Origin of the sequence: Sorangium sp. So ce693 (assembly GCF_051521375.1) — a bacterium.
Taxonomy (GTDB): domain Bacteria; phylum Myxococcota_A; class Polyangia; order Polyangiales; family Polyangiaceae; genus Sorangium; species Sorangium atrum.
This window is the reverse complement of sequence record NZ_CP150347.1, coordinates 806,936-1,037,621: the sequence shown is the minus strand read 5'-3', so window position 1 is coordinate 1,037,621 and position 230,686 is coordinate 806,936. Positions and strand designations below refer to the sequence as shown.

The following is a 230,686-nucleotide window of genomic DNA, read 5'->3' as shown; positions in this document are numbered from 1 at the left end:
CACCGCGACGCTCCCCGGCGCGATGCGGTTGTCGCTGGCGATGTCGACGGCGCGGTGCTGCGGCGCGTGCCGCGCGCCCGCCGGATCGACGAGCACCTTGGCGAAGGTGTAGCCCGCGGCCCCGGCGAACGCGGCTGCGGGCTGGCCGTCCGCGGCCGGCGCGGCGAGGGGCGCGCCGAGGTAGACGATATCCCCGTCCTGCGCGGGGATCGCGCCGCTCAGGGTGATCGCGCCGCCCCCCGCGGCGACCACCCGCGCCTCGCCGACCGGCGCGCGGATCTCGAGGCCCTTGTCCGCCGCGTCGAGCGACGGGTCCGCGAAGCGGCCGATGCCGGTGTACTCGTCGTAGACGCCGGTCGGCCGGACGATCCGCACCACGTCGCCCGCCCTCGCGCGCCCCGCGCCCTCCTCCCAGGCGAGCTGGGCGCCCGTCAGGGCCGCGCCCTGGCCCACGCGCGCCTCCGCGAGCGCGCCGCCGGTGTCGTTCACGGTCATGCCGCTCGACGGCGCAAGGGGCGCGCCGCACGCCTCCGCCGTGACGAGGAGCACGAGCGCGCGCATCGGCTCCCCGGTCGGGACGGCGTGGCCCGCCGCGCCGCCGGCCAGGGAGACCGTGACCGCGAGCTCGCCCGGCGCGGCCGAGGCGTCGATGCGGACCTCGACCGCGCCCTGGATGAGCCGCGGGGAGCCCTCCAGCGGGCCGCGGAAGATGTGCGAGCGGACCGTCCCCGTCGGGCGGACGAAGCCGAGCGAGACGCTCGCGTTCGCCTCGTTCGTCACGTCGAGGCTGCTCTTCAGCGAGAGGACGCCCGGCATGTGGCAGGCCTGGCACTGCGAGGCCGGGCGGTTCCAGGAGCTCGCGGCCCACTCGGAGAACGTCTGATGGATCGGGAGCCCGTCGGGCCAGCGGACCGGATCGAGCGTCGCGCCGGGCAGGAGCGCCGCCTGCTTCTGCTCGTGGCAGCCGCCGCAGAGCTCCGAGGACGAGAACTTCGGCTGGTAGCTGCCGCCCATGAACCTGTTCGGCACGTCCGGCCGCGGGCCGAACATCACCTCCAGGAGCCTCGATGAAGGGTCAGGAGAGCTCCTCTCCTGCGGGCGCTGGACGATCAGGGCGCCGGCGACCCCGGGCGGCTTGCTCAGATCGACGTCGCGGATCTTGTGGCAAGCGTCGCAGTGATTGCCCTTCTCGAACGCGATGCCGGTGGCATCGAGGAGGTCTCGCCCGCCCGCGGGGCCGTCGATCCCCGCAGCGTGGCAGTCGGCGCACGCGCCGAACGCGGCTGGGCGCGCGGCCTCGGGCAGCGCGGGATCGTCGCATGAGGGCTGCGCTCCCCCGCCGCAGGACGTGTTGAGATCCGGCAGCACGCCGCTCCCGAGATAACACCGCATCGCGGCGGCCCCCTCGCTCCCAGGGACGCGGCCGGCCTTCCAGCGCCCGCCCGCGGCGCTGCACGAGGCCTCGTCCGTGTGGGCCATCGAGATCCCGGCGTAGATGGCCTGGAGGAGCGGGCTTCTGGCCGACCGCGCGTGCCCCGACTCGAGGAACTGGGCAACGAGCGTCGTGTGGCAGTGATCGCAGAACCGCGTCGAGTTGTGCGGATCGCCGTCGCCCGGATCGCCGTAGGTGTAGCCGAGCGCGTTGTCCGGCGGCGACGCGCGGCGAATGGCGATCTCCACCGGCCCGTCGGGGACGACCTCGAACTCGATGCCGTCCGTCCGGTATCCGATCTTCGCCGCGACCACGGTCGGCTGGCCCGGGATGTCCCGCGTGATCTCGATGGAGAACGCGCCGTCCGGGCCGGTCACGAGGGCCGGCTCTCCGCCGGCCTGCATCACGATGGCGCCCTCGAGCGGCGCCGCGCCGTCGGTGACGACGCCGGTCACCGTGAACACGCGCGGCAGCTCCTCCAGGGCGCCTCCAAAGCCCGTGGCCGCGCTCGCGTACGTGGTCGTCGTCGCCGGGTGCGCGCCGGCGCCCTGGCCTCCACCGCCGTGGCCGCCCGACGGCGGCGCCTCCGAGCACGCGCCGCCGAACACGCAGGCGGCGAGCGCCGCCGGAAGCGTGGGTGATCGTGGCCGGGTCAGGGTTCGCGGCGCCGTTCGCATCCCGGGGATCGCCACGGTAAACCCGGCTCGGCCGCCTGTCGATGAGGGCGCGATTGCCCGGCGCCGGCGAGGTGCCGGCCGAGCTCGGCATGGCGCCGAACCGCTGGCGGGGCGATTGCGACGTGCCGCCGCGTGCCGCATGAAGCTGCTGCCCGATCGCCGCGGCTCGTGCGCCGCGCGGGGATGGATGGAGGCGCGCTGCGGTGCGGGGCGGGGATTTCCTCGACAGGCAAGGAGGCCATCTTGGCGATGCATTCCCCCGAGGCCGAGGCGGATAGGCTCCCCGAAGCGCCCGCGGTGTCGCGCGCCTACGCCTGGCTGGTCTTTGCCTTGAGCTTTGGCCTGCTGCTGTCCGACCACATGTCGCGGCAGGTCCTGAGCGCGGTCTTCCCGTCGCTGAAGATGGAGTGGGGCCTGTCCGATACGCAGATGGGGGCCCTGAGCGGCGTCGTGGCGCTGATGGTCGGTCTGCTGACCATCCCGCTGTCGCTGCTGGCCGATCGCTGGGGTCGCGTCCGGAGCATGACCCTCATGGCGACGGTGTGGAGCGTGGCGACGCTGGGTTGTGCGCTGTCGACCAACTTCGGTGAGATGTTCGCCGCTCGTCTCGTGGTCGGCGTCGGGGAGGCCGCGTATGGCAGCGTCGGCACCGCCGTCGTACTGGCGCTGTTTCCGCGCCATCAGCGGGCCAGCCTGAGCGGCGCCTTGATGGCCGGCGGCGCCTTCGGCGCCGTGCTGGGCATGGCGCTGGGCGGCTACATCGCTGCAAGGGTGGGCTGGCGCTGGTCGTTCGGGGCGATAGCCCTGTTCGGCCTCATCCTGGTCGTGATTTACCGCACGACCGTGACCGAACGACGGCTGCGACCAGCGCAGGATGTCCAGCGCGCCGCCGTCGCGCAGCCCCCTGCGCGCCAGACCTTGACGTTCCGCTTCGTGCTGAAGGCGCTGTTTTCCACGCCCGCGTTCGTCTGGGTCTGTGTCGGCAGCGGTCTGCAGCTGTTCATCATGGGCGCCGCGGTGGCCTGGATGCCCAGCTACCTGAACCGTTACTACGGCATGACGATCGCTTCGGCGGGAGTCACCGCGGCCGCCTTCGTCCTGATCGGCGGCGTCGGCATGACGGTCTGCGGTGTGTTGACCGATCGGCTGAGCCGCCATCGGCCGGCCTGCACGTGGCGGATGGCGATCGCGTACAGCCTGACGTGTTGCGCGTTGCTGGGTGTGGCTCTCCAGCTTCCAGCGGGCCGCCTGCAAATGGTGCTGATGGCGGCAGGCGCGTTGTTCATGGGGGGCACGGCCGGCCCGGCCGGCGCCGTGGTCGCCGGCCTGATCCCGGCGTCCATTCATGCGACGGCGTTCGCGACGCTGGCGCTGGCCAACAACCTGCTCGGCCTGGCCCCGGGGCCAGTGGTGCTCGGCGTCCTCGCCGACCGCATCGGCCTCCGCGGCGCCCTGCAGGTCATCCCGCTCGTCGCGCTCGCGGCCGCGCTGGCCTTTGCCCTGGGCGAGCGGCACGCCACACAGGCCCCCGGGGAGGGTGCCCGTCGCGCGGAGCGGCGACGGGCGGATGTCTGAACCCAAGGAACATCCTGTAACGAACTCCCCCCGATCCCGTCCCGGCGCTAGGCCGCCGCGCGCAGCGGCACCCCGCGCTCGCCCACCTTGCGGTTGGGCGCATAGCCGAGCTTCGCCAGCGTCTCGTCGGCGCTCCGGTAGGTCTCGCCGATCTTGTAGATGCGGCGGGCCTCCTTGCCGTCCGCGAGCTCGCGGCCGAGCTCGCGCGCGATGCGGACGGTCTGCTCGATCTGCTGCACGGAGGTCATGTGCTGCCCCTTGCGTCCCCACAACGTGTCCTCGATACCGCAGCGGGCGTGCAGCCCCATCGCGATCGCCATCGTGTTGATCGGCAACACGTTGCGCATGAGGGTCTCCAGCGTCAGACAGGCGCCGTCGGGCACGCGGCGGATGAACTCCATCATGTTGTAGGGGTTCGGCCCGTCGAACCCGCCGCCGATGGCCACCCAGGTGACGTTGAGCGGCCCGGTGTAGACGCCGCGGCGGATCAGGCGCTCCACGGTCTCGATCTGGGGGATGTTGGCGAGCTGGAAATGTGCCTGGATGCCCGCCGCCGAGAGCCGCCTCAGGTGCTCCTCGACCCAGGCCGGGCCGGCCGGCACGGTCATCTCGCGGTAGGCCTCGTGGACGTCCGGCCGCGCGAACGAGCTGCCGGCGCAGTCGTCTTCGGACATCAGCTCGACGACGTTCATCTGGTTGGTGTTGATCGCGATCGTGACCTGATCGGGCTTCGGCGAGAGCTCGGCCAGCCTGTGGCGCGCGTCATCGCTCAGCCATTTGGCCTGCGCCCCTGCGTCCTCCGGGGCGAAGGAGATCGAGCCGCCGACCTGGAGGATCATGCCCGGCACCGCGTCGCGCAGGCGCGCCAGGAGCTCGTTGAACATGGACAGCCGCTTGGAGCCCTTGCCGTCCGCCTCGCGCGCGTGCACGTGCAGCACGGCGGCGCCCGCGTTGTAGCAATCCACGGCCTTCTGGACCTGTTCGGCCAGCGTCACCGCGATGTCTTCCGGAAAATCGGCCGGCTCCCACTCCGGCCCGTACGGCGCGACCGTGATGACGAGCTTCTCCTGATTCTCTGGGAGCAGAGAGTCATCCAGAAAATTCATAGGGATTCTCCGCTTCGGGTCACCGTCGACCAGGCGGTGTGGAGGTCCTGCACGTCGGCGCGCTGGACCACGCCAGCGCCGTCCTCCGTGGTCCTAGGCCGAGCCGAACGCAAGGCCACGGCGTGGTGGGGCCACCGGCCGCGCCGGCTCGTCCTCTCGGCGCGGTCGTCTTGGCGCGGGCGAGCCAGGCCGCGGAGCGCCGCTCCTTGCTTCGTCGACGAGGACGCCCGCAGCTCGACCGCGAACCGGGAGCGCCCTCCGGACCAGGCCGAGAGAGGCTACCGCGACAGCAGGAGCTCGGAGGACGGAGACTCCGGCGCTCCGGCCTTCGAGGGCTGCGCGACAGGTCGCTGCTGCGGCGAGGACGGCGGGACAACCCCCCATGACATCGGCCCCCGCGACGGCGGGTGCGCCGGCGGCGGGGGCGCCGGCAGCAGGGGCTGCGCCGGCAGATCGCCCAGCTCGGCCGCGCTGAGCTGCTGTGTGCTGCCGTCCCCGGACAGCGTGGTCTCCGTCGAGGCCGCATAGAACTCGGCTTGCTCGAGGACCCGCACGAAGTTCCCGCCCAGCAGGCGGAGGATGTCCGCATCCGAGTAGCCGCGACGGATGAGCTCCAGCGTGATGTTCGGGGCCCCGGCGCTGCCTGCGAGCCCCTCCTTGAGCGCCTCGTTCCCATCGAAGACGGAGCCGAGGGCGACATGCTCGATCCCCGCGACCTTCACCACGTGGTCGACATGGTCGATGATCCGCCACAGCGGCGGCGTTATCTGCCCCTCCTGGGTCCTGAGCTTCTCGATCTCCTCGCGGAGCGCCCTCGTGTCGCCCGGGAGCCTCTCGCCGAGCTCCTTGAGGTGCGCCCCGTACTTCTGCGCGAAGCGTGCCGACTGCTCCGCATACGCCTCGTCCAGGAAGAGCGCCCAGGAGTTCACCATGACGAGCCCGCCGTTCTCCGCGATCGCGCGCAGCATGTAATCGTCGAGGTTGCGGCGGCGGTGGCCGGCGGCGGGCATCGTGGAAGAGGTGATGATCGGCGCCCTGGCCACCTTCATGACGCCCTGGAACGTGCTGTCCGATGCATGCGAGACGTCGACCACCATGCCGATCCGTTGCATCTCGCGGACCACGGCCTCACCGAAGGGGGACAGGCCTCGGTCGCGCACATACCCGGGATCGAGGGCTCCTCCCGCGGAGCCTGCCCAGTCGTTCGTTGTCATGTGCGTGAGCGCCATGGTGCGGACGCCGAGGCGGTAGAACGAGCGCAGCGCAGGCAGGGAGTTCTCGATGGCGTGCCCGCCCTCGATGCCCATGATCACGGCGATCCTGCCTTCGCGCTCGGCGCGGCGCACGTCTTTCGCGTTGCGCACGAGCGTCAGCGTCTCGCGGTGGCGCTCGACCTGCCGGTGGGTCGCCTCGATGAGATCGAGCGCGCGGCGCGCGGCGCTGCCGCCGAGCCGCGAGGACGAAGGCGGCGCGGACGCGCTCACGTGGATCGGGAAGAACGCGCCGGTGACGCCCGCAGCCTTGATCCTGGCGATCTCCTCGGCCATCAGCTCGTCGTCCTGGCTCACCTGAGCGAACGAGCCGCCGAGGAGCAGCGAGGGCACGCCGCTGTGGCCATCCACGAGGATCGCCTTGGCTTGCAGCCGCGCGGCCCGCTGCTCCGGCGTCTCGAGCCCCGGCGGGACCGCCGCGAGGTCGGGCGCCGACGTGTACCAGGGCCCGACGTCGTCGGCGGACGGCGCGACGACATCGGGCACCGCGGCGGGCGCAGGGGAACGAACGCAGGCCGCGAGCGACGCGGCGGCGAGCAGCGCGAGGGATGGCGAAATGCGCATGACCGGATCGTACCATGCGAGCTCGGCGGGAAAGCGAGCCATGACGGCGGCAGGATCGTGCGCCGGCGAGGCGAGGCAGCAGCGCCGCTCGGCACCGACATATCGGTCCTGGTGGTGGCCCCTGGCCTCGATGGAGCGGGATCTTGAGCCGCTGAGGCGCCAAGGACGCCGTGAGCGTGCTCTGTTCTTGGCGTCCCTGGCGGCTTGGTGGCTCATTTCTCGCTCGATCGACGAGCTCGGTGTCCTAGACTCGAACGAAGACCCGATGTCGCTCCGGCAGCGCGACTACATCCTCCGCATGATCGAGCAGCTCGCCGAGGCCATCGGCAGGGTCGCCGGGCTCCGGCGCGCCGGCCAGCTCGACGAGGCGGAGCTGCTCGTCCGCACAACGGCCGACGGGCTCTTCGGCCCGATGCGGGACATGCTCGACCGGCTCGACGCCGCGGGCGCGGCCACGCTGCTCGGCGACCACGAGAAGATCGGCGCGTACGCGGCGCTCTCCGCGGAGCAGGCCGAGATCCTCGAGCTCCGGGGCCGGGCCGCGCAGGCGCTCGCGGAGCGCAGGCGCGCGCTCGAGCTCTACCTCGAGGCGGTGAGCCGCGCGCCCGAGGGCAGCCCCCGCGCGCAGGAGGCCGCGCGCGCGCTCCTCGGCCGGCTGGACGCCGCGCGCCTGCCGGAGCGGTACCGCGCCCTCGCCGCGAAGCTCGGCTGATCGGGCAGCGGGCTCGCCTGCCGCGCGCGCACGACCGCCGCGCGCGATTTCGACCGAAAGTCGCGCCCCACGGAGCGGTCCGCCGCGCGCGCTGCGCTCCGCGCCGGATGCCGGGTTGCGGCCGCGCGAGCGCGCGACCATGACATGGGGAGCCCTGTGGAGACGCCCCCCTCGTCCGTCAGCTTCGCCGCGCTCGGCATCGCCCCTTCGCTTCTCGGTGTGCTCGCCGAGCTCGGCTACGAAGAGCCCACGCCGATCCAGCGCGAGGCGATCCCGCACCTCCTGACCGGGAGCGACCTGCTGGGGCAGGCCGCCACCGGGACCGGGAAGACGGCCGCGTTCGCGCTGCCGCTGCTCCAGCGCCTCCAGATCGGCGGCGAGCCATCTGGCCTGCCCCAGGCGCTCGTGCTCGTTCCGACCCGCGAGCTGGCCATGCAGGTGGCCGAGGCGATGCACCGCTACGGCCGCCGGCTCGGCGTGCAGGTGCTGTCGGTCTACGGCGGCCAGCCCTTCGGGCAGCAGCTCCGCGCGCTCCGCCGCGGGGTCCACGTCGTCGTGGCCACGCCGGGCCGGACGCTCGACCACATCGGGCGCGGCACGCTCGCGCTCGACGGCATCCGCACGGTCGTGCTCGACGAGGCCGACGAGATGCTCGACATGGGCTTCGCCGAGGCGCTGGAGGAGATCCTCTCGGCCACACCGGCGGCGCGCCAGACCGTGCTCTTCTCCGCCACGCTGCCCCCGCGGATCGCCGCGATCGCCGGCCGGCACCTGCGCGAGCCGGTGCGGGTCAAGATCGCGGGCGAGAAGGCGGCCCCCGGCGAGCTCCCCCGCGTCCGCCAGACGGCGTACATCGTGCCGCGGGCGCACAAGTCCGCCGCGCTGACCCGGGTGCTCGACATGGAGGACCCGTCGTCGGCCATCCTCTTCTGCCGCACCCGCAACGAGGTCGACGAGCTGACCGAGGCGCTGCGCGCCCGCGGCTACGAGGCCCAGGCGCTCCACGGCGGGTTCTCGCAGGAGCACCGCGATCGCGTGATGGCCCGCTTCCGCGCCGGCACGGCGGAGCTGCTCGTCGCCACCGACGTCGCGGCGCGGGGGCTCGACATCGAGCATGTCTCGCACGTCATCAACTACGACGTCCCCTGCGCCCCCGAGGTGTACGTCCACCGCATCGGCCGCACGGGGCGCGCCGGCCGCGAGGGCGCGGCGATCACGCTGGTCGAGCCGCGCGAGCACTACCTGATCCGCAACGTCGAGCGGCTCACCGGGCAGCGCATCGAGGCCGCCACCCTCCCGACCGTGGCCGATCTGCGCGCGCGGCGCCTGGAGTTGACGCGCGCCTCGCTGCGGGAGGCGCTGATCGAGGGCGGCGCCGAGCGGTTCCGGGTCGTCGTCGAGGCGCTCGCCGACGAGTTCGACGTGATGGACATCGCGGCGGCGGCGGTGAAGCTCGCCCACGACGCGACGGAGGGGGACCGGGAGGAGGACAAGGCGGAGATCCCGTCGTTCCGGCCGCCTCCGCGCGGGCCGGAGCGCGCCCGCGACGACCGCGCGCCGCGCGGCCCCGCGGGGGCGCGCGGGCGCCCCGGCGAGGCGCAGGCGCGACCGCGGCGCGAGGGGCGGGAGGCGCGGGAGACCGACGGCAACGTCGCCCGGCTGCACATCAGCGCGGGGCGCAACGCGGGCATCCGGCCGGCCGATCTGGTCGGCGCCATCGCGAACGAGGCGTCGCTGAGCTCCCGCGACATCGGCGCCATCGAGATCGCCGACGGCTTCTCCACGGTGGAGGTCCCGGCCGACGCGGCGGACGCCGTCATCGAGGCGCTGCGCGCCACACGGCTGAAGGGCCGCAAGGTCCAGGTCCGCCGGGACGACGCCGGGTCCCGTGAGGCGCGAGGCGGGGCGGCCGAGGCCCGCGGGGGCGTGGCTGGGGCCCGAGGCGAGGCGGCCGAGGCCCGCGGCGGCGCGGCTGAGCCCCGGGGCGAGGCGGCGGGTATGGCGCCCCCGCGGCGGCGTCCACGGGCCTAGCCGGCAGCCAGTTCCCCCCACCAGGAGTCCGGCCAGGCTAGATGGCTAGATGGCGCGCGACGCCCAGACAGCACGATCGTTCTGGCCGGGGAGCCTTTACGCAAGGCGCGACTTCGCCGATCCTGGTGGAATGAACCTACGTCTTGCTTCAGCTTGGGCTTTTGCTGTCGCGCTTCATGCATCCGGGTGTTCGGACGCCGGCACCAATCCTGACAATACCGGCGCCGGTGACGGGGGAGCGGGCGGGGATGACGAGAACGGTCTCGGTGAGATCACCGGCGTCGGCGGAGGGACCGGGCTCTCGACCGCGGTGAGCGTGATCATCACGGCCGACAATGCGTACGGCTTCGGTTACGGAACCGGCGACGGGCTCCTGAACTATTTCGGGGGCGTCGAGAACACCCTCGCCGGAAAGATCTTCTCCTGTCCCATCGGCAACGGGCCGGAGTCCTACACGGTGCCGGCGGCGTCCGCGAACGCCGGGCACTATCTTTACATCATCACGTACGCCGACAAGAGCACGACACAGGGCGTGCTCGGCCAGTTCTTCCGCGAGGGGGCCGCTCCCGTCTTCACCGGCGACGGCGCGTGGGAGGTCTGCGCGACGGGCGAGGACTACGACCTCGGCTCGAAGGGGCCGACGCTGGAGACCATCAACCAGTATATCGGGCGCTGCAACAGCGGTGATCTCGACCCGCAGACGACCAGCGCCGGCTGGACGACGACCGAGGCGTCTGCGCACGGCTATGTCGCGTTCGGAGAACGGAACGACACGGAACGCTCGGTCCCGGAGCCCGGCAATGAGTTCTCCATCGTCTGTGACATCGACAAGGAGGCTCGGTGGATGTGGTACGAGTGGGACCCGGACCGCAGCGCCGGCAGCCCCTTCATGTGGCCCGACAGCAGCGGCGGCGGCAACGTCACCAAGGACTTCCTGATCTTCCGCCTGGGCGCCGAGTTCATCCCCGAGGTCCCGCGCTAGGCGCGGCGCGGCTGCCCCTGACGCGCGGCGCGAACGCCCGCTGAGCGCGCCAGCTCCGATTGTCCCTGCCGCTCATTTCCGTGTCCCTGGCAGCGAGCGTGCGGCACCTGCGCGTTTCGCTGTCAGGCGCCGGCGGCCAGCCCTCTGGAAGCTCAGCTCAGTCGGCGGTGGTCTTCCGCCGCTGGAACTGCGCGAACAGCGTAGCGCGGACGTCGTCGTGCAGCGGCTCGCCCGGGAGCCCCTGGAGCGCGTCGATCGTCAGATCCATCTGCTTCAGGTAGGTGCGGCACCTGTCGCACCACGCGAGGTGCCGCGCGCAGCCCTCCTCCTGCTCGGAGGACAGCTTTCCCTCGCTCCGGTCGGTGATCATCTCGGTCAGCTGACAGCATGTGACGATCATGCGCGCTCACCCCTCGTCATGTAGCGCTCGAGCGCGGCCCTGAGCTTCGATCGGCCACGGTGCAAGAGGACCCGCTGGTTCGCCTCGCTGATACCCAGGATCTCGCAGACCTCGTCGGAGGGACACCCCTCCACGTCGCGTAGGAGGACCACGGCGCGCTGTCCAGGCGCCAGCGTCTCGAGCTCTCGCTGCAGCAGGGCGCCCATCTCCTTGCGCAGCAAGAGCACCTCCGGGCTCTGCTCCGTCCACGGAACAGGTGGAGTCGACCAGTCACCGGTGCTGTCGAATCGGGCCGGATCGACCGCCGGCTCGCTGCCCAGATCCCCGTCCTCCAGCCAGGAGACAGGGACCATGCGCTTCTCCCGGGTGCCCAACGTCCTGGCGCGGTTCGTCAGGATCCTGAACACCCATGTCTTCAGCGCGGAGCGCCCCTCGAAGCGCACGAGCCCATCGAAGACCGCCGCCCAGGTCTCCTGGACGACCTCCTGCGCGCCCGCGGGACCGGCGACCGCGCGGGCGAGCCGGAGCATGGGTGTGTGGAGCTGGGTCACGAGCTGCTCGAAGGCCTGCTCGTCCCCCGCGAGCAGCCGGCGGACGAGCGCGATGTCGTCCGCCGGCGCCGCGCATGCGGGCTCAGCCGCGCCGCCCTGCGCGCCAGGCGCGAAGAGCGGGCCTACCTCGGCCGATGCGCGCTGCGCCGTTGCGGCCTGTTTGCCGTCGGCGGCGGCCGAGGGGTCGTGGGACACGCGGAGCACGGTATCACGCCGCCGAGCCCCGCATCAATCGACGCGGCTCTACGCAGCTCCGGAGCGGCTCGCCCCGCGGAGGACGACAGCCGTCACCCGGTCAAAGCGACGTCAGCGCATCCGCGACCTCCTTCGGCTTCGTCAGGAAGGGGGCGTGGCCCGCGTCGATCGAGATGACCCGCTCGCAGGGCAAGGCCGTGTACTGCTGCTTCTGCTCTGCAGGGCTGATGGCGAGATCCTTGAGCGCCTCGATGTAGACCCGGGGGACCCTCCCCCACCGCTCCTCCGTGACATGGATCGGCTCGTCGAACGGCTTCGCGGGCTCCTCGCGCAGGTGGCTCTCGAGCCGCGCGACGTCCTCCGGAGAGCAATCCTGGCAGAAGGCGTTCGCGGCCCACCCCTCCTTGAAGGTCAGCGTCGTGCCGTCGTCCGAAGCGGCCGCGTACTCCTTGATCGCGGCCCCTTCGTCATCGGCCCACTCCTGGCTCAGCGACTGGCCGTCCTTGATCAGGAACGCGGTCAGGTAGACGAGCTTCTTCACCTTGTCGGGCCGCTGCTCGGCGGCCTGGCTCACCACGGTGCCGCCCATGCTGTGGCCGACGAGGATCACGGGGCGCGAGGCGCTGTCGATGGCCTCCACCACGGCGTCGGTATAGGCCTGCAGGCCGGCGTCCGCGACGGGCGTCTCGTCCTCGCCGTGAGCGGGGAGATCGAGGGCGATCACCTCGTTGCCGCCGGCCTCGAGGAGCGGCACCACCTTGTCCCATGCCCATGCGCCCACGAAGGCGCCGTGGACGAGAACATACGTGTTCTTGTCCGAGGGCTGGGCCCCGCCGCCTCCCGTGCCCCCGTCCGTGTCGCTGCCGCCGCAGCCGGGCAGCGCGGACGACATGAGCGCAGCGGCCGAGATCATGGTGGCAGACCGCAGGACCTTGCGAAGCAGACCGTTCATGGATGTCTCCTCATCGTCGCCAGGCTCTCCTCGAGCGCGACGTCATCGGTATTTCGACGTGCGATGGATGCGCGCGCCCCTGCGCCCGGGCGTGTCCCCGGCGCCGCGACGGCTATCCCGCTACTTGCACAGTCTCGGAGGGGGTCCGAACGTTACAGCCTGTTCGAGGAATCGTCCGGAGGGCGCCGAGGCCGCGTCCCGCCGCAGGACGGCGCCGGGCGCGGCGGCGCGGCGACCGCCGGCGCGCCCGGCGGACCTGGTGGCGATGGGCGTTCTGGGCTAGACGCGTCGCCATGCCATCGGAGAGCGCCATTCCTGGCCGAGACGATCTCGTCGCCCGCGACCGCCGCTGCGTGATGCACCCCTACGCGGCGCCCCTCTCGAGCGCGCCGCTCTTCGCCGTCGAGCGCGCCGAGGGCGTCCGCCTCACCCTGACCGACGGCCGCGAGCTCATCGACGGCATGTCCTCCTGGTGGGCCGCCATCCACGGCTACGGGCACCCGGCGCTGACGGCGGCGATCAGCGCCCAGCTCGGGCGGATGAGCCACGTGATGTTCGGCGGCCTCACCCACGCGCCGGCGGTCGAGCTGTGCGAGGCGCTGGTGGCGCTCACGCCCGAGCCGCTGACGCGCGTCTTCCTCGCCGACTCCGGATCCGTGTCGGTCGAGGTGGCCATCAAGCTCGCTCTCCAGTTCTTCATCGCGCGGGGACAGCCGGAGAAGCGCCGTCTGGTCAGCGTGCTCGGCGGCTACCACGGCGACACGTTCGGCGCGATGGCGGTCACCGACCCGGTGAACGGCATGCACCACCTCTTTCGCGGCGCGCTCACGCAGCACCTGTTCGCCCCGGCGCCTGGTCCTGCGTTCGGCGCGCCGTGGTCGCCGTACGCGCTCGACGGCATGGCCGAGCTGCTCGAGCGGCACGCGCACGAGGTGGCGGCCGTCATCCTGGAGCCCGTGGTGCAGGGCGCCGGCGGGATGCGCTTTTACCACCCACGTTATCTGCGCGAGCTGCGCGCGCTCTGCGACCGGCACGACGTGCTGCTCGTCCTCGACGAGATCGCGACCGGCTTCGGCCGCAGCGGGGAGATGTTCGGCTGCGAGCACGCGGGCATCGCGCCGGACATCCTGTGCCTGGGCAAGGCCCTCACCGGCGGCACCATGACGCTTGCCGCCTCGCTCTTCACCGAGCGTGTGGCCGAGACCATCTCCCGGGGCGAGCCGCGCGTGTTCATGCACGGCCCCACGTTCATGGGCAATCCGCTCGCCTGCAGCGCCGCGCTGGCCAGCATCCGGCTCCTGCTCGGCTCGCCGTGGCGCGCGCGCGTCTCGGCCATCGAGGCCCAGCTCCGCCGCGAGCTCGCCCCTTGCCGCGCGCTCGACGCGGTGGCCGACGTGCGCGTGCTCGGCGCCATCGGCGTGGTCGAGCTCAAGCAGCCCGTCGACATGGCGCGCGTGCAGCCGGCGTTCGTGGAGCGCGGCGTCTGGTTACGGCCTTTCGGGAAGCTGGTCTATACCATGCCTCCTTACATCATCGAGCCAGCCGAGCTATCGCGGATCAGCGAGGCGATCGTGGGTGTGCTGTCGGGGATCTGAGCCGCTCGACGGCGCGCCTCGGGTGAAGGGCGCCCTCGAATCGAACCTGGACGCGCGCCTGGACACCGCGCCGTGCTAGCGTGCACGCGCAATCCATCGCTCCTGCGCACACGGAGCACCCACGATCACGGGAGATGCGAACATGACCAAGGGCGCGTGTCTATGCGGGACGGTCCGCTTCGAGATCGACGGTCCGTTCCAGACCATGCTGAACTGTCACTGCTCGATGTGCCGCAAGTTCAACGGCACGGCGTTCACCACGGCCGTCGTCGCGCCGCTGCCCGGCTTTCGCTGGCTCGCCGGCGAGGACGCCATCCGCCCCTCCTGCGCGAGCGACCGTCGCTCCTTCTGCGGCACCTGCGGCTCGGCCACGCCGATGCTCCGCCCCGAGAGGCAGCTCGCCGTGCTCCATGCCGGCAACCTGGAGGGCGATCTCGGCATCGAGCCGAAGTTCCACCAGTTCGTCGGCTCCAAGGCGCCCTGGTACACGATCACGGATTCCCTGCCGCAGTTCGAGGAGTGGCGGCCCGAGATGCAGGCGCCGGTCGTCTCGCGCCCCGTGGCCCCGCCGAAAGAGGGCGTCACCCAGGGGAGCTGCCTGTGCGGGGACGTGGCCTTCGAGTTCGACGGCGCGCCCCTCCGCATGGTGAGCTGCCACTGCACGCGCTGTCGCCTCGGGCGCAGCTCCGCGCACGCGACCAACGTCTTCGTCGCCCTGGACAGCTTCCGCTGGATCCACGGTGACGCGCAGATCGCGAGCTACAAGGTGCCCGACGCGCGGTTCTTCACCGTCGCGTTCTGCAAGCGCTGCGGCGGCGCGGCCCCCCGTCTGTCATCCGAGCGCGGCTTCGCCGTGGTGCCCGCGGGCACGCTCGACACCGATCCCGGCATCCGCCCCGCAGCCCACATCTTCGTCGACTCCAAGGCGAGCTGGTTCCCGATCACGGATGCCCTGCCGCAGTTCGCCGAGTACCCGCCCCAGGCCTGACGCCGCGATCGAGCGATCGGCCACGGCACCTTCACCGAACGGGCGTCCTGGAGCGCCCCTGTGCACACGCGCGGTCACTCAGGTGTACCCGGGCCCCGCCCGGCCCGGAGCGCGTCTCGCCGAGCGAGCAGCCACGCGTGCGCCTCGCCCTCGGTGTCAAAGAACTGCTGCGGGTAGGGCTGTCCTGTGAGCATTTGTACGCCCTTCGCGAGGAGCGCCACGATCACGCGCATGGAAAAGCTCGCTCCGATCATCGCGACCGCATCGACGCGCGTGCTCCGCACCTCTTCCGTGACCGCCTTACGCGCCGAAGCGGAGATAGGGCCCATGTGACGCGCGTCGGCGAGCACCAGGACGTCACGGCCGCTCTCCGCCACGCGCCGGATCGCGCCGAGGACAGCGCGCACCCGGTCTTCCGAGACCTCGCCGTGGATCACCACCCGCACGATGCCGTCGGGGTCGTCACGAACATCGGAGCTCGCGTCCTTCAGGCCGAGATCGCTCATGCCAGCCATGCTAGCGCCTCGGCTGCGCGGCGGGGTGCAACCTCTCACGGTCCGCCGAGCTCGGCTGGATGTCCGAGGCGAGCCCGACCGCAGCGAGCGCGCGGATGAACAGGAAGGCGAGGTCGTGCTGCCCGGGCGCCATCGCTTGCCGGGCGGCGCGCGGGAAGGCGTGGTGGTTGTTGTGCCAGCCCTCGCCGAAGGTCAGGACCGCCACCCAGCCCACGTTGCGGCTCCCGTCGCGGGTATCGAACGCGCGGCTGCCGAAGCGGGGCGCGTGACAGACGGAGTTCACAAGGTAGGTCGCGTGCATCCAGCACACGAGCGGCACGAAGAACACGAAGGGCACCGCGGCCCAGCCGAGGGCGAGACCCGCGAGCAGGACCGCCGCGACCTGCGGGGCGAAGCGCCAGCGGAGCAGCCACCGGTAGTAGGGATCGCCGACCAGATCGCGGCAGTATTTCTCCGGATCGCGGGGGTCGGTCGATCCATCGTCGAGGATCCACCCGAGGTGGGCGTACCAGAGGCCACGGCGCGGCGAGTGGACGTCGCCTTCGCGATCGGTGTGGGCGTGGTGCCGCCGGTGCGTGGCCACCCACGCGATGGGGCTGCCCTGGCCGCTGATCATCGCCACCGACACGAGCGCATACTCGACCCATTTCGGGCAGCGGAACGCGCGGTGCGAGAGCAGCCGGTGCAGGCCGACCACGGTCGAGAGCTGGAGCGCCGCGTAGAGCGCGGCGGCGAGGGCGATGGAGCTCGCCCGGATCGGCAGGAGCAGCCCGAGGAGGGCGCCGGCGTGCACCAGGGCGAGGTAGGCGATCGCGACGAGGCGCGTGCGGCCCTTCATGGCGGATCCTCCCATGGCCTCACGCGGCCGCGCTGGAGCGGCCCGGCCGGCGGGGCCGGATCCGCGCGAGGCCGCGCGGATCCGCGCGGCACGACGACGCCTCGATGCGCTGCGGCTCGAGGCTGAGCTCCCGCATCTTCTCCGCGTCCCAGGCCTCGATCGGATCGCGCCCGGCGATGTAGCTGCGTGAGCGGTTGGCGAGCGGCGCGCGCAGGCTCATCACCTCGGGCGCCGACATGACGACGCACGCCTTGTAACGGGGCAGATCGCTCGTCATCAGGCGATTCCACACGTGGCGGCCCACGTTGTGGAGGCTCCCCAGCGCGCGGCTCAGGCGCTGGAAATGGTCGATCACCTCCGAGGGGTGCAGCCGGGGCGGGCGGTGGCAGAGGGTGTATCCATCGAGGTCCCGGCTGATCACCCCGGGAAGGAGCCGCCCCTCGGCCGCCACCTGCGCGAAGAAGGGCGTCTCCGGGTACGGGCAGACGATCCCAAGGAAGGTCGGGCAGTGATCGCCGAGGTCGTGGAGGTACTCGGGCACCCGCTCGAGGTAGTCGTTGGTGTCCCCGTCCGCGCCCACGAGGAGCCCGAAGGAGAGGACGATCCCGCTCGCGAAGGCCCGCTGGATGACCTCCCTGACCTCGCTCAGCTTGTTCTGGCCCTTGTTCATCGAGCTGATCGACTCGGGGTTCAGCGACTCGAGCCCTGTGTAGACGTAGCGGCACCCCGCCCGCCCCATGAGGCGGACCAGCTCCGGGTCACGCAGCACGTTGAACGTGAGCGCGCAGCCCCAGATCTTCTTGAGGGGCATCAGCGCCTCGCAGAGCTCGCGCAGGTAGCGGGGCGAGCCCCCCAGGTTGTTGTCGAGGAAGCTGAACACATTGTTGGTCACGCCCGGGATGCGCTGGTTGAAGATCATCCGGTCGCGGATGTCCCGGATCACGTGGTCGATGGGGCGATAGCGATACTGTTCGTGCCCGGTCAGAACGCAGAAGTTGCAGGAGAAGGGGCAGCCGCGCGACGCCTCGATGCCGGGCAGGCGGACGAGGTTGTTCCGGTAATCGACAAGGTCGTACCGGTACGTGGGGATCTGCTCCGGGGGCACCGGCGGGAGCGCATAGACGGGCTGGAGCTCGCCCCGCTGGAAGTCGGCGATGAGCGCCGGGAGGTTGGCCTCCGGATCTTCCGCCACCACGGCGTCGAAGTACTGCAGCGCGTCCGCGCGGAAATGGCTCGCGTGCCGCCCGCCGGCCACGGTGGTCATGCCTTGCCGCCGGAACAGCGTGGAGAGGACCTTGGTGTGCTCGTAATACGCGTGCAGGTACGAGAAGAACACGAGGTCCCAGTGGCGGTCGAGCGGGATGTCCGTTTCCTTCTCGTTGTAGAGCTCGATCTCGGCGTCGGGCGGGCACAGGGCCGCGAGCAGCTCGGGAACGGACGATTGCATGATCGAGCGCTCCTTGCGGAGCAGTCGGCTCGGGTGCGTATAGGTCGAGATGATTGCGATGCGCATCGAGGACACTCCTGGTTCAGTTCAGGACGTATCACACCCTCGAAGCAAGGAGGGCGAATACGAGGAAGCGGGCAGGAGCGCTACAAATACGCCCTACACGGGGCAGGGGTCAGTCCAGCGAGCACTCCACACGACATGAGGACACAAGAGACCCCTCGATCGGCCCCCTGGCTCCCCAGGCACTAACCAGGCTCGTCCGGTCGCGCTCAGGGGCACGAACCCCACCCCTTCCATCGGTCACCAACGTGAACGTGAACGTGAACGTGAACGTGAACGTGAACGTGAACGTGAACGTGAACGTGGTCGTGGTCGTGGTCGTCAACGGTAGACCGTGAACGACCACGACCACGACCACGACCACGACCACGACCACGTAAACGTTCAGAGGCAGTAGAACGCGGCGCGAATCTTGGTTAACGCCTAGGCCCGGGTCCCACCACCCGTCATGGTCGCGTAGACGGATCGCACTACGAATGTAATTCAAATCACAACCACCAGCACGATCATCACTGAATCGAAACATCTCCTCGCGCAGCATCCGGGGCCCCCGGGGTCGGCCGTACTGGCCAGTTGCGATTTCATGGAGACGTGACATTCACAATGCACGTCCTGGCGTAATGTGAAAGTGGCCGCCGCTGTCTGCTTCGGCCATTTCTTGCAATCGTCTTCGAAGGCCAACAGGTGTCATCGTGCTAAAGTCATCCTTGTTCCCGCGCGCCCTCTCGCGCGCGGGGTATTCTCTCCTTCGGCGTGACCGCATTCGATGGGTGTCGGCCATGGCGCTCGTGACCGCCGGGGGCTGCGTCGGTTCGCAGGACCCCGGTGAGCTCGGGACCGCCGAGCTCGGGACTGCCGAGCTCGCCGCCTCCCTCCCGAGCGGGCGCGTGGTCATCAGCCAGGTGTACGGCGGCGGGGGCAACGCGGGGGCCGTCTACACGCACGATTTCGTCGAGCTGTTCAATCGGTCGGACAGCCCGGTGTCGCTCGCGGGGTGGTCCATCCAGTACGCGAGCGCCACGGGCACGGGCGCCCTCGGGGCCACGACGACGCAGCTCACGGAGCTGCCCGCGATCACCCTGCAGCCCGGCCAGTACTTCCTCGTCCAGGAGGCCGCGGGCTCGGGCAGCGGCGCGCCGCTCCCCGCCGCCGACCTCGTCGACGCGACCCCCATCAACATGAGCGGCTCGGCCGGCAAGGTCGCCCTCGTCCGGCAGGCCGCGGGCCTCGGCTGCAACGGCGGCACCGCGCCCTGCTCGGCGGCCCAGGAGGCGCTGATCGAGGATCTGGTCGGCTTCGGCGGGGCGAGCTACTTCGAGGGCACCGCGCCGGCGCCGGCGACCGCCAACGCGACGGCGTCGCTCCGGCAGGGCGCTGGCTGCCAGGACACGGGCAGCAACGTCGACGACCTCTCGACCGGGACGCCCACGCCCCGCAACACATCGACCGCGGCGCTCGCGTGCGGAGGCGACACCCCGCCGGCGGTCACCTCGACAGCGCCCAGCGACGGCGCGACCGGCGCCGACCCGGCCGCGAGCCTGAGCGTGACGTTCAGCGAGGCGGTCGTCGCGGCCAATGCCTTCGAGCTCTCCTGCGCGGGCAGCGCGCGCTCGATCGCGGTCAGCGGCGGCCCCCTCGCCTTCACGCTCACGCCGGCCGAGCCGCTCCCCCCGAGCACAGCGTGCCTCCTCGTCGTCCGGGCGAGCGGCGTGCAGGAGCAGGACCCGGGGAGCAACGGGACGATCGACCCCTTGCCCGCCGACGTGTCGGTCTCGTTCACAACGGCGCAGGCGGCGCAGGTGATCGCGATCCACGACATCCAGGGGCGCGCGCACCTGTCGCCCCATTCGGGCGCGGTCGTGAAGACGACGGGCCTCGTGGCGACCCTGCGCAGCAACGGCTTCACCGTGGAGTCGCCGGCGCCGGACGGCGATCCGGCCACCTCCGAGGGCCTGCTCGTCTTCACCGGAGCCGCGCCGTCGGTGAGGGTCGGCGACCTCGTCGAGCTCACCGGCGAGGTCACGGAGTACCGCGCCGGCTGCGCCGACCCGTGCACCGCCTCCCGCGGCAGCGCGTACCACAACCTGACCGTCACCGAGCTCTCCCGCCCGCAGATCACCGTCCTCGCGAGCGGCCAGGCGCTGCCGGCCCCGGTCTCGATCGGCTTCGCGCCCGGCGCGCGCCGTCCCCCGACACAGACCATCGAGGACGACGCCGGCGGCAGCGTCGAGGCCACGAACGGCTTCGACCCCGAGTCCGACGGCATCGATTTCTGGGAGAGCCTCGAGGGCATGCGGGTGAGCGTCAACGCCCCGGCCGTCGTGGGCCCCACCCGCGAGTTCCCGAGCTCCGGGACCGCGGAGATCGGGCTGGTCCCGGGCGACCGCGACGCGGCCACGGGCGACGCGGCCGGCCTGCGCAGCGCGCGCGGGGCCGTCGTCGTCAGCCCCGGCGACTTCAACCCGGAGCGCATCCTGCTCCAGGTGCCCCTGCGCGCCTCGGCGCCCGCGCTGGACGTGGGCGCCACGTTCGCCGGGCCCATCGTCGGCACGGTCGACTACAACTTCGCCAACTACAAGCTCCTGCCGGTCGACGAGGCGCTCCCCGCGGCGACCTCGACGCTCTCGCGCGAGGTCACGTCGCTCGGACCGCGGACCGCCGACGACCTCGACGTGGCCGCGTTCAACGTCGAGAACCTCGATCCGGGCGATCCGCAGGAGAAGTTCGATCGCCTCGCGCGGATCCTCGTCGACAACCTCGGCAGCCCCGACCTCGTCGCGCTCGAGGAGGTCCAGGACAACAGCGGACCGACCAACAATGGAGTGGTGGACGCCTCGACAACGTTCGCGCGGCTCATCGCCGCGATCGCGGCCGTGCCGGGCGGGCCCAGCACCTATCAATTCCGCAGCATCGATCCGACCGACGGCACCGACGGCGGGGAGCCCGGCGGCAACATCCGCGTGGGCTTCCTGTTCCGGACCGACCGCGGGCTCGAGTTCGTCGATCGCCCGGGCGCAGGCGCCCTGACGCCGAACGAGGTGCTCGGCGGCCCAGGCGGCGTGTCGCTGCGCTACAGCCCCGGCCGCATCGACCCGGGCAATCCGGCCTTCGCCAGCAGCCGCAAGCCGCTCGCAGGTGAGCTCCGCTGGAACGGCCAGCCGCTGTTCGTGGTGGCCAATCACTGGAACTCCAAGGGCGGCGACGAGCCGCTCTACGGGCGCTTCCAGCCCCCGACCCTCTCGAGCGAGGTCCAGCGGCGGCAGCAGGCCGCCGTGGTCGCCGGCTTCGTGCGGCAGATCCTCGACAGCGATCCTTCCGCCAACGTCGTGGTCCTGGGCGACCTGAACGACTTCCAGTTCTCGGCGCCGCTCGGCATCCTCAAGGACGCCGGGCTGACGACGCTCATCGAGACGCTCCCGCCGGAGGAGCGCTACACCTACGTGTTCGACGGCAATGGCCAGTCGCTCGACCACGTGCTGGTCAGCGCCAACCTGGCCGGGCCGAAGCTCGTGGGCTTCGACGTCGTCCATGTCAATGCGGAGTTCGCCGACCAGGCCAGCGACCACGACCCCGGCGTCGGGCGCTTCCGCATCGCGCCCGCGCCGGACATGGATGGCGACGGCGTCCCCGACGCGAGCGACAACTGCCCGGCTGCCCCCAACGCCGCCCAGGCGGACTCGGACGGCGACGGCCTCGGCAACGCCTGCGACCTCGAGTGCGTCAGCCTGCGGCGCGGCGCGTTCGGCGGCGTGCAGGACTCCTTCGTCGAGGGCCCCACGACGGGCTGGGCGTACGGCGCGTATCCCTACCTCATCACCAGCGCGAGCGCGGTCCAGCCGGCGACGGCGGTCCTGGCCTACGATCTGTCGTTCATCCCGGCAGGCTCCAGCGTGATCTCGGCGACGCTATCGCTGTCCTATGCCTGGAAGCCCGCGGGCAGCGTCGTGACCGTGCACAGCGTGAACGGCGCCTGGGAGGAATCGACGCTCCATGGGGGCGGGTTCAGCGGATACAGCCCGGCCGTCGAGGCCTCCCTCACCACGCTGGCGCAGACCGACGCGTTCGTCACCGCCGATCTGACGTCCCTCGTGCAGGGCTGGGTCGACGGCGCGCAGCCGAACCACGGTGTCGCGCTGGTCGACGGGAGCAACAGGACGGACTTCCGCGCGAGCGAGTATCCCGACGTCGCGCGCCGGCCGAAGCTCGATATCTGCTATCACGCAGCCGAGTAGCCCGCCGAAACGACGGCGCGTGCCCGCCCGATCGCTCTCGGTGACATCCCTCATCCGCCGCGCCGCCTGCGGCTCCCGCGCCGGCGCAGGAAGTCGATGAACACCGAGAGCTTGGGCGGCACGTGCGCCCGGCTCGGATAGTAAAGAAAATACCCCGGGAAGGGCGGGCAGAAGCCCTCGAGGACGCGCGCGAGGCGCTTGCCGTGGAGCTCGTCCCGCACCGTCGCCTCCAGGACGTAGGCGAGCCCGATGCCATCGACCGCCGCGCGGACCATGAGATCGGGATCGTTGCACACGAGAGGCCCGCTCACCGCGATATCGAAGTCCTTCCCGTCCTCGGTGAACTCCCACCTGTAGACGTTCCGGCTCGTGATCTGCCGGTAGTTGATGCACGCATGCGCGTGCAGGTCGCGCGGGTGCTTCGGCTTGCCGCGCGCCGAAAGATATGCCGGCGACCCCACGACGGCCATGCGCTGTTCCTCGCTGACGCGGACCGCGATCATCTCGCTGTCGAGCGTCTCGCCGAGGCGGATGCCCGCGTCGAACCCTTGCGCGACGATGTCCGCGAGCCCGTCCTCGATCGCCACGTCGACGCGGATCTCCGGGTAGGCCGCGAGGAACGCCGAGAGCGCCGGCTCGATCACCTGCCGGCACGCGATCCTCGGGACGTTCAGCCGCAGCGTCCCGGCGGGCCTTTCGCGCAGCTCGTCGAGCGCCTCGAACGAGGCGCGGACCTCCGCGAGCGCGGGCCGGAGCCGCTCGAGGAAGCGGGCGCCGGCCTCGGTCAGGCCCACGCTGCGCGTCGTGCGCTGGAGGAGCCGCACGCCGAGCCGCCGCTCGAGCCCCGTGATCGTCTGGCTCACCGCCGAGGGCGTCACGCGCAGCTCCGCCGCCGCCCGGGTGAAGCTGCGCTTCTCGGCCACGACGAGGAGCACCGACAGGCCCGCGAGGTCGTCCTGGATCATGAAGCGCAGCTTAACATCCCGTGCAGATTGACCCCGTTTTTCGGCGCAGCGCCGCGACGTAGGCTCCCCGTCGAAGGCAGAGGAGAGAGACCCATGAGCACTGCAAACAACGGTTCCAGGATCTGGTTCATCACCGGCGCGTCCTCGGGCTTCGGCCGCGCGATCGCCGAGGAGGCGCTCCGGCGTGGCGACTCGGTCGTGGCGGCGGCGCGCGGCGTCGACGCGCTCGCGGGCCTCGCGGCGGAGGCGCCGGGGCGCGTCGAGGTCGTGAAGCTGGACGTCACGAAGCCGGACGACATCCGCCGCGGCGTCGCGGCCGCGCTCGCGCGCTTCGGCCGGATCGACGTGCTCGTGAACAACGCGGGCTACAGCCTTGTCGGCGCGGTCGAGGAGACGAGCGAGGAGGAGCTCCGCGCCGCGATGGAGGCGATGTTCTTCGGCGCCGTGGCGCTCACCCGCGAGGTGCTTCCGCACATGCGCGGCCGCAGGAGCGGCGCGATCGTCCAGATCACGAGCATGGGCGGCCTGACGACGGGGCCCGGCTTCGGCGCCTACTGCGCCGCGAAGCACGCGCTCGAGGGGCTCTCGGAGTGCATGGCCGCCGAGCTCGCGCCGCTCGGCGTCCGCGTCCTCATCGTCGAGCCGGGCGCGTTCCGCACGCGCCTCTTCGGGGGCGCCTTCCGGTCCATGCCGGCGCTCGACGCCTACGCGCCCACCGTCGGCGCGACGCGCGCGTACGCGGCCGGGTCCGACGGATCGCAGCCGGGCGATCCGGCGAAGGCGGCGCGCGCGATCGTCGATGCGATAGGGCTCGACCCGCTACCGCTCCGCCTGCCGCTCGGCGCCGACGCGGTGAGCGGCATCCGCGCGAAGCTCGCCCGCGTCGCGGCCGACGTCGACCGCACCGAGGCGATCGCGCTCGACACCACGGTCGACGGCGGGGCGAGCGGCGCGGAAACCTCCTAGAACCCCAATCACGTTGTTCAAGCGAGGAATGAGTCGCCAGGTCGCCATAAGACGCCATACGACCAAATATCCTGGCGTCTTATGGCGCCTTGGCGGTTCGATCGAGGCCACTTACAGCAATGGTAAGCTGAATATCACCGTCTCGGACGCAGGGACGTCGATCCAGTTCTCGGTGACCACCGAGGCGGCCGCGGGTGGAGGTGGCGGGCCCACGCCGGCGATCTTCAGCGTCGGCGCGTCGGCGCCGGCCGGCGTGGCGACGATCGATGATGGCAGCGTCGGTGGCAGGACGAGGACATTCCCGCGCTGCATCGAGGCCGCCTCAGGCTTGTCCCTCGCCTCGGGGCCGGCGCGTCACTTCGCGCCAGCGCGCCGCAGCACCTCGGCGCGCTCGGCGTCGGTCGGCTCGCGCTGGCAGTCCTTCCCGGCGCCCTGCAGAACGTCGAGCTGGCGGACGAGATCCTGGGGATCCACGCTCAGGCACCCTTCCTCGAACTCGGAGCACTCGGCGACCGAGAGCGCGGTCCCGGCGACATAGCGGCAATCGGGATCCCCGGGTGGGTACCTCAGGAACGTGGAGGCATTCGTGAGGAGACACGCCGCGTCCGACGGCGTGTTCGCCTTCTTGCAGCGCGCGGCGGCGATGCGCGCCATCCGGTCCAGCTCGGCCGCAGGATACATGGGAACCCGGGGGCGAGCGGGCTCGGCGCTCGCGGCGCCGGCGGCCCGCGGGCCCGCCGCGGGCTGCGGCGCTCCAGAACACGCGCTCGCGAGGAGCGCGCACGCGCCGGCGAGGACGAGCAAGGACCCCCCAAGCATCATCAGGCGAGACGTACCATATCCGCCTCATCACCCGCAATCCGGCCATCCCGCGCTGGATGCTCGCTCGCCCAACCTGGGTCGGGTCGCCGCCCTTGCGGCGGCGGCGAGCGAGGAGGCAAGCTCCTCCTCGATGCTCCCGGACAGCGTGATCGACGGCCGCTTCGAGGTGAATGCGCTGGCCGGCGCCGGCGGGATGGGGACGGTCTACCGGGCCCACGACCGGTCGAGCGGCGCGACCGTGGCCCTCAAGCTGCTGCGCGAGGCCGACGCGCATTCGGCGGCGCGCTTCGTCCACGAGGCGCGCGTGCTCTCGGGCCTCGATCACCCGCACATCGTGCGTTACGTGACCCACGGGACGGCGCCGTCGGGGCAGCCGTACCTCGTGATGGAGTGGCTCGCGGGGGAGACGCTCTCGGAGCGCCTCCTGCGCGGCGCGCTGCGCCTCGAGGAGGCGCTCGCCGTCGTGCACGCGGCGGCCGAAGCGCTCGGGACGGCGCACGCGCGCGGCATCGTCCACCGCGACGTCAAGCCGAGCAACCTGTTCCTCGTGGATGGCTCGATCGAGCGCGTGAAGGTCCTCGATTTCGGGATCGCACGCCAGCATGTGACGGCGACGCGGCTGACGCAGACGGGCACCGTGCTCGGCACGCCCGGGTACATGGCGCCGGAGCAGGCGCGGGGGAGCTACGCGCAGCTCGACGCGCGCGCCGACGTCTTCTCGCTCGGCTGCGTGCTGTTCGAGTGCCTGACCGGGCTGCCGGCGTTCTACGGGCAGCACGTGATGGCGCTGCTCGCCAAGCTGCTGATGGAGGAGCCGCCGCGCCTGCGGGAGCTGCGGCCCGAGATGCCCGCCGAGCTCGACCACCTGGTGGCGCGGATGCTGGCCAAAGAGCCGGCGGCGCGGCCGGCCGACGGCGCGGCGGTGGCGCAGCTCCTCGACGGGATCAGGGAGGCGAGAGGCCACGCGGCCTCGGCGGATCGGAGCGTCGCGCCGATCACCGGCGACGAGAAGCGCCTCATCTCGGTCGTGGCGGTCCAGCCGACCAGCGAGCGCCCGAGCCCCTCGCAGGAGACCGTGCCGCTCAACGCGGTGTCCCTCGACGCGCTCGCACAGGTGCGGCTCGTCGCGACCCCGCTGGGCGCGTGGGTGGAGCAGCTCTGCGATGGAACGGTGGTGGCGACGGTGACCGGCGCCGGCAGCGCGACCGACGTGGCCTCGCTCGCGGCCCGCTGCGCGCTACGGATCCGCGCGACCCTGCCGGCGAACGCATGGAACGTCGCGCAGGTGACGGGCCGGGCCGAGGACACGGGGCGTATGCCGATCGGCGAGGTGCTGGAGCGGGCGGCCTCGCTGCTCGATGCGCGCACGTCGGTCGGCCGCGCGCTCGAGCGCGAGGAGCGCCACCAGGGCGTCCAGATCGACGCGGTCACGCTGGCATTGCTCGACGTGCGCTTCGATGTGTTGGAGCAGGGCGGCGCGCTCTGGCTGCTCGCCGAGCGCGAGGTCGGCGAGGAGGCGCGCAAGCTGCTCGGCAAGCCGAGCCCTTACGTGGGCCGCGACCGTGAGCTGCGCGGCCTCCTCCAGACCGTCGAGGGGAGCTTCGAGGATCGGCAGGCGGCGGTGGTGCTGGTGACGGCGGCGGCGGGGATGGGCAAGTCGCGCCTGCGCCACGAGCTCCTGGAGCTGCTGAAGCGGCGCTACCCCGCCATGGACCTCGGCGTGGGCCGCGGCGACTCCATCGGCGCGGGCTCGGCGTCCGCGATGCTGGCCGGGGCGCTGCGCAGCGCGCTCGGGATCACGGCGGGCGAGGCCGCCCCGGTGCGCCGCGAGAAGATCGAGCGAGCCGCGGGGCGCCTCCTCGCCGAGGCCGATCGCGCGCGGGTGGCGGCGTTCCTCGGAGAGCTGATCGGCGCGCCCTTCCCGGCCGAAGAGCTGCCGCTCCTGCGAGCGGCGCGGCAGAGCCCGGCGCTGATGGCAGAGCGGGTCGAGCAGGCGTACATCGATCATGCGCGCGCCGTGACGGACGCGCAGCCCATGCTGGTGGTGCTGGAGGATCTGCACTGGGGGGACGCGCCTTCGGTGCGGATCTTCGATCGGGCGCTGCGCGAGCTGAGCGATCGGCCGTACGTGGTCATCGCCTTCGCGCGGCCCGAGGTCCATGACCTCTTCCCCCGGCTCTGGATGGATCGGGGGCGCTCGGAGCTCCAGCTGCGCCCCCTGCCCGCCACGCGCTCCTGCGGGAGGGCGCCTATGCGATGCTCACCGACCGCGACAGGCGCCTCGGGCACAGGCTCGCTGCAGAATGGCTGCTCCAGGCCGGCGAACAGGATCCCATGGTGCTGGCCGAGCATTTCGAGCGCGGCGGGGAGACGGCGCGGGCGGCGGAGTTCTACCTGCAGGCGGCCGAGGAGGCACAGCGCGCGGCCGATGGGCCGGCGGTGCTCGCGCGCGCCCGGCGGGGTATCGCCTGCGAGCCCGCAGGGGAGGTGGTGGCCAAGCTCCATAACGTGCTGTCGGAGCAGCTCTTCCACATGGACGACCTGGCGCAGTCCTCCACGCACGCGCTCGCGGCGCTGGAGAGCTCGTCGCCCGGCAGCGATCAGCACCGAATAGCCATGGCGTTCGGGCTCCTCGTCGCGACCCATACGGAGGACCGGCAGGTCGCCCGCGACCTGGTCCAGCGCATGCCCCCCGCAGATCTCCCCCTCGATCGCTGGCAGGTGGCGGTGACCTTCACCACCTTCGCCTTCTACGCCCTGCTCCGGGAGGGGATGCCCGACCTGGCCCGGCGATACCTGCAGAGGATCGAGCAGGACGTGGCGCCGATCATGGGGGACGATCACACTGCCGGGGCCTCGGTCGCCGCGATGCGGGCGTGGTGGTGCGCCCACGCCGAGCGAGATGAGTGGGCAGCGCGCCAACAGTACCGCGCCGCGATAGATCACGTCGAGGGCCTCGGCGATCGCTTCGGCATGCGGATGATGCGAATGTACGCGGCCCTGGACGAGCTGATGCTCGGCGCTTTCGAGCTCGCCGGGCAGAGTGTCGACGCGTTGTTCGCGGAGGAGCACGCGCCGGCCTACATCCTGTTGACGGCGCTCTCGTTCCGGATCATGGGGCTGCTGGAGCAGCGGCGGGTCACGGACGCAGAGGAGCAAGCCGAATCGATGCTCCGGAGGGCCTCGGTCTCCAACAGTTTCGCGCACGTGGCGCAGGCGCGCCTCCTCCTGTCGGAATGCCGCCTGAAGCGAGGGGATCTCCTCGGGGCCGAGGAGGAAGTGCGCGCCGTCGGGGATACCGCCAGGCTGGTGCCCTTCCTTCAGTCCGTGCGCCTCTCGCTGCTTGCCGAGATCCGGCTCCGGCAGGGGCGGGCGGCGGAGGCCGTCGCGCTGGCCCGCGAGGCGTTCGCCCTGGAGCGGTCGACCGCGTGTTTCTTCGTGCTCCGGCAGGAGGTGGTCCCCGTGCTGCTGGCCGAGGCGCTCCACGAGAACGGCGAGGTCGAGGCGGCCCGCGAGGTCCTCCGCGAGGCGCGCGCCGAGCTGCTCGCCCGCGCCGACAAGATCGCGGATCCGGCCTACCGGAGGAGCTTCCTGGAGAACATCGCCGCGCACGCGCGTACGCTGGAGCTGGCGCGCGCGTGGCTCGACGCGTGAGCAGACGGCCGCGGCGCGCCGAGGTAGAACCAGTCACCGTGAGCAGGGAGAGAAACGTGGTCGCCGCGAAGCCCACCCGGAACGATGTGCAGGGCGCCCTGGAGCTCGCGGTGTTCGCCGGGGGCCGCGTGACGCGGCACCCGCTGCCGGCCGAGGGCCGGGTGTCGCTCGGCCGGTCGCCGGAGAACGACGTCCCGATCGACGACAGCTCCGTCTCGCGCCGGCACGCGATCATCCACCTCGGCCCGCCCATCGCGATCGAGGACCTCGGGAGCGCGAACGGGACCCGCCTCCGCCGCGAGCGCAGCGCCGGGCCGACGACCAAGCTCGTCGAGCTCCAGCCCGAGCAGGGCAAGACGGTGGAGCTCTCGGTCGGGGACGCGGTGAACCTCGGCTCGACGCTGATCGTGATCCTGCCGCGCGAGGGCGCCGCGAGCGCGGCGCCGGGCCAGGGGCAGGGCCAGCCCATCGTGCTCGACCCGGCCATGGAGCGGCTCTACGCGCTGGCCGAGCGCGTGGCCGGCGCGCCGATCACGGTGCTCTTGCTCGGCGAGACGGGCGCCGGCAAGGAGGTGCTGGCCGAGCACATCCACCGGCGCTCGCCGCGCGCGCAGGGGCCCTTCGTGCGGCTCAACTGCGCGGCGCTCTCGGAGTCGCTCCTCGAGAGCGAGCTGTTCGGCCACGAGCGGGGCGCGTTCACGAGCGCGGTCCAGGCGAAGCCGGGCCTCCTGGAGACGGCCGAGAAGGGCACGGTGCTGCTCGACGAGGTGGGCGAGCTGCCGCCCAGCATCCAGGTGAAGCTCCTGCGCGTGCTCGAGGAGCGGAAGGTGATGCGCGTCGGGGGGCTGAGCCCGCGGCCCATCGACGTGCGCTTCATCTCGGCGACGAACCGCGACCTGGCCGCCGAGGTGAAGCGGGGCGCTTTCCGGGAGGATCTGTTCTTCCGGCTGAACGGCATCGCGCTGACGATCCCGCCGCTCCGGGCGCGCATCTCCGAGATCGCGCCGCTCGCTCGTTCGCTCGCGGATCGGACCGCGAGCGCGCTCGGGCGCCCGGCGCCGGCGTTCGCCCGCGAGACGCTCGCCGCGCTGGAGGCGCACGGCTGGCCCGGCAACATCCGCGAGCTGCGCAACGTCATCGAGCGCGCGGTCGTGCTCTCCGGCGGGGACACGCTGCTCCCGGAGCACCTCCTGCTCGACGCCGCCGCCGCGCTGCCGCCCGTCGAGGCGCGCCCCACGGCGGCGCCTGCCGAGCCGCGCCCCGCGGCGGCGCCCGAGGCCGCCGCGCCGGCCGGCACGGTCCCTCCGGCCGAGGGCGGGGGCGGCCTGCGGGGCGAGCTCGACGCGATCGAGCGGAAGCGGATCGTCGACGCGCTGGAGCAGTGCGCGGGGAACCAGACGCAGGCCGCGGCGCTCCTGGGCATGCCCCGCCGCACCTTCGTGGCCCGGCTGAGCGCCTACGGCATCCCGCGGCCGCGCAAGGGCAAGGGCACGCGCTGACGCGCGCCGGGGACGCAGGGCCTCACTTCGCGCCGAGGAGCTTCAGCAGCTCTGCCCGCTCGGAGTCGGTCGGCTCGCGATTGCAGTCCTTGCCGGCGGTCTGCAGGGCCGCGATCTGGTGGTCGAGATCCTTCGCGTCCACGCTCTGGCAGCCCTCCTCGAAATCGGAGCACTCGGCGACGGACAGCGCGGTCCCCGACACGTAACGGCAATCCGGATCCTCGGGCCGATATTTGAGGAATGGTGTGGCCTCGGTGAGGAGACAGCCCGAGTCCGAGGGCGCATTCGCCTTCTTGCAACGCGCGGACGCGACGCGAGCCACCCTGCGCAGCTCTTCCACCGGATAGCGGCGGCTCCGGGGACCGGCAGGGCCCGCCGCGGCGGCGTCGTCGGCCGGGGCCGCCGGCTGAGCGACGGTCACCCCCGGGGCACCACCCCCCAGGCTCTGCGGCGTCGAGGACGAGGGCGGCGAAGAGGAGGCGCACCCACAGGCGAGAAGCGCGGCAACTGTGATGAGATGAATTCCCCCAACCTTCATGGGCGACACATATCACACCTTACCCCGCCCCTTCAATGGAGAGCGCACCTCCGAGCGCCGATCCCAGGCATCGAGCTTGAACGAACATTTACAGCAACGGCACCCCGGCCAGAATTACAGCAACAGCACCCCTTCGGAAGAGGAGGTGAGGTCCACGCTCGGGAAGGCTGTCGAGGATGGGCCGCGCGCCGTTCGCGCAAGCGCCGCTCGCGCAGGTCTTGCTCAAGTCGAGCGAGGGTGACTCGACCTGCCGCGCCGGGACGCGACAGCGCCTCGGATCCGGCCTCATTCCTCGTTTCCTCGCGGTGGCACGACGCCTGCTGAAGGGCCAAGCGCCGCGCGCAGCGCCGCTATCTCGGCAGGAGAGCGCGCAGGCACACCTCGAAGGGAGCTCTATCATGATGCGTGCACTGTTTGCTTCGTTGTCCTTCTCGTTGCTCGCTGGTTGCGCCGTGACGCCCGCTGGAGAGTCGGCCGCAGAGGATCTCGTCCAGGAGGACGTGGACATCGACGCTGCGGAGGGAGAGGTGGACGGCGCCGCGCTCGCCCTCTCCTCGGCGGTGACGTTTCAGGCAGAGACGCCGTTCTACATCCCGCCGCGCGTCGGCGGCGATGCCGACTTCGGCGGGCACGGGCCGCGCACCTCTCTGGAAGTGGAGCTCCACGTCTTCAATGGCAACGAGGTCTGGGCCTCCGTCCATATCGACGCCATCGAGACGAAGAGCGACTGGACGCGCGCCGAGGGGACCGGCTGGTTCCACCTCTACACCGCGCCCCGGGAGATCACCGGGATCCTCAGCCCCACGTACTTCGAGCACGAGTACCTCGACACGAACCACAACCACGACCTCTTCTCGTTCTCGACCGGCAACCTCGTCTCGCTGCTCGACTATGTCGGCGACACGAAGGGCAACGAGGCGGGGACCAGGACCGGCGTCCAGGTCTTCTTCCAGCCCATCACCGTGAGCCTCCTGTGAACCCCCGGCGCGAGCGCGCGCCCGGCGAGGTCCGCCCCGCCGGATGTCGCGCTCGCGCCGGACGAGCCGGCGAACATTCCGAGGTTCCACACGAGACGAGGAGTTCATCAAGCCATGAGCACTGGATCAATCACGAGCGAGCTGGGTGTCACGCGGGGAGACCTCCTGCCCAAGGGGACGGATCAGCCGTACAAAACGCAGATTCCCATCGACTCGAAGCTCCGCTTCAGCGAGACGAGTACCGGGAACCCGCTCCTCCAAGTGGCCGTGGCGGGCTTGACGCCCCCCGGCGGGTACACTGCGAAGACCGAGTACTGGTCGAGGCTCGCCCCCTTCAAGTCGAGGGCGATCACCCTGGTCTCGTCCGGGTTCACGCACCCCCGGGGGACGGCGGAGTACGCCGAGGAGTTCCGGAAATGGCTCGTCGGGGGCAGCGTCCTCTCGACGGGCCAGGAGGCGTCGGAGCAGCAGTGGACTCAGGGCATCTACCTGCCGACCTCTCCGGCCAGCGCGCTCTACTGGGCCGTCGATCCAGACGGGCCGATCGGGCGCCGGATCGGCCTCCTCGTGGAGCTCGGCAGCGCCGGCGAGCTGCGCAACGCGATCTGGTACAAGATGGAGCGACCCCAGAAGGGCCTCGTCTTCCAGGAGATCCCGAGCAAGCTGACCTTCACGCAGGTGTTCGTGGGGGATACGCCGTCGATCGATCCGCGCGACATCGACCCTCAGAGCGCCTGGTACTACTACCATGGCGTGATGAGGCCCGCGTGAGCGGCCAGCGCGCTTGACGCCTCGACCGGGGGCGCCGCCTTGCGCGCGCCCGGGCAGGCCGCCAGCGCACGGAGCCAGCGCACGGAGGCGGAGCGCTGTGAGCCGCTCACCCCGGCGCCGGGCGCGCCAGCCGGAACCCGATCCCGCCGAAGCGATCCCCGGGCTTGCCCGCGAAGCGCCCCGCCGCGCGGCAGAGGTTCGGCGACGTCGACCACGCGCCGCCCCGCGCCGCGCGGAAATCCGCGTCGCCGTCGTCGGCCGGATCGAGCAGCACGATGCCCGCTTCGGTCCGCGCCCCCTCGCGCTTCCACGCGTTGATGCACCAGTCGCGCACGTTGCCCGCCGCGCCGCGAAGGCCATAAGGGCTCTCATCCTGCGGGAAGTCGTCGACGGGCCGCCGGCCGGCGACGCCCTCGTGGCTGCCCAGCATGCAACCCCAGGTCGGCTCCAGGAAATCACCCCAGGGCATGCACCGGCCGTCGACGCCCCGCGCCGCCTTCTCCCATTCGAGCTCGTTCAGGAGGCGCCACGGCGCGCCGGTCCCGGCGGCGTACCAAGCCGCATAACGCATCGCCGCCCGCCAGTGGACGAACGCGACGGGCATCCTCGGCTCCTCCTGGACGTCGGTCTGGATGCACCCGAGCCGAAAGCGGCCGTCGTCTCCCCGCTCGAACCGGAGCGAGTCCGGGCTCGATCCCGAGGCGGCGCGGCCGAGCGGGAGGCGCGGGCAGCACTCGAGGGCCTCGGCTTCCCGCCCGCTCGCGACGAGCGCGTTGAGGAAGGTGAGGTACTCGGCGTTGGTGACCGGGTGCCTCCGGACGATGAAGCCGTCGCACCAGAGCCGCGTCCGCGGGAGGCTGTCCCCCGCGTCCGGATCGCCGCCGGCGAGGAACCAGCCGGCGGGCACGTAGAGGTCGTCCTCGCCGAGCTCGCCGAGGCGAAGGAGGCGGACCGGGTGGGCCCCTTCCCGGCCTGGCCGGACGCCGTCCCAGCGCCGCCCGCGCTCGATGAGCACGGGATACCACGCCTCGTGGTGCCCCGGCGCGCGCACCTCGAGGAGGTAGCTGCCGCGCGGGAGCGCCACCTCGATCAGGGGCGTGGGGCCGAGCTCGCGCGCGAGCTCGGGCACGAGCCTGCGGTCGCGCTCGACGTAGCGGTGGAGGGAGACCTGCGCCCCCTCGGGCGCGGTCGCCAGCGTGAGCGCCCCGTCGCCGGCGAGCAGCACCGCATGGCGCCCGCGGTCGTGCTGCCGGAGGAGCGCCTCGGCGCGCGCCGCGCCCCGCGGATCCCGCGCCTCCTCGGCCTCGAGGAGCTCCTCGGCGTAGTGGTCGGCCAGCGCCTCGTGCGCCTCGCGGAGGTCCGGCGCCTCGTTCAGCGCCGAGCGGAGGATCTGCATCCACTCGACCTGGCCGAGCGACGCCTCCCGCTCCAGGCGCTCCGCCTCGTCCTCGAGCCGCCACCCGCGCGCCTTCTGCTCGGCCGGATCGAACGAGCTCAGGCCGTCGAGGATCGCCCGCGCCTCGTCGCGCAGCCCGCGAGCGCGCGCCCGGGTCGCCTCGATCTCCGGCCGGATCGCGCGGGCATGGTCCACGATCGCGAGCGCGCGCTCGCGCCGCCGCGCGCCGTCGAGCCAGCTCCGGAGCTCGGCGGCGAGCGCGCCCGCGTCCGGGGTGCGAGCCTCCGGGGCGAGCGCCATCGCGCGGGCGCAGAGGGCCGCGAGCTCCGCGGGCACCTCGTGGGGGGCGCTCGCCTCGACCGGCCTGAGCGCGCCGGTGAGGAGCGCGCCCCAGACCGCCGCGGGCTGGCCGCCGTAAGGGTGGCGCCCGGCGAGGATCTCGTAGAGCACGACGCCGAGCGCGTAGACGTCGCTCGCCGCGCCGAGGCGATCGCCCTCGCCGCGCGCCTGCTCCGGGGCCATGTAGAGCAGCGTGCCCAGCACCTCCCCGGGCTGCGTGAGCGGGGCCGCCTCGATCACGTCCGCCGCGCCCGCGGCGCCGGGCGACCCGCGCAGCGGCGCGGCGGGCCGCGCGAGGCCCCAGTCCATCACCAGGACCTCGCCGAACTCGCCGATCATCACGTTGGCGGGCTTGAGGTCGCGGTGCATCACGCCGCGGCTGTGCGCGTACGCCACGGCCTCGCAGACGCGGAGGAACGTGTCGACGGCCCGCCGCAGCGCGACGGGCGAGAGGCTCCCGCCGCCGGCCGCGTACGCCTCGGCGATCACCTCGCCGAACGTGCGCCCGCGGACCTCCTTCATCGTGAACCACAGCCGCCCGTCGGCGAGCTCGCCGCACTCGTGCACCGGCACGATCCCCGGGTGCTGGAGCGCCGCGGTCAGGCGCGCCTCGGCGAGGAAGCGGGCGCGATCGGGCGTCGCGTCGCGCGTCTCGGACGACTGGATCTTCATCGCGAGCACGCGCCCCAGGATGCGATCGCGCACGCGGCGCACCTCGCCCATGCCCCCGCGCCCGATGCAGCCGAGATCCTCGTAGCGCTCCTCCGCGGACAGGCGCTCCGGGGCCGTGACGGAGATGGGCGGAAGCTCGGGCGCCGCGGCGCCCGGGGTCTCGCGCAGCCTGAACGTGACGTCCGACGCGGCGCCGGCCGGCGGCGCGCTGCCCGACTCGGTCGAGGCGGGCGCGCTGCCTGCGGGCTGCGTCAGCGCCATCCGCTCGCGCTCGCTGAGGCTCATGCGTCGTCCACTCCGCGGATCGCGCCGGGGAGCTCCCCAGGGCCGAGGTCCGCGCAGACTCTATCGCCCGGGCGCGCTGGGCTCAACCCGACAGGCGCTGTACGACCCGATGAGCGCCGGCAGCCTAACCGCGCAGCGCGGCCGTCGCCTGGGGCCGGAGCGCGGGGCGCGGACGGAGCGCCGGGCGCGGACGCTTGGCCATCTCGGCCTTCCTCGGCACGGACGGCCTCGCGCCGGCTCTCCAGGGCTGGAACCGCTCGTCCTTCCACATCACGAGGCCGCCCGAGAGGGGCGCCTCGGGACCCGCGTTCTCCTCGGACCGCAGCCAGACGAGGGGGCGCGCCTCGAAGACGGGCTTCGTGCACGCGATGTCCTCGAACGCCGCGGACCAGGAGCCGGTGTTCCCGAAGAACACCCCGGCTTCCCAGCTCCCCTCCGGGTTGTGGGTGTGCCCGAAGATCACGGCCTTGGCGCCGTGCGCCCTGGCCACGGACCGCGCCGCCCGGTTCACGCCCTTCCAGACAGCGTCGAGCGTGGGCTTCGGCACGGCGCACTCGTACGCGACGAGGAGCGTCGGCGCGAGCAACGCCGCCGCCGCGAGCCCCCCCGGCATCCAGCACAGGCACGCGAGCGCCGCGAGGATCCCGATCGCCGCGAGCCCGAGGCGATCCAGCCAGAGCTCACGCGCCACGCGGCCGAGGCAGTCCTCGGCCGGCCGCGCGAACAGCCGCGCGTGCTTGACCACCGCGGGGAAAGGCGCGCCCGTCTCGCGGGCGGCCGCGGCGAGGTCCGCGCGCCGGAGCGCCCGGCGGCTCGGGTCGCGCCGGCGCACGAGCTCGATCATCGTGCGCAGCGCGCCCACGCCGAAGGCAAACACAAGGGAGCGGCCAGAGAACAGGTAGTACCGCGTCCAGTGCGAGAGATAGCCGAAGCCGGAGAGCATGAACGACGAGTCGACGTGCGGGTTGAAGTACCCCATGCGCGACACGAGCAGGCGGCTCACGAGCGAGCCCATCGTCGGCTGGATCTCCCCCGGCTTCCGGCCGAACGGCGCCATCGGGTAGCGATAACAGCAGTACGAGTCGTACTGATTGCCGTGCTCGACGATGACGCCGTCGTGCGTGCGGTGGAACCAGGCGCGGAAGGCCACCCGCGCCGCGAGCGCCGCGCGGAGCTCCTCGGTCGAGCCCGCCGGAGCGCCACCGTCCCGGGTGGCGAGCTCGCGCATGGCCGCGTCCACGATGCTCCGCTGCACCGCCTCGCGCACCTCGGGCAGCGTCAGCTGGATGTCGTGGTTGCCCGCCACGAAGACCGCTGTGTGCCCGTCCGCGACGATCCGGCCGACGGCCGCGACGAACACCGGATGATCGCGGAGGATGGCCTCCATCGCCGGCACTGCGTGCTCGGCGGTGCGCGGCAGGTCGTGGACAACGCTCTCGTTTCCGATCACCCGAGGCGCATCCAGGTCGAAGATGTCGCCGTTCAGGACCAGCGTGAGCTCGTCGCGCTCCGCGCCGGGCCCCCCGGAGCCGCCCGCCCCCTTCCGGACCTCTCCCCGGAGCGCGTCGAGCATCGCCGCGATCTCCCCGTCCGGGGAGTACGGCGCCTGCCGATAGCGCATCCAGAGGCCGTCGGTCGGCTCGAGCTCACATAGATGGATGTCTGAGATAGCCACCGTGTGATGCATCGGCGGGAAAACTGACATGAGCACGTCTCCACGCCAGCCACAGGACCGTCAAGACTTGGTGTCACCGGGCGTGGAGAGCGCCCTGCTGCAGTGCGCCCGGAGCGTGATCCAAAGCGCAAACACGGTCAGCACACCTGTTCGCCACGGTGCATTCCCGTGAATGTCGCGCGCCCGCCACAGGCGAACTCGGGACGATCGAGCACGAAGAGCATTGAGATCTCGGCTCCTGGATTCTCACCGGGAGAGCCATCGACCGAGCGGCCCCCCTCGGGTTGGGGCTCAGTGGCACCGGGACACATGATGTTGTGGTCGCCCCCTGACGCGGCGAAGCCCTGGCGAGGCCGGCGAGCGGCCCCATCGTTCACTGGGCGGTCGCCGGCGCGATGTTCCGTCCGGGAGCGTGCGAGCCCGGGGGACGCCGGCCTCTGGTACGATGCACACTGGCGGAGCGAGGTGGGCGCAAACCATACTGGCTGGACGGACCGCTGAGCCCGTGTGGTGTTCCGCGGAGGGAGCTCCGCGACAGAGAGGTGACCATGTCGACCCATTTCATCGACGGCAGCTGGGTGACCGGCGCGGGCGAGCCGTTCGCGAGCCGGAACCCCGTGACGCAGGCGATCGTCTTCGAGGGGCGCGCGGCGAGCGAGGAGCAGGTCGACGCGGCCGTGACGGCGGCGCGCGGCGCGTTCGCTGCGTGGCGCGATCGCGGCCTGGACGAGCGGGCGGCGCTGGTGAAGCGGTTCGCGGGCCTCCTGGGCGAGCACAAGGCCCGGCTAGCGGACGTGATCGGGCTGGAGACGGGCAAGCCGCGCTGGGAGGCGCTCACCGAGGTCCAGACGATGATCGGCAAGATCGACGTGTCGCTGATGGCCTGGCGTGAGCGGACGGGCGAGCGTCACGCCGAGGCGGGCGACGCGACGGCCGTGGTGCGGCACCGGCCGCACGGCGTGGTCGCTGTGCTCGGGCCCTACAACTTCCCGGGGCACCTGCCGAACGGCCACATCGTCCCGGCCCTGATCGCGGGCAATTGCGTGGTGTTCAAGCCCTCGGAGCTCACGCCGAGGGTCGCGGAGGAGACCGCGCGGCTCTGGCAGGAAGCGGGCATCCCGGCCGGGGTGCTCAACCTGGTCCAGGGGGGGAGGCGCACCGGCGTCGCGCTCGCCGGTCACCCGGGCATCGACGGCCTCTACTTCACGGGCAGCTCCGGCACGGGGAACGCGCTGCACCGGCAGCTGGCGGGCCAACCGGAGAAGATCCTCGCTTTGGAGATGGGCGGCAACAACCCGCTCATCGTCCAGGAGGTCGCGAACACCGAGGCAGCGATACACCATATCCTCCAGTCGTCCTTCATCTCGGCGGGCCAGCGGTGTACGTGCGCGCGGCGGCTGCTCGTGCCGACGACGCCGGAGGGCGACGCGCTGCTGGCGAGGCTGGTCGACGCGGCGTCCCGGCTCAAGGTGGGCAGGTACGACGACGCCGAGCAGCCCTTCATGGGCGCGGTGATCTCGCTCGCGGCGGCGGATCAGCTGCTCGCGGCGCAAGCGCGGCTGGTCTCGCTCGGCGGCGAGGTGCTGCTGGAGATGCGCCGGCTCGAGGAGGGAACCGCGCTGCTCTCGCCCGGCATCCTCGATGTGTCGGCGATCAAGGAGCTCCCGGACGAGGAGCATTTCGGGCCGCTCGTGCAGGTGCAGCGCTACGAGAGCTTCGATGAGGCGCTCTCGCTGGCCAACCGCACACGTTATGGGCTCGCGGCCGGGCTGATCTCGGATCGCAGGGAGCTTTATGAGCGGTTCTGGCGGGAATCGCGGGCGGGGATCGTCAACTGGAACAAACCGCTGACGGGGGCGTCGAGCGCCGCGCCGTTCGGGGGGGTCGGGAGCAGCGGGAACCACCGGCCAAGCGCGTATTACGCGGCGGACTACTGCGCGTATCCGGTCGCGGGGCTGGAGGCGGCGAAGGTGGCGCTGCCTGGGCAGCTGGCGCCGGGGATGCGGCTCAACAGCTAGAACGGCCGCCGGGGAGAGGGGAGGGGGCGCGCGGGGGCGAGGGGGGCCCTTCCCGCGGACTCGCGCCTTGTTGTGGCTATGGCCGGCTGTACGGGAGAGGGAGATCTGGGGGGACTGGCTGCGGAGCGGGCCGGCGCTCGGATCCGCGGGGCCCTTCCCCCTCGCCCCCGCGCGCCCCCTCCCCTCTCCCCGGCGGCTCCAGGGTGGAAGGGGCGGGGTGGAGGATGGTCTGGAGAAGCGGCGATGGGTTGGGTCAGGAAGCGGAGCTCTGGGGGCCTAGCTCTGTCGGGATAGAGGTGAGGCCGCGCATGCCGGGGTTCATGCGCCAGGTCAGCGGTCCAGGGGAGAGCTCGGCGTCGGGGAAACGGCGCAGGAACGTGGAGATGGCAGCTTGGGCCTCCACACGGGCTAGCGCGGAGCCGGCGCAGTAATGGACGCCCAGGCCGAGCGAGATGTGACGGATGTCCGTGCGGCGGAAGTCGAGTTTGTCGGGGTCGGGGAACTGCGCGGGATCCCGGTTCGCCGCGCCGAGCACAAGGAAGGCGCGATCGCCCTTCGGGATGCGCACGCCGTCGAGCTCGATGTCGTCGAGCGCGACGCGGCTCATCCACTGCACCGGAGAGTCGTATCGGAGCAGCTCCTCCACCGCCGGGCCGATCAGCGACGGGGTGCCGCGCAATGCTTCGCGCTCGGAACGGTGGAGAAGGAGCGCGAGCAGGCCATTGCCGATGAGGTTCTTCGTCGTCTCGTGGCCGCCGAAGAGCAACATGCAGCACGTGGAGAGCAGCTCCTGCTCGCCGAGGATCGTGCCCTGCTCCTCCGCGAGGATGAGCTGGCTGAGCAGGTCGTTGCCAGGGCTCTGCCGCCGGGCCGCGATCACGCCGCGGAAATAGTCCTCCAGCTCGGCCACGGCGCTCAGCGCGCCCCCCGCGATCTCCAGCGTCGGCCGGCCCGCGCCGAGGAAGCCGCTGAGCGCGTTGGACCAGCCCTTCAGCCGGTGCCGGTCCTCGACGGGTACACCGAGCACCTCGCCGATCACGAGCAGCGGCAAGAGGTCGCCGAGATCGCGGAGGACGTCCATCCGGCCCGTCGGGGCGACCGCATCGAGCAGCTCGTTGACCAGCGTCTCCACCCGGGAGCGCAACCCCTCGACGAGCCGCGGCACGAACGCCTTGTTGATCAGCGAGCGGATGCGCGTGTGCTCCGGCGGATCGAGCAGCAAGGCCCACGACGCCAGGTTGCGGCGCAAGGGCTCCAGCCGCTGCCTCACCTCGTCAGGCAGCTTCGTCACGAAGGCGCTGGAGCGCTTCGCCGATAGGCGCGGGTCGCGGAAGCCCGCCGCAACCTGGTCGTAGCGGGTGATGAGCCAGCCGTTGTAAGCCGCGCTGAAGTACACGGGCGCTTCCTGGCGCAACCTGGCGTACACGGGGTACGGGTTCGCGAGGGTCTCCGGCGACTGGAGGCGAAAAGGATCGAGATCAGCGTCCGCCGCTGGATTGGCCGCGGGCGGTGCGTCGGGCTTCGGTGCGTCGGGCGAGTTCATCGGGCCAGGGTACGACGGTCACGCCCGCTTGGGAACCGGCGCGGCCCCCCGCGCGGGCCCGCCCCGGGCCGGCGCGTTGTCTCAGGCGCGAAGGCGGCCAGACGAGGAGGCCGCGCTGGCGAGGAGGCCAGCCTCCCCGCCAGCACACGCGCGCGCGGCCGCCCTGGGCTAGGCCCAGAGCTTGATTCCGCCGAGCAGGCCAGCGACGTTGTCCACAACGACGACGTTCTCGGGCAACCGCGAGGCGTCGAGCAGGCGCGCGTTGCCGCCGCCGAGGTAGAGCTTGCGGTAATTGAAGATCGGCTCGACCTGCGCGATCATCTTGCGCACGCGCTTGTTCCAGCGCTTCGCGCCGATGCGCTTGCACTCGGCGTCGAACACGCGGTCCTCGTACTTCAGGTCCCTCTTTCCGTACGGATGGTGCCCGAGCTCGAGGTTCGGCACGTAGCGGCCGTCGATGTACAGGGCACAGCCGAGCCCCGTACCGAAGGTGAGCACCATCTCGAGCCCCTTGCCCTCGATGACGGCGAGCCCCTGGATGCCCGCGTCGTTGGCGACGCGGGCAGGCTTGCCGAGGCGGCGCTCGACGGCCTCGCCGAGCGGGTAGCCCTTCCACTTCTCGTTGTCGAGGTGCGGCGCCGTCTTGGTCACGTTCTCCATCACGACGCCGGGGAAGCCGATCGAGACGCGATCGAACTCCCCTTGCGCGCGGGCGAGCTCATCGATGAGATCGAGGATGGGGTCGGGCGAGGCCGGATGGGGCGTCGGCACCCGCACACGATCCGTCATCGGATTCCCCTGCTCGTCGAGGATGATGGCCTTGATCCCCGTTCCGCCGATATCGATACAAAGCGTGCGCATGAATCCCTCTGTCTCCCCCCGGAGCTCTTCCTCCGGGGCCGCCGCGGATGCGCTTACGCGCCCGCGTTCGCGGCGGACATAATCTTGAGCTCTGGCTGCGCGTCAACTGCCGCCGCAACGGAGCGCGTCCGCTCGGGCCACGACGCTTCCCGCGCCCACCCCCACCAGCGCCCGCCAGCGCGCTGGCCGCGCCCGTCGATTCCTCGGCCGCCGCGCCGCCCGTCCCCGGGCGGCGCTCAAGGCGAGCCGCAAGCGTCGCAGGCGACGCTCGGCGGCTGCGCGCCGTTCGCGAGCCCGTCGAGCCATCGCACGAGGCGCGTCCCGCGCGACTCGAGGGTGTAAAATTCCGGCCGCCAGAGGATGCAGTGCGCGGTGCCGGCGGCAAGGAACGACCTGAAGTTCGGCGTCGATGCCTCGATTTCGGCGATCTCTGCCCGCATCGCGTCTGACCACGCCTGGGCGTCGCCGCCGCCCATCGCGCTGAAGAAGAAGGCCTGTTCCTCATCATAGGCGGTGTTGTACTGCGACAGGCGCATGTCGGGGTAATGGGCGCCGATCTTCTCGTAGAGCACCGACAGCCGCGCGATCTCGGCCGGATCGAGGCCAGGTATCCACGTGGGATAAGCGCCCTCGGGCTTCCAGGAAGGAAGGCTGTCCCTGAAGAACGTCTCGGTGATGATCCCTGCCCCGCTGTCGGCGAACTCGATGACCGACGCGCTCTTGTAGTGCTCCCGCAGGTGCGCGGACCAGAGGATGGCTCCATACGCGCCCGCGCTGCAGCCCGTCACGAAGATCGTCTCTGGCGCAGGGACGTTCTCGTAGATCCAGCCGAGCACCGCGCGGACGTTGACGGCGCCCTTGTGCTGGATGGTGACGGCCTGGCTCCCCTCCCCATACGTGGCCACGTTGTCGCCCCAGTGGACGTCCCCGGTGCAATAGGGGATGTACACATGGTGCCAGTCCTTGAAGGGGTTGTCCGGGTTCTCATGATCGTAGATCCCGGTCGCCAGGGCGTCGTCGCCGACCGTCTCCTGGAAGAGCGATCCCGCGGCCGAGCAGGTGGTCGCGTTCCAGCACGCGCCGCCGCCGCGGAACTCGACGATGAGGCGATTGACGGTGCCCGGACGGACGAAGTACTTGAAAGGATCACCGCGCGAGCACGTCGTCTCGCCGCCCGGCTCGATGGAGTTCCAGCCCGACGGCAGGCTCAGGATCCCGTCCGGCGGCTCGCGGCTCGGGTCGTCGTGCTCGGCGGACGTGCCCCCACAGCCGAGGACGGCGAGCTGGCAGAGCAGGAGTTGAACCGGCAGGGGCGGAACGATCTTGAATCGCATGGAGGGCAGAGACTACCACTCCACGACGCGCGGGCATCACCCGCCGGTGACGGCCAGCACGGCGGTGCCCTCACGTCATGGCCCAGGGACGTGGTCTGGCCACAGCTGCGCCGCGGCCTCGCTGACCGCGCGGCGGATCGACCCCTCATCGAGGCGGGCTCGGTCGCGCGGCGCGAGGGCGGCACAGATGCCGAGCGCGACGAGGTAGAGGGCGCCGATGAGGCCGATCCAGCGCAGTCCGGACGCACCCAGGCGTGAGATGATCTCGATGGGCACGATCTGCGCGCGGATCTGGACGGTCCCGATCACGAGCACGGCGCGGTCTCCTTCCTGGAGCTCGATATCGACCGGGCCCGTCAAGAGGCGCGCGAGCCCGTCGGCGCCGTGGAGGCGCGCCCGCGTCCGCCGCGGCACGTGCAGCACGTAGCGGGCGCCGATCACCTCCGCGATGACCGGGGCCGCTCTATCGAGCTCCCCCGACGGCACGCGCACGATGGACGCGGGCGTGTCGCCGATGTGCGCGCGCCCCTCGGCCAGCACGTGGCGGACGCCGAGCACGTCTTTGCCTCGGACGGCGACGAGCTCCAGCGCGCGCCGCGCCGTGGTGCTCGCCGCGGGCGGCCGCGACCTCCGGTCGCTGACGGGTTCGGCCGCCGATGCCTCATTAGGCCCTTTCGCCATACTCTCCAGCCCCCTTCGTCGGCCACCGGCGGGGCTCGACTCGACATGTCACCCGAAGACCCTGCCCTCGGCGGCGCCGCCCCGCGCGCTTCCGCATCACTCCCCTTCCCTGGCTCTCTGGCATGGAGCGTTCCGTGGCCGAGCGCGCAGGGACGTGGCGGCCCGACGGCCCGCGCCGGCGCGTGAGGCCCCGGAGAACGCGCCCTGCGACCGCGCGCCGAGGGTCGACCGGGGACGCCCGCCCCGGGGGAGCTCGGCCGCGCGGTCGCAGGGCGCACGGCGCACGACGCACGGCGCACGGCGCGCGGCGCGCGACGCGGCGCGCCGTGCCCCGGAGCTCCGCCCCTATTTCGTGGCGCCCTCCCGGCGCTGGTGTAGATCGCCGCCCGTGAGGAAGCGCCCCCTCGGCAAGACGACCCTTCAGGTCTCGGAGCTCGCCCTAGGCACCTGGGGACTCTCCGGCGACGGCTACGGTGCCATCGCCGACACCGAGATCGATCGCGTCATCGATCGCGCGCTCGCGGTCGGCATCGATCTCTTCGACACCGCCGACGTCTACGGCCGCGGCGAGATGGAGCGCTGCCTCGGCAGGCGGCTCCAGGGCGCCGGCACGACGTTCGTCGTCACCAAGATCGGCACCGTTCGCGACGGCGATCCCCCGACGAAGCGGTTCGACCCGGCCCACCTCCGCACCGCGTTCGAGCGGTCGCAGGAGCGCCTCGCCCGCGAGGTGGTCGACGTCGTGCTGCTCCACAACCCCACCGTGGCCGCGATGCACTCGAAGGAGGCGATCGGCTTCCTGAAGGACCTGAAGCAGGCCGGGAAGATCCGCGCCTTCGGCGTGAGCGCCGGCTCCGCGGACGTCGCCCGCTCCGCGCTGCGCGACGAGGTCGACGTCATCGAGATCGCCTACAACGCCTTCCTCCCCGGCGACCTCCACGAGGTCGCCGGCGACGTCTCCGAGTCCGGCGCGGGCGTCCTCGCCCGATCGGTGCTCGCGCACGGGCTGCTCGCCGGCCAGTGGAGCGCCGATCGCGAGTTCTACCTCGACGATCACCGCTACCAGCGGTGGACCCGCGAGGAGCTCAGGACCCGCCTCCGCCAGCTCGACGCGCTCAGGCCGCTGGTCTCCGGCGCCGTCACCTCGCTCCGCTCGGCGGCCCTGCGCTTCGTCCTCGCGAACCGCGTCGTCTCGTCCGCCGTGCTCGGCCCCCGCTCGGTCGCCCAGCTCGACCAGCTCGTCCGCGAGGCCGGCATGCCCCCCTACCTCCAGGACTCGGCGCTCACGGAGCTCTCCGCGCGCCTCAAGCAGGCAGGGATCGAGGTGTGAGCAGGATGGACCAGAACGACAGGGAGCTCGACGAGATCGTCCGCATCGCGCGCGCCGCAGCGGCGATCGTGATGGACGTGTACGCGACGCCGTTCGCCGTCGAGATGAAGGGCCCCGGCGACCCGGTGACCCGCGCCGATCGCGAGGCGAACGCGCTCATCTGCAGCGCGCTCGAGGCCGCGTTCCCCGGCGAGGCGATCCTCGCCGAGGAGAGCGTCCCGAGCGGCGACGAGCTCGCCGCGCGCCTGCGGAAGGAGCGGGTGTTCTTCGTCGACCCGCTCGACGGCACGCGCGAGTTCGCGGACAGGAACGGCGAGTTCGCCGTGATGATCGGGCTCGCGGTCCGCGGCCGCGCGGCGCTGGGCGTCGTTGTGATGCCCACGACGGGCGAGGCGCTGGCCGGCCGCGCCGGCGAGGGCGGCGCCGCCTTCATCGAGGCGAGGGACGGCAGCCGCAGGCCGCTCCGGGTCTCGGCCGTGAGCGCTCCGGCCGACGCGACGCTCATCATCTCGCGCTCGCACCGGCCGAAGGAGATCGAGCCGCTCCTCGCGCGGCTCGGCATCTCGAAGGTCGTCCCCTGCGGCTCCGTCGGCGTGAAGATCGCCCGGATCGCGACCGGCGAGGTCGACCTCTACGTGCACGGCGGCGGCGGCGCCAAGCTCTGGGACAGCTGCGCGCCCGAGGCGGTGCTCCTCGGGGCGGGCGGCAGCTTCACCGACCTCTCGGGCGCGCCCATCGACTACACCGGCCCCGGGCTCAAGCTCGGCCGCGGCATCATCGCCTCGAACGGCGCCCTCCAGGCCGCCGTCGTCGCCGCGGCGAGGTCGGAGCTCGGCTGAGGCGCGATGCGGGGGCAGGCCGAGATCGTCATCATCGGCGCGGGGATCATGGGCCTCGCGATCGCGTACAACCTCGCGCGGCACCACGGCATCACCGACGTCGTCGTCGTCGACCGGAGCTACCTCTGCGGCGGCGCCAGCGGGCGCAACGGCGGCGGCGTCCGGGCGCAGTTCTCGAGCGAGGGGAACATCCGGCTCATGCAGGAGAGCATCCGCATCTGCCGGGATTTCGCCCGCGAGATGAAGATCAACATCTGGTTCCGGCAGGGCGGCTACCTCTTCCTCGTGCGCAGCGAGGCGGGCCGCCGGACGCTCGAGAAGAGCGTCGCCGTGCAGAACGCGTGCGGCCTCGGGACGCGGATGCTCACCGCCAACGAGGCGCGCGCGATCGTGCCGCAGCTCTCGACCGACGGCGTCGTCGCGGCGAGCTACAACCCCGACGACGGCGTCGTGTTCCCCTGGCCGTTCGTCTGGGGCTACGCCGAGCGCGCGCAGAAGCTCGGCGTCGACATCGCCACCTTCACGAACGTCCTCGGCTTCCGCACGCAGGGCGCGCGGATCGACGCCGTGGTCACCGATCGCGGCGAGATCCGGACGCATCGGGTCGTCAACGCGGCCGGCGCCTGGAGCCCCGAGGTCGCGCGCATGCTCGGCGTGGAGCTGCCCAACCACCCGCACCGCCACGAGATCTGCTCGACCGAGCCGCTCAAGCCCTGGCTCGGCCCGCTCGTCGCGGACCTCTCGAACGGCCTCTATTTCTCCCAGTCGATGCGCGGCGAGATCGTGGGCGGCATCTCCAACGAGGACGTCCCCGACGGCCTCGACATGGGGTCGAGCCACAAGTTCCTCGCCCTGTACGCGCGGGCGCTGGTCGCCGCGTGCCCGATCCTCGGCAGCGTCAAGGTGCTACGGCAGTGGGCCGGCTGTTACGACCTCACCCCGGATCAGAACCCGATCGTGGGCGGGGTCGACGAGGTCGAGCACTTCTACCAGGCCTCCGGGTTCATGGGGCACGGCTTCATGATCGCGCCCGTCATGGGCAAGCTCCTCGCGCAGCACATCGCCGAGGGCGCCTCCCTCCCCCTGTTCGATCGCTGGAACCTGCGGCGCTTCAGGGAGGGCCGGCTCCTCAGCGAGGCGATGATCATCGGCTGAGCGCGTGCCGCGGTGGCCGCGGATCGGCCGCGGTGGCCACGGCTCGACGTGCCGCGCGCGCCGCGCATGCCGCGCTCCCCCGCCGCACCGCGCTTCGCCTATACTCGCGCCCCTTCGTCATGGGTCACCTCGTCCTCGTTACCGGCTCCTCGAGCGGCATCGGCCTCGCGACGGCGATCGCGTGCGCGGCCGCGGGCCACCGGGTCATCGCTACAATGCGCCGCCCCGAGAAGGCCGGCGCGCTCCTCGCCGCCGCCGGCGCGCGGGGCGTCACGCTTGAGATCGAGCAGCTCGACGTCGCCGCGGCGAGCGCGCCCGACAGGATCCGGGAGATCCTTCAGAAGCACGGCCCCGCCTACGCCCTCGTCAACAACGCCGGCATCGCGGTCGGCGGCGCCTTCGAGGAGCAGGCGGACGGCGACGTCCGGGCGCAGTTCGAGACCAACGTCTTCGGGCTGATGGCCGTGACGCGCGCGGTGCTCCCGGCGATGCGCGGCGCGGGGCGCGGCCGCATCGTCAACGTCTCGAGCATCTCCGGGCTCGTCGGCCTCCCCGGCGTGAGCGCCTACGCGGCAACGAAGCACGCCGTCGAGGGCTTCAGCGAGGCGCTGCGCTGGGAGGTCGCCCCGTTCGGCGTCCACGTCTGCCTCGTCGAGCCCGGCACCTTCAAGACCGAAATTTTCTACGAAAACCAGCGGCGCGGCGCCCACGTCTCCCTCGACGGCCCTTACGGCGCGATGACCAGGGCGATCGAGCAGATCGTCCTGAAGGACGCCGCCAAGGCGCCGCCGCCCGCCCCGGTCGCGGCGGCGATCCTCCGCCTCATCGACGACCCATCGCCGCCTTTCCGGACCCTCGTTGGCCGGGACGCACGAGCGCTCGTCGCGCTGCGCCGTGTCATCCCCGACCGGCTCTTCGCCACGGGGATCCGTCGGCTCGTCTCGGCGCCGCGCTCGCGTTGACACGTTCTCTGGCGGCGAATAGCGTCGGCTTCGCCGTTTCCATGGCGGAGCGGCGCCACGTCGTGGCCGAAGGGGGGCCGCGCCCCCTGCCGCGCGCTGTTTTTGTCCACTTTCGTCCCCTCAGGCTAACGAAGGCTAGCCGCTGACCGCCTCCCCCGAAGCGCACCGTGCGACGGCGAGGTCAGGCCGGCAGCATCACCGAGGTCCCGGAGGAAACACCATGTCCCGCTCAGCACGCAGCATCCTGCCGCTCCTTCGCTCGCTCCTCCTGGGGGCCGCCACCGCGTCGTCGATGGCGCTCTCCGCAGGGGTCATCGTCGGATGCGGCGACGAGAACGACCCCGAGACGCACGTCAAGCGGCTCGACGACCCGGCCACGCTCACCGCCTCCGTCAACCGGCTCGTCCAGTTCTTCGAAGACGCGATGACGCGTGACAACAAGGACCGGACCGGCCCGACCGTGAAGCCGCTCCTCGACAAGATCATCGAGCCGATGACGCAGAAGTGCGTGGCCGGCGATCTCGATGAGCGCACGAACTCGAAGCTCATCAAGTTCATCTCCGACACGAGGGACCCGCGCGGCGAGGCCTGCCTCATCAAGGCGCTCAAGGACTACAAGCCCGAGTCGACCGAGGAGGACGTCCGCTGGGCCGTGCGCGGCCTCGGCGCGATGAAGTCGGAGAAGGCCGCCGAGCCGCTCATGGCCGTCTTCTCGAAGCTCCAGCACGGCAAGCCCAAGGGCTCGACGATCTCGCGCGACGTGCACGACGCGATGGTCGACATCAACAGCAAGTCCTGGGAAGACGGGCTCATCACGATGATCGGGCGCCCGATCAACGACCCGAAGGACGTCGCCACGATGCGGAACGAGCTGTTCTGGCAGATCACCGCCGCGGAGCTGCTCGGGTGGCAGCGCAGCGAGAAGGCGGTCGTGCCGCTGCTCAAGGTGGTGCTGTCGCCGCTCAAGGCGGACGCGGCCACGACCGCCATCCTCGCGCTCACGAAGATCGGCAAGCCCGCGATCCAGCCGACGATCGCGCTGCTCCAGGGCGACCAGAAGGAGCTCGTCGAGTACTCGAAGGTCGAGAACCTGAAGGGCGCCGGCGGCGACAAGGCGAGCGCGGAGCAGAAGAAGGCCGCGGAGACCGCCCACGTGGCGGCGGCAGCGCTCGTCCTGGCGACGATCGGCCGGCAGGAGTCGTCGCAGCCGCTGCTCGCCGCGCTCGAGAAGGCCGAGGACGTGCCGCGCGCCATCATCGCGCGCGAGCTGACCAAGGTGCCCAAGACGCCGGAGACCCTCGCGGCCTTCCAGGCGGCCTACGACAAGACGCCCGCGGGGCTCGAGATGCCGCCGGCCGGCATCAACGCGCGGGTGATGCTCGCCGAGGCGGCGAGCAACTTCTTCGACGCGAGCCTCGTGCCGTGGCTCGTGAAGACCGGCCTCGAGGCGCGCGGCGAGGAGGACGACGTCGCGCAGATCCGCGACGTCTCGCTGCAGACGGCCCTCAAGCTGATGAAGCCCGACCAGATCGCCGACGTCGACCGGCTCGCGGGCACCAAGACGAGCGGCGGCGGCACGGTCGGCAAGTCGATGGAGAAGGAGATCAAGATCGCGAAGGATCTGCTCTCGGCCTGCGGCACCAAGCTCGACTGTTACGTCGGCAAGCTCGGCGATCCGGCGTCGCAGGCGAAGGAGACGCAGTTCCAGGGGATCAAGTCCGCCTACATGGCGGGCGTGCTCGGCACCCCCGAGGTCCGGCAGCAGATCATCGACGCGATGCCGAAGATCACGAACGCGGCCGTGCGCTTCGTCTCGGTCTCGGTCATCGACGCCCTCTCGCCGAAGGGCGACGCCGAGGTCGCGACCAAGCTGCAGAAGATCGTCGACGAGGGCGAGACGTCGAAGGACGCCGAGAAGATCGCCGGCAACGCGCCCTTCAAGACGGTCATCTACCGCCTCACCGCCCGCGCGCAGTGACCCGAGCGCCGCGCGCCCCGTCCCGCGGTCGGCCGCGGGTCGGGCGTGCGGGGCGCGTGAAGCGCGTGGAGTGAGCGGAGCGCGCAAGCGGGCACATCACCCAGATCCAGATTTTCCTTGATTGGCGCCGCCCGGGCGCGATGCTTGCGGCGCTCGCAGGACGCTCGCACGACGCCCCACTGACGCGCCTGGGTCCTGATTTTTCCTGGCATCTCCGCCGTCTTGACGGTTTACTCCGGCCCTTGTCACGGGGTCTTCCCGGCTGAAGAACGAACCATGATCGTGCTCGAGGTAACCCAGGGTCTCGCTGCCGGGCGCACCTTCGAGCTCCAGGGCGAGCTGATCACGCTCGGGCGCTCGTCGGACAACCGCGTCGTCCTCGACGATCGCCACGTCTCCGGGGCGCACGCGCGCATCGTGAGCGGCGCGGACGGGGTGATCCTCGAGGATCTGCGCTCGACGAACGGCACGAGCGTGACGCGGCGGGGCGAGCGGCTGGAGCTCGGCGCGGGGCGCAGCGCGATCGCCCTCCAGACGGGGGACGTCATCGAGCTCGGCTCCGGGGACGCGGTCACCCGGATGGTGGTGAAGATCCCGGAGGAGGCCGACGACGCGCGGGTCGTCTCGATCCGGCGCCTCGACGAGATCGAGCCTGCCGAGGCGAAGATCGAGCGCGATCCGAGCGCGCTGTCAGCGATGTACGCGGCGCAGAAGCGCATCGGCGCGGCGAACGATCTCGACGAGGTGCTCGCCGAGATCGCCGACGCGGTGCTCGCGCTGGTGCCGAGCTCGACCCACGTCACGGTGGTGCTGCGCGACGACGACCAGGAGCCGGGCGCGGCGCCGGCGGCGTTCGTGCCGGTGCTGACGCGGGTCCGGTCCGCGTCGGGCAAAGGGGGGCCGCCTGCAGGGCCGGTCCCGATCACGCGCAGCGTGTACCGGAAGGTGATCAAGGAGCGGGCGGCCGTGCTCGCCGCGGACGCGCCGATCGAGGTCGGGCAGTCCGAGTCGCTGATGGGCGCCTCGATCCGCAGCACCCTCGCCGTGCCGCTCTGGAAGGGCGAGGAGATCATCGGCGTGCTCCAGGCCGACAACCGGAGCGTGCCGGGGATGCTGAACGCCGGCGACCTGGAGACGCTCCTCGTGCTGGCCGCCAACGCCTCGCTCGCGGTGGCGAACGCCCGGCTCATCAAGCGGCTCGTGCTCGCGGAGGAGCGGCTCCAGAAGGAGAACAGCTTCCTCAAGGGGCGCGAGGAGCGTCGCCGGGGCGGCAGCGGGGGCGCGGTCGACATCATCGGCAACAGCGACGCGATGCGGAAGGTCATCGGGCAGCTCGACAAGGTGGTCGACACGCGCGTCACGGTGCTGATCGAGGGCGAGACGGGCACGGGCAAGGAGCTCATCGCCGCCGCCGTCCACTACCGCTCCCGCCGCCGCGACAAGCTGTTCGTCGCGCAGAACTGCGCGGCGCTGGCCGAGAGCCTCCTGGAGAGCGAGCTCTTCGGCCACAGGAAGGGGTCCTTCACGGGCGCCACTGAGGAGAAGAAGGGGCTGTTCGAGATCGCCGACGGGGGCACGCTCTTCCTCGACGAGATCACCGAGACCCCGCTGTCGCTGCAATCGAAGCTCCTCCGGGCGCTCCAGGAGGGCGAGATCCGCCCCGTGGGCGCGACGAGCCCGAAGCACGTCAACGTGCGCATCGTCGCCGCGACGAACCGGAACCTCGAGGACGAGGTGGCCAAGGGGCGGTTCCGCGAGGACCTCTACTACCGCCTCAAGGTCTTCCCGATCCGCCTGCCGCCGCTGCGAGAGCGGCGCGACGACATCCCGCTGCTCGCGACGCACTTCCTGGAGCGCTACGCGGACGAGATCGGCAAGCCGTGCGGCGGGTTCAGCCAGCAGGCGATGGAGCTGATGGTCGCGTACGACTGGCCGGGCAACGTGCGGGAGCTCCAGAACGAGGTGCAGCGGATCGTCATCCAGCTGGAGCCGGGGGCGTTCGGGACGCCGGAGCTGCTCTCGGCGAGGATCCGGCAGGTCGAGGGGCTCGTGGCGCGGGCGGGGACGCCGAAGGGGTCGCTCAAGGAGATGATGGACGCGGTCGAGAAGTTCTTCCTCCTGGAAGCGCTGCGCGGGCACAACAACAACAAGACCAACGCGGCGAAGTCGCTCGGGATCACGCGCGAGGGGCTCCACAAGAAGCTCCGGCAATACGGGATCTGACGGGACGGAGGGAGAGGGAGCCCTGGACGCGGGGGAGCCCTCGGGAGGGGGCGTCGCGCGCGGGGCCGGCGGGGGGCCCTTCCCACGAACTCGCGCCTTGTGGTGGCTGTTGCCCGCTGAACGGGGGAGGGAGAACCGGGGGCGACTCGCTTCGATGCGGGCCGGCGCTCGGGTTCGTGGGGCCCTTCCCCCGCCGGCCCCGCGCGCGATACCCCCTCCCGAGGGCTCTCTCCAGGGGATGGGAAAGAGCGTTTTCGAAGGTGCGCGCGGGCGGACGGGGGCGGAGATCGGGCGGGATGGAGTCGGGGATTTGCGGGCGATCTCTACGCGGCGTGGCGGGGACGCTGGGGTCTGGCCGCGGGGGCGGGGGGGAGGCTCTTATCGCTTCGGATTGGCGCGCATCTGCTTCGAGATCTGCTTCCAGCGCCGCTTTTCCTCGATCCTCACGCGCACGTCCTGCTGCCCGGCGAGGTGGCGTCGCTCGGCAGCCAGCTTGAGGTAGCCGCCGAGGCGCTCGGGATCGAGATCGCCGTCCTTGATGGCACGGAGCACGGCGCAGCCGGGCTCGCCGTCGTGCGCGCAGTCCCGGAAGCGGCAGGCCGCGGCGTGGGCCTCGACATCGTCGAAGCCGGCCGGGGCGCTGCCGCCCGCGGACCAGAGGCCGAGCTCCCGTATGCCCGGCGTGTCGATGAGGAGGCCACCGCCAGGGATCAGGAACAGCTCGCGGTGAGCCGTCGTGTGGCGGCCGCGCTCGTCCGACGCCCGGATCGCGCCCTCGCGCTGGACCTCCATGCCGAGCAGGCGATTGCTGAGCGCGGACTTCCCCACGCCGGACGAGCCGACGAGGGCGATGGTCTCCCCTGCCCCGATCTCGGCGCGGAGCGCGTCGAGGCCGGCGCCTGAGAGCGCGCTGACGAGCGCGACCCGCGCGGTGGGGGCGACGTCCCGCGCCGCGTCGATGTACCGCTCCGGATCCGGGCAGACATCGGCCTTGTTGAGCACGAGGACCGGGCGAGCGCCGCTGTCGAGGACGGCGTCGATGTACCGCTCCAGGCGGCGCAGGTTGAAGTCGGCGTTCAGCGACGTGACGATGAACACCTTGTCGATGTTGGCCGCGAGCACCTGGGCCTCCACCGTGGGCCCCGCGGCCTTGCGGCGCAGGCACGTGCTCCGCGCGAACGTGTGCACGATGTACGCGGGCCCGGCGCCGTCGCCAGGCCTGAGCCCCACCCAGTCACCGACGGTGGGGAGCGCCGCGCGATCCGCGGCCTCGTGCGCGAGGCGCCCGCTGACCACCGCGAAGCGCGGGCCCTCGGCGGTCTGAACGTGGTGCCTGGACGCGGAGGCGAGGACGACGCGCGCAGGCTGCACGGCATTCTCCAGACAGGCGAGCTGGCTCGCGAAGAAGGGAGTCCATCCGAGCCCGACCAGATCGGGCTGCATTTCGTGCTGCGAAGACGGATCAACGAGAGAATCGAGGTGAGTTTGCATGACGGACGAGCGCTCCATGGCGTTCGGCCGCGCCCGAGCTCGGTGCGCGGCGATCGACGGACAGGGCGCGGCGGCGCACAAGCGCGCACGCGCCGGCCATTCCACGCGCGGGGCCGCCGCGGAGCGGAGCTCGTCGATCGATCAGGACGTCACGCCAGAAGGCACGCCCGGCCAGGGCAGATCCCTGCGAGGGGCACGCGCTCAGGGTACACACGCGCCCCTCAGGGCACGCGGGCGACGTCGCGGAGACGTGGAGACGAGCTCAGCCGACCGCGGCGGAAACGACGGCGGCGGCGCAATGGGTGTGCGATGTGTTGGCACTCATGACCTGACCTCCGTGTCGGCTCACGTCACCACGACGCGACAGCAGCCAGAATCCTATGGTCCCGCGCCGACGTCAAGCGCTCTCGGGTCGGCCCGTCTGCAACGACAGCGAGCACAGCGCACGCGCACGTGGCGCAGGCGACGAGCGCACGGAGCCCGCGTTGGGGAAGCGACGAGCGCGCGGCGAGGTGCGAGGATTGCGGCGAAGCGGGGACGTGCGTGGGCCGGACGGAGGCGCGCGGGACCTGGGACGCGCTCGTTCCAGGTGCGCTCGTTCCAGGCAACAGCGGGTCGACAATTTCCGCTCGGCCGATGGTTGCCAATGGTTGCCGATAGTTGGAAGACCGACGAAGCCGGACGAGAGCGCGCCTTCCAGGCGAGGCCACCCCGCCCTCCGGCCCTGACGGCCTCGGAGGTTGCGAGGAGCGCCTCGCCGCACTAGGGTCCTCCGCTCCATGCCCACACACTTCGAGCTCGTCTCCGAATTCAAGCCGTGCGGTGACCAGCCTCGCGCGCTCCAGGAGATCTGCTCCGCTTTCGAGCAGGGCGAGGCCTTCCAGGTCCTCCTCGGCGTCACGGGCAGCGGCAAGACGTTCACCGCCGCCAAGGTGATCGAGAAGCTGCAAAAGCCGACCCTCATCATGGCGCCGAACAAGACGCTGGCGGCCCAGCTCTACGGCGAGATGCGGGAGCTCTTCCCCAACAACGCGGTCCACTACTTCGTCAGCTACTACGACTACTACCAGCCCGAAGCCTACGTCCCGACGAGCGACACGTACATCGAGAAGGACGCGATCATCAACGACGCGATCGACCGCATGCGCCACGCGGCGACGCACGCGCTGCTCTCGCGGCCGGACGTGATCATCGTCGCCTCGGTGAGCTGCATCTACGGCATCGGCTCGGCCGAGAGCTACCACGGGCTCCTCATCAAGCTCGAGCGCGGCACCGAGATCCGCCGCGACGAGCTCCTGCGGCGGCTCGTCGACATCCAGTACACGCGGAACGACGTCGATTTCCACCGCGGGACGTTCCGCGTCCGCGGCGACGTCGTCGAGATCTTCCCGGCCTACGAGGAGGCGCTCGCGATCCGCGTCGAGTTCTTCGGCGACGAGATCGAGGCCATCAAGGAGGTCGACCCGGTCCGCGGCAAGGTGGTGGGCCAGCTCGATCGCTACGCGGTCTTCCCCGGCTCCCACTACGTCACCGAGCAGCAGCAGCTCAGGCTCGCGATCCAGGCGATCCGCGAGGAGCTGCGCGAGCGCATCGACTTCTACGACAGGGCCGTGCGCTTCCTGGAGAAGCAGCGTATCGAGCAGCGCACGATGTACGATCTCGAGATGCTGGAGCAGATGGGGTTCTGCAACGGCATCGAGAACTACTCGCGCCACCTCTCGGGCCGGAAGTCCGGCGAGCCCCCGCCGACGCTGATCGACTATTTCCCGAAGGACTTTCTCCTCATCATCGACGAGTCGCACCAGACCGTCCCGCAGGTCGGGGCGATGTACCGGGGCGACCGGGCGCGGAAGGAGACGCTCGTCGAGTACGGGTTCCGGCTCCCCAGCGCGCTCGACAACCGGCCGCTCAAGTTCGAGGAGTTCGAGCAGCACTACGCGCAGGTCCTCTTCGTGAGCGCGACGCCCGGCGACTACGAGCTGCAGAAGTCGGCCGGCTCGGTCGTGGAGCAGATCATCCGGCCGACCGGGCTCATCGATCCGCAGATCCACATCCGCCCGGTGTCCGGGCAGGTCGACGACCTGCTCGCGCGCATCCGGGAGCGGGTCGGCCGCGGCGATCGCGTGCTCGTGACGACGCTGACCAAGCGGATGGCCGAGGATTTGACCGAGTACTACACGGAGCTCGGCATCCGGGTCCGCTACCTCCACTCGGACGTCGACACGCTCCAGCGCGTGGAGATCCTGCGCGATCTCCGGCGCGGCGAGTTCGACGTGCTGGTCGGCATCAACCTGCTGCGCGAGGGGCTCGACCTCCCCGAGGTGTCGCTGGTCGCCATCCTCGACGCCGACAAGGAGGGCTTCCTCCGGAGCCCGCGCTCGCTCATCCAGACGATCGGCCGCGCCGCCCGCAACGTGAACGGCGAGGTCGTGATGTACGCCGATCGCATCACCGAGGCGATGAAGCGCGCGATGGACGAGACCAACCGGCGGCGCGCGATCCAGGAGGCGTACAACAAGGAGCACGGCATCACGCCGGCCACGGTGAAGAAGGCGATCCTCGACCTGTCGCCCACCTCGGGCACGCGCGACTACTACGCCGTGCCGAAGGGGACCGCGAAGCCGGCGGCCGAGGCGGGGCGCGCCGCGGTGGACCTCGTCGACCAGATCGACGCGCTCCGGCAGGAGATGTTCGCGGCGGCGGAGAACCTCGAGTTCGAGAAGGCGGCGCGGCTGCGCGATCAGCTCCGGCAGCTCAAGGCACAGCAGGGGGACGGGGACGCTGGCGCGGCGCGCGAGGCGGCCGAGGAGAAGCCGGCGCGGTCCGGGCGGCCGGCGAGCCGGCGCGGTCCGGGCGGCAAGGGGGGCGGACGGGCGGCGACGGGCGGCAAGGGGGGTGGACGGGCGGCGGCGGGGCGAGGGGGCGGGCGCTACCGATAGCGACGGAGCCCGCGAGGGAGGAGGCTGCGCGCGCGGGGGGGGGGCGGTGGGCCCGCCCACGAACTCGGGCCTTTTGGGGGGCTGTTGCCTGCTGGACGGGGTGGGTGAGTTCGCACGGCAATGGCTGCGCTGCGGGCCGGCCCTCGGGTTCGTGGGGCCCGCCCACCGCCCCCCCCCCGCGCGCGCAGCCTCCTCCCTCGCGGGCTCTTTGTGGGGGGATGGGGGTGGGTGGCTGCAGGCGCTACGAAGCGGGGGAGCGGACGGGAGCGGAACGCGAAGGGGGAAGCGGTGGTTCGGTAAAGGAGCTTCTTTTCGGGAAAGCATCGTTTTGCTTCGGGCGGCGCTGTATCGGCGTCGACCCTGGGGCGCGGCGCTGTTAAGGGGGCGCCGGCATGGCAGTCTCGCCCGATCCGATACTCGTCACCGTCACCGGCAGGGACCACCCGGGCATCACCGCTCGACTCACCGGCATCCTCAGCGACATCGGCGCAACGCTGCTCGACATCGAGCAGGTGGTGGTGCACGGAAACCTGAACCTCGCGCTCCTCGCGCTCTTCCCCGAGACACGCAGCGGACTCAAGGAGCTGCTGTTCGCCGCGAAGGAGCTCGGCGTGACGCTGGACTTCAAGCCGCTCGACGGCGGCGCGCCGCGGCGCGCGCCCGGGAGCCGGTACGTGGTGACAGCCATCGGCCGCGAGCTCGGCGCGAAGCCGCTGCACGACGTGGCGGCCACACTCGCAGCCCACGGCGCGAACATCGAGAAGATCGCGCGGCTGTCGGTCGAACGCCTCTCCTCGGTGGAGATCCAGGTGCTGCTCCAGCGCGAGGAGGAAGCCGACACGCTCAAGCAGGCCCTCCTCGCGCTCGCGACGCAGAACAGCTTCGATCTCGCGCTGCAACGCGAAGGCCTCTTCCGCCGGAGCAAGCGGCTCGTCGTGATGGACATGGACTCGACGCTCATCCGTATCGAGGTGATCGACGAGCTGGCGCGCGCGAAGGGCGTCGCGGAGCAGGTGGCGAAGATCACCGAGCGCGCGATGCAGGGGGAGATGGATTATGACGAGTCGCTCCGCCAGCGGCTCTCGCTGCTCCGCGGCCTCGACGTCGGCGTGCTGCGGAAGCTCGCCGCAGAGCTCCCCATCACCGAGGGCGCGGAGACGCTCATCCGGGTGCTGAAGCGGCTCGGCTACCGGACCGCGGTGATCTCCGGCGGCTTCTCGATCGCAGCGGAGGCGCTGAAGGCACGGCTCGGGATCGATTACGCCTACTCGAACGCGCTGGAGGTCGTGAACGGACAGCTGACCGGCCGGGTCACAGGGCCGATCGTCAACGCGCAACGCAAGGCCGAGCTGCTCGAGACCATCGCCCAGGCAGAAGGCGTGTTGCTCGATCAAACCATCGCCGTGGGCGACGGCGCCAACGACCTTTTGATGCTGCAGAGGGCCGGCCTCGGCGTCGCGTTCCGCGCAAAGCCCAAGCTGCGAGAGGTCGCCGACACGTCCCTCTCCGCAAGCGGCCTCGACGCCATCCTCTTCCTGCTCGGCATCACCGAACGCGAGCTCCTCGAGGTGGCGTGAGCGACACGACACGACCCGTCCGGCCAGCAGCGGAGTCCCGCGGGACGCTGCGCCGTCGCGCGGGCATGCCGCACGCCCGCGCGACGGCGCGGCGCCACGCTTGACAGGCGCGCGCGCCACAGGCCTGAACCGATTCAGTTCACGGCTGGCCCGTCGACACCGGGCGAGGGCTGCGGGACCCCCCCGGACGCCGCGGAGCACGAGGCGATGGCCGCGGAGCTCGCGCCGGCGATCATCGGACGCCGCGGAGCACGAGGCGATGGCCGCGGAGCTCGCGCCGGCGATCGAGTCAGCCCCGGGCTGGTGATCCCGGCGCGCTGGCCGGCCCCTCGCGGCCGTCCGGCGCGGCGCCCCGCCCCCCGTCCCTGGCCAGGCGACGGTGTGGGAGAGGCTGCGCCAGGCTCTTCGCTCGCTCGCGGCGTTCGACCCTGCGCGGCGTTCGGCTCGCCCGCGGGCCGTCGTGCTATCCAACCGGGGCCATGCGGAGAAGCCGGTTCACACAACAGGCGCGATCCGTCGCCTGGAGCGGAGGTGATGCGTGAAGCGTCCGACGATCACGGACATCGCGTGGCGTGCGGGGGTGTCCAAAGGAGCGGTGTCGTATGCGCTGAACGGCAGGCCCGGCGTGTCGGAGCCGACGCGCGAGCGGATCCTGGCCATCGCGGCGGAGCTCGGCTGGCAGCCGAGCAACGCGGCGCGGGCGCTCTCCGACGGCCGCGCAGGCGCCGTCGGCCTGGTCATCGATCGGCCCGCGCACATGCTCGGCATCGAGCCGTTCTTCATGCAGCTCATCTCCGGCATCGAGGCGGAGCTGTCCGAGAAGGCCGAGGCGCTGCTGCTCAAGGTCACGGAGGATCGCGTGGCCGAGGTGGAGACCTACCGCCGCTGGTGGGCCGAGCGGCGGGTCGACGGGGTGATCCTCGTCGACCTCTGCGACGACGATCCGCGCGTGAAGCTGATCGAGGAGCTGAAGCTCCCGGCGGTGGTGATCGGCGGGCCGGCGGGCAAGGGGCAGCTGCCCGCGGTGTGGAGCGACGACGCGAGCGCGATGCGGGCCGTCGTCGACTACCTGGCCGCGCTGGGTCACCGGTCGATCGCGCGGGTCGCCGGCCCCGCGGAGTTCGTGCACACAGCGGTCCGGACCAAGGCGTTCACCGCGGCCGCACGCCAGCGGCGCCTGGATCGGGTGCAGACGGTCCACGCCGACTACACGGGCGAGGCGGGCGGCCAGGCCACACGGCGGCTGCTGGCCGAGGCCTCGCCGCCGACGGCCATCGTCTTCGACAACGACGTGATGGCCGTGGCCGCGCTCGCGGTCGCCCACGAGATGCGCGTCCACGTGCCGGAGCGCCTCTCGATCGTGGCCTGGGACGACTCGGCGCTGTGCCAGCTCGTGCACCCCGCCCTGACCGCGGTGCGCCGCAACATCGCCGAGCACGGCTCCCGCGCCGCCGCGCTGCTCCTCCGCCTCGTCGCCGGAGAGCCGGTCACCGACGACGAGTGCAGCGCGCCGACGCTCGCGACGCGGGGCAGCACCGCCCCGCCCCCCCGCGCATGAGACGGCCTCGCCCGAGCGAGGGCGCGGCCCCCCGCACGGGCGCATAGACTGAACCGATTAAGTAACGTAAACTGGACCGATTAAGTCGCCCGCCGGCCGCGCCGCGAGCAGGGTGACGGACGGTGTTCGAGAGCGCCGCTCTGCATGACCAGGACGTGAGGACTATGCATCGCAATTTCGCCAAAGTCGCAGTTCGTCAACAGGCGATCGCCTGGCTGGGGGCCAATTTCTGGTCGAGGCGCGGCGGCCCGCTCATGTGGCAGAGCTATGATCCGTTCGTGGTCCGCGAGGAGCTCCGGGTGCTCGCCGATCACGGCCTGACCATGACCCGGTCGTTCTTCTACTGGCCTCACTTCATGCCGGAGCCGGACCGGATCGACGAGGACTGCGTCGCGCGTTATGCCGATTTCCTCGAGGCGCACGTCGAGGCGGGCCTCACGACGATCCCGACCCTCCTCGTCGGCCACATGTCCGGCGAGAACTGGGACCCGGCCTGGCGGCGCGGGCGGGACCTCTACGGCGACGTGTGGATGGTGGCCCGGCAAGCCTGGTTCGCCGAGCAGATGGCGCGGCGCTTCGCGGGGCACCCGGCGGTGACGGGCTGGCTCGTCTCCAACGAAATGCCGATCTACGGCGAGCGCGAGCGCTCGATCCGCGAGAACGTCACGAGCTGGGCGAGCCTGGTCGTGCAGGCGCTGCGGGCCGGCGGGGCGAGCCAGCCAATCTCGATCGGCGATGGCGCGTGGGGCATCGAGGTCACGGGGAACGACAATGGGTTCTCCGTCCGCGATCTCGGCGCGCTCGTCGATTTCCTCGGCCCGCACGTGTACCGGATGGAGAACGACCTGGTGCGCCAGCACTACGGCGCGGCGTTCGTCTGCGAGCTCACGGGCTTCCTCGGAAAGCCCGTCGTGCTGGAGGAGTTCGGCGTGTCATCGGCTTTCGCTTCCGACGAGAACGCCGCGCACTACTACCGTCAGGTCCTCCACAACACGCTGCTTGCCGGCGCCACGGGCTGGATCGGCTGGAACAACACCGATTTCGATCTCATCCACCAGGATCCCTACAGGCACCACCCCTTCGAGCTCCACTTCGGGCTGACGACCGTCGACGGCCGCCCCAAGCCGCAGCTCGAGGAGATGGCCCGCTTCGCGAAGGTGCTCTCCGACATCGACGTCCTCGGCTGTGAGCGCGAGCCGGCCGACGCGGCGATCATCGTCCCATCGTACCTGGAAGGCGCGTTCCCGTTCACGGAGGCCGAGGACCGCAGCTATCTGTTCACGATGCTGCGCCAGGCCTACATCGCGGCGAAGGAGGCGGACCTGCCGGTCGGGCTGACCCGGGAGCGAGACGGGATCGCCGAGGACTGCCGGCTTTACCTGCTGCCGTCGGCCAAGCAGCTGACCGCGCCCACATGGCATCTCCTGGAGCGGCTGGCGTCCGCCGGAGCGGTCGTCTACGCGTCGTACTGCCACGGCACGCACGGATCGCAGCGCGGGCCGTGGTACGCGCACCTCAACGCGATGTTCGGCGTCGAGCACCAGCTGCGCTACGGGATGGTCGATCCGATCGAGGACGATCGCGCGAAGCTCACCTTCGAATGCCAGTTCGGCACGATCGCGGCGGGCACGACGCTCACGTTCCCGGTCTCCGGCACCGAGAACAGCCGCGCTTACCTGCCCGTGCGCGCCAGGGGCGCGGAGGTCGTCGCGGTCGACCAGCGCGGCCGGCCTGCGCTGCTGCGGCGCAAGATCGGGAGCGGCAGCGTCGTGCTCTGCACCTATCCGATCGAGCACTTCGCCGCGGCGACCCCGCGGATCAACCCGGAGCCGACCTACCGGCTCTACGACGCGCTCGCCGAGCTCGCCGGCGTGAAGCGGCCGGTGACGGTGGACGACCCGCGCGTCGCGGCCGACACGCTGCGCCACCGCGATGGCCGCCGCTTCGTGTTCCTGGTCAGCCAGGCGGATCAGCCGCTCTCGGTGAAGCCCGCCGCGGCCTCGGGGCACCTGACCGAGCTGGGCGGCAAATCCCCGGTCCACGCCGTGGAGCTCTCGCCGTACGACGTGCGGATCCTCGAGCTGCGATCAGGGCCGCGGTGAATCGTCCGGTTCCGGCGCGCCCGGCGCCGAGAACCGGAGCAGGAGCAGCCCGGCCAGCGAGACGACCATCCCTGCAACCGTGATGCTCCACGGCAGGAGCTCTCCTTCGATGACGCCTTGCCCCCAAGACGGCTTGAAATAGAGGAGCGACACCGCGAGCCCGTTGTTCAGGGCGTGAAGCAGCGCTCCGGGCAGCACGGAGCCGGTGCGGTGGCGCGCGTAGCCGAGCACCAGCCCGAGCGAGAACGTCGGCAGGAGCCGGTACACCGACCCGTGCGCGAGCCCGAAGAGGAGCGCCGAAACGACGATCGCCACCGCGGGCCCGGCGCGGCGCAGGCCCGCGTAGACGAGGCCGCGGAACAGGAGCTCCTCGCAGACGGCCGGCGTGACGGCGACGAGCAGCAGGACGACCGGGTACGGCTGCCCGCCGAGCAGCACGAGCTCCCCTAGCTCACGGGCGAAGGGCTCCGGCGCGGGGAACCACCGGAGGACGGTGCCGCCGATCGCGGCCCACGCCGAGACGCCGAGGAGCAGCGCCCCGGCGACGCCGCGGACCGCGGGCGCCCTGAGGCCGAGCGTCGCCCGCGGCGAGTAGCCGAAGCCGGCGACCAGCGCGAGGGTCGGGACCAGGAAGAAGCCGACCTGCGAGACAGCGAGCTGGACCGCCACGCTGGCGCGGGCGATGAGCAGGCTGCCATAGAAGAAAAGCACCTGGACGCCCGCGAACGCCGCCAGCGAGAAGCCCGTTGAGGGGACGCCGCCGGCCCGGCGCCCCAGGCCGAGCACGGCGCGCGCCGACTCGTGCCCCCCGAGGAGCACGCTCTCGCGCTCGAAGACGCGCGCGGCGAAGAGGAGCGCGAGGCAGGCATAGAGCGCCGAGGAGACGAGCGCCGTGAAGAGGAGATCGGCCGGCGCCTCTCCGACGAACAGCGCCTTGATCAGCACCGCGATGTTGAGGACCGGGGCGTAGGCCGTCCACGGGTTGAGCTCGACCACCGGCAGGGCCGTGATGCCGGCGAGCAGCGAGAGCGGCAGGTACGCCGGCATGAGCGCGTTCTGACCGTCCTTGAAGTCCTTCGCGAACACGGCGAGCGCGAGGAACAGCGCCGAGAACAGGAGCGTGACCGGCACGAGCAGCACGAACGTCAGCGCGAAGGTGCCGGGGCCGACCACCATCGCGTCGGGCAGCAACCGGCTCACCGTGAGCGACATGCTCACCACGTTGCCGAGCGCCGTGAGCAGCGAGATGACCCACACGGCCAGGAACTTGCCCGAGATGATCTCGATGGGCCGCACGGGGGCGCACAGCAGCGTCTGCATCGTGCCGCGCTCCTTCTCGCCCGCCGTCAGATCGATCGCGGGGAGGAAGCTGCCGAGGAGCGACATCAGGATCAGCAGCATCGGCATCATCGCGCCGAGGATCTGGCCGACCTTGCGGCTGTCCGCCGCGACGTCGCGAGGCACGACGTCGAACGCGCGCGAGAACCCCTCGGGCAGGCCGCGCTCCACCTCTCGATCCGCGATGATGGCCTTGCGGGCGCGCCGCAGCGCGCCCTCGAGGCGCGCCTCCGCCGTGGCCGAGTCGGCGCGGACCGAGTCGAAGTAGATCGCGACGGCGCCCTTCCCGCCGCGCCCGAGCTCGGCCCCCAGCGAGGGCCACGGGACGAGCACCGCGTCGACCTTGCGCTCGCTCACCGCGGCGCGCGCCGCGGCGAGCACGGGGTTCTCCGGCTCGATCCACCTCGGCGGCTCGGCCTCGGAGGGCGGCGCCTCGCCCTCGTCCGCCGCGGGCGCCGGCCCCGCCGGCGGCGCGAGCGCCCCGGAGAGGAGCCCCTCGCGCACGTCGGGGGGCGCGCCGGCCCACGGCGCGAGCTCGATCTTGCCCGCCGCCGAGAGCCTCGTCTGCAGGTCCTCGGCGAGCTCTCCCCAGACCGCGATCCTGGACGGGCGCGCCTCGCGCGCATCCGCCTCGAAGCCGACGAGCTTGCTCATCGCGAGCGCGAAGAGCGGGTAGAGAAGGAGCGGGACCACGACGAGGCGCACGAGCGTGCGCCGATCCCGGAGCGACTCGACGAGCTCCTTGCGGAGGATCGTCCAGACGATGGCGAGCCTCACGGCGCCTCAGCCTCCTTGCGCGGGCGCGCTCGGGCGCTCGGGCGTATCGCGCGCAGCGCTCGGGCGGCTCCGCTCCACGTGGTGGAGGAAGGCGTCGGTCAGGTTCGTCGTGCCGGACCGCCCGAGGAGCTCGGGCAGCGTGCCGGCGTCGACGACGCGGCCCTCGTGCATGAGGGCGATGCGGTCGCAGAGGTACTCGGCCTCGCTCATGATGTGCGTCGAGAAGAGGATGGCCCTGCCCGCGGCGCGCTCCCGCCGGATCGACGCGACGATGAAGCGGCCGCTGAGGATGTCGAGCGCCGTCGTCGGCTCGTCGAGGATGAGCACCTGCGGCTCGTGGAGGAACGCGCGCGCGATGTTGGCGCGCTGCTTCTGCCCCGTGGAGAGCGTGCCGCACGGCCGCGAGGCGAACGCCTCCATCTCCAGGTCGGCCACGAGTGCGTCGATCCGGCGCGAGAGCGCCGCCTCTTCCATGCCGTACAGCCGACCGAAGTAGCGGAGCACCTCGCGGGGCGTGAGCCGCTGATAGAGCTGCGTGTCCCCGGAGAGGAAGCCGAGGCGCTGCTTCGCCTCGAGCGGCCTCGCGGCCAGGTCGACGCCGCCGACAAGGATCTGCCCCTGGTCCGGCGACAGGATGCCGGCGAGCATCCGCAAGGTCGTCGTCTTGCCCGCGCCGTTCGGCCCGAGCAGCCCGACGACCTCCCCGGCGTGCACGGCGAGATCGACCCCGTCCACGGCCGTGACGCCGCCGTACCGCTTCACCAGACGCTCGGCGTACAGGGCGGGGCGCATGGGAGCGTCTCCTAGTTCGGTCCGCGGCGCGGCGCAAAGCGCCCTTCGTACGGGCCCGCACGCAGGGCGGCCCGGCGCACCGCCGCCTGCTCGCGCCGCCCGGTCGCCCCCGTCCAGGCCGCGTGGCGGCGCCGCCTCTCGACGTCCGCCGCGGGCTCCCTAGACTACGCTGACGTCCATGCCAACGAGCCCGTCCTCGATGCCCTATCGCGACCGTACGACGCCCGAGCCGGTCCAGTGCCCCTGCGGCCACGGTCGCGATCATTACATGGTGAGCGCCGAGGCGGAGTACCGCGTCCTCGGGTACATCCAGCTCGCGTTCGGGATCTCGGCCCGGCCGACGAAGGTGAAGTACAGGTGCCGGCGCTGCGACTCGGTCTTCGCGACGACGAAGGATCCCGCGGTCCTCGACAAGCATTACTGACGTGCGGCGAAGCGAGCGCGCGTGAGCGACACATGGCCGGCCGCCGCGCGCGGCCCGGAGGCTTCAGCTTCATGAAAGGACGCGTCCTCATCGTCGCCGGATCCGACTCGGGCGGCGGCGCCGGAATCCAGGCCGATCTCAAGGCAGTCACCGCGCTCGACGCGTTCGGCGCGACGGCGATCACCGCGCTCACCGCCCAGAACACCCGTGGCGTCGACGCCGTGTTCCCGGTGCCTCCCGACTTCATCGGTCGCCAGATGGAGGTGGTGCTCGACGACATCGGCGCGGACGCCATCAAGACCGGGATGCTCCACTCGGCCGAGGTCATCGACGAGGTCGCGCGCGTCTACGAGCGCCTCGGCCGCGGCGCGCCGCTCGTGGTGGACCCCGTGATGGTCGCCAAGGGCGGCGCCCGGCTGCTGAAGCCCGAAGCGGAGGGCGCCCTGCGCGCCCGGCTCCTGCCGCTCGCCGCGCTGCTCACGCCGAACATCCCCGAGGCCGAGGCGCTGACCGGCGTGGTCATCGACAGCGTGGACGCGATGCGCGGCGCCGCCGCGCAGCTGCTCGCCATGGGGCCGCGCGCCGTGCTGCTGAAGGGTGGCCACCTCCCGGGCGCGACGGTCGTCGACGTCCTCCGGGCCGCGCCGGGGCCCGGCGCCTCCGGGCTGCCGGAGGGCGAGCTGCTGTTCGAGGACGCGCGCATTGAGACGCGCGCGACGCACGGCACGGGCTGCACGCTCGCCTCGGCCATCGCCGCTGGCCTCGCCCAGGGCCTCGCCCTCGTCCCGTCGATCGGGCGCGCGCGGCGCTACCTCCGCGAGGCCATGCGCTCCGCGCCGGGGCTCGGCCAGGGCCATGGTCCGCTGAACCACGCCCACACGGCGCGGCCGTTCCCCTGAACAGCGCCGCGCGCCGCGCGCGTCTGTGGACGACCGCGACGACCGCGACGACCGCGACGACCGCGGCGGCTGCGACGACCGCGGCGGCTGCGACGACCGCGGCGGCCGCGCCCCGCGGGCCCCGCACGGTGGCCAGGCGGCCCTGCGCAGGAGCGGCGGGGCGGCCCCGTGCGGCGCCGAACGGGCCGCCTGCAGCCCTTGTGCAACGACTCGTTGCGCCCGGAGCGCGAATGGACGACCCTGCGCGCAGTCCGTATCGGCGTCCCGGCGCGTCTCCTTCGGCGCCGTCGCGGAGCTCTTCCTCACCCTTCGTGCGCCCGTGGCCGTGACCAAAGATCCCCTCCCTCCCATCGACGTCGGAACGGTCATCAACGACCGCTACGAGGTCCTGAAGAGCATCGGCAAAGGCGGCATGGGCGAGGTGTTCTTGGCCTTCGACCGCCTCACCCAGCAGCAGGTTGCGCTCAAGGTGGTGCCCGAGGCCTCCGCCATGCCCGGCGACGACGAGGCCCTGCGACAGGAGGTGATCCTCGCGCAGAAGGCCCGCCACCCGAACGTCTGCCGCGTGCACGACCTCGCCCCGAGCCCGTGGGGGCCCATCCTCGTGATGGAGTACATCCCCGGGCAGACGCTCCACAACCACATCCGCAAGCGCAAGACGTCGGGCGGCTTCAGCGCCGACGAGTTCCGCAAGATCTCGACCGACGTCTGCGCGGGGCTCGCCGCGATCCACCAGCAGGGGCTCGTGCACGGCGATCTGAAGCCCGGCAACGTGATGGTCGCCGACGATCGCGCGGTCATCCTCGACTTCGGCTTCGCGAAGGAGCGCGCCCGCGCCGCCGTGCGCAAGCCGGGGGCGCCTCCGGACGGCGGCACGCCTCACTACATGTCGCCGGAGCGGCTGCGCAGCGGCGGCGCGAGCCCGGAGGACGATGTCTACGCCGCGGCGCTGACGCTCTGGGAGATGTGGACCTGCCGCGTCCCCGAGCCCGGCTACAAGCCGCGGCTCAAGACGATGAAGCAGCAGATCACGTTCGACGTGCCCGCTGCGCTGACGAACGACGAGATCAGGCAGATCTTCCGCGCGCTGAACCCGGATCCGCAGATGCGCCCGCAGGCGCGGCACATGCGGTTCTTCAACCCGACGCAGACCGCGACCGCGCCGATCCAGCTGCCGCGCGAGCGCATCGATCCAGGCCCGGCGCCTGGGCGGGCCATCAAGACGCAGTTCACGCCCGGCGCGCAGTCGCTGCTCATCACGTACGCCACGAACGCGCCCGACAGCGTCTCCACCCTGTTCCCGCTGCAGAAGCCGGTGCTCTCCATCGGCCGCCGCAGCGATCAGGATCTCGTCCTCGCCGAGGCGACCGTCTCCGGCTCACACGCGCTCCTCCGCTGGCAGACGGGCTCCTGGCTGGTCGAGGATCTGAACAGCACGAACGGCACGTACGCGGACTTCCCCTTCGAGCGCAAAGCGCAGGTCTCGCTGCTCCACGGGGCCGAGGTGCAGCTCGGCGAGTGCCGCCTCATGGTGGTCACGTTCGGGCCCGACTCGCCGCACCACGACAAGGCGAAGCGCTACCTCGCCCGGCGCGACGGCCTCACGGGGCTGCTCGTGCGCGAGCACCTGATGAAGGCGATCGACGAGGACGGCTTCTTCGCCGAGTGGGCCGAGGTGCCGATGCAGATCGCGCGCTTCGAGCTCCGCGGCCAGAACGGCCTCGTGAGCTTGCGACCGACGATCCTCGAGATGCTCGCGCTCCGCAAGGCCGCGCTTCAAGTCGTCGATCTGACCCAGACGCTGCTGCTCAGCCTGACGCCGGCCGCGGCCGGGCGCACCGGCCCGCTCACGTTCGTCGTCTCCATCGTGGGTCCCAACCTGGACGAGGCCCAGCACGTGGTCGAGCAGGTCGTCGCGCAGGTGCAAGGCACGCTCCCCGAGACGCTCGAGCTGACCGCCACGCTCGTGAAGTGCGAGCCTGGCCGCCCCGCGCGCACGCTGATCGACTGAGGCAGTCCGCCGGGTCGTTGCTCGACCGTCGCTCGAGCACCGGGACCGGGCCGTGGATCGAGCGCGTGCTCCGTCACGAAGACGCGGAGCCCATCACCAAGCGCACCGCGCCGGTGTCAGCCCGCGCAGCGCCTGCCCCCTGCGAGCGCTCTTGCACGACGGGAGCCCGCTCCCAGGCCGGAGCAGCGAGCGGCTACTGAGCGGCGAGCTGCTGCCGGGCTGTGAGCGGCTGCTGGGACGGCCCGCTGCACGCCTCACCCGGAGCGGCGACGCCATCGAGCACCACCTCGCCGGTCGACTGCCGGACGTCGATCTCTCCCTGCCAGATGAGCTCTGCGCTGCCCTGAGCGTCGACGACGTCGCGCAGCAGCCGCACGTAGACCTTGCGCGGGGCGACCTCGGGAATCGCCACTGCGAAGTCGAACGCGCAGACCGAATCACACCTCGGATTCGTCGCGTCGGGCTCGTCCCTCTCGGTGATCTCGTAGATGCTGTCGATCCTGTCGACGTGCATCGCGCGCTGCCCGCAACAGTTCAGCAGGAGCCGGCTGTTCGCGATCTTCAGGGCCCCGCTCGCCCGGTCGTAGCGCCAGCGCAGGACCTCGGCCCCGCAGTAGCTCTCCTCCCCCTCGGAGGCGAGCCGCCGCTCCGGTTCCACGAACCCGCCGGCCTCGCTCACGAGCCCCACGTGCGCGGGCTCCGCCTCGAGGCACGCGCTCAGAGCGAGCATCGATCCCACCGTTGCAAGCGCTCCACAGACCCCCAGGTACTTCATGCCCCGACTTCCTTGGCTGTCCCGCGACACTGTTAAAATACGCCCAAAGAAAAAGAACCAGGGCCTCTAGATACGCGCTTCACGTGTCCGCTACCTGCGCCTAGGGATTCAGCTGCAAGCCGACGTACGTAAGGTGCGAACGCATGCCGCACCCCGGAGCAGCTGCACGCACATTCGAGTGTGATCTACGGGTTTCTGGAATACTTGTCCAGGCGAAAGTGGCAGAGTTAGCCCGATTCTCTGACCATGAACGTCATGGTCAGTTCACCTGCTCCGCCATCCCACCCATCGCCACATGCCGCCACGCGTCGCCACACGCCGCGCGCCGCGCGCCGACATCCGCGGCGGGACAATTCGCGAGCTCTCCCTCCCCCTGCCGACCGCACCGCGGGCTCGAGGTGCGGCGGCGCGTTCAGGGGGCGTGTGCTCAGCGCCTGCGCCTCATCGTGCGGCGACCGTCTTGCTGCGCTGGCGCGGGAGGCCCTTCGCCTGGCAGCCGGCTTCCGCGGGGGTTTCGTCGAGGACGACCGCGCCGCCGGAGACGCCAAGATCTACCGAGCCGCTCCAGATCACGGCCGGGCCGCTCTGCTGATCGACCACATCGCGCAGCAACTTCACGTAGATCTCGCCCCGCGGGACGTCGCGCACGCCGACCGACAGATCGAAGGCGCACTGCTCGCTGCAGCGACCTCCCGCGCCGTCCGGCGCGTCTTGCTCGGTGACCTCGAAGAGATTGTCGATCCTCTCGACGTGGATCGCGCGCTTCCCGCAGCAGTCGAGCATCAAACGGGCATCGGCAAGGCGGAGCATCCCCGCCGGCTCATCGTACTGCCAGCGCAGCACCTCGGCGCTGCAGTAACCCCCGTCCTCCGCCGCGGCGAGCCGGTGCTCCGGGTCCCTGAACCCCCCCTGCTCGCTGATCCTCGCTTCCTGAACCGCTGCCACCGAGCTGCAGCCACCGGCGCAGAAGGCCCAGACAATCGCGATGGCGGTCCAGATACGGCTCGACACCATGCTCTTCTCCATTTCCCCTCGGCTGGCTGGCCAGGGCGGTTCGCCCCAATTCTGTTGCAATTTTCCAGCCAACTCTCTCCCTGAGCAGTCCGGAGGCTAACCGCGACCGACGCGGCGGGCCAAGGAAGCGGGGGCTGCGAGCGCGGACTCCCTTCGCATCCGCTCGCAGCAGCGGCGCGGAAGGGCGCGCAGGAACTACCCACGTCAGACGTGCCTGGACGTAAAAAGTTGTCGGGGAGAGAACACCTGGCTCAGCCACGATGCGGGCGGCCCTCGATCGGACACTCGCCGGATGTTCGGGCCGTGCCCGCGGCTCGCCCGCGTCAGTTCTTCGCTTCGACGGCCTTGCCGGGCGGAAGAGGATCCCAGCGCAGCGAGTCCCCGAGGAGGTTCGAGATGCGCTTCGGACGCTGCCCGTCGACGCGCATGACGTAGAGCCCTGGCCCCTCGCCGGAGGTGCGCGTGGAGAAGAACGCCACGAGCCGCCCATCGGGGCTGCAGGCCGGGTACCCGTTCCTGCCCTGATTCTGGGTCAACCGCACGAGGCCGCCGCCCGTCTCCCCCGAGGCGACGAGATCGGTGTTCTTTCCCACGCCGACGGCATAGACGGCCTTCACACCGTCGGGGTGGTTGCAGAACGTGGGCGCCGAGGCGAAGAGCCCGTCCGGAGAGATCGCCTTCTCGCCGACGTAGATGCGCTGTCCGTACCTGCCCTCGCCGGAGAAGGCGAGCTTGCCGGTCGGCGTGAACACCGGGTGCAGCGCCATCCCCACCTCGGACGCCGGCTTGATGCTCTGGAGATCGGGACCGGAGAACAGCTTGATCGTCGACCCCACCCCGATGCTGAGGGCGACCTGGGCGCGATCCTTCGAGAACGCGATCCCGTAGACCGAGCCCTTCACGGGCAGCGGGAGCGGGCCGCCGGCGGGCGTGAAGACCTTGTACTCGTCGCCCTTCACGCTCGCCGCGTAGTGGAGCTGCTCGTGCTTCCCGAACGCAGGGGCGATGGCGGTCTGGTCGGGCGGCGAGACGGCCCTGGCGTCGTGGCCGTCGGCGTCGATCGTGAAGACGCGTCGCAGCGAGCCCGAGCCCGAGGCGAACGTCATGTGGCTGGCGAAACCGCCGTTCTGGCCGGTGAGGGCGCCGATCAGCTGATCGGCCACCCGGTGCGACTCGAAGCGCACGTCGCGGAGGGGCACGATGAACTTCTTGTCGAACACCGGGGCCTGCCCCCGGTTCACCAGGAACGCCTGGCCGACGAGCTCGACCTTGTCGGCGGCGACCTTCTTGCCGCTCACGCTCACGACCGCCTCGACCCCCTTCGCGGACCACGCCTTCACGTCCACCGGGCTGTCGGAGAGGTACAGGCCGTCGGGCGCGGCGCTGTCGGGCAGCACCTCGAACTCGCCGCACAGCTCGAGGTCGCGCCGGACCACGCTGTGGATCGTCACGTCCTCGGGGTCCGAGACGAGCGACGGCAGGACGCCGATCTTCGGGAGCGGGCGCGTCGCGCCGGCCACGACCGTGATGTGGCCGAGCAGCTCGTCCGGGTTGGGCGGCGCCGCCGAGGAGGCCGGCGCCTGCGCAGGAGCAGGGGGAGTGGCGAGCGCGGCGGCGGCGAGCGCCAGGGCGCCGAGGGCGTATCGAGCTAGTCGCATGTGGTCTCTCTACAGACGAACGTGACGCTGACCTGCTTCTGCCCGAGGTTGGGATAGTTCTCGGGCGGCGGCGGCAGCGCCTGCCCCTTCGCCGCCTCGAGGGTCGCCTGCGCGGCGGCGTCGAAGGCGGGATTCCCGCTCGGCGTCAGCGTGTAGCTCACCATCTGCCCGTCCGACAGGACGATCACCGCACGCGGCTTGTGCTTCGTGAGCTCCTCCGGCGGGAGCCCCGAGCCGTTCACGCGGAACCTGCTCGAGAACCAGCCCGCGATGCGGGCCAGGTACAGATCCACCGCGCGCGCCTTGAGGGGATCGGTCTCGGTCCCCTCCTTCACGCCGTCCTCGTGGCCCTCCTGGTCGACGTTGGCGGCCGGGGCGGCGTCGGCCTTCGGATCGAGCTCGGTGTCGACCTGCTTCGCGACCGCGGCGTCGGGCGGCGGCGGCGCGGTGCCCGCGTCGGCGATCTTGACCTCCTTGGGCGGGATGTCCGCCTCGGTCTTGCCCGCGCTCGGCGACACGAACGCCTTCTGCTCGACGCGCGGCTTGGGCGTCTGGCGCACCCACCGGTCGGGCAGCTTCATCTTGTCGCGCTTGCCGCCCAGCTTGAGCAGCGGCGTGTCCATGTCGAGCACGGGCACGACCTTCACCGGGACGCTCGGCCCCTTCTCGATCTCCGGCGCCGCCGCGGGCACGGCGAGATCGGCCAGGCTGACCGCGACCGCGGCCCCCGCCTGCACGGCCACCGCCACCGCGACGGCGAGCGCGATGTCCCGCGGGCGGAAGTCGCTCGCCGGCCGGCGCTGCCCAGGCGGCGTCGTCGGTCCAGGCGCGCGCGCCGCAGCCGTGCTCACGGCGCCGATCCCCCCGGCCGAGGCGCGGCTCCGCCGGGCCGCGGCGCCGTTCCCCCGGGCGGCGGCGCGCCCTCCGGCTCGATCTCCGGCTGGACGAGGAGGTTCAGCCCCTCGACCCCGGCGGCCCGGGCCGCGGCGACGACCCGCGCCACGGCGCCGTAGCGGGCGTCCTTGTCGGCGCGGATGTAGAGCTCCTTTTCCTTCTGCACGCGCCCGTTCGAGGCGAGCACGCCCTCGATGTCGGCGGTCGCGTCGTCCTCGCCGAAGAGGATCTTCTCTTCTTTCGTGACGGTCACGACGAGCTTCGTGTCCTTCGTCGGCGCCTCCTCGGCGGAGACGTTGGGCAGCTCGACCCGGAGCCCGGCCGTGAGCAGCGGGGCCGTGACCATGAACACAACGAGGAGCACGAGCATCACGTCCACGAGCGGCGTGACGTTGATGTCGCTGAAACCGCCGCCGCCCCGCCGCCTGCGCCCTCCACCGACCGACATGCCCATGACCGGCCCCGCCCCTCAGCCCTTCGGCATCACCGGCGTGGGCCGGTCGCTCGACCGCTGGAGCGCCAGCGGGATGGACTCCTGCATCCCCCGCGCGGAGAGCGACGCGATCTCCACCCAGCCCTCGCTCGCGGCCTCGAGCGCGGCGAGCAGGTCGTCGACGCGCTTGTTGATCCCGTTGTACGCGATGACCGCCGGGATCGCGGCGAACAGCCCGATCGCGGTCGCGATGAGCGCCTCGCCGATGGCCGGGGCGACCACGGGCAGCGACGCGCTCTTCTGCTGACCGATGCGGAGGAACGCGTCCATGATCCCGTAGACCGTACCGAACAGGCCGATGAACGGCGACGCCGCCGCGATCGACGAGAGCGTCGGCATGAGCGCGCTCGCCCGCTGCGTCTCGGTCACGATCGCCCGCTTCGCGATCGAGTCGAGGAGCCGGCTCGTCCCGACGCGGCGGCTGAGCTCCATCACGACGCGGGCGCCGGGCGCGTCCGCGTGCCGCTGCGCGAGCGCGAACAGCTGATCGGGCGAGTGGGCGTGCGCCGACTCCTGCTCGAACCGCGCCTGCAGAGAGGCGAGCCGCGCGAGCTGGAGGACCTTGAGGACGGCGATCACCCAGACGAGGATCGCCGCGAAGATCAGCAGCCAGACGACCAGGAAGACGGGACCGGAGGCGTGGAGGACGAGGGAGACGGGATCGAGCTTGATCGGGACCGCCGTCGCCGGCTCAGGGGCGCTTTGCAGGAAGGCCATTTCGATCTCTTCGGGTCAGGGAGTCGGCTCGTCAGGGTTCCGCGCGCGCGGCCCAGTTCAGTGGAGTTTGCGGCCACGGCCCCCTCTCTCGCCTGGAAGCGCGGCCGTGGCCCTCTTCAAGTTCGCCCAGCGCCGCGCGCGGCGCGGCGCTCAGTCCGCAAGCAGGATGTCGACCTTCCGGTCGCGTGCCCAGCCCTCTTCGTCCGTGCCGGTCGCCTCGAACTCGCCCTTCGACGAGGTCGCGATGCGGCCCTGCTCGAGGCCCTTCTTGCCGAGGTACTCGGCGACGCTGCCGGCGCGCTTCTGGCCGAGGCCCAGGTTGTACTCCGTCTCCCCCCGGGGGTCGGCGTGGCCGATGAGCTTCATCCCCTTGCCCTTGAGCGGACCCGAGACGAAGCAGCGCGCGAGCGCGTCGAGCGTGCCAGCCGCCTCGCCCTCGATCGCCGTCGAGTCGAACGCGAAGCGGGCGGTCGGCAGATCGCCGCAGGCCTTGAGGATCTTGTCGTCGATGCGGATCGATCCGCTCGTCGGCTTCGCGGTGTCCTGCTTCGGGGCAGGCGGGGCGGCGGTCTTCGCCACCGGAGGGGGCGCGACATCGCTGGCGACATTCGCCGGCGGCTGCGGATCGGAGCCGCAGCCAGCCGCGAAGGCGGCGAGGGGCGCCGAGACCACGAGGATCAACGCAGGCAGTTTTGTCATGGGCATGCCGTTACCACGCCGGGAGGCGCGTTGCAGCATTTTGAGCGCCCGCCGGCGAGCCGGCGCGCCGGGATGACAGCCATTCCGTTAAAGTGCCGCGATGCATCGCCCGAACCAGGCGCGGGAATATTTGGGGCACCAACGTTCTGGTCCCCCTCGCGCCTCCCGGGCCCTCGGCTCCGCGCTCCTCTCGCTCGGCGCAGCGGCGTCGGTCGCGCTCGCCGCCCCTCACGCGGCGCGGGCCGAGGCGCCGGTGCAGCGCACGTTCTTTCGCCTGCCCTCGTCGAACGGGTTCGGCGCGGTGCTGCTCGATCTGGGCGCGGCGAGGCTCACCCACTTCCGCGAGCGCCTGCCCGCCACCGAGGAGCCGCTCCTCGACGAGCGCCGCGAGGAGGTCTGGATCGGCAACCAGCCGCAGGCCGTACGCACGCGCGATCTGCTCTATGACGCGTACTTTGGGCTGCGCTCCGACGGGCACCAGCGGTGGCTGACCGAGGTCCCCGTCGACCTCGACGCGAGCGGCTACGCCGGCTGGACCGACGGGCAGCGCGGCGGCACGGGCGTCGTCACGATGGTGCAGCGGGTCGGCAACCTCGAGTGCACGCAGCTCTTCTTCGCGCCGCAGGGGCTCCCGCAGGCCGGGTTCGTGATGGCGATGCGGATCGAGAACCGGGGCGAGGGGCCGGCGGAGGGCGTGTCGGCGTTCTCGCTGCACAATTTCCACCTCGGCTTCGGTCGCCCGGGCGTGATGGCCGACATCGGCGAGTCGGGCGAGACCGTCGCCTACGACGCGAGCCAGGGCCGGCGCGACTTCCTCGAGCGCGCCTTCGCCGGCGTGGTGGTCGCGCGCGCGCTCGAGCCCCCCGCGCGCCACGGCGCCTCCAGGGCGGGCAGCCCGCCGGACCTCGACGTCTACCGGATCGTCGCGGACGACGGCGGCGCCGATCTGCCGGACCTCGACGGGGCCGCGCCCACCGCGGACGGCTCCGTGAGCGCGTTCCAGTGGGACCTCGGCAGCATCGGCCCCGGCGAGGCGCGGTGGGTCGGCGTGGCGTTCGCGCACCACGGCGACCCCTCGGGCGCGGCGGATCCGCTCGTGCAGGGCGCCCTCGACGCGTACCTCGGCGCGAAGCGCGCGGCGGAGGTGGTCGCGGACGAGATCGCCGCGTACCGCGCGTTCCAGGGCTCGATCCGGGTGCCGCCCTCGGCGTCGCCCGAGGAGACGGCCTTGCTCCGGCAGTCGGCCGTCATGCTCCGGATGGCGCAGTCCCGCGAGAGCCACGCCTTCCTGCGCGAGCACCTGACGCGGGACTCCGAGCCACGCGCCACGCGCTTCGGCACGACGCTCGGCGGCGCGCCGGCCACGCTGCCGGCCACCATCGCCCACCGCGGCCACGGCGCCGTCCTCGCGAGCCTCCCGCCGGGCGAGTGGACCGTCGCCTGGATCCGCGACGGCGCGTACGCGACCGTCGCGATGGCCGCCCTCGGCATGCAGGCGGAGGCGCGCGACGCGCTGCGGTTCTACCTCGACGCGGAGGCAGGGCGCTTCCAGGGCTGGAGCGAGCTCGCGTCGTACGACATGCCGCCGTACCAGATCAGCCTGGTGCGCTACCACGGCTTCGGGGTCGAGGAGACCGACTTCAACGACTTCGGCCCGAACCTGGAGTTCGACGGGTTCGGCCTGTTCCTCTGGGCGCTGCGCCAGTACGAGGAGCTCACCGGGGATACGGGCTTCGTGGACGAGCGCTGGGCCGCCGCGTCGACGAAGGTCGCGGACGCCCTCGTCGCGCTCATCGATCCGGACACGGGGCTCGTCCGGAAGGACTCGTCGATCTGGGAGACCCACTGGAAGGGGCGCGAGCGGTCCTTCGCGTACACGAGCATCACCGCGGCTCGCGGCCTGTGCGACGCGGCGGCCGTCGCGGAGCGGCGAGGCGAGGCGGAACGGGCCGCGGGGTACCGCGGCGCAGCGGAGCGGCTGCGCGCCGCGATCGCCGCGCGGCTCACGGACGCCTCGGGCGCGCTCGCCGCGAACCTGGAGGAGCTCACGTCGGGCTCGGGCTACTGGGACGCGGCGGTGCTCGAGGGGATCGCGATGGGCCTGTTCGATCCGCAGGGGCGCATCGCCGCTGCCACGCTCGCCGGGCTCGACGAGCACCTGCGCGTCCCCGCGGGCGCCGGGTGGTCCCGGAACGACGATCGCACCGATCACGCCGGCGCGGACGACCTGAGCCCCTGGGGCAGCGAGTACGACAGCGCCGAGTGGGTCGTGACCGACCTGCGCGGCGCTGTCGCGGCGCGGCTCATGGGGGACGTCGCGCGCTCGGACCGGCTGCTCCGGTGGGTGCTCGATCAGTCGGCCGCGAACTACCTCGCGATCGCGGAGACCTACGACGAGATCCGCGGCACCTACAAGTTCAACGCGCCCATGGTGGGGTTCGGCGCGGGCGTCTACGCGCTCGCGCTCGCGGCGCGCGACGGGCTCGTCGTCGGCCCGGCCTGCGGCGCGTACTTCGAGGAGAGCGCCGCGAGCGGCAGCGGCGCCGGCGGCGGCCCCTCGAGCAGCGGCGCCGCCGGGGCGGGCGCCGGCGGCGTGGGCGCCGCCGGAGCGGACGCCGCCGGAGCGGACGCCGCCGGCGGTAGCGACAACGACAGCAACGGCGGCGGCGGCAGCAGCGGCGATCTCCGGGAGGACGCCGGATGCGGCTGCCGCCTCGCGAGCAGCGGCCGTGACGCCGCGCCCTCGGCGCTCGCGGCGGCCGTGGCCGCGGCCGGCCGCACGCGACGGCGCCGCAGAGCGCAGCGCTGACGCTCGCCGAGCGCGCGCGCCCTCGGCGCGGGTTATTCCTCGCCGGTGTCGGCCTGGGGCTGCGTCTCCGCAGCGGCGGGAGCCGGCGTGTCGGCGACAGCGGCGGCCATCGCGTCGGTGAGCGACACCGGCGGCTGGGGCCGCGACACCTCCTCGGACGCGGGCGGAGGTGAAGGCTGACGCTCCGGCCGGGCGCGCGCCCCCGACGCGGCGGGCGGGCGCACCCCCGCCCCGGAGGCCTCGCGCGCGCCCGTCTCCGGTGCGGCGCGCGCCTGCGGCGCCGGGACGGGCTCGGCGGCGCTGGCGTCGTCGTCGTCGGCCGCTGGCGCGCGCGCGTCGGGCCCGCGCAGCGCCCTCCTCCGAGGGCCAGGCGCCGCGACCGGCACGCTCACCTCCCGCGCGATCTCCCCGGCCCGGGACACGCCGCGCTGCGCTGCAGGCGGCACGTCATCCCCCGGCGCGCGCGACATCCCGCCGACGATCAGCGTGAGCCCGACGGCGATCACCAGGGCGCCGACCACGGTCGCCGCCGCGAGGACGCGCACGCGGGCTCGTGATCGCGCCCGCAAGGGTACCGCGACAGGCACGAGCGCGTCGTGGACGCCCATCACATCGCTCACGCTCGGCGCATCGACCCCGACCGGCGGCGTGCCCGCGAACGCGGTCGACGCGATCGACGCGATCGACTCCGCGCCCCGGCTCGCCTGCGGCGTCGTCAGGCCCACCGCCGCCGGGGCGACCGGGCCGCTGCCCGGCCCGACCGAGCTCGCCGTGGACGCGCTCGACGTCGTCGTCGCGGCGGGAAGCGTCGCGATGAACGACTTCAGCGCGAGCGACCGGAGGTCCATCATCGTCGGGTCATCGTCGCTCCGTGGCACCGAGGGCGCGCTCGATCGCCGGAGCGGCGGAGGAGGCCGGCTCGATCGATGGCCGGCGCCTCCCGCCGGCGGCGAGGCCGCGCCCCTCCCGTGCGCACGGAGCATCGCACCGCCGCAGACGCTGCACTCGAGCGCAGCCCCGCCGCGCGCGTCGCTCGACACCGTGGTGACGATTCCGCAGATTTCGCAGGTAACGTCCATGAGCCCCCCGCAGGCCTCGCAACACGACAGCGGCGAGCGCCCGCCACGCCAAACTGTGATTCAAATTACATCTTGAGTATGGCGCGCGAGGGGCGGCCATGCATGTGGTCTCCGCGCGGCATTTCCGAGAATCGAGCGCGAGACGGCGTTGCATTGCCATCCAGGACGGCCGACGTCGGACGAGAGCCGTCCTGGACCGAAGGTTTCCCGGGTGGGCGCTTGCGATGCCGGCCTTCGGGCTGCTGTGGTAAGAGCCGCGCTTCGGTGTGGTCGGGAGCGGACCACCTGTCCGCTCGACGGGGTCGCGGCTCCCTGCCGGGGGTCATGCTGACACGGGTCTGGGGGCCGCGACCGGTCTCCGAAGCGCCCGGAGGAGTTCGAGAATGGGTCTCAGCGAAACGCTGCTCGATGCGAACAAGAAATCCAAGGTCGTCGCCGACTGTTGCACGCTGGTCGACGAGGAGGTGGCTTCGAAGAGCGGACTCTCCGGCCTGGCGGTCAAGGCCGGCTACGCGGCCGTGAAGGGCATCAAGCCCGGCTTCATCCAGCAGGTGGTCGAGAAGCTCCTGCCCGAGTTCGCCAAGAAGCTCGATCCCATCTGGACCGAGGCCTCGAGCGGCGGGAACCCGAGCTCCTTCTTCACGTCGAACCGCTCGCGGATCGCCGACGCGCTCCTCAGCATCACCGACGAGAAGGCGAAGTCGTCGTCGAGCAGCGTCGTGCGCGGCACCTACGAGAAGCTGCGCGGCTCGGCGAAGAAGAACGTCGAGGAAGCGGTCCCGCGCCTCGCCCAGCTGATCCAGAAGCACACGGCCTGAGCGGCTCGGCGCAGCAGGCCCGCTTCACGCCGGCCTGCTGCGCGCCGCAGCGAGGCGCCCCCGCGGCCGCGTGCGCGGCGGAGGGCGCCCCTGCGATCGGCGCTCAGCCAGGCTCGCCGAAGCTCCGCGCGAAGAGGTCGCGGATCGCGTCGCGGCCGGCGTCGTTGAGATCCTGCGTGCCGATGCCGGCGAAGTTCTCGCTGGCGATGCACGGCTGCCGCGCCATCTCCCAGGCCGAGCCGCTCCAGCGGAACCAGCCGCGCTTCTCCTGATCGTAGACGAACAGCTGCTTCTTCCAGAGGCGCGCGAGCTCCGCGCCCCAGCCGGTGCCGCCGCGCACGGTGCCGTCCTCCTGGAGCGTCCCCACGACGAAGACCTGGCTGGCCGCGTTGATCTGGTGCCAGATCGTCTGGAGGATGTTGCGCACGAGCGGGATCTCGCTCAGCACGCGGCCGAGGCGCCGCGACACGTAGACGAGGCTGAAGTCGCCCTTGCGCAGCTCGTCGTCCCCCAGCACGACCACGCCGCGCTGGCGCTCGAGGAGCCGGTGGCCCTCGAAGCTGTAGTTCAGCTCCTGCACCCCGTACCGCTCGGCGCACGCGCCGAACTCGGCCTCGGCCCCCTTGGCGCCGCCCGAGTGCAGGCGGAAGCTCCGCGGGTCCCTCGGCCGCTCCGAGGGGGGGCGCACGTCCTCGTCGATGACGCGCATCGAGTGGGGGTCGAGGCGCAGGTGGAGATCGGCGAGGTCCTTGTTGCCGTGGTCCTTCAGCAGCCGCAGGCGGACCACGTCGCGCTCCGGCTGCAGGTAGACGACCACGCTGAGGTGGCGCTCGACGCTCTGGAGCGCGGCCGGGAGCTTGCCCGGAGGGCCCGCCTCGTCGACCTGGGCCGCGACCCAGACCTCGGCGGAGCGCTCCTTCGCGAGCCGCCCGAGCGCCTCCATCGCCTGCTCCGACGCGACCGCCACGTCGAAGCCGTCGACGATGATCACGTCGGGCTCGAAGTGGGCGACGCCGCGCGCGAACGCCACCGTCTCGAGCATCTTCTCGACCCACAGGCGCGCCGCTTCTTCGGGCGCGTCGGCCGACGCCTTCACGTGGCCGAGGTGCGAGTAGATCTGCCGGTGCCGCTCGACCTCGAGCCGGACGGCCTCCGGCTCCTCGAGCCGCATCGACTGCGCGAGATCGTGGAAGATCTCGTCGTAGTACGCGCGGACGTGATCGACCGCGTTCTCGTGCGAGATGTGGAGCACCCGGCGGTCCCGGAGCAGATCGTCGAGCGCGATCTGCACGAGCAACGCCGTCTTGCCCACGCCGGGCCGGGAGACGATGACGCCGACGTTGCCGCGACCCAGCCCGCCGTGCATCGACCCCTCGAAGACCCGCATGGGGCTCCGCTCGTTTACCTCTTTGCGGTACATGCCGACCCCCTCACTTGGCCTTCTTCGCCTGCTCTTCCCGGTATTTCTTGATGAGCTCCTCACCAAGCGCCGCCGGAAGAGGAGCATAGCGCGAGAACTCCATCGTGAACTCGGCTTTGCCCTGGGTGGCGGAGCGGAGGATCGTCGAGAAGCCGAACATGTCGGAGAGCGGCACCTCCGCCTCGACGCGGCAGAAGCCGTCTGCCTCGGTCGAACCCACGATGATGCCGCGCCGCTGCATGAGGATGCCGACGATGCCGCCCTGGTACTCGCTCGGCCCCTCGCAGGCGACCTTCATCAGCGGCTCCAGGATCTGCGGGCCGGCCTTGGGGTACGTCTCGCGCCAGGCGCCGCGCGCGGCCTCCTGGAAGGCGATGTCGGACGAGTCGACCGCGTGGGCCGCGCCGTCGTTCAGCGTGACCGACACGCCCGTGACGGGCGCGCCGATGAGCTGCCCCTTGGCGAGCATCGACACGAAGCCCTTCTCGACCGCCGGGATGAACTCGCGCGGGATCGCGCCGCCGACGACCTGGTCGTCGAACCGGAACGGCGCCTCCGTCCAGGGCTCGATGAAGCCGCCGACCTTGCCGTACTGGCCGGAGCCGCCGGTCTGCTTCTTGTGCGTGTAGTTGAAGTCCACGCGGCGCGTGATCGTCTCGCGGTACGCGACGCGCGGCGGGCTCGTGACCACCTCGGCCGCGTACTCGCGCTTCATGCGCTCGATGTAGACGTCCAGGTGGAGCTCGCCCATGCCCTGGATGATCGTCTCGCCGCTCTCCGGATCGGCCCCGACGCGGAAGGTCGGGTCTTCCTTCGTGAAGCGGCGCAGCGCCTTCGACATGTTCGCCTGGGCCTTGTTGTCCTTGGGCGTCACGGTGAGCGAGATGACGGGCTCGGGCACGTGCATCGACGTCATCGCGACGCTCAGGGTCCCGTCCGTGAAGGTGTCGCCGGAGTTGCAGTCGATGCCGAACATCGCGACGATGTCGCCCGCGCCCGCGGAGTCGATGTCCTCCATCTCGTCCGCGTGCATGCGGACGAGCCGGCCGACCTTGTGGCGCTTGCCCGTGCGGGTGTTCGTGATCTCGCCTCCGCGGGCCAGGTTGCCCTGGTAGACCCGCAGGTACGTGAGCTGGCCGAAGCGGCCGTCCTCGAGCTTGAACGCGAGCATCACGAGCGGCTTCTCCGAGTCGCTCGACAGGACGACCTCGGCCTCGTCCTTGTCGAGATCCACGGCCTTGTTCGTGATGTCGGCGGGCGTCGGCAGGTAACGGGTCACGCCGTCGAGCAGGACCTGCACCGCCTTGTTCTTGTAGGCCGACCCCATCATCACCGGGACGATCTGGAGCTTCACGGTCGCGTCGCGGATCGCCTTCTGGAGGAGCTCCTCGGTGACGCGCTCCTCGAGGATCGCCTCGGTGAGCTCGTCGGAGTACATCGAGAGCGCGTCGAGCATCTCCTCGCGCGCCGTCTTCACCTCGTCGGCCATCTCGGCCGGGATCTCGCCGACGATGATCTTCTCGCCGTTCGCCCCCTCGAACCGGTAGGACTTCATCGCGATGAGGTCGACGACCCCCTCGAACTTGTCCTCGAGCCCGATCGGCAGCTGCAGCAGGACCGGGTTCAGGTTGAGCTTCTCGCGCAGCTGCGCGCGGACCCGCAGCGGGTTCGCGCCGGCGCGGTCGCACTTGTTCACGAACGCGATGCGCGGGACGCCGTAGCGGCGCATCTGGCGGTCGACCGTGAGCGACTGGCTCTGCACGCCGGCGACGGCGCAGAGGACCAGGATCGCCCCGTCGAGCACGCGCATCGCGCGCTCGACCTCGATCGTGAAGTCCACGTGGCCGGGCGTGTCGATCACGTTGATCTGGTGCCCGTTCCAGAAGCAGTGCGTGGCCGCGGACTGGATGGTGATCCCGCGCTCGCGCTCGAGATCCATCGAGTCCATCTTCGCGCCGACGCCGTCCTTGCCCTTGACGTCGTGGATGGCGTGGATCCGCTTGGTGTAGAAGAGGATACGCTCGGTCAGCGTTGTCTTGCCCGAATCGATGTGGGCGCTGATCCCGATGTTGCGCAGCTTGGACAGTTCGCTGATCACAGAAGGCTCCCCGCCGCGCACCCGTGAGGGCGTGCCCGTGGAGGGCGTGCGGCACGCATCGAACGTCAGCCAGGCGGCGCACTCTTGCGATCGCCCAGTCAGAAATTCGGCGCGGCTCTTAATTCGGCCCCATGGCCAGCGCCAGGGGGAAAATGACCGCGCATGAACATTTCACGCTACTTGGCCTGAATCCTGGAAAGCCCGACCGTCTCGTCCCACTCCGATCCGTAGCCGTCGTAGTGGATGCGGTAGCGCTCTTGACCGACGATGCCGGTGACGACCGCCGGGTACATCTGCCCGTGCCACTCGACGCGGACCCTGTCGCCGATCTTGTAGACGTTCGTCTGCGATGCCTGCAGCCCCTTGCTCCGGACCTTCGGCGGCGGCGGCGGGTTGACGACGTTGCCCTCGACGAGGCCGCGGATCCGTTCGCGAGGTACAACTTCATCCCAGATGTCATCGTAGCCCTGGTAGTGGATCTTGAACTTCGTCGGACCCAGGACCTCGATGACCTCGGCCGGGTAGACGTTCCCTTCCCACGTCACGAGGACGTGATCGCCGATGGCGTATTGGCGCTTGCAGCCCCCCAGAACCAGGGCGAGGGCCAGGAGGAGGGCCGCCGCGTGAGCGCGCGCTGCGGGCATACTTCCCGCCCGCCTTACCGTCCTCGCCGGCGCCCCGCAAGAGGCTTCGCTCAGGGACGCGCGCGGGTCTTCCGTGGACGGCGTCAGGCCGGCGCCAATGCCGTGCCGCGCCGTTCTGCCGCACACCCGCCGCGCCCACCTCGACGCGCCCAGGGCGCTGCAACGGCGCACGAACCCGTGTAGAGAACGCCCATGACCCGAGATGTTCGTCCTGGTACGGGGACCCTCTCCCGCCCGTGCCCGTGCGGCTCGGGGCGCTCGTACCGCGAGTGCTGCGCCCCCTGCCATCTGGGCGATCGCGAGGCGCCCGACGCCGTGGCGCTGATGCGCTCGCGGTACGCGGCGTTCGCGGTCGGAGACACCGCCTACCTCTGGCGGACGCTGCACATGGGCCACATCGACCGCGGGCGCGACAGGGACCAGGTGCTCCGCGAGCTGAAGGTGACGATCCACCACCACCGGTACCGGGGCCTCCAGATCCTCGACAGCCTGCAGAGCGGCGACTCGGCGTCGGTGCTGTTCCTCGCCAAGATCTTCGAGGCCGGCGTGGATCGCTCGTTCGTCGAGCTGTCCGATTTCCTCCACGACGGCGAGGGCTGGCGCTACCTCCACGGCGTCGCCATCCCGCGCGCCCGCATCAGCATCCCGCCCGACGAGCTGACGATCGCCCGGTTCTCGTCGCTCGCCAGCTGATCTCGCCGTCCGAGCGGGCCCTCGGCTCGCCGATGCGCCCTCGGCCGGCGCACCAGCCCCTCGCGCGGCCGATCCGCCTCAGCCCGTCGACCCGCCCGAGGCGCGGGCCTCGTGCCACCCCATCGCCTCGACCACCGCGCGGTTCTTTTCCATCCAGACCGCGATGCGCTCGCGCGTCGTCCGGTAGGCGTACTCCAGGATGGCGCGCCGCGCGCGCAGGTTGGCGGGGTTGTGGAGGAACAGCAGCGCGTCGTTCCGCGCGGGCTCGAGCACGAGGACCTGCATCTTGCCCTCGGCGAGCGCGCGCCCCACCGCCTGGTGGAGCCGGGCGTGCGCGCCGATCCGCATCGCCTGGTTGAAGATCCAGAGCATGCCCTTGTCGCGCACGCTCTCGCGCACGCCGTGCCCTGTCGGGACGGGGCGGTGCGCGGTGGAGACGGGCACGAGCGGGCTCACGACGATCGTGAGCTCGACGCCGGCGGCCTGCGCGAGATCGAGGTGCGCCACGTGGCCCAGCCCGCCGTCGAGGTAGTGGCGGTGCTCGACGCGCACCGGCGAGAAGAACAGCGGGAGCGCGAGCGAGGCCGCGCAGGCGAGCGACACGGGGACATGGTCGAACCCCTCGGCGCCGAAGATGACGCGCTCGCCCGAGTCGAGGTCGTGCGCCGGGATGCGCAGCGTCCGCGGCATCGCGCGGAACGAGTTCGGGATGCCGCGCCGCAGGAAGAACTCGGCGAGGAACCGCTCGTACCGATCGAGCTGGAAGAGCCCCGCAGGGAGCGAGTCGTTGAAGCGATCGAGCTGCTCGAACAGGTACTGCTGCGCCGGCGCGTTCGGGGTCGCGTCGCCCCGGGTCGTGAGCCGGACGATCGCGTGGCGGAGCGCGACCAGGCTGGTGCTGAGCGCGCGCCGCCACTCGCCGGCGTCGATGTGGAGGAGGTGGCTGCGCTCCAGCGGGAAGAAGTTGTCGACCGGATCGAGCAGGGCGCGGTAGAGCCGCTCGATCGGGATGCCGCCCGCCAGGGCCGCGGCGACCGCGGCGCCGCTGCCGTGCCCGAGGTAGAGCGAGAAGCTCTGGTTGTCGATCCCCTCGACCCCGTCCTCGAGCGCCGCGAGCGCGCCGATCTGGTAGAGCGCGCCCGTCAGGCCGCCCCCCGGCAGGCAGAGGCTGACGCGCGCCCGCTTCGCCCCCGCGCGCGGGGCGGCGCGGCCCTCGCCGCTCGCGTCCACGGCCCCGGCGGAGCGGCCCTCGCCGTCCCCCGCTGCGATCTGCGCGGCTCGGCTCTCGCCGCCGCCCTGGCTCCCGAAAGCCGGCATCATGAGAGGTCCTTTTCCCTCGCGCGGGCCGCCCCCTCGGCGCGATGGCCGAGGACGAAGGCGAGCGCGGTCAACACGAGCGCGGAGGCGGAGCTCACCGCCACGAGCCACACGGGGCTCGCCGCGGCGCCGGCGGCCGAGGACGCGTCGTCGACGGCCCCCGCGCGCGCCGCGGAGAGGAGCGTGAAGCACTGGATGGCGTTGTAGGTGCCGTGGAGGAGGATGGACGGCAAGAGCGAGCCGCTCGCGACGCGGAGGGCGCCGAGCGCCACGCCGAAGATCCCGATCGGCAGGAACTTCTGCCACCCGACGTGGGCCGCCGCGAAGAGCGCGGCCGTGATCGCGATGACGAGCGGGGCGCGGTGCGTCCAGCGCAGCGGGCGGGCGAGCGCTCCCCGGAAGAAGATCTCCTCCAGCGCGGGGCCCAGCACGATGAAGATGAGGCCGAGCGCGGCCCGCTCGGGCGCGCTCGCGTCGACGAAGACCCGGACGAGCTCGGCGTCGTCGATCCCCGACGGCCAGCGCGCCTCGATCGCCGTGTAGAGCGCGGCGATGGGCCCCTCGAGCGCGAAGCCGAGCGCGATCGCGAGCGGGTAGAACGCCACGTGCGTCCTGCGCAGGCCGAGGAACTGCCGGATCGACGCGCGGGGCGCGTGCACCTGGAGCACGCCGAAGAGCCCGAGCAGGTACGCGGCGGCCTGGCACGCGAAGCTGCCGATGACGTCGAGCTTCGGCGCCGGTCGGAACGAGCCCGCGCCGTCGAGCGCCGGCTCCATCCGGAAGGAGGAGATCAGGCCGAGCAGGAACAGGAACAGCGCGGTGACGCCCACGGTCCAGCCGATGGCGCCGGGGATCGACATCGGTCGCTCCTCGCCGCCTCGCCGGACGAGCGGGCCGGGCCCTCCGCCGCTCGGCGGAGGGTCGGGGGTGCCGTGCAGATCGCTCATCGACCTCGCAGATAAGGCAGGACGCCCCGCTTCACGACCGTGTCCGTGCCGAGGCGATCGTTCGCCTCCGGGTAGTCGATCGTCGTGTGCAGCCCCCGGCTCTCGTGCCGGGCGGAGGCGCAGCCGACGATGAGCTCGGCCACCGTGGCGATGTTCCGCAGCTCGAGCAGATCCCGGGTGACCAGGTGCTTCCAGTAGTACTCGCGGATCTCCTCCTGGAGCAGCGAGATCCGCCGGGCGGCGCGCCGGAGGCGGGCGTCGGACCGGACGATGCCGACGTAGTTCCACATGGTGCGGCGCATCTCGTCCCAGTTGTGGGCGACGACGACCTCCTCGTCGCTGGCGACCGCGTTGCCGACCTGCCACTCGGGCACATCGGGGAACGCGCTCTGCCGGAGCTCGGCGATCTGGGTGCCGAGGCGCGCGGCCGCGCGGTGGCCGAAGACGAGCCCCTCGAGCAGCGAGTTCGAGGCGAGCCGGTTCGCGCCGTGCAGCCCCGTGCACGTGCACTCGCCGATCGCCCACAGCCCGGGGATCGTCGTCCTGCCGTAGAGGTCGGTGGTGATCCCGCCGCACATGTAGTGGGCGGCCGGCACGACGGGGATCGGCTGCACGGTGATGTCGATGCCGTAGCGGAGGCACTGCGCGTGGATGGTCGGGAAGTGCTCGCGGACGAAGCTCGCGGGCCGGTGGGTGATGTCGAGCAGCACGTAGTCCGAGCCGGTCCGCTTCATCTCGAAGTCGATGGCCCGCGCCACGATGTCGCGCGGCGCGAGGTCCTTGCGCGGATCGTGGCTGGCCATGAAGGCCGTCCCGTCCGGCAGCCGGAGGATGGCGCCCTCGCCGCGCAGCGCCTCGCTCACGAGGAAGCTCTTTGCCTCCGGGTGGAACAGGCACGTCGGGTGGAACTGGTAGAACTCCATGTTCGCGATCTCGGCGCCTGCCCGGTAGGCCATGGCGACGCCGTCGCCCGTCGCGACGTCGGGGTTCGTCGTGTAGAGGTAGACCTTGCCTGCGCCGCCGGTCGCGAGCACGGTCGCCCGCGCGAGGTACGTCTCGACGACGTGCGGCTTCGAGGCTGGCCGGTGCCGGGGCGCCGGCCGCTCCGAGTCGCGCAGCCGCGGCCCGTTCAGCGCGGCGTCGGTCTCGTCGAGCACGTAGGCGCCGGCGCAGATGTCCGGCCCGCCGAAGCGGGAGAGCGGGATGAGGTCGATCGCCGTGTGGTGCTCGGCGAAGCGGATGTTCGGGTTCTGCCGGGCCTGCTCGAGGAGCGCGCGCTCGATCTCGAGGCCGGTGGCGTCGGCGGCGTGCACGATCCGCCGCGCAGAGTGCCCTCCCTCGCGCCCGAGGCGCACCTGGCCGTTCTCGTGGTCGAACTGGGCGCCCCGCGCGATGAGCTCGCGCACCCGCTCGGGCCCCTCCCGCGCGCAGATCTCGACGACCACCTCGTGACAGAGCCCCGCCCCCGCCTCGAGCGTGTCGGCGATATGCGCCTCGGGGGAGTCGTCCGGGGCGAAGGCCGCGGCGATGCCGCCCTGAGCGTACTTCGTGTTGGATTCGTCACGCGCGCGCTTGGTGACGATGATCACCTCGCCGTGCTCGGCCGCCTCGAGCGCGAAGGTCAGCCCTGCCACACCGCTACCGATGACGAGGAAATCGGTCGTTATCGCCACGGCCCGGAGGGTAGCAGGAGCGGGGCGCACGGAGGTAGGCCGTGGTGCGCTTCCTGCGTGCGACGGCGCTGCGGCCAGGCGTTCGGGCGGGAGGCCAGCTGGGCCGGGGAGAGCCGCGCGCCGGCGTGGGCCTGCGCGAGGCGTGGGCGCACGCTCGGCCCGATCGCGCTCATGGCGGAGCGCCTCGGCCGTTGCCGCCGCGCGCCAGGGCGCATGCATGCCGACGCGCCAGGGCGCACGGTGCGCGCTTGGGCTCGCGGCGCGAGCTCATGAGCGCAGTCCATCCATCCGGAGCCGCGACTCGGCAGAAGGCGCGCCGCGCGCAGCAACTCGCGATGTGCAGCGAGGATGCCGGAGATGCGGTGTTCCGGCACAACACGACAGATTCTCGGAGAGCACATCAGAGCCAGCGTCGCCCATACCATCTGGCCAGCTCGCTCGATCCAGCCCCCTCGCGAAGGGGCCTCTCGCTCAAGAGTCCCCGCCCTTGCGGTGCACCGAGGGCACGAGCATCAATCTGGGGCGGCGCTTGCTGCGCTCTTTAGGACCACCTACCGGGCGTGGGTTCTTCGCCCACAAGAGGCTCTGCGATGCCGGCGGCCTCGGACCTGACGGCGGCGCAAGCTCCTCCTCCACCGCCGCTTCTTCGCGAGCCGCCCGCTCCGCGATGCAGTGCACACAATACTTCTCAGGATCCCAGTCGATGTCCTCGAGACCCAGCCTCCGTACCCACATCCGCTCCCACTCCCCCATCTTGCTCAAGCTGGGGCGCTTACCAGAGGGAGGGGGGTCGTCTCCGCGGGACCTTCGGCGCTTCGGCATGGGGCTCCTTGAATTCGGGAGGCGCCCATTCTGCCGGCAACGAATGAGCTCGCCAAGGGGTTTCTTCGAATCATCGTTACCGTTTTGCCGTGTTACGTTCAGCCCTCCGGAATTGCCACGAAATCATACCGCCTCTCATTTTTTCTACAGCGCTCCCCGCCACCAGCAGTCCAGCGGGCTCTGCTCGCCGCCGCTGCCGTTTCGCTTGCTCACGGACCCGCCTGCTCCGCCGCCCTGCGCGGGCAGCCCGCCGCAGCCGCGGGGTCCGCCTCTGCCTCCGTTCGCTCCGGCGCCCGGCATGGCTCCCGGAAAGATCTCCGCCCCTCCCTTCGCGCCGCCACCATCGCCCCCAGGAATGCTGCCCACCCCCGGCCCGTGCTCGGCCCTGCGGGCCTGCGCGCGGTCCGCCCCTCCCAAGTCCCGCGCTACGCGCGGGACGGGAGGGGTCGCTTCGCCACAGCCTCGCTGCGCTCCGGCGCTTCTGCGCCGCTCCTCCTAACGAAGTCAACCCACAGACCCTGCCACACGGGCCAGAACGCACATTGCCTGCTCGAGCTCGCCTTTCTCATGAGCGCAGTCCATCAGCAGGCTCGCCGCCAGGCGCAGCTCACGGTGCGCTGCGAGGATGCCGGCGATGCGCTGCTCGGACACCGAGCCCCAGAGGCCCCCCGAGCACGCGAGGAAAATGTCGCCCGGCTCCGTGTTCTCGACCTGGGCCATCATGTCCACCGCTGCGTCGCAGCCGAGCGCGCGTGCGGCCGCGCCGGCGTGTTGCACCAGCATGGCTGGGGCGTCCAGCGGGATGGATCCATCCAACGCCCCGCCGTCGACCGCCGCAACATCACGCGTTCGCGCTTCCAACTTCCCCCCACGGAACCGGTAGATGCGCATATCGCCGGCGTAGACGATGTACGCCGCCCCTGGCGCGAGCAGTACACCGGCGAAGGTCACCTGCACGCCGCTCGGTCCCGGCTGCAGACGCTCGTCGTCAGAGCGGCCTGTTCGACGCGGGCTCATCGTGAGCCGCACTTCGTCCCGACACCGCGGCGCAATCATCTCACCAGCGCCAAGGTCGTCCACGCTGCCTGCCTCGACAGGGGGATGCACCATCTCGATCGCCGTGCGGGAGACGCTCTCTCCGCCAAGCCGGCCCGTGACCAGGAAGAGGCCCAGGCAAGGCAACTCACCAGAGCGCTCCTCGTTGCTCGCACGACGCCTCGACACAAGGGCATCCGCCCCTGCCTCGATGGCGAGCGTTGGACGCACCATCCTCCACCTCGCACGCTCGTCGCAAGGACGAGCCGAGTCAGCGCGCACCACGCTCGCGGTGCGCCGGTCTCCTGTTCTGTCACCCAGCGCGCCGCGCCGTCACCGTGCGCCCTCGGCGAGCTCAGGCCGTCAGCGGCTGCTCGCTCGACCTGGGAGCTCGCGCCGGGACCTTTCGCTCAAGCGCTCAAAAATCCTCGCGCACGAGACGCGCCAGTCGCACCATCTTCAGCAGCAGCCGCCTGCAGCGGCCCTTGCTCCGCCTGCTTCGCCTGCCCGCCCTCGGCGGGATCTTCTCCCACCCAGGGCTCAGCCGCAGCTTCGGTCGGTTCCCCGACCGTGATGCAAGCTCCTCCATCACCGCTTCCCAGGCCGCTCGCTTCGCGATGCAGTGCTCGCAGTGCAGCTCGGGGTCCCACTCCACATCCTCGAGACCCAGCCTGCGTACCCACATCCGCTCCCACTCGCCCATCCCGCTCGGGCTGGGGCGTCTTCCGGAGGGAGGGACATGGTTTCCACTGAAATTCCGGCGCATCGGCAGGGCGCTCCTTGGATCGAGCGGCGCGCATACTGCCGGCCACGAAAGAGCTCGCCAAGCGTATTCGTCCAGAAATCGATATCTTTCGACTACTTACGCGCAGCCAGGCCGGGTCGTCACAAAATCGTACGGTCGTCCTCACTTTCTCCACCGCTCGCCGGTGGCAGCGGCCAGCGGGCGCAGCTCGCCGCTGTACATGTCGCCTGCAGGAGGCGCGTCGCCCGCTCGATTGCGCGTCGCGCGATCGTCGGGGTCGTCTGCCGCCACGCTTCGCGACGGCAGGCGGCGCCAGCGACGAGGCCGCCCGCTGCCTCGTCGCTCACTTACGGAAACTCCTGCTCCGCCGCCGTGCCTGCTGCGCCCGCGTTGTCGGCGGCGTTGTTGCTGCGGCCGGGGCCCCGGGCGCCCGGCGTGCCGGGTTGCAGCGCGGTCTGCCCTTGCTGCTGCACCGCGTCGCCTCGGCACGCGAGGACGGGAGGGGGTCTCGACGGCGATCGCGGTTCGGAGCCCAGCGCCATCACGCCTCCGCCCCGGCGCCACACATCGCAGCTCCCTCGCCGCAAGAAAGTGATCTACTGCCGGACTGCCTTCAGCGACCGTTGGATAACATCCACGCTCGCGGCCCGACGCAGAAGGTTTCAGCAGATCAACGGTCCCTCCGCCCGCGCCCTGGGCAATCCACGCGATGGTGGTGCGGTTGTAAGCGCCTGGCAGCCCACCGTGTCGCGTCTCCGCGACGAACCACTCCCTACCACCCCGGCACGGGGCACGTCCACTCATATCTTTGTGTCTCCTTGAGCTCAGCTGCTCACAAGGCGCAGCGCTCGTGACTCAACCAGTCGCATTACGTTGGGCCCATCGGAATTCTCACGCAACGGCACTTTTTTCACTGCCCGCAGCTCTCGTTTCCACCGAAGCTCCAGCACGCGGCGCTCACACCGGGCGTGCCGGCGTTGTCGCCGAACCCGAGCTGCCCGCCGTCGCCCGCCGCCCCCTCCTTGAAGTCCTTCAGCTCCGCCGCCGCGTTCGGCGCCGCGGCGTAGGCGATTCCCACCGCATGGCCGCCTCGACCGCCGCCACCGAGGCCGCCGCGGCCGCCGGCGCCGCCACGACCACCATCGCAGCCGGTGCCGCCAAGAGGCCGCAGCTCGCGTTGCCCGTGAAGTCCCCACATTCTCCGCCCACGCTCATCTCGCCGGCATTTCCCTACCCGGCGCCGTGTCTCCGCCCTCGCCCGCTGTGCCCCTGAGGAAGTTCACCAAGGGCTTTCTTCCGAAATCGAAGCTTTTTCACCCAAATACGCGTAGCCATGCGGGAGCGTCACGGAATCGTACCGTCGTCCTCACTCTCTCCGCCGCTCGCCGGTAGCAGCGATCCACGGGGCTCTGCCCGCCGCCGCGCACGTCATCCGCGAGCACACCTCTCCCCTTCGATGGCACTTCGCGCGATCGCCAGTTCTTCCTTCCGCCGCGCTTCTCGGCCCCGCGCGCGGCGCCATCGATGATGCCGCCCGCTACCTCATCAGTCGCTTACGGAGACATCTGCGCCGCCACCGCAGAGTCCTTCCGCGCCCGCATTATCCGACACGTTGCGGCTCCCCCAGCACCCGGCGTGCCGGGCTGTAACGTCGTCGGCCCTTCCTGCTTCACCGCCTCGCCTCGATTAGGCGATCGCGAACGACGGCCCACCGAGGCATCCTCCTCCTTCAATTGCATTCCGTTGAGCTCTACGAAATTGCCACGCAGAAACACCTTTTTCTCACTGCCCGCAGCTCTCGTTTCCACCAAAGTTCCAGCACCCTCCGCTCGCCCCGTTAACAGGCGGGTGCGGCTCCGCGCCTCCAGGCCCAGCGCTGCCTCCGTCTCCGGCCACCCCTTCGGTGAAATTCGTCAGCGCGACCGCTGCGTTCGGCGCCACCGCGTACGCGATGCCTACCGCATGGCCGCCTCGACCGCCGGCGCCGGGACCGCCAGCTCCGCCTCGGCCGCCCTTACCGCCATCACAGCCGGGGATGGACGGCGGTTTGTCCGATGCTGCTCCACCCGCAGCGCCAACGCCTCCATTCGCCCCGTTCTGCCCGGCTACGCCGTCGCCTCCCTTGCCCGCCTTACCAACGGCTACCGTCACCTCAGTCAGCACAAGCTTCGTCCCCAGGCTGAGGATCCCGACGCTCGAGCCACCGGCCATACCCCCACCACCGCCCTTTCCGCCGCAGCCGCCGGCCCCACCGCCGCCGCCGCTCGCGCCCACGCCATCGACGAAGTTTGAGCCGAGCGCGCAGAACATCCCCGCCCTGGCGCCGCCGCCGCCACCACCCCCCTGACCACGGCCGCCCGTCACGCCTTGGCTGCCGTCTCCACCGCTGATCCCGGCAAGCGTCAGCGTCGTGTCATTGCTAGCGGGGCCGGGGGCACCGGGCGCACCGGGCGCACCATCTTCTCCACGCCGGCAGTTGCCCGCCGCAGCCGTCTGTCCAACCCCGCCGAGCCCGTACTCTTCGGAGTTTTCTTCCGGCAACGGCGCGCCATCCTCCCCGCGCTTTCCGTTGCCCTCGTCCGTCCCCGTGATTCCCCCGATCCCGCCATCGCCACCGCGCGTCTCGCCGTCCTCGCACGTCGTCGCGCCCGCGGTCCCGCCGATGACCAGGTTCGGCGCCACGCACGCATTCGACGGCCGCGTCTCCTCCGTGTCTGGCGCGCTGGCTCCTGCCTGCGGCGCCTGCGTCGGTGTCTCGCCGTTTGCACCGTCCATCGCATCGCCCGCCGTCACGTCCACCTGCGCAAGCTCCGCCTCCACGTCCGCCACCGCCACGCCGATCGACGACCCGCCCGGCTCCGTCGCGCTCGCCGCACGAATCGCGAAGCTCCGCACCTTCGCCCCCGTTGCGCCTTCCGTCATCGTGAGCGCCACCGCGCCCGCTGGTCCCTCGATGGCGCTACGCGCCTGCTCGCTCCAAGTCCACTCCGCCTCGCAGTCGAAGCCACCGATCACCTCGATCCCTGCTTCGATCGCGACGCTCTCGGCGAACGCTCCGCTCGTGCACGCGAGCACCCGCTTGTTCCCCGCGTTCGCCACCGCCTCCCCGAGCGACACATACGGCTTCGCCTTCGTCCCGTCTCCCCCCGGCGCCGCCGTCGCGCTCGCGAACACCGCGCACTCGTCCGTCACCGTGCTCGTGTCCTGCGTCGGATCAGCCTCGCATGCGGGATTCGGCGGTCCGCCGCCCGCTGCTTCGATCCAGCCGTGTTCTGGACAGGTCAGCGTGTAGTTGCAGTCGCTGGTCACGCCGATCGACAGCGCGTCGCAGCCGGCGGCCGCAACCACCGCGCAGAGGGTGCCAGCCGTGATGCCACTAAGTCTTCTCACGTTCGCATCCTTTCCTTCCCGTCGCCGCTCACCACACACCAACGACTCCCAGACCTCGCTCTCCCTGCGCTATCCAAGCAGTCGGCAGCACACCCACCGCGTTGCTCGATGCAGATGAGCGAGGCCACAGCGCATAGACCAACGCGCCTGCGGCCAGCGCACCGGACGCCGCATAGGCCACGACGGCTCCGGTGCCGAAGGTTCCAGCCCGCCCCGTTCTCTCGTCGAACATGGTGCATGCACTCGCGACATCGCTCGGCGCGTGAACGCACCCAGGCCCCTGCGACAGGATCGCAGCGCGCTGCGCATCCGCGTCGCTCCGCGCATTCCTCGACGCCACCGTCATCCCGATCGCCACGCCGAGCCACACCCCACTCGCCGCCCCCAGTGTGATCACCGGCCCCCAGCTCCTCTTCTCCGGCAGCGGCTGCGGCTCTACCGACACCACCAGCGGTCCCGCCGCGGGCCCTCCGGCCCCCGCCACCGGCACGCGCTCGTCGCACCACCCCACACGCGCTGGGGCGCAGCATAGAACCACCGCGAGAAGACAGCTGCCCACCCCCGGCCCGTGCTCGGCCCTACGGGCCTGCGCGCGGCCCGACCCTGCCATGTCCCGCGCTACGCTCGAGGCGGGAGGGGCCTCGCTTGCAACGGCGGTTCGGGGTCCAGCGCCACTGCGCCTCTGCCCCGCCGCCACGGCACCGCCATGCTCCAACGCCGCGCAAAAGTGATCCGCTGCCGGGCTGCCTTCAGCGACCGTAGGATGGTATCCGGGTTTGCGGCCCGACGCAGAAGCACTCAGCAGATCATCGGTCCCTCCGCCCGCGCCTCTTCCGATCCACGCCAGGGTGGTGAAGTTTTCAGCGCCGGGCAGCCCACCGTGCCGCGTCTCCGCGACAAAAGAATCCCTATCACCCCGGCTTGGGGCGTGTCCATTCATTTCTTGTCTCCTCCTTCAGCTCAGCTGCTCACGGAGCACCGCGCTCGTCAGTCACACGTCTACATTCCGTTCAGATCTCTGAAATTCTCACTCCATCTCCGCCATCGTCGACCATCACTGATCGCAGCTCGCATTGCCCGTGAAGTCCCAACATTCTCCGCCCACGCTCACCTCGCCGGCATTTCCCCACCCGGCGCCGTGTCTCCGCTCTCGTCCGCTGTGCCCCTTATGAAGTTCACCAAGGGCTTTCTTCCGGAATCGAAGCTTTTTCACCCAACTACGCGTAGCCATGCGGGAGCGTCACGGAATCGTACGGTCGTCCTCACTTTCTCCGCCGCTCGCCCGTAGCAGCGATCCACGAGGCTCTGCTCACCGCCGCGCACGTCATCCGCGGGCACACCTCTCCCCTTCGATGGCGCTTCGCGCGATCGCCAGTTCCTCCTTCCGCAGCGCTTCTCGGCCCCGCGGGCGGCGCCATCGACGACGCCGCCCGCTACCTCATCGCTCGCTCACGGAAATTCCTGCTCCGCCGCTGCCGTGCCTTCCGCGCCTGCGTTGTCCGACACGTTGTTGCTTCCGCCAGGTCCCCCGGCGCCGGGCGTGCCCGATTGCAACATCGTCTGCCCTTCTTGCTTCACAGGTTCGCCTCGGTACGCGATCGCGAACGACGGCCCGCCGAGGCCTCCTCCTCCTGGACCGCCGTTGCCTCCCTGGCCTCCCTTCCCTCCATCGCACGCGTTCTTCGATCCGCCAACGCCCGTGCCGCCGACTCCTCCGAGCCCGCCGGCTCCGCCCGGCTGGAGGTCGCCCCCCGCGCCTCCCTTCCCTCCGTTGCCCGCCTTCAGCACGCAGTCCTGCAGCATCACCTTCCCCTCAACGCTCGCCAGCGCGATGCTCGCTCCTCCCGCTCCGCCGCCTTGGCCGGGCAGCCCGCCGCAACCACCGGGGCCGCCGCTGCCTCCGCTCGCCCCAGCTCCCGGCATCGCGCCCGGGCAGATCGCCGCACCGCCCTTCGCTCCGCCGCCTCCGCCGCCGCCCTGCCCTGGCTTGCCCGCTCCACCGCCTCCGCCGCTCACGCCCACGTAGCCGGATGAGCTTAGCGTGCCTAGACCGCTCGCGGCGACGCCGACGTCGCCCGGGGGACCGTTGTCGCCGCCCTGGCCAGTACCGCCGGCAGCACAGCTCCAGGCGCCTGCCGAAGGCTCTCCGGCACCTGCTGCGCCGAGGGCGCCTGACGCCCCGATGTCGCCGCCAGTGCCGTTGGTTACATTCCCATCACCACCACCACCGCCGATCGACAGCTCCCCGCCGCACTCGTTGACCACCTGGGCACCACCGGACAGCGTCGTGTCCGGCCCCGGTGTGCCATCGCGATCGCTGCACGCATCAGTTCCGGCGTTCCCCGGCGGCGCCTGCGCCGGGACCTCGCTCGGCGCATCTTCTCCCTCCGCGCCATCCGCTCCCTTGCCCGCGATCAGCTCGCACCGCGCCAGCTCAGCAGTCGCTCCATCGACCAGCACCGCAATCGACGATGTGCCCGGTGCCTCCGCGTCGGCTGCACGCACAGACACGTCCTCGATCCGCACCGGGTCCTCGCCCCGCAGCACCTTCAGCGCGATCCCTTCCTCGCCAGGCGCCAACGTCGTCTTCTTCTCCTCGCCGACCCAGGTCCACCCCTTCGCGCAGTCGAGCCCGCCGAAGATCGCCATCCCGGCGGGCACCTCAGCCGCCTCTTTGAACTCCTCCGCGCACGCATACACCGCGCTCCCCTGCTCCGTCGCTCGCGAGATCGCCACGCTCAGGGTCTTCACAGGGTCCGCCTTCGTCCCGGCGCCATTGTCGTCGCCGCCCGTCGCCACGAACACGCCGCACGTATCGCTCACGGCGGACGTCAACTCGCTCGGAATGCACCCTTCTGGCGTGCCACCGGCATCACCGCCCGGGAAGTGACCGCACGTGAGCAGGAACTCGCAGTCGTTGTCGAGCCCGATCGATAGATAGTCGCAGCCGCTCGCGATCACCGATGCGGCGCTCCAGCACATCAACCACGTCAGCCGCCTGTTCTTCATTGTGCTCACCATCGCCCCGCTCACCACGCTCCCACGACGACGACACCACCACCGCCCACGTTCGTCTGGGGCAACACGCGCACCCCGTGCGCCGCCGGTGCGGCGCGCCGGGGCCAGAGCGCATACGTGACCGCGGCGACCGCCAGCGCCCCCGACGCCGCGTAGCCGATCACGGACACCGTGCCGAATCGCGCCGCGCGCTCCGCCTCGCTCTTCACGTCGCGGCACGTGTCGATCAAATCGCTCTGCGGATCGATGCACCCTCCGTTCGCCTGCCGGATCTGCTCTCGATATCCCTCCGCATCGCTCCGCGCATTTCTCGACAGCACCGTCGACGTGATGCCTACCGCCAACCCCACCGCGCTCGCCGCGCCCAGCGCGATCACCGGCACCCAGTTCTTCTTCGGTGGCGGCTCCACCGGCCCCGCAGGCGGCTGCCCCATCACCGGCGCACCGGCCCCCACGCCCGCCGCGCCCGCGCCTCCCTCCGTCTTCGCGCCCGCCGTCTGCGCCTCACTCTTCACCGCCACCATCGCCAGCCCCACGTCCGCCGTCTCTCCCTTGGCGCTCTTCACCGTCTGGCTCACCGGCGCGTACCCCTCCAGCCTCGCCTCTACCCGATGCTCCCCCGGCTCGACGAACACCTCCCCTTCCAGCGGCGCTCGGCCCACGGCCTTGCCGTCCACAAGCACTTCCGCCCCCGCCGCGCTGACCGTCACCCTCAGCGCACCCACCTGCGCGCGCGACTCCGCCAGCCGCTGCTCCGCCGTCGGCTTCAGCTTCGCCACCGTCTTCACCAGCGGCCAGTTCCTCAGCGCGAACGACAGATGCTCCGCTGCTTCTCGGTACTTCTTCAGCTGGTACTTCGTGTTCCCGAGGTTGTACGCCACGTCGAACGTCGGGTTCAGCTCCCACGCAGACTGCAGCTCAGCCTCCGCCTCCACGTACTCCCTCGACGCCATCGCAGTCGATGAGCCGCGCTCTTCGCACCACCCCACACGCGCTGGCGCGCAGCAGAGAACTACCACGAGAACATAGCTGCCCACCCCCGGCCCGTGCTCGGCCCTACGGGCCTGCGCGCGGTCCGCCCCTCCCATGTCCCGCGCTCCGCGCGGAACGGGAGGGGTCTCGCCAGCCACGGTCGTTCGGATGCCAGCGTGACCACGCCTCCGCCCCACCGCCACGGCACCCCGCAGCTCTCCCGCCGCGCAAAAGCGACCTGCTGCCGGGCTGCCTTCAGCGACCGTCGGATCACATCCGGGTTCGCGGCCCGAGGCAGAAGGACTCAGCAGATCGACGGTTCTTCCGCCCGCGCCTCCGGCAGTCCACTCCAAGGTGGTGAAGTTGTCAGCGCCGGGCAGCCCACCGTGCCGCGTCTCCGCGACAAAAGAGTCCCTATCACCCCGGCGCGGGGTGCATCCAATCATTTCCTGTCTCCTCTTTCAGCTCAGCTGATCACGGTTCAACGCGCTCGTCAGTCGTTCGTCCGCATTGCGTTCAGCTCAACGAAATTCTCATCCGACGTCACAGCTCACTTCACTGCCCGCAACTCGCACTGCCCGTGAAGTCCCAGCACGCCCCCGTTGTCCCCGGGTTGCCGGCGTTGCCATCCGGGCCCCCGAGGCCACCCTCACCCGCTGTACCCGCCGTGAAGTCCTTCAGTTCCACCGGACTGCTCGGCGCCGCCGCATACGCGATACCGACTGCATGGCCGCCTCGACCGCCTCCGCCGGGACCGCCGGGACCGCCTCGACCGCCTTTGCCCCCGTCGCAGCCGGGGACGGAGTCCACGTTCTCCGAGGCGGTACCTCCAGTCGCGCCCATGCCTCCATCAGCGCCGCGTCTTCCGCTGGCGCCCTGTCCACCCTTCCCCGCCTTGCCGACCGCGACCGTCACCTCCGTCAACACCAGCTTCGTCCCCAGGCTCACGATCCCGATGCTTGACCCGCCCGCCTTCCCACCACCGCCGCCGTTGCCTCCGCAGCCGCCGGCTCCGCCTCCGCCGCCGCTGGCGCCGGGACCATCCAGCGGGTTCGCGACGGGCCCGCAGAACAGCCCTGCTTTCGCGCCTCCGCCGCCACCTCCCCCTTGACCTCGCGTCCCAGTTTTGCCGTTGCGACCGTCGCCACCCGTGATGCCCGCCAGCGTCAGCGTCGTCGCACTGCCGGCCTCGCCGGAACCGCCGAGAGTTCCTGGTGTGCCATCTTCACCGCGCCGGCAGTTGCCCGCGACGTCGGTTTGCCCAGCGCCGCCTAGACCATACTTCTCTGGGTTCGGGTCCGGCAGCGGCGCACCATCGGCACCCTTGTGCCCGTTGCCCTCGTCGGTACCCGTGGTCCCGCCGAGTCCACCGGAGCCGCCGCGCGTCTCGCCGTCCTGGCACATCGTCACGCCGGGCTCGCCGCCGAAGACGACCTCGCACGCATCCGACACCATCTCCGACGCGCTCGCTCCTGCCTGCGGCGCCTCCGTCGGCGTCTCGCCGTTTGCGCCGGCCATCCCGTCGCCCGCGGTCACATCCACCTGCGCCAGTTCCGCCTCGACATCCGCCACCACCACGCCGATCGACGACCCGCCCAGCTCCGTCGCGCTCGCAGCACGGATCGCGAAGCTCCTCACCTTCGCTCCGCTCGCGGCCTCCGACACCGTGAGCGCGATCTGGTTCGCGGGCGCCTCAATCACGCTCCGCGCCTCATCGCTCCACGTCCACTCCGCCTCGCAGTCGAATCCCCCGATCACCTCGATCCCTGCCTCAATCTTCACGCTCTCGGCGAACGGCTCGCTCGTGCACGCGAGTACCCGCTTGCCGTCCGCCCTCGCGACCGCCTCCCCGAGCGACGCGTATGGCTTCGCCTTTGTCCCGTCTCCCCCCGCTTCCGCCGTCGCGCTCACGAACACCGCGCACTCGTCCGTCACCGTGCTCGCATCCTTCGTCGGATCCGCCTCACACGCGGGGTTCGGCGGATTGCCGCCAGTACCTCCGGATGCGAAGTGATCGCACGTCAGCATCAGCTCGCAATCCTCATCCATATTGTCCCAGAACCCGCTGCACCCGCAAACTGCCGTGGCGAGTCCCAAGCCTGCTACGATCCAACACCTTCGGCCCATGGTCGTTGTTCCTTCGCTCGAGCTCACCACGCACCCAACACGTCGATTCCAACACTACCTGTCTGCACCCGGGGCAATGCGCGAACGCGCTCCGTCGTTGTCGCTTTCGGTCGAGGCCATAGGACATATGTCACCGCAGCGATCGCCAGCGCTCCCGATGCGATGTAGGCCACTCGCGCAGCGTCGCCCAACGTCGCGCCTCGAGAGCCGATACTCTGAAGCTCTTGGCATGGCTTGACGAACATAGCCGAGGGTGTCGCGCATTCTCCGCCGGCTCTAAGGATCACTTCGCCTTTGGAGCGTGCGTCATCGTGCGCGCTGTTCCTCGCCACCGTCATCCCGATCCCGACGCCGAGCCCCACCGCGCTCGCTGCGCCCAGCACGATCACCGGCACCCAGTTCTTCTTCGGCGGCGGCTCCACCGGCCCCGCCGGCGGCTGCCCCATCACCGGCGCACCGGCCCCCACGCCCGCCGCGCCCGCGCCCCCCTCCGTCTTCACGCCCGCCGCCTGGGCGTCGCTCTTCACCGCCACCATCGCCAGCCCCACGTCCGCCGTCTCTCCCTTGGCGCTCTTCACCGTCTGGCTCACCGGCGCATACCCCTCCAGCCTCGCCTCTACCCGGTGCTCCCCCGGCTCGACGAACACCTCCCCTTCCAGCGGCGCCCGCCCCACGGCCTTGCCGTCCACAAGCACTTCCGCCCCCGCCGCGCTGACCGTCACCCGCAGCGCTCCCACCTGCGCTCGCGACTCCGCCAGCCGCTGCTCCGCCGTCGGCTTCAGCTTCGCCACCGTCTTGACCAGCGGCCAGTTCCTCAGCGCGAACGACAGATGCTCCGCTGCTTCTCGGTACTTCTTCAGCTGGTACTTCGTGTTCCCGAGGTTGTACGCCACGTCGAACGTCGGGTTCAGCTCCCACGCAGACTGCAGCTCAGCCTCCGCCTCCACGTACTTCTTGTCCGAGTAGAGACGCAGCCCTCGTCGATAGGACTCATCGGCACGTGTCACCGCGTCGGCGTTGGCGGGCGCAGCCTGCGGCGTGGCGGGCTGCGCGGCAGCGATCTCAGGGACGGCGATCAGCGTCGCGGCACTGAACAACACAGCAAGGGATCGGCAGTTCATCATCATGGCTCCACGCGGTTTCACTCCATCACGTCATCGGCGAGCGGCTTGTCGGTAAGCGCAGGCGCGACGGGCGTCTGCGGAACGTGCGGCGCCGCACGCGTCGGCCGCGCGGGCACGGGCGACACCGGCCCTGGTGGCGGTGGCGGCGCTGGCGGTTGGCTCGCGGACGCCGTGTCATCGAGGCTTGGCTCGACCGCCTCCGGCGGTGCCGGCGCCACCGGCGGCAACAGCTCCGAGGCCTCTGGCGGCACCTGCGTGCTCTGCGCTGGCGCCCCGCTCGGCGGCAGCGCCGGATCCTGCTCTTTCGGCGGCGTCTCTCGCCGCAGGAGCATCGCCAGCACGAACGGCATGCTCACCGCGAGCACGGCGAGCACCACCATGAGCCACGTCGGCATCCAGGGTCGGCGCCGCCCCTCCGCCTGCGCTCCAGCCGGCGGCTTCGGCGTCACCACGGGCGGCGGCGTCACGGGCAGCAACGACGACGGCAGCAGCGCCTTGTCGATCGGCGGCAGCGCCCGGTCCGCCCACTGGCTCTGCGCCATCGCTCCCGGCTGTACCGGCGCGCCCTGCTGCACCGGCGCGTGCTGCGGAGCCGCCGCGCCCCCGTATAGCGGCACACGCTGAGTCACCTGCGCCCCCTGCTGCACCGGCGCACGCTGCGCTGCCATCGCGCCCTGATGCGGCACCGCTGCTCCGGGCAGCGCCGCCGCCCCGTGCTGCTGCGCGACTGCCCCGTGCTGCTGCACGACTGCCCCGTGCTGCTGCGCGACCGCCCCGTGCTGCTGCGCGACTGCCCCGTGTTGCTGCACGACCGCCCCGTGCTGCTGCACGACCGCCCCGTGCTGCTGCGCGACCACCCCGTGCGGCTGCGTGACCGCCCCGTGCGGCGCTGCCTGCTGCGGCGCCTTCGCCGGAAACGGCGGCGGTACCGCGTGCACCGGCAGCGGAGTCCGCCCCGCTTGCGCCGGATACGGCGGCGGCGTCGCTTGTGCCGGATACGGCGGCGGCGCCGCTTGCACCGGAAGCGGCGGAGGTCCCGTTCGCTCTTTGGGCAGCGCCGGCACCACCGGGAACTGGAACAGCGGCTGCCCCGTTGGCTTCTGCTGCTGCATCTCCGACAGCGCCCGGTCCAGCTCCGGGTTGTTCAGCGCCTGCTGCAGCTTCCGCTCCGCCACCTCAGGATCCGCCTCGCGCCGGATGCTCTCCAGATCCGGCAGGTACTGCCGGATGTCGTCGCTGTCCTTGTTGCTGCCCATCTCGAAGACCTCTCTCCTCAGCGACTAGAACGGCCTGCACCCCACCGCAGGGCACGGCTTGGCTGGCGTCGTGCCCCCTGCTTGCGCTGGCGCTGCCACCTTGGCCGGCGCCGCCTTCTTCCGCTCCTCGATCACCCGCAAGAATGACGGCTTCTGCCGCTTCGGCATCGGGTAGAAGTCCTCGTCGTCGTCCGTCGCGGCCGGCGCTGCTTTCACAGGCGCAGCCTTCGCCGCCGCCTGCTCTTTCACCGCCGCCTGCTCCTTCGCCGCCGCCGGTTGCTCCTTGGGAGCAGGCGCCTCTGCGGCCGCAGCCGCCCCTGCCTTCTCCGCTGCTCCGGCCTCCACCGCCGCCTCGGCCGTGCTCGCCGCCGCCGCGCTCGCCGTCGCCTCCGGCGCGGGCGCGGCGGGGCTCGCCTCGGGCGGCGGCGCTGGCGCGACCGCTGCCGTCGCTGCGCTTGCCGTCGCTGCACTCGCCGTCGCGCTCTCGACCGACGCCGCCGAGGCCGGCGCCGCCGAGGGCGCCGGCTCTCCTGTCACCGGAGCCGGCGCCGTACCGCGCGCGGAGCGGAGCGCCAGCACCACGCCCACGCCTCCCAACGTGAGCGCCAGCGCCACCAGCGGCGCCAGCACGTAGGCCCGCGGCGCGCGCCGCCGCTGCGTGAGCAACGCCGCCGGAGCCGCCGTCATCGGCGTCTCTTTCCGCAACGACTCGGCCGGTACGACGCTCGGTGCCGTCACCGAGCTCGGCGCCACTGGCCGCGCCACGATCGGCAGCGGCGCTCCCGATCGCGGCGACTCCATCGCCGAGAGCTGCGGAGTTACGTACGGCAGCTCCACCTCCTGCGGCGGCTGCGGTGCCGCTCGCTGCGCATCTCGCCATGACGTGGCGTGCTGCGTCTCGATCACCGGCAACGGCGCCGGCCCACCATGCCCCTGCGCCCCCGCATGCGGCGCCGGCCCTCCGTACGACTGCGGCAGCGGCGGCGGCCCTCCGTACGACTGCGGCAGCGGCGGCGGCCCTCCGTGCGACTGCAGCGGCGGCCCTCCGTGCGACTGCAGCGGCGGCCCTCCGTGCGACTGCGGCAGCGGCGGCGGCCCACCATGCCCCTGCACTCCGGCATGCGATGCCGGCCCTCCGTACGACTGCAGCAGCGGTGGCGGCCCTCCGTGCGACTGCGGCGGCCCTCCGTACGACTGCGGCGGCCCTCCGTACGACTGCGGCAGCGGTGGCGGCCCTCCGTACGACTGCGGCAGTGGCGGCGGCCCACCATGCCCCTGCGCCCCGGCATGCGATGCCGGCCCTCCGTACGCCTGCGCCTGCGGCGGCGGCCCCGCATACGCCTGCGCCCTCACCTCCGCCGGCGGCAGCGGCCCCCCAACCCCCTGCGCCCCCGCCTGCGGCATCGCCGGCGGCCCCGTCCGCTGCGCCATCCGCTCTGCCCACGTCCCGCCGAGCTTCGCGGTCGACTCCAGCAGCTTCAGCGCGGGCAGCGGCTCCGTATGCCCCACCCCCCGCCCCCGCGGCACGCGCGACGCCGGCGCGAACGGCAGCGCGCTCGCCGGCGCCACGAACTGCTCCAGCGGCGCCGTCTCCCCGTGCACCACCCGCCGCGCCCGCTTCTCGCCCTCCGCGCTCCCTCGCTCCATCTCGCCCTCCTGCCGCGCCTCCTCCGTCTCCTCCTCGCCCGCCCGACCCGCTGCGCTCGTCTCGTCCTCCACCGGCGTGCTGTCCTCCAGCGCCACCCCCGCGAACGCCGCCTGCCGCTCCGCCTCCATCCGCTCCCGCGCCAGCCGCTGCGCCAGCACGTGGCCCGCCGGCACCGTGTCCCGCAAGAGCCCCCGCAGGTCCCGGGCCACGTCGTCGAACCTCGGATACCGCTCCTCGCGGTCGATCGCGATGCACCGCGCCACCACGGGCCACAGGAACTCAGGGCAATCCGGCACGATCTCGTGCACCGGCTCCGGCGCCGCGACCAGGTGCCCCGTCAGCGTCTCCTCCGCCGTCGCTGGCTCGCTGTCGTCCAGAAACAGGTGCTTCCCCGTCAGCACCTCGTAGAAGATCGCCCCGAACGCGTAGATGTCCGTGCGCCCATCCGGCCTCGCACGCTCCACGCGCTCGGCCTTCCTCGACGACGTGTAAAGCATCTTCACCTGCTCCGGCGAGATGTACCTCACCGTCCCCACGTCCGGCAGATCATCGGTGTTCATCCCGCCGTCCGCGAACTTCGCTATCCCGAAGTCGAGCAGCCACACGTGCCCTTTCGCGTCCGCCTTCGTCCCCACCATGATGTTCTCGGGCTTCAGGTCACGGTGCCATATCCCCTTCGAGTGCACGAACGTCATCGCGTCCGCCACCTGCAGCATCACGTGCATCGCGCTCAGGAAGTCCAGCCGGTACGCCTTGTTGAGCAGCTTCCTCAGCGTCCTCCCCTCGAGGTAATCCATCACGATGTACGCCACGTGATCCGGCGACACACCCGCCTTCCTCATCCTCACGATGTTCGGGTGCTTCAGCTTCGGATAGAACTTGCACTCCTGCCGGAACCGCCTCGCGAAGTCCTCTCTCTTCAGGTGCCGTGGCAGCATGCACTTGATCGCCACGACGTCTTCCGAGTAGTCCTCCACCGCCCGGTACACTTCCCCCATCCCACCCGCGTCGATCACCTCCGTGATCCGGTAGTCCAGGAACACGTCCCCGGCCTTCAGCGCTTCCCGCGCCATCACCACACCCCCGCGATGAGAGAGACCGAGAGAAGAAGAGAAAGGATAAGAGACGAGAGCGGATGCCCTCCCCCGGTCGGTGCTCGGCGCTTCGCGCCTGCGCGCCGCCCGCCCCTCCCAAGTCCCGCGCTACGCGCGGGACGGGAGGGGTCGCCTCGCCAGCGCCTCGCTGCCCTCTTGTCCTTCAGCACCGCTCGTCCTACCCCTGTTCAACCCTCAGACATCGCCAACGCGCGCCCAAAGGCACGTTACCTGCTCGGGCTCGCCCTGCTCATGAGCGCAGTCCATCAGCAGGCTCGCCGCGAGGCGCAGATCACGGTGCGCCGCGAGGATGTCAGCGATGCGGCGCTCAGGCACCGCACCCCAGAAGCTGCCTGAACACACGAGGAAGACGTCGCCTGGCTCGGTGCATTCAACCTGAATCTTCATCTCCACCGCCGCCTCGCAGCCGAGCGCACGCGTCGCCGCATTCGCGTGCTGGACCAGCACGGCCATCACATCCCGCGAGACAGCGCCATCCTGCACGTCCCCCTCGGCGACGGCAGCAATTCTCGCTCGCGCCTCCAGTTTCCCAACACGAAATCGATAGACGCGCATCTCGCCGACGTAGGCGATGTACGCTGTCCCCGGCGCGAGCAGCACACCCGCGAAGCTCGCGGGCACGCCGCTCCGTCCCGGATCCCAATGATCGCCCTCGGGGCGGCAACGGCCTCGTCGACGCGGACTCATCATGAGCCGCACTTCGTCCCGACGCTGCGGCGCAATCAGCTCTTCAGCACAAACGTCGTCCTCACTGCCTGCGTCTACAACGGCATGCACCATCTCGATCGCCGTGCGGGAGACGACCTCTCCACCAAACCCGCCGTTGACCAGAAACAGCCCCAGACAAGGCAGCTCACCAGAGCGCGCCTCGTTGCTCGCACCACGCCTCGAGACAAGAGCATCCGCCCCCGCCTCGATGGCGAGCCTTGGACACACCATCGTCCACCTCGCACGCTCGTCCCAAGGACGAGCCGAGCCAAGGCGCACCACGCCCGCGGTGCGCCGGATCTACTCTGTCGCCCGGCGCACGGCGTTGTCGCCGTGCGTCCTCAGCGCGCCTGGGCCATCACCGGCTGCTCGCTCGCACCGACCCGCTGATCACCGCGGAACTTTGCGTTCAGCCGCTCAAACCTCGTCGCGATCGAGACGAGTCCATCTCACCAGCTTCAGCAGCAGCCGCATGCAGCTGTCCCTGCTCCGCCTTCTGCGCCTGCCCGCCCGCACTGTAGCCGTGCACCACCCGGCGCGCCGCCGAAGCTTCCGCCGGTTCCCCGACCACGACGCGAGATCCTCCATTACCGCTTCCCGAACCGCTCTCTTCTCGATGCAGTGCGCGCAGGACTCCTCCGGGTCCCACGCGACGTCCTCGAGACCGAGCCGCCTCACCCACATCTGCTCGCACGCCGCCCTCTCGCTCAGGCCGAACCGGCTCCTGAAGGCAAGGACATTGTTTCCGGAAGGCTTGCGGTGCATCGGCAGCGGACTCCTCTGGCTCGAGCGGCGCCCATTCTGCCGACAACGGAAGCTCGCGCCAAGCGCGATCGCCCGGAATCCTGCCCTTTCGAGCACTTGCGCTCAGCCAATCAGAGCCGTCACAAAATCGTACCGGCCTCCTCACTTTCTCCACCGCTCCCCGCTGGCCACGGTCCGGCGAGCTCTGCGCTCCGCTGGACATGTCACCTGCAAGACACACCGCACCCCTTCGATCGCGCTCCGCGCGATCGTGCTCACCTTCTTCCTTCTGCGACGCGTGCGACGCGTCGCGACGGCAGGCGGCGCCACCACGGCGCCGCCCGCTATCTCGCCGCTCGATTACTGGAACGCCTGCTCGACCGCCACCGCGCCTGTGTCGCCCGCGTTCTCCGCCACGTTGCTGCTGCCGCCGGGGCCCCCAGCGCCGGGCGTGCCGGGCATCAGCGTCGTCTGCCCTTCCTGCTTCACTGGTTCGCCTCGGTACGCGATCGCGAGAGACGGCCCGCCGAGGCCTCCTCCTCCTGGGCCGCCGTTGCCGCCCTGGCCGCCCTTTCCTCCATCGCACGCGTTCTTCGAACCGCCGACGCCCATGCCGCCGACTCCTCCAAGCCCGCCGGCGCCGCCCGGCTGAAGGTCGCCACCGGCGCCTCCCTTGCCTCCCTCGCCCGCCTTCAACACGCAATCCTTCAGCGTCACCTTCCCCTCCACGCTCGCCAGCGCGATGCTCGCTCCGCCGGCGCCGCCGCCTTGCCCGGGCAGCCCGCCGCAACCACCTGGGCCACCGCTGCCCCCGCTCGCTCCGGCTCCGGGCATTGCACCCGAGCAGATCGCCGCGCCACCCTTCGCGCCGCCGCCTCCTCCGCCGCCCTGCCCGGGCTTGCCCGGTCCGCCAGCTCCGCCGCTCACGCCCGCGTAGCCCGACGAGCTCAACGTTCCGAGGCCGCTCGCGGCGACGCCGGCGTCGCCCAGGGTGCCGTTTACTCCAGCATTGCCCCCGCCCTTACTCGCGTCGCCAGGCGTAACCCCGCAACTCCAGTTGGAGCCCATCGTCGCTGGTTCTCCAGCACCACCTTGTCCCTCGATCCCAACTTGGCCAACGTCGCCACCGCCACCGTTGGTCACATTGCCGTCACCGCCGCTGCCGCCGATCGACAGTTCCCCGCCGCACTCGTTGACCACCTGGGCGCCGCCCGACAGCGTCATGTCTGGCCCCGGCGTGCCATCAACATCGCTGCACGCATCCGCTCCGGCGTTCCCAGGCGACGCCTGCGGCGGCACCTCGCTCGGAGCGTTCTCTCCAGCTGCGCCATCCGCTCCGTTGCCCGCGACCAGCTCGCACCGCGCCAGTTCCGCCGTCGCTCCATCCACCAGCACCGCGATCGACGACGCTCCCGGCGCCTGCGCATCCGCCGCGCGCACCGACATGTCCTCGATCCTCGCCGCGCCCTCGCCCCGCATTACCTTCAGCGCGATCGCTTCCTCGCCCGGCGCCACGGTGGTCTTCTTCTCCTCGCCGATCCAGGTCCAGCCATTCGCGCAGTCGAGGCCCCCGAAGAGCTTGGCGCCCGCTGGCAGTTCGATCGCCTCCTCGAACGTTTCGGCGCAAGCATAGACCCCCGTGCCGCTCTCGGCAGCGCGCCGGACCGCCTCGACAAGCGTCGCGACCGGCTCGGCCCGGGTACCAGCATTGTCGTCGTTACCTGTCGAAGCCACGAAGATGCCGCACGTGTCATCCACGGCGCCGTCGATCTCGCTCGGCACGCACCCGGTAGGCACGACTTCAGTGCCCCTGCCCCGATATTTCTCGCAGGTGAGCAAGTACTCGCAGTCGTTCTCGACGTGGTACCAAAGCCCCTCGCAACCGCTCGAAATTAATGCGATCGCGACAGCCGATCCAAGCAGGGTTCGCCTAAGCGTTCTCATCGTTCCTTCTCCAGCTCGACTCACCATGCACCCGCTATCAAAAAGCCGAAACCATCCACCCGCGGCTCAGGTAGCACGAGCACTGCTGTAGACTTCTCGGTTCTTCTCGCTGGCCACAGGGCGTAGGTAACGGCGGCGGCGGCGAGCGCGCCCGACGCGATATAGCTGCCCAACGCGATGTCACCCAGCAGACCGGCCCTCTCAGCTGAGCGCTCAACCTTCGCGCATCGCTCTGCAAACGACGGCGATGCCAAGCAGCCGCCACCGTCGGCGAAGATTTGATCCCGTTGTACACGACCGTCTGAGTTGGCATTGTTCGACGCCACCGTCGTCGCGATCCCCACGCCGAGCCCCACCGCGCTCGCTGCCCCCAGCGCGATCGCCGGCACCCAATTCTTCCCCGGCGGCCGCTCCACCGGCGCCACAGGCGGCTTCTCCGCCGCAGGTGCACCGGCCGGCGCGCCGGGCGCCGTCACCGCCCCCTCTGCCTTTGCGACCGGCGTCTCAGCCGCCTCGCTCTTCACTGGGGCCATTGCCAGCGTCACCTCCGCCGTCCCGCCCCTCGCCACCTGCACCATCTGGCTCGCCGGCATATACCCCTCCAGGCGCGCCTCCAGCCGGCGCTCGCCGGGATCGACGAACACCTCTCCTTCAAGTGGCGCCTTCCCCACAACCTTGCCGTCGACCAACACCTCCGCTCCCACAACTCGGACCGTCACTGTCACCGCTCCGACCTGCGCCCGCGACTCGTCGAACCGCTGCTGCGCCTTCGGCTTCTGCTTCGCTGTTGCGTTGATCTGCGGCCAGTCCCGCAGCGCGTACGACAGGTACTGCGCTGCTTCTTTATGCTTCTTCAGCTGGTACTCCGTGTTCCCGAGGTTGTGCGCCACATCAAACGTCGGCCTCAGCTCCCACGCCGACAGCAGCGCAGCCTCTGCCTCCACATACTTCCCATCCCGATAGAGGCGGGTGCCCTGCCGAAAGAACACATTGGCCTGTGCCTCCTTATCATCGCCGCGCTTCGCTTCATCAGCGCGGCGTGGGGCCTCTGGCGATGCCGCGGGCTGCGCCGAAGCGACGTCAGCGTCGGCGATCAGGGCTGCAACAGTGAGCAACAGTGCAATGGGTCGGCGGTTCATCGTCATGGCTCCACGTGGTTTCATTCCAACATGTCATCGTCTGGCGGCGGCTCGGCGTGCACCGGCGCGTGCGGCGCCTGCGGAACGAGCGGCGCCGTACGCACCGGCCGCGCGGGCGCCTGCGGCGGCGGCACCTGCGGCGCGATGGCCTCCGGCGCGGGCGCGGGCGGCTCGCTCGGCGGCGCGGTGTCGTCGAGGCTCGGCTCGACCGCCTCCGGCGGTCCCGGCGCTACTGGCGCCAACAGCTCCGTGGCCGCCGGCGGCGCCGTCGCGGTCCCCACCGGCGCCCCGCTCGACGGCAGCGCGGGCTCCTGCTCTTTCGGCGGCGTGATTCGCTTCAGGATCGTCGACACCACGAACGGGCTGCTCACCGCGATGATCGCCAGCAACACCATCAGCCACGTCGGCATCCACTGCCGACGCTGGCCAGTCGCAGGCGCGGCGACCGGCTCCTTCATCACGGCCACCGGCGGCGGCGTCACCGGCAGCAACGACGACGGCAGCAGCGACCTGTCGATCGGCGGCAGCCCTCGATCCGCCCACTGGCTCGGCGCCGGCGCGCCCTGCTGCTGCACCGGCGCCCGCTGCGGCGCAGCCGCGCCCCCGAACACCGGCACTCGCTGCGTCACCAGCGCGCCGTGCTGTTGCACAGCCGCGCCCTGCTGCACCGGCGCGCCTTGCGCCGCCGTGCGCTGCGGCGCGGTCGCGCCTTGCTGCAGCACCGGCACGTGCTGCGTCATCGTCGCCCCGTGCTGCTGCGCCGCGGCCCCGTGCTGCTGCGGCCCCTGCTGCTGCGGCACCGCCCCGGACACCCCTGCCTGCGGCGCCCCCGCCCCGTACGCCCCTGCCTGCTGCGGCACCGCCCCGGACACCCCTGCCTGCTGCGGCACCTTCACCGGAAACGGCGGCGGCACCGCTTGCACCGGCAGCGGCGGCGGTCCCGTTCGCTCCTTCCCCAGCGCTGGCACCACCGGGAACTGGAACAGCGGCTGCCCCGTCGGCTTCTGCTGCTGCATCTCCGACAGCGCGCGGTCAAGCTCCGGGTTGTTCTGCGCCTGCCGCAGCTTCTGCTCCGCAACCTCAGGATCCGCCTCCCGCCGGATGCTCTCGAGGTCCGGCAGGTACTGCCGGATGTCGTCGCTGTCCTTGTTGCTGCCCATCGAAGACCTCTCTCCTCAGCGACCACACACTAGAACGGCCTGCACCCCGCCGTCGCGCACGGCCCGGCCGGCTTCGCGCCCTGTTGCTTCGCAGGCGCGGCCGGCTTCGCAGGCGCCGCCTTCTTCCGCTCCTCGATCACCCGCAGAAACGACGGCTTCTGACGCTTCGGCATCGGGTAGAAGTCCTCGTCGTCCTCCGCATCGGCCGGCGCTGCCTTCGCCGTCGCAGGCTTCGCCGGATCGATCCTCGCTGCTGCCGGCGTCTTCGCCGCTGGCTGCTCCTGCACATCGGGCTGCTCCTTGACGGGCGCCTCGGCTTCCGCCGCCGCCACGGCCGCGCTCGCCGTCGCCTCCGGCGTCGGCGCCGCTGCTGCGCTCCCTGTCGCCGCTGCCGCCGCGCTCGCCTCGGGCAGCGGCGCCGGCACGGCTACTTTCGGCGCCGCCGTCTCCGTCGCTGTCGGCGCCGCCCTCTCCGTCGCCGTCGGCGCCGCGCTCTCGGCCGGCGCCACCGCTTCTGCGGCCACCGGCACCGGCGCGCCGTCGCGCGCCGCTCGCATCCACAGCGCCCCGCCCACGCCCACCAGCGTCAGCACCAGCGCCGCCACCGGCGCCAGCACGTACGCGCTCGTCTTCCTCCGCCGCGGCTGCGCCACCACTGCCGCCGGCGTCCTCGGCGCCTCGCTCGGCAACGTCGCCGCTGCGCCCGCGCTCGGCGCCGTCACCGAGCTCGGCACAGGTGCCACTCCAGCACCCGGCAACCGCAGCGGCACCGCCCGCTGCGTTGCCATCACCGCCTGCGGCGGCGTCACGTACGGCCCCGCAACTTGCGCCCCCATCACTGGCAGCGGCGGCGTCGCAACCTGCGGCGGCGGCGGCGGCGGCACCGCTCGGTGCGGCGGCACATCCACCGAGTGCGGCGTCACGTACGGCGGCTCCATCTCCGGCCGCGACGGCGCCGCCGCTCGCTGCGCCTCGCTCCATGACGCCTGCGGCCCCGCCGCATACGGCAACGGCTGCGACGCCGCTCCGTAGTGCAGCGGCTGCGACACCTGCGCCCCCGCCACGTACTGCGCCTCCATCGGCCGCACCGGCAGCGGCCCCGAGTACCCCTCCGCCCTCGACTCCGCCATCGGCGGCAGCCCCGCATAGCTCCCCGCCCTCACCTCCGCAGGCACCGGCGGCGCCCCCGCAACTCCCGGCGCCCCGCCCTGCGGCAGCGGCGGCGGCACCGCCCGCGCCTGCGCCATCTGCTCCGCCCACTTCCCCGACAGCTTCGCCGTCGACTCCAGCGGCTTCAGCGCCGGCAGCGGCTCCGTGTGCCCAACACCCCGCCCCCGCGGCACCCGCGACGCCGGCGCGAACGGCAGCGCGCTCGCCGGCGCGACGAACTGCTCCAGCGGCGCCGTCTCCCCGTGCACCGCCCGCCGCGCCCGCTTCTCTTCTCCCTTCGCCGCCGCGCTCCCTCGCTCCATCTCGCCCTCCTGCCGCGCCTCCTCCGTCTCCTCCTCGCCCGCCCGGCTCGCTGCGCTCGTCTCGTCCTCCACCGGCGCGCTGTCCTCCAGCGCCACCCCCGCGAACGCCGCCTGCCGCTCCGCCTCCATCCGCTCCCGCGCCAGCCGCTGCGCAAGCACGTGCCCCGCCGGCACCGTGTCCCTCAAGAGCCCCCGCAGGTCCCGCGCCACGTCGTCGAACCTCGGATACCGCTCCTCACGGTCGATCGCGATGCACCGCGCCACCACAGGCCACAGGAACTCGGGGCAATCCGGCACGATCTCGTGCACTGGCTCCGGCGCCGCGACCAGGTGCCCCGTCAGCGTCTCCTCCGCCGTCGCTGGCTCGCTGTCGTCCAGGAACAGGTGCTTCCCCGTCAGCACCTCATAAAAGATCGCACCGAACGCGTAGATGTCCGTGCGCCCGTCCGGCCTCGCCCGCTCCACGCGCTCGGCCTTCCTCGAGCTCGTGTACAGCATCTTCACCTGCTCCGGAGAGATGTACCTCACCGTCCCCACGTCCGGCAGGTCGTCGGTGTTCATCCCCCCGTCCGCGAACTTCGCTATCCCGAAGTCGAGCAGCCACACGTGCCCTTTCGCGTCCGCCTTCGTCCCCACCATGATGTTCTCGGGCTTCAGGTCACGGTGCCATATCCCCTTCGAGTGCACGAACGTCATCGCGTCCGCCACCTGCAGCATCACGTGCATCGCGCTCAGGAAGTCCAGACGGTACGCCTTGTTGAGCAGCTTCCTCAGCGTCCTCCCCTCGAGGTAGTCCATCACGATGTACGCCACGTGATCCGCCGACACCCCGGCCTTCCTCATCCTCACGATGTTCGGGTGCTTCAGCTTCGGATAGAACTTGCACTCCTGCCGGAACCGGCGCGCGAAGTCCTCTCTCTTCAGGTGCCGTGGCAGCATGCACTTGATCGCCACGACGTCTTCCGAGTAGTCCTCCACCGCCCGGTACACCTCGCCCATCCCACCCGCGTCGATCACCTCCGTGATCCGGTAGTCAAGGAACACGTCCCCGGCCTTCAGCGCTTCCCGCGCCATCACCACACCCCCATCCCGCGCAGCACCAGCGCCGCGATCGCCGAGAACACCGCCGTGCTCGCAAGCGTCAGCCCCGCGAACAGCCACGCGTCCACCGGCGCCGCCTCCGCGGCCACGCCACCGCCGGCCCTTACCCCGCTGCTCTCCTCAGGCATCGCCTCGAACCACGCCCTGCTCTGCGGCCCCCACCCCGCCTCCGCCTCCGCCATCCGCGCCGCTCCCCCGCTGCCGTCCGCCTCCGCGAGCTCCGCCCCGATCCGCCCCAGCTCGTCCCCGAACGCCTCGGCGCTCTCGAACCGCTCCTCCGGCCGCTTCGCCAGCGCCCTCAGCACCGCCCGGTCCAGCGCCGCCGGGATCCGCTGCCCCGCCACCCGCGACGGCGGCGCCGGCGCTTCCTGCACGTGCGCGCGCAGCAGCCCCAGCGCGTCCTCGACATGGGCGAACGGACCGTGCCCCACGACCAGCGTATACATCAGCAGCCCCACCGCATACACATCCGCCCGCGCGTCCACCGGCTGGCACTGCGCCTGCTCGGGCGAGGCCGTCCGCGGCGTCCCCACGAGCAGCCCGGCCTCGGTCGGATACGCCGGCCCGTCCACCGCAGGCGGCGCCCCCGGCGCCGCGCCGGCCAGGGCGCCGTCGAGCACCTTTGCGACGCCGAAGTCGAGCACCTTCGCGACCCGCGTGTCGCCCGGCGCGGCCGCCCCCGGCGCGCACAGGAACACGTTGTCGAGCTTCACGTCGCGGTGGATCACCCCCACCCGGTGCGCCGCCGCGAGCCCCGCCAGCACCTGCCGCACCAGATCGATCGCCTCGGCCACCGGCAGCTTACCGCGCCGCTGGAGCTCCTCCCCCAGCGTCCTCCCCTCGAGCCGCTCCATCACGAAGTAGGGGCGCCCCGAGGGCGTCTGCCCCAGATCGAGCACCGCCACCACGTGCGGCGACGACACCGCCGCCAGCGCCCGCGCCTCCACCTGCAGCCGGTCCGCGAACCGCGGATCGTGCGCCAGCGCGAGGCGGACCAGCTTCACCACGACCCGCTTCCGGAGCGCACGGTGCTCCGCCTCGACGACCTCCCCCATGCCCCCGCGCCCGAGCACCCGGAGCGCACGGTAAGGTGTCCCTTCCAGCACATCCCCTGCGGCGCCGGAGGGCCCTGAGCTGTCTGACGTGCGGCGTGCCACCACCGGCGAGGTCTCCTGAGATGGAAATCACGACGAGGAGGCCCGTTCAGACAAAGAAAATGCACGAGTGATGTCGATTCCTGAAAAACGACGTCGATTCGAGGTGTTACCCGCCCACCAAGGCCCGGCCCACCGCCCGCACCGGCGCACGGTCCAGGCTCGCCGCCCGCACCGGCGCACGATCCAGGCTCGCCGCCCGCCGCAACCTCCCGGGACGCGACAAATCGATCCCGGCGTGTCGCTTTCCTTGTCTGAACCGGCCACGCCGCAGTGATTTAGGAGAAGGAACGGGCACCGCACGGACGCGGGCCCCCCTGCGCGAGGTCCCCATGACGCACGACGCTTCCGACCAGCACGACGACCTGGAGCCGCCCGGCGACGCCGATCCCATCGTGGAGGCCTGTCTCGCCGACGCGCTCGGCCCGTACCTCGGGGTGCTCTCCCCCGAGGAGCTCGAGGATTACCGCAGGTTCCTCACGGTCTTCATCACGACCCACCCGACGGCGGCGCCGCTCCACGCTCGCTTGCGAGCGAAGGGCTACGTCCCGGCCGGGAGCGGCGCGATGGCCCGCGAGGGCGCGGGCGCGAGCGAGGAGGCGGCGGCGCCCGACGACGGGACCTCCGGCGGGCGGCATTGATCAGGGACCGGCGTCCTCCTCCTTCGCTTCACCCCCCGCGGGAGCGCATCATGGCGGCGCTCCCCCTCGCTCGCCGCGTCGCCAGGGCGACCGCGCGGATCTACGGCGTGCGGACGCGCCAGGGCATCGAGGACTGCGAGCAGACGGCCTACCAGGCCCTCCTGGAAGCCGGGCTCGGATTCGATGAAACACGCGGCGTCCCCCTCGGCATCTATGCCTGGAAGCGGGTCGCCGGCGCCGTGATGCGGCAGCTGACCCGCGACGCGCCGATCCGGCGCGCCGGCGCCGCCGCCGCGCTCGACGCGGCCGAGTCGATGCGCGACACCAGCGATCCGTTCAGCGACGACGACGACGATGCGTCGGGCCAGCTCATGGCCCACTGCCGGACGCTCGCCTTCACCCGCTTCATGGGGGACACGGGCGAGCGGCTCAAGGCGCGCCCCGAGGACGCGCTCACGCGCACACGCGCCTTCGAGGCGCTCGGGATCGCGCTCCGCGGCCTCGACGAGCGGGAGGCGCGCCTCATCGAGCTCCGGTACTGGCAAGACCTCTCCTGGGCCAAGGTCGCGGCCGAGCTCGGCGTCCACGAGAAGCACGCGATGCGCATGGACGAGCACCTGCGCAGGCGGCTCCGGGGCGATCTGCAGGCGAGCCACGTCGAGGAGCCGCCGCCGAGCGAGGGGACCTGAAGAGACCTCCGCGCCGGACCACCCGAGCTTCCGGAGCAAAAGGCAATTACAGGCGATAACACCGTGCTTCCCCTCGAGCCCCTCTCGAGCCGCCAATCAGCTGCAATCGAGCCGGAATCAAGTCGGAATCAAGCCGCGGCGCCCCTCCCGGACGCGCCGCGGGCCGACTCGAAATCTCGCGCCGTGCAAAAGAGACTTTACACTGCCCATCCGGACTGAGAGCTTTACGAATGGTGCATTCCCCGGCGCGTCGCCGGAGGACAACCAAGGAGGCACCATGGCCCTCAAAGACCTCTCTCCTCGTCAAATGGTCCAGATCACCGGCGCATGGCTCGACCCGGAGCGCGAACGGCCGCGCCTCGTGTCGCTGAAGCGGTGCGCCCCGCTCATCGACGATATCGAGGAGGCGCACGAAGGCGTCTTGAAGTCGCACCGGCGGCAGAAGAAGGCGAACGACGAGCTCTCCGCGATCCAGCAAAGGCAGGTCGTGGTCGATCAGATCCACGATCGCAAGGCGCGCGGCGCCCACGCGGTGCTCACCGGCTTCGCCGATCTGGCCGACGATCCCGAGGACGCGGCGATCTACCTCGAGATTCGCGATCAGCTCTTCGCGGATGGGCTCAAGTTCCTCGGGGCGAGCTACAGCGATGAGGCGGGCGAGGTGAAGCTCGCGCGCGACCGGCTGACGCCGGAGTCCAAGGCGGCGCTCCGGGCGCTGCCGACGCCGGGGGGCAACCTGCTCAAGGCGGTGCAGTCGTGGTTTGCCGCGGGCGACGAGCTCGGCAAGCTCGACGCGCAGCGGATCCACCTTTCGGCGGAGGACCGGCCGGGCGCGGCCGACCCGCGCGGCGGGCAGCTCCGGGCGCGCAATCGCTGGATCAAGGTGGTGCGCAGCGTCCTCCAGATGCTGGAGCTCGAGGGGGCCGACGAGGAGACGGCGCGCCGGCTGCTTGCGCCGCTCCAGCGGGAGGCGGCCAAGGCCGAGCGCCGGCGCTCGGGCGGCAAGGAGGAGAGTGACGTGGAAGGCGGCGCGCCGCCGGACGCCGGCGAGCCTGCGATCGACGAGGGAGCCCCGGCGACTGGCGTGGATTGACGGGGCCGCCCCTCCGCCGGGGCCTCCTGGCAGACTCGATCCGTTAACCACCCCCCTCCGCCGGGGCCTGCTAGCAGACTCGATCCGTTAACCACCCCCTCCGCCGGGCCCTGCTGGCAGACTCGATCCGTTAACCACCCCCCTCCGCCGGGCCCTGCTGGCAGACTCGATCCGTTAACCACCCCCCTCCGCCGGGCCCTGCTGGCAGACTCGATCCGTTAACCCCCCCCTCCGCCGGGCCTTCTTGACGGACTCCATCCGTCAAGAGCCCCCTCCGCCCCCCTCTCAACGGATCGCATCCGTAAACGCCCCCTCCCCCACCATCGGTCACCAACGTTCTCGTGGTCGTGGTCGTGGTCGTGGTCGTGGTCGTGGTCGTGGTCGTCAACGGCTCGATCGTGAACGTGAACGTCACCCGGCAGTCGCACTCCCCTTCGTTGACCAAGGTTTCGGCAGAACGTTCACGTCAACGATCTGTCGTTGACGACCACGACCACGACCACGTTCACGACCACGACCACGACCACGTTCACGACGCTCTCCGCCCCTCTCGATGGATCGCCTCCGTTACGCCACCCCTTCCGCCACTCCCTCACAACGGATCACCTCGCCTCTCCCCGCCCCGCGAGGCCCCTCACAATGGCTCCCGCCCTTCGAATAGGCCGTCGCGCCTGCTTGACGCACCACGTCGGCGCTGCCATGACCGGCTCCCTCCGCCTCGGGCGTGCTGTTTCAGCCGCGCGCGCCGGGTCCACGCATGGGGCCGCCGGCCCGGCTGTCGTAGGCGTGGCGCGTCCTTGCCGAGGCGGACTACGCTCTGCGTTACCACACAGCAACAGGAGCCACCGAGCCGTGAAGATCCTCGTTCCGCTCAAGCGCGTCGCCGATCCGGATAACGCGAACAAGGTGAAGATCCCCGCTTCCGGGGACAAAATCGAGACGACCGGGCTCGAGTGGAAGCCGAACCCGTTCGATGAGTACGCGCTCGAAGCGGCGCTGCGCCTGACCGAGGACGGCAAGGCGCCGAAGACGCGGGCGGGCGAGGTCGTCGTCGTCACCTTCGGACCGAAGGAGACCGAGCAGACCCTCCGCGCCGCGCTCGCCACCGGCGCCGACAAGGCCATCCGGGTCGACGCCACCGACGACAAGCTCGACGGCGACCTCGTGGCCCGCGCCCTCAAGACGCTCGTCGAGCGCGAGAAGCCCGACGTCGTGGTCATGGGCAAGCAGGCCGTCGACGGCGACTCCAACCAGGTCGGCCAGATCCTCGCCGAGCTGCTCGACTGGCCGCTCGCCACGTTCGCCGCGACCATCAAGGAAGAGAAGGGCGCGCTGCTCGTCGGCCGCGAGGTCGACGGCGGCGTCTCCACCCTCCGCGTGCGCCTGCCGGCCGTCGTCACGGTCGACCTCCGCATCGTCGCGCCGACCAGCGTCTACTCCCAGAAGACGGCGCCCGCGTTCAAGTACAACGACGGCGTCCGCTTCGCGGCGCTCCCCGCGATCATGGCCGCCAAGAAGAAGCCCCTCGCCGAGGTGAAGCTCGCCGACCTCGCCGCGGATCAGGCGCTCAAGGTCCAGTACACCGCGTTCCAGCCGCCCCCCGCGCGCAAGGCGGGCATCAAGGTGAAGGACGTCAGCGAGCTCGTCTCGCGCCTCAAGAACGAGGCGAAGGTCATCTGACGGGACGCAGCAGGGACAAGACGGGACGCGACAAGAGGCCGAAGACATCGAGGGTGCCGCCGACGCGGACCCCGACCCGCAGCGGCGGGTCGTGCAGGAGGGATCATGGCTGACGTTCTCGTGGTGGCCGAGGCCGCCGATGGAAAGCTGAAGAAGACGACGCACTCCGCTGTCACGTTCGCGAGGCAGGCGGCGGCGGCGCTCGGCGGGACGTACTCGATCCTCGTGATCGGCGACGCCCTCGGCGACGCGGCCGCCGAGGCCGCGACGCTCGGCGCGGCCAAGGTGCTCGTCGCCCAGGCGAGCTCGCTCAAGGACTACGTCGCCGAGCGCTACGTGCCGACCGTCGCGGCGGCCGCCAAGGGCGCCGCCGTCGTCGTGGGCACGGCGAGCGCCTACGGCAAGGACCTGCTCCCGCGCGTCGCGGCGCGGCTCTCGGCAGGGTTCGCGAGCGACATCTCCGAGCTCCTCCCCGAGGGGGGCAAGCTCAAGTACAAGCGCCCCATGTACGCCGGCAACGCGTACGGCGTCTGCACCGTCTCGACCCCCGTCCAGGTCGTGAGCGTCCGCCAGAGCGCGTTCGCCGCCGCCGAGCCGACCGGGTCGACGTCGCCGATCGAGCAGGTCGCGGTCGTCCCGCCGAGCGCGGCGGCCGAGCGCGTCGAGTTCGTCTCCTTCGACCAGGTGAAGAGCGAGCGCCCCGAGCTCACCGAGGCCAAGGTCGTCGTCTCCGGCGGCCGCGCCCTGAAGGAGCGCTTCAACGAGGTCCTCGACCCGCTCGCCGACGTCCTCGGCGCCGCCGTCGGCGCCAGCCGCGCCGCGTGCGACGCCGGCTACGCCGCCAGCGACCTCCAGGTCGGCCAGACGGGCAAGGTCGTCGCTCCCTCGCTCTACGTCGCCGTCGGCATCTCGGGCGCCATCCAGCACCTCGCAGGGATGAAGGGCTCGAAGGTCATCGTCGCCATCAACAAGGACGCCGACGCGCCCATCTTCCAGGTCGCCGACTACGGCCTGGTCGCCGATCTCTTCGCGACCGTGCCCGAGCTCGCGAAGCAGATCCAGGCGGCCCGCAGCTGATCCTCGCGCGACCGCAACGGACGCAACCAACGCAACGGACGCGACCGACGCGACCGACGCGACCGACGCGGCCACCGCGACCGACGCGGCCAGCGCGAACGAAGCGACCGGCACGACCGATCCCGCCGGGGTGCACCTCGTCCGCCCTCCAGGGATGCGGTCGTGCTCCGGCTCACCGGATGAGTCCGTCCAGCGAGAAGTTCACGTTCGCCGACGCGATTTCCGTGTCAGGTCGCGCACGTAGCATCTTGTTCGCGTCCTGCGGCCGTGGGATCCCTTGAGCTCTATGCCCGAACGCCCGGACATGCCGATCGTCGCGGCGCTCGCGCAGGCGCGGGCATTGCTGTACGACGCGGCCAGGACCACGGAGCAGCGGCGGCTCATCGGCCCCACGGTCATGGAGATCGACCGCGCGATCGTGAGCTTCGACCCGACCGCGAGCGCCTCCTTCGAGCTCACGCCGCTCGCGGCGTCGGTGCCGCCGGTCGACACGGAGATCGAGGCGCTGCGCCGCGAGGTCGAGCGGCTGCGCGTGATCACCCAGCACGAGCGCGGGCTCCTCGACGCGCTCCTCAGCGAGAGCCCGCACGGCATCATCGTCTCCGACAGCCAGGGCAAGCTGATCCTCCAGAACCGCGCCTCCGAGCGGATCTGGGCCGGCAGCTCCACCGCCGAGAACGTCGAGGGCTGGGGGCGCTACCGCGCGTTCCACCCCGACGGGCGGCCGTTCGACGGCGGCGACTGGTCGATGGCGCGGTGCCTGTCGCGCAAGGAGACCGTCCCCGCGGAGGAGATCCACTTCCAGCGCTTCGACGGCACCCACGGGATGCTGCTCGGCAGCTGCGCGCCGCTGTTCTCGCCCGACGGCGAGATGCTCGGCGCTGTGTCCATCTTCGCCGACATCACCCAGTTCAAGCAGCTCGAGGCGGACCTCCGGGTCAGCAAGACCAAGTTCTCGACAACGCTGAAGAGCATCGGCGACGCGGTCATCTCGACCGACGGCTCCGGGCGGATCGACTTCATGAACGCCGTGGCCGAGACGCTGACCGGCTGGACGCTCGACGAGGCGAAGGACCGCCGCCTGTCCGATGTCTTCCGGGTCATCTCCGAGCAGACGCGCGACGACCTCGACAACCCCGTCACGGAGGTGCTGCGCCACGGCGGCATCATCGGGCTCGACGACACCACGCTGCTCCTGCGCAAGGACGGCTCGGAGCTCGCGATCGACTCGAACGGCGCGCCGATCCGGAGCGAGGAGGGCGAGCTCGTCGGGCTCGTGCTGGTCTTCCGCGACGTGACCGAGAAGCGGCTCGCCGACAAGCGGCGCTACTTCATCGGCGAGGCGAGCCGGCAGCTCGCGCTGTCGGGCCTCGACTACGAGACCACGCTGGCCAACATCGCCCGCCTCGCGGTGCCGCACATCGCCGACGCCACGGTGGTCGACATCGTCGAGCCGGACGGCGCGCTGAGCCGGCTCGCGGCCGTGCACGCGAGCGACACGAAGAAGGCGCTGGGGCGGGATCTCCCGGCCCGCTACCCGAAGGATCCCGACGTGCCGCGCGCGGTGCAGGCGGTGCTCCGGTGCGGCGAGTCGCTCCTGCTCCCCGAGGTCGAGGGCATGGCGTGGCAGCGCGCTGCGTCGCTGAAGCCCGGCAACGAGTGCTGGTCCGGCGCGCACGACCCGGCGTACCTCGCGCTGCTCCGGGAGCTCGGCGTCCGCTCGGCGATGATCGTGCCGCTGCGCGCCCGGGACCGGACGCGCGGCGCGATCACGCTGCTCTCGACGGAGTCGAGCCGGCGCTACACCGTCGAGGATCTCGCGCTCGCCGAGGAGCTCTGCAACTTCGCCGCGCTCGCGCTCGACAACGCCCAGCTCTACCGCGAGTCGCAGCAGGTCAACCGCGCCAAGGACGAGTTCTTGGCGACGCTCTCGCACGAGCTCAGGACCCCGCTCACCGCGATCCTCGGCTGGGCGCGCATGCTGCGGCAGGGCTCGCTGAAGCCGGACACGCACGTCCGCGCGCTGGAGGCGATCGAGCGCAACGGCACGCTCCAGGCGCAGCTCGTCGAGGACCTCCTCGACGCCTCCCGCATCATCACCGGCAAGCTGCGGCTCGACGTGATGCTCGTCGACCTGCCGCCGATCATCAACGCCGCCATCGACGCGGTCCGCCACGGCGCGGACGCGAAGGGGATCGAGCTGCTCGTGCAGCTCGACCCGAACGCGGGGCCGATCTCGGGCGACCAGACGCGGCTGCAGCAGGTGGTGTGGAACCTCCTGTCGAACGCGATCAAGTTCACCCCGCGCGGCGGCAAGGTCTCGATCCAGCTCGGCAGGGCCGAGGGCCTGGCGCGCATCCAGGTGAGCGACACCGGCCAGGGCATCGTGCCGGAGTTCCTGCCGTACGTGTTCGATCGCTTCCGCCAGGCCGACAGCACGAGCACGCGGCCGCACAGCGGGCTCGGGCTCGGCCTGGCGATCGCCCGCCACCTCGTCGAGCTCCACGGCGGCACCGTGAAGGCGGAGAGCGCCGGGGACGGCAAGGGCGCGACGTTCACGGTGGACATCCCGCTCGCGCCCCGGGGCGCCATCGCGGCGCTCCGGAGGGCCGATGGGCTGCTCCCCCTGTCCAACGAGCCGGAGCCGACGCTCCAGGGCGTCCGGGTGCTGATGGTCGACGACGAGCCGGACGCGCGGGAGCTCGTGACGACGGTGCTGGAGCGCAAGGGGGCGAGCATCACGGCTGTCGCGACGGTCGACGAGGCGCTGTCCGCGATCCAGCGAGAGAAGCCCGACGTGATCCTGAGCGATCTCGGGATGCCCGGGGAGGACGGCTACAGCCTGATCCGGCGCCTGCGCGCGCAGAGCCCAGAGCAAGGGGGGCGCATCCCCGCGGCGGCGCTGACCGCGTACGCGAGCGCCCAGGACCGGACCCGCGCGCTGCTGGCGGGGTTCCAGTCGCATGTGCCCAAGCCGATCGAGGCGTCCGAGCTCGCGGCCGTGATCGCCAACCTGGCGGGACGTACGGGGTAACCCCGCAGCCGACCACGACCACCCCAACGTGGTCGTGGTCGTAAACGTGGTCGTGGTCGTGGTCGTGGTCGTGGTCGTACACGGCCAGACGTAAACGTAAACGCCCACGGTCAGGAAGGCCGCTGGCAGCCGTCTTCCGGGCTGGCGAGGTCAGGCAGGATCGCTCGTGGATGCGGCGCTGACGTCCACGTTTACGTCTGACCGTGTACGTCCACGACCACGACCACGTTCACGTCCACGACCACGTTCACGTGAACCGTCCACGACCACGTTCACGTGAACCGTCCACGACCACGTGAACCGTCCACGACCACGTGAACCGTTCACGACCACGTGAACCGTTCACGACCACGTGAACCGTTCACGACCACGTGAACCGTTCACGAGAAACGCGGGGGGAAGAGGGAGCAGGCGGGGCTGCGGGGGCGCGCCCAAACGACGAAGGGCGGCTATCAAGCCGCCCTTCGTGGAATCCCAGATGAACTGAGTCGGGGCGAGAGGATTTGAACCTCCGACTCCTCGGTCCCGAACCGAGTGCGCTACCAGGCTGCGCTACGCCCCGTTCGCTGCCCCAAGAGCAACGCCCGCTGAACAGCGGGCGCGCAACATCGCCAAGAGTGAGCCGCTTGTCAAGATGAAATGACCAGGGGTCCACCGCTGCACCGCTGGCCCGCGCCCCATCCCCGGAAGCACCCGCGCACCGCATGGCAGCCAGATGACAGAAAGCGGCAGGAATTCGCTCACTTCGGAGCGCGCCCGGCGCCCCGGACGTTTCACGAAGCCAAGAATCGTGGGAGCGCAAGAAAAAAGTCCCGTCCTAACTTGCTCAGGCCGTGTTAAAGTGTCACTGGAATCCCGATGTTGCCGAAAGGAAGCAGAGAGCGAGGCGTCTGGTGCGCCGGTGAGGGCCTCGCCACCTGCTCGCGCAACTCGAGCAGGGGACCGCACGGGCGGCCCCTTCCAGGACGGACCAGGGCGACCGGCCGGCTCCGGCGGTCGTGACGTGAGAGGAGGAACAGGTGGCAATTGAGCTTCCCGCTGTACGCATTCTGATCGTCGACGACGACCGCGCGATCTGTGACTACATGCAGACGCTGCTCGAGCGCGACGGGTACCAGGTCAAGACGCTGGGCGACCCCACGACCGTGGAGGAAGAGGTGCGCACCGGCGGCTACCACCTCATCATCCTCGACCTGATGATGCCGAAGCTCGACGGCATCGAGGTGCTCAAGCGGATCCGCAAGGTCGACAACGACATCGCCGTCGTCATCTTCACCGGCTTCCCCAACCTCGAGAGCGCCGTCGCGTCTATGAAGCTCGACGCGGTCGACTACATCAAGAAGCCGTTCAACGTGGACGAGTTCCGCGAGGTGCTCGCCCGCGTCATGCGCAAGAAGGGCCTCGCGCGCACGCCCGAGGAGCAGCTCCACCGCGTCATCGGCGACACGATCAGGAACCTCCGCAAGGACAAGGACCTCACGCTGAAGCAGATGGCGCGCCGCACGGGGCTCAGCGTGTCGCTGCTGTCGCAGATCGAGCGCGCCGAGTCGTCGGCGTCGATCTCGTCGCTCTACAAGATCGCGGTCGCGCTCGAGTCGCGCATCCAGGACCTCTTCGGCCACTACTGATCCGCTCGCCGAGCGGCGACGCCCGGGCGCGTGCGTGCGTCGGACGCGCGCGTCCGGGCCAGCGCCGGCTCAGCGCCGCGCGCCGCGCTCGATCGCCGCGTCGAGCTCGTCGGGCGCGAGGCCGGCGATCGCCTCCACCCGCGCGCCCGCTCTGTCGAAGACGATCACGTACGGCAGCTTCGAGACCTGTTTCAGGTACCGCCGGGCGAGCGGGCTGTCCCAGTCGACGATGTCGAGCTTGCGGTACGCGACGTCCTTGCGGGCCTCGAGCACCTCGACCATGTGCGCGTCCAGCTTGCGGCAGGGCAGGCACCAGGCCGCCACGAAGTCGATGACCGTGACCTTGCCCGGGACGATCTGCGCGCCGAGGTCGGGGATGTCCGCGCCGCCCTCCTCGATCGTCCGGGCGTCCGCGCCCTCGGGGAAGGTCGCCCAGCCGACGTACTGCCCCTGGCCGGCGCCGAGCACCGCCTCGAACCCCTCGTCCGCGGCGAGCCGCTTCACGGTCCCCGCGACGTCGAACGATCGCGACGCGGTGACGGAGATCTCGGCGCGCCGCCTGTCGAAGGCGGCCGAATAGACGCCCGGGCGCTCGCGGAGATCCGCGATGAGCTCGGCGCCGCACGCCTCGCAGTCGATCTTTCGCAGCGAGACGACCGTGGTGCGCGCGCCCTCCGGGACGGGCTGCGCGCCGCCGCAGGCAGCCAGCCAGCCGACGAAGGCAACCAGCCAGCCGCCGCAGGCAGCCAGACGAAGGGCCGAGGAGAGGGCGTTCGCGCTTCGCACCGCGTCCTTCGAGGTACCTTGCCCGCCTTCGCCGCGCGGCGCAACGTCGTGTAGGCTGCGCCGCGATGAGCTCCGTCGTGACCCGTACCCTGCCGGCCGATCACGTCACGCCGGTCCGCGCCTACGCAGCGCTCCGCGCCCAATCGCCGGGCCGGTCGTCGTTCATGCTCGAGTCCGCCCTGCCCGGCGAGCGCTGGGGCCGCTACGCGATCCTCGGCTACAGGGCGCGCGCCGAGACCCTCCTTCCGAGCGGGTTCGACCCGTTCGCCACGCTCGCGGACGGGCTCGCGCAAGCCGCGGTACGAGACACGCCGGACGCACAGGACACGGCGCGCGACCTGGCCGCCCGCGTCTGTCAGGCCTGGGTCGGTTTCCTCGCCTACGATGCGGTGCACCTGCTCCTGGGCGTCGAGCCGTGGCCCGACGAGGCCTACCTCGGACGGGTGATGAAGGACGCGACCGTCGTCGTGTTCGACAGCGTGGCGCAGACCATGACCATCGCCGGCCAGTCGCAAGGCGCCGTGAGCCGATGCGCCTGGGAGCTGTCGCACGGGCCAGAGCAGATGAGCCTCCCCGCGCTCGATCCACAGGCCCTGCCAGAGCACGTCGAGACGCCGGTGGCCGACGAGGACTTCGCCGCGAAGGTGGCCGCCGCGCACGAGCGCGTCGCGGCCGGCGAGGCGAAGGAGGTCGTGCTCGCCCGCAGGTTCCGGGCCCCGCTGCGCGGCGCGGATCCGTTCGACGTGTACCGGGCGCTGCGGGTGCTCGCGCCGTCGACCCACCTCTACTTCCTCGACTTCGCGGAGTCGCCGTTCGCGCCGGGCCTCACCGTGGCGGGCGCGTCGGGCGAGACGCTCGTCCGCCTCGAGCGCGATCCATCGGCGGGGGCGAGCGCAGGCGACGCGTCGCCCGTCGAGGCGCTGCGCGCCGCCTTCGCGCGCGGCAGCGCCGTCGGCGCGCCGGCACCGCGCGCGAGCGGCGTCAGCCGTCGCCTCGAGGCCGGCTCGCGCCGGATCTACGGCGGCTCCGTCGGGTACTTCGGGCCGGAGGGCGCGGAGATGGCGCACTCGCTCGGCGCCGTCTGGGTCGAGTCGGGGTACTTCGAGACGATGACCGGCGCGCGCATCGGGGACGGGAGCGACCCGCGCGCGGCGTCGGAACGGACGCGCGGCGACGCGCGCGCGGCGCTGTCGGCGATCCGCGCGGCACAGGAGGCGCGCAAGGCGAGCGACGCGGCCGCGGAGAAGCGAGCCGCCGCCGAGAAGGCTGCCGCCGAGAAGGCTGCCGACGACGACGCGGTCCGGAGCGCGTAGCGCGCCGCGCTCAGTCGTGCGCCAGGCTCTGGCGGGCGCGACCGCCCGAGGCGGCCGCCCCCGTGGCGGTGCCCGGCCGCGCGAGGCGCGACGAAGCGGCGGCCTGGGGCGCGGCCGCGGCAGCGCGTGCGCCGCGCTGAGGAGGCTCGGGAGGCGACGGCCGAGCCGGCGGCGAGGCGGCCGCCTCGAGCGCGGCGGCGCGCGCCGCCTGGGCCTTGCCGGCAGCGAGGACCGCCGAGAGCACGGCCGCCCTGGCGCCGGTCGCTGCCATCGCAGGCCGCGGGCGCTCGGGCCGCGTGAGCGTCACGAGCGTCGCGACGCCCATCAGCGCGACGAGGCCGGCGGGGAGGAGCCAGCCGAGGCGCGCGGGCGACGCGAGCCCGCGCAGGACGCCGGCGCTCTCGGCGGCGAGCAGGGTGTCCGGCGGCGTCGTACGGCTCGCGGTCGGCGGCTCGGAGCCGGCCTCCAGCCGCGCGGCAGCGCGAGGGGCCGCCGCGCTCGCGTGCGCGAACGTCACGACCGGCGCCCGCACCGAGGCGACGCCGGAAGCGCGCGCCGACACGGGCGGGCGCTGGAGGCCGGAGGAGGGCGGCGGCGCGTGCTCCGCGATGCCGGCGAACGACCCCACCATCTCCTCCACCGAGCGGAAGCGCCGGGCCCGGTCGCGCGCGAACGCCTTCTCGAAGAAGCCGTCCAGCGCGGCAGGCAGCCTCGGCGCGAGCCGCGTCGCGACGGGCACCGGCGCGAGCAGGATCTTCGAGGCGACGACGCTGGCGACGTCGCCGGGGAACGGGAGGTGACCGGTGACCGCGCGAAACAGGATCGCGGCCAGCGACCAGAGATCGGTCTGCGCGTCGAGGGTCCGCTCCGCCCGGATCTGCTCCGGGCTGAGGTAGTGGAGCGCGCCCGCGCTCACCTCGGCCGCGATCTCGCCCACGAGCCGCGGCGCGAGCGCCCTGGGGAGGCCGAAGTCGAGCACCTTCACGACCTCCTCGTCGCCCTCCAGCGCGAGGAAGAGGCTCTCCGGCCGGAGGCTCTGGTGAAGGACGCCCGCCGCGTGGGCGGCCTGCAGGGCGTCGCCGGCCTGCGCCGCGATGCGCGCGGACTCCTCCAGCGAGAGCCGGCCGCGCCGGACCAGGCGCGCCGCGAGATCCTCGCCGGAGAGCAGATCCATCGCCAGGTAGACAACGCCGTCCTCGATGCCGTGATCGCGCACGCTCACGACGTGCCGCGACGAGAGCTCGGCGGCGGCGCGGACCCAGCGGTCGAGCCAGAGGATCTCCCCCGTGGCGCCGGCGTCGGGGTCGAAGAGCTTCAGGGCGACGCGAACACCCAGCTGCAGCTCGCGCGCGGCCCAGACCGAGCCGCGGTCGCGCGCGATCCGCGCGAACGGACGCGCGAGCTGCCTCTCCAGCAGATATTTCCCCCCAACGACGGTGCCCGGTGAGATGTCCATTGGTTACCTGAGCCTCCTCCCCCACCGTAAAGTTGCACATACGCCATGCGGCGCAATTTGGCGTTGCGGATCGCTGCACGGTTTGCTTATCCGACCGCGTCGGCCGCGCAGGCGGCGGGAGCGTTCGCACCACACGCCGCGCGCGGGAAGGGGCGAATCGTGTCGCGGAGCACACGGAGCTCGTCCCGGTTGGGGCGGACCGAACCCGGGCGCCGAGGTAGGTGCAGCGTCAGGCGGCGCGACTAGGGCGCTGAGGGCTGCGGCTCGGGCGAAAAACGGAGCGGCGCGACGAAGCGCAGGTCGCCGCCCTCCGGCGCCGGGAACGTGAGCGCTCGCGCGCGCCGGAGCACGCAGCGGGTGAGCCGTTCGTCCGGGAAGCGCGACTCGGCCTCGAAGGCCTCGTCGACGGCGCCGCCGTCGGTCACGTGGAAGCGGATCGCGAGGCGGCCCCAGAGCGCCGGCGCGCCCGCGAGGGCCTCTTCGTAGCAGCTCCGCCACGCCGGCATGGCCTCGACCAGGGCGGCGGTGATCGCGTCCGGCCGGAGCTCGCCAGGGCCAGGAGCGAGGACGGACGGCGGGGGCTCGACCGGCTCGTCGCCCGGATAGACCTGCAGCGTGGCCACGATTGTCGAGCCGGCCTTGGCCCCGGGGAGCGGGAGCGACCGCGCGCGCGCGGCGAGGCACGAGACGACGTCCGGCGCGGAGAGCGTGGACGAGGTGGCGCGCGCCCCCGTGACCTTGCCGGCGCGGCTCACCGTGAGCCGCACCGTCGTCTTGCCGTGCAGCGTCGGGTCCCGGTACGCGCGCAGGCGGTAGCACGAGTAGACGTGGATCCAGAGGTGCCGCCGGGCGACGCGCTGCACCTCGCTCGCCTTGAGCGGACCCTTCACCTGGTCGATGTCCACGATGATCCTCGGCAGCGGGTGCCCCTCGGCCGGAGGCGGCGGCGCGGGGGGATCCCCCCTGCCCCCGGCGTTCCAGCGATCCCGCTCCGCCACCTCGGCCTGGCCGCGGGGCACGAGGTGGCGGCCGAGCTTGTAGGGCGGATCGATCGCGATCGAGGGCCGCTGTGAGGCGCCGCCGCGCGCGTCGCCCTCGGCGGCCGCCGCGGACGGGTCCCCGACGGAGGCGCCCGGCGCCGCAGGCGAGGCCGCCGGAGGGGCGGCCGGGGCGCGCGGCTCGGTGGAGGAGGCGGCAGACGCCGGCGCGTCCACCCGCCGGGGCGGGCGCCCTGGCTGGGCGGCGGCCGGGGCGGAGAGGCCGGCGGCGCGCGGGGCCGGGCGCGACGGCCCCGGCGAGGCGCACGCGGTGAGCGCGGCGGCCGCCGCGAGGAGCGCGCTGTACGCGCGGCCCGCGCCGCGCCGGGAGGCCGCGCTCAGAACCGGAGATCGCCGCGCGGCGCCTCCACCTTGCCGTCGAGCGCGTCGATCGCCTTCGCGACCTCGGGGTCGTCGACGGTGGGGACGTGCACGACGAACTTCACGTAGAGATCCCCGGGCTCCTTCGCCTTGCGGGCGATGCCCTTGCCGCGCAGCCGCATCACCTGGCCGGTCTGGGTGCGCGCCGGGATCTTGAGCGTCACCTCGCCGTCGGGCGTGGGGATGCGGATCTTCTCGCCCCGGTAGGCCTCGGCCAGGGTGACGGGGACGTCGAGGTGGAGGTCGTCGCCCTCGCGCTTGAAGAACGGGTGCGGCGTGACGTGGATGTTGAGCAGCAGATCGCCGGGCTCGCCGCCGCCCATGCCCGGCGCGCCCTGGCCGCGGATGCGCAGGCGGCTGCCCTCGGCGGCCCCGGGCGGGACGCGCACCGTGACCGGCTCGGGATCGCCCTCGCGCTGGAGCTGGAGCGTCGTGCCGCGCACCGCCGACACGAAATCGATGGTGAGGTTCTGCTCGATGTCGCCGCCGCGGCCGCGCGCGGGCTGCGGACGCCGGCCCGCGCCAGCACGGCCGCCGCGACCAAAGAGGTCGCCGAGGATGTCGCCGAGGTCGCCTCCGCCGGGGGCGTTGCCGAAGATCTCCTGGACGTCGAAGCCGCCGGGGCCGCGGCCCCCGCCCCCGGCCCGCGCGTTCGCGTAGCGGCGGTAGGCGCGGGCGCGCTCGGGATCGAAGTTCTGCGAGAGGCTCTCCTCGCCGAACTCGTCGTACAGCGCGCGCTTCGTCTTGTCGCTCAGCACCTCGTGAGCCTGGTTGATCTCCTTGAACTTCTGCTCGTTGGCCTTCCCCGGGCTCTTGTCCGGGTGGTACTTCATCGCGAGCTTGCGGAACGCCTTCTTGATGCTGTCCTCGTCCGCGTCGCGCGAGACGCCGAGCACGGAGTAGAGATCACGAGCCATGGTCGTCCGTCATCGTTCTGGTCCGCGGGAGGTGCGAGGCCTGCGGACCGCTACGGGCCTTCATCGGGCCGAAACCTAGATCCCCCGTCTGTCCTCGTCCACTGGGGCCGCCGCCTGCACGAGCGTCAGCCGTGGGACGCGCACGGCGCGGCTCGCCTCAGGCGCCCACCCGGAATGTCGTGCCGGTAGGAGAGTCGGCGACCTCGATGCCGTCGCGCTCGAGCTCCTTCCGGAGGGCGTCGCCCCGCGCGAAGTCCTTCGCGGCGCGCGCCGCGGCGCGCTCGGCGAGCTTCGCCTCGATCGCCTGCCGGGTCGTGCCGAGGAGCCCGAGGCGCTGCTCCTGCGTGCGGGCCTGGTAGACCGGCGACGGCGTCTGCAGCAGGCCGAGGGCGTCGAGCGAGGACCGCAGGGCCGCGTGGAGGCGGCGCGCGAGCGGCGGGGCGGCGCTGGCGACGTCCTGGTCCTTCCCCCGCCGCTGCGCGACGTCGGCGAGCTCGTTGGCGGCCTTGGCGACCTCGGCGATGATCGAGAGCACGACGGGGGTGTTGAGGTCGTCGTCGAGCGCGGCGACGGTGCGGCCCGGCGCGCCGTCGGCGAGCGCAGCGAGCGCCGCGAACCCCTTCGGGAGCCGCGCCGGCAGCTCCTGCGCGGCGCCCTCGCCGGCGGCGGGCGGGCCGGCGAGCGCGGACAGTCGATCGAGCGTCGCATACAGGTAGTCGACGCGGCGCTCGGCCTCGACAACGCCCGGGAAGACGACGCGGCCGTCGTCGCGCTTGTGGGTGTCGAACTCGAGCGGGCCCCGGTAGTGGACCGTGAGCAGGAAGTAGCGGAGCGCCTCCGGGTCGTTGCGCGCGTAGACGTCGCGGAGCTTGACGAAGTTGCCGAGCGACTTCGCCATCTTCTCCTTGTCGACGTTGACGAAGCCGTTGTGGATCCAGATCGAGGCGAGCGGCGCGTCGTCCGGATGGGCGGCCTCGCTCTGGGCGATCTCGTTCTCGTGATGGGGAAAGACGAGATCCATGCCGCCGCAGTGGACGTCGAAGCCGGCCCCGAGGTAGCGACCCGCCATGGCGGAGCACTCGATGTGCCACCCGGGGCGCCCCTTGCCCCACGGGCTGTCCCAGCCCCACCCGCCGGGGGCGACCCCCTTCCAGAGCGCGAAGTCGAGCGGGTCGCGCTTGTCCTCGCACGGACCGACGCGCGCGCCGACCCGCAGCTCGTCGAGGTTGCGCTTCGAGAGCTTGCCGTAGGAGGGGAAGCTGCGGACGGAGTAATACACGTCGCGAGCGTCGCGGACGTCGCGCGCGTCTCCGGGGCGCTCGACGACATAGGCCGCGCCTCGCTCGATCAGCCGCTCGACGAGGGCGATGACCTCCGGGATGTGCTCCGAGACCTTCGGCTCGACGTCGGGCGCCAGACAGCCGAGGGCGGCGACGTCCTCCTGGTACAGGCGAGCCATCCGCGCCGACAGGTCCATGGGCGGCTCGCCGGACTCGGCCGACCGCTGCAGGATCTTGTCGTCGACGTCCGTGACGTTTCGAACGTAGACGACGCGGAGGCCGCGCGCCCTCAGGTGGCGGACGAGGATATCCGGGGCGAGCGCGGCGCGGCCGTGCCCCACGTGCGCGACGTCGTAGGTCGTGGGGCCGCAGCAGTACATGCGGACCTCGCCAGGCCGCCGCGGGGCGAGCGGGGCGAGCTTCTGGGTCAGCGTGTCGTGGAGGCGCAGGGCGGACATCGGCCGGGGGTCTATCAAGGCAGGCGGATGCTGTCACGGGCCCGCGTGCTTAAGGTGATCGCGATGCTGCCCCTCCGTGACCAACTGCCCACCCGAAAGACGCCGATCGTCAACTACCTGCTGATCGCGCTCAACATCCTCGGCTTCTTCTGGATGCGGTCGCTGATCACGGGCGGGTTCCCGCCCGACCGGCTGCTCTCGGCGTGGGGCCTCGTCCCCCGGCAGTTCCTGGAAGCGCCGGGCGACGCGTGGTGGACGGTCTTCAGCAGCATGTTCCTGCACGATCCGACGGGGTGGGCCCACCTCGGCGGGAACATGCTGTTCCTCTGGATCTTCGGCGACAACGTCGAGGACGCGCTGGGCAGCGCCCGCTACGCGGCGTTCTATGTGCTGTCCGGGATCGCCGCCGCGGGCGCGCAGATCGTCATCGATCCCGGCTCGACGATCCCGATGGTGGGCGCCTCGGGCGCGATCTCGGGCGTGCTGGCCGCGTACGCGTCGCTCTACCCGCGATCGCCGATCACGGTGCTGAACCCGATCTTCCTCCTGTGGTTCATCTTCGGGCTGTTCCTCGAGCTCCCGGCGTGGCTGGTCATCCTCGCGTACTTCGTGGTGAACCTGCTGAACGGGCTCGGCTCCATCGGCGTGAGCGGCGGCGGCGTGGCGTTCTTCGCGCACCTCGGGGGGTTCGTCGCCGGGCTCTTCCTCGTCCGCGTCTTCATGACGGGGCGCCCCCGGCGCGAGCACGAGCGCTGGCAGCAGTTTCGCCCCCGGCGCCCCGCTGCCCGCCGGGCCGCGCCGTGGGACGCGCCGCGGCGGCGGGATTCCTGGTAGCGGTGACGCTCGGCCAGGAGCGACCCGAGGCGCGGCCAGGAGCGACCCGAGGTGCGGCGCGCCGTACGCGGCGCGCCGCGAAAAGGCCGGTGAGATCCGAAGGATCTCGCGGGAACGGCCGGGCTGCTCGTGGTTCGCCCAGGATGCAAAAGCGTGATAGCGTCGGCCCGCAGCGATGCGACGACCCCTTCGAAGGCGCCTCACCGCCGCGGGTTCTGCGGGCGAGGCGGCGGACCCCCGAGCCTGGCTCCTCGCCGTCGCGATCGCGCTCGCCGGCTGTGGCGGGCCGTCGTTCGACGGAACTGTCTACCGCGGCACGGACGTGGCGTTCCGTGTGCCCCCGGCGCCGGCGAGCTGGAAGCGGCTCGGGGTGTCGGACGCCGCGGTGGCGTACCGCGACGACACGAACGGGGCGACGATCGCCCTCAACGGGCGCTGCCGGAACGAGGAGGACGTCCCGCTCGTCTCGCTGACCAACCACCTCTTCCTGCACTTCACCGAGCGCGAGGTGCTGAAGCAGGAGGTCGTGCCGTTCGACGGCCGCGAGGCGATGCACACCGTCATGTCGGCGAAGCTCGACGGGGTGCCGAAGGTCTTCGACATCTGGGTGCTCAAGAAGAACGGCTGCGTCTACGACATGCTCCTCATCGCCGATCCCGCCCGCTACGCCGCCAGCGAGCCGGCGTTCACACGGATGGTCCGCGGCTTCTCGACCCTGTCGACCGATGACGACTGATCGCAAACGGCTCCTGGCGGCGCCGCCGCCCGCCTCGAACAGCCCGCCGGCCGCCTCCTCCGGCGCGGGCTCGACCAGCGTGCCCCCGCAGAGCCAGCAGCCGAAGCCGACCAGCGTGCCCCCGCAGAGCGTGCCCCCGCAGAGCGTGCCCCCGCAGAGCCTGCCGCCGAACAGCCTGCCCGGTCCGCAGCTCCCCCCGCTCCTCGCCCGGCTCAACGAGACCGCTGTCGCGTTCGTCGAGCACCTCGGGCAGTTCGGGCGGATGACCTGGGGGGCGCTCAAGTCGATGTTCGAGCGGCCGCTCGAGATCCGCTCGACCCTCTATCAGATGGAGGCGCTCGGCGTCCGCTCGGCCGCCATCGCGTCGGTGACGGCGCTGTTCGTCGGGATGGTCATGGCGGTGCAGTTCGCCATCGGCCTGCAGAAGTTCGGCGGCATGGAGTACACGGGCCGCATCATCGGCCTGTCCTTCTCGCGCGAGCTGGCGCCGACGCTGACGGCGGTGATCGTCGGCGGCCGCATCGGCGCCGGCATCGCGGCCGAGGTCGGGTCGATGGCCGTCACCGAGCAGATCGACGCGATCCGCGCCCTCGGCGCCAGCCCGGTGAAGAAGCTCGTCCTGCCGCGGCTGCTCGCGAGCGTCGTGGTGATGCCCGTGCTCGGCGCGTTCGCGCTCGTGCTGGGCTTCGGCGGGGCGATGCTGGTCTGCGCGACCGAGTTCGGCATCCCCGCCGGCTTCTTCCTGAGGACGGCGCTCGGCTCCGTCACGTTCATGGATTACTTCAGCGGGATGTACAAGACGCCCTTCTTCGGGGCGATCATCGCGCTCGTCGGGTGCCACTTCGGGCTGATCACGCGGGGCGGAACGGAGGGCGTCGGCCACGCGACCACGCGCACGGTGGTGGTGACGTCGATCGCCATCCTGATCGCCGACTTCTTCCTGACCAAGATGTCCATCCTGCTCTTCCCGACCCGGTGAGCAGGGGCGGTCCGGGAGGCGCCCAGATGCCGCCGCCGACGTCGCAGCGAACGCTGGCCGGGCTCCTGCCGGTGCTGCTGGCCGGGGTGCTGTTCGGCGTGCCGCTCGGGGTGACCGCGTGCCAGGGGGACGCCGGGAGGGAGGGCGGGGTCGCGGAGGCGAGCGACGGCGGCGCCGCGCTGCCAGAGGGCGCGCCGGCGCCGCGGCGGCCGACGCGGCACTACCACCTCCGCCGGACGGACGACGGCTGCGAGCTCTTCTGGATCGACGGGGACCTCGTCTCCGCGTCCCAGGCGGTCGTGTGCCCGCCCGACCTCGAGGTGGGCGAGCGCCTCCGCCTGACCGGCAAGACATGCCTCCGCGAGTCGGCGCAGACCCCCGCGCGCGCCGTGCCCGTCGTCTGCCCGCTGCCGCTCGTGAACATGGAGAAGGCGGACAGGGCGCCGCCCGACGCCGGAGCGCCGCCCGACGGCGGCAAGCGAGGCGGCGGGTAACGGCGCGTAACGGCGCGCAGGCGACCGGCGAGAGGCGGGGCCATCGAGGGCACGAGCGCGCACCCGATCACGCCCCTGGAGCATCGCAGTCCGGGGGGGTAGCGTCATGCGGCACGCGGATACCGTCGTGATCGGATCGGGCGCCGGCGGCCTCACTGCGGCGCTCGCGCTGGCGCGCGCGGGGCAGAAGGTGCTCGTCGTCGAGCAGCACTACCTCCCCGGCGGGTGGACCCACAGCTTCTCGTTGAACGGGTATCTGTTCAGCCCGGGCGTCCATTATATCGGCGGGCTCGGCCCGGGGGGCGCCGTGCGGCGGCTCTACGAGGGGCTCGGGCTCTCGGGAGATCTCGAGTTCTGCGAGCTCAACCCGGACGGGCTCGATCACCTGATCATCGGCGACGAGCGGCTCGACGTGCCCAAGGGCCTCGATCGGCTCATCGCCCGGCTCACGGCGCGGTTCCCGCGCGAGGCCGCGGGGATAGCGCGGTACTTCCGTGTGCTGCGCGGAGTCAACGACGATCTCGGGCGCCTCGAGGAGACGCTCGAGTTCCCGAGGGTGCTGCTCGCGCCGTTCAAGGTGCCGAGCCTCGTGCGCTGGGGCCTCCGCACGCAGGAGGATCTGCTGGACGCGACGATCCGCGATCCCCTGCTGCGCGCGTTCCTGTCGGCGCAGGGGGGCGATCACGGCCTCTCGCCGTCGCGCGTGGCGCTGCCGGTCCACGCGGGGATCGTCTGCCATTACATGGACGGCGGGTACTACCCGCGCGGGGGCGCGAAGCGCATCCCGCTCGCGATGATCAGGGCCCTTCGCCGGCTCGGCGGGCAGGTGCGGACGCGCGCGCGGGTGAAGAGGATCCTCGTCGAGCGAGGGAGAGCGGCCGGCGTCGAGCTGGAGGGGGGAGAGGTCCTGCGCGCGGCGAGCGTCGTCTCGAACGCGGACCCGGCGATCACCTATGGAGAGCTGCTGCCGCCCGAGCTGACCGCCCGCGAGCGCCGCAAGGTCCAGCGGATGGAGTACTCGGTGAGCCTGCTCAGCGTGTTCTGCGCGGTGGACATGGACCTCCGGTCGATGGGTTACGACTCGGGCAACTACTGGTGGTACCGCGGGCAAGACGTGGGGCGCCTCTACGAGCGCATGGAGCACCAGCTGCCGAGCGGGGCGGTGGACGGGCTGTTCCTGACCATCACGACGCTGAAGGACCCGGGCCACCCGACCCGGGGCAACCACCACACGATCGAGATGTTCACGTTCGTGCCCCACGGCCCCTTCACGCGCTGGGAGAAGACCCGCACGGGCGAGCGAGGGGCGGAGTACGAGGCGTTCAAGGAGTCGATCGGAGATCAGATGATCGCGGCGGCGGAGAACGTCATCCCGGGCATCTCGCGCGCGCTCGTGTTCCGCTCGGTGGCGACGCCGCTGACCAACGACTTCTACTGCGCCTCGCACCGCGGCGCCGCCTACGGCACCGCCAAGACGAGGTGGCAGCTCGGCCCGCTGTCGTTCTCGATCGGGACGAGGATCCCGGGGCTGTACCAGTGCGGCGCCAGCACGCTGAGCCACGGGGTGGCAGGCGCCGCGATGTCGGGCCTCATCGCCGCGCAGCGGATCACGGGCGCGGCGCGCACGGAGGATCTGCTCGGGCCGGCCGACGGCTCGCTGCGGATTTACCCCGCCGATCGGCCGGAGGAGTGGCTTCACGAGCGGAGGAAGGCGAGCGCGGCGGCGCAGGCGGACACGGGCGACGAGCGGCCCGAGTGGACGTGAGGGGACGCGAGCCGCGCTCGAGCCGCGTTATCGACGGCTAACCGGCCGGCGTCCTGGACCGGAACGTGATCTGCACGAGCGGCATCACGTCGGGATCGTCCTGCGTCTCCCGCTCGAACTGGAGCACGTCGTAGTAGCCGCACCGCGGCCTGCCCGGGTAATCGCGGCAGACCTCGGGCCGGGCCTCGTAGATGGTGCAGCCGCGGGTCGTGAGATCGAGGAAGCGGCAGACGCGGCCGAGCACCGGATCCGACTGCCGCCGGAGGATGCGCTCTTCGTTGTAGCGCTTCGTGAAGCGCGCCTCGGCGGCCTCGAGCGTGAGGCCGAAATGGCGGGCGAGCCGCCGCAGATCGCGCGGCGTGACCTCGACCCGCTCGTAGATGGAGCAGCAGTACGCAGGGCACTTCGAGCAATCGTAAGAGACGCGGGGCTTGGCCTTGAGGGTCGTCGTCATGGATCGTGGGGGGACGTGCAGCCGATGTCGGGCGGAGAGGCCGAGCGCTCGCTGGCGGGCAGCGGAGCATACGCGGCCGAGCAGACCTCCGCGACGGCGAAGTGCTCGCCACGACGCGCGCTCAACATAGCGCCACGGTGCAATCCTGCGATGGGAACGCGATGAGAACGCGTCAGGAACGCGATGCGCGATGACGGTGTGACGATGACGCGATGAGGCGCGGGCGGCGGGCAAAGGCGAGCGCACGGGCGCCCGCCCGCCTTCACTCGTTGAACCCGAGCTGCTCCCGCGCCTCGGTCAGGCCGTCGCTCACGGCGAAGACGATGAGGTCGCGCGCCTCCGCGTTGCGCCCGATCCAGGTGACGCGGTCCTTGCCCGCGGCGGGCGGCGCGTTCGTGTTGCCGCCGGACCAGGCGATGCCCGTGAGGACGACGTTGATGTCGCCCACGGCGAGGAACGCGGCCCGGTTCCCCCAGCCGTTGATCGCGGTGTTCAACGTCGAGGCGCGGTTGCCGATCGAGCCGATGACGTCGGCGGCGAGCACGCTGATCTTCGGATCCACGCCGCCCGCCATCACCCGCTCGATGCGGCCGTGGTACTCGCGCAGGCGCCCGGCGTCGGCGCCCTGCGGCGACCACGTCGGGACGAACGCCTTCAGGTAAGCCGCGAGCAGCGGCCAGAGATCGATCGGCGCCGTCCGCGAGAAGGCCGAGGCGTTGGTCTGGAGGATCTTGACGGCGCGGTGGATGAGGGCGAGCCGGACGTCCTCGCGCGGCGAGGTGACGAGGGCCTGGCCGAGGACGATCTTGGGCGGGCTCGTGGACGCCGGCACGCAGACGGCGCCGAGCGCGCCCGTCATGAAGACCTGCAGGTTGGGGAGGCCGTACGCCGCGCCGACGCCGCGCGCGAGATCGGTGATCTCGGCGTGCTGGGGCGGCAGCGGCGTCGCGCGGATCGAGTCGAGATCGAACGGCACCGCGGCGTCGAGCAGCGGGCCCGTCTTGAGCAGGAGCTCCCGGAACGCCGGGGTCATGAGCTCCGGCGCGAGGTGGGCGTCGAGGCGGGCCGCGCCGGCGGCGTTGCCCGCGCCGCCCATCGCGGCGTCGCGGCCGTCCAGCGCGTCGACCGTCGCGCGCGCGATCCTCGCGGCGCCGGCGCGGCCGCGGAGCTCCGCGACCGTCGCGACCGTCGAGAAGAGGTAGGGCTCGAAGCGGCCGGTGTTGAGCGCGCGGCGCGCGTCGGCGAGCGCGCGATCGAGCAGGGTCGCCGCCGCGGAGGCCTGCTCGGTGCGCTGGTAGTAGCGGGCCAGCGCGCCGAGCGCGAAGTCGTCCTTCGGCCACGTCTTGCGGGCCGTGAGCAGCGTGGCCTCGGCCTTCTTCGCGTCCCCCATCGCCTCGTAGATCTCGGCGAGCTCCGCGGTGCGGCGGCACTTCTGCTCGGGCGCCTCCGCGGCGTTGATGAGGAGGTTCTGCTGCTCGAGCGCGCGGGCGCCGTCGCCGGCGCGCTTGTAGAGCGAGACGAGGCGCTCGCGCGCGCTCACGTCGCCCGGCGAGCGCTTCAGGATCTCCTGGTAGGCGAGCTCGGCGCGCTCCGCGTTCGGCAGGTGCTCGTCGTAGAGCTCGCCGAGGCGGAGGTAGATCGCGACCTGCTTCGCGGGCTCGGGCACGAGGCGCGCGAGGCGGATCCACGCCTGCTCGGCGCCGGCCCAGTCGCCCTCGCCGGCGCAGACGTCGGCGAACGCGGACAGGGCCTCGACGTGATCGGGGTTCGCGTCGAGCGCGGCGGCGAGCGCGCGCTTCGCGGCCGCCGCGTCGCCGACGTCGGCGAGCGCCCGGCCGCGCAGGACCTCCATCTCGACCCGCTCCGCGGGATCCGTCACCGCCTCGAGGCGGCGCTCGAGGAGCGCGGCGAGCTCGGCGCGCGCCCCCTCGGCGATGTAGATGGCCCTGAGCCGCGCGAAGACGTCGGCGTACGACGGATCGACCGTGGCGACCGCCTCGAGGACGTCGCGCGCCCGCGCGACGTTCTGGACCTTGTCCTGCCAGAGGACGGCCGCGGCGTAGAGCGAGTGCGCGCGCCCCTCGGGGCCGACGCTCGCGCCCGCGGCGGACTCGAGCGCCGCGGCGGCGGCCGCCGGGTCGCCGCCGCGATCGAGCGCGTCGGCGAGGTCGAGGTGCGCGACGAGGTAGTGCGGGACGAGCGTGATCGCGTGCCGGAAGAAGGCGACGGCGTCCTCGATCGAGCCGGCCAGCAGGGCGTCCCTGGCGGCGCGCACCGAGAGGGCCGCGGCCTCGGACGGGCGATCGGTGCGCTCGATGAGCTGGCGATCCGCCTCGATCGCGAGGGCGTGATCCGCCTTCGCGCGGGCCTGGGCGGCCATCTGGCGCAGCGCCCAGATGCCGCGGGGCTCGTTCCTGTACGCGATCTGGACCGGCTCGAGCGCCTCCTCCCACGGGAGCACGCGCAGGCGCAGCCGCGCTGACAGGAGCGCGTGGGCGATCGCCTCCGGGCCGTCGAGGACACGCGCGATCTCGAGGGCGATCGGCTCGAGCTCCTCGTCGCGGCCCTCGCCGATGAGGTAGGAGGCGACGCGGCGGAGCGTCGGCAGGTGGTGCGGCGTCTCCTCCAGGATGGAGCGGCGCCACAGCAGGGCGCTTCCGGCGTCCTTGCGCCCTTGCTCGTCGAGCTCCGCGAGGCGCTCGTAGATGTCGAGGCGCTCCGCCGCGTCCGCCGCCTCGCGGGCGCGCGGGATCAGGGCGTCGACGAGCTCTCCCGTGCCGTGGCCCGCGACGGCCGCGCGGTAGAGGGCGATCGGCGCGAGCGCCGTGTCCCCGGCGGCGATCGCCTGGCGGGCGCACGCGGCGGCCTGCGCGAGATCGCCGGCGCGCTCGTGGTCGAGGGCGGCCTCGAGCGCGAGGCGAGCGGCCTCGATGCCCGCGGCGGCGCGGTCGCCGCCGCCGTCGCCGCCCTCACCCTCGCTCTGGAGGGCGCGCAGGAGCTCGGCGGCGCGCTCGGCGCGCCAGGAGGCGCGGTCGGCGGGCGGCTCCGGCGCGAGCCGCTCGAAGAGCTCGCGCAGGCCGATGTCCTGCGGGCGCGAGCGGTGCGCCGTCTCGAGGAGCGACGCGGCGGCCGCGGGGTCGGCCTCGGCGACGAGGAGCGCCTCGCGGACGAGATCGTGGGCCCGCTCGAGGGGATCGGCGGCGCCCTCGCGGCGGGTCCTGAGCCACTCGAGGAGGCCGTCGCGGTCCACCCGGGCGCGCGCGCTCCGCTCGCCGAGGTGGAGCGCGACGGGGAGCTTCGGATCGATCTGCGCGGCGCGCGAGAGCAGGCGCTCGCCCTCCTCGTTGTCGCCGCCGTCGAGCAGGCGGATCGCCGCCTCGGTGACGAGCACCGCGGCCCGCGGCCCCTCGTCGAGCGTGAGCGCGTGCTCCGCGAGGATGCGGGCCGCGCCGACGCCGCTCTCCTGGGCGGCGCGGGCGCGCGCGGCGCCCTCGTGCTGCGGGTCCGCGGCGCGGGCGCGATCGAGATCGCCCATCGCCGCGCGCTGATCGCCCGCGATCTCGGCGAGGACGGCGGCGGCGAGCGCGCCGTCGCGCTCGGACGCGACCTCGCGCAGCGACGCCACGGCCCTGGCGACGCGGGCGCCGCGATCGCCGTCGAGATCGAGCTCGAGCGCGAGGGCCCGGAAGAGCGGGCTCTCCGGCGCGGTGTCGCCGTAGGTGACGACCGCGCGGGAGAAGGCGTCGCTCGCGTCGACGCCGCCCTCGGCCGGGACGGCCTCGCGCGAGAGCGCGCGGCCGAGGGCCGCGGCGGCGCGGGCCCTCGGGCCGCCGAGGGGGCGCGCGCCCCTCGACGCGGGCGCGCCGTCCACGGAGGCCACCGCGCCGTCGCCGCCGGCGTCGCTCAGGGCGGCGCTCGCCGCGGCGCAGAGCGGCGCGAACTCGGGGTCGTCGGCGAGGGCGTCCAGCCACGGGTCGATCTCGCCCGCGGCGCCGCCGGCGAGCGCCGAGAGGACGATGCGATCGGCCGGCGAGAAGGCGCCGCCGGCGTCGCCGTCGTCGAGCGTCGCGTCGCGCACGGCGGCGGCGTCGCCGAGCTCGATCGCCTGCGCCGCGAGGGCGCGGCGCGCCTGGCCGCCGTGCGAGCCGGAGGCGACGCTGCGGAGCGCGCCGAGCGACGCCGGGCGGGTCTCCTTGCGCGCGGCGCTCAGCGCGGCGGTGAGCCACGCGACGGCGGGCGCGAGCGAGGTGCCGCGCAGGGGATCGAGGCTCGCGAGGCCCTCGGCGAGGTCGCCGGCGCGAAGCAGGGCGCGGGCGCGGAGCAGCGCCTCGTACGGCGTGGCGGAGGCGGCGCGGCCGCGCGCCGGCCGCGCCGCGCCGCGGTGCGCTGCGACCTGAGCGCTCGCCGCGGCGAGCGGCGCGAGCTCGGGCGCCTCGGGGAGGCGGAACTTCGCGATCACGGCGGAGGCCGCCGCGTCCGAGTCCGGCGCGGCGAGCGCCTCGCAGAAGCGCTGGACGTGCGCGCGCGGATCGGCGGGGTGCGTCCGCGCCGCGAGCTCGAAGCGTTTGTGGGCGCCCTCGGGATCCGCGAGCGGGATGCGGCAGAGCTCCGCGCCGAGCACGAGGTTGTGGCAGCGCGCGGCCGGCGTGCCGAGGACGCGGGTCTCGCTCTCCAGCGCCTCGAGCGCGGCGGGCAGATCCCCCTCGCGCATCAGGAGGCCGCGGAGCTGGCGGTGCGCGAAGATCAGGCTCGGGGCGAGATCGCGCGCCTCGGCGGCGATGGCGCTGGCGGCGGCGTCCTCCCCGGCCATCACGTAGAGCTCGGCGACGGGGAGCAGCGCCCGCGCCCGGGCCGCGGGGTCCTCGATGAGCTCGGCCTCGGAGCGGAGCCACGCGGCGCGCGCCGCCCACACGTCGCGCTGCTGCGACTGGACGAGGATCGCGCTCGCGTCCTGCTCGCCGTCGAACACCGAGGCGGGCGGCGGGATCGACGGCAGCGGCGGGAGGCTCTCCGGCGCGAGGGAAGGAGGCGACGACGGGCCCGCAGGAGGCGCCGACGGGACGCGGGCCGACGACGGCCGCGGCGGCGGCGACGACGGCGCGCGCGGCGACGACGTCGACGACGTCGGCACGAACGACGGCCGGACGTGGGACGCCGCGAACGGGCGCGACGGCGACGACGCCGCGCGTGGCGACGAGGACGACGGTCGCGGCGGCGACGACGACGGCGCGCGCGGCGACGACGACGGCCGCGGCGGCGCGAACGCGACGCCGCTGTCGGGTCTCCGGGTCGCGACGCGCGTCTGCGCGAGATCGTCCTCGAGCTCTTCATCGGTCGGCTCGGGCGGCCCGCTCAGCAGGCTGGACTCATCCACGAGCTCGCCGGGATCGCTGTCGGCGGCGGCCTGGTCCCAGCGGCTGGTGGAGGCGGACGACTGGCCGGCGTACGGCCGGGTCGTGGGCCCGGGCTCGTCGAGGGCGTTCGTCTCCTCGTCGTCGATGCCGTGCGTCTCCTCGTCGTCGAAGGCGGACGCATCCGCGAACCGGGCGCTGCTGGCGCCGCTGGGCGGCGCGAACTCGAACGGGGAGTCGCCGCCGTCGGGGATGGGCGTCGCGCGGTCGCCCGGCTCGGCGGTGTCCTCCTCGAACACGGGCTCCCGGCGCACGGACGGCGGCGGCAGCGGGGGCGGCGGGGCGGCGGGCTGCGGGCGCGGCGCCGTGAACCTCGCGGACGGGGCCGGAGGCGGGATCCTGGGCGTCCGATCGCCGGGCGTGAGCTCGGCGCCGAGCGACGCCTTCACGTCGTCCGGCTTGCCCGAGCGGGGCGGGGCCGCGGGGCGGGGCAGCGACGGGGGGCGCGGCGGCGGGATGGGCGCCGGGGGCCGGCGCGTCCCGTGCAACGCCGGCGCCGAGGTCACGACCCCGTCGTCGGCGTCCTCGGCGCGTTGGTCCTCGAACAGCATGTCGAGCAGCGCGTCGCTCTCTCCGGCGCTCTGCGCGGGCCTCGCGGGCGCGGGCACGTGCTCGCGGGAGAACAGCTGCTTCAGGCCGCCTACGCCGGCGCGCTCGCCCTCTTCGGCGCCGCGGATCGACTGGATGAGCTCTTCGGGGATCTTCGCGAGGAGCGTGGCCTCCTCGACGTCGCCCTCCTCCGAGACCGCCGCGCCGTACATCGCCGGCGGGGGGACCGTGATCTTCTCCTGCGACGGCGCGCCCTCGTCGCCGCCGCCGCCAGAGGAGCTCTTGGATTGCGGATTCTTGCTCACCGGACCCCCATGCCGAGCTTCTTCCGGAGCTCGAGGTAGCTCTGCGAGAGGACGAACGCGACAAGCTGGCGCGCCCGCTCGCTCTCGGCGACGACACCGCCGAGCTGCTCGCGCGGGGTATTGAGGATGTCCGAGAGGACCAGCGAGACGTCGCCGGCGGCGATGACGGCCATGCGGTCGATGCTCCTGCGCGCGGCCTGCGCCCAGCGGAGCGGGTCCTGCTGGCTCGAGACGATGCGCTGGCAGACGTCGGCGATGGCCTTGCGGGTCGCGCGCGACATCTCCTTGTGGATGGCGCGCGAGACCTCGCCGAAGACGGCGTAGGGCGGCTGCGGGACCGTGAAGCCCGCCTCGATGCACGCGGCCGCGACGAGCGAGGCGACGGTGCTGTCGTCCCGCGTCCTGAGCGACGAGATGCCGCGGCGCAGCGCGAACGCCTCGCGCGCGATCGCCGAGCGCGAGGCGGCGTCGAGCGGCGTCGTGATCTCGGGGCCGAGCACGAGCGCCGGCAGCTGGCCATAGACGCCGGTCGCGCCGTGGGGGCTCGGGCCGCCGACGTAGAGCTCGAAGTCCGTCTCGAAGCTGAGCGCCCCCATCCACTCGGCGACCGCCACGCGCAGCGGGTGGCCGCCGCGCGAGTCGATGCGGTCCTTCTTGCCGACGCCGAGCGACACGAGCGAGGGGCCGAGCGCCATGCAGATGGTCTCGGCCATCTTCGCGAACAGCTCGCCGACGGGCCCGGTGTCGAGCGGATCGGCGATGTCGGCCATGGCCTTGGCGTCGAGGGCGATCTGCGGCCGCGCCGGGACGCGGGCGTCGATCTTCCTGAGCTCCGCGGAGATGCCGTCGTCGATGCGGACGAGCGAGACGAGCGCGCCGAGCGTGGCCTGCCGGAGCGCCGCGTCCTGCCCCGCGCCGGCGATCTTCGCGAGGAGCGCGACCCGGTCCGCGTCGATCGGCTCGACCGCGAGCGCCTGGATCAGCGTCGCCTTGGCGCGGCCGAGCACGCGGGTGCGGAACGCGGGCTCGTAGTCCGTCGTGAGGACGAGATCGATCGCCTCGCCGTCGTCCGGCGCCTCTTCGAGGAGCTTCGCCACGGCCCGCTCGGCGCGGCGCGGCGCGCGGAGCTGATCCCTGTAGATGGCCATCGCGAGGCGCGCCGCCTCGATCCGCCCCGCGGGCGTGTCGCGCTCGACCATGAGCTCCTCGAGCAGGCGCGTCGCCTCGTCCCAGGAGCCGACCCGGGCGGCGACGCGGACGAGGCGCTCGCGGACGACGAGCGTCGACAGCCCGGCCCGGTGCAGGCCGACCAGCACCTCGAGCGCCCTGTCGTGCTCGCCGAGCTTCTCGTAGGCGTCGACCGCGGTGATCCCCGACATGAGGCGCTGCTCCCCCGGCGCCTTCGCGACGCGCGAGAGCTCGGCGTAGAAGGCGGCCGCCTGGCCGAGGTCGCCCTGCGCCTTCGAGATGTCGGCCGAGAGCGCCAGCGCGCCGATGTGGTCCGGCTCGAGCAGCGTCACGTTCTCGAGCGCGGCGAGCGCGTCGTCGAGCTTGCCCTTCTTGCGGAGCACGCGCGCGCGCTCCCAGAACAGCTTGCAGAGCTCGAGGTCGTTGTCCGCCACGCCGAGCCGCCTCTCGATGATGTCGAGCAGCCGATCGTCCTCGTTGCGCGCGCGGACCCGGCGGAAGAGCCGGTCGAAGGCGACGCCGCGCCGCGGGTCGCGCGAGAACGCGCGATCGAAGGCGATCTCCGCGTCGTCGTGCGCCTCGGTGTGCTGGAGGAGCAGGAGCCCGGCGCTCTCCCAGAACCCCGCGCCGCGCGCGTCGTCCTTGCAGAGCGCCCCGAGCTGCGCCGAGGCGAGCGCCGTCGACACGGGGTCGCGCAGCGCCTCGGACGTCGCGCGGACGCCCTCCCAGGCGGCGACGTCGTCGGGCCGCCGCTCGACGACCGTGCGGAACGCGGCGAGCGCGCGCTCGTGCTCCCCGGCCGCGAAGTCCGACCAGCCCGCGAGGCCGAGCGCGGTGAGCTGCGCGTCCTCGCCGAGCGCGTCCCCGAGCCCGTGCAGCGCCGCGGCGCGGCGCCGCGGATCGCAGCCGGGGAGCGCGAGCTCGAGGTTGGCGAGCTGCGCGGGCGCGTGCTCGCCCGTCAGGAACGGCCGCGGCAGGTTCGGCTGGTCGAGCGCGCCGACGATCGCGGCCGAGGCCTCCATCGCGGCGCGGGCCTCGCCGTCCATGTGCCGCGCGAGCGCGCTCCGCGCGGCCACCTCGGCCTCGCGGTCCTCGGCGCCGAGCGCGGCGCCGAGCCACTCGAGCTCGGCGTGCGGGCTCGGGTCGGCCGCGGCCCACGCCGCCGCGCGCGCCGCGGTGCTCGCGCGATCCTGGTCCAGGGTGCGCGCGAGGCGGAAGCGCTCGGCGTGCGCGATCGTCGCGGCACCGTCGCCCCGCTCCTCGATGTAGTCGAGCGCGCGCTCGACGGCGCTCCGCTGCTCGAGGGCCGGCTGCCAGAGGAGCCGCCCGAGCGCGGCGGCCAGGGCGAGATCGTCGCTCGCCTGCGACTCCAGCGCCTCGAGCGTCGCGAGCGCCTCGTCGGCGTCGCCGCCCTCGGCCGCGCCGACCTCGAGGCCGAACCGCGACAGCGCGAGCGCCGCCGGGTCCTCGCCCGCCTCGCCCGCGACCTCGAGGGCGCGGCGCCGGCTCTCCAGATCGCTCGCCTCGTGGCCGCGGAGGGCCCAGGTGAGCACCGTCGCGCCGGCCCGCGGCGCCTTGCCGCGCGCCGCCTCGATCTCCTCGACGGCGCGCCCGCGCTCGCCGGCGCGCCAGAGCAGGATCGCCGCCTCGATGTGCAGCGCCGCCGAGAGATCGGCGTCGTCGATCGCCGCGGCGCAGGCCGAGAGCGTCGCGGCCGCGGCGGTGTGGCTCCCGGCGCGCCGGTGGAGCTCGGCCAGGAACACCGCGATGACCTCGTCGTCCGCGGAACGCTCGAAGAGCGCGCGGAGCCGGCTCCGGGCGCGATCCAGATCGCCGCCGCGCGCGCTGCGCAGGGCGGCGACGAGCCACAGCCCGCGCGCGGTCTCCTCGCCCTCGACCTCGGCGAGCGCCTCGATGACCGTCGGCGAGCGCCGCGGGCCAGCGGCGCCGGGCTCGTCGCCGCGCTCGCGCCGGCTGCGGACGAGATCGACAGCGAAGGCGCCGAGCGCCCGCCCGAGCCACGCGTTCGGCGTGGCGCCGTCGTCCGCGCCGGCGTTGGCGAGCTCGGCGAAGGCGCCCTCGGCGCCGTCCGCGTCCCCGCGGAGGAGGCGGCTCCGGCCGATCTCGAACCACAGGCTCGCCTTCTCGGCCGGGTCGACGCCGGTCGAGAGCAGCCGCTTCGTCGACTCCTCGTACCAGGCCGCGTCGCCGCGGAGCGCCGCGAACGACCGGCCAAAGCGCGCGAGCACGCCCGGGTGGACGCCGGCCATGCCCGCCTGCGACAGGGCCGCCTTCGCCGCGCCGACGTCGTCCGTCCGCACCGCCCAGACGTAGGCCGCGAGGAGCATCGCGCGCCCCCTCGCCTCGTCGCTGGCGTACGAGGCCGCCGTCGCCTCGAGCGAGGCCGCGAACGCGGACGGGTCCTGACCGTCTCCGAGGAGATCGATCTCCAGCGCGCGCGCCGGGATGCACTGCGGGTCGGCCGTGAGCGCGCTCCGGAGCGCCGCGAGCGCGGCCTCGCGATCGCTCGCGAGCGCCGCCGCCTCGGCGACGCGGAGCCACAGGGCCGCGGCGCCGGGCCCGCTCGCGCCGCGCGCGATCTCCTGCTTGGCCAGGCTGGCGGCGGCCTCGGCCTCGCCGGCCGACTCGAGCGCGGCGATGCGCGCCCGGCCGAGCAGCGTCGACTGCGGCAGCCGCTCCGCGGCCCGCTCGAGGAGCGACGCGAAGCCGCCCGTCCCGGCCCGCTGCGTCAGCTCGGCGGCGCGGAGCCACGCGTCGGCCGCGTGCTCCGGCTTGCGCATGTGCCGCGGGACGCCGTTGGCGTCGCCGCTCGCCTCGTCGTCGAGCGCGTCGGCGATGAGCTCCGCCTGCCCCTCGAGGGCGCGCGCGAGCGCGCCGAGGTCCTCCTCGCGCCGGGCGATGACCTCGAGCGCGAGCTGCGACCTGAAGCGCGCCCGCCCCTCCAGCGCGGCGGCCGCGTCGAGCAGCTCGTAGGCGCGCTCCACGTTCTCGGTCGCCGCCGCGAGGTCGGCGAGCTCGATGAAGAGCAGCCCCTTCCACGTCGCGTCCGTCGCGAGCTCCGCGCGGGCCTCGAGGGCGCGCATCCGGCCCGCGAGGTCCCCCTCCTTGGCCGCGATGAGCTCGAGCTCGAGCCACGGGGTCGCGTCCTCCGGGTTGCTGAGCGCCGCCTCTTCGAGCGCCTCTTTGGCCGCCGCGAGGTTCTGCTCGTGGTCCTGGAGGTACGCCGCGCGCTCCCAGAACGAGCGCGCCCGCTCCTCGGGCGTGGCCGCGGCGCGCGTGAGCGCGTCGAGCAGCTTGCCGAGGTTCTTGATGGACTTGCGCCGCGTGAGGATGCGGACCAGCGCCTCGAGCGGCTCGCGGAACTGCGGATCCGCGTTGAACGCGGCGAGGTAGTCGCGCGCCGCCGTGGGCTCCTCGCCGAGCGCCTCCTCGAGCGCGCCCAGCTCGTGCAGCAAGAGCGCCTGGAGCTGACGCTCCGGTTGCTCGCCCTGCTCCGCGCGGAGCCGCGCGATCAGGGCCGTCATGCTCTCGGCCTGCCCCTCGGGTGCCTGAACCGTCATCTCGCTCGCGACGCCTCCGAACGGGGTCTCATCTGTGCGCACCGCATGACGATGGCGGAGAGTAGCGAACCGAACCTGACGGAGTAAAGCGCGCCGGGCAGGGAGCGGGCTCGAACAGCGTCGGGCACCCGGTCGAGCGCCAGACCGCGCGCGATCCGTGGGTCGAGCGGCGGACACGAATGTGCGCGCGCCCCGCGCCCGGCGAGGAGATCCGCGGAGCGCGCTGGTCGACCGCGTGCGCCGCCGGAACCACCGGAAAGCGAAGAACGGTGGGCGCGCTCGCGGGCCCCGCGGCGCGCGGGAGAGGGAGGAGGTCGCCCGCCCGCGAGCTAGGCCCTGCCCAGCACGGCGTCGAGCTTGTCGTTGACCTTCGACTCGACCATGCCCTTCATCGCCTTCAGCAGGAACGGGAGGTCGATCTCGACATGGACAGCGGACGCCTCGACGCGCACGAGGCCCTTCGTTCCCTTCGCGGCGCCGCCCGGCGCCTCGAACCGGATGACGTCGCCGTCCCATCGCCACTGGATGCCGAGCTTGTCTTCCATGCCCCGCGCAAGCTCTTCCGCGCGCTTCCTGGCCTCGTCCTTGGTGAGCGCGTGCTGCCGGCGGATGTCGATCGTCGCCATGCGGTATCTCCACTCGTTCGCGTCCGCGGCGACGCGCCGCGCGCGGTACGCTCTACTTACTCGATCCGACGCGCGATCCAAAAGCCGCGCGGCGTGTCGACAGGGCCGCTCACGCCCCCCTTGGGGAGGCTGAACAGCTCGTACTCCGGCGCGGGCTCCAGCACGCCGCGCGGGATGTAGCCGAGGTCGTCGGTCGACCCCTTGTCGCCCTTCTCGATGGCGGCCTTGAAGTCCGTCTTGGCCACCTCGGCGAGCTCCCGGGCGAGCGCCAGCGCGGCATCCTTGGAGCGCGCGGTCGGCGCCGCGCCCTGCGCGCCGCGGTACTGGATCAGCACGACGCCGAAGCGCACCTTCTTCGGCGCCTCGGCCGGCAGCGAGGGCGGCGCCTCGCCCGAGAGGAGCGTGACGCCCGCGTCGGATCGCCCCGCCGGCTCGGGGCCCCTCTCCTGGACGATGTCCTCTGCGCCCGCGTCGCTCCCCGCGTCGCCGTCGCCCGACGCGGTCGTCGCAGGCGCCGCGGCGGCGTCGGCGGCGTCGGCGCCTGCGTCGGCGGGCGCGCTGGCCGCGCCGCGCCCCTTCGAGCCGCCGTTCGTGATGACGAACGCCAGCGCGCCCGCGAAGAAGAGCGTGTAGATGACCGCCGTCGAGCGCTGCATGGGCGGCAGCGCGTTAGCACAGGTGGAGGACGCTTGGCGAGGCCGCGATGGCGACGCGCCGCCTGCCGGACGGCGTCGCCGCTCCCTCGCCGCCCCCGCGTCCCTCCATCCGCCTCCGTCCCCGGCCGCCCCTCGTCCGCGTGCTGTCCGCTTGCCGTCCGCGTGCTGTCCGCTTGCCGTCCGCTTCCTGCTTCCGGACCAAGCACGCGATATGCCCGAGGAAGTCGCCGATTTGAGGGCAGCCGGAAGAAGAGGCGATCCAAGGACCACAACCCCTGCTAGTAAGGAGAGCGGATGTCGGGGCATCCCGGCCTTTCGCGGGCCGAACGAGCGTGGGGGCGCCTGCGAAGGCACTCGCGGCGCCGGCATCGGGTCGGGAAGCATGATCAAGGTCGAGTGCGACGGGTGCAAATCGCCGTACCAAGTCGACGAGAAGCGTGTCCCCCCTGCGGGGCTCAGGATGCGCTGTCCGAAGTGCGGTACGAGCCTGCTGGTGACCAAGGGGGGCGCGAGCGCAGCGCCTGCGCCGACGCCTGTGCCCACCCCCCCGCCGCGGGCCGGGGCGGGAGGTCTTCAGCTCTCGGAGCGGAGCGCCCCGGCGGGGCCCGAGGACGCCGATCTGCCCGTGGCGGCTCCGGAGGATGTCGCATTCCCCGCCGTCGTGCCTCCACGGCGCCCGGGGCCAGCGCCGGCGCCGGTACCGACACCGCCGCGCCGCGCGGTGCCCGCGCCTCCCGCGCCGCCTCCTGAGCCCCCGGGGCCGGAGGTCTTCGGCGAGATCGGCCTGCCGGACGTCCCCGATCGCCCTGCGCCGTCCGATCGGCGAAACGCCAAGACCGTGCCGCAGCGGCGCGGCTTTGGCGAGATCGACCTCATGGTCGAGCTCCCGAGCCCGACGGACGTCGAGGTGCAGGGGCTCAACCCGGACGATCTGCCTGTCGTCTACGGCAATGCGCCAGGGGCGTCGGCGCTCCCGGCGCGCTCGCGCGCGGAGTCCCGCACCGCCCCGGCGACGCCGACCGCGTTCTCCGGGGCCGACCTGCCGGCGCGGGTCGAGCCGCATCCTCCGAGCAGCCGGCGCACCCTCGGGTTCGGCGAGCGAGAGTCGACGCCGGGCGCCCCCTCGGGGCCCGGCGCGCGCGACGCGGGGCTCGGCGCGCGAAACGCCGGGGCCGCCACGCAGCCGCTCGGGCGCGGGCGCACCCGCGGTGCGGCAGACGCGCCCCCGCGCGTGGCCCCGGAGTACGATTTCGGGGACCTGGACGACGACGCGCCCCCGGCTCCTCCGGCGCGCTCCACCGGCGGCTCCATGTCGTTCGGCTTCGGCGAGCTCGAGCTGCCTCTCGAGGGCGACGGCGACTCCGAGCTGCCCTCGGCGTCCTCGGGCGACCTGCCCATCGTCGCCGGCGATCTGCCGAGCTCGGCCCCGGCCGTCATCGGCATGCCCGCTCCGTTCTCGAACACGGGCCTGCCCACGCCGGCTTCCGCGCAGCTTCCCTCGCCGGCTCGCGCCGGGCTCCCGGCCGCGGCTCAGGCGGGCTTCCCCGCCCCGGCCCCCGCGGGCTTCCCCACGAAGGCCACCGGCCCCGCCCTCCCCACGAAGACCGCCGGCTCCGCCCTCCCCACGAAGGCCGCCGGCCCCGCCCTCCCCACGAAGGCCACCGGTGCCGGCTCGCCTGCCGGACCGGGGACCATCGTCGGCGCCGAGCTCTTCGACGAGGCCCCGCCGGACTACGACGACTCGCGCGTGGGCGCCGCATTCCAGGCGCCCGGACCGCGCCCCCTCCCGCCGCAGGCAGCGCCCGAGCCGCCCAGCAGCAGCGCCATGCCGCCCGTCGACTTCGGCGCCGTGCCGCCCGCCGACTTCCTCGCCGCGCCGCCCTCCGACGTCCGCGCCGCGCCCACCACCGGCTTCGGCGCCGCGCCGCCCTCCGACGTCCGCGCCGCGCCCACCATCAGCTTCGGCGCCTCGCCCAACGCAGGCTTCGGCGTCGCCGATTTCGGCGACGAGATCGCGCTCGGCGAGAGCGTCACGCAGCTCGCCCCCGGCGCCGCGCCCGCCCCTTACGATCCGTCCGACCGCTCCGGGAACTTCACGCAATCGCCCGCGGACGCCGACGATCGGGGCATCGAGCTCAGCGAGCCGCACCCCAGCGTCGGGGACGAGGTCGACCTCACCGGCGCGGGCACCGAGATCGGCGACCTGAGCGCCGGTCCCGAGGCGCAGGTCGCGAAGCCCGCGGCGACCACGGAAGCACCGCCGCAAAAGTCGAAGATCAAGCGCTACGTCGTGGCGGCGCTCGCTGTCGCCGCCGTCAGCGGCGGCGCGCTGGCGCTCGTTCCGGACGTCGGCGCCTTCGGCGTGAACCTCATCAGCGACCGGCTCAACGCCTTCGCGCACGAAGGGGCGCTCGCCGAGCTCCGCCAGCGGACCCAGGCGGCCTTCGGCAAGGACACCGCGTCGGCCGCCAACGGAGCGCTGAACGACGCCAACGCCGCGCGCGGCAATGCGCCGCGCCACCGGCCGACCATGGCCTACGCCGCGTACATCGCCTTCGCGCGGAGCATCCGCTTCGGGCACCGGACCGTCGACGACGCCTTCGGCAAGGAGATGCTCACGCTCGCGAGCTCCCATCCGAGCGACCTGCTCTCCCTGGCCGCCGCGGCGCAGGCCGCGGCCAGCGGCGAGCTCCCGCGCGCGCGGCAGGCGGCGCAGGCGCTCGCCGCGCAGCTCAAGGACGACATCGACCTCGCCGTCCTCACCGCCGAGATCGAGCTCGCCGCCAAGGACGCCCCCAAGGCGATCGCGGCGTGGCAGCACGCGAGCGGCATCCAGAAGAGCGCGCGCACGCTCTACGGCCTGGCCCGGGCGCAGATCCTCGCCGGGGACGCCGCGGGGGCCGAGGCGAGCGCCCGAGGCGCGCTCGAGGCCTCGCCCGACCACGTCGGGGCCCGCACCCTGATCGCGTCGCTGCTCTGGCAGGCCCCGGGCCGCGAGCAAGAGGCGCTCGATCTGCTCGGCAAGGTCACCGGCGACGGCCCGATCCGGGCCGCCGCGAGCGACCCCGAGATCGTCGACGCGTACACGCTGCTCGGCGCCATCCACCTCGCGAAGTCGCGCATGAGCGCGGCGGAGCAGGCGTTCGCCGCCGCGGTGAAGCTCGATCCGCAGGCGGTGCGCGCCCTGATCGGCAACGGCGAGGTCCTCTACCGGTCGGGCCGCTACTCCGAGGCGCAGGCGCGCTTCGAGGCCGCGGCCCGCGCCGACGACAAGAACCTCGCCGCGCAGCTCGGCAAGGCGAAGACCTGGCTGGCGCAGGAGCGCATGAAGGAGGCGAAGGACCTCCTGAAGGAGCTGCAGAAGACCCACGCGGCGGCCCCGCAGGTCGCTTACTGGCTCGGGCGCACCGAGCTCGCGCTCGGCAACAAGAAGGACGCGGAGCAGGCGTACCTCGACGCCGTGAAGTCGACCGAGAACCTCCCGGAGGTCGTCGACGCTTACGTGGCGCTGGCGTCGCTCCTGTCCAGCATGGGCCGCAACGAGGCGGCGGCGGAGAAGCTGTCGGAGGCGACGGCGAAGTTCCCGGACCTGCCCGCGCTGCACAAGGCCAAGGCGGAGGTCGCGCTCCAGACAGGGCGCTACGACGAAGCCCGGCAGGAGCTCGAGCTCGCGCTCGCGAAGGAGGACGACCTCGGCAGCCAGTTCAAGCTGGGCGTGGCGTACCGTCGCCTGCGCCGGTTCGAGGACGCCGCGAAGGTCTTCGACAAGGTCACGGCGGCCGACAAGGACTACCCGGGCCTCGCGCTCGAGCGCGGGCTCCTGTTCGAGGAGACCGGCCAGAGCGAGCGCGCGCTGGAGATGTACGCCGACGCGCTCCGCAAGGCGCCGAACGACATCGATCTGAAGCTGCGCGTCGGCTCGACCCAGGTCATGGCGGGCCACGCGAGCCAGGCGGAGCCGATCCTGCGCGACGTGCTCAAGGATCGCGCGAACTCCGCCGAGGCGAACCACTTCCTCGGCCGCGCGCTCCTCGTGCGCGGCACGAACATGGCCGAGGCGCTGCGCTTCCTGGAGCGTGCCGCGGAGCTCGACCCGAACCGCGCCGAGTACCACCTGTACGTCGGCTGGGGCGCCAACGAGACGGCCCAGACCGCGCGCGCCGAGATGGCGCTGAGGCGCGCGCTGGAGCTCGACGCGGAGCTCGGCGACGCGTACTGGCAGCGCGGCGTGCTGCTGCAGAAGCAGGGGGCGAGCCGGGACGCGCTGGCGGATCTGAAGATCGCGCTGGAGAAGCGGCCGTCCCGCTACGAGGCCTACGCCACGATGGCGCTCTGCTACCAGGATCAGGGCAACTGGGCGGCCGCGGAGGAGGCGTGGCGCAAGGCGATCGCGGCCAACGACAAGGTCCCCGAGTGGCACTACCGCCTCGGCAAGATCTACGCGTCGCGCGGCAACCGGGCCGGGACCGCGAGCGAGATGGAGCAGGCGGTCACCCTGGGCGAGGCGCCGGACCGCTCGACCCCGCCGTGGCTGTTCGACGCGCACTTCCTCCTCGCCGAGGCGCTCCGCGCTGCGAACAACCGCGAGAAGGCCATCCACCACTACGAGCGCTTCCTGGAGACGGCGCCGACCGACAACGCCTACCGGCGCGACGCGGAGCAGGCGCTGGAGAGCCTGGGGGCCGGGAAGGGTCGCTGAGGCGGAGCGAGCGGCCGCTGCTCGGCTATCCTGGCGGATGATCCCCCCCGTCAACGCCCGCCTCGCGGTGCGCGCCGACATGCCCGAGGTGGCGCGCTTCGCCGCGCAGCTCGTCCGCCTGCACCACGCCCTCGATCCGCACCGCTTCATGTGCCTGGAGCCGCTCGAGCCCGGCTACGAGCGATGGCTCACGAAGGAGCTCGGCGACCCCGACGCCGCGATCGTGGTCGCCGAGCGAGCCGGCCCTGAGCCGGCGCTGGTCGGCTACGCCTACGGCCGCCGGGAGCCGCGCGACTGGAACAGCCTCCTCGACACCTGCGGCGCGCTCCACGACATCTATGTCGCCGAGCCCGCGCGCCAGCTGGGCGCGGGCGCGATCCTCCTCGGGGCCGTCATCGCGCGCCTCCGGGCCCTGGGCGCGCCGCGCATCGTGCTCCACACCGCGACGCAGAACGCCGCCGCGCAGCGCCTGTTCGAGCGGTTCGGCTTTCGCCGCACGATGATCGAGATGACGCTCGAGCTCGAGTGATCGCGGCGTCCGCCCCGCTATCGGCGCGTCGGCCACCCCGCTATCGGCGCATCGGCCACCCCGCTATCGGCGCATCGGCCGCTCCTCGATCCGAACCTCCGAATCCGATGGCGCTCCCGGGGCGCTGGCCGAGGGGGATGGACTCATGAGCTTCAGCCTCCCCGGCTCGACCCCGCGAGCTCCGCGGCCGTCTGCGCCCACACCATCGTGTCGCGCGGCTCGCCCGTGGGCGTCAGGGCGTTCGCCTCGAGCGTCGTCACATGCCGGTACCCGAGCCGCCGGGGCACGGCGGCGCTCGCGGTGTTCCGCGGATCGCAGCGGATCTCGACGCGGCTCACGCCGAGCTCCTCGAGCGCGACCCGGGTCAAGCCTGCCACCGCCTCGGTCGCGTAACCGCAGCGCGTCGCCGTCGCCCGGAGCCAGTAGCCGATCTCGATCGCGCCCGGGCCGATCCGCGGGTGGAGCCCCGTGCCCCCGAGCACGTCGCGCTCGTCGCGCGTGAAGATGCCATAATGAAAGTCGCGTCCCGCCGTGAAGTCGTCCCGGAACTTCTCCAGGAGCGCGGCGGTCGCCTCCATGGAGGAGGGCTCGTGCACGGCCCACGGCATCCAGGGCCGCAGGTGCGCAAGGCTGGAGTCGATCGCTCCCCTGATCAAAGGCGCATCCTCCGGTCGCCACGCTCGCAGCGTCAGCCGAGCGGTCAGGATGCGGTCCGGCGGGCGTTCACCTGTCATCGCGTCGCTCCCTGCCTGTCGCCGTCATGCGCTTGACGACGACAACACCGTCTTGTCCAGGCCATCGGACCACGCGATGGTCACGCCCCGGACCCTGCGAACCCTGGTGTGCTCCGGCGTCGAGGAGAGCAGTCGTCACGCCACGCAGCATACAACGACGACATGCCTCGCACATCCGGCCAATCCCTCGCCACAGCAGCGAGCATCGCCGTTGCACGTCGGTCCACGCACCTCTTGCCGAGGGCATCGACGCTGCCGCGGAGCGGCTTGACATGTCCGCCATAACAGATTAATGTCCGCCATAGAAGAGTAAGGCGGAAAACATCAGCGCGCCTTCCCGCACACCGGGAGGAGATCCTCCTCCACGCCCGCGCGTGGACGACGGATGACCGCTCGAGCAGAGGTGCCATTGGCTGAGGTGGCGCGGACTGCGAACCATGACACGAGGAGGAAGGATGAAGATCTGAGCACGCCTCGTCCCGAGGGGCCCGACGTCTCCCGGGTACTCGACAAGGAGTCGACCTTCGATCAGCAGCGGCCTTCCCACGCCGGATTCACTGCTGCCTCCGCAGCACATCACCAGCAATCCCTGCTTCCGTCGCAGCAAACGCGCGGCCGGCGCGGACGATTGCGATCCGTTCCTGCAACAGCGCTCTGGCACGCTCCCTGCTCTCTGCCACGACGACGGCCCGTGAGCTGAGCACACCCCCTGCCTGAGAGCAGGAGAGCTCTTCGCCTGGCGCACGCCATCAAGGAGAACAGGATGACGAAGCTGCGACTCTACAGCGCGAAGGCGTGCCCCTTCGCCCACCGCACCCGGCTCGTTTTACAGGAGAAGGCGATCGACTTCGAGCTGAGCGAGGTCGATCTGCAGAACAAGCCGCGGGCGTTCGTCGACGCCTCGCTCTACGGCAAGGTCCCGGCGATCGAGCACGAGGGCCACCGCATCTGGGAGTCGGCGATCATCAACGAGTACATCGAGGAGGTCTTCCCCGAGCCGCGGCTCCTGCCCAGGGAGCCGGGCAGGCGCGCCCAGGCGAGGATCTGGATCGATTACTCGAACACGCGCCTCGTGCCGGCGTTCACCCAGCTGCTCAGGGCCGAGAACCGGGACCAGGAGGCGGAGGGGCGCAAGGCGCTCGGCGACGTGCTCGCGTTCATCGAGCGGGAGGCGCTGGCGAGATCGTCCGGCCAAGGGCCCTACTGGCTCGGCGCCGAGGTCAGCCTCGTCGATCTCTCCTTCTATCCATGGTTCGAGCGGCTGTCGGCGGTCGGCCGCCTCCGTGACTTCTCCATCCCCGCGGAGCTCACGCGGCTCCGGGCGTGGATCGAGGCTGTGCAGGCGCGCCCCGCGGTGCGCGCCATCCAGAATCCGGTCGAGTTCTACGTGGAGCGCTTCGCGAAGTTCGTGAAGCCGGCGACGACGGCCGCCTGAGCGGCGCCGAGGGACAAGGGACATCATGGTGAAGCTCTGGGGTCACAAGAATTCTTCGAACGTGCAGAAGGTCCTCTGGGCGCTCGACGAGCTCAAGCTCGATTTCGAGCGCATCGACGCCGGCGGGACGTTCGGTCGCGTCAAGGACGCCGACTATCTCACCCTCAACCCGAACGGGCTGGTTCCGACGCTCGAGGACGGCCCGCTGGTGCTCTGGGAGTCGCACGCGATCGTGCGTTATCTGTTCTCGCGCTACGGGTCGCCGCCGCTCCAGCCGAGCGATCTCGCCGACAGGGCGCGCGCCGACGCCTGGACCGACTGGCAGTTCGGGACCCTGTGGCCCCCGATCCGGACGCTCCTGGTGCAGCTGGTGCGCACGCCCGAAGAGCGCCGCGATCAGGCCGCGATCGAGGCAGCGCGCAAGTCGACGCTCGCCGCGCTGGGGATCCTCGACAGGCAGCTGTCGCGGCACCCGTGGGCCGCGGGAGAGTACTTCACGTTCGCCGATATCCCGCTCGGGGTCGCGGCGCAGCGGTGGTACAACCTGAAGACCGAGCGGCCCGCGCTGCAGCACGTCGACGCGTGGTACGGCCGCATCAAGCGCCGGCCTGGCTTCGAGCGCTGGGTGGATCTGCCCCTGGGATGAGAGCGGGGCGCGCCCCTCGGGCGAATGCTCGATCGCCCGCCCTGCCCTCTCGTATCTGCGTCTCTTCGCGCGGACGACCCCTCAGAACATTGGCAGCTCGGTGTCCAGCCCGAGGAGCACACGGCCCTGGACCTCGCGCGTGTGCGGGGCGACGAGGGCGTGCTGCGTGACGGCGTGAACGTCGCGGAAGCTGCGTTGAAGAGGGCTCTCCGCGTAGAGCGCCGTGGCGCCGCCCGTCGTGAAGGCCAGATCGACGGCGCGCGCCGCGCCGAGGGCGGCGTTCGTCGCGGCGAGCCGGACGCGCGCCCGCTCCCGCAGCGAGATCGACCTGCCAGAGACCGCGGCGTCCCAGACGGCGCCGACGGCCTCGAGGAGATAGGCCCTGGCCGCGCCCAGCGTGGCCTCGGCCTCGGCCACGGCGAGCGCCGTCGAGGGCCGCGTCGCGAGCGACGTCGTCATGCCGCTCGGCCGCTTGGTCGCCGCGAGCCGGGTCAGCTCATCGACGGCCGCGCGCGCCATCCCGAGCGCGGTCGCCGCGACAGCGCTCGCCAGGAAGCCGAAGAGAGGGAACACGAAGAGAGGCCCTGGATGGGTCGGCGCCGTCATGGGGAGTCGGATGCACCGGCTGCTCGGCACGAAGACGTCCACGACCGCGAAATCGTGGCTCCCGGTGCCGGCAAGGCCGGAGGCGCTCCACGTATCCAGGATCTCGCACTCCGAGGCGCGGAACATCGGCACGACGGCCTCGGGGACGCCCCCGGGCCGCATGCGTGGGGCTGATCCGTCGTAGACCACCGCGGTGCCGCCCAGCCAGTCGCAATGATGGCAGGCGCTCGCCATCGCCCACCTCCCGGCGACCCGATAGCCTCCCTCGACCTCGACGGCGCGCCCGCTCGGCGCAAAGACGCCGGCGGTCACGGCGTCCGGGATCGCATGCATCTCTTTGCCCCCCTCCGCCGGGATGTACGCCTCGAACGCGCCGGTCGTGCCGCAGATCATGGCGCACCACCCTGCCGCGCCGTCGGCGCGCGAGAGCTCCTCGATGACCTGCAGCGCCGTGAGGGGATCGGCCTCGAGCCCGCCCAGCGCGCGCGGGCGACACATGCGGAAGATGCCCGACTCCCGGAGCGCCCTCGCGACCGGATCGGGCAGGCGGCGCTCGCGCTCTCCCCGCTGGGCGTGCTCCTGAACGAGCGGAACGAGGCTGCGCGCGGCGTCGAGGAGCGACGCGGGCGCGGCGGAGGACATCGTGGCCATGGTGCTCGACTCACCCCTTCCTTGGCGGCTGCGCATAGCGCTCCTCTTCAACGTAGTACTCGGGGAACCCCACGATCTCCTGGAGCGCCGTGAAGCTCATCCGCGGATCGGGGTGCCGGCCGGCGCGCAGGGCCCCGAGCGCCTCTCGCATGGCGGCGGCGGCGACCGAGAGCAGGGTGAGCGGATAGGCCGCGATCTTGTAGCCGATCGCCTCGAGATCGGCCGGCGGCAGCACCGGCGTCCTGCCGTGATCCACCATGTTGGCCATGGTCGGCGCGCGCACCTCACGGCAGAACGTTCGCATCTCCTCCACGCTCTCGGGCGCCTCCAGGAACACGATGTCTGCCCCGAGGTCGGCGAACGCCCGCGCGCGGGTGAGCGCCTCATCGAACCCGTGCGTCTGGCGGGCGTCGGTGCGGGCCATGATGAGCACGCCGGCGCCCTCGTCGCGCGCGTCCACGGCGGCCTGGACGCGGGTGAACGCCTCGTCGCGGGGCACGACCTGCTTGCCGCGCGTGTGGCCGCAGCGCTTCGGAGCGACCTGGTCCTCGATCATGACGCAGGCCAGCCCGGCCTGCGCATAACCGCGCACCGTGCGCTTCACGTTCATCGCATTGCCGTAACCCGTGTCGCCGTCGCCGAGCACCGGAATCGACACGGCGCCGCAGATCGCCCGCGCCTGATCGACCATCTCACCATACGAGATGAGCCCCGTGTCGGGCGCGCCGAGGCGCGCGGCGGAGACCGCGAAGCCGCTCATGAACGAGAGGGAGAAGCCGGCCTGCTCGATCAGCCGCGCCGACAGCGCGTCGAAGCAGCAAGGCATGACGAGGAGGCCGGGCGAGGCGAGCAGATCGCGGAGCTTCTGAGCGGGGGACACGGCGGGGACGATACCGCAATCGGCTGCCCGTGAGGCAAGCGCGAAGGCCCGAGAGGCGCCGCGCGCCGCCGCGCGGCCGCGCGAGCAAGAGGGATGGACGGGGGCGCGCGCCGGCGTGCGTTCCTGTTGCGGGCCCCCGGCGCCCGGGGGCAGGATGGGCCCGCGATGATGCCGCACAGGAGAGGGGCATGAGCACGGTTTCGTTGAAGGAGATCGCGATCGACGGCCGCCCTGCCAGCGTCCACGTGGGCGGGCAGGGCGAGCCGCTGCTGCTGGTGCACGGCGCCTGGGGTGGGGCGCCGATGCACTGGGGGCCTGTCTGGGAGCGATTCTCGGAGCGCTTCCAGGTGATCGCGCCCGATCTGCCCGGCGTCGGGCGCACGGACACCCCGGGGCTCGGCTCCCTGGACGCCTATGCGCGCTGGCTCGATCGGCTCCTGGACGAGCTCGGTGTCTCGAGCGCGTGGTGCGTCGGCAACTCCTTCGGCGTATCGGTCGTATCGAGCTTCGCTACGCTGTTCGCGTCCCGCTGCCGAGGGCTCGTGTTCGTCAACGGCGTTCCCATCCCCCCGCTGCCGCGCTTCGTCGGCTGGCTCGGAGCGCGGCCGCTGCCCCGCCGGATGCTGCGCGCGTTGATGCGGAAGCAGACCTACAGCCCGGGGGTCCTGGGCCGCGCCTACGCCGATCCCGGCCGCGCCCCGGCTGCCCTGCGGGACGTCCTGGAGAGCGCCAATCCACCTCCGCTGGAGGCGGTGCTCGACGTCGCCATCCAGGGAGGTCTCAGGGCCCCGCTCAGCCTGAGTCCCCTCCTCGTCTGGGGCGAGGCGGACCAGCTCCTCGGCAACAGCGCGGACGACGCGAAGAAGCTTCACGCTTCGCTGCCGGGGTCGCAGCTCACCTTCATCCCGGCGACAGGGCACATGCCGCAGGTGGAGAACCCCGAGGCGTTCGTCGACGCGGTGTCGCGGTTCATCGAGGCGCGCGCGGCCGCCGCCCGTCCGCGCGGCTTCGGCGGCCAGGCCAGCCCGGGAGCATGAGCGCCCGAGGCGCGCAGGCGCGTCGCCCTCAGGGCATCGTGGTGACCCGTTCGCGCTTTCCGAGCTGGACCGCAGCGTAGAGCAGGTAGAGCCCAGCGAGCCCGACGAGCACGTAGATGATGCGGCTGAGCGCGCTGAGCCTGCCGAACAGCCCGGCGACCACATCGAACTCGAACAGCCCAACGAACCCCCAGTTGACGGCGCCGATCACGACGAGCGCGATCGCCACCCACGTTAGCCCCGAGATCCCACGGTTGACCTGCTCCATGACCCGGGCAGAAGCACGCGCCGCGCCGCGCGGTGCGTGCACCGCGCGCCCGCTGCGACGTGACCGCGCGCCGCGCTGACGCCGCCGGCTCGCCGCGCCCGTCAGGCCGCGGCGCTCACGGCGCTCGGCCCGGCGTGACGTCGAGCAGGGAGGGCAGGATCGCGCCGGAGCCGCCGGTGAACACGACATCGCAGAGGCCGGAGATCGCGCTCGGCTCGACGTTGACCTCGGCGATGAGGGCGCCGTGGCGCTTGGCCATGGGGACGAAACCGGCCGCGGGATACACAACGGCCGACGTACCGACGACGAGCAGGAGATCGCAGCCCTCGACGCCGGCGGCCGCCGCGGCGAGATCGCTCTCCTGGAGGGCCTCGCCGAACCAGACCACGTGCGGGCGAAGGACGCCGCCGCAGCGGCAGCGCGGCAGCTCCGCCGCCGTGAAGCGGCGGGCGGGGGCCTCTGGATCGGGGGAGCCGCTGCCCGCGAAGGCAGGCGTGATGGGCACGTCGCGGTTCTCGGTCACGCTCCCGCACGAGAGACAGCGCACCTGCCACAGCGAGCCGTGGAGGCGCACCGGGCTCCGGGAGCCCGCCTGCTCGTGCAGGCCGTCGATGTTCTGGGTGATCAGGGTGAAGACCCTGCCGGCCTCCCGCCACCGCGCCTCCAGCTGCGCCAGCGCGTGATGACCCGGGTTCGGGGCGCAGCCGAGGGCGCGCTCCCGGCGGTGGTTGTAGAACTCCCAGACGAGGCCCGGATCGCGCTGCCACGCCTCGGGCGAGGCGAGGCTCGTCGCCTCGTAACGCCGCCACAGCCCCCCAGCGCCGCGGAACGTGGGGATGCCCGACTCCGCCGAGACGCCTGCGCCCGTCAGGACGGCGATCTTCCTGGCGCGGCACAGGGTGGACTGGAAGCGCTCACGGCTAGTTTCGCTCATCACGCACCTCCTGAGGAGAGATCGAGAGGGAAGCGGGAAGGAAGGAGGACGGCCGTCGCCGCCCCGCCTCCCCGCGATCTTGCTCAATCTAGCGTGCGGCGCCACGCCACGCGCCCGCTCTCCCCCTCTGATTCTGAGGGTGGAGGACCCGACCCGAGCTCCCGTCGATTTCGGGTGTAAGCCGGCCGAGACGACGACGTTTCCCTGGCACTCGGACGCGCCGAGCCCCGCCGTGGCGGGCCCCGGCCGCGAGAGCCCCTTCGTCGGCTCGCCGGACGACCGGCGACACGCGGCGTTCGCGCAGCGAAAGCGGCGAGGGGTCCGTCTCGCCCGTGGAAAACGCGCTGTGGGGCAGCCGCGCGTGCGGCCCCCACATGGACCTGTGTGGCGATCGGCGATGGCCGACCCACGAGAACGTACAGCAGGGATCCGCCCTCGCGATCCCCTTCAAGGAGGACACCTCATGCGCACCCGGCCCCTCGATCTCGTCGCCCCCGCCCTCGTCACCGCGCTGCTCATCGGCTGCGGTGGATCCACGCCTTCCCCCACGGCGGCGACCGCGTCGGCCGCGCCGACCGAGGCCGCCGCCGGGCGGGCCATGCAGCCGGAGTTCGACGCGTCGCAAGACGAGGGCCGCGCGTCCACCGCCAAGCGCGAGGAAGCCGAGGCGGCCTATCCTGGCGCCGCGCCCGCGGAGCCCGCGCCGCCGCCGGCCCTGCCCGTGGCGGCCGCCCCTGTGGCGCCCTCGCCGGCCTCGCCCATGCCGGCGCAGTCGCGGGCGACCAAGGCGGGCGCCGCGCCCGGGGCGGACGCGCGCATCCAGGTGACGGGCGGCGCGCCCGCGCCCAAGAAGGCGCCCACCCCGGCGGCGACGGCCGTGGCGCGCCCCGCGCCCCCGCCCCCGTCCGTGGCCGTCACGGCGCCCGAACCCCAGGGCAGCGAGACGTACCGGGACTACGGCGTCAACCCGGTCGAGGACCCCGCGAAGGACCGCCTCTCGACGTTCGCGATCGACGTGGACACGGCCTCTTACGCCATCGCGCGCCGCAAGATCATGGATGGCGCGCTGCCCCCGTATCAGGCCGTGCGCGCCGAGGAGTTCCTCAACTACTTCGATTACGGCTATGCCTCGCCCGCGACAGGCCCGTTCGCCGTGCACCTCGCGGCCGCGCCCTCGCCGTTCACGGCGGGCCACCACCTCGTGCGCGTGGCGGTCCAGGGCAAGCGCGTGACGGCCAAGGAGCGGACCCCGGTGCACCTCGTGTACCTCGTCGACACCAGCGGCTCGATGCAGTCGCCGGACAAGATCGAGCTCGCGAAGAAGAGCCTGAAGATGCTCACCGACACCCTCAAGCCGGGGGACACCGTGGCGCTCTGCACCTATGCGGGCAGCGTGCGAGAGGTGCTCGCGCCGACCGGCATCGAGAGCAAGGGGAAGATCCTGGCGGCCCTCGACGACCTCACCGCGGGCGGCTCCACCGCCATGTCGAGCGGCATCGATCTCGCTTACAGCCTCGCCGAGCGGACGCTCGTGAAGGGGCACGTCAACCGCGTCATCGTGCTCTCCGACGGAGACGCGAACGTCGGCCCGACCTCCCACGACGAGATCCTGAAGACCATCAAGCGCGCGAGGGACAAGGGGATCACGCTGTCCACCATCGGCTTCGGCCAGGGCAACTACAAGGATCTCATGATGGAGCAGCTCGCCAACCAGGGCGACGGGAACTACGCCTATATCGACAGCGAGGCGCAGGCGCGGCGGGTCTTCTCGGAGCAGGTCGGCGGGATGCTCCAGGTCATCGCCCGCGACGTGAAGATCCAGGTCGAGTTCGACCCGAGCTTCGTCAAGAGCTACCGGCTCATCGGCTACGAGAACCGCGACGTGGCCGACAGGGATTTCCGGAACGACAAGGTGGACGCCGGCGAGATCGGCGCCGGGCACAGCGTGACGGCCATCTACGACGTCGAGCTCAAGGCCCCCGCGCTGAAGGGCGAGGGCGCGGCGCCGGTCGTCGTGCGCCTCCGCCACAAGGCGCCGCTCGGCTCGAACACGGCCGAGGAGACCCTGGTCAAGATGGCCCCGGGCGCCATCGCCCCCACCTTCGACGCGGCGCCGGCCGACTTCCGCTTCGCGTCCGCGGTGGCAGGGTTCGCGGAGGTCCTGCGCCACAGCCCGCACGCGCGCTCCTGGAGGCTCGCCGACATCGAGAAGATCGCGAGGGTCGCCGCGTCCAGCAAGGGCGATCAGCAGGAGTTCATCGGCATCATCCGCCGCGCCGGCGCGCTCGCCAGCGGCAAGACCAACGCCGTGGCCGTGAACGCCGACTGACGCGCGCGCCGTGGGCGGCGCCGTGCGCTCGGGGACCCGGCCGGCGCCGCCGCGTTCGTGGTATGCGGCGGTGATGGGACTGCTCGCGATCTGCGGCTCGATCACCGCCGATCTCATCGGCTACGGCCCGCGGCTGCCGCGCCCCGGCGAGTCGGTGCTGGGCCGCGGATTCCTCGTCGCGCCGGGCGGCAAGGGCGCGAACCAGGCGGTCGCGGCGGCGCGCTCCGGCGCGCGCGTGCGGCTCGCGGGCGCGCGCGGCGACGACGCCCACGGCGAGCTCTGCGCGGCCGCGCTCGCCGCCGACGGGGTGGAGCTCTCCGCCGTGGCGGTCCACCGCGGCGCGACGACGGGCGTGGCCCTGATCTGCGTCGACGAGGCCGGAGAGAACCAGATCCTCGCGATCCCCGGCGCCAACGCGCTCGTCACGCCGCCCTCGCCGTGCGGGGCCTCGGTCTGGCTCTGCCAGGGCGAGATCCCGGCCGCGGCGATCGACGGCGTGCTGGCGGCGGCGCGGGCCGACGGCGCGCTGTCGATCTGCAATCCGTCGCCCGTCAACGCCATCGATCCCGAGCTCGTCGGCCGGTTCGATCTCGCCGTGGTCAACGAGATCGAGCACGAGGCGCTGCGCGGTCACCTGCCGGAGCGCGTGGTGCTCACGCGCGGCGCGCGCGGCGCGGTGCTGCTGCCGTCGGGCGAGGAGCTCCCCGCCCTGCCGGCCCGCGCTGTCGACACGACGGGCGCCGGGGACGCCCTCACGGGCGTGCTCGCCGGCGGGCTCGCCTCCGGGATGGCGATCGAGGCCACACTCCGGTTCGCGATCGCGGCGGCGGGCATCTCGGTCGAGCGCGAGGGGTGTCAGACATCGTATCCGACACGCGCCGAGGTGGAGCGCCGCCTCCAGCGCTCCACGGCTCCGTGACGGCCTCTCCTCCCGGCATCCCAGGGCACCTCGCCCATCACGCCCCCTCGCGGTGAGCGCCGCGCCTCCGGGACATGACGCTGCACCTCGCCTGCAAGGGCGGCTATCCTGGCGGCATGACGAACTTTCGCGGGCCTGCGATAGCAGCGCTCGTCAGCCTCTCGGCCTGCAGCGTCCAGGAGCGCAACTTCGCGGGCGCGGGCGGGTCGGGCGGCGGTGATGGATCCGGGACGACCGAACATTCCAGCGCGAGCGCCGGCACGAGCGCGACGACCGGCTGCACGCAGGTCGAGGATTGCTTCAATGGCTTCGACGACGACTGCGACGACGCCGTCGACTGCGCGGACTCGGACTGCGCGGAGGGCGCGGTCTGCCTGACGGCGCCCACGAATTTCGAGCTCGGCGTCGTCGTGGACGCGGCCGAGCCGTGCCCTGACGGGTTCACCGCGAAGGAGACGCTCCTCTTCCGCGGCCTCTCCGGCAGCGGCTGCGAGGGCTGCGGCTGCACGCCGAACCCCACCGACTGCGCGGCGGATCTCTACCTCTACGCCGACGAGTCGCAGTGCGAGGCCGACGAGGGCGGGACGCGCGGCACGCTCGCGAAGCGGGTCGGGTTCACGTGCGACGCGAAGCCGATCAACAACGGGTTCGTCGACTGGGGCGGCGTGCGCGCGGGCCTCTTCGACGTGATCCAGAGCTGCACCGCGACCGGCACGGCGATCCCCGCGCCGGCGACGTGGACCGAGTCCAGGAAGTTCTGCCACGCGAGCGCCGGCCTGGGCTGCGGCGCCGGCGAGGCCTGCGTCCCGAGGCAGGCCTCGCCGGCGACGCAATGCGCGCTCGTGTCCGGCAGCGCCACCTGCAGCGGCTATGCGCGGCGCGAGAGCGACTGGTTCCGGGGGTACAACGACACCCGGACGTGCTCGTCGTGCGCGTGCACCGCGAGCGGCGGCGACTGCAACTACGTGCACGTCGAGCTCGGCAACGACTACTCCTGCTTCGATCACGCCCGGATCCAGCAGGGCGGGCGGTACTGCGGGTACGCCTACTCGCCCCCGGCTCACCTCGTCGGCACGCCGACCAGCTCCACCTGCACCGCGCGCACGAACCTCAGCGGCTCGCTGGATCCCACGGGGCAGTCGACGCTCTGCTGCGTCGAGTAGCGGATGCTCGTGCCGCGCGCTCGCAGGCAGCTCCTCGCCGCGCTCTCGGCCGCCGCCGCGGCCGGCGCGCTCGCGGTGGCCGGCTGCGCCGAGCCCGCCGCGGTCCGCGCCGCGCCGGCCTCGCCGCGCAGCGCGGCGTCGCCCGGCGCCGGCGCTGGCGGCGCGTCGTCGCCCGTGGGCCCCGCGCCGACAGGCGCGGGCGCGGGCCCGGCGGCGCCGGCGGCGGGCCCCGAGCGCCGGGCCAGCCTCCAGTACCACCTCGACGATCGCGCGTTCCCCTCGCCGCTCATCGACGCCGTCGTGGCGGGCCAGCCGACCGTGCTGATCGTCGACACCGGCGCCTCCCACCACGTCCTCGCCCGCTGGCTCGCCGACGAGCTCGCGCTGCCCCTCTCGACCGCGGGCGACGTCGCCGTCGACCACGCGGGCAGGCCCCTCGCGGTGTCCCGCCTCGAGGGCGCGAGCCTCGCGCTCTCCGGGTGGGGCCGGGTCGAGGTCTCCGCGCTGCTCGTCGTCCGCATGCCCGACGTCCTGCAGCGCATCGGCATCGGCGGCATCCTCGCGCCTCAGGAGCTGGCGGGGCCGGGCCGCGCCGTCGTGCTCGACCTGCGCGAGGGCCAGATGACCGAAGCTCCGCGCGACGAGGCCGCACGCACGCTCCGGGCGCGGTTCGGCGAGGCCGCCATCGTGGAGCTCGCCCGCTGCGGCGGCCCGAACCAGGGCAGCGGGCTCACCGCAAGGGCGAGCGTCGAGGGGATCGACGTCACGCTGAAGATCGACTCGGGGGCGTCGCAGAGCTCGCTCTTCGCCGTCTCCCCCGCGGGGAAGCGGCTGTCGCGCCGGGCGACCGGCGACAGGAGCGCCTACGCCGCCTCAGGCAGGCACACTGTTCCCGTCCTTTCGGGCGCTCGCCTCCGGATGGCGGGGTTCGACGCCGCCGCGGATATCGATCTTCTGCCCGGCGAGCGGCAGGCGACCTGTCCGTCGGACGGATTTGCCGGCATGGATGTGCTCCGCACCTGTGTGCTGGTGCTCGCCGAGGACGGCGGCGTCGCGGCCTGCGCCCCGCGGTGACCCGGTGAAGGACCGCGCGACGTGCGTTCGGCGCGAACGCGGCGCGTGATCGACGAGGCGCGAGCGCGGCGCGTGATCGACGAGGCGCCCCGCGGCAACTGCGGCAGCCGCGGCGCGATCGGCGCCGAGCCAGCGTGCAGACCGCCATGCCTCAGCGGAGGCGCGATGCGTCGTGGTAGAAGGGGCGCACGCGTGGACGCCTCTGTCGCCGCGGCGGGGGGGAGAGATCCGTTCCTCCGCGAGGCCGGGGCGCCCACGGCGGTCGGGAGGCATCATGACGACAGGTTTCGAGTTCTTGACCCAGGACGACGAGCGGCTTCTGCTGGAGAAGTCGAGCTGCGTCACCTACCGACCGGGCGAGCAGATCCTCGAGGAGGGCTCGCGAAGGCAGGGCATCTTCATCGTGCGCAGCGGCCTGGTCGGGGTCGAGGTCGCCCACCTCGGGCGCGGCGTGGCGCTCCGCCAGCTCGGCCCCGGCGCCATCTTCGGCGAGATGTCGTTCCTCGAGAGCGCCGCCGCGAGCGCCTCCGTCGTCGCCCGTGAGGAGTGCACTCTCGACGTCATCGAGGGCCCGTATGTGCACTCGCTCCTCGCCTCCGTCCCCGGCCTCGCGGCGCGCTTCTACCAGTCGCTCGCGATCATGCTCGCCCAGCGCCTCCGCGAGAACACCGCGATGCTCCCGCCGCTCCTCGTCGAGGACGTGCCGCAGGTCAACCGCTTTCACGCGGCGAGGACGGGCCAGGCCGGCACCAACAACATCCCTCCGAAGCTCATCGACACGGTCGAACAGTTCAAGTTCGAGATGATGATCGCCGACAGGATGGTGAAGGAGGCAAAGCAGCCCGAGGCGGAGATCCAGGAGAAGGTGAGCGCCGCGTGCCAGACCATCGTGTCCGCGCTGCGCGAGCACATCGAGCGCGAGCGCCACCTCGAGAAGGGCATCGGCGCCTATGTCTTCCGCGAGACCTTCTCGCTCTTCATGCTGAGCCGCACCGTCGACCGGTGCTACACGAAGCCGCGCGGCTACGCGGGCGACTTCTACACCATCGAGATGATGTACAACGACGAGCCCGCGGGCGACGGCCGCCTCGGCCGCTTCATCGACCAGTGGGGGCTCGCCATCGACGCCTGCCGCGCCGTCAAGAACAGGAGAGGCGTGCTGAGCCGCGCGATCCGGGAGGCCTGCGGCGCGCATGTGTCCGGCCCTGTCCACATCACCAGCCTCGCGAGCGGCCCCGCCCGGGAGCTGTTCGACCTCTACGCTGAAGGGGGCGAGCCGCCCGACATCAAGGCGACGTGCATCGATATCGACAACCAGGCCCTCGCCTACGCGGCCGGCATCGCCGATCAGCTCGGCGTCATGGACCGCTTCAGCTTCGCGCAGGACAACGTGGTGCGGCTGGCCCACGGCCGCGGCAGGACGGTGCTCAAGCCCCAGCACATGATCTACAGCATCGGGCTCACGGATTATCTGCGCGACGATCTGGTCGTGGCCCTCCTCAATTGCATGCACGACAAGCTCCTCCCTGGGGGCGTCGCGGTCGTGGGCAATTTCGGGGTGAACAACCCGAGCAAGGCGTTCATGGACCACGTCCTCGAGTGGGAGCTGATCCACCGCAGCACCGAGGATCTCAGGACGCTGTTCGCCCGGTCGAAGTTCGGGAGCACCCCCGTCGAGGTGGTCGCGGAAGAGGCGCAGGTGAACCTGTTCGCCTTCTGCACCAAGTGGTGACTACCGAAGCCAGCGCACTTCGTACTCGCAGGTGGGGTGTCCCTCGAAACGGCACTTCGTGTGGAGGCTCTGCCCGCCTCGCGCGCCCGAGAGCCGGAGCGCGTTCTCCTGCCACGCCGGCACCGCGTCTCTGCAGATCTGGCGCCCCGGGTCGGACTGCGGGTCGACCCCCAGGTAAAGTATCAGCCGGAAGAACCGCTCTCCCTCGGCGAGAGGCGCGAGCCGGCCGCCGTTGAAGTACATGCCCCACATCACGCCGGCCTGCCGCATGACGAGCGCGGGCGTGCCGAGCTTGAGCAGCACCTTGTGCGCGAGCGTCAGGTCCTGCTCGGCCACGTAGGCCGCGAGATCGCGGATGACGCCGGACCGGTTGGGCCACCGCGAGATCTCGTCCGCGATCGCGTTCCAGACCGAGATGGGATACCAGCCGTGCGCCGCGAGATCGGGCGCCGCGAAGACCGCCCGCGCGGCGGCGGGCAGCTTGGCGTCGAGGGCGGACATGGCCTGGCTCCCCCACCGCGTCTGCAGGTAGGTCCTCGTATGCATGAGCGCCGACCCCCGGATCTTCATCGCCAAAGCCGCCCGTCCAGGATAGATGCACCCGGCCGGTGGGGGCCAGCGTGGCGCGCCGCGGACCGCAGCGCACGCGCGCGCACACGCGCCCGCACACGTGGACGACCGCTCGTTCCGGCGGCGTGAGCCCGCCTCCCGCGACGCACGAGCGCGCTCACTGCAGGCGCTCGGCGGTCGGAGCCGGCGGCGGGGCGTCGCCGGAGCCCTTTGCCCGTCGCGCCTGCGCGGACGCGTCGAGCACGGCGCGCACCGCCTTCGCGAGCTGCGTCGGCGTGTACGGCTTGGCGAGGAAGTGAGCGACCCCGTCGAGCAGATCGCCCGGGAGGAGGGCGTCCTCCGTGTAGCCCGAGGCGTAGAGGACGGGCAGCGGGGCGCGCGCGCGGGCGAGCATCGCCGAGAGCGCGGGGCCGCGCGCGTCCGGCAGGACCACGTCGCTCACGAGCAGGTGGATGGGGCCGGGATAGGCGGTCGCGAGCGCGATCGCCTCCTTGCCGCTCCGCGCCGCGAGGACCGAGTAGCCGAAGGCGCGCAGCGCGGCGACGCAGAGCTCGCGCACCTGCGCCTCGTCCTCCACGACGAGCACGGTCTCCACGCCGCCGACGGCCGCCGCGGTCGCCCTCACAGGCTGCTCGCAGGGCACGCCGCGCACGCGCGGGAAGCAGATCGTGAAGCGCGTGCCCTGGCCGGGGGCGCTGGCGAACCAGATGTGGCCGCCGTGCTGCTTCACGATGCCGTGGCACGTCGCGAGCCCGAGGCCCGACCCCTTGCCCGGCTCCTTGGTCGTGAAGAACGGCTCGAACACGTACTGATGGACGGCGTCGTCGATGCCCTGCCCGGTGTCCGTGACCGTGAGCTCCACGTAGTCGCCGGGCTCGATCTCTGGCCCCCACCCCCCGTCGCCCGCGCCGAGCGCCCTGTTCGCCGTCTCGATCACCAGGCGGCCCCCGCCGGGCATCGCGTCGCGCGCGTTCACGGCCAGGTTCATGAGCAGCTGCTCGAACTGCCCCCGATCGATGTGGATGGGCCAGATCTGGCTCCCCGGCAGCACGACGAGCTCCACGTCCTCGCCGACGAGCGGGCGGAGGAGCGGCTCGACCCCGAAGATCAGCGCGTTCGGGTCGACCACGCTCGGCTGGATCAGCTGCTTGCGCGCGAAGGCGAGCAGCTGCCGCGTGAGCGCCGCGGCCCGCTCGGCGGCGGTGCCGATCTGCGTGAGGTGCTCGGCGACGGGCGACGCCGCCGGCACCTTGCGCACCGCGAGCTCCCTGTGCCCGAAGATCGCGGTGAGCATGTTGTTGAAGTCGTGCGCGACCCCGCCGGCGAGGCGCCCGATCGCCTCGAGCTTCTGGCTGTGCAGGAGCTGCTCCTCGAGCCGCCGGCGCTCGGTGATGTCGAGGCTCGTGCCGACCAGCCCCGTGATCGTCCCGGCGTCGTCCGTGACCAGCTGCGCCGCCATCTGCACGTGGCGCAGCTCTCCGCTGGACGGGCGCACGACGCGGCACTCGACGGGGCTCGCGATGCCGAGCGGCGACGCGGTCTCCGCGCCGCCGAAGACCCGGTGGCGATCCTCGGGGTGGATGAGGCCCGCGAAGAGCTCGAACGTCGGGCGCACCGAGAGATCGACGCCGAGGATGTGGTAGAGCTCCTCGGACCAGCAGATCGTCCGCGACGCGATGTCGTAGGACCAGCTGCCCACGTGGGCGATGCGCTGCGCCTCCTTCAGCATGCGCTCGCTGCGGCAGAGCTCCTGCTCGGCGCGGCGGCGCTCGGTCAGGTCGACGACCGCGCCGAAGAAGCGGGACGGAGACCCAGCCCCATCGACGAGCGGCAGGCTGCTCAGCAGGCACTCCCGCACCGTTCCATCCCGGTGGCGCACGCGGAACGCGATCGCGCCCGATCCCTCGCCTGTCTCGTTCGCCAGCTGCAGGCCGGCTTGCAGCCGCTCCCGGTCGTCGGGGTGGACGGCCTCGAGGAAGGTCTCCGTCGAGGGCGTATCCGTCTCGGGATCGCGGCCCAGGATCCGGAAGAGCTGGCGCGACCAGATGGTGCTGCTCTGGCCGAGCTCCCAGAGCCAGTTGCCCATCTGCGCCGCCTGCTCGCCCTCGTCGAGCTGCCGCCGCGCCTGCTCGACGAGCGCGGAGCCCCTCGCGCTGCCCGGGTCTCGGGCCGGCGCGTCCGGGCCTCGCGCGGCGATCCGACCTGGCGCGCGCGCGTGGGCGAGCTCCCGCTCCAGCTCGGCGACGCGCGCGCGGAGCGCGTCCAGCTCACGGCTCCCAGCTGCGCTCATGGCCGTCCCGTTCCTCGCTGGGGCAGAGCGGTGCTCATGGCCGGCCATTGTATGCCGCAGGCGGCCCGCCGGGGACTCCTCATTCTACGGCCCCGGCCGCAGGCGCGCCTGGTTGCACCTGGTTTCTTCGGAGCTCCGCTCCGAACCCCGGCGTCCGCTTCGCGGCCGCCTGGTTCTGTGCGTCAGCAATCCCGCCAGGGATCGCTGGCGCACGGAGCTAGCTCCGCCGGCGCAGGAGCAGCGTTCGCGTGATCTCCACGACCTTTTCCTTCACCCTGCCCTCGGCCTTGCCGAGCTCGGGTGTGAACAGGTCGGCGCCCTGCTCGATCAGGGCGCGCGGCGGCGTGTTCTTCACGCCGACGATCCGGAAGGTGACGCTCCCGGCGCCGCTCCTGGCCTCTTCCCTGGCGATCACCTTCGACGCGGCGAACAGCGTGTCGCCCGCGAGCACGCCGCTCGGGTGGGCCCCCTCGTCGAGGCCGAGGTCCCAGACGCCGCACCCGGCCGTGTCCCGGCTCGAGAGCGCGAGCACCCAGGACAGCACGAGCCCCCCGTGGACGACCCGCGTCTTCGCGAAGGAGCTCGACCTGGAGTACTGCTCGTCCACGTGCAGCGGGTGGGAGTTGCGCAGGAGGGTCGCGAGCTGCATGTGCTCGCTGTCGCCGATGGTCCTGCCGACCTCGTGGGTGATCACGTCGCCCACCTCGAAGTCGTCCCACGCGCAGGCGAAGCCGCCCTGGCGCGCCGGCGGCGGCAGCGGACCGTCGAGCTCCTTCGGGAGGCGTCCCGGCGGCGCGTCCGGCTGCGCGACCGCGTGCGGCGCGTCCTCGGGGCGCTCCGCGACGCGGCCAGGGGGCACGAGCGCCTTGCGCTCGAACGAGCAGACGAGCAGCCCGTCCTGGTTCACCACCTGGGTCCTGACGTGCACGACGCCCTTGTCCCCCGTCGAGACCGGCTTCTTGCCGATGACCAGCGAGCTCGCGCGCAGCGTGTCCCCCGGATAACAGGCCGCCGGGAACCGGACGTCGGTGTAGGCGAGGTGCGCGATCGCCTGCTCGCTCACGTCGTGCACGCTGAAGGAGATCCCGAGGTTGAGGAGCAAGAGCGGGCTCACCGGCCTGTCCCTGAGCCCCACCGACCGGGCCGCGACGCGGCTGGCGTAGGTCGGGATCGCGTCCTGGAACGAGGCCGCGAAGAGCGCGAGCATCCCCTCGTCCACGGTGACGTCCCAGGGGTGGGCATACACCGCGCCGACCGTGAAATCGTCGAGCTTGCGGCCGTAGCGAGGAGAGCGGACGCGGACCATCGGTCGGCGCGATCATGGCACAGGCGCGCTCGGCTGACGACGGCGCGCTGCGCCGCACCTCCGTGCCGTCCACGCCACGCCACGCCACGCGGCGCCTCTGCGCCCGTGCTCGCTCGCTGGTTCACGCGCCCGGCCGCCCGTTCACGCTCGCCGGTCGCTCGTGCCTCCGCGCTGCAGCGCGCCGCGGCGGAGCGCGCCTCAGGGCAGCGGCCCCTCGAGCAGGGCGCGCGCGATGCCCTGCGCGAGCACCTCGTGCGGGCCCAGCTGGAAGAAGAGGCTTCGGGCGTCGAGCAGGAGCCTCGCCGCGGTCGAGCTCTCCGCGTAGCCGCTCGCCCCATGGAGCTGCATGCAGGCGTCGGCCGCGTCCCAGGCCACACGGCTGGAGAAGAGCTTCGCCATCGCCGACGTGAGCTCGCACGGCTGCCCCGTGTCCGCCACCTGCGCCGCGGCGCGCGTGAGCTGCCGCGCGGCGGCGACGCGCGCGATGAGCCCTCCGAGCCGGTGCGCCACGCGCGGGAAGGAGATGAGCTGCGACCCGAACTGCACGCGCGTCTTCGCCCGCTCGAGCGCGAGCTCCAGCGCGGCCTGCGCCACGCCCACGCCGCACGCGGCCGCGTAGGTGCGGCCGGTCACGAGCGCCCGCTGGATCTGGGCGATCCCCTCGCCCTCGCGCTCGCCGAGCAGGGCCTCGCGGCCGATCTGGAGCCCCTCGATCCGGAGCTCGTAGTGCCCCATGCCGCGCTGCCCGAGCGCCCGCAGCTCGGTCCCGGCGATCCCGGCGTCCGGGAAGTCGGCGCCCGGCGCGCCGCGCCGCTTCGCGATGACGAAGAGGCTCGGCCCGAGCGGCAGCTGCCCCTGCCCCCCTGCCGTCGTGGTCCTCGCGAGGGTGAGCACCAGGTCCGCGCGGGACGCGCCGGTGACCCACGCCTTCTTTCCGATGAGGAGATAGCTGCCGTCGGCCTGGCGCTCGGCGCGCGTGGCGACGCGCGCGAGGTCCGACCCGTACGCCGGCTCCGCGAACGCGAGGGCGCAACGGGCCTCGCCGTTCGCGATGCGCGACAGCCAGGTCCGGCGCTGCAGATCCGTGCCGGATCGGGCGAGGAGATCCGACGCGATGGAGGCCGTCATGGTGAGCACGCCGAAGCCGAGCGAGCCGCGCGCGAGCTCCTCGATGGCGGTCGCCATGGCGGCCACGCCGAGCCCGTCGCCCCCGTGCTCGGGCGCGGTGGCGAGGCGGAACACCCCGAACTGCCCCATGCGGCGGACGATCGACTCGGGGATGAGCCCGTTGCGGCGGTGGATCTCGGGGGCGAGCGGCTCGACGAGGCGCTCGACGAAGTCGCGCATGTTGTGCCGGATCCAGCCGATGCGCTCGTCCTCCGCGCCGGCGCTGGCGGGGATGCCCTGCTCGGCGGCCGCGCGCGCGATCGAGGCGACGGCGACGCTGGAGCCCGCGTCGCGCGCCCACGCCGCGACCGCCGGGTGGCCGATCGCCTTGGCGACCTCGTCGTCGCGGAGCTCGAGCTCGCCGAGCGGCGCGATCTCTCCGCCGCCCAGATCGACGCCGCCGCGCAGCGACAGGAGCAGCGCCCCTGCGTGCGCCTCGGCGACGGCCCTGGCCTCCCCGCCCGCCTCGCAGGCCCAGCTGGCGAGCGAGCGGCATGCCTCGATCTCCGCGTAGAGGTGGGCGAGCGCGTGGGCGGCGACCTGGTGTCGATCGAGCAGCATCCGCGACACGTGCAGCGGCACGGCGGCGGCGCCCGCCCGGACGAAGCTCGCGCTCCTCGGCGCCCCCCGGAGGGTGGTGCCCGCGGCGCTCCCGACGTCCACCACCCGATCGCGGAGGCGCCCGCGCGCGACGCGCGCGAGCTGCTCGGCGGAGGTGATCGCCTCGCGCATCCCCCCCGGACTGTCGGCCTCGAGCTTTCGAGAAACGATCGTGGCGTGTTGCTCCCGAATCGCCCTCATCCCCCAGTCCCCCCGCTCGCGGACTATGACCCACGCCCCACTTCACCGGACGCAGGACACAGCGCATCACCACCGCTCCACAGCCACGCTCCCCGCGGCAGACGCGGAAAGGCCCGCCGAGGATGCCACCTCAAACCGCGTTCGTCGAGCCTGGGCGCAGCCCCACTATCGCGAGGCGACAACGCATTAAGGCCCTCCCTGAATTTGCCTCACGTCGGTTCGCGACGGTTCGCGACGGTTCGCAACGGTTCACGTCGGCTTCACCTCGCCTTCACGTCGGTTCAGGTCGGTTCACGTCAGGTTCACACGTTCCGTCCCGCGACGCGCAAACAACCCAGCTTCCACTCCCGATCATCAGTCTCAGACGTCCCGAGTCGCTCCGACGAGCGCCCCTCTCGGACGTACGTCAGGCCGCCCGAGCCGTTACATGGAGCTCACGGTCGGCAGCGCCGCCGCCGGCGCCCTGCAGACCCGGAGGAGCCTGTCCCCCAGCTCGACGGCCCACGACCGCACGTCGTCGGCCCGCGGGCACTGCGGCACCGCCTCGACCGCGTCCTGGATGAGCCGCTGCAGCAGCCGGGTCGTGCCGGAGAGCCCGAGCTCCAGCGCCGTGTTCGGGCGCCCGAGCGCCCCGTCGCGCCCCGCCGGCTTGCCCATGTCCTCCGGCCTCCCGACCAGGTCGAGCACGTCGTCCGCGACCTGGTACGCCTCGCCGATGCGCTGCCCGAGGTCGCCCCAGGCGGCCCCGTCCTGGCCTGCGGAGAGCGCGCCGAGGGTCGCCGCCGCCTCGAAGAGCGCGCCCGTCTTCGCGCGCCGGTAGGCCGAGATCGCGACCTTCGCCTCCGACTCCCACGCCTGCCCGGCGATGATCCCCTGCGGCATCCCCACGCCGCCCGCGAGCACCTCGAAGAACCGGACCGCCCGGCGCGCGTCGATCACGCCGCTCGCCACGGCGTGGAAGGCGCCGCGCGCGAGCGCCTCGAAGGCGAGCACGATGAGCTGATCGCCGGCGAGCACCGCGATCGGCTCGCCGAAGGCGCGGTGGACAGACGGCCGGCCGCGCCGGATCGGCGCGTCGTCGAAGCAGGGGAGATCGTCGTGGACGAGCGAAGCGCAGTGGATGAGCTCCACCGCCGCCGCCGCGGCGTCGGCGGCCTCCGGCGCGGGATCACCGTACGCCGAAGCGACGGCCAGGCAGAGCCGCGGCCGGATGCGGGCGCCTCCAGGAAAGACGGCGTGCTGCGTCGCGGCCAGGAGCCCGGGCGGCGACGCGGGCGAGGAGAGCGGCTCGATGGCGGCGAGGAGGACGCGCTCGATCCGGCGATCGAAATCCATGGGGCGCGAGTCTTGGCGAGGCTCAGGGGCTTGTCAATAGTTTGAACATTACTTAAACAAAGTATAGACAAACTACCTCCGACGCGTACACTCCGGCCATGGCGGACGGGAGAGATCGCGTCGTGGTGATCGGCGGGGGTATCGGCGGTCTGACCTCGGCCGCGCTCCTTGCTTCGAGCGGGCTCGACGTGGTGCTACTCGAGCGGGCGCCGCGCGTCGGCGGAAAGATACGCGAGGTGGTCCTCGGGGACCGCCGCGTCGACGTCGGCCCGACGGCGCTCACGATGCGGTGGGTCTTCGACGAGATCTTCGCGTCGCTCGGGCTCCGCTTCGAGGACCACGTGCCGCTCCGCCGGGCCGAGACGCTCGCGCGCCACGCCTGGCCGGACGGCTCGACGCTCGACCTGTTCGCGGACGTCGAGCGCAGCGCGGACGCGATCGGCGCGCTCGCGGGGGCGCGGGAGGCGGACGGGTACCGCCGGTTCTGCCGGTACGCGCGCGAGATCTTCGACGTGGTGGAGGCGCCGTTCCTGCGCGCGGAGCGGCCCACGCTCAAGACGATCCTGAGCACGGCGGGCAGCCTGGGCCTCGGCGGGATGATGAAGATCGACGGGCACCGCACCCTCCACCGCGCGCTCGGCGACTTCTTCGTGGACGCGCGCCTCCTCCAGCTGTTCGGGCGCTATGCCACCTACTGCGGCTCGTCGCCGTACCTCGCGCCTGCGACGCTGAGCGTCATCGCGCACGTGGAGCGCGAGGGCCTCTGGCTCCCCGAGGGCGGGATGGGGCGCGTCGCCGAGGCGCTCGCCGCGGCGGCGGCCCGCGCCGGGGCGACCCTGCGCTGCGGCGCGCACGTCGCCGCCATCGAGGAGGGGCGCGGCCGCGCGGCGGGCGTCGTGCTCGAGGGCGGCGAGCGCATCGAGGCCGACGCCATCGTGCTGAACGCCGACCCGGCGGCGCTGCGGGTCGGCCTGTTCGGCCAGCGCGCCGCCCGCAAGGCGCCGGGGAGCGAGCCACGGTCGCTCTCGGCCGTCACCTGGGCGCTCGTGGCCGAGGCGAGCGGCTTCCCCCTCCTCCGGCACAACGTCTTCTTTTCCGGGGACTACGAGGCCGAGTTCCGCGCGCTGTTCGACCGCTCCGAGCTCCCGCGCGACGCGACGGTCTACGTCTGCGCCGAGGACCGCGGGCACGAGCCGCCGCCGAAGCCCGGCGAGGCCGGAGCCCGCCCGGGCGGCGAGGGAGGCGGAGAACGGCTGTTCTTCATCCTCAACGCCCCTGCGACCGGTGATAAACACACCCCTTCATCGACGGAGATCCACGAATGGGAGCAGCGCGTGTTCCAGCAACTGCAGCGGTTCGGGCTCTCGCTGAGGAGCACGGGCCCCTCCCCGGTCGCGACGACGCCGGCGGACTTCGATCGGATGTTCCCGGCGACGGGGGGCGCGCTGTACGGGCCGGTGTCCCACGGGTGGAACTCGACCTTCGCGCGCCCGGCCTCGCGCTCGAAGCTCCCGGGCCTGTACTTCGCCGGCGGGAGCGCGCACCCGGGGGCGGGCGTGCCGATGGCGGCGCTGAGCGGCCAGCTCGCGGCGCGGAGCGTGATGGAGGACCTCGCTTCGACCTCGAGATCCCGAGCGGCGGCTACGCCTGGTGGTACCTGGACGCGGTGAGCGACGACGGCCGGAGCGCGATCACGATCATCGCGATGCTCGGGAGCGTCTTCTCGCCGTACTACGCAAAGGCTCGATCGCGCGGCGCCGCGGACCCGCTCATGCACTGCGCGATGAACGTCGCGCTGTACGGCCCGAGCGCCGATCGCTGGGCGCTGACCGAGCGGCCGCGGGGCGCGGTCTTCAGGTCGACGCGGTCGCTCGCCATCGGGCCGAGCGTGATGGAGTGGTCCGGGGGTGAGCTCCGCGTCTCCTTCGACGAGATCACGGCGCCTCTGCCCTCCCGGCTCTCGGGGACGGTGCGCCTCCGCCCGTCCGCGCCCAGGCCTGCGGCGGACGGCGCGCACGACGCCGTCGCCCTGGACGGGCGGGGGCTCCACCGCTGGGCGCCCATCGCGCCGATCGCGCGGGCCGAGGTCGAGCTCGCGCACCCCTCGCTGCGCTTCTCCGGCAGCGCCTACCTCGACACGAACGCCGGCGACGAGCCGCTCGACCACGCCTTCGAGCGCTGGACCTGGTCGCGCGCGCTCGGCGCGGACGGGATCGCCCTGACCTACGACGTCCGGCGCCGCGACGGCACGCGCATGCTCCTCTCGCCCGCGTTCGACGCGGCGGGCGGCGCGCGCGAGCTCCCGCCGCTCGCCCCTCGGCCGCTCGGCGGCACGCGCTGGGGCATGGCGCGGGAGATCGCCGCCGACCCGGGGTCCGCGCCGCGGCTCCTCCGCACCTTCGAGGACACGCCGTTCTACGCGCGCTCCCTCGCGGCCGCGACGTTCGGCGGCAAGCCGGCGACGGTCGTCCACGAGGCCCTCTCGCTCGACCGCTTCGCCAGCCCCTGGGTGCAGCTCCTCCTGCCGTTCCGCATGCGGAGGGCGCGATGACGCTCGCGATCTGGATCGCCACGGCGCTCGCCGCCTTCGCGACCATGGAGGTGTGGGCCGCGCTCCTCCACGGTAAGGTCTGGCACCACGCGCTCTGGAGCATCCACCGCTCCCACCACACGAAGCGGCGCGGCGCCTTCGAGAAAAATGACGCGCTCGCGTCCCTCCACGCCCCGATCGCCGCCGGGCTCATCATGTATGGCTCCTGGGGCGCGCCGGGGCCGCTGCGCGAGGCCGCGTTCGGCTTCGGCCTCGGCATGACCGCGTTCGGCCTCGCCTACGTCCTGGTCCACGACGGCCTCGTCCACGGGCGCCTCCCGGTCTCGGGCCTCGCGCGTATCCCGTACCTCGCGCGCGTCCGCGACGCGCACCGCGTCCACCACGGCACCGGCGGCCCGCCGTACGGCCTGTTCCTCGGGCCCCTCGTCCTCGCGCGGGGCGCCGCCGCGGGCGCGCGGGCCGCACGCGCCGCGCGCTCCGCGCAGAGGGCGCGATAGAGCCTCAGCGGGCGCGATAGCGCTTCAGCGGGCGCGATAGAGCCTCATCGAGCGCGGTAGAGCTCCCTCGCGAGCCCCGCCCCCCAGCGGCCGATGGCCCGGAGCGGCAGCGCGCTCACGACCTCGCGGTACACCTCGGGCCGCCGCGCCGCCGTCTCCCGCAAGAACCTCACGAAATCGGCCGCCTGCATCTCGTCGCGCAGCAGCGCCGCGTAGGCGTCGTTGCCCATCGCGTGGAGCACGGCGAAGGCCGTGTCGAGGAGCGCGTTCATCTCCCCTGCCCTCGCCCCGCCGGCGGGCTTCGCCATGAGGGCCGCGAGCGCGCCGGTGCCCGCGTGCACCGGCGCGTCGCGCGCCGTGCTCGGCGCTCCCGGCTCCCGGACCGCCCGCGCCAGATCGGCGGCCGTCGCCGCGAGCTCGCGCACGTTCGCGCCGAAGCCGCAGAACGTCAGCGGCGAGTGCCGCGCCGCCGCGTCCCCCACGAGCCGCACCCGGCGCCCCGGCGCCCGCGGCGCGGCCGACAGCCGCGACCAGCCGGGGATGAGCCCGAAGGTCGGGCGGACGAGCCGCGCGTCGCCCTCCTTGTAGCGCGAGAGGAGCCGGAAGAACCGCGCGTAGAGCGACAGGAGCGCGCCTGGCCCGACGTCCCCGGAGCGCGCGTAATAGAAGAGGTAGACCGTCGTCTCGCCCGGCCGCCCCGGGAACGCCTCCCAGAGGTGCTGCCTGCCCTCCTGGACGTCCTCCGTCGTGGCGAGGATCTCGCCGACGTCCGGCCGGATCCGCCGCTCCCCGTCGCCCTCCGAGAGCCCGGTGAGCACGCCGCCGACGGTCGGGCAGAGGAGGTCCGCGGTCGCGTAGGGGCTCGCCGCGCCGCGCGCGTCGACGAGGAGCCGCGCGGACAGCGCGCGCGGCGCGGCGCCCGGATGCGCCTCGGCCACGGCGAGCGCGACCGCGTCCGGGCCCTCCGCGTGCCCGAGCAGCGCGTGCCCGTCGAGCAGCGTCACCCCCAGCGCCTCTGCCCGGGCCCGCGCCGCGGCGAGCAGCCCGCCCGCGTCGATGGCGTGGTCGAGCACGCCGCGCACCGGGTACGTCCCGCCGCCGTGCCAGCGGCAGAGCCCCTCGACGTACCGGGCGATGACGAGCCGCTCGATCTCGTCCCTCGTGAAGATCCCCGACGCCGACAGCGCGGCCACCTCGGCCGTCCCGGCGTTCCACTCCCGGTGCGCGGCGCCGATCCGCGCCCGGTCGAGCACGGCAACGCGCAGCCCGGCCGACGCGAGCAGCGGCGCGAGCAGGAGCGACAGCCCGCCGCCCGCGACGACCACGTCGTAATCGGCGGTCGCGCCCCGATCCGGCGGTCGCGGCGAGAATCCCGGCCGAGGCGCCGGGGCGGCCCGCGCCGCGTCGAGGTGCTCGAGGCGCGCGAGCAGCGCCTCGCCGCCCGCCTCGCGCACGCGCCCCCGCGCCGCGTCGATCTCCCGCGCGGCTGAGCCCGGCACGCCGCCGGCGCTCATCCCACGGCCTCCAGAGCCCGCGTCGCGCCGTCGCTCATCACGCCGCTCGCGCCGCCGCTCATCGCGCCGCCTCCGCTCGCGCCGCCGCTCATCGCGCCGCCTCCAGGAGGAAGCGGACCTCGTCGAGCGGCGGCGCCGCGCCGTGCTCGCGGGCCTCCGCGGGCGCGACGGACCCGCGGAGCAGCGCCCGCAGCACGAGCCACGCCTTGCGGCCTGGTGACACCACGGCGCGCGTCGACACCGAGTCGAAGCCGCGGCGCGCGATGACCCGCCCGATGTCGGCGTAGATGAGCCGCGCCGCCTGGATCGCGGGGCGGCAGTCGCGCGGCAGCATCGGGATGCCGGCGCCCGCGCGGAGGTACAGCGCCTCCGCCTCGGCGAGCAGCCGCGCCACGAGCCGCCCCAGCCGCTCGTCGAACACCGGCCGCGCGAGCCACCCGTCCGGCGCGATCCCGGCCTCCCGCATCCAGGCGAGCGGCAGGTAGATCCGCCCGCGCCGCGCGTCCTCACCGACGTCGCGCGCGATGTTCGTGAGCTGCATGGCGACGCCCAGGTCGCACGCCCGCGCGAGCGCGTCGGGCCCCCGCGCCCCCATGAGCGTCGACATCGTCGCGCCGACGGTGCCGGCGACGCGCGCCGCGTAGGCGTTCAGGTCCGAGAGCGTCTCGTAGCGGCGCCCCTCCGCGTCCCACGCGAACCCCTCGAGCAGCGCCTCGATGAACGCGCGCGGCAGCCCGTGCTCCGCCATGACGTGGGCGAGCGCGCGATCGACCGGGCTGTCGTCCGGCCTGCCCGCCGCGGCGCGCGCGAGCCGCTCCCGCAGCGTCGCGACAGCGGCCGCGGCCGCGGACAGCGGCGCGTGCTCCCCCAGCTCGTCCACCGCGTCGTCGGCGACCCTGCAGAACGCGTAGAAGGCCGCCGCCGGCTCCCTCACCCGCGCGGGCAGCAAAAGCGCCGCCGCGGCGAAGCTCTTCGACCCCTTGCGCAGGAGGTCCCTGCACGCGGCGAAGTCCGCCGCCGACGCCTCAGGCGAGCTTCGATGCATCCGGGACCACCCGATCCAGCACGCGGGCCGACGAGAGCACCCCGGGCAGACCGGCGCCCGGGTGCGTCCCTGCCCCGACGAGGTAGAGGCGCTCGACGTCCTCGCTCGCGTTGTGGGGCCGGAAGAAGGCGCTCTGCGTGAGCACCGGCTCCGGCCCGAACGCCGCGCCCCGGAACGACAGCAGCCGGTCCTGGAAGTCCTGCGGCGTGAGGAGCCGCGAGCTCGCGAGCGCGCCCTCGAGCCCCGGCAGGACCGTCGCCTCGAGCAGCGCCGAGATGGAGCGCCGGTACCGCTCCTGGGCCGTTGGCCAGTGGGTACCGCTGAGCAGGTTGGGCACCGGGGACAGCACGTAAAACGCGTCGCAGCCGGGCGGGGCGAGCGCCGGGTCGGTCGCGGTCGGGCGGTGCAGGTACAGGCTGAAGTCGTCGGCGAGCACGTGCTTCTCGAAGATGTCCTCGAGCAGCGGCCTGTACCGCGGGCCGAGGAGGATCGTGTGGTGAGCGACGTCCGGGTACTGCCGGCGCGTGCCGAAGTACCACACGAAGAGGCTCATCGAGTAGCGCTGCCGCTCGATGCGCCGGTCGGTCCAGCGCTTCCGCGCCTCGGGGGGCACGAGGTGCCGGTAGGTCCACGCCGAGTCCGCGTTCGAGACCACGACGTCGGCGGCGAGCCGCTCGCCCGACGCGAGCTCCACGCCCCGGGCGCGGCCGCCTTCCACGGAGATGCGCCGCACCTCGGCGCCGCACCGCACCGTGCCGCCGAGGCCCTCGATGAGCGACACGAGCCCTTTCACCAGGGCGCCCGTGCCGCCGATCGGGAAGTGGACGCCCCAGTTGCGCTCGAGGAACGCGATCAGGCTGTAGATCGACGTCGTCGAGAACGGGTTCCCGCCCACGAGCAGCGGGTGGAAGCTCAGCACCTGGCGCAGGCGGTCGTCCTTCACGTGCTTCGCGACGAGGCCGTACACCGTGCGGTAGCTCTCGAGCCGCACCATGTCCGGCACGATGCGCGCCATGTCCGCCCACGACCCGAACGGCACGTGCGCGAGCTCCTCGAACCCGACCCGGAAGATCGCCTCGCTCCGCCGGACGAAGCGCTCGTACCCCTCGACGTCCCCGGGTGACAGGCGCGCGACCTCGGCGCGCATCGCGGCGGCGTCGCCCGTGTAGTCGAACGTCGCGCCGTCGTGGAACCGGATCCGGTAGAACGGCGTCACGGGCCGCAGTTCGATGTCGTCGGCCATCTTCCGGCCGCAGAGCTGCCAGAGCTCTTCCAGGAGGAACGGCGCCGTGATGACGGTCGGCCCCGCGTCGAAGGTGAACCCGTCCTGGCGGTGGACGTACGCGCGCCCGCCCGGCGCGTCGAGCTTCTCGACGACCGTGACGTCGTAGCCCCGCACCCCCAGCCGGACGGCCGCCGCGAGGCCCCCGAACCCGCTGCCGATGACGACGGCGCGCGGCGCGCGCGCTCCACGGAGGACGCCGCGCGCTCGTGCCGCTCGCGGGGAAGCGGCCGTCTCGTCGCCCGGCGAGCCGTCAGGCCCCGCCGGATGCGCCGGATCCTGCGCCGAAGAAGCGCTGGTGTTTTGCATGACGCGCAGTATAATGTTTGTCCTAGCCTTTGACAAAGGCGAAAAACGCCGGCGGGAGGGGTCTTTCTGGGCCTCGCTGCCCGCCGTTCCGATGCACCCCGGTGCGCCGGGCCGGCGTGGACGGCCGCGGCTCGGCGGGTCCTAGCAAGGTTTATCCAGTTGAGCCGCTACAGAATCCATGTCGTCTCGGAGATGTGTGGCGTGTCCTCGGCGACGCTGCGCGCGTGGGAGCGCCGGTATGGCGTGCCGTCGCCCGCGCGCACGGCGTCGGCCTACCGCCTGTACAGCGACGACGATGTGGCGGTGATCAAGAAGATGCGCGACCACGTGAACGGCGGGATCGCCGCGGCCGAGGCGGCGCGCATGGTGCTCGAGACGGCGAGGCCGCGCGCGCCGGTGGGCACGACCGGGGGCGACGCGTTCGCCGGGGCGAGCGAGCGCATCATCGACGCCACGGTTCGGTTCGATCTGGACGGAATCGAGGCCGAGGTGAACCGGGCCCTCTCGCTCGGCCCTGCGGTGATGATCGCCGAGCGCGCGCTCATCCCGGCGCTCGAGCGCATCGGCGATCTCTGGCACGAGGGAAAGATCACGGTCGCGCAGGAGCACCTCGCCTCGCAGGTGATCGGGGCGACGCTGCAGCACCTCTTGCGGCTCGCGCAGCCTGGCGAGGGCGGGCGGCGCGTCCTGCTCGCGGCCTTCGCCGACGAGGATCACGTGCTCGGGCTGTTCGGCATCGGCCTGCGCTTCTGCTCGTGGGGCTTCCGCTCCGTCGTGCTCGGCGCGAGGACGCCGCCCGCCGCGATCGCGCGGGCGGTCGAGGCGATCGCGCCGGACCTCGTCGCGCTGACGGTCGCGATCCCGCCGCTCCCGCCGGCGGCGCGCGAGCTCATCGACGCCTACGCGGACGCGTGCCGGGGCGTGCCGTGGATCGTGGGCGGCAGGGGCGCCGGGCCGCTCCGGACCTTCATCGAGGCGCGCGGCGGCCTCGTGGCGGCCGCGGAGGCGGCGGAGATCCGCGCGCAGGTCGAGTCCGCGCTGCACGCGCGGCGGCGCCGCAAGGACGGGAGCTGAGCGCGCCCGCCCCGCCGGCCGGGGCGTCCGTCGCGGTCAGCCCTCGACTTCCTTGCGAAGCAGGTCGAGGACCTTGCTCTGCGACTCCGGCTTGAGGGCGCCTTCGGCCGCGAAGAGCACGTGGCCGTTCTTGCCGACCACGACGACGTTGCTGACGCCGCGGCGGAGCTTGTAGGCCGTGCGGAAGGAGCCGTCCCAGTCGCAATAGATGGTCCCGCCGACCTTCCTCGACTCCTCCCGGATGGCGTCCTTCACGAACCCTCTCGCCGGCCAGAAGTCGTAGGAGCTGACGTCGGCGATCGCGGCGACGGCGATGCCCCGCCGGTAGCGGTCGCCCTTCGCGAGCTTCGCCAGCGCGTCCTTGAGCGCCTGGTTCTGGGACTTCGAGTCCTTGTCCTCGTAGACGATGAGGATCGGCTTGCCTTGAAGCGCCTTGAGCTGGAGCTCGCGGCCGTCGGCGTCCTCGACGCGCGCGTTCGGCGCCCGGTCGCCCTCCGAGGGCAGCGCCAGGGCGGCGCCCGAGATCAGCGCCAGGGACAGCGCCGCGGCGGAAGCGACCGAGCGGAGGCGGGCGACGCGGCGGCGGGAGGCGGGCGAGCAGGGCTGCATGTCCGGGGTTTCTAGCGCTTTCGGCGACGCGCTCCTAGGGCTGTTCAATGCAGCAGGCTCGACCGGGCGCCGGCGTGGCTGGCTCCGCCGACTGCCAGGCGCCGGCGTGGCTCGTTCGGCGCGGCGGTGCCCGGCGGGAGGCGCCCGGGGGAGCCGGAGAGGTCGCGCTCGCCCGCCTTTCCCTTCGGTCCGACGAGGCCGGTCGCCACCGCCTTTCCCGCCGATCTGCCTCGGAGCGACGACCGCTGGCCGTGCTCTTGACACCCCACGTGCCGTGCAAAGATTGGGCGGTGCGAAGAGACCGGCTCTCGGAGCCAAGGTCCCGTAACGCTACAACAAATCGGCCGTCGCGAGCAGGGTGACGGCGCCGCGGGCGGAGCCCCGGCGCGCGCCGCGCGCGAAGGTCATGGAGGATTGACCATGCTGCACCGAACCACTGATGTTGATCGCGCGTTTGCCATGATGGATGAGCTTCGCCGGCGCCTGGATTGGGTGTTCGAGGAGGCGGACGCGCCCCGCGCGTCGCTCCGCGGCGACTTCGACCAGACGGCCCGGTACGCCGGTGGTCCGCGCGTCCACCTGTTCGACACGGGGAGCGCCCTCGTCATCAAGGCTGATCTCCCGGGGTTGACGGAGAAGGACATCCAGATCTCGCTGAATCAGGACGTCCTGACGGTGAGCGGCGAGCGCAAGCCGGATGCGCCGGAAGGCTACCTCGTCCACCGCAAGGAGCGGGGCGCGGTGCGCTTCAGCCGGAGCTTCACGCTGCCGAGCAAGGTCGATCCGGAGAAGACGACCGCCGTTCTGAAGAACGGCGTGCTGACGCTCACGCTGAACAAGGCCGCCGAGGCCCAGCCGCGTCAGATCGCGGTGACGGCTCGCTGAGGGAGCTGGGAGCTGAGGAACGAACGAACAGCAGAGGAGAGCGACGATCCTGCGATGAGCGGGATCTGGAGTGTACCGAGGAAGGAGCGATGAACATGAGCACCGATCGCAGCTTGACCCACCGTGCCGAGAGCAACCCCGAGAAGATCCAGCAGCGCCCCGCCGTGGCGCCGGCGGTCGACATCTACGAGAGCGCCGAGGAGCTCCTGGTCGTGGCCGATCTGCCGGGCGTGACGCAGGATCGCCTGGCCGTCCGCGTGGAGAAGGGAGAGCTCACCTTCGAGGGCCGTCGGACCGAGGCGGCCGAGCGGGAGCAGGGCGTCGAGGGCCTGCCGGACTTCCGCCGCAGCTTCGTGGTCCCGCAGGGCATCGATTCCGAGAAGATCTCCGCAGATCTCCGGGCGGGCGTCCTGCGGATACACCTGCCGAAGAGCGCGTCGCTCAAGCCGCGTCAGATCCCGATCAGCGTGAGCTGAGCTTCGTGTGCCGGCGCGAGCGTCCAGTTACGGCGCCCTACCTTCGACGGTCAGAGTCCACTTCGCGTCCTCGCCGCACGCGATGCCGTCCACATGACGCACCTCGATGATGAACCAGAGGTGATCGTCCGGCCCAGTGCGATCATTCCATGTCGTCGTGAACGACTCTGGCGTTCCTTGCCCCCTCACGCCGGACGTGAAGCAATCCGGCGCATTCACCTCGACCTCCCCCTGATAGATGATCAGATCGAAATTCATCCCCGGCGGGGAGGTGAGCGTCGCTCGAAAGCGCTCGGAGCCGGGCCAGTTCACCTCATCCATGACACGGACCTTGAACCACTTCGACGTGGTCCCTGTCGCTGTCTCCACAGCCCAATCGGCGCCGTCATCGCCCGGGAGCGTTCCTAGATCCGCTGCGAGAGCGCACGTGTTCGGCGCCGCATAGTCGCACTCGGCCGCCGCTCCCCCGTCGCCGCCAGCGGCCTCGTCACCTTCATTGCTGGCGTCGCCACCCTCGCCCGCAGCGCCGCCGACCCCGGTGGAGCCGACGCTCGAGCTCGAGCTCGAGCTCACGGACAGGTCTCCCCCTCCGGCGCCGCCATCACCGCCGAGCCCGCCTCCACCGGCCTGCTCCTCGTAGTACCCGGGCATCAGATCGTCGGTGCCGTTGGCGCACGCGGCGAGGGTGAGAAGGACCGCAGGAATGACAAGCAGCCGGCCGGGCGTGTGCATTGCACGCATTCTATCTGCTCTCGCGACAGCGGTCCAAGGAAGCCACGAGGCAAAGTGAGATACCGTGGCGTCGGTCATCACCGCCAGAAACGGCGACGACCGTTCGAGTTGTTTTCATCACCAGGGGCCTGAATTTCCGCGAATATCGATGTAGAGTCGGCACGAAGCCGCTGACGATAACGTCCTCGTTACACATCGGGAACTCGATGCCTGACGTGCCGCCGCTGGATGAGAATGAGACCTCTCCTCCAGGCCCGTCCCACCCTCCAGCGCAGCCCGGGCCAGGGACACCGCGCCCCCCTCCCCACCCGCCCGGAGCCCGCACCGTCCCGGCTGGTGTCGGCGCGCTTCCGCGCCGTCCCGCATTTCGATAGTCTCGGCGCCGCTGAAGCCCGCCCTCGACGCCTTGCTCTCGCTGCGCGCGAAGACGCTGCTGGCGATCGCCGCCACGCTGCTCGGGCTCAGCTTTGCCCTGTACGGCGTGTCCTCGAGGGCGCTCCTCGCCAACTCGATGGCCGCCGAGGCGCAGGACACCCGCCGCACCGTGCACGTGGCGCTCAACCTCTTCCGCCAGGCCAGCAGCGACTTCAACGCGCGCTGGACCGACTGGAGCCAGTGGGACGACGCCTACGCGTTCGTGCAGGACGGCAATGAAGAGTTCGTCCGCTCGAACCTCGTCGCCCAGCTCTTCGATATCGCCCGGATCGATCTCGCGGTCTTCGCCGGCGCAGACGGGACCCCCGTGTACAGCACCGGCTACGACCACGCCACGAAGGGCTGGGCCCCCGTGCCGCGCGGCATCGCCGAGCGGCTCCGCGTCGGCGATCTCCTCTTCGGGCGGGACACGCCCAGCAGCGCCGTCCGAGGGGGCATCGTCCTCCTCCCGGATGGGCCGATGCTCCTCTGCTCCCAGCCGAGCGTCGGCAGCTCCGGCCGCGGACCGGTCGCCGGCACCGTCACGTTCGGGCGCTTCTTGACCGACGCCGAGATCAAGCGCCTCACCGAGCCCGCCGGCCTCTCGCTCGCCGTGCACCGCCTCGACGATCCCCAGCTGCCCGAGGACTTCCGCGAGGCGCGCGCCGCCCTGTCCGACCGCGACCTGATCCTCGTCCACCCGCTCGGCGCCGACAGGATCGCCGGATACACCGTCCTCAACGACATCGACGGCCGCCCGGCGCTGCTCGTGCGCGTGGACAACGACCGGGCCATCCTCAGGATGGGCCATGACACGTTGCGTTATCTCGTGCTCGTGACGGTGGTGGTGGGCCTGGTCTTCGGCGGCGTCACGCTGCTGCTCCTGGAGAAGCTGGTCCTGTACCGGCTCGCCCGCCTCAGCCGGGAGGTCACGGAGATCGGCGGCGTCGGCGACCTGTCGGCGCGGGTCGCGATGCCGGGCACCGACGAGCTGTCGCGCCTCACCGGCTCGATCAACGGCATGCTCTCGGCCCTGGAGGCGAACGCGCGGCGGCAGAGCCAGCAGAAGGCGGCGCTCGAGCAGGCGAAGGCGGCGGCCGAGCGGGCCCACGAGCGCTCGGACCGGCTCCTCCTCAACATCCTGCCGAGGACCATCGCCGATCAGCTGAAGGAGCATGAGCAGCTCATCGCCGAGCACTTCGAGGAGGTGACCGTCCTCTTCGCGGACATCGCGGGCTTCACCCCGCTCGCCGCGCGCCTCCCCCCGGCGGAGCTCGTCGGCCTGCTCAACCGGATGTTCTCCTCGTTCGATCAGCTCGCCGAGCAGCACGGCCTGGAGAAGATCAAGACCATAGGAGACGCCTATATGGTCGTCGGCGGGCTGCCGGCGCAGCGCCCCGATCACGCGAGGGCCATCGCGCGGATGGCGCTCGCCATGACGCACACCGTGCGCCAGTTCGTCGCCGACGACGGAGAGCCGTTCCAGCTCAGGATCGGCATCAACACCGGGCCTGTCATCGCGGGCGTGATCGGCAAGAAGAAGTTCAGCTACGACCTCTGGGGCGACGCGGTGAACGTGGCGAGCCGCATGGAGTCGAGCGGAGAGCCCGGCCGGATCCAGGTGAGCGAGGCGAGCTATTCCCTGCTCGCGCGAGATTTCCTCCTCGAGGAGCGAGGCCTCGTGGCGATCAAGGGCAAGGGCGCGATGAAGACCTATTGGCTCATCGGCGAGAACACACCGCAGTAGCGCGGCGCGCGGCCGCGACCGCGCTCGTTTGCGTTCGTTTGTGCTCGTTTGCGCTCGTCACCACGCGATTGACACGCCCCCGTCCGATTGACAAGGCGAGGCAGGCGTGCAATGGCTGCCCGCCCGATGTCAGACCAGGAGCGACGCGCCCTCATGGACAAGCAGGCCCCGAACGAGACGACGCTTCCCGTCACCGTCCGCGAACCGGGCCCCGGAGAGGACCGCGACGAGCTCGTGCGCCTCCTCTTCGGCGACGCCGCGGCGTCGGCCAGGCGGCCCGAGGAGTACGAGGCGCGCTATCCCCGGCGCGCGCTGCCCAAAGGCGCGATGGTCACCCGCTACGCGCCGAGCCCGACCGGGTTCATGCACATTGGCGGCATCTTCGTGTCGCTCATCAACAAGCGGCTGTCGCTCCAGAGCGAGGGCGTCTTCTACCTCCGCCTCGAGGACACCGACGTGAAGCGCGCCATCCCCGGCGCGCTCGACACCATCGTCGACTCCCTCGCGCGCTTCGATCTCTCCCCTCAAGAGGGCGTGCTCCGCGCGCCGGCGAAGGACGGAGGCGCGTCGTCGCGAGGCGAGTTCGTGCAGCAGGGCAGCTACGGCCCCTATATCCAGACGGAGCGTGTCGAGATCTACCGGGATTACGCGATCGACCTCATCCGCCGCGGCTTCGCCTACCCCTGCTTCTGCACGGTCGAGGAGCTCGACGCCATCCGGCAGGAGCAGATGGCCCTCACGGTGAAGCCCGGGGTCCACGGCCGGTGGGCGAAATGGCGCGACGCGCCGCTCGCCCGGGTGAAGGAGGCGCTCGCGGGCGGCACCCCGTTCGTGCTCCGGCTGCGCGCCCCGGACGACGTCTCCGGCCGCGTCGAGTGGAAGGACGGCGTGAAGGGCGTCATCTCGATGCCCGTCAACGATCTCGACACCATCCTCCTCAAGTCGGACGGCATCCCGACCTACCACTTCGCCCACGCGATCGACGATCACCTGATGCGCACGACGCACGTGATCCGAGGCGACGAGTGGATCTCGTCGATGCCGCTCCACCTGCAGCTCTTCCGCACGCTCGGCTTCAGGCCCGTCGAGTACGCCCACGTCCCGCCCATCCAGAAGCTCGATCGCGCCGAAGAGGTCGACCCGGAGACGGGCGAGACGAAGGTCTCGGACGCGCGGCGCAAGCTGAGCAAGCGCAAGGACCCCGAGGCGAACATCGCCTATTACCGGGAGATCGGCGTGCCGGAGACGGGCACCATCGAGTACCTGCTCAACATCGCCAACTCCGCGTTCGAGGACTGGCGCAAGGCGAACCCCGACAAGCCCTATTCCGCCTTCCCCCTCAAGCTCAACAAGCTCGCCCCCGGCGGCGCGCTGAGCGACATGGTGAAGCTGAAGAGCGTGAGCCAGGCGGTCGTGAGCCGGATGAGCGCCGAGGACGTCTATGCCCAGGGCCTCGACTGGGCCAGGGAATACGACAAGGAGCTCGCCGCGCTGATGGAGCGAGATCCGGAGTACACGAAGCGCGCGCTCGGCATCGAGCGCGGCGGCAAGAAGTCGAACAAGCGCATCACCACCTGGCCCGACCTGCGGCCCCAGCTCTTCTTCTTCTACGACGAGCTCTACGGCGGCGTCGACGCGTTCGATTTCCCCGAGAACGTCCCGGAGGCAGATCGCTGGGCGGTGCTGAAGCAGATGCTCCATGTCTTCGATCCCGCCGACTCGAAGGAGGCGTGGTTCGAGAAGGTCCGGAGCATCGGGGTGGCGCTGGGCTACGCTGGCGAGGTGAAGCAGTACAAGGCATCTCCCGAGTCGTGGAAGGGCCATGTCGGCGACGTCTCGATGGTGGTCCGGGTCGCGGTCTGCGGGACCCGGAACAGCCCTGATCTGACCGAGGTCATGGCGGTGCTGGGCGAGCCGCGCGTGCGGGCGCGCATCGAGCGCTTCGCGCGCTTGCTCTGAGGCGCGGCGTGACGAGCCCGCGGGCCGCGCGACGAGGGCGCGGCCGGCAGCGGCAGGAGGAAGAGCGATGAGCGAGGTGTGCCGGTTCGCCCCGTCGACCACCGGGCCCGCCCACCTCGGCACGCTCGCCGCGGCGCTGCTCTGCTGGCTGGACGCGCGGTCGCGGGGCGCGCGGCTGGTCCTCCGGCTGGAGGACCTCGATCCCGACCGCTGCCGGCCCGAGTTCGCGCGCGCCATCGAGGACGATCTCGCGTGGCTCGGGCTCGATTTCGACGAGCGCGTCGAGCAGCACGCGCGGAGCACGCACCACGAGGCGGCGATGGACCGGCTCGAGGCGCTCGGCGCACTGTACCCCTGCTCCGCGACGCGCGAGGAGGTGCGCGCGATCGGCCGGCGCGCCCCGGACGGCGGCTTCGCCTACGACAACCGCGCCCGCGGCCGCGCGCTGCCGCCCGGCGGGTGGCGCGCGAGCGTGGAGCCGATCCGGGCGCGGCTGCCGGACGGCGTGTTCCGGCCCCTGGACGAGGGGGGGCTCGACCTGTCGCAGGAGCCCGCGCTCGCGATGGGCGATCCCGTGGTTCGCCGGCGCGACGGCGCCTTCTCCTACCAGCTGGCGGTGGTGGTCGACGACGGCGCGGCGGGCGTCACGCGCGTCGTCCGGGGGCGCGACATCGCGCCGAGCACCGCGACGCAGGCGGCGCTAGAGGCGCTGCTCGGGCTGCCAGCGCCTGTCTACCGGCACCACCTGCTCCTCCTGGAGGAGCGCGGCGGCAAGCTGGCGAAGACGCACGGCGCGGCGCGCGGGGCGGCGCTCGCCCGGAGCGCGCCCGCGCTCACCGGAGCGCTCGCGTGCTGCGTCGGCCTGCGGGATCGCCCCGATCCGTGCACGCCGACGGAGCTGCTCCGGGAGTTCGACTGGTCGCGCGTCGCGACCGAAGACCGCGTGGTGAGCCTCCGCGACGGGTCGCTCACGCTGACGGCGAGCGGCCCCTGAGGAGCGCGTAGATCAGGCGGGCAGCGGCGAGACGGCGCGTCCCAGCATCGGGAGCCACGTGAGGACCGCGTTCGGCCGCGGGAAATCGTCGTCGTCGTCGTCGTCGCGCCGGCCATCACGCCCGCGGCGGGAGCGGCTGCCAAACAGCGTCCAGGCGCGCCACGCCTGCTCGGCGAGGTCGCGCGCCCGTCCCGACGAAGTGTCATGTCCAAGGAGCATCATGTGTGGCTGCCGCTTACCACAGGTCCAGCTCGGCGCGCCAGCGTTCCACGTCGAGGCCACGCGAACGTGACCGTCGCGATGTCCGGCCGTGGTGCCTGGACGTCCCTGCTCCTTCACGGCGCGCGGGATGCAGCGACCCGGCGCTCGACCTCCCGGGTCGTGACCGCAGCCTCGCAGCCTGGCGACCCTCGCTGGAATGCGCCATGAACGTCGCCCGGACTCGCTCATGGCCACCGCCCCCACCGCCCTGAAGCCGTCGTCGCCCTTCGCCGCCTTCACGTCGCGCGATTTTTGCGTTTACGCGGCGGCCCGCCTGCTGGCCACGGTGGCGTACCAGATGCAATCGGTCGCCGTGGGGTATCAGATCTACGACCTCACGCGAGATCCGCTGGCGCTCGGTTATGTGGGGCTCGCCCAGTTCCTCCCTGTTGCGGGGCTGTCCCTCGCGTCCGGGCACGCGGCGGATCGCTTCGATCGGCGGCGGATCCTCGTCCTTTGCTACCTCACCTCGGCGCTCGCGGCGCTCGCGCTCTTCTTCCTCGCGCGCTCGCCGAGCCCGAGCTTGCCGGCCATCTATGGGGTGCTCGTGCTCCTCGGCACGGTGCGCGCCTTCCAGGGGCCGGCCGGCTCGGCGCTCCTGCCCACGCTCGTGCCGGCGGAGCACTTCCAGAACGCGGTGACGTGGCAATCGACGCTCTGGCAGGTCGGCGCCATCGGCGGGCCGAGCCTGGGCGGGCTGCTCTACGCGCTCTGGAAGGCGCCTGCGCCGGTGTACCTGAGCGCGAGCCTCGCGCTCGCCGCGGCGTGCGCCGGGCCCCTGGCCGTGCGGGCGCCCGCCGGCCGCCTGGAGAGGAAGCCGCCGTCGCTCGCCACGGCGCTCGCCGGGCTGCGCTACGTCTACCGGAAGAAGGTCCTCCTCGCGTCGATCTCGCTCGACTTCGTGGCCGTCTTCCTGGGCGGCGCGGTCGCGCTCCTGCCCATCTACGCGACCGACGTGCTCGGGGTCGGCCCGCAGGGGTTCGGCTTCCTGCGCGCCGCGCCGGCCGTGGGGGCCGGGCTCATGGCCGTGGTCCTCGCCTTCCGGCCCATCGCGCGGCGCGCCGGGTCGAAGATGCTCCTCTGCGTCGGGCTCTTCGGGGTCGCCGCGGTCGTGTTCGGCCTGTCGCGGAGCTTCCTCCTCTCGCTCGTCGCGCTCACCGTGATGGGCGCCGCCGACATGGTGAGCGTCGTCGTGCGGATGACCCTGGAGCAGCTCGCCACCCCGCCCGAGATGCGCGGCCGCGTGAGCGCGGTCAACATGGTGTTCGTCGGCGCCTCGAACGAGCTCGGAGAGCTCGAGTCGGGCACCCTCGCGAAGCTCATCGGGACCGTGCCCACCGTGGTGTTCGGCGGCCTCGGGACGATCGCGGTCGTGCTGCTCTGGGCATGGCTGTTCCCCGAGCTGCGCGCGGTCGACCGGCTCGAAGACACGCGCGCGACCTCCGAAGAAGACGCCGCCGAGAAGGCCTGACGCGCGCCTCGCGTCGAGCGCGCCCGCAGCACATCATCGCTCTCGGCCCCGTGAGGGCCAGTCGCTCTCTCGAGGACTGGAGGCGACCACTCGATTCGTGAGCTCCGCGGCGAGAGCGCGAGACGGCTCGGCGCGAATTTGACCGCGAGCTCACCCGCAATCTCGCGAGGCCGAGCGCAACAAATGCAACTGAACACAACCGGACACAACCGAACACAAATCCAGTGCGAAAACGATTGCGCACCACGTACGACGCACCGCTTCCCAAGATCATTCGCAATTTGACGAGGACGTTATAATGCACACTGAGCGGCACGCCATCATACAACGCACGACGACAATCCCAGCCAGGCTGTCCGAATCGCTTGACACAGAGGTATCCCAGGACCTTACATGTCTCATGGATACGATTATCGCGTGGGCTGTTGGTATCATGATGACATGGGCCCCGCCTGGGAAGAGCTTCATCAAGGACGCGGTCGAGACGCCCGAGGAAGGCCGCGCGCGCTACCACGAGATCGCGCGCGCGGCGGCGAAGGTTGCCTATGATCCCGCATTGAAGCCGCTCTTCGGCGGCCCGCGCGGTCGAGCCGAGACGATGGCGCTGCTCTTATCGATCGCGTATTTCGAGAGCGGCTACCGTCGTGACGTGGACCTCGGGATCGGGAAGCTCGCGCGCGGCTCGGGGCTCGACTCCTGTCTGCTCCAGGTCCGCGTCGGCGCCGGCAAGACCCGGGAGGGGTGGTCGCACGCGGATCTCGTCGGAGATCGAGAGAAGTGCTTTCGCGCGGGACTCGCGCTGATCAAGGGATCCTTCGGAGCGTGCCGCAAGCAGGAGCCGCGCGACCGGCTCAGCGCATACACGCGCGGCAGGTGTATCGACAACGACAAGCATTCGAGGGCGCGCATTGGACGAGCGCTGAACGTGCCGCGCGCGCCGATGACGGACGCGGCGGTGCTCGCCGCAATGCCAGGGCGCGACCCCCTCCCCGCCGCGCCGCCGAGCGCGCCGCCCGCGACCGGCGCGGCCGGAACGGTCGCACCAGTCGGAACCGCCGGAAACGATAGCTAGCGCGGCGAGGATGCGGGGGACTGTCCGGCGCGCGAGCGCGTGGAGATTGCCCCGTTCACGACAGCCCCGGCCGCGCCTGACGATCCGCTGGAGGCGCGCTCAGCCCCGGATCAGGTTCGTTGCCGCCTCGGCGGTGAGATAGCTCTTGCTCTTCATTCCCAGGCGGATGGACGACAGGCTCACGTCGGTCTCCCCCTGGAGCGCGGCGATCGTCAGCGCGTTGTGGCAGTAGATGTTGATGAGCTTCGGGCTCCCGCCGCTCCGCGCGTGCAGCAGCTGCTGCGACGCGAGGTCCAGCTGGAGCCCCCGCCGGCTCCCTCCGACCGAACGCATCCGGAAATCGATGTATTCGATCATCTCCTGCTGCGTCATGCCGGGCAAGAGGAGCGACTGAGCGCCTGAGTAGAGCTCGCGCGGCACGCCGTTGGAGGCGAGGGTCGCGGGGAGATCGGGGGAGCCCACCAGGATCATCGAGAGCTTGCCCGCCGGGGCACAGCGCAGGATGTCATGGAGCTCCATCAGGAGATCGTGGTCATCCGGATCGACGCCGTCGACGACCAGGACGGCGATCGCGTCCGACCCGGCGCGGAGGAGCGCTTGCCCGAGGAACGCGTCGACGAGGAACTGCTGGCTCAGCGTCGGTGTGATGGCCGTCGCCCCCACCTGCCTGCACAGCGACACGAGCGGCCGCGTCCCGAAGAGCAGCTGCGGCTCGATCGAGAAGACATGGATCCGCGGGACCTTGTTCTTGATCATCTCACAGACGAAGGTCCGGCCGCTCCCCGGCTCGCCCACGAGGATCGCCGGGCGCTGCCCGGCGACGATCTGCGACGCCAGCGTCCTCAGGATCCAGGCGTAAGGGCCTGCGTCCCAGAAGAAGCTCGGCTGCCGGATGTCGCTGAACGGATAGCCGGTCAGCCCGAAATGATCCCGGTAGCTGTACTGACCGGTGAAATGCCCGACGGCGGTCGAGCTGCTCACCAGGATCGTGCCCGTCGGCGTGGCGAGCGGGCCCCTCGGTGGTTCAGGGAGCTCGCTGATCCTCGTATCGGCGAGATCCATGGGGGCGCCGAGCAGCGCGCTCTTCGGCTCCGACATCTCTCGCGGCCTGACGCTGCTGCGCCGGAGCATCAGCATGTCCTCGAGGAACGCCACGATGTGCCCGGCCGACGGCCGCTCCTGCGGCCGCTTCGCCATGCAGCGGCGCAAGAGCTCCGCGAGGAGCGGATCGATGTCCGGCATCGCCAGCTTCGGATCCGGGACGGGCGCGTGGCAGTGCGCCTGGAAGCAACCAGCGAGATCCCGCGCCGAGAAGGGCGTCCTGCCCACGAGCAGGTGGTAGAACGTGCAGCCGAGGCTGTAGATGTCCGACGGAGGCGCGATGTCCTGCCCGGTCCATTGCTCCGGGCTCATGTAGAACGGCGTGCCCTCCAGCGTGCGGGCGGAGCTGCTTCCCAGCGGGCCGCTCTCCGGATGGGACGCCAGGCCGAAGTCGGCGATCTTGAGCGTCCCCGACGCATTGAGGAGGAGGTTGGCAGGCTTGACGTCGCGGTGGGAGATGCCGAACGACGCCGCGAGCTCGAGCGCCGCCGCGGCCTCGCGCATCTTCTCGATCCCGAACTGCTCCGGCAGGCGGCCGCCGTGCTGCTTGGCCGCCTGCGCCATGGTGAGGCCGTGGACGTACTCCATGGCGATGTAGCGGACGTCCTCGTCCTCGCCGACCTGGAAGATCTGCACCACGTTCGGGTGGAGGAGGCGCGCCGCGGCGCGCGCTTCGCGCAGGAAGCGGTCGCGCCGCTCGGGATCGGTGTCCGCGCTCCCCTTCGCGATCAGCTTCACCGCGACGTCGCGCTGGAGCACGCTGTCCCTGGCCAGGTACACGGCGCCCATCGCGCCGATGCCGAGCAGCTGGATCAGCTGGAATGGTCCCAGCCACTGTCCCGCCAGGTGGGTCAGCGTACTCGCAGGCTCCGCGATCATCGGACTCTCATTCCCATCTTGCCATCAAACCCCAGCGCTCGCCGGGCGAATGTGTCGGCTCCAGCGCACGGCCCGCTCACGACCCGCCGGTGGAGCTCACAGCTGCCCCGCGCCGGGCCCCGCGTCGCTCCGGGCCCGACCCCGCCCCAGGATGTGTCCCATCGTGAACGCGGAGAGGACGAGGACCGTGACGATGATCGGTACGGCGTAGGTCGCGAGGGACGCGATGTTGGGCGCGGCGCCCGCGCCGGCCGCCGCGCCGACGCCGGCCGCAGCCTTGTCGGCGCCGCCCACCGTCATCAGGATGGCCGTGGCCATCGAGGCGGCGATCGAGAGCAGGGCGATCGCGAGCCCCGCGGCGAGGCCGCTCGGGCCTGTCGGCTCCAGCACGACAGGCGCCGCGGGCGACGCGATCGACGGCGAAGCGACCGGGACCGTCACCAGCGGACCGTCCAGCTTGACATGGACGTTGACGACCATGTCCTGGCCGGTCCACGGGATGACGAGCCCCTGCGGGCCCGCGCTCGCGGCGGCAGGGGGCGCCGCGGATGCCAGGCGCGCTCCCGCCCGGGACTCCTCATGGTTGATACCGCTGTTCATCATGGCCTCATGGGCGGGGTTGGTCTGGTAGTGAAGCGTGTCGGCGTCCTCGTCGAGGGGGCCCGGGCGCCTCTTCGCCGGCATCACCTCCGTGACGCTCGACGGCGCCGGCGCGCGCTGCTCGGACAGGGGAGGCCGCTGCGCGGGTGCCCGCTCCCGCGCGGGCGCGGCGTCGGCCTTGCGAGCGCCCCCGCTCGCGACGTGATCTGCGGCCGCCTTCTTCATGACGTCGGCGATCACGCCGTAGACCTCGGTCCACGCCGACTCGACGTCGCGCGTGAAGCCGTCGCCCAGCCCTTCGCGCAGCGTCCAGAGCAGCGCCTCGCCCACCACGTCGTAATGGCGATCGACCACCATGTAGCCGTGGTGCCGCACGCCGAGCGCCTGGAGCACCGGCACGAGCCTGCCCAGGTTGTTCAGCCCGTCGACGGCCACGGCGAGCGTCTGCATGAGCTTCTTCTTCTGCTCGGCCATGTCGTTCTTGAACAGCGCCCGCACCGACGGCTCGAGCTCGAAGAGGCGGTCGTAGAAGAGCGCCGCCGCGGCGTCCGAGATGGGCATCACCTTCGCCCACGATCGCTGCACGAGCTCGATGGTGCGCAGGCTGATCGGCGCGCCCGCGGGCGGGCCCGCGGGCGCGGGCGCGGGCGGCGGCGGGTCCCCCTGCCAGGGCGGCACGACCCCGACGAGCGTCCGCGAGGCCTTGGTCGACGAGGGCGGCGGCACCGACTTCGGCAACTGCACCGCCTGCTCCACGGGCGCCGAGCGCTGCGCCGGTTGCGACGCGCCGATCCGCGGGGCGTCCCTCCCGGCCGGCACTGGCGAGGGGTGCGCCGGCGCGGCGCCCACGGTTGCGTGCGCCGCGGCGGCCTTCTTCATGACGTCCGCGACCAGGCCGTAGACCTCTTTCCACGCGGACTCGACGTCGGCCGAGAAGGAGTCGCCGAGCCCCTCGCGCAGCGTCCAGAGCAGCGCCTCGCCCACCACGTCGTAATGGCGATCGACGACCATATAGCCCTGGTGCCGGACGCCGAGGCCCTGGAGCACCGGCACGAGCTTGGGCAGGTTGTTCAGCCCATCGACGGCCACGGCGAGCGTCTGCATGAGCTTCTTCTTCTGCTCGGCCATATCGTTCTTGAACAGCGGCCGCACCGACGGCTCGAGCGTGAACAACCGCTCATAGAACAGCGCCGCCGCGGCGTCCGAGATGGGCATCACCTTCGCCCAGGACCACTGCACGAGCTCGATGGTGCGCTGGCTCAGGAGCTCCGGCGGCTGCGCGCTGCGCGCTTTGTTGAGGAACTCGGGCGCGCCGTAGGCCCCCGGCCCTCGCTGGGTGGCAGGCCCCGTGGAGGGCAACGCACGCGCCGCGGGCGCGGGCGCGCTGGCGCTGCGTTGCGGCTTGGCAGCATCCCCCGGCGTCGCGGCGCCGCGCGTGTTGGTCGAGGGTGCGAAGGGATCGTTCGGTTTGGCCATCGTGGTTGTCCGCTGGAGGTTACCGGGAATGCGCCGGTGAGGTGCGCGCCGCGGCGCGCGTGTTCAGAGCCCAGGAGCCGCCTCTATCGCCATCCTACATCACGGGGCCGGCGGCTGCCTACGGCGCGGCGAGAGGGCTGCGCCGCCGGCGCGAGGCGCCCGTGGAAGCGCGGGCACCATGTCGTCGAGCGCTCGACGAGCGCTCGACCAGCGCGCAACGAACGCGCTCGACCAGCGCGCAACGAACGCGCACAGATCGCGGCGACCGTGCCCGGCGTGCGGCTGGACGACGAGGGGACCGAGGCCGGGGACGTGGTGCTGGCGAACCGCACCGGTGCGGGCCGCGTAGCGCTGCGCACTTTCCGAGCGACACCGGCCCGGCCGGAGCCACTTATACAACCCGCAACGCGCGCAACGAGCGCGGCCGCGAAACGACGGGTGGCGGGCGGCCCACCCGCGACAGGTCCGACCGGACCGGATCGCCCGCGGGCCCGACCGCGGCCACCTTCTCCCGAAGGATGCCGTGAGAAGGAGCGGCCTCGGCACCTCCACACCGCGAATCACCAGCTGATGGAATCAGCTCTCCCCAGCACATCTCGCGCGCTCCGCGCCACGCGCTCGCCGCCGACGGACAGGGCATCGGAGCGACAGCGCGCCGGAGCCGCAGAGAGCGATTGAGTCCGCGCCATCGACGCTCGGTGTTCCAGAAGGGGTCTGCCTCTTATCGTCCTTGCGCTCGCTCCGCTCCGTGTCGCCGCGCTCCGAGGGAACGACTGGGACCCAGGGCGCGCGACGCCGCCGGACCGACCAGGACCTCTCCCGAGAGGCGCACCAGGCGAGCAGGCAAAGCGAGCGACGAGCAGCGCTTGCCTGAAGGGGCCGGACAGCCGATTCGCTCAGGCCGCCTCTCCGGCATCACGCTCGGCGCCAGCGGACGGGCTCTGAAAACGAAAAACGCGAGGTGGCCTGTTCCGGCCAATCCTCGCGTCCTCTTGTTGCTTTTGCTGCTTGGGTCGTGGTTGCGCGGGCAGGATTTGAACCTACGACCTTCGGGTTATGAGCCCGACGAGCTACCAGGCTGCTCCACCGCGCGAGAGGGAATCTACTCACGGCCTCGCTGCGGTCAAGGATTCTCTCACGGCCCGGTGTCGATTGTGTCCATTCCCCTTTCCGAGGCTTCCGAGGCTTGCCGAGGGCGGCACACCTCGGCTCGCCCGGGCGGTGCTCCTCCCCTCCCCCTCCCCCCTCCCCGTCAGCCCAGCCAGTCCGGCACGAGCGGCGACGGCGCCGCCGTCGAGATCACCCAGAGCTGGTGCGCCGCGCGGGTCGCCCCGATGTGGAGCAGGTGCCGCGACTCGTCGTCCGCCGAGTAGGTCGACGCGTTCACGTCGACCAGCACCACGTAGTCGTACTCGAGGCCCTTCACCTGCCGGACCTCCGTCACCTCGACGCCGGGGCGGAACGCGAACTCGTAGGCGCGCACGCGCCGGAGGTTCGGGATCTCCGCCATCCGGAGGGCGTCGTAGTAGACGTCCGCCTGCTCGGGGTGGCGCGCCAGGATCGCCAGCGTCGCGCGGGGCTCCCGCGCGAACAGCGGGCGGATCGCGTCCGCCAGGAACGCGACGGCCGCGCCGGCGCTCGGGAAATGGTGGTGCTCGACCGGCGCCCCGCTGCGCGGGGCCAGGGGCGGCGTCGGATCCGCCAGCGGGCCCAGCACCGCGCGGGCGAACGCGAGCACCTCGCGCGTCGAGCGGTACGCGATGCGCAGCGGCTCGACGTCGACCCGCGACAGGCCGAGGTCGTCGAGCGTCGCCCGCCAGTCGCGGAAGCCGGAGTCCATGAAGAGCCGCTGCGCCGTGTCGCCCGCCAGCGTCACGCTCCGCGGCTCGGCCACGACGCCGAGCAGCACCGCGAGGTCGATCGGCGCGAGATCCTGCGCCTCGTCCACGAAGAGGTGCTCGTAGACGAGCACGTTCTTCCCCTTGCGGAGCTCGCCCCGGAGCAGCTGGTACGCCCGCAGGAGGAGCGCGTCGTCCTCCGGGTCGAGCACCGCGCGGTCGTCGCTCGAGACCTCGCGCCCGTCCCCGCCCCGGTCGTCGTCGTCGTCCGCGGGCTCGTCGGCCATCGCCGCCTTGCGCTCGGCGCGGTCGCCGGGGTCGAGATCGAGCACGGCGGGGCAGCGGTCCGCGCACCAGCGCCACGCGCGCTTGACCTGCTCCGGGCCGAACTCGGGGTCGCCCGCCGCCTCGAACGCGGCCATCACCCGGTCGAGATCGGTGAGCACGTCCGCCCAGAACGCGAGGGTGCCGCGCGAGTCGCGCCGCGCCCGCGCGTCGTCCTTGAGCTCCGCCGCGCGCTGCTCGAGGAGGTGGAGCATCGCCGGGTGGGTCTTGTAGCGGGTCACGACCGAGGGCGTGTTCTCCTCGACCGGCGCCTCGAGCCACGGGAACGCGCGCTTCCGGGCCGCGCGCGCCCACTCGGAGAACGTCTCGACCGCGATGCCGCCCAGGCCGAGCGCGGGGAGCGCCTCGCTGATGTACGCGCGGAGCGCGGGGCTGCCGACGATGACGAGCATCTTGTCGGCGGTGAAGCGGCGCCCTCCGTTGTAGGAGAGGAAGGCGAGCCGGTGGACGCCGATCGTCGTCTTGCCGCTGCCGGCGCCGCCCTGGATGACCACGATGCCGGCGTCCGGCTTCGAGATGAGCTCGAACTGCCGCGGGTCGAGGAGCGCCGCGATCTCCGGCAGGTGCCGGTCCTCGCGGGCGTGGAACGCCGCCCCCGTCCCGAGCCCGCCGCGCGCGCCGCCCGCCGCCGCGCGCGCGATGTCGCGCATGTCCTCGGGGCGCACCGCGCTGCCCTGCCCGCCGGAGAGCTCGGTCGCCCGCGTCGCGATCTCGCGGAAGCCGCCCGAGGGCCCGCGCACGAGCGTCCCCTGCGGCGCCGAGATGCGATAGAGCTCGCCGTCGTCGATGGTCACGGTGCGCCGCACGAGCACAGTGCCCTCGACGTCGCGCTCGCCGAAGGTCTCCTCGTACTCCGCGCCCTCCTCGTAGCGGTAGTAGATCTGGCTGACCGGGGCGTGGCGCCAGTCGACGATCCGCACGCCCGCGCTCGCGTCGACGAGCGTCGTGCGCCCGATGAGGACGTCGCGCTCGGGGCGGCCTTTCTCCCGGAGGCGCAGGTGGCCGAAGTAGGGAGACTTCGGATCGACGGGCTCGACGACGTTCTCGTTTCGCCGCGCGGCGATCCCTTGCAGCCGCTCCATCTGCTGCACGAGCGCCGGCACGTCCTCCAGCCGCGCCGCCGCGATCTGATCGCGCAGCGAGAGGAGCTGCTCCTCGTAGTTCTCGGCGGGCGGCGGGCGCGACGGCTTGGTCGCGGCGGTGGCGAGGTGCGCGATGACGCGGGCGAGCAGCGCCTCCTCCTCGCTGACGATCGCCGCGCCGCGCTCGCTCAGCCCGGCGCCGGGCGCGCCGTCGGTCGACATGGGCGACGTGGGCGGCGCAGGCGGCGCGGGCCGGGCGGACGTCGTGACGGTGGCCGAGGACGGCGCGGTGGACTGCTCTCGGGTGTGCGTGGGGCTCGTAGAACGATTCGCGGTCACGGGGATGCCGATACGATGGAGGATGAGGTGACAGGCTGAGCCGGAGCGTCAGCACGCCAGACATCCGTCGCGGCCCGTTGACGCAGGAGGGTCGGACCTATTGACCGATCCAGCTCAGCTCCGCAACCACCGCGTGGGGCCCCCCACGCTATCAGCGTCTGAGCGCGTTTCGGCGCGCCTCGACAGGCCGGTTCGCGCCTCGGCGGGCCGCCGCGCGCCACGCGAGCGCCCTCGGTGCGTAACGTGCCCTGCGTCCGAGGGCGGATCCGCCGTGGGCGGTGGCGTTCTGGATTGAGGTCACGTGGGCGGACGCCGTACAAGGCAGCGATGCAAAACTGCGCGACCCGGTCCGACCGGCTCCTCGAGCTGATCCTCTTCTCGCTGCGCGATCGCGGGGCGCTCTGCGCGCTGGTCCTCGCCGCCTACCGGGTCGAGTTGACCAGCCTGCTCGACCGCGTCTCCTCGGGCTCGATCGGGGACGATGACGACGATCGGGAGGTCGCGCCGCAGGCCCGCGGGGATCGCGCCGGCGGATCCCCGGCGCGCGCCCGCGCCGAGGGGCGCCGCACGGAGGCCCGGATCAGCGAGGAGGACGCGTTCCTCATCTACGATCTCGCCGGGTGCATCGCCGAGGCGGCGGGCGCGGCCCGCCTCCCGGTCGTCCGCCGCGACGCGCTCGCCCTCCGGGAGAAGGCGGCCGAGGTGCACGCCGGCGGCGAGCGCGCTGAGCGGGACATGTTCGCGGCCGGGCTCAGGGTGATCGACCGGATCCTCGACGCGGCCCGCGCGCAGCCCTCGCCGCGGAGCGAGCCCGCGAGCAAGGACCTGAACTGAGCGGAACCGGGGGGGGACCGAGCGGGAGCGTGCACGCCGGGCGCTCCATCGATGGCCTGCTCCCTGCACGGGGTGCCGCCGCGGGGCGCTCCGCCTCGGTCCCTGGGGCGCGCTCGCGCCCCGGCGGGTCGCGCTCGCGCCGAAGGACAGCATGAGCATCCCCTGCGCCGGCTCCCTCTCCGCGCCGCGAACGCTGCGAAGCCCGCTGTGGCGCGCGGCCTCGAGCGCGCCGATGCGCGTCTCCTTCGCCGGGGGTGGCAGCGACCTGCCCGGCATCGCCCGACAGGACGGCGGGCGCGTCGTGGGCGCCGCGATCGATCTGCGCGTGCGCGTGATCGTGGAGCCGTTCGATCGAGGCTGGGTGCGGCTCGAGCTCGCCGCGCGCGGCGAGGGACGGGCGGAGCCGCACCCGACCGAGGGCGCCGGCGCCGCCGGAGGGGGGCGCGTCCTCCTGCGGCGCCGCGCGGATCCTCCGCGCGACGATGTCGCCTTCCGCCTGATCGAGGCGACGCTCTCCGCGGCGGGCGTGGGCGACGGGGTCGCCCTGCGGGTCGAGAGCGAGACGTCGCCCGGGGCCGGCCTGGGCGGCAGCGCGTCGGTGGCGGTGGCGGCGCTCTTCGCGCTGCGCGCCTCGATCGGAGAGGCCGTCGCGCCGGAGGATCTGGCGCGCGAGGCGGTCGCGATCGAGCGCGAGCGCCTGTGCAACGCGTGCGGCGCGCAGGATCAGGTGTTCGCTGCGTTCGGGGGGCTGCTCGATCTCGCCTTCGACGCCGGCGGCTGCTCGGGGGTGCGGCCGCTCGCGATCGGCTGTCCGGACCTCGTGCCCGCGCTCTCGGCGGGGCTGCTGCTCGTCGACACGGAGGTGCGGCGCGTGTCGGGCGAGGTGCTGGATCGGATGGACTCGGGCTCGGCGTGCGACGCGAAGGGCGAGCTCGTGGCGGCGGCCGGTGAGGTCGCGCGCGGCTTCGAGCTCGGCTCGCTCTCGCTGGTGCTCTCGGGCATGCGCCGGGGCGCGGCCGCGAAGGTGCGCCTCTCGAGGGCGGCGAGCGCGATCGCGCTCTCGCTGGAGCGGCGGCTCGACGGCCTCGGGGTCGAGGTCCTCCGGGTGTGCGGCGCAGGCGGCGGCGGGCACATCCTCGTGTGGGCGCCCGCCGAGCGCCACGCGCGCATCCTCGAGGCGCTCGGCCCGTCCCTCGTGCGGCGGCCCGCGCTCGGCGCCCCCGGCGTGCGGCTCGACGGGGGCTGACGCGGGCGGACGCGCGCCGCGGCGCCAGGCGCTCGTCCCGAGGCGGGCCTTCCGCGCGGCGCTAGGCGCTAGGCGCTCGTCCTGAGGCGGGCCTTCCGCGCGCCGCGCTCGAGCGCGAGCGCGATGAGGCGCTCGATCAGCTCGCGCGCGGGGATGCCGCTCGCCTCCCAGAGCTTCGGGTACATCGAGATCGCCGTGAAGCCGGGGATGGTGTTGATCTCGTTCACGTAGAGCGCGCGATCGGGCGAGAGGAAGAGGTCGACGCGGGCCATCCCCGACGCCTCCAGCGCGCGGAACGCGCGGAGCGCGACCAGCTGCACGGCGTTCGCCTCGGCCGGGGAGAGGTCGGCCGGGATCCGGATCGTGGCGCCGTCGGCGTCGATGTACTTCGCGGCGTAGGAGTAGAAGCCGTCGGCGTGCCCGACCACGATCTCGCCGGGCACGGAGGCGATGGGGTCGTCGTCGCCGAGCACGGAGCACTCGATTTCACGCACGCCCTCGATGCCCTGCTCGCAGACGATCTTCAGGTCGAACTCGAAGGCGTGCTCGACGGCCGCCTCGATCTCGGAGCGCGCCTTGACGCGCCGGACGCCGACGGACGACCCGAGGTTCGCGGGCTTGACGAAGATCGGCCCGAAGCCGGCGCTGCCGGGGGCGGAGAGGGCGGCGATCTGCTCGATGCACGCGCCGCGATCGCGGTCCCACGCGGCCCGGCGGAGCGTGACGTGGGGCACGATGGGGATCTCCGCCTCGCGGAGCAGGCGCTTCATCACGTCCTTGTCCATCCCGACGGCGGAGCCGAGCACGCCGGAGCCGACGTACGGGACCCCGGCGAGCTCGAGGAGGCCCTGGACGCAGCCGTCCTCGCCCGTGGGCCCGTGCAGGACGGGGAAGACCACGTCGATCGGGGAGCGCGCGCCGCCCGGCACGGTCAGCATGGCCTCGCCGGCGGGCCCGGGGTGGGCGTCGAGGGCGATCTCCGGCATCGCCTCGTTCAGCCGGGCGAGGCGGGGGTCGCGCGCCGCGCTGAGGAGCAGCGCCTCTTCCTGGAGCAGCCAGCGGCCGGACTTGTCGATGCCGATGAGCACCGGCTCGAAGCGGTCGCGGTCGAGCGCCTCGACGACGAAGCGGGCGGACAGGAGGGAGATCTCGTGCTCGGCCGAGCGGCCGCCGAACAGGACGGCGACGCGCACCTTCGCGGGGTTCCGCATGGCGGCACCCTAGCCGCGATCGCACACGAGGGCGAAGAAGCCGGCGGATCGAGGGAGACGGCTACTCGGAGAGGACGCGGAACGACTTGCGGACCGTCGCCATCGCCACGCGCGCGATGTGGCCGTCCGCGAGCTCGACGTCGACGGCGGTGAGCTGGCCCTGCCGCTCGATCAGCCTGGCCACGCTCACCCTGGATCCCCGGGCGACCTCGGCGCGCGCGACCTTCACGTCCGAGAGCGCCTCCAGCTGGACGCCGACGGCGATGCCGCTCGCCACCTTGGCCGACGTCTCCTCGCTCGCCCCGGCCGCTCCGGCGGGGACGACCACGGCGAGCGCCGCGACGACCGCAACGAGGAGGCCGCCCGTCGTGCTCCTTCGACTGCAGGTGAGCATCGCGCCCGATTCTACGCGGAAGGAGAGCGATGTCACCTGCGTTGTCACCGGATCGTGGGGTCCGTCCAGGAAGCCCTCCGCGACGACATCGAGCCCGCCTGTCGGCACGGAACGCAGAGGCGCATCGTCCCGCTGGGGCTGCCCTCGGCCGGAAGCGGGCATCCCCGACGGGGCGCTCCGCGCGCGCTGGCCGCGGCCGCCCCGGCGAGCAGCGCGACACGCCATCGAGCTCGGCAAAAAGGGTCCCAATCTGCCGACCTCGCTCGTGTCCGATAAAGGCGAGGAGACATGATGAAACCGCGATCGCTTATTTCAGTCACAGCCGCGCTGCTGTTTCTCGGCGTCTCGATTTCCGAGGCCGCTGCTGAGGACAAGACACCGACCAGGCAAGAGAATTACAGTTATACGTTCACCGACGATCTGCTGGATGCCTCGAACAGCTCAGCGACCGGCGCCATGCTCCAGGTCCGACAGCCTGGGCGTCGCGACAGGCTGCTCCGACCGAGACTCCACTTCATCCCGGAGATGCTCAAGTCGGTCGAAACGATGTGATGGGGCGCCGCCTCCTCGACGGAGGAGGAGCCGACGAGGAAAGGATCACGCATCGGTCGATCGGCCCCGCCCACGGGACGGAGCGGGCACCGCGCCGAAGCTAGGCTCCGGTCGATTTCCGGCGCCGCTCGCGCATCTTGCCGAGCTGGAGCACGATCTCGTGCATCCTGCGTTGCTCATTCTCCACCATCTGCTCGAGCTCGCGCTGAAACCATACGCCGAGTGTGCTCTCGATCGGGCGCGGGAGCCCCAGATCGCCCGGCTCCTCGGTCATCCAGAGGAGCTGCAGCCCGGAGGCCTCCAGCTGGTTGCGCGCGTACTGCATCGCGAGCTGGATCGCCTGCACACCGTCGATCCCGTACACGCACTTGCTGGATCCGTCGTCCAGGCCCTCGAAGACGACGGGACACGCCCAGTCCACCCCAGGAGGGCTCACCTCGAACGGCCGTCCAATTTTCAAGACGATTTCTCGCCCAGGCTGACCTTCCACGCTGTAGCGACGCTCCGCGATCGGCGAATCCTTCTCGTCCATGCGATGAGGCTACTACGAGAATTCGACCGTGCACTACACGAGCCAGACAGTCCATGCTGCCGAGCTCGGAGAGCCTGCACGCTCGCGGCCTCTCCTGGGGCCGTGTCAGCGCGCTCCCCTGCCCTCGTCGAGGCTACGCGTCTCGGGAGCTCGGCAGCCCGACCGGGGCCGGCGTGCGGGTCCTTCTCGCGGCGGCCGCGGCGGCTCCACCGAGCGCGCGAGGGTCGCCATCACCGGTCGATGGTTGCCATCACCGGTCGACGTTCGCCATGGCCGGTCGATGGCTGCGATGACCGGTCCATTGTCACCCAAGGACCGCTCGATGGTCGCCAAGGACCGCTCGATCGCGGCCCTGGCCAGTCGATGATCGCCAAGAACCGAGGTCGTCCCCGCGCACGCGGGGGTGAACCGGACAGCACCGTCGAGGCGCTCGAGACGATGGGGTCGTCCCCGCGCACGCGGGGGTGAACCAGTCCTCTTCTGTGGCGTGCTCCGCCCACCGGAGGGAGGACAATTGAACCTGTCCTCGTTGCAGAGCGGAAGCCGCAGGATCCGAGGTGGGGCGAGATGTGTGAGGCCCTCGGGGTCCGGCTCGTGTGGCCGGATACGTTCGCAAGCGCACTCGATGAGCGGAATGTGTCCAGCCGCTGACGACCTCTCACAGCTCGACCTGGTAGACGCCTCCGACGCCGCTAGATCCGGGGTGCCGCGCGCCACGAACGCGACGCTGGCAGCGCCGCGATGTCTGATAGATTGCGCCCGTGATCAGCGACTCCACCGAGCTCCACGCCGGGCCGTTCACTCCTTCGGACCTGCGCGTCGTCTCGTTCCGCGGGCGTGAGGCGCTCTCCGAGCTGTTCTCGTTCCAGCTCGTGGTGCAGGCCGCCCCCGAGCTCGAGGGCCGCGACGCCGAGCTGCTTGGCCGCCTCGCCTCGTTCATCCTGCGCGACGGCCGCGGCGCCGAACGCCGCATCGAGGCGCTCGTCGACCAGGTGCGCGCAGACGCCACGGTCACCCCGCGAACCGGTCCCACCTGGCACGTCCGCCTCGTCCCCCCGCTCGCGCTGCTCAGGCGCCGAACCACGAGCCGCATCTTCCAGGACGAGACCGTGCCGCAGATCCTCCAGCACGTCCTCGCCGCCGCCTCCCTCCCTGTCGAGCTCCGCCTCTCGCGGACGTACGCGGTCCGGAGCTACTGCGTCCAGTACCGCGAGAGCGACCTCGCGTTCGTGCGGCGGCTCGCCGCCGAAGAGGGGATCGCCCTGTGCTTCGCCGATGCGCCGGACAGCACCGCCGCGGCCGTGGCCCGCGCGCCTGTGATCTTCCTCGACGACCCCGCGCACTATGCCGCGACGTTCGGCGGGGAGGTGCCCGCGGCCCTTGTCCTTCGTCCGGAGGCAGGCTTCGCCCAGACCGGCCTCGAGATCGTCTCCTTCAGCCTGCAGCGCGCGCTCAAGCCCGTCACCGTGCACCTCAGGGACTACGACTTCCGCCGGCCCAACCTGGTCCTCAGCGAGAAAGCGGGCAGAGAGGCCGGCAAGCCGCCGCTCGATGTCTACCAGCATCACGCCGACTACGACGCGCCCGAGGTCACGCCCGAGCGCGCCCAGGTCTTCCTGGAGCAGGTCCAGCGCCGCTCCGTCGTCGGCCGTGGCGAGAGCTGGGTGCGCGCGCTTGCGCCGGGACGCCGCATCGATCTCCTCGCCGAGGCATCTCCCGGCCTCGAGGGCGCCTACGCCGTCACCCGCGTCGTCCATGAGGGCCACACCCCCGAGCTGTCCGGACAGCCCGCCGAGCGCGCCTACCGCAACCGCTTCGAGTGCGTCCCGGCGACGGCGCTGCTCCGGCCACGTGCACCGGCGCGCAAGCCGAGGCAGGTCCTGGAGACGGCGATCGTTACCGGGCCGACGGGGCACGAGGTCCACACCGACGAGCACGCGCGCGTGAAGGTGCAGTTCCACTGGGATCTCGACGGGAAGCGCAACGAGAAGAGCTCGGCGTGGCTCCGCGTCGCGCAGAGCTGGGCGGGCGCGTCGTTCGGCTCGCAGTTCATCCCGCGCGTGGGCATGGAGGTGCTGGTCGGCTTCCTCGGCGGCGACACCGACTGCCCGGTGGTGCTCGGGTGCCTGTACAACGCCACGCACCCGCCGCCGTTCCCACTCCCCGCAGACAAGCTGAAGAGCGGCTTGCGAACCCAGAGCTCGCCGGGCGCGGGCGGGACGAACGAGCTCTCGTTCGATGATCGCTCGGGCGCAGAGCGCGTCCTTCTGCACGCAGCGCGCGACCTCGAGGAGGTCGTCGCCAACGATCACCGCCTCAACGAGACCGGTCAGCAGGCCATCGTTGTCGGCGGGAGCCGGCAGGAGACGATCTCCGGGAGCCAGACCCAGGTCACCTCCGGCGATCGGCGGGTCGTCACCCTCGGCAGTCGAATCGATCAGATCGCCGGCACGCAGCGCGAGGAGGTTGGCGGAGGCCGAAGTGTCGTCGTGTACGGCATCGACACCCAGACGGTGAAAGGCAGCTCGCTGCAGACGGTTGAAGGCGAGGCGAACCTGCGCGTGCAAGGGAGCTTCAGCCTCGAGGTCGGGACCGAGGAGGACCCCCCGGACGGTGGAGGCGTTCTCGTGGGGAGACTATGCGGTCGGCAGCGCGAGCGTGCTGCGGCTGCGAGGTGAAGGTGGGCTCGTGCTGTGCGCGGGCGAGAGCCGGATCGAGCTCACCCCCAAGGGCATCACGCTGAAGGCGCCCAAGGTCTCCATCGCCGGTATCGAGTCGGTGAGTGTGCAGGGCGACGGCCCGCGTCTCCGGCTGGACAAGGAGGCCGAGGTGGTCGCCGAGACGGTTCGGATCTACGCGTCCGAGTCCAGCGTCGAGCTCGACAAGGACGCGCACATCAACGGCAAGCTGGTGAAGCTCAACTGCGGGCCGCTCGACCCGGACGACATGACGGGCGAGGACGGGACGCCGAGTCTCCAGCATCTCAAGCTCAAGCTCACCGACGTGGGCATGACGCCCTACGCGCACAAGGACTATGTTCTCAAGTCCCTCGGGGTGAAGATCGAGGGCAAGACCGACGGCGACGGTGTGCTCGAGGCTGATCTGCCGGCTGAGGCACGGACCGCGGAGGTGACGCTCTGGGTCGAGCCGCGCCCGACGGGCAAGACGAAGCGCTACGTCATCGCCCTGGGCGAGCTGGCGGACCCCGACTCGGTTCCAGGGATCGAGAGTCGCTTGCGGAATCTTGGCTACTACTGGGGCCAGAGCCAGACCGAAATCACGGGGGATCTCGCCCGCGCGCTGCGCGACTTCCAGCAGGACCACGGGCTGGAGTCCACCGGAAGAGCCGATGCCGCCACACGGGCGAAGCTCGTGGAAATTCACGGTACCTGAGGGAGAGACATGGCGTTCCTCACGCGCAGCGTCACCTGCATCGTTGTCAACAAGACGTCGTACTCTTTGCGGTTGTCGGCGAGCAAGCTCCTCCACGGCAGCCTGGACACGCCGATCCCGAACCGCATCCCCCCCGGGGGTAGCGGGAAGTGGACCTCGAGCACGGCAGGCGCTTTCACGGGCACCGAAGGATGGGCGGTGTTCGAGCTCGAGGGGGCCGAAGCGATGTTCGAGGTCGACTGGAACAACCCGTTCGTCGGCACGAACTCTTTCAAGCAGATCTTCCGTCTGCTGCCGGATGTGCTCGAGTCTCCGGCCGGCACCTATGTCGCCGCAGAACCCACGGGCCAGGATCTGGAGGACGCCGACGACGTGACGGTGACCTTCTCGCTCACGGTGGAACCGCCGGAGCCGGCAGAGGCCGCAGCGGGTGCTGGCGGTACGGCCGCCTCCGAACCGGCGCCACCTCCTCCGGACGAGGACGCGCCACAGGTGGTCAGCGCGCAACCCGGCGTTGAGAACCATGCGTCCGGCATCGGCGTTCTCACGCCACCACGCCTGTCCGTCGCGCTGAACGCCGTGGACCCCGGTGACACGGGGACCGATACGAGCATCGACGCCACGCTAGCGCTCATCGCCAAGCGCCTGGAGGGCGGGCTTGATACCGTCTGGAAAAAGGGCGCGGCGATGGGTCTCTGGGACACGACCAAGTGGAAAGAGACCGACCCAGAGGAGCAGTGGGCGCGCGCGATCACCGAGCTGCTGCTCGGCTTGCCCTACAACGGCTCGGCCGCCGTTTACGGGCACCCGAACAAAGACACGATTTTCTACAAGCCGTTCGGCGATCCGGCATCGAGCCCCATCGTGCCGCTTGCCGCGGCGTGCCAGCATCTCGTGAGCCTCGGCGTTCTTTCGCGAGGATTCACGGTTCCGGAGCTAGGCAACGCCGGATTTTCCTGCAACGACGCGTCGTCGTTCAGCGCATTCAAGGGCGGCAAGTGGTTCCGGGACAGGGAGAAGCGGAGCATTTCCAAAGCCATCGACGCAGGACTGGAACCGGGTAGCCTGTACGTATTCAATCCGGATCCTACGTCGACCAGACAGCTTGAAGGGTCACACATCGCTTTTGTCCTGCGCGTCGACAAGGATCAGAAACAAGCGCAGTTTTTTGACACAGCTGGCCTGAATCATCCGGAACGCCGAGCGGGACCTGTTCCGGAGATCATGAAGAACAGTGCTGGGTCGGGCAGCTACGACGAGCCCCTCTGGGATTTCGTCTCGACCTCGTACTACATCGGCATGGGCATGCCGAGACCGCCTGCCGCGCTGGCGGCTCAAGTCGCCCGGTTGAAGAAGGCGCGTCCGATCGGATTTGCTCGCCTTGTGATGACGACGCGAGGTGCTCAGTTCGACGGTGCGGTTAACCCGAAAAAACCGCCCCCTCAACTGCTCTTCGTGAGCCGGCTGCTGCGCACGTACGGCGACGCCGAAGACCAGAACTTCACGCTGTCTCGATATTACTGGTCCCTGCGCAATTTGCCAAACACGAGAGACGTGCAGAGTTGCTGGATATTCTATGTGCCGCTTGACGCCCCGGTGGGGCAAGACACGCCTCCGGAAATCAAGGCCAAGCTCCAGCCAGCAACGACGATGATGAGCGCCTCCCGGGAGACGAAGGTGGACGACCTCGGTCTTCCGCTAAGGCGCATGCGGCTGCTCATCCTGGGCGCGCTCGCCGATGGTAAAGTGGCGCAGGTGCAACGCGTCCGCACCAAGGCTATCAACAACAAGCCGGGTGAGACCGGCCAAGTCCGTTCGATCAACGAGGAGCTGCCGCCGGGTGCGTTCCCTCCAAACCTCCTGGCGATGATCGACGCGCTACCGCCGAAGGCGATGATCGACCCGAGCGGAGGTCGCGCGCTGCCAGCGCTTTTCCGGGACTACGCTGCCTCCGCTGCGCAGTGAACCTACTTGCTGAAGCGCAGCACGGCTCCGACTGGCCTGGTGCGGAATAGTACGAAACGCGCGGGCTCCGCCTCGGTTGCGAGAGCCAGCCAGAGGTCGTCCGGGGCGGTAGCAACGAACTGCATGGTAGACGACCAGGCGTCTGTCCCGCCAGGTTGAGGGATGGGCGCCGTCGCCCAGGCTCCATCCGATGCTTGCCTGCGGTACAGCGCTGGCTTGTTGACCCCTGCGATGAGAACCCAGAGCGCACCATCCGCTGTGGCCTGGCACAGCGGACGCCCACCATCGAGGCCGATGCCTGGTGTGTCGAGCCGCCCCCACGACTTACCATCAAATCGAGCCAGATACATGGAGTCTGGCGCGCTCCCACTGGAGTCGACGAGCTTGCCGCATAAGTATACATCAGCCTTCGCGACGCCCTGTAGGCTCACGGCTTCCAGATGGGTACCTTGTGGCGTCGGTGGAAGCTCGACGACGCTCTGCGGCTGACCCGGGGTCCAGCGTTCGATAGCAATCTCATGCTCCGGCGTGGCATTGTCAGGACCACTGGTGAACAGATGGCCCGTCGGGAGTGACAACATGGCGTGGATGCCGATCCTCGCCAGACCACCGTCCACCTTGGCGGGGATTGGCAGAGTGCCCTTGGGGCTTCCTTCCAGAACGTCGAACCAGGTCTGGACGACGCCATCCAGGTTGGCCCAGATCAATGCACCCAGGCGGCCATCCCCGGGGTAGTAGGTGCCCTCGTAATACGTGTTCGGTCCCGTCTTCTTGATGAGCTGGAAGCGATTGCTTCGGTATCGGTAAAGAGCACCCTGTTGGTAGTTTGCGTTCGACTCCGCGTCGTTCATGAGCTGCGCGAATACCGCACCGGGCCATGCCCCGAAGATGACCGACGCGGTTCTGCCCGGGCCGACAGCCTTGGCGAGCGGAGCGTGCTCGACAAATCGGTCGCCGTCGAGCACGGCGAAGCGCCGGCCAGCCTGAAGGAGGAGCGCTCCGTCGAGGCGATGCAGCATGTACGCCGGGCTGAAACCGGAGTCGGCTCGCGGCTCCATCACCGCCTCTGCCGCGACGTGGAATGAGAGCTGGAGCGGCGGAAGCGACGGAGAAGGGGCTGGTGCAGCTGGGCTGGTCGCGGCGGTTCCGCTGGCCGAGGTCACCGGGGAAGCTGGCGCTCCGGAGCTCGCGAGCGGCGACTCTGCTGAGCGCACGGCGGTCCCGCCCTCCGGAGAGGCTGGGCTGCGGCAGCCGTAGAGCGCGCACAGGGCGAGGATGCTCGGGCGCAATGCGCGCAGTGTGCGCGAGGTCGGCAACATGCTCGTACACTATCCTCCAGCGTTGGCGGAATCAACGTAATCGCCTGAACTGCGCGCATGGCCGCGGGGCCACCCCTGTTCCGTCGTACACAGAGGGCGTAGGCTAGGATCATGTCAGGCAAACCCGCGGCTAAGCAGGGTGATAAGGTCGTCGGCATCGACACGCACCTGGTGATGGTGCCCTCGCCCGGCGGGCCGGTGCCCACGCCGACGCCGATGCCGTTCAGCGGGGATCTGTCGGGGGACCTGAGCGCAGACGTCCTCGTCGAGGGCAAGCCTGCCGCGATCCAGGGCAGCACCGCGACGAACACGCCTGCCCACGTGCCCCCGGGGGGCACCTTCCAGCGAGCCCCATCGAACCAGGCGCGGGTCCAGGCGGGCAGCAAGACGGTGCTCATCAACAACAAGCCCGCCGCGCACCTCGGCGATCCGGCGCTGACCTGCAACGACCCGGCCGATGCGCCGAACGGGAGCGTGATCGCAACCGGGACCGTGCTGGTCGGCGACTAGGCAGCGGGAGGTGGCGGACGCGAGGAAGGCGGCAGTGGCGGCACCGACAGCGAGCGAAGCGGCCTCGCTGGCGCAGTATGCCGCCGTCAAGGCCGCGGTCGCGGAGGGGTTCCCGCTCGAGGACGTGCTCGCCACCGAGGGGCTGAAGCCGCGTGTGTTCGCGCGGGCCGATCTCGCCTGGAAGCGGCGGCTGGCTGCGGAGCCGGAGCTGCTTGCGGCATACGAGCAGGAGCTGGGGCTGGCGGAGGACTGGCTTGATCGGCTGGTCGATCCGCTGGCGGAGGACGCGGCCGCCTGGGCGAGCTTCCTTGCTGCCTTCGAGAGACATCCGGCGCCGGTCGAGCTGCTGCGGGGGAACGATCTGGGCATGAACGACGTCTCCCGGCTCAGCCGCCGCTGGGCGCGGCGCGTGGAGGAGGACGCGAAGCTCGGCGAGCTCCTCGTGGAGCTTCGTGCGAAACCCGGGAAGCTTGGACCGCTCCGGGTCGGCTCCCGTGTGCTGAGGCCGTCGAGGATGGCCGACGCACGGGGAGCGGCGAACGCGCCCACAAACGATCCCAGCGCGGCGGTGATGCCCAGCGAGCCCGGTCTGGGCCTGGCCGAGTACGCGGCGCTGTGCGCGGAGCTCGCGGCGCTGCCCGAGCAGCGCGAAGGGGTGTTGCGGCGCCACGGCTTGGGGGACGAGGCGGCGCTCGCCGCGCTTCATCGGGGCTGGCGGGTGGTGCTGGGGCGCGATCCGGTGCTGGCGAAGGACTTCGAGCGGCTGGAGGCGCACCACGCGCACCGGCTGGAGATGCTCCTCGCCCGGGCGCAGGACGTCGCTGACGTCGAGGGCTCGATCGCGCCGCTCGCCGTCTCGTCTGCGCCGCCCGCGCCGTCTTCCGGCGCCGCGGCGCCCCCGAAGGCGCTGCAGGGCACCGGACCCCTGCTGGACGTGCCCCGAGCCGCGGTGGTGCCCTTCATGCCCGCGCAAGGCGAGATCGCGATCGTGAGGGCCGAACCAAAGCCTCCGCGCGCCGCGGAGTCGCTCACCGGCACGGCGCCCCTGCCCGACGTTCCACGGGGGGCGGCGCTGCCATTCCCGCGGTCCACCGTGTCGGCGGCGGTGAAGCCCCCGCCACCCGTGGTCGCGGAGACAGGGCCGCTCGTGGACGTCCCCCGCGGCCCAGCTCTGCCGTTCGCGCCCGGGGCATCGGCGGCTCCTCGGCCACCCGCGCCGACAGCCCAGCCGCAGCGGCCACGGGCGCCCCGGGAGGCCGCTGTGACATCACCGGTGCAGGCGCTCCCGCGAGGCCCGGCCATTCCCTTTGCCGCGACGGCTCCGGCGAGGCCTGCCGGAGCGCCGGCCTCACCGAAACGTACTCCGCAGGCTCCGGCTCAGCTCGGAGAGACGTCCCTGAGCCTCGAGATCCCCCGTGAGCTGTTGAGGCAAACCGCGAGCGCGCAAGCTGCGGTGACCGGAGCCACCTCCCAGATCTCCACGACGCCGCCGTCTCCCGCGCCGTCGAGCAATGCTGGCACGAGCGGTCCAGCGCCCCTCGCCGAGCCGATCGACATCGTCCTGCCGCTCGCCCAGTACGCCGCGCTCTGCGCCGAGCTGTCCCTGTTCCCTGACGCGGCCGAGGAGATCTTCCGGCGATACGGGCTGGGCTCCGCCGAGAAGCGGTCAGCGGTCGATACAGCCTGGAAGGGGCGGCTCCGCGAGCACCCGACGGAGTACGCACGATGGCAGGAGATGTTCCGCCAGTGCCATGCGCACTTCGCGAAGCGCGGTAGGCCTGCGGGGTAATCCACCTCGATCTCGCCATCGGGCTCGCCCGTTGCTCCGCGACACGGAGCCGCTCAGCGAGCCGGCGCGAGCCCCTCATGGGCCTCCGCCACCTCCTCGTCGCCTGCCCTTCGCCGCCGCCGCGTCGTGGTCCGCTGCCGCCGCCCCGCCGTCATCCGCTGCTGCCGCCTCGTTTTCATCGCCCGCTGCCGCAGCGAGCGCCGTCTCCTCGGTCGACGGCGCCGCGCCGGTCGGCGGCGGCGAGAGCGTGGTTCCCTTCTCGGTCAGCTGCACGCGGAACCGGAGCAGGAACGACAGCCCCAGCACGCCCGCCACGCCGGGGAGGTCCTCCACGATCGCGAGCTTCACGCTCGGGGCGGAGGCGCCTTCCACCTCCAGCCGGCCGGCGACGGCGAGCTTCGCCTCCTGAAGGCCGCTCGGCGTCCACACCCACAGCACACGCGGCCCGGCGGAAAGGCCGATCCGGTCCGCGAACGCTCTCTGTACAAGCACGTGGCTCACCATCGTATCGACGACGAAGACGCCCTTTTCCTTGCCGTCGATCGCTGCTTCGCCTCGAGCCAGGCGGTCCTCCCCGAGCGGCAAGAGCGCCTGTCCGGTGACGGCGAGATGCTGGCATTCGGCCGAGGTGGCGAGCTGGCTCGCCACCTCCGTCACGGTGAAGCCAGACCACCCCGCGAGCCGCGTCCCTTGATCGGCATTGTAATGGAGGCGCTGGACGAGCGGCGCGATGCTGTCGCACGGGCGGCGGAGATCCTGATAGACGCGCGCCAGGTGGATGGGCGCCCCCCGCTGGTGCGGGCGGAGCGCGATGCATTGCTCGTAGTCGGCGGCCGCCTCCTCGAGCTTCCCCTGGCGTTCCCGCGACTCGGCGCGCCCGCAAAAGGCGTCCCCGTCGGCCGGGTTCTGCTCGAGCAGCCGCGTCGCCGCGCGCTCCGCCCCGGAGTACTCTCCGCGGCGGTTGTGGGCGGCGCGGATCTTCCAGAGCACCCTGGGCTCGTGGCCGCACGCCGCGAGGAACGCCTCGCTGCGCTCGATCACCTCGCGATCGCGATTGGCGCGACGGAGGAGCTCGGCCAGCGTGAGCATCAGGTCCTCCTCACAGGGGTTCGCCTCCAGCGCGCGCTCGGTCGCGGCGAGGCCCTCCGGCGGCATCCGCACGGCCGCGGCAGCGTGGATGTACGCCGCCGCGACGCCGCCCACCGCCGCGAGCAAGACCGCCGCGACGCCCGCGCTCCTGAGCGCGCGACCGCGCCGGATCGCACGCTCGCAGCCAGGGCAGGCGACCCCGTGGGAAGCGGAGAAGGAGACGCACACGTGGCAGACGGGAGCGCCGCAGCGCGCGCACTCCTCCGTCGAGGGGGCCAGCGCATGAAAGCGGCAGCGCGGGCCTTCCTCGATTCGGGCGCGATAAGTCACCCTCGTAGGCTAGCACCTCGGGCGAGCCCGCAGCGGCCGTTCGCTGGGCGCGCCGTGGATACCCCCGACGCAGAGCGGCGGTCTCCCGCACAGGAGACGGGTCCAGATCGTCGTTTTCGGCGCGGAAGCGCACTCCAGTGCGCTGAGCACCGAAAACGACGAGATGGGCCCGTATCCGAAGCGGGTGACCGCCGCTCTACAGCACCCAGCTGCCGACGCCGCGGAGCGACACCAGCGCGCCGACCGGCGGCGACCTGTACGCGACCCCGACGCCATCCACCGAGAAATCATTGCGCCGGAGAGGCACCAGCGCGGCGGCGCCGACGTCGAAGCCGAGCGGACCTGCCAGGCTCGCCAGCGACAGCTCGAACGGTATCGCCAGCCACGTCTTCTCGACGGCGTCGTTCCGCGTGAAGCGGCTCGCCGCCGCCTTCAGCCGGCCAGCGTGAACGCCGGAGCACACGTCGAAGCGCAGCACCCCAACGCCCGCGGCCGCGAAGCAAGCGCGCACGACGCCGCCGAACATCGTCTCGCGGAGCTCGCCCGGCCCGAGCTCCAGCGTCTGCGGGACGAGCCAGAGCGCGCCGATCGCCGCTCGAAATCGCGCACCGCCGATGCCGAGCTCCGTGGAGAGCGCGGGCGCGAAGGGACGCACCACGCCGAACAGGCCGGCAGCGCCCGCCGCCAGCGTGAGCCGCGTGGCGCCACGTTCGGACGTCGGCGCCTCGCGCTCGCCGCCGCCGGCGCCCGCTGGCGCGGGCCGCGCGACAAGCGGCCGCTCCGCCGAGGCGCTGAGCAAAGGCGCTGGAGGCGCTGGAGGCGCAGGCGGCGGCGCGTCGCGCGCCTCGACCCCAGGCCCCTGCGGGGACGACGCCTGCCCGTCGGAGTCGAGCAGCAGCGCGAGCGTCACCGCCGTCGCCTGCTCGAGCCCGGCGCAGCTGCGGCTGCGATCGCGCAGCTCGCGCGCGCCGCTCCCGCTGCGGATGGACGCGCGGAAGCCGTCGGCCTCCCGGGTGAACTCGACGACGTAGGAGCCGCTCGCACCCGTCTCCGGCCGACCGCGCAGCTGCTCGACGCGCTCGATGAGGCGCGCCGCGTCCGGGCAGCTCTCGGCGCCAGCACCGCGCGTCACGCTCAGGAACGGCTCGGTCTGCGCCGTGGCGGTCCCCGAAGCCGCCAGCATCGCACCAAGAACCACGGGAAAAGCGCGACGCCTCCGCATCGGGACGACGCGAGGGTAACCGCCGCGCGGAGCACGCGCATTTTTTTGTGATCGTCTCGGGCCGGCAGCCCCACTAGGGGACCGAGTGGTATCGTCCCTGCACAATTCCGCGCTCGATCTTGCGGCGTCTGCTCGTCTCGTTCGCTGACAGGTCACCGGGACGTTACGGCATGAGCACACCGGACCCCGAGTTTCGAGCCCTCTACGACGCGCACTTCAACTTCGTCTGGTGCTCGCTCAGGCGCCTCGGGGTGCGCGAGGCGGACGTGCTCGACCTGGCGCAGAAGGTGTTCTTGACCGCGCACTTCAAGCTCCCCGAGTTCGAGGGTCGCTCGCTCGTCACGACATGGCTCTTCGCCATCTGTCAGCGTGTTGCGAGCGACTACCGGCGCTCCGCGCGGTTCCGCCGCGAGGTCACGACGGACGCCGCGGAGATGGACCTCTACGGCGGCGCGTCCGAGGAGCTCGTGCTGAGGGCGGAGTCGCGGCAGCGCGCGCAGGCGGCGGAGGCCATCTTGAACAAGCTGCCGGAGCCGCAGCGCCTCGTGTTCGTCCTGTTCGAGCTCGAGGAGAAGTCGGGCCAGGAGATCGCGGATCTGCTGGGCATTTCCGTGGGCACCGTGCGCTCGCGCCTTCGTCTGGCGCGCGAGACCTTCTCGCGCGAGGTCAAGCGCCTCGCGCTGGCACAGGACACGAGCCGAAAGGAGGCCGTGTGATGGGGGATCCTGAACGGCTGCTGAGCGTCAAGAGCGGAGCGGACTCGCTCGAGCGGGAGCTCCTGGGGAGCGTGCGCCACGTGGGTCCGCCCGAGGGCGCGAAGGAGCGCGCATGGCGCGGCATCGCGGGCCAGCTGGCGGCGGGGACGGCCGTCGGGGCCACGGCCGGCGCCAGCGCCGCCGCTGCCACGAAGGCTGGAGTCGGTTCGCTGCTGCCCTCGGCGCTCTCGGTCAAGGCAGCGGCGGTGCTCGTGGGCGGCGGCCTGGTGCTCGGCGCAGGGTACTGGGCCCTCTCCTCCCCGGACGAGGCGCCTGCGCCGCCCCGCGCGGCGGCCCCGGAGCGCGCGCCCGCGGAGGTGCCGCAGGCCCCTGTGGCGCCTCTGCGTCTGGAGGAGCCCAAGGCACTTCCGGAGCCGCCGCTCAATGGCCCCACCGCGGGAGAGCCATCCCGGAGGCCGAGCGGACCGAAGCCGACGGAAACCGATCTTCTGCGCGCGGAGAGCGCGCTGCTCACGGAAGCGCGCGCCAAGCTGCGCTCCGGAGACGTGGCGGGAGCCACGGCGCTCCTCGAGCGCCTGCGCGCGCAGTTCCCGAACGGCGTGCTCCGGCAGGAGCGCGAGGTGCTGGCCATCGACGTGCTGGCCGCGCGCGGCAACACGCAGGAGGCGAAGCGGCGCGCTCAGGCGTTCGTCAAGCAGTATCCCAAGAGCCCCCACAGCGCGAAGCTAAGGCGGCTCCTGGATCAGCCGTGAAGCGCTGGTCGGCCGCTCGCATCATGGCGTTCGGCTGCCTTGCGGCCTCCGGGTGTGATGCGGAGATCACGTCGGTCGGGGCCTGGGCTCCTGTCGTGTCCGGATCTTCTTATCTCGAGGCGGAGCTCGGAGAGCTGAGCGGCGGCTTCACCGTGGGTGAAGACAGCCGCGCTTCCGAGGGCCGCTTCATCGCCCCCCCGGCCGGGGTGACCTCGGACGACGCGCCGGGGCTCGCGCGAGCGCGCTACCGCTTCGAGGCGCCGAGCGGGGCAGAGTACGTGATCTGGGGGCGGATCCACGCTCCGGGCGCCCTCAACAACCGCTTCTGGTTCCAGGTGGACAGCGGCCCCTGGTACCTCTGGCGCATCGGCGTCGGCGACATCTGGTTCTGGGACGATCTCCACGACAACACGAGCTATGGCGAGCCGCTCCGCTTCCCCCTCTCGGCCGGAGCTCACGAGCTCGTCCTCGCGAACGCCGTCGAGGGCGTCCAGCTGGATCGGCTGTACTTCACGCCGGACGGCGACGAGCCTCCGGGCAACGACACGCCCTGCGATCCGCCGCATTCGATCGAGATCGAAGGGAAATGCCTCCCGAGCTGCGGCGCCTTGAAGGGAACCGCGTGCGGCGACGTCCCGTGCGCCGGGCGCGAATTGCTCGAGGCCTACGATTGCGCGGTGTGCTGCAGCATCGAAGGACCGTGAGCCGGCGGCGCTCCCGCCATCGGGTCGGAGCCCGGTGACCGTAGACCCACCTCTTCGTACCAATCGAAGCGTCTCCACGCTTCGACGACGAAAAAGGTGATCGTGCCCGAGCGGGTCTCCCACCGAGGCTGAGTAGCCAGCAGCCCCGAGCGGAGTCCTGAATGACTACATCATCGATTGAACAATTCAAGTCCCACGGAAGCGTGGGCCTGCTCGCCGTGGCGCTCGCGCTGTCGGCGTGCATCGGCAACCTGGGCAGCGAAGACGGCCAATCGCCAGCGGAGGGCACAAACGGCACGAGCGGCAGCTCGAGCAGCGGAGGTTCGGGCTCGGGCTCGGCGGGTCCCGGCGAGCCATTGAGGTGCGATACGAGCACCGTCGATCCTGGGCCTTCGCCGATGCGGCTGCTCTCGCGGGAGCAGTACCTGAACACAGTGCGCGACCTCGTCGGCGACGTGCCCGGCCTCGATGCGGCGCTCGGCCCAGCCATCGAGGCGTCGGCGTTCGGCCTCTTGCAGCCGGACGTGACGCAGGTCGAGCTCGAGCATTTCCAGACCGCGGCAGACGCCATCGCCGCGGCGGTCGTCGGCAATCGGGCGGCGCTCGACGAGATCGCGCCTTGCGAGGCCGGAGCCGAGCCGAGCGAATGCGCGCGCCAGCTGGTCGTGGGCTTCGGCGCCCGCGCCTACCGCGCGCCGATCACGGACGCCGCCGACATCGAGCGACACATGCAGCTCTTCGACGTGGGCGCGGAGACGAGCTACGAGCACGGGATCGAGCTCCTGCTCCGCGGCATGCTGCAATCGCCGCGCTTCCTGTACCGCGTCGAGATCGGCACCTCGGAGAAGGTGAGCGATCGCGCCGTGAAGCTCTCTCCGTACGAGGTGGCCGCCCGCCTCTCGTACATGCTGTGGGGCACCCTGCCGGACGCCAGGCTGAACGAGGCCATCGAAGACGGCAGCCTGACCACGAAGGAGGGCGTCGCCGCGCAGCTCGGCTGGATGCTCGAGGACGAGCGCGGCCAGAAGCTGGTCCATCGCTTCCTCGGCAGCTGGACGCACATGAACGGCCTGAACAGCGTGGTGAAGGACGCGGACGCCTTCCCCGAGTGGCAATCGCGGTCGTTCCGTGAGTCGCTGCGCGGGCAGGCCGACGCCTTCTTCGATCACGTGCTCGACGACGAGGGAGGCAAGCTGAGCGCGCTCCTCACCTCGACGACGGTCTTCTACAACAAGGATCTCGGCGGGTACTACGGCGTCACCGGCGACGACTCCTTCCAGGCCCTGAAGCGCACGGACGGCACCGCCTCGGGCATCCTGACGCTCCCGGCCCTGCTCGCCATCCAGGCGAAGCCCGCAGAGAGCTCGCCCATCTACCGAGGGAAGTTCGTGCGCGAGGCGCTGCTCTGCCAGCAGCTGCCGGCCCCGCCGGCGAACATTCCCAAGCCGCCCGAGGTCGACCCGAACAGCTCGACCCGAGAGCGGCTGTCGCAGCACGAGGTGGACCCGAGCTGCGTCGGCTGCCACCAGCTGCTCGATCCGATCGGCTTCGGCTTCGAGCACTACGACGCGCTCGGCCGCTACCGCGAGCTCGACGGCGGCGAGCCGGTCGACGCGAGCGGCAAGGTCATCGCCACCCGCGACATCAACGGCGATTTCGAGGGTGTGACGGAGCTCGGCGCAAAGCTCGCGGGCAGCGCCGAGGTGGAGGAGTGCGTGGCGCGCCAGTGGTTCCGCTTCGCGATCGCCCGCTTCGAACAGGACATGGATGGTTGCTCGATGGAGAGCTTGCTCGAGAACTTCAAGGCTGCCGGCCAGGACCTGAACGCGCTTCCCCGCGCGGTCGTGGGGACGGACGCCTTCCTTTACCGCCGCCCGATCGACGCGCACACGAAGGAGATGCCATGAACCGAAGAGGCCCGATCGATCTCCGCACCCAGATCAGCCGCCGCAAGCTGCTGGGCGGGCTCGGCGCCCTGACCGTCGCGCTCACGAGCCCCGTCTGGCGGAGCGCCACGGTGTTTGGACAGGACGCCAAGCAGCCGGGCGCCAAACGCTTCATCGGCATCTTCTCGGCGAACGGCACGGTGCCGTCGGCGTTCTTCCCATCGGGAGACGCGCACGAGGCGCCGCTCTCGCTCGGCCCGATCCTGGCGCCGCTCGAGGAGCACAAGCAGCGGATGCTGGTGCTCAAGGGCGTGCACATGAACTCGACGGTCGAGGACGAGCTCGGCGTCCCGAGCGAGAACAAGCCCGGCGGCCCGCACATGAAGGGCCCCGGCGCGATGCTCACGGGCGGCTCGCTGCTCGCCGGCAGCTTCACGGGCGCGGGCGGCCCTGCCGGCTGGGCGGATCGCATCTCCGTCGACCAGCACATCGCCAATCGCATCGGTGGCAACAGCCAGTTCCCGTCGCTCGAGTTCGGCGTGCGCATCGAAGGGCAGGAGCCGCTCCGCGTCATCTCGTACCGCGGTCCGAACCAGCCGAACACGGCGGTCGACGATCCCTTCCAGATGTACTCGCGCATCTTCGCCAACGCCGATCTCTCCGAGACGGAGCTGCAGCGGCTGATCGCCGAGCGCCAGAGCGTTCTGGACTTCCTGAAGGACGATATCGGACGCCTGAAGGCGCGCGTCAGCTCCGAGGACAAGGCGCGGCTCGAGGCGCACCTCGGCGGCATCCGCAACATCGAGCAGCGGCTGCAGAGCTCGGCGGTGTCGTGCACGCCGCTCGCGATGCCGGAGAAGTTCGACACGCGAGCGATGGAGAACTATCCGAAGGTCGGCCGGCTGCAGACCGATCTGATGCTGCTCGCGCACATCTGCGGCATGACCCGCGTCTCCACGTTCATGTGGGCCAACGCCGATAGCTGGCAGTACTATCCCTGGATCGGCGTGAACGAGGAGCACCACGAGCTCTCCCACGCCGGCGACAACGACGCGGTCGCGAACGAGAAGCTCGTGAAGATCAACGTCTGGCACAGCGAGCAGGTGAAATACATTCTCGATCAGCTGGCGCTCGCCAAGGAAGTGGACGGCAGCTCGGTGCTGGACAACACCCTGCTGCTCTGGGGCAACGAGCTGGGCGTCGGCAACACGCACACGTACAAGGATATCCCCTGGGTGCTCGCGGGCGGGGCGGGCGGCTACTTCAAGATGGGCCGTTACATGAAATACGCCGACCTGCCACACAACAACCTGCTCGTGTCGGTGTGCAACGCCATGGGCCTCGACGACGTGACCACCTTCGGCATTCCCGGCGTCTGCACCGGGCCGCTGCCGGGCCTCCTGGCCTGAGCCCCCTTTTCGCCTCGCATCCCCGGGCGCCGCGCACGCCGCGAGCGGCGCGCACGCCGCGCACGCCGCGAACGACGCCTGGCACGTGGGCGCCCAGCGCCAGGATCCGGGTTGCCCCGGGCGGCTTCGGCCACTACGCTCCGACACATTTGGCTTGTGAGGAACCGTGGTCCATGCGCCGGCTCAGTCTGCGTTCTCTGATTTCGTCCTGCTCCTCCTCTCCGCAGCGCCCAAGCTCGGGCTGCCGATCGACGCGGTCCTGCGCGACGCCGCGCTCCCGCCGGAGGCGCTCCGCCAGCGCGGATTGCCGATCTCCCTGAGCGTGGCGCGGCAGATATGGTCCTCCGCCGAGAAGATGAGCGGCAATCCGCTGCTCGGGCTGCACGCCGCGGAGGGGCTCGAGGTCGGCTCGCTCGATCTCCTGGACTACCTGACACGCAGCAGCAGCAGCTTTGGCACAGCGCTGGAGCGCGTCATCCGCTTCGCTCCGCTGGTCGCCAATGGGGGCGTCCTGAGCCTCGAGGTGACCGGTCGCCGCGCGCATTTCCGCCACGTCTCGCCGGACGGCGTGCCCGCCGTCGCGGATCTCATCGTCAGTTTGATGGTGCTCCGGACGCGGGCGTTCTCGGGCGAGCACATCCGCCCGCTGGCGGTGCGCTTCCGGCACCGCCGCGAGCGCGTCGCAGGCGAGTACGAGCGCGTCTTCGACGCTCGGGTCGAGTTCGATGCCCCCTGCGACGAGCTGGTCTTCGATCGGGATCTCCTGGAGCTGCCCTTCCATTCCGCCGAGCCGCGCCTCTGTGAGATCCTCGAGGACTGCGCGGCGGCGCGGCTTCAGGCGCTCGGCAAGCTCGGCGGGGCGCCGGCCGCCCCCGCCGGCGCTCCGTCGAGCTTCGTCGCCGAGGTCCGGCAGGCCCTCCAGCTCTGCATCGACCAGGGCAACCCGAACATCGATCGGGTCGCCGAGCACCTCGGCGTGAGCTCGCGGACGCTCCAGCGGCTGCTGCGACAGCAGGGCACGTCGCACCGCGCCCTCTTGATGGAAGCGCGAACCGAGCTGGCGAACCGCTACCTGGCCTCGTCGAGCCCCACGAGACGCGCGCTCGCCGCCGGGCTCGGCTATGCGAGCACGCGCTCGGTGTCCCGCGCGCTGCGCCGCCGGTGAGCCGGAGCTCACCGGCGGTCCAGACAGGGACTCCACGCGCGCGCGGTCCATGACGGGTCAGCGGCGCGTCGCGACGAGACCGTCGTGCAGCGTCACGGATACCATTGAATCCGAAGCTGCCTGTTGCTCGTCGTGCTCACCTGATAGACAACGTCGTTCGCCCTGCCCGGGAACGGGATCGTGGTCGTTGCGGACCAGCTGTTCGCCGGGGCGCTCTGGGGCGCCCCGCCGTTGGCCGACACGCTGACGCCGTTCAGCGGAACGCCGTCCGTCGGGCTCATCTGCAGCGTCAGGGTCGCCGGCGTCCAGGCGGTCGGGAGGCTCGCCCGATCGATCTGGAAGCAGGAGGTCCCGTTGACCGACGCGACGATCGCCGTGCTCATCGGCCCTAGGCTCTGGCAGGGCGGCGCGGGGTTCTTGTAGAACCCGAACGTGTGCTGCCGCGTGAACATCGGGACGGTGGCGCTGCCTGCGTAGTCCGCGAACACCGTGACGTCGTGGCTCCCCGTCTCGGTGAACTGGCCGACCTTCAGCGAGTAGACGCCGTCGTTGGCCGTCGCGTCGCCGTGCGCGGCGGCGCCGTCGTCGTGGAACGCCAGGGGCGTGACCGCGCCGCTCGGGCCGGTCATCTCCGCGCTGACCGCGGCGCCCAGGACCGGGCTGCCCAGGTGGCTCACCTCGGCCTCCACGATGAGCGGCGCCGTCCCGACGTTCAGCGTGCTCGGCGTGACCCGGAGCGAGATCGTGTCGGCCAGGGTCGACACAGCGGAGTAGAGGTAGATGGGCTGATCCGAGCTGTTGGTGGCGCAGATCTGCCAGGACCCCTCCTCGTACGGCTGGGTCACGTTCAGGGAGAAGCGCTTGAAGCTCTCGGCCGAGAAGAAGGTCAGGTCGGAGCCCGACGTGGCGAAGTTCATCTCGGTGATCTCGGACGTCGGGTCCCAGGGGGGCAGCAAGTGGACCGTCGGCGCGGCCGCGCCGACGAAGAGCATCGTGAAATCCACGATCTGCGCCGCCGAGACGAACGCGTCCGCGCACGACGTCGACTGCGGCAGGATCTCCGTCAGCACCTGATCGATCATGCCGCCGTCGCGACAGTCGTTCGCCATGCGGTTGAACGCGCCGATCAGCTCGAGCTGGTCGATCGCGGTGTCGCTGTCGGCGCGCAGGTAGAGCCCGGGCGAGACCCCGTAGTTCGCCGCGATGTCGCTCATCATCGCCTCGTCCGCCCCCGACCCGAGCGCGATCGAGTGGACCTCGTCCACTCGGTTGTAATAGTCCGAATAGAAGTCGCTCGGGGCGGGCGGCGTGTTGTGCTGCCCGTCCGACAGCAGGATGACGCACTCGCGCGCGCTCTTGGTCGGGCTCTCGGCGACCAGCATGTCGAGCGCCTCCTCCAGGCCAGCCCCGATCGAGGTCGACCCGTCCGCGACGAGCGCGTCGACCGCCGTGTCCAGGCCGGACGCCGGCAGCGCCGTCAAGGGGTACGTGATCGACGAGGTGTCGGAGTAGCTCGCCACGCCGAGCAGCTCCGTGAACGACTGCGACGCTGGCACATTGCTCGATACGAGCGTGTTCCAGTAGATCTTGGCCGCCTTCTTCGCGAGCTCGATGCGGTCGCCGTACATGCTGCCGGACCGGTCGATGATCACCACATGGTTCGTGTCCAGCGGGGCGACCTGGGCCAGCGCCGCCGACACCCCCGCCACGCTCGTGAGGAGACCGCCGGCGACGCTTGCGAACATTCTGAATGAGCTTCTCATCTTCTCCAATCCTTCTTGAGTGTCGATCAAAGCCAAAGATCGAGAGCGGGGCGCATCGTCGTGCCTGCGCCCCGCTCCATCGCGCCGGCGTTCAGGGCCTCCGGAACACCACCTCGAGCTTGGGGCGCCGCACGTCGACCGCGTAGTCGCTCGACGTGAACGAGACCTCCCGGTGCTTCACCACCTCGTCCTGGAGCCGCATCATGAAGCCGTGGTTGCTCGAGGGCGCGCTCAGCATGTCCCGCACGAGCTCCGTCACGTCCACGCCCGCGTAATCCTGACCGTCCGACGTGCTCCGCGGCAGGAGCACCTCGTGGAGCGACGTGGTCGTGGGCTGGTTGGCCCAGGTCACGGTGTTCTCCTGCCACGCCGAGGTGACGCGCTGGAGCAGGAAGGCGTTGGAGCCGCCGAGCGTCGCGTGCCCCGGGCCGAGGCCGTTCGAGGTACCCTGGCCGTAGAGGCGCGCAGCGGGATCGGCGTAGAGGCTGAGGCGCGCCCGCTCGATCGTGGAGCCCGCGGGGATGGGCGACAGATCGAAGCGGAGCAGGCCCCGGTTCGCGTATTTTGTGCCGCCAGAGGTCCACAGCCCCGCGGTCAGGTTCGGGGAATTCCCATTGTTGGTCCCGACACCCGAGCCCAGGTTGGTGATCGTCGCATCGACGCCGGCGCTGCCGGGCTGGAGCGTCAGCCGCTCCGGCTCGTTCTCGCAGTGGCCGCCGACGACGAACACGCCGCTCACCGCGTCGCACTGCGCCTCGTAGGTCGGCGTGTGACAGGCGCCGTCGGGCTCCGTACACGAGCCGATGGGCTCTGCCCCGCAGGCGTCGATCTGCGCGCAGGTGTAGCCGCTCAGGAAGTAGCCGCCGGCCTCACGGCAGCTCGCGCTGGAGCTGATGCCGCCCGTGCCGAGGTCGGTGCAGCCCTGGGACTGGCAGCACGCGCCCTTCGTCTCCAGGCGGCAGCTCGACGAGCAGCCGTCGCCGCTCTGCGCATTGCCGTCGTCGCATTGCTCGGACGCCTGCTGCACGCCGTCGCCGCAGCAGCGCTCGACGGTCACGCCCGCGTTCTTCACGACGGAGCACTGGATGATGTCCTCCTCGGGGCCCTGGCACGTCCCGCTCACGCAGGTCTGCCCCGGTCCCGTCGTGCAATCCGCGTCGTCGAGGCACGAGCAAGGCACGGTGTCCTCGGAGTGGTCGTCGAAGCAGGCCTCCACCTCGGCGAGCCACGCCTCGGCCAGGGCGCTGGGGTGCACCAGGTTGGACGCCTCGAGCCCGTTGCTCGTGTCGTACAGCAGCGCGGTCAGATCGAACGTGGGCGTCGGGGTGTTGACGACGGCGCCGCTGAAGGCGCCCACCCGCAGCTGGTTGGCGACGGCGGAGCCCTGCGCGTCGAGGCAGCCCCAGTGCTTGAGCAGGTTGATGTGCGCGTCCTGGCACGGGAAGCTGAGGTTGCCGCGCAAGCCGCTCACAAGTCCGACGTACGTGCAGGTGCCGGTCACGAACTTCTCGGCGAGCGCGTCCTTGTCCTGCAGCCACTCCATCATGGGCCGACCTTCGATGCAGAGGTTCTCCATCGTGGACACCTGCTCTCCCAGGTCGAAGCCGAAGTTGAGGACCTCCTGCACGCCGCCCGTGACGTCCTCCGTGGTGGGGGGCAGCGGGTCCTCCGCGTAGAGCGGCAGCTCGTCCTTGCACCACGCCAGGAAGTCGGCGGTCTCCGACGTGACGGTCGCGTAGCGCTTCACCTGTTCCGGCTGGTAGTTCGTCACCTGGCCGAGCGACGTGCTGTCCCACTGGTACGTCGCCTCGAGCCCGGGCTGGAACTTGGCCTTCTCGACAGAGCCGATATCCCAGGACCGGCGCCAGTCCCAGAGCGTGAACTTCTTCGGCTTCTTGAACAGCTTGACCTCGAGGCCGATGTGAATGCCCGCGTTGAGCGCGGCGATCAGCTCGATCTCGCTCATGCCGTAGGTGGCGATCGCGTGGGCGGGCGCCTCCTGGTTCTTGAGCCCCCAGATCACCTGCTCGGCGAACTGGGCGCCCCCCTGCGGCGCGCACGCTCCGTCAGGCGTGCAGACCTGACCGTAGCCGCAGACGGTGTCCGCGGTGGCAACGTCGTAGTTGCAGCGGCGGGCGCACGCGCCCTCGACGCACGTGCGGCCTGGCTCGCTCGCGCAGGTCGGGTTCGGGTCCGCGCTGCACAGGCAGTCGACGGGCGTTCCGCCGACGGTGCACAGCTTCTTCACCGCGTCGCACGTCTCGCCGCTCGCGCAGTCGGCGTTCGACGCGCAGCCGCACGCGGACTGGAAGCCCGAGTGGAGCGGGTGGCACCCGGGGCCCCTCCACTCGACGACATCGCTCTTTGTCTCGGTCACGCAGCGGTACGCGCCGAAGGTGCCAGGGCACTCGGCCTCCGTGGCGTCGTAGGTAACGGCTCCCGGGATCGTCGAGTCGCAGTTGCTCCCGATCTTGCGGACCGTCGACGGCAGCGTGTCGCTCACGTAGATGTCGCCGGAGGGCAGCACGGCGAGGCCGCCGGGCAGCTCGAGGACGGCCGTCGTGGCCAGGCCGTCTTGCCATACGGTGCCAGGCCCGCCGGCGACCGTGGCCGTGGCGCCGAGCGCCGGGTCGAAGCGCCGGATGCGACCGGGCCTGTTGCCCTCGCCGATGAACACGCTTCCAGAGCCGTCGATCGCGAGCGCCTGCGGGGAGCTGAGCCGAGCGGCCGTCCCGACGCCGTCCGCGGAGCCCGCGGTGCCGTTGCCTGCCACGGTGGTGACCATCGAGGTCGCGATCTCGAACCGGCGCAGCGAGTGATTGAACGCGTCGGCGATGTACAGGTTGCCGCGCCCGTCGGCGACGATGCCGGACGGCTCCGCGAACCGCGCGGTCGTCCCCACGCCGTCGGCGTTCCCGGACGCGGAGGCCAGGCCGGCGACCGCGATGTTCGCGCCCGTCGCGAGGTCGATCCAGACCAGCGTGCGGTCTCCGCTGTTCGTGACGTACAGGCTGCCTCCGACCACGGCCACGTCACGCGGCGTGCCGACAACGGTGCGGTCGGCGATCGTCGTGACCTGGCCGCTGCTCAGCGTGAGCTTGCGGATCGTGCGGCTGCCGCGATCGGCGATGTAAAGGGCGCCGTTGTGGAGCGTGATGCCCGAGATGGTGTTGAACCGCGCGGCGGTGCCCACGCCGTCGGTGGTGCCCGAGGTCGTCGACCCCGCGATCGTCGTCACCGCGCCGCTCGTCAGGTCGATGC

The 230,686-nt window shown here is 71.9% G+C and carries 167 protein-coding genes and 2 tRNA genes (2 of these 169 cut by a window edge); 77 read left to right on the top strand and 92 right to left on the bottom strand.

The window, feature by feature from the left end; translation table 11 throughout:
• Nucleotides 1–2,109: the 5' portion of a hypothetical protein gene (locus tag WMF14_RS03950; protein ID WP_437798838.1), read on the bottom strand. 162 nt of this gene lie to the left of the window's left edge; 2,109 of the gene's 2,271 nt are visible here — the first part of the coding sequence; the start codon lies at nt 2,107–2,109; its stop codon lies off the left edge, out of view.
• 249 nt (nt 2,110–2,358) lie between these two features.
• Here WMF14_RS03950 and WMF14_RS03945 point away from each other — a divergent pair, with 249 nt between their 5' ends.
• Nucleotides 2,359–3,684 carry an MFS transporter gene (locus WMF14_RS03945; RefSeq protein ID WP_437804140.1) on the top strand — a complete coding sequence of 442 codons (1,326 nt, stop codon included), beginning with the start codon at nt 2,359–2,361 and terminating at the stop codon, nt 3,682–3,684.
• A 47-nt stretch (nt 3,685–3,731) separates the two neighbouring features.
• Here the strand turns inward: WMF14_RS03945 and WMF14_RS03940 are convergent, their stop codons facing one another.
• Both WMF14_RS03940 and WMF14_RS03935 read right to left on the bottom strand, forming a co-directional pair.
• Entirely contained in the window at nt 3,732–4,790 is a 1,059-nt protein-coding gene (locus tag WMF14_RS03940; protein ID WP_437798837.1) for a 3-keto-5-aminohexanoate cleavage protein, read from the bottom strand.
• Nucleotides 4,791–5,068: 278 nt separating this feature from the next.
• Nucleotides 5,069–6,625, bottom strand: coding sequence for a dipeptidase (locus tag WMF14_RS03935; RefSeq protein WP_437798836.1), 1,557 nt, complete (start codon nt 6,623–6,625; stop codon nt 5,069–5,071).
• 265 nt (nt 6,626–6,890) lie between these two features.
• Here WMF14_RS03935 and WMF14_RS03930 point away from each other — a divergent pair, with 265 nt between their 5' ends.
• The 3 genes from WMF14_RS03930 to WMF14_RS03920 all read left to right on the top strand — a co-directional run bounded on the left by WMF14_RS03930 (nt 6,891) and on the right by WMF14_RS03920 (nt 10,350).
• Nucleotides 6,891–7,337, top strand: coding sequence for a hypothetical protein (locus WMF14_RS03930; protein WP_272097810.1), 447 nt, complete (start codon nt 6,891–6,893; stop codon nt 7,335–7,337).
• A 144-nt stretch (nt 7,338–7,481) separates the two neighbouring features.
• Nucleotides 7,482–9,368 carry a DEAD/DEAH box helicase gene (locus tag WMF14_RS03925; protein WP_437798835.1) on the top strand — a complete coding sequence of 629 codons (1,887 nt, stop codon included), beginning with the start codon at nt 7,482–7,484 and terminating at the stop codon, nt 9,366–9,368.
• 130 nt (nt 9,369–9,498) lie between these two features.
• A complete protein-coding gene (locus tag WMF14_RS03920; RefSeq protein ID WP_437798834.1) occupies nt 9,499–10,350 on the top strand; it encodes a hypothetical protein in 852 nt (283 codons plus the stop codon).
• Nucleotides 10,351–10,507: 157 nt separating this feature from the next.
• Here the strand turns inward: WMF14_RS03920 and WMF14_RS03915 are convergent, their stop codons facing one another.
• The 3 genes from WMF14_RS03915 to WMF14_RS03905 form a co-directional block, all read right to left on the bottom strand.
• Nucleotides 10,508–10,750, bottom strand: coding sequence for an anti-sigma factor family protein (locus WMF14_RS03915; protein WP_437531878.1), 243 nt, complete (start codon nt 10,748–10,750; stop codon nt 10,508–10,510).
• Nucleotides 10,747–11,496, bottom strand: a complete 750-nt coding sequence (locus WMF14_RS03910) for an RNA polymerase sigma factor (protein WP_437798833.1) — start codon at nt 11,494–11,496, stop codon at nt 10,747–10,749. Before WMF14_RS03910 ends, WMF14_RS03915 begins: the two co-directional genes overlap by 4 nt.
• A gap of 100 nt (nt 11,497–11,596) precedes the next feature.
• Nucleotides 11,597–12,448: an alpha/beta fold hydrolase gene (locus WMF14_RS03905; RefSeq protein ID WP_437798832.1), complete on the bottom strand. Its 852-nt coding sequence runs from the start codon at nt 12,446–12,448 to the stop codon at nt 11,597–11,599.
• A 293-nt stretch (nt 12,449–12,741) separates the two neighbouring features.
• On the opposite strand from WMF14_RS03905, the gene bioA reads away from it, so the two are divergent.
• Together bioA and WMF14_RS03895 are read left to right on the top strand one after the other, a co-directional pair.
• Nucleotides 12,742–14,043, top strand: coding sequence for an adenosylmethionine--8-amino-7-oxononanoate transaminase (gene bioA, locus WMF14_RS03900; protein WP_437798831.1), 1,302 nt, complete (start codon nt 12,742–12,744; stop codon nt 14,041–14,043).
• Nucleotides 14,044–14,185: 142 nt separating this feature from the next.
• Nucleotides 14,186–15,031, top strand: a complete 846-nt coding sequence (locus WMF14_RS03895) for a GFA family protein (protein WP_272097804.1) — start codon at nt 14,186–14,188, stop codon at nt 15,029–15,031.
• Nucleotides 15,032–15,105: 74 nt separating this feature from the next.
• Here the strand turns inward: WMF14_RS03895 and WMF14_RS03890 are convergent, their stop codons facing one another.
• Genes WMF14_RS03890 through WMF14_RS03880 form a run of 3 tightly spaced genes read right to left on the bottom strand, consistent with a single transcriptional unit; the run spans nt 15,106 to nt 17,897 of the window.
• Complete coding sequence (locus tag WMF14_RS03890; RefSeq protein ID WP_272097803.1) at nt 15,106–15,537, bottom strand: STAS/SEC14 domain-containing protein; 432 nt, start codon at nt 15,535–15,537, stop codon at nt 15,106–15,108.
• A 10-nt stretch (nt 15,538–15,547) separates the two neighbouring features.
• Nucleotides 15,548–16,384, bottom strand: a complete 837-nt coding sequence (locus tag WMF14_RS03885; RefSeq protein ID WP_437798829.1) for an acyl-CoA desaturase — start codon at nt 16,382–16,384, stop codon at nt 15,548–15,550.
• A gap of 19 nt (nt 16,385–16,403) precedes the next feature.
• A complete protein-coding gene (locus WMF14_RS03880; RefSeq protein WP_437798827.1) occupies nt 16,404–17,897 on the bottom strand; it encodes a B12-binding domain-containing radical SAM protein in 1,494 nt (497 codons plus the stop codon).
• A gap of 776 nt (nt 17,898–18,673) precedes the next feature.
• Between WMF14_RS03880 and WMF14_RS03875 the strand changes: the two genes are divergently transcribed.
• Nucleotides 18,674–22,126 carry a DNRLRE domain-containing protein gene (locus WMF14_RS03875; protein WP_437798826.1) on the top strand — a complete coding sequence of 1,151 codons (3,453 nt, stop codon included), beginning with the start codon at nt 18,674–18,676 and terminating at the stop codon, nt 22,124–22,126.
• Nucleotides 22,127–22,176: 50 nt separating this feature from the next.
• Here WMF14_RS03875 and WMF14_RS03870 read toward each other — a convergent pair whose 3' ends face one another.
• Nucleotides 22,177–23,091 (bottom strand): LysR family transcriptional regulator, encoded by a 915-nt coding sequence (locus tag WMF14_RS03870; RefSeq protein WP_276596882.1) that lies wholly within the window; start codon nt 23,089–23,091, stop codon nt 22,177–22,179.
• A gap of 93 nt (nt 23,092–23,184) precedes the next feature.
• Here WMF14_RS03870 and WMF14_RS03865 point away from each other — a divergent pair, with 93 nt between their 5' ends.
• Complete coding sequence (locus WMF14_RS03865) at nt 23,185–24,057, top strand: oxidoreductase (protein ID WP_437798824.1); 873 nt, start codon at nt 23,185–23,187, stop codon at nt 24,055–24,057.
• A gap of 111 nt (nt 24,058–24,168) precedes the next feature.
• On the opposite strand, the gene WMF14_RS03860 is transcribed toward WMF14_RS03865, so the two are convergent.
• Together WMF14_RS03860 and WMF14_RS03855 are read right to left on the bottom strand one after the other, a co-directional pair.
• Nucleotides 24,169–24,369 (bottom strand): hypothetical protein, encoded by a 201-nt coding sequence (locus WMF14_RS03860; RefSeq protein WP_437798823.1) that lies wholly within the window; start codon nt 24,367–24,369, stop codon nt 24,169–24,171.
• 42 nt (nt 24,370–24,411) lie between these two features.
• On the bottom strand, nt 24,412–24,879 hold the full coding sequence (locus WMF14_RS03855) for a hypothetical protein (RefSeq protein WP_437798822.1): 468 nt from the start codon (nt 24,877–24,879) through the stop codon (nt 24,412–24,414).
• A 130-nt stretch (nt 24,880–25,009) separates the two neighbouring features.
• On the opposite strand from WMF14_RS03855, the gene WMF14_RS03850 reads away from it, so the two are divergent.
• Both WMF14_RS03850 and WMF14_RS03845 read left to right on the top strand, forming a co-directional pair.
• Complete coding sequence (locus WMF14_RS03850) at nt 25,010–27,493, top strand: protein kinase domain-containing protein (protein WP_437798820.1); 2,484 nt, start codon at nt 25,010–25,012, stop codon at nt 27,491–27,493.
• Between the two features lie 1,078 nt (nt 27,494–28,571).
• Nucleotides 28,572–30,032: a sigma 54-interacting transcriptional regulator gene (locus tag WMF14_RS03845; RefSeq protein WP_437798819.1), complete on the top strand. Its 1,461-nt coding sequence runs from the start codon at nt 28,572–28,574 to the stop codon at nt 30,030–30,032.
• Nucleotides 30,033–30,054: 22 nt separating this feature from the next.
• On the opposite strand, the gene WMF14_RS03840 is transcribed toward WMF14_RS03845, so the two are convergent.
• Nucleotides 30,055–30,453 (bottom strand): hypothetical protein, encoded by a 399-nt coding sequence (locus WMF14_RS03840; RefSeq protein WP_437798818.1) that lies wholly within the window; start codon nt 30,451–30,453, stop codon nt 30,055–30,057.
• Between the two features lie 569 nt (nt 30,454–31,022).
• On the opposite strand from WMF14_RS03840, the gene WMF14_RS03835 reads away from it, so the two are divergent.
• On the top strand, nt 31,023–31,547 hold the full coding sequence (locus WMF14_RS03835; protein WP_437798817.1) for a hypothetical protein: 525 nt from the start codon (nt 31,023–31,025) through the stop codon (nt 31,545–31,547).
• Nucleotides 31,548–31,661: 114 nt separating this feature from the next.
• Nucleotides 31,662–32,318 carry a hypothetical protein gene (locus tag WMF14_RS03830; protein ID WP_437798816.1) on the top strand — a complete coding sequence of 219 codons (657 nt, stop codon included), beginning with the start codon at nt 31,662–31,664 and terminating at the stop codon, nt 32,316–32,318.
• Nucleotides 32,319–32,424: 106 nt separating this feature from the next.
• Here WMF14_RS03830 and WMF14_RS03825 read toward each other — a convergent pair whose 3' ends face one another.
• Both WMF14_RS03825 and WMF14_RS03820 read right to left on the bottom strand, forming a co-directional pair.
• Nucleotides 32,425–35,010, bottom strand: coding sequence for an SUMF1/EgtB/PvdO family nonheme iron enzyme (locus WMF14_RS03825; RefSeq protein WP_437798814.1), 2,586 nt, complete (start codon nt 35,008–35,010; stop codon nt 32,425–32,427).
• A 124-nt stretch (nt 35,011–35,134) separates the two neighbouring features.
• A complete protein-coding gene (locus tag WMF14_RS03820; protein ID WP_437798813.1) occupies nt 35,135–36,685 on the bottom strand; it encodes a hypothetical protein in 1,551 nt (516 codons plus the stop codon).
• Between the two features lie 548 nt (nt 36,686–37,233).
• Between WMF14_RS03820 and astD the strand changes: the two genes are divergently transcribed.
• Nucleotides 37,234–38,703, top strand: coding sequence for a succinylglutamate-semialdehyde dehydrogenase (gene astD / locus WMF14_RS03815; protein ID WP_437798812.1), 1,470 nt, complete (start codon nt 37,234–37,236; stop codon nt 38,701–38,703).
• 253 nt (nt 38,704–38,956) lie between these two features.
• On the opposite strand, the gene WMF14_RS03810 is transcribed toward astD, so the two are convergent.
• The 4 genes from WMF14_RS03810 to WMF14_RS03795 form a co-directional block, all read right to left on the bottom strand.
• Nucleotides 38,957–40,246, bottom strand: a complete 1,290-nt coding sequence (locus tag WMF14_RS03810) for a cytochrome P450 (RefSeq protein WP_272097789.1) — start codon at nt 40,244–40,246, stop codon at nt 38,957–38,959.
• 168 nt (nt 40,247–40,414) lie between these two features.
• Nucleotides 40,415–41,107 carry an ROK family protein gene (locus tag WMF14_RS03805; protein ID WP_437798810.1) on the bottom strand — a complete coding sequence of 231 codons (693 nt, stop codon included), beginning with the start codon at nt 41,105–41,107 and terminating at the stop codon, nt 40,415–40,417.
• A 236-nt stretch (nt 41,108–41,343) separates the two neighbouring features.
• Entirely contained in the window at nt 41,344–42,441 is a 1,098-nt protein-coding gene (locus WMF14_RS03800) for a pectin acetylesterase-family hydrolase (protein ID WP_437798809.1), read from the bottom strand.
• 75 nt (nt 42,442–42,516) lie between these two features.
• On the bottom strand, nt 42,517–43,122 hold the full coding sequence (locus tag WMF14_RS03795; RefSeq protein ID WP_437798808.1) for a hypothetical protein: 606 nt from the start codon (nt 43,120–43,122) through the stop codon (nt 42,517–42,519).
• Between the two features lie 388 nt (nt 43,123–43,510).
• Here WMF14_RS03795 and WMF14_RS03790 point away from each other — a divergent pair, with 388 nt between their 5' ends.
• The 6 genes from WMF14_RS03790 to WMF14_RS03765 all read left to right on the top strand — a co-directional run bounded on the left by WMF14_RS03790 (nt 43,511) and on the right by WMF14_RS03765 (nt 51,609).
• Nucleotides 43,511–44,452 (top strand): aldo/keto reductase, encoded by a 942-nt coding sequence (locus WMF14_RS03790; RefSeq protein ID WP_437798807.1) that lies wholly within the window; start codon nt 43,511–43,513, stop codon nt 44,450–44,452.
• A 5-nt stretch (nt 44,453–44,457) separates the two neighbouring features.
• Nucleotides 44,458–45,291 (top strand): 3'(2'),5'-bisphosphate nucleotidase CysQ family protein, encoded by an 834-nt coding sequence (locus WMF14_RS03785; RefSeq protein ID WP_437798806.1) that lies wholly within the window; start codon nt 44,458–44,460, stop codon nt 45,289–45,291.
• A 6-nt stretch (nt 45,292–45,297) separates the two neighbouring features.
• Nucleotides 45,298–46,446 (top strand): NAD(P)/FAD-dependent oxidoreductase, encoded by a 1,149-nt coding sequence (locus tag WMF14_RS03780; protein ID WP_272097783.1) that lies wholly within the window; start codon nt 45,298–45,300, stop codon nt 46,444–46,446.
• Between the two features lie 119 nt (nt 46,447–46,565).
• The gene (locus tag WMF14_RS03775; protein WP_272097782.1) at nt 46,566–47,408 is read left to right on the top strand and encodes an SDR family NAD(P)-dependent oxidoreductase; all 843 of its coding nucleotides are present in this window, start codon (nt 46,566–46,568) and stop codon (nt 47,406–47,408) included.
• A 220-nt stretch (nt 47,409–47,628) separates the two neighbouring features.
• Nucleotides 47,629–49,386 (top strand): hypothetical protein, encoded by a 1,758-nt coding sequence (locus tag WMF14_RS03770; RefSeq protein ID WP_437327496.1) that lies wholly within the window; start codon nt 47,629–47,631, stop codon nt 49,384–49,386.
• A gap of 276 nt (nt 49,387–49,662) precedes the next feature.
• The gene (locus tag WMF14_RS03765) at nt 49,663–51,609 is read left to right on the top strand and encodes a sigma 54-interacting transcriptional regulator (RefSeq protein WP_437798805.1); all 1,947 of its coding nucleotides are present in this window, start codon (nt 49,663–49,665) and stop codon (nt 51,607–51,609) included.
• Between the two features lie 378 nt (nt 51,610–51,987).
• Here WMF14_RS03765 and rsgA read toward each other — a convergent pair whose 3' ends face one another.
• Nucleotides 51,988–53,052: a ribosome small subunit-dependent GTPase A gene (rsgA, locus tag WMF14_RS03760; protein ID WP_437798804.1), complete on the bottom strand. Its 1,065-nt coding sequence runs from the start codon at nt 53,050–53,052 to the stop codon at nt 51,988–51,990.
• Nucleotides 53,053–53,879: 827 nt separating this feature from the next.
• Between rsgA and uvrB the strand changes: the two genes are divergently transcribed.
• The 4 genes from uvrB (at nt 53,880) to WMF14_RS03740 (ending at nt 61,276) form a co-directional block, all read left to right on the top strand.
• Entirely contained in the window at nt 53,880–56,039 is a 2,160-nt protein-coding gene (gene uvrB / locus WMF14_RS03755) for an excinuclease ABC subunit UvrB (RefSeq protein WP_272097778.1), read from the top strand.
• A gap of 392 nt (nt 56,040–56,431) precedes the next feature.
• Nucleotides 56,432–57,616: a phosphoserine phosphatase SerB gene (serB, locus tag WMF14_RS03750; RefSeq protein WP_437798803.1), complete on the top strand. Its 1,185-nt coding sequence runs from the start codon at nt 56,432–56,434 to the stop codon at nt 57,614–57,616.
• Nucleotides 57,617–58,154: 538 nt separating this feature from the next.
• Nucleotides 58,155–59,174 (top strand): LacI family DNA-binding transcriptional regulator, encoded by a 1,020-nt coding sequence (locus WMF14_RS03745; protein WP_272097776.1) that lies wholly within the window; start codon nt 58,155–58,157, stop codon nt 59,172–59,174.
• Between the two features lie 164 nt (nt 59,175–59,338).
• Nucleotides 59,339–61,276 (top strand): glycoside hydrolase 5 family protein, encoded by a 1,938-nt coding sequence (locus tag WMF14_RS03740; RefSeq protein WP_437804138.1) that lies wholly within the window; start codon nt 59,339–59,341, stop codon nt 61,274–61,276.
• Here the strand turns inward: WMF14_RS03740 and WMF14_RS03735 are convergent.
• Complete coding sequence (locus tag WMF14_RS03735) at nt 61,262–63,391, bottom strand: ABC transporter permease subunit/CPBP intramembrane protease (RefSeq protein ID WP_437798801.1); 2,130 nt, start codon at nt 63,389–63,391, stop codon at nt 61,262–61,264. The two genes, WMF14_RS03740 and WMF14_RS03735, sit on opposite strands and share 15 nt — an antisense overlap.
• A 6-nt stretch (nt 63,392–63,397) precedes the next feature.
• Nucleotides 63,398–64,183 carry an ABC transporter ATP-binding protein gene (locus tag WMF14_RS03730; RefSeq protein WP_437798800.1) on the bottom strand — a complete coding sequence of 262 codons (786 nt, stop codon included), beginning with the start codon at nt 64,181–64,183 and terminating at the stop codon, nt 63,398–63,400.
• A 199-nt stretch (nt 64,184–64,382) separates the two neighbouring features.
• Here WMF14_RS03730 and WMF14_RS03725 point away from each other — a divergent pair, with 199 nt between their 5' ends.
• The 3 genes from WMF14_RS03725 to WMF14_RS03715 all read left to right on the top strand — a co-directional run bounded on the left by WMF14_RS03725 (nt 64,383) and on the right by WMF14_RS03715 (nt 67,517).
• Entirely contained in the window at nt 64,383–64,607 is a 225-nt protein-coding gene (locus tag WMF14_RS03725) for a hypothetical protein (protein WP_437798798.1), read from the top strand.
• 71 nt (nt 64,608–64,678) lie between these two features.
• Nucleotides 64,679–65,506, top strand: a complete 828-nt coding sequence (gene thiD / locus WMF14_RS03720) for a bifunctional hydroxymethylpyrimidine kinase/phosphomethylpyrimidine kinase (RefSeq protein WP_272097772.1) — start codon at nt 64,679–64,681, stop codon at nt 65,504–65,506.
• A gap of 325 nt (nt 65,507–65,831) precedes the next feature.
• Nucleotides 65,832–67,517: a protein kinase domain-containing protein gene (locus WMF14_RS03715; protein ID WP_437798797.1), complete on the top strand. Its 1,686-nt coding sequence runs from the start codon at nt 65,832–65,834 to the stop codon at nt 67,515–67,517.
• Nucleotides 67,518–67,710: 193 nt separating this feature from the next.
• Here the strand turns inward: WMF14_RS03715 and WMF14_RS03710 are convergent, their stop codons facing one another.
• The 7 genes from WMF14_RS03710 to WMF14_RS03680 form a co-directional block, all read right to left on the bottom strand.
• Nucleotides 67,711–68,247 (bottom strand): hypothetical protein, encoded by a 537-nt coding sequence (locus tag WMF14_RS03710; protein ID WP_272097770.1) that lies wholly within the window; start codon nt 68,245–68,247, stop codon nt 67,711–67,713.
• Between the two features lie 486 nt (nt 68,248–68,733).
• Nucleotides 68,734–69,306 (bottom strand): hypothetical protein, encoded by a 573-nt coding sequence (locus WMF14_RS03705; protein WP_272097769.1) that lies wholly within the window; start codon nt 69,304–69,306, stop codon nt 68,734–68,736.
• Between the two features lie 323 nt (nt 69,307–69,629).
• Entirely contained in the window at nt 69,630–70,964 is a 1,335-nt protein-coding gene (locus WMF14_RS03700; RefSeq protein WP_437798796.1) for a tolB protein, read from the bottom strand.
• Nucleotides 70,955–71,815, bottom strand: a complete 861-nt coding sequence (locus WMF14_RS03695) for a TonB C-terminal domain-containing protein (RefSeq protein WP_272097767.1) — start codon at nt 71,813–71,815, stop codon at nt 70,955–70,957. Before WMF14_RS03695 ends, WMF14_RS03700 begins: the two co-directional genes overlap by 10 nt.
• Nucleotides 71,812–72,312: a biopolymer transporter ExbD gene (locus tag WMF14_RS03690; RefSeq protein WP_272097766.1), complete on the bottom strand. Its 501-nt coding sequence runs from the start codon at nt 72,310–72,312 to the stop codon at nt 71,812–71,814. The genes WMF14_RS03695 and WMF14_RS03690 overlap by 4 nt, the downstream gene beginning before the upstream one ends.
• A gap of 15 nt (nt 72,313–72,327) precedes the next feature.
• Nucleotides 72,328–73,068 (bottom strand): MotA/TolQ/ExbB proton channel family protein, encoded by a 741-nt coding sequence (locus WMF14_RS03685; RefSeq protein ID WP_272097765.1) that lies wholly within the window; start codon nt 73,066–73,068, stop codon nt 72,328–72,330.
• Nucleotides 73,069–73,218: 150 nt separating this feature from the next.
• Nucleotides 73,219–73,773 carry an OmpA family protein gene (locus WMF14_RS03680; protein WP_272097764.1) on the bottom strand — a complete coding sequence of 185 codons (555 nt, stop codon included), beginning with the start codon at nt 73,771–73,773 and terminating at the stop codon, nt 73,219–73,221.
• 94 nt (nt 73,774–73,867) lie between these two features.
• Between WMF14_RS03680 and WMF14_RS03675 the strand changes: the two genes are divergently transcribed.
• Nucleotides 73,868–76,576: a glycoside hydrolase family 15 protein gene (locus WMF14_RS03675; RefSeq protein ID WP_437798794.1), complete on the top strand. Its 2,709-nt coding sequence runs from the start codon at nt 73,868–73,870 to the stop codon at nt 76,574–76,576.
• A gap of 32 nt (nt 76,577–76,608) precedes the next feature.
• On the opposite strand, the gene WMF14_RS03670 is transcribed toward WMF14_RS03675, so the two are convergent.
• Nucleotides 76,609–77,427: a hypothetical protein gene (locus tag WMF14_RS03670; protein ID WP_272097762.1), complete on the bottom strand. Its 819-nt coding sequence runs from the start codon at nt 77,425–77,427 to the stop codon at nt 76,609–76,611.
• Between the two features lie 611 nt (nt 77,428–78,038).
• Between WMF14_RS03670 and WMF14_RS03665 the strand changes: the two genes are divergently transcribed.
• Nucleotides 78,039–78,473, top strand: coding sequence for a DUF6918 family protein (locus WMF14_RS03665; protein ID WP_272097761.1), 435 nt, complete (start codon nt 78,039–78,041; stop codon nt 78,471–78,473).
• Nucleotides 78,474–78,576: 103 nt separating this feature from the next.
• On the opposite strand, the gene WMF14_RS03660 is transcribed toward WMF14_RS03665, so the two are convergent.
• The 3 genes from WMF14_RS03660 to WMF14_RS03650 all read right to left on the bottom strand — a co-directional run bounded on the left by WMF14_RS03660 (nt 78,577) and on the right by WMF14_RS03650 (nt 82,635).
• Nucleotides 78,577–79,893 carry a hypothetical protein gene (locus tag WMF14_RS03660; RefSeq protein ID WP_272097760.1) on the bottom strand — a complete coding sequence of 439 codons (1,317 nt, stop codon included), beginning with the start codon at nt 79,891–79,893 and terminating at the stop codon, nt 78,577–78,579.
• A 10-nt stretch (nt 79,894–79,903) separates the two neighbouring features.
• Entirely contained in the window at nt 79,904–81,991 is a 2,088-nt protein-coding gene (fusA, locus tag WMF14_RS03655; protein WP_437798793.1) for an elongation factor G, read from the bottom strand.
• A 176-nt stretch (nt 81,992–82,167) separates the two neighbouring features.
• A complete protein-coding gene (locus tag WMF14_RS03650) occupies nt 82,168–82,635 on the bottom strand; it encodes a Tudor-knot domain-containing protein (protein ID WP_272097758.1) in 468 nt (155 codons plus the stop codon).
• Between the two features lie 192 nt (nt 82,636–82,827).
• Between WMF14_RS03650 and WMF14_RS03645 the strand changes: the two genes are divergently transcribed.
• Complete coding sequence (locus WMF14_RS03645) at nt 82,828–83,328, top strand: YchJ family protein (RefSeq protein WP_437798791.1); 501 nt, start codon at nt 82,828–82,830, stop codon at nt 83,326–83,328.
• Nucleotides 83,329–83,406: 78 nt separating this feature from the next.
• Here WMF14_RS03645 and WMF14_RS03640 read toward each other — a convergent pair whose 3' ends face one another.
• The 19 genes from WMF14_RS03640 to WMF14_RS03550 form a co-directional block, all read right to left on the bottom strand.
• Nucleotides 83,407–84,648 (bottom strand): patatin-like phospholipase family protein, encoded by a 1,242-nt coding sequence (locus WMF14_RS03640; RefSeq protein WP_437798790.1) that lies wholly within the window; start codon nt 84,646–84,648, stop codon nt 83,407–83,409.
• Nucleotides 84,645–85,505, bottom strand: coding sequence for a CPBP family intramembrane glutamic endopeptidase (locus WMF14_RS03635; RefSeq protein WP_437798789.1), 861 nt, complete (start codon nt 85,503–85,505; stop codon nt 84,645–84,647). The genes WMF14_RS03640 and WMF14_RS03635 overlap by 4 nt, the downstream gene beginning before the upstream one ends.
• An 83-nt stretch (nt 85,506–85,588) precedes the next feature.
• The gene (locus tag WMF14_RS03630; RefSeq protein ID WP_437798788.1) at nt 85,589–87,265 is read right to left on the bottom strand and encodes an L-aspartate oxidase; all 1,677 of its coding nucleotides are present in this window, start codon (nt 87,263–87,265) and stop codon (nt 85,589–85,591) included.
• A 1,326-nt stretch (nt 87,266–88,591) separates the two neighbouring features.
• Nucleotides 88,592–89,356 carry a PP2C family protein-serine/threonine phosphatase gene (locus WMF14_RS03625; protein ID WP_437798786.1) on the bottom strand — a complete coding sequence of 255 codons (765 nt, stop codon included), beginning with the start codon at nt 89,354–89,356 and terminating at the stop codon, nt 88,592–88,594.
• A gap of 858 nt (nt 89,357–90,214) precedes the next feature.
• Nucleotides 90,215–90,340 carry a hypothetical protein gene (locus tag WMF14_RS03620; protein ID WP_437798784.1) on the bottom strand — a complete coding sequence of 42 codons (126 nt, stop codon included), beginning with the start codon at nt 90,338–90,340 and terminating at the stop codon, nt 90,215–90,217.
• Nucleotides 90,341–90,777: 437 nt separating this feature from the next.
• A complete protein-coding gene (locus WMF14_RS03615; protein ID WP_437798783.1) occupies nt 90,778–90,945 on the bottom strand; it encodes a hypothetical protein in 168 nt (55 codons plus the stop codon).
• A gap of 704 nt (nt 90,946–91,649) precedes the next feature.
• Entirely contained in the window at nt 91,650–93,257 is a 1,608-nt protein-coding gene (locus WMF14_RS03610; RefSeq protein WP_437798782.1) for a hypothetical protein, read from the bottom strand.
• Between the two features lie 1,449 nt (nt 93,258–94,706).
• The gene (locus tag WMF14_RS03605) at nt 94,707–96,266 is read right to left on the bottom strand and encodes a PGRS family protein (RefSeq protein ID WP_437798781.1); all 1,560 of its coding nucleotides are present in this window, start codon (nt 96,264–96,266) and stop codon (nt 94,707–94,709) included.
• A gap of 20 nt (nt 96,267–96,286) precedes the next feature.
• Complete coding sequence (locus WMF14_RS03600) at nt 96,287–97,228, bottom strand: PEGA domain-containing protein (protein WP_437798780.1); 942 nt, start codon at nt 97,226–97,228, stop codon at nt 96,287–96,289.
• Between the two features lie 574 nt (nt 97,229–97,802).
• Nucleotides 97,803–99,275 carry a hypothetical protein gene (locus WMF14_RS03595; protein ID WP_437798778.1) on the bottom strand — a complete coding sequence of 491 codons (1,473 nt, stop codon included), beginning with the start codon at nt 99,273–99,275 and terminating at the stop codon, nt 97,803–97,805.
• Nucleotides 99,276–99,397: 122 nt separating this feature from the next.
• A complete protein-coding gene (locus WMF14_RS03590; protein ID WP_437798777.1) occupies nt 99,398–100,501 on the bottom strand; it encodes a PEGA domain-containing protein in 1,104 nt (367 codons plus the stop codon).
• Nucleotides 100,502–100,515: 14 nt separating this feature from the next.
• Nucleotides 100,516–101,754 carry a hypothetical protein gene (locus WMF14_RS03585; RefSeq protein WP_437798775.1) on the bottom strand — a complete coding sequence of 413 codons (1,239 nt, stop codon included), beginning with the start codon at nt 101,752–101,754 and terminating at the stop codon, nt 100,516–100,518.
• Nucleotides 101,755–101,778: 24 nt separating this feature from the next.
• Nucleotides 101,779–104,475 carry a protein kinase domain-containing protein gene (locus WMF14_RS03580; protein ID WP_437798774.1) on the bottom strand — a complete coding sequence of 899 codons (2,697 nt, stop codon included), beginning with the start codon at nt 104,473–104,475 and terminating at the stop codon, nt 101,779–101,781.
• Nucleotides 104,476–104,691: 216 nt separating this feature from the next.
• Nucleotides 104,692–105,456, bottom strand: coding sequence for a PP2C family protein-serine/threonine phosphatase (locus WMF14_RS03575; RefSeq protein ID WP_437798772.1), 765 nt, complete (start codon nt 105,454–105,456; stop codon nt 104,692–104,694).
• A gap of 873 nt (nt 105,457–106,329) precedes the next feature.
• On the bottom strand, nt 106,330–107,913 hold the full coding sequence (locus WMF14_RS03570) for a PGRS family protein (protein WP_437798770.1): 1,584 nt from the start codon (nt 107,911–107,913) through the stop codon (nt 106,330–106,332).
• Nucleotides 107,914–107,933: 20 nt separating this feature from the next.
• Nucleotides 107,934–109,058: a PEGA domain-containing protein gene (locus WMF14_RS03565; RefSeq protein WP_437798769.1), complete on the bottom strand. Its 1,125-nt coding sequence runs from the start codon at nt 109,056–109,058 to the stop codon at nt 107,934–107,936.
• Nucleotides 109,059–109,072: 14 nt separating this feature from the next.
• Complete coding sequence (locus tag WMF14_RS03560; RefSeq protein ID WP_437798768.1) at nt 109,073–110,212, bottom strand: hypothetical protein; 1,140 nt, start codon at nt 110,210–110,212, stop codon at nt 109,073–109,075.
• Between the two features lie 29 nt (nt 110,213–110,241).
• Nucleotides 110,242–112,758 (bottom strand): protein kinase domain-containing protein, encoded by a 2,517-nt coding sequence (locus tag WMF14_RS03555; RefSeq protein WP_437798767.1) that lies wholly within the window; start codon nt 112,756–112,758, stop codon nt 110,242–110,244.
• Nucleotides 112,758–113,945 carry a serine/threonine-protein kinase gene (locus WMF14_RS03550; protein ID WP_437798766.1) on the bottom strand — a complete coding sequence of 396 codons (1,188 nt, stop codon included), beginning with the start codon at nt 113,943–113,945 and terminating at the stop codon, nt 112,758–112,760. The genes WMF14_RS03555 and WMF14_RS03550 overlap by 1 nt, the downstream gene beginning before the upstream one ends.
• Nucleotides 113,946–114,271: 326 nt before the next feature.
• Between WMF14_RS03550 and WMF14_RS03545 the strand changes: the two genes are divergently transcribed.
• From WMF14_RS03545 to WMF14_RS03535, 3 genes are all read left to right on the top strand, one after another.
• Nucleotides 114,272–114,580: a hypothetical protein gene (locus WMF14_RS03545; protein WP_437798765.1), complete on the top strand. Its 309-nt coding sequence runs from the start codon at nt 114,272–114,274 to the stop codon at nt 114,578–114,580.
• 50 nt (nt 114,581–114,630) lie between these two features.
• A complete protein-coding gene (locus tag WMF14_RS03540) occupies nt 114,631–115,269 on the top strand; it encodes a sigma-70 family RNA polymerase sigma factor (RefSeq protein WP_437798764.1) in 639 nt (212 codons plus the stop codon).
• A 277-nt stretch (nt 115,270–115,546) separates the two neighbouring features.
• Nucleotides 115,547–116,362: a hypothetical protein gene (locus WMF14_RS03535; protein WP_437798763.1), complete on the top strand. Its 816-nt coding sequence runs from the start codon at nt 115,547–115,549 to the stop codon at nt 116,360–116,362.
• Nucleotides 116,363–116,823: 461 nt separating this feature from the next.
• Here the strand turns inward: WMF14_RS03535 and WMF14_RS03530 are convergent, their stop codons facing one another.
• The gene (locus WMF14_RS03530; protein ID WP_437798762.1) at nt 116,824–116,958 is read right to left on the bottom strand and encodes a hypothetical protein; all 135 of its coding nucleotides are present in this window, start codon (nt 116,956–116,958) and stop codon (nt 116,824–116,826) included.
• Nucleotides 116,959–117,214: 256 nt separating this feature from the next.
• Here WMF14_RS03530 and WMF14_RS03525 point away from each other — a divergent pair, with 256 nt between their 5' ends.
• The 3 genes from WMF14_RS03525 to WMF14_RS03515 all read left to right on the top strand — a co-directional run bounded on the left by WMF14_RS03525 (nt 117,215) and on the right by WMF14_RS03515 (nt 122,153).
• The gene (locus WMF14_RS03525) at nt 117,215–118,042 is read left to right on the top strand and encodes an electron transfer flavoprotein subunit beta/FixA family protein (protein ID WP_437327459.1); all 828 of its coding nucleotides are present in this window, start codon (nt 117,215–117,217) and stop codon (nt 118,040–118,042) included.
• A gap of 105 nt (nt 118,043–118,147) precedes the next feature.
• Nucleotides 118,148–119,119, top strand: a complete 972-nt coding sequence (locus WMF14_RS03520) for an electron transfer flavoprotein subunit alpha/FixB family protein (RefSeq protein WP_437798761.1) — start codon at nt 118,148–118,150, stop codon at nt 119,117–119,119.
• A 286-nt stretch (nt 119,120–119,405) separates the two neighbouring features.
• On the top strand, nt 119,406–122,153 hold the full coding sequence (locus tag WMF14_RS03515) for an ATP-binding protein (RefSeq protein WP_437798760.1): 2,748 nt from the start codon (nt 119,406–119,408) through the stop codon (nt 122,151–122,153).
• Between the two features lie 488 nt (nt 122,154–122,641).
• Here the strand turns inward: WMF14_RS03515 and WMF14_RS03510 are convergent.
• Nucleotides 122,642–122,715 (bottom strand) — tRNA-Pro (locus WMF14_RS03510).
• A 457-nt stretch (nt 122,716–123,172) separates the two neighbouring features.
• Between WMF14_RS03510 and WMF14_RS03505 the strand changes: the two genes are divergently transcribed.
• The gene (locus WMF14_RS03505) at nt 123,173–123,781 is read left to right on the top strand and encodes a response regulator (RefSeq protein WP_012233257.1); all 609 of its coding nucleotides are present in this window, start codon (nt 123,173–123,175) and stop codon (nt 123,779–123,781) included.
• A 69-nt stretch (nt 123,782–123,850) separates the two neighbouring features.
• Here the strand turns inward: WMF14_RS03505 and WMF14_RS03500 are convergent, their stop codons facing one another.
• Entirely contained in the window at nt 123,851–124,567 is a 717-nt protein-coding gene (locus tag WMF14_RS03500) for a TlpA family protein disulfide reductase (protein WP_437798759.1), read from the bottom strand.
• A gap of 77 nt (nt 124,568–124,644) precedes the next feature.
• Between WMF14_RS03500 and WMF14_RS03495 the strand changes: the two genes are divergently transcribed.
• Nucleotides 124,645–125,880, top strand: coding sequence for a chorismate-binding protein (locus WMF14_RS03495; RefSeq protein WP_437798757.1), 1,236 nt, complete (start codon nt 124,645–124,647; stop codon nt 125,878–125,880).
• Nucleotides 125,881–125,890: 10 nt separating this feature from the next.
• Here WMF14_RS03495 and WMF14_RS03490 read toward each other — a convergent pair whose 3' ends face one another.
• From WMF14_RS03490 to cysS, 4 genes are all read right to left on the bottom strand, one after another.
• A complete protein-coding gene (locus WMF14_RS03490) occupies nt 125,891–127,336 on the bottom strand; it encodes a protein kinase domain-containing protein (RefSeq protein WP_437798756.1) in 1,446 nt (481 codons plus the stop codon).
• Nucleotides 127,337–127,578: 242 nt separating this feature from the next.
• Complete coding sequence (locus tag WMF14_RS03485) at nt 127,579–128,550, bottom strand: AgmX/PglI C-terminal domain-containing protein (RefSeq protein ID WP_437798755.1); 972 nt, start codon at nt 128,548–128,550, stop codon at nt 127,579–127,581.
• A gap of 161 nt (nt 128,551–128,711) precedes the next feature.
• Entirely contained in the window at nt 128,712–129,671 is a 960-nt protein-coding gene (locus WMF14_RS03480) for a J domain-containing protein (RefSeq protein ID WP_272097723.1), read from the bottom strand.
• A 157-nt stretch (nt 129,672–129,828) separates the two neighbouring features.
• Entirely contained in the window at nt 129,829–131,409 is a 1,581-nt protein-coding gene (gene cysS / locus WMF14_RS03475) for a cysteine--tRNA ligase (protein WP_437798754.1), read from the bottom strand.
• A 63-nt stretch (nt 131,410–131,472) separates the two neighbouring features.
• Here cysS and WMF14_RS03470 point away from each other — a divergent pair, with 63 nt between their 5' ends.
• The 5 genes from WMF14_RS03470 to WMF14_RS03450 all read left to right on the top strand — a co-directional run bounded on the left by WMF14_RS03470 (nt 131,473) and on the right by WMF14_RS03450 (nt 136,217).
• Nucleotides 131,473–132,243: a rhomboid family intramembrane serine protease gene (locus tag WMF14_RS03470; protein WP_272097721.1), complete on the top strand. Its 771-nt coding sequence runs from the start codon at nt 131,473–131,475 to the stop codon at nt 132,241–132,243.
• 175 nt (nt 132,244–132,418) lie between these two features.
• Nucleotides 132,419–132,979 (top strand): hypothetical protein, encoded by a 561-nt coding sequence (locus WMF14_RS03465; RefSeq protein ID WP_272097720.1) that lies wholly within the window; start codon nt 132,419–132,421, stop codon nt 132,977–132,979.
• Nucleotides 132,969–133,958, top strand: coding sequence for an MlaE family ABC transporter permease (locus tag WMF14_RS03460; RefSeq protein WP_437798752.1), 990 nt, complete (start codon nt 132,969–132,971; stop codon nt 133,956–133,958). Before WMF14_RS03465 ends, WMF14_RS03460 begins: the two co-directional genes overlap by 11 nt.
• Nucleotides 133,959–133,984: 26 nt before the next feature.
• Nucleotides 133,985–134,452, top strand: a complete 468-nt coding sequence (locus WMF14_RS03455; RefSeq protein WP_272097718.1) for a hypothetical protein — start codon at nt 133,985–133,987, stop codon at nt 134,450–134,452.
• Between the two features lie 127 nt (nt 134,453–134,579).
• Nucleotides 134,580–136,217, top strand: a complete 1,638-nt coding sequence (locus WMF14_RS03450) for a phytoene desaturase family protein (RefSeq protein ID WP_437798751.1) — start codon at nt 134,580–134,582, stop codon at nt 136,215–136,217.
• A 37-nt stretch (nt 136,218–136,254) separates the two neighbouring features.
• On the opposite strand, the gene WMF14_RS03445 is transcribed toward WMF14_RS03450, so the two are convergent.
• The 5 genes from WMF14_RS03445 to WMF14_RS03425 form a co-directional block, all read right to left on the bottom strand.
• Nucleotides 136,255–136,671, bottom strand: coding sequence for a YkgJ family cysteine cluster protein (locus tag WMF14_RS03445; RefSeq protein ID WP_272097716.1), 417 nt, complete (start codon nt 136,669–136,671; stop codon nt 136,255–136,257).
• A 262-nt stretch (nt 136,672–136,933) separates the two neighbouring features.
• On the bottom strand, nt 136,934–142,936 hold the full coding sequence (locus tag WMF14_RS03440) for a hypothetical protein (protein WP_437798749.1): 6,003 nt from the start codon (nt 142,934–142,936) through the stop codon (nt 136,934–136,936).
• On the bottom strand, nt 142,933–147,705 hold the full coding sequence (locus tag WMF14_RS03435) for a hypothetical protein (RefSeq protein WP_437798747.1): 4,773 nt from the start codon (nt 147,703–147,705) through the stop codon (nt 142,933–142,935). Before WMF14_RS03435 ends, WMF14_RS03440 begins: the two co-directional genes overlap by 4 nt.
• A 329-nt stretch (nt 147,706–148,034) precedes the next feature.
• Nucleotides 148,035–148,331: a polyhydroxyalkanoic acid system family protein gene (locus WMF14_RS03430; RefSeq protein ID WP_272097713.1), complete on the bottom strand. Its 297-nt coding sequence runs from the start codon at nt 148,329–148,331 to the stop codon at nt 148,035–148,037.
• 56 nt (nt 148,332–148,387) lie between these two features.
• Nucleotides 148,388–148,987, bottom strand: a complete 600-nt coding sequence (locus tag WMF14_RS03425; RefSeq protein ID WP_437798746.1) for a peptidyl-prolyl cis-trans isomerase — start codon at nt 148,985–148,987, stop codon at nt 148,388–148,390.
• A gap of 382 nt (nt 148,988–149,369) precedes the next feature.
• Between WMF14_RS03425 and WMF14_RS03420 the strand changes: the two genes are divergently transcribed.
• Both WMF14_RS03420 and WMF14_RS03415 read left to right on the top strand, forming a co-directional pair.
• On the top strand, nt 149,370–153,686 hold the full coding sequence (locus tag WMF14_RS03420) for a tetratricopeptide repeat protein (protein ID WP_437798745.1): 4,317 nt from the start codon (nt 149,370–149,372) through the stop codon (nt 153,684–153,686).
• A gap of 37 nt (nt 153,687–153,723) precedes the next feature.
• On the top strand, nt 153,724–154,215 hold the full coding sequence (locus WMF14_RS03415) for an N-acetyltransferase family protein (protein WP_437798744.1): 492 nt from the start codon (nt 153,724–153,726) through the stop codon (nt 154,213–154,215).
• A 152-nt stretch (nt 154,216–154,367) separates the two neighbouring features.
• On the opposite strand, the gene WMF14_RS03410 is transcribed toward WMF14_RS03415, so the two are convergent.
• Nucleotides 154,368–154,949, bottom strand: coding sequence for a GNAT family N-acetyltransferase (locus WMF14_RS03410; RefSeq protein WP_437798743.1), 582 nt, complete (start codon nt 154,947–154,949; stop codon nt 154,368–154,370).
• Nucleotides 154,950–155,712: 763 nt separating this feature from the next.
• Between WMF14_RS03410 and WMF14_RS03405 the strand changes: the two genes are divergently transcribed.
• Both WMF14_RS03405 and WMF14_RS03400 read left to right on the top strand, forming a co-directional pair.
• Nucleotides 155,713–156,384 (top strand): glutathione S-transferase family protein, encoded by a 672-nt coding sequence (locus WMF14_RS03405; RefSeq protein WP_437798742.1) that lies wholly within the window; start codon nt 155,713–155,715, stop codon nt 156,382–156,384.
• A gap of 25 nt (nt 156,385–156,409) precedes the next feature.
• Entirely contained in the window at nt 156,410–157,030 is a 621-nt protein-coding gene (locus tag WMF14_RS03400; protein WP_437798741.1) for a glutathione S-transferase family protein, read from the top strand.
• A gap of 81 nt (nt 157,031–157,111) precedes the next feature.
• On the opposite strand, the gene WMF14_RS03395 is transcribed toward WMF14_RS03400, so the two are convergent.
• Both WMF14_RS03395 and WMF14_RS03390 read right to left on the bottom strand, forming a co-directional pair.
• Entirely contained in the window at nt 157,112–158,287 is a 1,176-nt protein-coding gene (locus WMF14_RS03395; protein WP_437798739.1) for an acyl-CoA dehydrogenase family protein, read from the bottom strand.
• Nucleotides 158,288–158,297: 10 nt separating this feature from the next.
• Nucleotides 158,298–159,167: an isocitrate lyase/PEP mutase family protein gene (locus WMF14_RS03390; RefSeq protein ID WP_437798738.1), complete on the bottom strand. Its 870-nt coding sequence runs from the start codon at nt 159,165–159,167 to the stop codon at nt 158,298–158,300.
• Between the two features lie 188 nt (nt 159,168–159,355).
• Between WMF14_RS03390 and WMF14_RS03385 the strand changes: the two genes are divergently transcribed.
• Nucleotides 159,356–160,204: an alpha/beta fold hydrolase gene (locus WMF14_RS03385; RefSeq protein ID WP_437798736.1), complete on the top strand. Its 849-nt coding sequence runs from the start codon at nt 159,356–159,358 to the stop codon at nt 160,202–160,204.
• 28 nt (nt 160,205–160,232) lie between these two features.
• Here WMF14_RS03385 and WMF14_RS03380 read toward each other — a convergent pair whose 3' ends face one another.
• The gene (locus WMF14_RS03380; protein ID WP_276596878.1) at nt 160,233–160,472 is read right to left on the bottom strand and encodes a DUF378 domain-containing protein; all 240 of its coding nucleotides are present in this window, start codon (nt 160,470–160,472) and stop codon (nt 160,233–160,235) included.
• A gap of 115 nt (nt 160,473–160,587) precedes the next feature.
• The gene (locus WMF14_RS03375; protein ID WP_437798734.1) at nt 160,588–161,406 is read right to left on the bottom strand and encodes an SIR2 family NAD-dependent protein deacylase; all 819 of its coding nucleotides are present in this window, start codon (nt 161,404–161,406) and stop codon (nt 160,588–160,590) included.
• Nucleotides 161,407–161,869: 463 nt separating this feature from the next.
• On the opposite strand from WMF14_RS03375, the gene WMF14_RS03370 reads away from it, so the two are divergent.
• The 5 genes from WMF14_RS03370 to WMF14_RS03350 all read left to right on the top strand — a co-directional run bounded on the left by WMF14_RS03370 (nt 161,870) and on the right by WMF14_RS03350 (nt 168,623).
• Nucleotides 161,870–163,735: a vWA domain-containing protein gene (locus tag WMF14_RS03370; RefSeq protein WP_437798733.1), complete on the top strand. Its 1,866-nt coding sequence runs from the start codon at nt 161,870–161,872 to the stop codon at nt 163,733–163,735.
• A 73-nt stretch (nt 163,736–163,808) separates the two neighbouring features.
• Nucleotides 163,809–164,654: a ribokinase gene (locus WMF14_RS03365; RefSeq protein ID WP_437798731.1), complete on the top strand. Its 846-nt coding sequence runs from the start codon at nt 163,809–163,811 to the stop codon at nt 164,652–164,654.
• A gap of 74 nt (nt 164,655–164,728) precedes the next feature.
• Complete coding sequence (locus tag WMF14_RS03360) at nt 164,729–165,817, top strand: hypothetical protein (protein ID WP_437798730.1); 1,089 nt, start codon at nt 164,729–164,731, stop codon at nt 165,815–165,817.
• Between the two features lie 3 nt (nt 165,818–165,820).
• Nucleotides 165,821–166,891: a retropepsin-like aspartic protease gene (locus tag WMF14_RS03355; protein WP_437798729.1), complete on the top strand. Its 1,071-nt coding sequence runs from the start codon at nt 165,821–165,823 to the stop codon at nt 166,889–166,891.
• A gap of 274 nt (nt 166,892–167,165) precedes the next feature.
• Nucleotides 167,166–168,623, top strand: coding sequence for a cyclic nucleotide-binding domain-containing protein (locus tag WMF14_RS03350; RefSeq protein WP_272097696.1), 1,458 nt, complete (start codon nt 167,166–167,168; stop codon nt 168,621–168,623).
• Here WMF14_RS03350 and WMF14_RS03345 read toward each other — a convergent pair whose 3' ends face one another.
• The 5 genes from WMF14_RS03345 to WMF14_RS03325 all read right to left on the bottom strand — a co-directional run bounded on the left by WMF14_RS03345 (nt 168,624) and on the right by WMF14_RS03325 (nt 176,092).
• On the bottom strand, nt 168,624–169,193 hold the full coding sequence (locus WMF14_RS03345) for a hypothetical protein (protein ID WP_437798728.1): 570 nt from the start codon (nt 169,191–169,193) through the stop codon (nt 168,624–168,626).
• A gap of 157 nt (nt 169,194–169,350) precedes the next feature.
• The gene (locus tag WMF14_RS03340) at nt 169,351–171,483 is read right to left on the bottom strand and encodes an ATP-binding protein (protein WP_437798727.1); all 2,133 of its coding nucleotides are present in this window, start codon (nt 171,481–171,483) and stop codon (nt 169,351–169,353) included.
• Between the two features lie 217 nt (nt 171,484–171,700).
• A complete protein-coding gene (locus tag WMF14_RS03335; RefSeq protein WP_437798726.1) occupies nt 171,701–172,789 on the bottom strand; it encodes a MaoC family dehydratase in 1,089 nt (362 codons plus the stop codon).
• Nucleotides 172,790–172,987: 198 nt separating this feature from the next.
• Entirely contained in the window at nt 172,988–174,688 is a 1,701-nt protein-coding gene (locus WMF14_RS03330; protein WP_437798725.1) for an acyl-CoA dehydrogenase family protein, read from the bottom strand.
• A 492-nt stretch (nt 174,689–175,180) separates the two neighbouring features.
• Complete coding sequence (locus tag WMF14_RS03325; protein WP_272097691.1) at nt 175,181–176,092, bottom strand: polyprenyl synthetase family protein; 912 nt, start codon at nt 176,090–176,092, stop codon at nt 175,181–175,183.
• A gap of 98 nt (nt 176,093–176,190) precedes the next feature.
• Here WMF14_RS03325 and crtD point away from each other — a divergent pair, with 98 nt between their 5' ends.
• From crtD to WMF14_RS03310, 3 genes are read left to right on the top strand one after another with little or no spacing between them, the layout of a single operon-like run.
• Nucleotides 176,191–177,762: a 1-hydroxycarotenoid 3,4-desaturase CrtD gene (gene crtD, locus WMF14_RS03320; RefSeq protein WP_437798724.1), complete on the top strand. Its 1,572-nt coding sequence runs from the start codon at nt 176,191–176,193 to the stop codon at nt 177,760–177,762.
• The gene (locus WMF14_RS03315) at nt 177,759–178,643 is read left to right on the top strand and encodes a carotenoid 1,2-hydratase (protein WP_437798723.1); all 885 of its coding nucleotides are present in this window, start codon (nt 177,759–177,761) and stop codon (nt 178,641–178,643) included. The genes crtD and WMF14_RS03315 overlap by 4 nt, the downstream gene beginning before the upstream one ends.
• A complete protein-coding gene (locus tag WMF14_RS03310; RefSeq protein WP_437798721.1) occupies nt 178,640–179,140 on the top strand; it encodes a beta-carotene hydroxylase in 501 nt (166 codons plus the stop codon). The genes WMF14_RS03315 and WMF14_RS03310 overlap by 4 nt, the downstream gene beginning before the upstream one ends.
• A gap of 44 nt (nt 179,141–179,184) precedes the next feature.
• On the opposite strand, the gene WMF14_RS03305 is transcribed toward WMF14_RS03310, so the two are convergent.
• The 3 genes from WMF14_RS03305 to WMF14_RS03295 all read right to left on the bottom strand — a co-directional run bounded on the left by WMF14_RS03305 (nt 179,185) and on the right by WMF14_RS03295 (nt 183,290).
• The gene (locus WMF14_RS03305) at nt 179,185–180,639 is read right to left on the bottom strand and encodes a lycopene cyclase (protein WP_437798720.1); all 1,455 of its coding nucleotides are present in this window, start codon (nt 180,637–180,639) and stop codon (nt 179,185–179,187) included.
• A gap of 103 nt (nt 180,640–180,742) precedes the next feature.
• Nucleotides 180,743–181,699, bottom strand: a complete 957-nt coding sequence (locus tag WMF14_RS03300; protein ID WP_437798719.1) for a phytoene/squalene synthase family protein — start codon at nt 181,697–181,699, stop codon at nt 180,743–180,745.
• Nucleotides 181,680–183,290, bottom strand: coding sequence for a phytoene desaturase (locus tag WMF14_RS03295; RefSeq protein WP_272097685.1), 1,611 nt, complete (start codon nt 183,288–183,290; stop codon nt 181,680–181,682). Before WMF14_RS03295 ends, WMF14_RS03300 begins: the two co-directional genes overlap by 20 nt.
• 159 nt (nt 183,291–183,449) lie before the next feature.
• Between WMF14_RS03295 and WMF14_RS03290 the strand changes: the two genes are divergently transcribed.
• Nucleotides 183,450–184,364 carry a MerR family transcriptional regulator gene (locus WMF14_RS03290; protein ID WP_437798717.1) on the top strand — a complete coding sequence of 305 codons (915 nt, stop codon included), beginning with the start codon at nt 183,450–183,452 and terminating at the stop codon, nt 184,362–184,364.
• Between the two features lie 36 nt (nt 184,365–184,400).
• Here WMF14_RS03290 and WMF14_RS03285 read toward each other — a convergent pair whose 3' ends face one another.
• A complete protein-coding gene (locus WMF14_RS03285; RefSeq protein WP_272097683.1) occupies nt 184,401–184,973 on the bottom strand; it encodes a YtfJ family protein in 573 nt (190 codons plus the stop codon).
• A gap of 459 nt (nt 184,974–185,432) precedes the next feature.
• Between WMF14_RS03285 and WMF14_RS03280 the strand changes: the two genes are divergently transcribed.
• Together WMF14_RS03280 and WMF14_RS03275 are read left to right on the top strand one after the other, a co-directional pair.
• A complete protein-coding gene (locus WMF14_RS03280; RefSeq protein ID WP_437798715.1) occupies nt 185,433–185,858 on the top strand; it encodes an Hsp20/alpha crystallin family protein in 426 nt (141 codons plus the stop codon).
• A gap of 95 nt (nt 185,859–185,953) precedes the next feature.
• Entirely contained in the window at nt 185,954–186,334 is a 381-nt protein-coding gene (locus tag WMF14_RS03275; RefSeq protein ID WP_272097681.1) for an Hsp20/alpha crystallin family protein, read from the top strand.
• A gap of 27 nt (nt 186,335–186,361) precedes the next feature.
• Here the strand turns inward: WMF14_RS03275 and WMF14_RS03270 are convergent, their stop codons facing one another.
• Nucleotides 186,362–187,066, bottom strand: a complete 705-nt coding sequence (locus WMF14_RS03270; RefSeq protein WP_437798714.1) for a hypothetical protein — start codon at nt 187,064–187,066, stop codon at nt 186,362–186,364.
• Nucleotides 187,067–187,472: 406 nt separating this feature from the next.
• On the opposite strand from WMF14_RS03270, the gene WMF14_RS03265 reads away from it, so the two are divergent.
• The 3 genes from WMF14_RS03265 (at nt 187,473) to WMF14_RS03255 (ending at nt 192,180) form a co-directional block, all read left to right on the top strand.
• On the top strand, nt 187,473–189,227 hold the full coding sequence (locus WMF14_RS03265) for an adenylate/guanylate cyclase domain-containing protein (protein WP_437798713.1): 1,755 nt from the start codon (nt 187,473–187,475) through the stop codon (nt 189,225–189,227).
• 153 nt (nt 189,228–189,380) lie between these two features.
• A complete protein-coding gene (locus tag WMF14_RS03260; protein WP_272097678.1) occupies nt 189,381–191,186 on the top strand; it encodes a glutamate--tRNA ligase in 1,806 nt (601 codons plus the stop codon).
• A gap of 67 nt (nt 191,187–191,253) precedes the next feature.
• Nucleotides 191,254–192,180, top strand: coding sequence for a glutamate--tRNA ligase family protein (locus WMF14_RS03255; RefSeq protein WP_437798711.1), 927 nt, complete (start codon nt 191,254–191,256; stop codon nt 192,178–192,180).
• Nucleotides 192,181–192,192: 12 nt separating this feature from the next.
• Here the strand turns inward: WMF14_RS03255 and WMF14_RS03250 are convergent, their stop codons facing one another.
• Complete coding sequence (locus WMF14_RS03250) at nt 192,193–192,402, bottom strand: hypothetical protein (protein WP_272097676.1); 210 nt, start codon at nt 192,400–192,402, stop codon at nt 192,193–192,195.
• A gap of 226 nt (nt 192,403–192,628) precedes the next feature.
• Here WMF14_RS03250 and WMF14_RS03245 point away from each other — a divergent pair, with 226 nt between their 5' ends.
• The gene (locus WMF14_RS03245; RefSeq protein ID WP_437798710.1) at nt 192,629–193,912 is read left to right on the top strand and encodes an MFS transporter; all 1,284 of its coding nucleotides are present in this window, start codon (nt 192,629–192,631) and stop codon (nt 193,910–193,912) included.
• Nucleotides 193,913–194,210: 298 nt separating this feature from the next.
• Nucleotides 194,211–194,984: a hypothetical protein gene (locus WMF14_RS03240; protein WP_437798708.1), complete on the top strand. Its 774-nt coding sequence runs from the start codon at nt 194,211–194,213 to the stop codon at nt 194,982–194,984.
• A 99-nt stretch (nt 194,985–195,083) separates the two neighbouring features.
• Here the strand turns inward: WMF14_RS03240 and WMF14_RS03235 are convergent, their stop codons facing one another.
• The 4 genes from WMF14_RS03235 to WMF14_RS03220 form a co-directional block, all read right to left on the bottom strand.
• Entirely contained in the window at nt 195,084–196,964 is a 1,881-nt protein-coding gene (locus tag WMF14_RS03235) for a protein kinase domain-containing protein (protein WP_437798707.1), read from the bottom strand.
• A 96-nt stretch (nt 196,965–197,060) separates the two neighbouring features.
• Complete coding sequence (locus WMF14_RS03230) at nt 197,061–199,040, bottom strand: globin family protein (RefSeq protein ID WP_437798705.1); 1,980 nt, start codon at nt 199,038–199,040, stop codon at nt 197,061–197,063.
• Between the two features lie 1,016 nt (nt 199,041–200,056).
• Nucleotides 200,057–200,133, bottom strand: a tRNA-Met gene (locus tag WMF14_RS03225).
• Between the two features lie 159 nt (nt 200,134–200,292).
• A complete protein-coding gene (locus WMF14_RS03220) occupies nt 200,293–202,644 on the bottom strand; it encodes an ATP-binding domain-containing protein (protein WP_272097670.1) in 2,352 nt (783 codons plus the stop codon).
• Nucleotides 202,645–202,971: 327 nt separating this feature from the next.
• On the opposite strand from WMF14_RS03220, the gene WMF14_RS03215 reads away from it, so the two are divergent.
• Together WMF14_RS03215 and WMF14_RS03210 are read left to right on the top strand one after the other, a co-directional pair.
• Nucleotides 202,972–203,478: a hypothetical protein gene (locus WMF14_RS03215; protein WP_272097669.1), complete on the top strand. Its 507-nt coding sequence runs from the start codon at nt 202,972–202,974 to the stop codon at nt 203,476–203,478.
• A 151-nt stretch (nt 203,479–203,629) separates the two neighbouring features.
• On the top strand, nt 203,630–204,724 hold the full coding sequence (locus WMF14_RS03210) for a GHMP family kinase ATP-binding protein (RefSeq protein WP_437798702.1): 1,095 nt from the start codon (nt 203,630–203,632) through the stop codon (nt 204,722–204,724).
• Nucleotides 204,725–204,792: 68 nt separating this feature from the next.
• Here WMF14_RS03210 and WMF14_RS03205 read toward each other — a convergent pair whose 3' ends face one another.
• Together WMF14_RS03205 and WMF14_RS03200 are read right to left on the bottom strand one after the other, a co-directional pair.
• Complete coding sequence (locus WMF14_RS03205; protein WP_437798701.1) at nt 204,793–205,935, bottom strand: D-alanine--D-alanine ligase family protein; 1,143 nt, start codon at nt 205,933–205,935, stop codon at nt 204,793–204,795.
• Nucleotides 205,936–205,996: 61 nt separating this feature from the next.
• Nucleotides 205,997–206,437 (bottom strand): hypothetical protein, encoded by a 441-nt coding sequence (locus WMF14_RS03200; protein WP_437798700.1) that lies wholly within the window; start codon nt 206,435–206,437, stop codon nt 205,997–205,999.
• Between the two features lie 180 nt (nt 206,438–206,617).
• On the opposite strand from WMF14_RS03200, the gene WMF14_RS03195 reads away from it, so the two are divergent.
• Nucleotides 206,618–206,881 (top strand): hypothetical protein, encoded by a 264-nt coding sequence (locus WMF14_RS03195; protein ID WP_437798699.1) that lies wholly within the window; start codon nt 206,618–206,620, stop codon nt 206,879–206,881.
• A gap of 100 nt (nt 206,882–206,981) precedes the next feature.
• On the opposite strand, the gene WMF14_RS03190 is transcribed toward WMF14_RS03195, so the two are convergent.
• Nucleotides 206,982–207,413: a DUF6968 family protein gene (locus WMF14_RS03190; RefSeq protein ID WP_437798698.1), complete on the bottom strand. Its 432-nt coding sequence runs from the start codon at nt 207,411–207,413 to the stop codon at nt 206,982–206,984.
• A gap of 761 nt (nt 207,414–208,174) precedes the next feature.
• Between WMF14_RS03190 and WMF14_RS03185 the strand changes: the two genes are divergently transcribed.
• Genes WMF14_RS03185 through WMF14_RS03175 form a run of 3 tightly spaced genes read left to right on the top strand, consistent with a single transcriptional unit; the run spans nt 208,175 to nt 212,771 of the window.
• Nucleotides 208,175–210,091 carry a type VI secretion system Vgr family protein gene (locus tag WMF14_RS03185; RefSeq protein WP_437798697.1) on the top strand — a complete coding sequence of 639 codons (1,917 nt, stop codon included), beginning with the start codon at nt 208,175–208,177 and terminating at the stop codon, nt 210,089–210,091.
• Between the two features lie 10 nt (nt 210,092–210,101).
• Nucleotides 210,102–210,806, top strand: a complete 705-nt coding sequence (locus tag WMF14_RS03180) for a peptidoglycan-binding domain-containing protein (RefSeq protein WP_437798696.1) — start codon at nt 210,102–210,104, stop codon at nt 210,804–210,806.
• A gap of 9 nt (nt 210,807–210,815) precedes the next feature.
• Nucleotides 210,816–212,771 (top strand): hypothetical protein, encoded by a 1,956-nt coding sequence (locus WMF14_RS03175; RefSeq protein ID WP_437798695.1) that lies wholly within the window; start codon nt 210,816–210,818, stop codon nt 212,769–212,771.
• A gap of 2 nt (nt 212,772–212,773) precedes the next feature.
• On the opposite strand, the gene WMF14_RS03170 is transcribed toward WMF14_RS03175, so the two are convergent.
• Complete coding sequence (locus tag WMF14_RS03170) at nt 212,774–213,829, bottom strand: hypothetical protein (RefSeq protein ID WP_437798694.1); 1,056 nt, start codon at nt 213,827–213,829, stop codon at nt 212,774–212,776.
• A gap of 372 nt (nt 213,830–214,201) precedes the next feature.
• Between WMF14_RS03170 and WMF14_RS03165 the strand changes: the two genes are divergently transcribed.
• Complete coding sequence (locus WMF14_RS03165; RefSeq protein WP_437798693.1) at nt 214,202–214,600, top strand: PAAR domain-containing protein; 399 nt, start codon at nt 214,202–214,204, stop codon at nt 214,598–214,600.
• Nucleotides 214,601–214,634: 34 nt separating this feature from the next.
• A complete protein-coding gene (locus WMF14_RS03160) occupies nt 214,635–216,389 on the top strand; it encodes a hypothetical protein (protein ID WP_437798692.1) in 1,755 nt (584 codons plus the stop codon).
• Between the two features lie 75 nt (nt 216,390–216,464).
• Here WMF14_RS03160 and WMF14_RS03155 read toward each other — a convergent pair whose 3' ends face one another.
• Both WMF14_RS03155 and WMF14_RS03150 read right to left on the bottom strand, forming a co-directional pair.
• A complete protein-coding gene (locus WMF14_RS03155; protein ID WP_437798691.1) occupies nt 216,465–217,808 on the bottom strand; it encodes a retroviral-like aspartic protease family protein in 1,344 nt (447 codons plus the stop codon).
• 196 nt (nt 217,809–218,004) lie between these two features.
• Nucleotides 218,005–218,991, bottom strand: a complete 987-nt coding sequence (locus tag WMF14_RS03150) for a hypothetical protein (protein WP_437798690.1) — start codon at nt 218,989–218,991, stop codon at nt 218,005–218,007.
• Nucleotides 218,992–219,200: 209 nt separating this feature from the next.
• On the opposite strand from WMF14_RS03150, the gene WMF14_RS03145 reads away from it, so the two are divergent.
• From WMF14_RS03145 to WMF14_RS03120, 6 genes are all read left to right on the top strand, one after another.
• Nucleotides 219,201–219,746, top strand: a complete 546-nt coding sequence (locus tag WMF14_RS03145) for an RNA polymerase sigma factor (RefSeq protein WP_437798689.1) — start codon at nt 219,201–219,203, stop codon at nt 219,744–219,746.
• Nucleotides 219,746–220,498, top strand: coding sequence for a tetratricopeptide repeat protein (locus WMF14_RS03140; RefSeq protein ID WP_437798688.1), 753 nt, complete (start codon nt 219,746–219,748; stop codon nt 220,496–220,498). Before WMF14_RS03145 ends, WMF14_RS03140 begins: the two co-directional genes overlap by 1 nt.
• Nucleotides 220,495–221,202 (top strand): hypothetical protein, encoded by a 708-nt coding sequence (locus WMF14_RS03135; protein ID WP_437798687.1) that lies wholly within the window; start codon nt 220,495–220,497, stop codon nt 221,200–221,202. The genes WMF14_RS03140 and WMF14_RS03135 overlap by 4 nt, the downstream gene beginning before the upstream one ends.
• Before the next feature lie 161 nt (nt 221,203–221,363).
• Nucleotides 221,364–223,109, top strand: a complete 1,746-nt coding sequence (locus tag WMF14_RS03130; RefSeq protein WP_437798686.1) for a DUF1592 domain-containing protein — start codon at nt 221,364–221,366, stop codon at nt 223,107–223,109.
• Nucleotides 223,106–224,497 carry a DUF1552 domain-containing protein gene (locus WMF14_RS03125; RefSeq protein ID WP_437798685.1) on the top strand — a complete coding sequence of 464 codons (1,392 nt, stop codon included), beginning with the start codon at nt 223,106–223,108 and terminating at the stop codon, nt 224,495–224,497. The genes WMF14_RS03130 and WMF14_RS03125 overlap by 4 nt, the downstream gene beginning before the upstream one ends.
• 166 nt (nt 224,498–224,663) lie before the next feature.
• Nucleotides 224,664–225,662: an AraC family transcriptional regulator ligand-binding domain-containing protein gene (locus WMF14_RS03120; RefSeq protein ID WP_437798684.1), complete on the top strand. Its 999-nt coding sequence runs from the start codon at nt 224,664–224,666 to the stop codon at nt 225,660–225,662.
• Nucleotides 225,663–225,754: 92 nt separating this feature from the next.
• Here WMF14_RS03120 and WMF14_RS03115 read toward each other — a convergent pair whose 3' ends face one another.
• Both WMF14_RS03115 and WMF14_RS03110 read right to left on the bottom strand, forming a co-directional pair.
• A complete protein-coding gene (locus tag WMF14_RS03115; protein WP_437798683.1) occupies nt 225,755–227,407 on the bottom strand; it encodes a VWA domain-containing protein in 1,653 nt (550 codons plus the stop codon).
• 109 nt (nt 227,408–227,516) lie between these two features.
• On the bottom strand, nt 227,517–230,686 hold the 3' portion of the coding sequence (locus WMF14_RS03110; protein WP_437798682.1) for a DNRLRE domain-containing protein. Its footprint extends 2,467 nt past the window's final position; the window shows 3,170 of its 5,637 coding nt (coding positions 2,468–5,637); the start codon falls outside the window, past its right edge; it ends in the stop codon at nt 227,517–227,519.

What these genes read in the sequence shown, in the direction of transcription:
- WMF14_RS03945 (WP_437804140.1), top strand. Translation starts at nt 2,359, where the DNA reads ATGCATTCCCCCGAGGCCGAGGCGGATAGGCTCCCCGAAGCGCCCGCG.
- WMF14_RS03940 (WP_437798837.1), bottom strand. Translation starts at nt 4,790, where the DNA reads ATGAATTTTCTGGATGACTCTCTGCTCCCAGAGAATCAGGAGAAGCTC.
- WMF14_RS03935 (WP_437798836.1), bottom strand. Translation starts at nt 6,625, where the DNA reads ATGCGCATTTCGCCATCCCTCGCGCTGCTCGCCGCCGCGTCGCTCGCG.
- WMF14_RS03930 (WP_272097810.1), top strand. Translation starts at nt 6,891, where the DNA reads ATGTCGCTCCGGCAGCGCGACTACATCCTCCGCATGATCGAGCAGCTC.
- WMF14_RS03925 (WP_437798835.1), top strand. Translation starts at nt 7,482, where the DNA reads ATGGGGAGCCCTGTGGAGACGCCCCCCTCGTCCGTCAGCTTCGCCGCG.
- WMF14_RS03920 (WP_437798834.1), top strand. Translation starts at nt 9,499, where the DNA reads ATGAACCTACGTCTTGCTTCAGCTTGGGCTTTTGCTGTCGCGCTTCAT.
- WMF14_RS03915 (WP_437531878.1), bottom strand. Translation starts at nt 10,750, where the DNA reads ATGATCGTCACATGCTGTCAGCTGACCGAGATGATCACCGACCGGAGC.
- WMF14_RS03905 (WP_437798832.1), bottom strand. Translation starts at nt 12,448, where the DNA reads ATGAACGGTCTGCTTCGCAAGGTCCTGCGGTCTGCCACCATGATCTCG.
- bioA (WP_437798831.1), top strand. Translation starts at nt 12,742, where the DNA reads ATGCCATCGGAGAGCGCCATTCCTGGCCGAGACGATCTCGTCGCCCGC.
- WMF14_RS03895 (WP_272097804.1), top strand. Translation starts at nt 14,186, where the DNA reads ATGACCAAGGGCGCGTGTCTATGCGGGACGGTCCGCTTCGAGATCGAC.
- WMF14_RS03890 (WP_272097803.1), bottom strand. Translation starts at nt 15,537, where the DNA reads ATGAGCGATCTCGGCCTGAAGGACGCGAGCTCCGATGTTCGTGACGAC.
- WMF14_RS03885 (WP_437798829.1), bottom strand. Translation starts at nt 16,384, where the DNA reads ATGAAGGGCCGCACGCGCCTCGTCGCGATCGCCTACCTCGCCCTGGTG.
- WMF14_RS03880 (WP_437798827.1), bottom strand. Translation starts at nt 17,897, where the DNA reads ATGCGCATCGCAATCATCTCGACCTATACGCACCCGAGCCGACTGCTC.
- WMF14_RS03875 (WP_437798826.1), top strand. Translation starts at nt 18,674, where the DNA reads ATGGCGCTCGTGACCGCCGGGGGCTGCGTCGGTTCGCAGGACCCCGGT.
- WMF14_RS03870 (WP_276596882.1), bottom strand. Translation starts at nt 23,091, where the DNA reads ATGATCCAGGACGACCTCGCGGGCCTGTCGGTGCTCCTCGTCGTGGCC.
- WMF14_RS03865 (WP_437798824.1), top strand. Translation starts at nt 23,185, where the DNA reads ATGAGCACTGCAAACAACGGTTCCAGGATCTGGTTCATCACCGGCGCG.
- WMF14_RS03860 (WP_437798823.1), bottom strand. Translation starts at nt 24,369, where the DNA reads ATGCAGCGCGGGAATGTCCTCGTCCTGCCACCGACGCTGCCATCATCG.
- WMF14_RS03855 (WP_437798822.1), bottom strand. Translation starts at nt 24,879, where the DNA reads ATGATGCTTGGGGGGTCCTTGCTCGTCCTCGCCGGCGCGTGCGCGCTC.
- WMF14_RS03850 (WP_437798820.1), top strand. Translation starts at nt 25,010, where the DNA reads ATGCTCCCGGACAGCGTGATCGACGGCCGCTTCGAGGTGAATGCGCTG.
- WMF14_RS03830 (WP_437798816.1), top strand. Translation starts at nt 31,662, where the DNA reads ATGAGCACTGGATCAATCACGAGCGAGCTGGGTGTCACGCGGGGAGAC.
- WMF14_RS03825 (WP_437798814.1), bottom strand. Translation starts at nt 35,010, where the DNA reads ATGAGCCTCAGCGAGCGCGAGCGGATGGCGCTGACGCAGCCCGCAGGC.
- astD (WP_437798812.1), top strand. Translation starts at nt 37,234, where the DNA reads ATGTCGACCCATTTCATCGACGGCAGCTGGGTGACCGGCGCGGGCGAG.
- WMF14_RS03810 (WP_272097789.1), bottom strand. Translation starts at nt 40,246, where the DNA reads ATGAACTCGCCCGACGCACCGAAGCCCGACGCACCGCCCGCGGCCAAT.
- WMF14_RS03805 (WP_437798810.1), bottom strand. Translation starts at nt 41,107, where the DNA reads ATGCGCACGCTTTGTATCGATATCGGCGGAACGGGGATCAAGGCCATC.
- WMF14_RS03800 (WP_437798809.1), bottom strand. Translation starts at nt 42,441, where the DNA reads ATGCGATTCAAGATCGTTCCGCCCCTGCCGGTTCAACTCCTGCTCTGC.
- WMF14_RS03795 (WP_437798808.1), bottom strand. Translation starts at nt 43,122, where the DNA reads ATGGCGAAAGGGCCTAATGAGGCATCGGCGGCCGAACCCGTCAGCGAC.
- WMF14_RS03785 (WP_437798806.1), top strand. Translation starts at nt 44,458, where the DNA reads ATGGACCAGAACGACAGGGAGCTCGACGAGATCGTCCGCATCGCGCGC.
- WMF14_RS03780 (WP_272097783.1), top strand. Translation starts at nt 45,298, where the DNA reads ATGCGGGGGCAGGCCGAGATCGTCATCATCGGCGCGGGGATCATGGGC.
- WMF14_RS03775 (WP_272097782.1), top strand. Translation starts at nt 46,566, where the DNA reads ATGGGTCACCTCGTCCTCGTTACCGGCTCCTCGAGCGGCATCGGCCTC.
- WMF14_RS03770 (WP_437327496.1), top strand. Translation starts at nt 47,629, where the DNA reads ATGTCCCGCTCAGCACGCAGCATCCTGCCGCTCCTTCGCTCGCTCCTC.
- WMF14_RS03765 (WP_437798805.1), top strand. Translation starts at nt 49,663, where the DNA reads ATGATCGTGCTCGAGGTAACCCAGGGTCTCGCTGCCGGGCGCACCTTC.
- rsgA (WP_437798804.1), bottom strand. Translation starts at nt 53,052, where the DNA reads ATGCAGCCCGATCTGGTCGGGCTCGGATGGACTCCCTTCTTCGCGAGC.
- uvrB (WP_272097778.1), top strand. Translation starts at nt 53,880, where the DNA reads ATGCCCACACACTTCGAGCTCGTCTCCGAATTCAAGCCGTGCGGTGAC.
- serB (WP_437798803.1), top strand. Translation starts at nt 56,432, where the DNA reads ATGGCAGTCTCGCCCGATCCGATACTCGTCACCGTCACCGGCAGGGAC.
- WMF14_RS03740 (WP_437804138.1), top strand. Translation starts at nt 59,339, where the DNA reads ATGCATCGCAATTTCGCCAAAGTCGCAGTTCGTCAACAGGCGATCGCC.
- WMF14_RS03730 (WP_437798800.1), bottom strand. Translation starts at nt 64,183, where the DNA reads ATGCGCCCCGCCCTGTACGCCGAGCGTCTGGTGAAGCGGTACGGCGGC.
- WMF14_RS03725 (WP_437798798.1), top strand. Translation starts at nt 64,383, where the DNA reads ATGCCCTATCGCGACCGTACGACGCCCGAGCCGGTCCAGTGCCCCTGC.
- thiD (WP_272097772.1), top strand. Translation starts at nt 64,679, where the DNA reads ATGAAAGGACGCGTCCTCATCGTCGCCGGATCCGACTCGGGCGGCGGC.
- WMF14_RS03710 (WP_272097770.1), bottom strand. Translation starts at nt 68,247, where the DNA reads ATGCTCGCTCTGAGCGCGTGCCTCGAGGCGGAGCCCGCGCACGTGGGG.
- WMF14_RS03705 (WP_272097769.1), bottom strand. Translation starts at nt 69,306, where the DNA reads ATGGTGTCGAGCCGTATCTGGACCGCCATCGCGATTGTCTGGGCCTTC.
- WMF14_RS03700 (WP_437798796.1), bottom strand. Translation starts at nt 70,964, where the DNA reads ATGCGACTAGCTCGATACGCCCTCGGCGCCCTGGCGCTCGCCGCCGCC.
- WMF14_RS03690 (WP_272097766.1), bottom strand. Translation starts at nt 72,312, where the DNA reads ATGGGCATGTCGGTCGGTGGAGGGCGCAGGCGGCGGGGCGGCGGCGGT.
- WMF14_RS03685 (WP_272097765.1), bottom strand. Translation starts at nt 73,068, where the DNA reads ATGGCCTTCCTGCAAAGCGCCCCTGAGCCGGCGACGGCGGTCCCGATC.
- WMF14_RS03680 (WP_272097764.1), bottom strand. Translation starts at nt 73,773, where the DNA reads ATGCCCATGACAAAACTGCCTGCGTTGATCCTCGTGGTCTCGGCGCCC.
- WMF14_RS03675 (WP_437798794.1), top strand. Translation starts at nt 73,868, where the DNA reads ATGCATCGCCCGAACCAGGCGCGGGAATATTTGGGGCACCAACGTTCT.
- WMF14_RS03670 (WP_272097762.1), bottom strand. Translation starts at nt 77,427, where the DNA reads ATGATGGACCTCCGGTCGCTCGCGCTGAAGTCGTTCATCGCGACGCTT.
- WMF14_RS03665 (WP_272097761.1), top strand. Translation starts at nt 78,039, where the DNA reads ATGGGTCTCAGCGAAACGCTGCTCGATGCGAACAAGAAATCCAAGGTC.
- WMF14_RS03660 (WP_272097760.1), bottom strand. Translation starts at nt 79,893, where the DNA reads ATGTACCGCAAAGAGGTAAACGAGCGGAGCCCCATGCGGGTCTTCGAG.
- WMF14_RS03650 (WP_272097758.1), bottom strand. Translation starts at nt 82,635, where the DNA reads ATGCCCGCAGCGCGCGCTCACGCGGCGGCCCTCCTCCTGGCCCTCGCC.
- WMF14_RS03645 (WP_437798791.1), top strand. Translation starts at nt 82,828, where the DNA reads ATGACCCGAGATGTTCGTCCTGGTACGGGGACCCTCTCCCGCCCGTGC.
- WMF14_RS03640 (WP_437798790.1), bottom strand. Translation starts at nt 84,648, where the DNA reads ATGATGCCGGCTTTCGGGAGCCAGGGCGGCGGCGAGAGCCGAGCCGCG.
- WMF14_RS03635 (WP_437798789.1), bottom strand. Translation starts at nt 85,505, where the DNA reads ATGTCGATCCCCGGCGCCATCGGCTGGACCGTGGGCGTCACCGCGCTG.
- WMF14_RS03625 (WP_437798786.1), bottom strand. Translation starts at nt 89,356, where the DNA reads ATGGTGCGTCCAACGCTCGCCATCGAGGCAGGGGCGGATGCCCTTGTG.
- WMF14_RS03605 (WP_437798781.1), bottom strand. Translation starts at nt 96,266, where the DNA reads ATGAAGAACAGGCGGCTGACGTGGTTGATGTGCTGGAGCGCCGCATCG.
- WMF14_RS03600 (WP_437798780.1), bottom strand. Translation starts at nt 97,228, where the DNA reads ATGGCGTCGAGGGAGTACGTGGAGGCGGAGGCTGAGCTGCAGTCTGCG.
- WMF14_RS03595 (WP_437798778.1), bottom strand. Translation starts at nt 99,275, where the DNA reads ATGCTGACGTGCGATCACTTCGCATCCGGAGGTACTGGCGGCAATCCG.
- WMF14_RS03590 (WP_437798777.1), bottom strand. Translation starts at nt 100,501, where the DNA reads ATGATGATGAACTGCCGATCCCTTGCTGTGTTGTTCAGTGCCGCGACG.
- WMF14_RS03585 (WP_437798775.1), bottom strand. Translation starts at nt 101,754, where the DNA reads ATGGGCAGCAACAAGGACAGCGACGACATCCGGCAGTACCTGCCGGAT.
- WMF14_RS03580 (WP_437798774.1), bottom strand. Translation starts at nt 104,475, where the DNA reads ATGGCGCGGGAAGCGCTGAAGGCCGGGGACGTGTTCCTGGACTACCGG.
- WMF14_RS03575 (WP_437798772.1), bottom strand. Translation starts at nt 105,456, where the DNA reads ATGGTGTGTCCAAGGCTCGCCATCGAGGCGGGGGCGGATGCTCTTGTC.
- WMF14_RS03570 (WP_437798770.1), bottom strand. Translation starts at nt 107,913, where the DNA reads ATGAGAACGCTTAGGCGAACCCTGCTTGGATCGGCTGTCGCGATCGCA.
- WMF14_RS03565 (WP_437798769.1), bottom strand. Translation starts at nt 109,058, where the DNA reads ATGACGATGAACCGCCGACCCATTGCACTGTTGCTCACTGTTGCAGCC.
- WMF14_RS03560 (WP_437798768.1), bottom strand. Translation starts at nt 110,212, where the DNA reads ATGGGCAGCAACAAGGACAGCGACGACATCCGGCAGTACCTGCCGGAC.
- WMF14_RS03555 (WP_437798767.1), bottom strand. Translation starts at nt 112,758, where the DNA reads ATGGCGCGGGAAGCGCTGAAGGCCGGGGACGTGTTCCTTGACTACCGG.
- WMF14_RS03545 (WP_437798765.1), top strand. Translation starts at nt 114,272, where the DNA reads ATGACGCACGACGCTTCCGACCAGCACGACGACCTGGAGCCGCCCGGC.
- WMF14_RS03540 (WP_437798764.1), top strand. Translation starts at nt 114,631, where the DNA reads ATGGCGGCGCTCCCCCTCGCTCGCCGCGTCGCCAGGGCGACCGCGCGG.
- WMF14_RS03535 (WP_437798763.1), top strand. Translation starts at nt 115,547, where the DNA reads ATGGCCCTCAAAGACCTCTCTCCTCGTCAAATGGTCCAGATCACCGGC.
- WMF14_RS03520 (WP_437798761.1), top strand. Translation starts at nt 118,148, where the DNA reads ATGGCTGACGTTCTCGTGGTGGCCGAGGCCGCCGATGGAAAGCTGAAG.
- WMF14_RS03515 (WP_437798760.1), top strand. Translation starts at nt 119,406, where the DNA reads ATGCCCGAACGCCCGGACATGCCGATCGTCGCGGCGCTCGCGCAGGCG.
- WMF14_RS03490 (WP_437798756.1), bottom strand. Translation starts at nt 127,336, where the DNA reads ATGGACATCTCACCGGGCACCGTCGTTGGGGGGAAATATCTGCTGGAG.
- WMF14_RS03480 (WP_272097723.1), bottom strand. Translation starts at nt 129,671, where the DNA reads ATGGCTCGTGATCTCTACTCCGTGCTCGGCGTCTCGCGCGACGCGGAC.
- cysS (WP_437798754.1), bottom strand. Translation starts at nt 131,409, where the DNA reads ATGTCCGCCCTGCGCCTCCACGACACGCTGACCCAGAAGCTCGCCCCG.
- WMF14_RS03470 (WP_272097721.1), top strand. Translation starts at nt 131,473, where the DNA reads ATGCTGCCCCTCCGTGACCAACTGCCCACCCGAAAGACGCCGATCGTC.
- WMF14_RS03465 (WP_272097720.1), top strand. Translation starts at nt 132,419, where the DNA reads ATGCGACGACCCCTTCGAAGGCGCCTCACCGCCGCGGGTTCTGCGGGC.
- WMF14_RS03460 (WP_437798752.1), top strand. Translation starts at nt 132,969, where the DNA reads ATGACGACTGATCGCAAACGGCTCCTGGCGGCGCCGCCGCCCGCCTCG.
- WMF14_RS03455 (WP_272097718.1), top strand. Translation starts at nt 133,985, where the DNA reads ATGCCGCCGCCGACGTCGCAGCGAACGCTGGCCGGGCTCCTGCCGGTG.
- WMF14_RS03445 (WP_272097716.1), bottom strand. Translation starts at nt 136,671, where the DNA reads ATGACGACGACCCTCAAGGCCAAGCCCCGCGTCTCTTACGATTGCTCG.
- WMF14_RS03435 (WP_437798747.1), bottom strand. Translation starts at nt 147,705, where the DNA reads ATGACGGTTCAGGCACCCGAGGGGCAGGCCGAGAGCATGACGGCCCTG.
- WMF14_RS03430 (WP_272097713.1), bottom strand. Translation starts at nt 148,331, where the DNA reads ATGGCGACGATCGACATCCGCCGGCAGCACGCGCTCACCAAGGACGAG.
- WMF14_RS03425 (WP_437798746.1), bottom strand. Translation starts at nt 148,987, where the DNA reads ATGCAGCGCTCGACGGCGGTCATCTACACGCTCTTCTTCGCGGGCGCG.
- WMF14_RS03420 (WP_437798745.1), top strand. Translation starts at nt 149,370, where the DNA reads ATGATCAAGGTCGAGTGCGACGGGTGCAAATCGCCGTACCAAGTCGAC.
- WMF14_RS03415 (WP_437798744.1), top strand. Translation starts at nt 153,724, where the DNA reads ATGATCCCCCCCGTCAACGCCCGCCTCGCGGTGCGCGCCGACATGCCC.
- WMF14_RS03410 (WP_437798743.1), bottom strand. Translation starts at nt 154,949, where the DNA reads ATGACAGGTGAACGCCCGCCGGACCGCATCCTGACCGCTCGGCTGACG.
- WMF14_RS03405 (WP_437798742.1), top strand. Translation starts at nt 155,713, where the DNA reads ATGACGAAGCTGCGACTCTACAGCGCGAAGGCGTGCCCCTTCGCCCAC.
- WMF14_RS03400 (WP_437798741.1), top strand. Translation starts at nt 156,410, where the DNA reads ATGGTGAAGCTCTGGGGTCACAAGAATTCTTCGAACGTGCAGAAGGTC.
- WMF14_RS03395 (WP_437798739.1), bottom strand. Translation starts at nt 158,287, where the DNA reads ATGGCCACGATGTCCTCCGCCGCGCCCGCGTCGCTCCTCGACGCCGCG.
- WMF14_RS03385 (WP_437798736.1), top strand. Translation starts at nt 159,356, where the DNA reads ATGAGCACGGTTTCGTTGAAGGAGATCGCGATCGACGGCCGCCCTGCC.
- WMF14_RS03380 (WP_276596878.1), bottom strand. Translation starts at nt 160,472, where the DNA reads ATGGAGCAGGTCAACCGTGGGATCTCGGGGCTAACGTGGGTGGCGATC.
- WMF14_RS03375 (WP_437798734.1), bottom strand. Translation starts at nt 161,406, where the DNA reads ATGAGCGAAACTAGCCGTGAGCGCTTCCAGTCCACCCTGTGCCGCGCC.
- WMF14_RS03370 (WP_437798733.1), top strand. Translation starts at nt 161,870, where the DNA reads ATGCGCACCCGGCCCCTCGATCTCGTCGCCCCCGCCCTCGTCACCGCG.
- WMF14_RS03365 (WP_437798731.1), top strand. Translation starts at nt 163,809, where the DNA reads ATGGGACTGCTCGCGATCTGCGGCTCGATCACCGCCGATCTCATCGGC.
- WMF14_RS03360 (WP_437798730.1), top strand. Translation starts at nt 164,729, where the DNA reads ATGACGCTGCACCTCGCCTGCAAGGGCGGCTATCCTGGCGGCATGACG.
- WMF14_RS03355 (WP_437798729.1), top strand. Translation starts at nt 165,821, where the DNA reads ATGCTCGTGCCGCGCGCTCGCAGGCAGCTCCTCGCCGCGCTCTCGGCC.
- WMF14_RS03350 (WP_272097696.1), top strand. Translation starts at nt 167,166, where the DNA reads ATGACGACAGGTTTCGAGTTCTTGACCCAGGACGACGAGCGGCTTCTG.
- WMF14_RS03345 (WP_437798728.1), bottom strand. Translation starts at nt 169,193, where the DNA reads ATGAAGATCCGGGGGTCGGCGCTCATGCATACGAGGACCTACCTGCAG.
- WMF14_RS03340 (WP_437798727.1), bottom strand. Translation starts at nt 171,483, where the DNA reads ATGAGCGCAGCTGGGAGCCGTGAGCTGGACGCGCTCCGCGCGCGCGTC.
- WMF14_RS03335 (WP_437798726.1), bottom strand. Translation starts at nt 172,789, where the DNA reads ATGGTCCGCGTCCGCTCTCCTCGCTACGGCCGCAAGCTCGACGATTTC.
- WMF14_RS03330 (WP_437798725.1), bottom strand. Translation starts at nt 174,688, where the DNA reads ATGCGCGAGGCGATCACCTCCGCCGAGCAGCTCGCGCGCGTCGCGCGC.
- WMF14_RS03325 (WP_272097691.1), bottom strand. Translation starts at nt 176,092, where the DNA reads ATGGATTTCGATCGCCGGATCGAGCGCGTCCTCCTCGCCGCCATCGAG.
- crtD (WP_437798724.1), top strand. Translation starts at nt 176,191, where the DNA reads ATGGCGGACGGGAGAGATCGCGTCGTGGTGATCGGCGGGGGTATCGGC.
- WMF14_RS03310 (WP_437798721.1), top strand. Translation starts at nt 178,640, where the DNA reads ATGACGCTCGCGATCTGGATCGCCACGGCGCTCGCCGCCTTCGCGACC.
- WMF14_RS03300 (WP_437798719.1), bottom strand. Translation starts at nt 181,699, where the DNA reads ATGCATCGAAGCTCGCCTGAGGCGTCGGCGGCGGACTTCGCCGCGTGC.
- WMF14_RS03295 (WP_272097685.1), bottom strand. Translation starts at nt 183,290, where the DNA reads ATGCAAAACACCAGCGCTTCTTCGGCGCAGGATCCGGCGCATCCGGCG.
- WMF14_RS03285 (WP_272097683.1), bottom strand. Translation starts at nt 184,973, where the DNA reads ATGCAGCCCTGCTCGCCCGCCTCCCGCCGCCGCGTCGCCCGCCTCCGC.
- WMF14_RS03280 (WP_437798715.1), top strand. Translation starts at nt 185,433, where the DNA reads ATGATGGATGAGCTTCGCCGGCGCCTGGATTGGGTGTTCGAGGAGGCG.
- WMF14_RS03275 (WP_272097681.1), top strand. Translation starts at nt 185,954, where the DNA reads ATGAGCACCGATCGCAGCTTGACCCACCGTGCCGAGAGCAACCCCGAG.
- WMF14_RS03270 (WP_437798714.1), bottom strand. Translation starts at nt 187,066, where the DNA reads ATGCACACGCCCGGCCGGCTGCTTGTCATTCCTGCGGTCCTTCTCACC.
- WMF14_RS03260 (WP_272097678.1), top strand. Translation starts at nt 189,381, where the DNA reads ATGGACAAGCAGGCCCCGAACGAGACGACGCTTCCCGTCACCGTCCGC.
- WMF14_RS03255 (WP_437798711.1), top strand. Translation starts at nt 191,254, where the DNA reads ATGAGCGAGGTGTGCCGGTTCGCCCCGTCGACCACCGGGCCCGCCCAC.
- WMF14_RS03250 (WP_272097676.1), bottom strand. Translation starts at nt 192,402, where the DNA reads ATGATGCTCCTTGGACATGACACTTCGTCGGGACGGGCGCGCGACCTC.
- WMF14_RS03245 (WP_437798710.1), top strand. Translation starts at nt 192,629, where the DNA reads ATGGCCACCGCCCCCACCGCCCTGAAGCCGTCGTCGCCCTTCGCCGCC.
- WMF14_RS03240 (WP_437798708.1), top strand. Translation starts at nt 194,211, where the DNA reads ATGCACACTGAGCGGCACGCCATCATACAACGCACGACGACAATCCCA.
- WMF14_RS03235 (WP_437798707.1), bottom strand. Translation starts at nt 196,964, where the DNA reads ATGATCGCGGAGCCTGCGAGTACGCTGACCCACCTGGCGGGACAGTGG.
- WMF14_RS03230 (WP_437798705.1), bottom strand. Translation starts at nt 199,040, where the DNA reads ATGGCCAAACCGAACGATCCCTTCGCACCCTCGACCAACACGCGCGGC.
- WMF14_RS03215 (WP_272097669.1), top strand. Translation starts at nt 202,972, where the DNA reads ATGCAAAACTGCGCGACCCGGTCCGACCGGCTCCTCGAGCTGATCCTC.
- WMF14_RS03210 (WP_437798702.1), top strand. Translation starts at nt 203,630, where the DNA reads ATGAGCATCCCCTGCGCCGGCTCCCTCTCCGCGCCGCGAACGCTGCGA.
- WMF14_RS03205 (WP_437798701.1), bottom strand. Translation starts at nt 205,935, where the DNA reads ATGCGGAACCCCGCGAAGGTGCGCGTCGCCGTCCTGTTCGGCGGCCGC.
- WMF14_RS03195 (WP_437798699.1), top strand. Translation starts at nt 206,618, where the DNA reads ATGATGAAACCGCGATCGCTTATTTCAGTCACAGCCGCGCTGCTGTTT.
- WMF14_RS03190 (WP_437798698.1), bottom strand. Translation starts at nt 207,413, where the DNA reads ATGGACGAGAAGGATTCGCCGATCGCGGAGCGTCGCTACAGCGTGGAA.
- WMF14_RS03175 (WP_437798695.1), top strand. Translation starts at nt 210,816, where the DNA reads ATGGCGTTCCTCACGCGCAGCGTCACCTGCATCGTTGTCAACAAGACG.
- WMF14_RS03170 (WP_437798694.1), bottom strand. Translation starts at nt 213,829, where the DNA reads ATGGAGCCGCGAGCCGACTCCGGTTTCAGCCCGGCGTACATGCTGCAT.
- WMF14_RS03165 (WP_437798693.1), top strand. Translation starts at nt 214,202, where the DNA reads ATGTCAGGCAAACCCGCGGCTAAGCAGGGTGATAAGGTCGTCGGCATC.
- WMF14_RS03150 (WP_437798690.1), bottom strand. Translation starts at nt 218,991, where the DNA reads ATGCTGGCGGCTTCGGGGACCGCCACGGCGCAGACCGAGCCGTTCCTG.
- WMF14_RS03145 (WP_437798689.1), top strand. Translation starts at nt 219,201, where the DNA reads ATGAGCACACCGGACCCCGAGTTTCGAGCCCTCTACGACGCGCACTTC.
- WMF14_RS03140 (WP_437798688.1), top strand. Translation starts at nt 219,746, where the DNA reads ATGGGGGATCCTGAACGGCTGCTGAGCGTCAAGAGCGGAGCGGACTCG.
- WMF14_RS03130 (WP_437798686.1), top strand. Translation starts at nt 221,364, where the DNA reads ATGACTACATCATCGATTGAACAATTCAAGTCCCACGGAAGCGTGGGC.
- WMF14_RS03125 (WP_437798685.1), top strand. Translation starts at nt 223,106, where the DNA reads ATGAACCGAAGAGGCCCGATCGATCTCCGCACCCAGATCAGCCGCCGC.
- WMF14_RS03115 (WP_437798683.1), bottom strand. Translation starts at nt 227,407, where the DNA reads ATGTTCGCAAGCGTCGCCGGCGGTCTCCTCACGAGCGTGGCGGGGGTG.